Origin of the sequence: Arthrobacter pityocampae, from assembly GCF_002927275.1 — a bacterium.
Classification (GTDB): Bacteria; Actinomycetota; Actinomycetes; order Actinomycetales; family Micrococcaceae; genus Arthrobacter_D; species Arthrobacter_D pityocampae.
Window position 1 is genome coordinate 1 of record NZ_PRKW01000007.1, and the last position, 226,393, is coordinate 226,393.

The window sequence follows — 226,393 nt, forward strand, 5'->3', positions numbered from 1 at the left end:
CCGGAAGCTAAGACCCACAGCGCCGATGGTACTGCACCCGAGAGAGTGTGGGAGAGTAGGACACCGCCGGACAACCACTTCCAGGGAAGGCCCCGACACCACGTCGGGGCCTTCCCCCCTTTAAGCACCCACCACCCACCACCGGTACTGTCGAGTCATGAGTGGATTGTTCTCGCACCCTCCTGCCCGGACCGGCGTCTCGGGAGGACGACCAGAACTACGGTTCTCGGCCTGGGTCCCCGCGCCAGGCGACCATGCCTGGGCAGGGCTGACAGAGCATCTTCATCTGTGGTGGCCGGCCGATGAGCTGAGCCGTTGGGGCGAGGACAGCTTCTTCGATCTCGAGGACAATGCCCTTGTAGAGACGTCTGCCCACGATGACGAGAACGTCTGGGGTGAGGTGACCGACAGCTCTTCTGGAGAGTGGCTCGAGATGTCATGGCGGCAGGTCGGGTCGGCTTCGACGACGGTGGTGCGCATCGAGATGGCCCCGGCCGACGAGCCCGCTTCGACCTCGATGACCTCTACGCCCTCGGCACCGCAACGCGACGGAACCGGAGCAGTGAGGACCGGGGTCACACTGACGCTCGTCCACAGTGGCTGGACCGCAGAGGATCCGCAGGACGCCTACGAGTTCTACCGCGCATTCTGGCCGGACGCCCTCTCACGCTACCGACGCTTCATGGGTGCGTCCTGATGGTTCATACGCCGCTCGACGAACTTCAACAGGCGCTCCCGGAATGTGTGTCCCGTGCACCGGACGATCTCGCGCGATACTCCCGGGACACGGGCCCGCAGCTTCAGACAGTCCTGCCCAGCGCGGTGATCCATGCGCGCACCGTGGAGGACGTGCAGGCGGTGATGCAGTGGGCCACCCGGCATCGTGTGCCGGTCGTGAGTCGTGGCGCAGGGTCCGGGCTGTCCGGAGGCGCGCACGCCACCGAGGGCTGTGTCATCCTGTCGCTCGAGCTCATGAACACCATCCTCGGGATCAACCCTGACGACGAGACCGCCGTCGTCGAACCGGGCGTGATCAACGCCGACCTCAATACCGCTGCAGCACAGCACGGCCTGATGTACGCACCGGATCCCGCCAGCTATCGATGGTCCACGATCGGAGGGAACGTCGCCACGAATGCCGGCGGGCTCCGCTGCGCCAAGTACGGCGTGACGCGCGACTCCGTTCTCGCCTTGAAGGTCGTCCTGGCAGACGGCACCCTCATCTCGACCGGCCACAGCACCTTCAAGGGAGTCGCTGGATACGACCTGACGGCGTTGATGACCGGGTCGGAAGGCACGCTGGGCATCGTCGTGCAGGTCACCGTCCGCCTCCGCTACCTGCCGCAGGACGTCCACACCCTGGCTGCCTTCTTCGACGACTTCCCTCGGGCCGCCGCCGGCGTCCTCGCCATCGGCCGTGCCAGGGTGCAGCCCTCCATCCTGGAACTCCTCGACGGGAGGACTCTCGAGGCACTCGACGGCGTACACGGTTCGGACCTCCGGCAGCGAGGTGGTTCGCTCCTGCTGGTCAGGACCGATGGCTATGGTGCGGCGGCAGAGGCCGAAGCCATCCGGACGGTCCTGGTAGGACTGGGCGCCGACGTCACCCGCGAGGGATCTGACGAAGCCGACCGGCTCGTCGATCTGAGGCGACACAGCAGGGGAGACGACGTGGATGACCTGTTCCGGGTGGGAGAGGACGTCGCCGTACCCAAATCCCGTCTCGTCGACTATGTCGAAGCACTCGAAGCGATGGCGGAACGGCATTCCGTCCACCTGAAGATCGTGGCGCATGCCGGCGACGGGAACCTGCATCCCACTTTCTGGGTTGCCCGCAGTGAGGGCCGGCGAGCACAGGACCGGCTGAACGAGGCGCTCGACGAGTCCGTACGCCTGGCGCTGGACTTCGGCGGGACGATCACGGGAGAGCACGGAGTCGGACAGTACAAGCTGAGGTGGCTCGCCTGGGAGCAATCACCGGCGGTCCTCGAACTGCAGGTCCGTATCAAGGAGGTCTTCGACCCCCTGGGCATCCTGAATCCGGGGAAGGCCATCGTCGCCTGATCGTTGTCGTTCGCGCCGGTTGAGCGATGACGCCCGATGATATCGTTCAGGAAACTGTCGGAAGTCTCCGTCATTTCCACTACGTCCATTTTGGGGGCAGCATGTCTGACAACAATCCGGGAGCGCAGGGCGGCCCGCCCCACGGCGAGCAGGACAAGCCGCGGTACGGGGAGAACGCCCCGCAGTACGGCGAGGGCCAGCCCCAGTACGGGCAGCAGGGGCAGCCCGGCTACGGCGAGGGCCAGCCCCAATACGGGCAGGGCACGTCCCCCTATGGGGAGGCACCCTCTCCCTACGGACAGGCCCAGTCTCCCTACGGCCAGCAGAGCCCCTACGGCCCCGGTGGCGGCAACTACCCCGGACAGCAGGGCTACCAGGTCCAGACGGCGGAGAACCCGGGAAGAACGCTCGGCATCGTCGGATTCATCCTGGCCATCCTGATCGCGCCGGTCGGTCTGATCATCAGCATCGTCGCCTTCGTGAAATCACGGAAGGCCGGCATGGGCAACGGGTTCGCCCTCGCCGGCATCATTATCGGAGCGATCTTCACGATCCTCGGGGCAATTGTCCTGGCCGGTCTGATCGCGCTGATCCCGACCTTCACCGAGCTGGCCCAGCTGTGCCAGGGCGTGCCCAGCGGCACCGAGGTCGAATTCCAGGGCACGACGACCACCTGCCCGTAGTAGGACGCAGAACCTGAGGAAGGGACCGGCAGCCACTGGCTGCCGGTCCCTTGCGTTCAGCGCCTACTTGTCGCTGTGCTCCGAGTCCTCGTCGATGCCGATGGTCTCCGCGTCCGCCGTCAGCATGATCGCCGCTTCGTCACGGCGGTGCCGTAGTTCGTCGTCGAGGTAGGACTGCACGGCTTCGGCCATCGGCACGTTCCTGTCCTCCCGCTCGGACATGTACCACCGGTGCTCGAGCACCTCGTGGACCACCTCGGCGGGCTCGAGCTTCCCGCCCAACTCACGCGGGACGGCGCGCACGATGGGCTCGAAGACCTCATTCACCCACAGGTGCGCCGTGAACTCTTCGTCCAGCGTCGGGTTGTTGTCCGCCCGGTAGGCGTCCATGTCATTGAGCAGTCGGCGGGCCTGATTCTCCTGCGCGTCGAGGCCCGTCAGACGGAGGAGCCTGCGGCTGTGGTGTCCGGCATCGACGACCTTGGGCTGGAGCTGGATCTGCGTCCCGTTGGCCGCCGTCTTGATCGCGTATTCCTCGACGTCGAAGCCCAACTCGTTGAGGCGACGGATCCGCGCCCCCACACGCCAGCGGTCCCCGAGTTCGAACGATTCCTGCTCCGTCAGCTCGGTCCACAGCCGACGGTAGCTGTCCATGATCAACTCGCTGGTCGCGAGCGGATCCACCTTCTCCTCGATGAGGCCACCCTCCGCGAGGTCCATCAGCTCGCCGGCGATGTTGACGCGGGCTATCTCGAGGTCGTACTCGCGCTGGCCGGTCGACAGCTCCGGGTAGAGCTCGCCCGTCTCGGCGTCGACGAGGTACGCGGCGAAGGACCCGGCGTCGCGCCGGAACAGGGTGTTGGAGAGGGAGACGTCGCCCCAGTAGAAGCCGACAAGGTGCAGACGCACCAGGAGCAGCGCCTGCGCATCGATGAGCCGGGTCAGCGTGTCGCGCCGGAGCGTCTGGGAAAACAGCGCGCGGTACGGCAGGGAGAACTTGAGATGGCGGGTGACGAGGACGGGGTCCAGTTCCTCGCCGTCGGGCGTGGCACGGCCGGAGATGACGGCGACCGGCTCCACGCAGGGGACGTCGAGGCGCTGCAGCTTGCGGAGCATGTGGTACTCGTGGCGGGCGATGTGCTCACCGGTCTCCTTCACGGCGATGACCGACCCGCCGAGGTGCGCGAAACGCACGATGTGCCGGGAGATGCCGCGGGGGAGGGCTGCGAGGGCACTGGCCGGCCATTCCTCGAGGGCCACGTGCCAGGGCAGGTCGAGCAGTTCGGGATCGGTCGTCGCCGCCGTGATGTTGAGCGATCCCAGGTTGGGGGCCTCGGAGGATGCGGGACGCACCCGCGGCAGCTTGCCGGTCTGGTCGTAGTCCGTCGGCTCGTCATGCCACTGCGCGTTCGAGGTCTCTGTCATGGGTACTGCCTTCGTGTCTGGGCGGGAAAAGGAGCCTGCATCAAGCGTAGTGGCCGTTAAACGACGACGGCGGTCCCCCCGGGGCATCCAGGAGATGCCCGGCGAAACCACCGCCGTCGTCGTGCGTGATCCGCGAAGAACCTAGACCGTCTCGGCCAGGCGGAGTCCGTTCGTGGTGTCGAACAGGTGCACGTGGCCCTGCTCGGGACGGACGTAGACGCTGTCGCCCTTCATCGGCGGGCGGCGACCGTCGACGCGCACCACCATGTCGTGGTCCTTGCCGTCCAGCGTGGTGTGGCCGTAGATGTAGGCGTCGGCGCCGAGCTCTTCGACGACGTCCACCTCGACCTGCAGTCCCTCACCCGTGGCGGCGAGGACGAGGTCCTCGGGGCGGACACCGAGCGTGACGGTGTTGCCGGCCGCGGCTTCGAGGACGTTGCCGGGGACGGGGTAGACGATGCCACCGAAGAGGACACCGCCGTCGGCGACCGGCAGTTCCAGGAGGTTCATGGCGGGCGAGCCGATGAAGCCGGCGACGAAGACGTTCTTCGGGCGCTCGTACAGGTTGCGCGGGGTGTCCACCTGCTGGAGGATGCCGTCCTTGAGCACGGCGACGCGGTCACCCATGGTCATGGCCTCGACCTGGTCGTGCGTGACGTACACCGTCGTGACGCCGAGACGGCGGGTCAGCGAGGCGATCTGCGTACGCGTCTGCACGCGCAGCTTGGCATCCAGGTTGGACAGTGGCTCGTCCATGAGGAAGACCTGCGGGTTACGCACGATCGCGCGGCCCATGGCGACACGCTGGCGCTGGCCACCGGAGAGGGCCTTCGGCTTGCGGTCCAGGTAGTCCTCGAGGTCGAGGAGCTTCGCCGCTTCGCGGACACGCTCGGCGCGCTCCTCCTTGGAGACACCGGCGATCTTGAGCGCGAAGCCCATGTTGTCGGCCACCGACATGTGCGGGTAGAGGGCGTAGTTCTGGAAGACCATCGCGATGTCGCGATCCTTCGGGGGGACATCCGTGACGTCGCGGTCACCGATGAGAATGCGTCCGGAGTTGACGTCCTCGAGGCCCGCGAGCATGCGAAGGGAGGTGGACTTTCCGCAACCGGAGGGCCCCACGAGGACGAGGAATTCGCCGTCGGCGATGTCGATGTTGAGCTTGTCGACGGCGGGCTTCTCGGTGCCCGGGTACAGGCGCGTGGCCTGGTCAAACGTTACCGTTGCCATGGAATTGGTTCCTTTTCACGGGCAGGTACGTGCCCGACGATCCGTAGTGAATGGAAGATATTCAGTTGTTGCACGTGGTCCGCCAGCAGTACCGGTGACGTTGGTCACGCCTTCTGAGTATGGCACGTTCCCTAGCGGGGTGCACCCGCCGCGCGCAGCGCCGCCAACTCCTCGAGCACCTCGGTGAATGCCTCGGGGGTGGCGACGGAGAAGGATGCGGCGGTCTCGCCGGGTCCGATCCTGACGCCGACGTCGCCGGCGCCTAGGGTCCTTTGGGCATGCTCGTCCGTGACGTCGTCGCCTGCGAAGAAGACCGCCGTCGCTGCCGACACCTGCCGCAGCAGGGCCAGTCCCTGACCCTTGTCGGCCTCGACCACAGAGATCTCGAGGACGCGCTTGCCGTCCGTGATGCGCAGACCGTCCAGCGCGGCGAGCCCTGCCCTGGCTGCCGCCACGGCAGCATCGGCGACGGCGTCCGCCGCGGTCCTCGTGTGGAGGACGACGCCGGCGGGTTTGAACTCGATCCGTGTCCCGGGGTGCCCTGCGACGACGTGTTCGACGACGGCGACGGCGCGTGCCAGCACTTCGGCCTGGTGTGGCGTCAACGCGAGCGGCGCGCCGTCCGGTCCGGTCCAGGTCTCTGCGCCGTGGCTGCCGATCAGCATCGTGTCCGACGGGGAATCCGCGACCGCTCGGAGGCTGTCGAGTGCCCGGCCGGAGATGAGCGCCGTCGTCGTGGAGGGCAGGCCCGCCAGCACGCGGACGGCCGCGGCCGACGCCGGGAGGGCGCGGGCGTCCTCCGCCCGCTCGACGATCGGCGCCAGGGTGCCGTCGAAATCGAGGGCCACGAGGAGGTGCGGGGTCGCCGCCAGGGTGCGGAGGGCGGCCCGCAGCCCGGCCTCAAGCGCCACTGGCCGTGCCCTCGGACTGGAGGGCGGCGAGGAACGCCTGCGACCAGCGCTCGACGTCGTTGTGCACCACCTGGCGGCGCATGAGCCGCATGCGCCGCATGGCCTCCGCCTTCGGCATGGTGACGGCTGCGACGATGGCTGCCTTCAGCCCGTCGATGTCGTGCGGGTTGACGAGGATGGCCTGACGCAGGGTGTCCGCTGCGCCGGCGAACTCGCTGAGCACGAGCATGCCCGTGTTGCCGGTCCGCGCCGCGACGTATTCCTTGGCCACGAGGTTCATGCCGTCCCGCAGTGCGGTGACGAGCATGACGTCGGCCGCCAGATACAGCGCCACCATCTCCTCGACCGGGTAGCTGTGGTGCAGGTAGCGGATCGCCGTGTTCTTCATGGTGTCGTGCGTGCCGTTGATGCGGCCCACCGCACCCTCGATGTCCTCGCGGAGGAGACGGTACTGCTCCACGCGCTCGCGGCTCGGGCTGGCGACCTGGATGAGGGCGGCGTCCTCCACCGTGATGGCGCCGTCCTCCAGCAGCTCCCCGTAGGCCTTGAGTCGGTGGCCGATGCCCTTGGTGTAGTCGAGTCGGTCGACGCCGAGCAGGATGTGCTCCGGGTCGCCGAGTTCCCGCCGGATCTCCTTGGAGCGTTCGATGACGTCCGGTCGCTGCGCCAGCTCCGCGATCGACGCGGTGTCGATGGAGATAGGGAACGCCTCGGCCCGCGACACATAGCCCGGTGCGCCGTCGTCGCCCGCTGGGACCTGCACCTGCTGGGCCTTGATGGTGTAGCCCTTGAAGCGGCGCACGCATCGCAGGAAGTTGCTGGCGTCGCTCGGCCGCTGGAATCCGATGAGGTCCGCGCCGAGCAGCCCCTCGATGACCTGGCGGCGCCACGGAAGCTGCGCGTAGATCTCCAGCGGCGGGAACGGGATGTGGTTGAAAAAGCCGATCTTCAGGTCCGGGCGGGCCTCGCGCAGCATCTTGGGGACAAGCTGGAGCTGGTAGTCCTGGACCCACACCGTGGCGCCCTCGGCGGCGACGGACGCCGTCGCCTCCGCGAAGCGCTCGTTGACCCGGCGGTAGGAGTCCCACCAGGTGCGGTGGAACTCGGGGGAGGCGATGACGTCGTGATAGAGCGGCCAGAGGGTGGCGTTCGAGAACCCCTCGTAGTACAGCTCCACCTCCTCGGCGCTCAGCGGCACGGGTACGAGGCGCATGTTCGACTCGTCGAAGGGCTCGAGCGTCTCGTCGGGTGCGCCGTGCCAGCCGACCCAGGCGCCGTCGGCCTTGGCCATCACCGGGGCCAGCGCGGTCACCAGGCCGCCCGGCGAACGCCGCCACGAACTCTCGCCGTTGTCGTCGACGACGCGATCCACGGCCAGTCGGTTGGAGACGACGATGAAGTCGAAATCGCCGTACTGGCCGTCCGCCGAGAACGACTCCTTGACGCCGGGGATGGTCGAGGGTTGTGCAGCACTCACAGCGGGCTCCATACAGTAGTTGGTCTCTGAAACGACTCTATCCGGTCGGGCCTACTTGGCCGCCTGGCCGATTTCCCGCGGTGCAGGCGCTGGGCTACCCTTATTGAGCGCTCGGCGTCGGGTTGCCTGCGGCAGCACTCACCGCTGGATCATGACGACGGCGCGGCGCTGGCACGGCCAGCACGCCTCCTTAGCTCAGTTGGCCAGAGCACCGCTCTTGTAAAGCGGGGGTCGTCGGTTCGAATCCGACAGGGGGCTCCATCAGCACAACCCGCGGGCGGCATAGCCGTCACCCTTCGCGGAACCGGTTCCTGTAGTCCTTGGCCCGGGCAGCCTCCTGAGCCACCCGGTGGAACGATCTCCCGTAACGCCGCTGCTCCGCGACGTTCTGTCGACGATGCAGGCTCGCGAGTTCGCGATCCATCTTCCGGTAGCTCAGCCACCGGCGTTCCTCCAGGTCCCCGGACGCGATGGCGGACTGCACCGCGCACCCGGGTTCGCTTTCGTGGGCGCAGTCGCGGAACCTGCACCGGGCGAAGAGTTCCTCGACGTCGCCGAACACCTGGGACAGCCCGTCCTCCGCGTCCCAGAGGGCGAAGCCGCGAAGCCCCGGCGTGTCCATGAGGACCCCGCCGTCGCCGAGCGGCACCAGCTCTCGGGCCGTCGTCGTGTGCCGGCCCCGCCCATCGGTCGCACGAACCTCTCCCGTCCCCTGACGGGCGTCGTCGACGAGCGCATTGATCAGGCTCGACTTGCCAGCGCCCGAGGGTCCCAGCAGCGCCAGCGTCTGCCCGGCCCCGATCCGCCCGCGCAGGTGCTCGAGGCCGTCGCCGACCTCCGCCGAGGTCGTCAGCACCTCGACCCCACGGGCACGGTCCACCGTCTCGGCGACCACGCCGTCGAAGCGGGAGCTGAGATCGGCCTTGGTCAGGACGACGAGCGGCACGGCGCCGGAATCCCACGCCGCAACGAGCGTGCGCTCGAGCCGGTTGGTCGAGAGCGGCCGGTCCAGAGGTACGACGACGCCCAGGAGGTCGATGTTCGCGGCCAGGGCCTGCGCCTCGGACAGCGGGTCGTACGCCCGTTTGCGCTGGAGCAGGGACGAGCGGGGCAGGTGGCCGGCGATGCGGCCGTCGCCCACTAGGCCTATCCAGTCGCCGGTGACCAGGGAGTCCGGGCTGTCGAGGTGCAGGATGCCATCCGGTGTGGCGACCAGTACCCGTCCGCGGTCTGCGCGGACGATCCTGGCCGGTTGTACGCCGGACGGGAAGTGGAAGGAGAAGAGGGCACCGATGCGGTCGGTGAAGCCGTACTGCAGCAGAGTGTTCAACGCGGTTCCTCCGGAGGAGGCCTCCCGCGGGCGCGCTTACAGCGCGAAGGCCGGGGAGGCGGGGTTCATGGGGCGGTCGGCGCACAGCGCAACGGCAAGGACCTTCTTCATGACTCCACCTCCTCGATTCGTCGACGGCTCCGCGAGCCGGTCGGCACCCAGCCTAGTAGGGCTCGCGGAGGAAGGGAACAGGTGCCGCGGAACCTAGTGCGACCGTCCTTCGACGAACGGCCCGACGACCTTCACGAGCCCGGCGATGCAGCCGATGATGACGAGCGAGAGTACCGCGAAGAACGGCATGTTCGGTTGCTTCTGCGCATCCGTGCGGTCGACCGCCACGACCTCACTGTCGGCGCTCGCCGTCGCGGATGCCGTGGGTGTGGGCGCGGGGGAAGTGGTGGACGGGGCTGCGGACGGGGAGGGCTTGGCGGAGGTCTTCGTGGGCTTCGGGGACGGAGTCTTCTCCACCGGCACCTCCTCGATGACCGCGGGCGCAGGCAACACCTCGGGCGCCGGCGGCAGGGGAGCCACTGGGACGACCGGTTGCACCGGGACAGGGACGGGGGCAGGTGGTGGTGCGGGTGCCGGCGGAGGCGTGGGATCCGGCGTCGGTGTCGGTGCCTTCGTCGGCTCGGGAGGTTCCGTGGGCTCGACCGGCGGAGGGCTGACCACCGGTGGCGCCGTCGTCGGCTGAGGTGTGGGTTCGGTCGTCGGGTCGACGGGCGGAGGAGGCTCGGGTGTCTCCTTCTTCGGGACAGGTCGCGTCGTCGATGCAGCGGGCGGAGGCTTTGTCGCCGGAGGGGGCGTCGTCTCCCGCTGCAGCGTCGGTGTCCGGTCCGTCTGCTCCGACTCGGGCGCAGGGCTGGTCTGCGTGGTGGCGGGGGAGACCTCTGTGGCCGCCGCGGGCAGGGCCCCGAGGGTGAGGCCGCACAGCATGACCGCGGTGGCTGACACGAGCGGATACAGGTGCTTGCTCACGGGGCTCCAAGACTTTCGACAGACGGCTGACTTCTGCAGGTCACACTACCAACGCCGCGCGTCCTCGGTGGTTCCGCAGGGGTGTCGCCACTCGGGAACCCGGCCGGGACCGTCCGGTGATCAAACCGGAGCGCACCCGGGTCAGCGTGGCGGTAGGCGGCGCAGGTCGACGTCGAGGTGGCCGGCGTCGATGGTCGCCGTCATGAACGTGCAGTGCGGTTGACGGCGACGGTCCGTGGGGGAGCCGGGGTTCAGCAGACGCAGTCCCGTCGTGGCCCGGGTGTCCCAGGGAATATGGCTGTGTCCGAACACCAGGACGTCGACGTCCGGATAGAGCGAGGCCATGCGGGCTTCCCGTCCCTGCTTCTGGCCCGTCTCGTGGACGACGGCGAGGCGGACGCCGTCGAGCTCGGCCCGTGCCACCAGGGGGAGGCGTGACCGGAGCTCACCGCCGTCGTTGTTCCCGTAGCAGGCGATGAGACGGCGGGACCGGTCCTCGAGCTCGTCCAGCAGCGGCAGCTCGGTCCAATCCCCGGCATGGACGACGACGTCGGACGCCTCGACCGCGTCCCACACCTCACCGGGCAGGTGCCGGGCACGCTTCGGCAGGTGGGTGTCGGCGAGGATCGTCAGGAGGAGGGGCATCCAGCCATTCTCCGGTGCGTCCCCGACCCCGTGACAACGCGGCGACGCTGTGGGATGCTTCCGAAGCACGCTTACTAATCGGTATTCGACCCGTAGGAGGCAGCAATGAACATCGACAAGGCACAGATCATCGACCTGCTGAAGAGCCAGGGCAAGAACGACGACGCCGACCGGGCGCAGTCCGAACTCCCCGACCAGGTGGACCCGGAGCAGCACTCCGACCTCCTCGCGAAGTTCGGCATCAACCCGCAGGATCTGCTGGGCAAGATCCCCGGGCTGGGCGGTTTCGGAGGCTAGGGGACGCCCCCGGCCGGCCGTCGCCATCAACGATCGAAGGAGTCAGCAGTGGATACCAGTCAAGTGGTGTGGATCGTCGTCGGGATCTTCGTCCTCCTGGCCGTCATCGCCGTGGTGACGATCCTCACCGGCAAGCGCAGAGCGGCCCAGCATCAGCGTCAGGAGGAAGCGGACCGGCAGCGCGCGGCCGAGATGCGTGAGGAGGCGAAGGCCACCGAGCTGGAGGCCAGAGAGCGTGAAGCCAAGGCCTCGATGGCGGAGGCCGAAGCCCAGCGGGCCGAGGTCGAGGCCGAGAGGCTCCGCCAGCAGGCCCAGGAACGCCAGGCCGACGCACAGGGGTTACGGGAGACGGTGACGCATCACCATCAGGAAGCCGACTCCATCGACCCGGATGTCACGCGGAACGACGATCCGCGCTCGGGCCGCTGATCGGTCGAGCCGGTCAGTGATCGGTCGGCCGGCCAGGAAGGGAGTCCGCCATGGGGGGGCTCCCTTCCTGCTGCTCAGTAGCGGATGGCGTCGATGACCTTGACACGGACGGCGACGAGTGCCGGGATGAGTCCCGCGAGTGCGCCCACCGCTGTGGCCGCTGCGATTCCGATGAGCGCAGCCCCCACGGGGAAGGGCGGCAGGTCCGTCACTCCCTGGGCGATGAACGACTCCACCCGGGGGTGCTTGATGACCGCGACGGACAGCATCACGCCGGCAACACCGGCGACGAACGTCGCGACGACCGATTCCGTCATGACGCCGAAGAAGATCCGGCCCGACGTCGCGCCGAAGCTGCGCCGGATGCCGATCTCCCGTACGCGGTACTTGACGGTCACCATCGAGATGTTGAGCAGGCCCACCGCACCGAGCACGAGGACGAGCCCCGCGATCCCGCCGATCCCAAGGGTCACGACGGCGTACGGGTCACCCTGCGCCGCGTAGTCCTGCCGGTACACCTGCGCCTCCGCACCGAGCTGCGAGGCGAGATCACCCTGCACGCGGGCGGTCAGGGCGTCCGCGATCTCCTCCGGAACCCACAGTTCGAGGGCGGGCGGGATGCCCTGGTCCTGGCCCAGGTCCCATTGCTCGGCCTGCCCGCGCAGGAGGAACGCCTGCGGCTGCGCCTCGGCGTAGTCGTCGGCCAGGACGCCGACGATGGTCGCGCTGACGGGTGTCTCGGCCTCGATCGTGAGACCGGGCGCCGACCTCAGGTCGGGCGAGCCGACGAGGCGGTGGAACGCCTCGTTCACCACGACGGCGGGGGCGAGGCGCTGCTCGTCCACCTCCGTGAACCAGGAACCGTCGACGACGTCGAGGCGTCGCATCACACCGTAGTCCCGCTCGATGATGGTCGTCGGCGCCGCCACGACCCCCGCCGGTCCCCGGATCGAGAGGCTGGTGTCGAGGCGAACGGAGCTGTAGCCGATGCGGTACCGCTCCACGACGTCGTCGTACGCGGCCAGCGTGCTTCCGGTGTCGACGGCACCCGTGGCGGAGTACACGCTCGCGCCGAGGGTCGCCGCGCGCCCACTCGTACGCTCCGAGGACTGGACCAGACCGGCCTGCGCCATGGTCCCGAGGGCCACGACGGAGGTGAGCGCGGCGACGGACAGCATCACGCCGAGCAGCGCGAGCAGGACACGCGTCTTATGGATCCGCAGCTCGGAGAATGCCTCGACCACCGAGGCGACGAACGCGGTCATGCCGGAACCACCTGGCGGCTGAGTACGCCGGCGTCGAGCCGGTAGAGGTCCTGCGACCGCGCCGCGACGCTCACGTCGTGCGTGATCGTCACGAGCGCCGCGCCGGTCTCCCGCGCGACGTCGTCGAGCAGGTCCATGACCGCCGCCCCGGTGTCGAGATCGAGGGCCCCGGTGGGTTCGTCCGCGAGGATGAGCCGGGGCCCGCGCACCAGGGCGCGGGCGATCGCCACGCGCTGCTGCTCGCCGCCGGAGAGCTTCTGCGGCAGTTCACGGAGCCGGGAGCCCAGACCCACCCGCTCGAGCATCGCGGCGGCAAGCTTCTCACGGCGCCAGAACTGCCGCCCGCCCGCGTACAGCAGGGGCGTCATCACGTTGTCCAGGGCGGTCCGGCCGGGCAGCAGGTTGAACTGCTGGAAGACGAAACCCACCGCGGACCCGCGCAGGCGGGCCCGCTCGTCGGCTCCGAGGCGGCGGGCATCGGCCCCCTCGAAGAACAGCCCGCCCTCGGTGGGGACGTCGAGCAGTCCGAGGAGATTGAGCAGCGTCGACTTCCCCGAGCCCGATCGCCCCACGATCGCGACGCGGTCGCCACGGTGGATGTCGAGGTCGATGCCACGCAGGACGTGCAGATCCTCGGCGTCGAGGATCCTGACCGTTCGTGTGACCCCGCGCAGTGACACGAGCGGTGCACCGTCGCTCGCAGCGGGTGGACCGGTGCGGTGCCGCACGCCCTAGCCGCCCATCATCGCGTAGGGGTCCTGGTTCAGGGGGGCGTCGCTGCCGGGGACGAATTCGAGGATCATGTCGCCCTCCGCGAGCCCTTCGGTGATTTCCACGAAGGAACCGTCATTGAGCCCGAGCTTCACCTCCCGCTCGGTGGTCTCACCGGCCGGGTCCTGCACCCACACGACGCCCGTGGCGATGGATCCCTTCACCGCCGTCGTCGGCACGGTGACCACGTTCTCCGCGACCCCCGCGCTCAGCACGATGTCCGCGGAGAGGCCGACGAACACCGGTACCTCGGCCGGGACGGGACAGGACAGTGCACCCGCGGGAGTCGACCCGCCGTCGGCCTCGGGGCCCTGGGGCGGGGCGAGGGGGCCCGCCATGGCCGCCCGTTCCGATCCGGCGTCGGTCCCGCCACCGGATGCATCCTGCGGCTCGTCGATGCGTGGTTCGGTGCAGGTGAACGGTGCGGCTCCACCCGTGATGGAGATGACCGCCGACGACGGCCGGTCCAGCAGCCGGAACTGTTGGGCTGCTGTCAGTGTGCCGGTGACGTGATAGGTGCCGGGGCTCACCGTGCCGGCGGTCTGTCCGATGGCGACGGACTCGCCGATGAGGGGCGTGAACGCCGTCAGCGTCCCGGCCGCCGGGGCGAGGATGTCGTAGTACTCGTAGACCGTCTCGACGGGTGCGGGTGCTGCAGGCGCGGGTGCGTCGTCGTCGCCGTCCACCGCCTCCTCGACCGGGGCGGGCGCCGGCTGGATCTTCGCGGGTTCCCGCACCTGGAACAGGGCGGTGCCCTCCTCCACGGAGTCGCCCTCCTCGACGAAGACGACGACGACCTCGCCCTGGGCCGTCGACCGCACCGGGACGCCGTCGTCGGCGGCGACCGTTCCTGTGAGCTCGATCGTGTTGGCGACCGTTCCGAGACCCACCGGCACGGCCGGTGTCATCACCTCGGCGGTCGGGTACTGGGCGTCGGCGGCGAGCTCGACGCCGTCGAAGAAGGCGATCTTGACCAGGGCGACGGCGATGACGGCGAACACCACCAGCCACGCGATCGGCAAGAGAACACGGCGAAGTACGAACATTTCTTTCCCCCATATGTCGTGGGTCCGCGGGACCCTGCCCGGCGCAGACGACACCCGGCAGTCGTCAGCATAGGGGGACCGGCCCGCTCTCAGGGCGCAGGGCGCGCGAGCAATCCCCGGAAGGTCGTGACGGTTCCGCGAGCGTCGTGCCCGTCACGCCGCAGACCGGACGCATCCTCAGGATCTTCTCCGGGTGAACGGACCGAGCAGACGGACGCGGGTTTCACCTAGAGGCTGGTGAGCTGCTGCCGGCAACTGGAGGAGACGATCCGGACGGTGCTCGGCGGGTTGTTGATCAGTGTCGCTGCCGGCCGGACAGGACGCCGTTGAAGGTCGCCGCCGCAGTTAGGGCAGGACCGATTCCTGAAGCGTTCCACGCAGTCCGGGCACCATGTGCACTCGAAAGTGCAGATGTAGGCCTCGTCGGCGGGGGTGAGGTCTCGGTCGCAGCATTCGCAGTTCGGGCGGATTTCCAGCACGTGGCAATACTTCCATACGGCGCAGGGGTGGGAGGGTGAAGCGTCTCATCCCTCGACGGGACGCGGCGCAGCTGATCGCCGGACGCGGGCGAGGCAGGGATCCGGGGAGTTTTCGGATGTGCGAGGCTGAGGTATGGGAACCAATTCCGACGTGCCGCCGTGGCCCGTCGAAGATCCGAGCTACGACGGCGTAGTGCTGCGCACGTTCCAGGATGACGACACCGGGATGGCTATGGAATTGGCCCGCGACGACTACGTCCCCATGATCGGAACTCTCCCGAGCCATGCATCCAGGGAGGAAGCTCTTGCGTGGGTGGAACGTCAACGGCAGCGCCATACCGACGGCACGGGCTTCTCCTTCTCCATTGCCGATGCCGGGACAGGCTGCTCTCTGGGCCAGATGGGGCTGTGGACCCGTGAATTGAAGCAGGGGCGCGCCCAGGCAGGCTACGGGGTCATGCCCAGTGCGCGCGGACGGGGTGTTGCCGGAAGGGCGTTGCGCGCGCTCCTGGATTTCGCGTGGACCATCCCCGAGCTGCACCGGGTGGAGCTCCATATCGAGCCGTGGAACACCGCCTCGGTCCGCAGCGCCGACCGCGCGGGATTCCACCGGGAAGGGCTCCTGCGCAGCTACCAGGATATCGGCGGTGAACGCCGGGACATGCTTCTCCATGCCGCAGTCAGAGCTCGTCGAGGGAGTCTGTGACAGCGGTGGACGACCGGTCGGTTCTCCCGGTTGCAGCACCGGAGGAGGTTTCCCCGTCTGCCGGTTCGGTCGGGAGCGCATCCGGGCCCGCTGCACACCGCTGATCGGCGAGCGGGCGCCCCTCCCGGACGGTCGCGCGAGTGGATCGTCGACCGGGCCAGGTGCTGCACGGCCTCACCTGCGCCCGCAACCGGCCCCGGCTCGTCCGCCCCCTGGTGCGGGCGCACCTTACGTCATCGGGGGTGTGATCTGCCAGTGTGAGGAACACGATAACGACGCCTCGCCGCGCTGTCCGGGCGCCCCGCCATAGTTGAGCTATGGATCAATGGCAGGGACTCCTCGCGCAGTGCGCCCGGAGTATGGGGTTCGACCGCGGGCATCGACGCGCGGCCTATGCGCTTGCAGGTGTGGGGGTCTTCTGGGCCGTCGGGCTGTTCGGTGGTCTGCGGATCCTCCACAGCGCATCATCGCCGATGACCACCCTCGTGGTGCTGTACGTGATGCTGGCCGCCGTCGCGCTCTCGCTCGTCGTGGCCGCCGCCGCAGTCGCCGAACTGGGGCGGCAGGCAGCCGAGAAGCGCCGCCGCTAGGCACGGAACCCCATCAAAGGCACGCCCGCAACCCGGGCAACAGGCCAGGCATCGATGCACGACGGCGGGTAGCGTGAACAGCATGCTGACCGTTCCCGAGAATTTCCCGCCCGCCTACATCCGATACCTCGAGGCCCAGGACGAAGGCTTTGCCGAGACAGTGCTGATGGTCATGAAACAGTCCGTCGCGGAAGGCAAGCACGGCATCCTGATCAGCGACCAGGCCCTGGATCGCGGGGCCGAGACGTCCAAGGAAGTACCGTTCGGCGAGATCGTCGAAGGGACCCGCTGACCCGCGACACCGGGACGAGCGCGCCCCGACCATGCACCGGACGGAGAACGCCGACCCCGAGGTCGGCGTTCTCCGTCTGCCGCGTGAAGGCGTTGCTCCTCAGGACCCAGCGCCCGTCTGGTCGTCGGAGTCCGCACCCTCGGAAGGTTCCTCGGAGTGCACCCTGATGTCCGCCGGGTCGGCGGCAGTGTCACCCTCGGCGGGGGCCTCGTTGTGGACCCGGTCGTCGTCGCGTGGATTCTCTGACATGCGCTCGTCCTTTCGGTTCGGGGGAGCACGAGCTCCCTGGGCGTCAGTCTACGGAGCGGCCTCCCCGGGCATCGCGGCGGCGTTCCAAGTAGCGCCGAGTCATCAGCAGGCTTACTATCGGGTCATGGAAGCACCGGACACCGTCGCGCCGTCCCTGGGCCGCCCACGGGCGATCGCGCGATCTGCCGCCGTCGGTCTGTTGACGGTGGGGCTCGGGGCGGGCGTCCATGCCCTATCGGGAGGCTCGCTCCCGAGCCTCCCGATACTGTGCGCTCTCGCGGCGCTCGCCGTCCTGACGGCCACCCTCGTCGGGCGGGTGCGGCTACCCGGATGGGGTGTCCTACTGTTGCTCGGCGCCGGACAGCAGGTGCTTCATTGGCTCCTCGGCGGACTCGCGCCAGGTCCCGTGAGAGTCGCTTCCGGCCCGGCGGTCCACCACGACGGCGATGTGCCCGTCGGGTCGGGGGCCGCGCAGGGGCACTCCCCGGAAGTCATGCTGATGCTCCACACGCATCTGGCCGTCGCCCTCCTCCTCGGGTGGGCCGCCCTCCGCCTCCCGGAGCTCCGGGCCCGGCTGGACCGCCATCTGCGGTCCGGGAGTAGGCCACGAACCGCGAAGGGCACCCCCGTCGCGTGACGAGGGTGCCCTCCAGTGCGCTGGTAGGCACCGGCCCGGATCCTAGCCGGCGTTCAGGGAACCGTCGTAGAACGGGTAGTCCGTGTAACCCTCCGCGCCCGTCGAGTAGAACGTAGCCGGGTTCGGCTCGTTCTCCGGCAGGTTCTCCTGCCAACGGCGTGCGAGGTCGGGGTTCGCGATGGCGGGACGGCCGACGACGACGGCGTCGCCCACGCCGTCCTCGAGGATGGCGATGGCTTCGTCGCGATTGGTGATGACACCGAACCCGCTGTTGATGAGGACGGGGCCGCCGAAGCGCGTCCGCAGGTCCTGCACCAGGTCACCCGTGGGATCGGCGTGCAGGACGCTCAGGTAGGCGAGCTTCAGGGGTGCGAGGGCGTCGACCAGCGTGCCGTAGGTCGCGTGGACGTCGGCTGCCTCGGTCTCGAGCGCGTCCTGGATGTTGTGCGCCGGGGAGATGCGCAGGCCGACCTTCTCCGCGCCGACCTCGGCCGCGACAGCCGTGACGAGCTCGATCAGGAACTGCGCGCGCTTCTCCGGCGATCCGCCGTAGGCGTCCTCGCGCTGGTTCGACTCGGGGGAGAGGAATTCGTGCAGCAGGTAGCCGTTGGCGCCGTGCAGTTCGACGCCGTCGAAGCCTGCGACGTCGATGGCCTTCCGGGAGGCGGTGACGAACTCCTCGATGATGCCCGGGAGTTCCTCGGTGGTGAGGGCGTGCGGCACCGGGTAGGGCTGCTTACCCGTGCTGGTGCGCGTGACGCCGTCGATCGCGACGGCGCTCGGCGCCACCACCTCGTACCCGCCGTTCGTGTCGGGGTGGGTCACCCGGCCCGCGTGCATGACCTGCGCGACGATCCGCCCTCCGTCGGCGTGGACGGCGTCCGTGACGCGCTTCCAGCCCGCGAGCTGCTCGTCCTCGACCAGGCCCGGCTGGCCCGGGAAGCCCTGGCCGGCATGGCTGGGGTAGGTGCCCTCGCTGACGATCAGGCCGAGCGAGGCGCGCTGCCGGTAGTGCTCCACCACGAGATCGCCCGGGATGCCTGCGTCACCGGAACGGACCCGGGTGAGCGGCGCCATCACCACGCGGTTGGGGAGTTCGAGCGTGCCGAGCGTGAGGGGGGAGAACAGTTTCACGAGGTCCTACTTTCCGGTCGATGTCTACTGGCGGCAACCGGGGCGCGCGGGGACGTATTCCGAATGTGGGGTGCGTCACGGGTGCGGACGCGACGAAGCCCCGGGGGTGCGACCCCGGGGCTTCGTCCTGCAGCAGGCGTTACTCGCTGTCTGCTTCGTCGATCGCGCTCAGCGGCGAACCGCCACGGTTGGCGGGGTCGTCGCTGGCGTCGACCTCGTCGTCCTCCATCATGCCGAAATCGACGTCGGCCGCGGCCTCACCGAGCATCGGCTCCTCGGTCGGATACTGCTCGTCGCCGTGCTCGTACCGGGCCTCGGCCGTCTCCGCGCGGAGGGTCTGGTCGCTGAGGACGCCTTCCTCGCCGATCACGGGGACGCCGTTCTCGTCGGCGACGCCGGTCAGCCCGGGCTCGTCCTGCAGCAGGGGATCCTCCTGCCAGTGGTCCGGGTCGACCTCCGCGGCTCCCTCGTAGCTGTCCGGACGGCCCTCCAGGACCGGGTCGAAGGCCTCCGGGGCGAGCGCGTCGTTCAGCACCTCGGGCTCTTCGTCCCTGAGGGTCAGTTCCTCATCGGGAAGGTTCTCGGTCATCGTCTCTGCCTTTCGTCGGTGCTGCGCATCGTCGATCATCAGCCTACTGATGAGCGGGCCCGGGCGACAGTTCGCGCTGCCGCCCGTGCCGTTCGGGCCGCCGGGCCGGATCGACCTAGACGTGATCGCGCCAGCTGTGCCGGGGCTCATACCCCAGCGTCCGCCGCGCCCTGTCGATCGAGAGGAGTGTCTCGTGCTCGCCCACCTCGCGCGTCAGTTCCACCCCGGGGAAAACCTCCGCCGCCAGATCCGCGCTGGCCCGGCTCATGACGGTGTCCGCGGCCGCGATGATGAAGCGGTCGAAGCCCGGCGCCGCGTTCTCCAGCGCCTTCGCCACGGCCTGGGCGCCGTCCCGGCCGTCGATGTACCCCCACAGGTTCCACTTCCGAGCGGTCGCATCGGCGTCGAAGGACGGGAACTCGGCGTAGTCCTCCGGATCCATGACGTTCGAGAACCGCAGCGCGGTGATGCTCAGCTGCGGATCCCAGCGCGTCAGTTCGATCGCCAGCTGCTCCTCGAGGTGCTTGACGAGGGAGTAGGTGCTCTCGGGACGCGCCGGGTACTCCTCGTCCACCGGGATGTACGGGGGCGGGGTGTCGAACGGGAGCCCGAGGACTGTCTCGCTGGAGGCGTACACGACCCGCTTGATACCGGCCCGCCGGCAGGCCTGGAAGACGTTGTAGGTGGCGGCCATGTTGTTGTGGAACGTCGCCGCGTCCGCCTGCAGGCCCGGAGCCGGGATGGCCCCGAGGTGCACGACGGCGTCGAGGCCTGCGTGCCGGTCGTCCACGCCGAGGAGCGCATCGAGGACCTGGCCGTAGTCCCGCAGGTCGATGCGCAGGAAGGTCGGAGTGCGCTCGCCATGCTGGTCGAGCTCGAGGACTGTGTGCCCGGCCTCGCGCAGACCACGGACGACACTGCGCCCCAGCTTCCCGTTCGAGCCCGTGACCGCGACCTTGAGGGGGGCCGTCGTCGCCGCCATCAGACCGGCCGCGTCTCGGGGGAGGCGGTCTTCGCGACGTCCGTCTCGGCGAGGTCGCCGATCGCGTCGTCGATGGCCTTGAGGACGTCGTCCTCGAGCTTGACGCCCGCGGCGACGGCGTTCGACTCCACCTGCTCGGGCCGGGAGGCGCCGATGATCGCCGAGGCGACGTTCTTGTTCTGCAGCACCCATGCGATGGCCAGCTGGGCCATCGTGAGGCCCACACCGTCGGCGATCGGCGCGAGCTTCTGGACGCCCGTCAGCACCTCGTCGCTCATCCAGCGCTTGATCATGTCAGCGCCGCCCTTGTCGTCCGAGGCCCGCGTGCCCTGCTCGGGCTGAGCGCCCGGCGTGTACTTGCCGGTCAGCACTCCCTGCGCGACGGGCGACCAGACGATCTGCGACAGCCCGAGCTCCTCGGACGTGGGGACGACGTCGCCCTCGATGACACGCCACAGCATCGAGTACTGGGGCTGGTTGGAGATGAGCTGGAAGCCGAGGTCCTTGGCGAGGGCGTGGCCGTCGCGGATCTGCTGCGCCGTCCACTCGCTGACCCCGATGTACAGGGCCTTGCCCTGTCGGACGATGTCGGCGAACGCCTGCATCGTCTCCTCCAGCGGCGTCTCGTAGTCGTACCGGTGGGCCTGGTAGAGATCGACGTAGTCGGTCTGCAGGCGCTGCAGCGATCCGTCGATCGATTCCATGATGTGTTTGCGGGACAGCCCGACGTCGTTGTGTCCCTTGGGGCCCGTGGGCCCCCAGACCTTCGTGAAGATCTCGAGCGACTGGCGCCGCTCACCCTTGAGTGCTGCGCCGAGGACCGTCTCCGCCGCCGTGTTGGCGTACACGTCCGCGGTGTCGAAGGTGGTGATGCCGACGTCGAGGGCCGCGCGCACGCACTGCGTGGCGACGTCGTTCTCCACCTGCGATCCGTGGGTGAGCCAGTTGCCGTAGGTGATTTCCGAGATCTTGAAGCCGCTGTTGCCGAGGTATCTGAAGTCCATAGCGCCGATGCTAACCACCGGGATGGGGCGAGTACAGGAAACCCGGTTCCCGAGGCAACCAATGCGTCATGCGACGCGAAGGGGTAGTGTCCAGCCGCTAGACTTGTGCGCGTCCTTCGGTAGCCACCATCAGTGAATGAGGAATCTTGGTCGACTTCAGCGCTCGTTTCGCCACCGGGACGGAGCAGCGGGATTGGGATTCCCTCGTGACGGCGAACCCGGGCGGGGGCAACCTGCTCTCCTCCGCCGCGTTCGCGGAGGTGAAGTCCCACCACGGGTGGCGGCCCCGCTTCGTGGTCCTCGAAGGCCCGGGATACACGACCCACAACCTCGTCCTGGAGAAGAAGGTCCCGCTCATCGGGGCGCTGTGGTATCTGATCAAGGGCCCCGCGGTCAGCGAGGCCGCCCATGTTCCGGCCGCGGCACGCGCCGTCGCCGACCTCGCCCGCAGGGAAGGCCACAACGTCTTCGCTATCAAGGTCGAACCGGACCTCGTGGACGGTCCGGAGGTCCAGGAGGTGCTGCGCTCGGCCGGACTCGTCAAGACCTTCAACCTGCAGCCCAACGACAGCACGGCGGTCCTGGACACCACGCCGGACGCGAACCAGCTGCTGCGGAACCTCCACTCGCGCGGCCGCAACGCGGTCCGCCGGGCACTCCGGGAGGGCGTCGAGGTGCGGCGCATGGAGCCGACGCGGGAGACCTTCGAGGCCATGTACTCGCTCATGTCGCACATCGAGGACCGCTCGGCCGCCCGGATGCGCTCGTTCGAGTACTACAGCCGCTTCTGGCAGAACTTCGTGGACGCGGGGCAGGGCCGTTTCTACTTCGTGTACGAGGACGGGCAGCCCTCGGTCGGCGCATTCGTGGTCAACTACGGCACGAAGGGCACCTACAAGGACGGCGGGTCCCGGCCGGGCCGCACCCAGTACGGGGATTCGCACCTCGTGCAGTGGCAGGCGATCACGGACCTCAAGGACGAGTTCGGGATCGTCGAGTACGACTTCTGCGGCACCCCGCCGAGCGCCCGGCTGAAGGACAAGGACCATCCGCACCACGGCCTGGGACTGTTCAAGACGAGTTTCACCAAGACGGTGACGGACTACGCGGGGTGTTACGACCTCGTGGTCAGTGCCTGGAAATATCGTGTCTGGAACACGATCGCGGAACGTGTGGCGCGCCAGATCTACTGGCGACGCACGCACCAGCCGTTCTACTGAGGACGTGCCCGGAGAGGGCGCGGCGATCGACGCATGAAAGGCCGCTGTGAAAGACGGTTCGACCCCGGCTGATGGACTCCTGCCCCCTGATCCGTCGCCCGTGGCGGAGGCGCTCCCGGTGATCCGGCGCCCCTTCGACCCGACCGACGACGAGAAGCGTCAGCTGGCGGCCGGTAAGGGCGGCGCCGGCAGGAAGAGCGGCCGGGCCGGTACCCCACCGAAGCGTCCGACGTCGGAACCGAAGGCACCCCGGCCCTCCCGCCAGCGGCCGCCCGTCACGAGGCCCACGGACGCGCTGCCCACGACGCCGCAGAGAGTGCCGTCGTCGATCCGGTCCAACGCGGCAGCCCGGAACGTGCTGCGCCGCCTCGTGCAGGGCGAGGCGCCGCCCACCCAGGCGATGAGCATCGTGGAGCGGCTGGCCGGGAGCCCCTACGCGAACCCGACGATCCAGGTCGGCGGCCCCGACGCCGGCGCCCGCAAGGCCCTCGACTTCGCCCTGAATCTCGCCGAGACCATGTTCCGGTACGGCGCGGGTGCCCTCGAGGTGGAGACGAGCATCATCGCGGTCACCGCCGCGTTCGGCCTCGACAACATCGAGGTGGACATCACCAACCAGTCCGTGATCATCAACTACTCCGCGAAGGACCAGACACCGACGACGGTGCTGCGGGTGGTCCGTTCCTGGACGAACAACTACGCGGGCCTCACGGCGATCCACCGGCTCGTCTCCGACATCGCCGACGGCGGGGTGTCCCGGACCGAGGCCGCCCAGCGGCTCGACGAGATCACCCACCGGCCGAAGCCCTTCCCGCGCTGGATGGTGACCGCCGCGTTCGGCATCTTCTCGGCGGCCATCGTGGCCTTCGTCGGCGGCACCCTGCTCGGCTCGCTGGTCGGCTTCATCAGCTGCATCCTCGTGGACCTGGTCAGCCGGAAGCTGGGGGAGTGGCGTGTGCCGGAGTTCTTCTCCGTGGCCACCTCGGCCGCACTCGTCACCCTGATCGCGATGCTGTTCTGGTGGCTCCAGGTGCCGATCACCCCGGCGCTGGTGGTGGTGGGCGGCATCCTGCTGCTCCTGCCGACCGGCCGCCTCGTCTCGGCGACACAGGACGCCATCAACGGCTTCCCGGTCACGGCAGCAGGGCGGTACCTCTCGGCGATCCTCGTCTTCGCCGCGCTCGTGGCCGGGATCGCCGTCGCCCTCGTGGCCGGATCGGCGATCGGGATCCCCGAACTCGACGTGTTCGAATCCACCGGCATCCAGTACCCGTGGCCCCTGGTCGCGGTGCTCATCTTCGTCGCCGTGGCCATGATCTGCATCGCCGAGCAGACCGACGTGAAGCTCGTGGTCCCTACGTCCCTGGTCGCTGTCGCCGGGTACCTGCTGCTGATCGGCGCCGTGGCGGCGGGTGTCGGCTACCGGCTGGCGCCGGCCCTCGCGGCCATCCTCATCGGGGGGCTCTCCCGCGTCGTGTCCCTCCGGTTCGGGGCGCCCCAACTGGTGGTCGCGGTTCCGGCCGTGCTGTTCCTCTATCCCGGGCTGTCCATCTTCCGCTCGATGTACACGCTCACCATCGAGTCGGAGTTCGTGTCCGACGGCGCGCTCGGGCTGTTCAACGCCCTGACCGTCGTACTCGCCATCGCGGCGGGCGTGGTCCTCGGTGACAATCTGGCACGGCCGTTCACCCGGAAGCTCAGCTCCGACGAGCGGCAGCGGAACCGGCGGCGGTAGCCCCGCCCGGCGGGTACGGAGCGTCAGTGGGTGCGGCACGCCTGCGCAGCGGAATCCGGGCGCGACGGCGCCGGTCCACGTCCGACTGGTCGTGTGCCTCGGATCAGCTGTGCGCCTTCGACGACGTGCGCGTCCAGTCGACGGGGTCGGCGCCCTGCCGGGCCAGGAGGTCGTTGGTGCGGGAGAAGGGCCGGGACCCGAAGAACCCGCGGGAGGCCGAGAGCGGGCTGGGATGCACCGATTCGACCGTCGGCGTGGCGCCGAGCAGCGGCTTGAGGCGGAGGGCGTCCTTGCCCCACAGGATCGCGACGAGCGGCCCACCCCGTGCCACCAGTGCGCGGATGGCGGCGTCGGACACCTCTTCCCAGCCCAGCCCCCGGTGCGACGCCGCCTCACCCGCCCGCACCGTCAGTACCCGGTTGAGCAGGAGGACACCCTGCTCGGCCCAGCCGGACAGGTCGCCCGACGCGGGCGGCTGCGCGCCGGTGTCCGAGGCGAGCTCCCGGTAGATGTTCGCGAGGCTTCGCGGGATCGGCCGGGTCCGCGGATCGACGGCGAAGCTGAGCCCGACGGCGTGCCCCACCGTGGGGTAGGGATCCTGCCCCACGATGACGACCCGGATGCTGTCCAGCGGGGTGGTGAAGGCCCGGAGGATCCGCGAGGCCTCCGGCAGGACCCGGTGTCCGCCGTCGAGGTCCTCCGCCAGGGACACGGCGAGCCGGTGGAGGACCGGCTCGACCGGCTTGAGCGCGGCCGCCCAGTCGGCGGGCACCAGATCCTCGATACGCGCCGGGGCCGCGAAGGGGAAGGCAGAGGTGTCGGGGCCCGGCCGCCCGTCCGTCCGGGGCTGCGGGACGCCGGTCCCGCTGCCCGTGGGCGAGTCCGGCAGGTCGAACAGGGTGGGATCGGCGGAAGTCATGACCCCATTCTCGCCCGGGCGCCGCCCGCGTGCCGTTCGAATGACACCGGTGTCATTGCCCACTATCATGGACTGACAGTTGTGCCCGCTGAAGGAAGGCGACAGGGGAGATGGCCGAGCCACAGCGGCATTCGGATGACGCGACGTCCGGGTCGGACGATCGGCTGGCCCTGGGCGACCGCGAGCAGCGGATGCTCGCCCTCGAACGCGAATGGTGGAAGTACTCCGGCGCCAAGGAGCAGGCCATCCGCGACCTGTTCAGCATGTCCGCCACCCACTACTACCAGGCGCTCAATGCCCTCATCGACACCGAGGCGGCCCTCGCGCACGACCCGATGCTCGTCAAGAGGCTCAGGCGCCTCAGGTCCACCCGGCAGAAGGCACGCTCGGCCCGCCGGCTCGGCGCGGACATCTAGGACGTCCCGCCATCCCCGACGCGCGAAGGACCACCCACACCCATGACTGAACACCCGCGGGACGAGTTCGACCGCGTCCCCGCAACGTCCGCGCGCCAGGGGGTCCACCGGGAGCGGTTCATCCCGGCGCGGTCCAACGGCCTCGGGCTCAAGATCACCGTGGGGGTCCTGGCGCTCCTCGTCGGCCTGGGCTCCTACTTCGTCCTTCCCCGCCTCGGTTTCACCGGAGGAGACGACGGCGGTGCGGCAGCGTCGTCGGGGGCCTCCGCGACGGCAGAGCCGTCCAGTTCCGCATCTCCCGACGCGACGAGCGCAACGAGCGAGCCCAGCGCGACGGCGACAGCCACCGCCTCCGCTGCGGCGGACGCGGCGGACCGGGCCCAGACCGTCAACGTCCTCAACGGGACGGGCTCGCCGGGACTGGCGACGGTGGCGGCGAGCCGGCTGGCCGCCGCGGGCTGGACGTCCGCCCTCCCCGGGAACTGGGCGGGTGTCCCGGTGGATGCATCCGTCGTCTTCTACAACGGCGAGGAGCAGCGTGGCGCCGCGGAAGCCGTGGCCGAGGACCTCGACATCGAGGACCTCGTCGAGAGTGCGGACATCTCTCCGGCGATCTCCGTGGTCCTCGGGCCCGATTTCAAATAGCAGACGGGAATGCAGGACGTCCCCTCCCGTCCGTCACCAGTGTGCCGTCCGCCCCGGGTCACCGTCCGCCTCCGGCGTGACGGAGCCCTGAGGGTGGGCACAGGAGTCCAGCGGGCCGACGGGACGAGCTGGATGATGCCGATCCCCGCAGCGATGGGGCAGACCCGGCAGATCCGAGAAGGAGCGGCCGGGGCGGCAGGGCATGAGTCCCTGCCGCCCCTCTGGGCGCACCCCGCCCGAGCGCCTTCTGCTAGACCTGCGGTGGGACGCACCATGAGTTGAGCCCCCGTAATCCGGCCCGGGCCAGGGGCCAAGGTCCCCACCTCCGACGGGGACGTGGACGTGGCGGGTGGACCGGCCCGGGGACCACTATCGGGAGGCCCGGGCGGGTTGCACTCGTGGGGTGTGAGTGCTAATTATTGAGTTAGCACTCGCGCGCGCAGACTGCTAAGACTGTGCGTGGCGCGTGAAGCAGGCAAACCTCTGTGGTGGGGGTGGGGCAGGAGCGTGAAAGAGATCGTTCCGGCTCCATCCGGCCGTCGCGGGCACCACACGCAGGCAGCATTCACATGCTGAAATGCAACCGTCCCGAAAGGACCTAAGCCGTATGGCCAAGATCATTTCTTTTGATGAAGAGGCCCGCCGCGGCCTCGAGCGGGGTCTCAACATCCTCGCTGACGCCGTCAAGGTGACCCTCGGCCCCCGTGGCCGCAACGTCGTGCTGGAGAAGAAGTGGGGTGCCCCCACCATCACGAACGACGGCGTCTCCATCGCCAAGGAGATCGAACTCGACGATCCGTTCGAGAAGATCGGTGCGGAGCTCGTCAAGGAGGTCGCCAAGAAGACCGACGACGTCGCCGGCGACGGAACCACCACCGCCACCGTGCTCGCCCAGGCCCTGGTCAAGGAAGGCCTGCGCAACGTCGCGGCCGGCGCCGACCCCCTGAGCCTCAAGCGCGGCATCGAGAAGGCCGTGCAGGCTGTCACCGAGGAACTGCTCGCCTCCGCCAAGGAGATCGAGACCAAGGAGCAGATCGCTGCCACGGCCTCCATCTCGGCCGGCGACGACGAGATCGGCGCCCTGATCGCCGAAGCCCTCGACAAGGTGGGCAAGGAAGGCGTCATCACCGTCGAGGAGTCCAACACCTTCGGGCTCGAACTCGAGCTCACGGAGGGCATGCGCTTCGACAAGGGCTACATCTCGGGCTACTTCGTCACCGACGCAGAGCGCCAGGAGACGGTCCTCGAGGATCCCTACATCCTGATCGTGAACTCGAAGATCAGCAACGTGAAGGACCTCGTTGCCGTCCTCGAGAAGGTCATGCAGTCGGGCAAGCCGCTGCTGATCATCGCTGAGGACATCGAAGGCGAAGCCCTCGCGACCCTCGTGGTCAACAAGATCCGCGGCACCTTCAAGTCCGTTGCCGTCAAGGCTCCGGGCTTCGGTGACCGCCGCAAGGCGCAGCTCGCCGACATCGCCATCCTCACCGGTGGACAGGTCATCGCCGAGGAAGTCGGTCTCAAGCTCGAGACCGCCACCCTCGACCTGCTCGGCACTGCCCGCAAGGTCGTCGTGACCAAGGACGAGACCACCATCGTCGAAGGTGCCGGCGACGCCGACGCCATCGCCGGCCGCGTGGCCCAGATCCGTGCCGAGATCGACAACTCCGATTCCGACTACGACCGCGAGAAGCTGCAGGAGCGCCTGGCCAAGCTGGCCGGCGGCGTCGCAGTCATCAAGGCCGGAGCCGCAACGGAGGTCGAGCTCAAGGAGCGCAAGCACCGCATCGAGGACGCCGTCCGCAACGCGAAGGCCGCCGTCGAGGAAGGCATCGTCGCCGGTGGTGGCGTGGCCCTCATCCAGGCCGGCGCCAAGGCGTTCGCCAACCTCAAGCTCACGGGCGACGAGGCGACGGGCGCGAACATCGTCCGCGTCGCGATCGACGCGCCGCTCAAGCAGATCGCCTTCAACGCCGGCCTCGAGCCCGGCGTCGTCGTCGACAAGGTCCGCGGTCTGCCCGCCGGCCACGGCCTGAACGCGGCCACCGGCGTGTACGAGGATCTCCTCGCCGCCGGGGTCAACGACCCCGTGAAGGTCACCCGCTCGGCCCTGCAGAACGCGGCGTCGATCGCAGGCCTGTTCCTCACCACCGAGGCCGTCGTGGCCGACAAGCCGGAGAAGGCAGCTCCTGCCGGCGGCGGGGACGACATGGGCGGCATGGGCGGTATGGGCGGCTTCTAGCCTCCACCGCCTGTGCGGCCTGCGCCGCACAGCATGCACACAGGGCGGCACTCCCTCACAGGGGTGCCGCCCTTTGCATGCCCGGATCGGCACGCCCGGATGGTCAGGGCGGCCCGGATCAGCTCATGAACATCCGGGCGTTGCTCTGCTCGGCGTCGGCGTACTGCTGGGTGGCGATGTTCAGGGCCTCGTTGATGCCGGTCAGTGACTCCTCGACCTGCTGCTGCGTGGCCCGCCACTGCAGGATGAGCTGCTGGAAATTGGTGGCCGCCTGGCCCGTCCAGAGGCCCTCGAGCTCCCGCAGTCCGGCCTGCATCGAGTTCACCTCCGCCTGCAGCCTCCCGATGGTGCCCTGGACCTGGCCGCTCTTGGCCGCCAGGCTGTCGGTGTCGACATTGAAGAATGCCATGTTGTGCTCCCATGCTCGCGCTTCCTTGACGCCCCTGACGCTAGGACACGGGAGGAGACGATCAGCGTGCGTCGCGGCGTTTGTGGACAACGGGCTTCGTCGGAGGGGCCTGTGGAGGAGTGATGCTCTTCGGAGAGCCGGACGAACCATCGGACCCCGCCTCCGGAAGCGTGCCCGTCGTTGCGGCTTCGGATGCATCGCCGGACGCCTCGTCCGGCACTTCCCCTTCGGCGGGCTCTCCGTCGAGGGGAACGTGCGGAAGACGGATCGCGAGCGTGGCGCCGCCCCCGGGCGTCTCCTCGAGCCGGACCGTGCCGTCGTGCTGGGCCACCAGTGCGGCGACGATCGCGAGGCCGAGCCCAGTACCCCCGGTCTCGCGGTGCCGGGAGCTGTCCGCCCGATAGAAGCGCTCGAAGACCTTGGCGGCGTCGTCCTCGGCGATCCCCGGGCCGTGGTCGCGCACCTCGAGGACGGAATCGCTGTGGCCGTGCAGCACGGGGGCGACACCGACCGCGATCTCGATGGGCGACCCCGCGGGCGTGTACCGCAGCGCATTGGTCATGAGATTCGCGACGACCTGGCGGAGGCGGGCCTCGTCCCCCCGCGTGGGGGCGGAACGTGGGCTGCCGCCGTCGAGCCCGATGACGGAGATGGTCCGGTCCGGGGCGGTGGCCCGTGCGTCGAAGGCGGCGTCGTGGCCGAGCACCGCCAGGTCCACGGGCTTCACGTCGGGGCGGCGCTGCTCGTCGATCCGCGCGAGCGTCAGGAGGTCCTCGACCAGCTGCCCCATGCGGATCGCCTCGCTCTCGATCCGGCCCATCGCGGCGGCGATGTCCTCGTCCTTCTGCAGTGCGCCGTGCCGGTACAGCTCCGAGTAGCCGCGGATGGTGACCAGTGGCGTCCTCAGCTCGTGGGAGGCGTCGGCGACGAACCGCCGCATCTTCGTCTCGGACGCCGTACGGGCGGCGAAGGCCCGCTCGATGTGCGCGAGCATCGCGTTGAGGGACCGGGAGAGCCGCCCGATCTCGGAGGCCGGCCGTTCGACGGCGACGCGACGGGAGAGGTCGCCGGCCGCGATCGCCGCCGCGGTCCGCTCCACGCGGGCGAGCGGGGCGAACTGGCGGGTCACCGTCACGAACGCGATGAGCGAGGCGAGGGCCGTGGTGACGAGGCCGGAGGTGAAGATGATCTCCTTCGCTTCCTGGAGGGATTCGTTCACCGGGTTGAGGCGGGACGCGATCGCCAGGTACCCGTCCGTGTTCGCGAACCGGAAGACCCGCACACGCCACCCCTGGCTGTCGGCGTCGGTGCTGGGAACGTTGAATCCCACGCCGTCGAGGTCGATGATGCGTTCCTGGCTCAGGCCGCCGAGATCGGGTACGTCGGCGACCGTGTCGGACTGGTTGGCCACCACCACGCCACCGTCGCTGTCGAGCAGGGCGGCGTAGTAGCGCAGCACGGCGCCGTCGGCCTGGGGTTCGGTGGAGTAGATGTCGTTCGCGACGGTCCTGGCGTTGTTCCACAGATCCTGGTCGATGCGGTCCACGAGCCCGCTCCGCAGGAGGGAGACGGTGGCGAGGCCTGTGATGCCCACCGTGACGATCATCAGGAGCATGATGATCGCCACGAGCTGCGAGCGGAGCGACGCCGCGTTCCAACGCTTGATCAAGTTGCCGGTGCTACCGCTTGTCGGGGGTGCGGAGGAGATAACCCACGCCCCGCTTGGTCTGGATCAGGGCGACGGCGTCGGGATTCCGGTCGATCTTGCGTCGCAGGTAGGAGATGTAGGACTCCACGATCGAGGCGTCGCCGTTGAAGTCGTACTCCCACACGTGGTCCAGGATCTGGGCCTTGGACAGGACGCGGTTCGGGTTCATCATGAGGTACCGCAGGAGCTTGAACTCGGTGGGGGAGAGGTCGATGGTCTCCCCGTTGCGCCGCACCTCGTGGGCGTCGTCGTCGAGCTCCAGGTCGGCGACGCGGATCACGGCGTCGTCGTCCTCGAGCGGGTGCGTCCGGCGCAGGACGGCACGGATGCGTGCGACGACTTCGTCGAGGCTGAACGGTTTCGTCACGTAGTCGTCGCCGCCGACCGTGAGACCCGTGACCTTGTCCTCGGTGTCGTCCCGGGCCGTCAGGAAGACGACGGGGAAGTGGCGGCCGGCAGCACGGAGGCGCCGCGTCACGGTGAAACCGTCCATGTCGGGGAGCATGACGTCGAGGACGGCGAGATCGGGATTGTGCGTCTCGGCGGCGGCGAGGGCGTCCCGGCCGTTGGCGGCGGCGACGACGTCGAAACCGGCGAAGCGCAGCGACGTCGACAGGAGTTCGCGGATGTTCGGTTCGTCGTCGACGACCAGCAGTTTCGCTTCAGGGCCTGTTTTCTTCACCCCCTCAGTATCCTCGGAGTGCCTGTGAATTGGCTGGACCGTCCCTGAAAGACTGCTCCTCAGTCCCTGGGCTCGCTGTCCGCGATGGCCGTCGCGTCGAGGATGCGGTACGCATAGCCCTGCTCCGCGAGGAACCGCTGGCGCTTCGCCGCGAAGTCCTGGTCGAGGGTGTCCCGCGCCACGACGGTGTAGAAGCGGGCCGCCCGCCCGTCCGCCTTCGGGCGAAGCAGCCGGCCGAGGCGCTGGGCCTCCTCCTGGCGTGACCCGAACGAGCCCGAGACCTGGATGGCGACGGAGGCCTCCGGGAGGTCGATCGAGAAGTTCGCGACCTTGGACACCACGAGCACCGTGATCTCCCCGGACCGGAACGCATCGAAGAGCCGCTGCCGTTCCTTCACGGACGTCTCACCCTTGATGACGGGGGCGTCCAGGCGCGCCGCGAGGTCGTCCAGCTGGTCGATGTACTGGCCGATGACGAGCAGCTGCTCACCCGGGTGCACCGCGACGAGCCGCTCCACGACGTCGGACTTGGTGTCCGACGTCGCGCACAGTCGGTACTTGTCGCCGTCGTCGGCCATCGCGTAGGCGACCCGCTCGTCCCGCGGCAGGTCCACGCGCACCTCCACGCAGTCCGCGGGGGCGATGTAGCCCTGCGCCTCGATGTCCTTCCAGGGGGCGTCGTAGCGTTTCGGCCCGATGAGCGAGAAGACCTCGCCCTCGCGGCCGTCCTCGCGGACGAGGGTCGCCGTGAGGCCGAGCCGGCGGCGGGCCTGGAGGTCCGCCGTCATCTTGAAGATGGGCGCCGGGAGGAGATGCACCTCGTCGTACACGATCAGGCCCCAATCGTTGGCGTCGAGCAGCTCCAGGTGCGGGTACAGGCCACCGCGCCGGGTCGTGAGGACCTGGTACGTCGCGATCGTGACCGGCCGGACCTCCTTCACCGCGCCGGAGTACTCCCCGATCTCCTCCGCCGTCAGGGACGTCCTCTTGAGCAGTTCGTCCTTCCACTGCCGCGCGGACACCGTGTTGGTGACGAGGATCAGCGTGGTGGTCTGGCTCGTGGCCATCGCGGCGGCGCCGACGAGCGTCTTGCCCGCGCCGCACGGCAGGACGACGACGCCGGAGCCGCCGGACCAGAAGTTCTCGACCGCGAGCCGCTGGTACGGGCGCAGCGTCCAGCCGTCCTCGTCGAGCACGATCGGGTGCGGTGTCCCGTCCACGTAACCGGCGAAGTCCTCCGCCGGCCACCCGAGCTTGAGCAGCAGCTGCTTGAGCTGACCGCGCTGGGAGGAGTGCACGACGACCGTCTCCCCGTCGATCCGCGGCCCCAGGAGGGGCTGGATCTTCTTGGCGTGCAGGACCTCCTCGAGGACGGGGTAGTCCGTGGTGCGCAGCACGAGGCCGTGCTGCGGGTCCTTCTCGAGCCGGAGGCGCCCGTAGCGCGACATCGTGTCCTCGATGTCGATCAGGAGGGCGTGCGGCACGGGGAAACGGGAGTACTTCAGCAGGGTGTCGAGGACCCGCTCGGCGTCGAGGCCCGCGGCGCGCGCGTTCCAGAGCCCGAGCGGCGTGAGCCGGTAGCTGTGCACGTGCTCGGGGGCGCGTTCGAGTTCCGCGAACGCGGCGATCGCGTGGCGCGCCTCGGTGGCCTGCTCGTGGTCCACCTCCAGCAGGATGGTCTTGTCGCTCTGGACGATCAGCGGCCCGTCAACCATCGGCGGTGCTCCCTTCGAGGATCTCCACGTCCATGACGCGGTGGACGGACACGACTTTCTCCACCTGGTTCTCGGGGTCGAACACGCGCAGGCGCCCTCCCGACACCGAGAGGGGAACGAGGACCTGGCACACGTGATTCCCCTCGCTGTCCGCCGTCCCGAGGCGGATCCGGCTGCGCGACCGGATGGCCGCGCGCAGCGTCTCCAGCCCCAGGAGCGTCTCGCTGTCGGCGGTCCCCGCCGGATCTGTGGTGCCCGGCCCAGGAGTGCGGAGGGCTACCAGTTGCGCTGTGATCTCCTCCTCGGCGACCGACCACGGGTTGAGCCTCGACCGGAGCCGGTCCGGGGCAGGCCTGCCCGGTGCGGACGGATCGGCCGTCCCGGGGGGTGCGACGGGCGCAGCTACGGCCACGGCATCCGACGCCGGCGCGAAGCCGAGGTCGCGCAGGAGATTCGTCAGCTCCTGGGCGGAGGCGGGGGACACCAGCACGGTGGGCGCGATCTGCACGATCCCGAGCACCGCGGCACGCGGGTCCGCCAGGACCGTGGCGGTGACGGCGTCGTCGTCCGTGCACAGGTAGCTGCCGGCCCGGCCGACACGGAGGCCCCCGTGCCGGGACGCCGTGTCCTCCACGAGGTACGAGAGCGCCTGCGGGATCTCCGTGGCGGAGTGCGTCCGGAGGAAGTCGAGGATGGAGGGGGCGTCCTCCCCGGCGTCGAGCGCGGTACGGATGGAGTCGGCGGAGAAGCGGTAGGTCGTGGCCGGCCCCTGGCCCTCCGGCGTGGACATGCGGAGGAGCCCGCGCGCCACCTCGGGCTGCAGGTAGCCGGGAGCGACGGCGGTGAGGTCGGCCTGCAGCACGACGTGGGAGACGGGTGCCGGCAGGGCGTCCCGCACACCGAGCGCGGCGTCCTCGAGGCGCCCCTGGGCGACGAGCCGGCCGGCCCCGGTCAGCGCGCCGCCGCCCGTCAGCCCGAGTGCGGCGGCCTCGGCCAGCATGCCCGGGACCAGCCGTGAGAAGCGCCGGTGCAGGCGTGGCTGGTGCCAGGTGGCGAGTCCGACGACGGCGTGGTCGGTCAGGACGGGAACCTGCCCGGCCGTCCCGGGGCCGACCTCGAGGTCGACGTCCCCGGGGGCATCCGACAGGTCGAGGGCGACGGACAGGAGCCGCTGCCGCACCATCGGGGCGTCCGGCCTGGACGCCTCCGCGGCGAGGGTGTTGACGGACGTGCCGTCCGGCAGCTTCGAGCCGACGAGCGCCGGGGCGCGGTCGACGGCGAGCCACCCCTCGACGAGCAGCTGCCACTGGGCGTCCCGCTCCAGCGCCTCCCACGCCTCCGGCCGGCTGGTCTTCCACCGGGAGTCGTCCGGATCGAGGATGAGGAGCCCGGCGGCGGCCGCGAGCTCGAGCAGCCACGCAGCCTCGCCGTTGCTGCAGTGCACGGCCTCGCGGACGCGCCGCAGCTCGCGCACGCCCACCCCACCGGAGCGGAGGGTGGAGACGGGGGACCCGGCGACGACGTCGAGCAGGGCCCCCGTCTGCCGCAGCGTCTCCGCGATCGCGCCGAATGCCGCGTTGTCGCGCAGGGTCGCGCGCGTGGTCCGACCGGTGGCGACCGGCGGTTCCAGGTCGAGGGACGTGAAGACGGCGTGGTCGCGGACCGCCCTGCCGACGCTGCGGGGGAGTTCGACGTGGAGGGCGTCCAGCGGCGCGAGCAGGCAGCGGTCCAGGAGCCACTGCACGGCGGGCGAGGCTCCGGCGTCACCCGCGGTCGCCGTCGACCCGACCGGGGTGTCGTGGAGGCGCGCGAGCAGTGCCTCCGCGCCCTCGGGAGCGCCCGCCATGAGTCGTCCCCAGGCGTCAGGGTCCGCGGTCACCGCCTCCAGGACCCGGGCAGCGGCGGCCGACGTGAGCGCTTGGTGGCCGGAGTCGGGGTCGAGGATCGCAGCGGCGCGGACGAGCGCGGGACCGAAGCGCGGGATGGAACGGGCGAGGGTCCTGAAGGAGCGGCCGAGGCCTGCGGGATAGGGCGCCACGGCGTCGGCCATCGCCCCGACGGGCAGGAACCCCTCCGCCACGGACCCGACGACGAGGGCGCGCCGGGCGAGATCGGCGAGGATCGACTCGACCGCGTCCGTGCCGTCCTGCGACAGGGCGGTGGCGAGCCGGGCCGGTGGGACCGCCGCGCCGTCGTCCTCGGTCAGGACCACGAGGGCCTCGAGGACCTGGAGCTGGGGGCGTGGCACGTTGTCCAGGGCCCGCTGCAGGCTCGTGCGGGAGGATGCCCGGGCCGCGAGCGCGGCGAAGTCCGGCACCGGGGGAAGGATGAGATCGGGCCGGACGGTGAGGAGGCGGCGCACGTCGTCATCGCTCCGGAGGGCCAGCTGATCGGCCAGTGCTCGGATTGCGGACATCACCCCAAGATTACCCGGCGCCGCCGACACGGGTCCGTGGACCGGTGCGCATACCGCGACGCGAATGCCGGGGCGGGAGGCGTGGATTCAGGAGCGACGGCGCGCGACGGCGGAGCCGATGAGCAGCGAGACCATCAGCAGGAAGGCGATCGGTAGGCAGAAGTAGCTGGCCAGGACGAAACCGGGCCACACCGTCCCCTGCAGGAAGGCCGTCACGAGGATGGCTGCGAGGGACACCAGTCCCACGGCGGCGAAGGCGACCGCGAGCACCATGACCAGGAACCGGCCGCGGGAGGGCCGCCCGGGGTCGCCGTCCGGCACCGCGGTGTCACCGGAGGGACGCGAGGTGGGGTTCGGGGCCGGGTCATCAGGGATCATAGCCGTCCCAGACTACAAGAACCGCGGGCGGGTCCTCCCGACGCTATACCCTAGGAGACACAGACTTCCCGGCGGCAGCAGCGCGCCCGGGTGCCAGGCGGCCTGCGTGGACCGGGCCAGGGCCGCCGGTGACACTGCCCGGTACGGCCAAGAAGAGGTAGACGACGTGCCCATCGGCAAAGTGAAGTGGTTCGACGCGGACAAGGGATTCGGGTTCCTGGCCACGGACGACGGCAAGGAAGTGTTCCTGCACGCCTCGGCCCTGCCCGCGGGCGTGACCGAGGTCAAGGTGGGCGCGAAGCTGGAGTTCGGCGTCGCCGACGGACGGCGCGGCCCCCAGGCCCTCTCCGCCCGGATCCTCGAGCAGCCTCCCTCCGTGGCCAAGGCCAGCCGGAAGAGCGCCGACGACATGGCTGTCATCACGGAGGACCTCATCAAGCTGCTCGACGGCGTCTCCAACGGACTCCGCAAGGGCCGCTACCCGGAGAAGGTGCATGCGACGAAGGTCGCGGCGGTCCTGCGGGCGGTTGCCGACGACCTCGACGCGTAGGCTTCGATCATGACCCCGAGCAACCTGGACGCGGTCGACGGCGCGCCGTCGACCGACATCGAAGCGACGCCCGAGGGCGCCGACGCGCCCGCCGTCGTCGAGGCCGCCCGGAAGCCCCGGGTGGCCCGACGCATCCCGAAGACCGACTCCGTGCTCGAGGCCGCCGTGGAGCGTGCACGCCAGGGCGTGCTGGAGGTTGCCCCGGAGGCCCAGGTGGGCCGCCATGTGTCGGCCACGATCGACGGGGAGCGACTGGTCACCCACCGGTTCGAGGCGTTCGTGCCCGGGTACGGCGGATGGCAGTGGTACGCGAGCGTGGCCCGCGTGGCACGGAGCAAGGACGTGACGGTCTGCGAGGTGGGGCTGCTGCCTTCCTCCGCCTCCTTGCTGGCGCCCGAGTGGCTGCCGTGGTCGGAGCGGGTGCGTCCCGAGGACTCACCGCAGGACGAGGCGTCGGAGGCCGCCGGGGACGCCGTCGCGACGGACGGGACCGCTGCTGCCGAGGAGGCCCAGGCCCCTGACGCGGCTGCCGCTCCCGCTGCGGCTGCCGAGGCGGCCCAGACCCCTGACGCGGCGGACACTGCCGATGCAGGCGTGACGCCGGCGGCCGACGAGGACGAGCCCTCCGCCGCGGACCGGCCCGACGCCGAGTGATCCGTCCGTGGTGCCGGAGCGGACGGGGAGGCGCATGAGCACTTTCCGGTCCCTCGGTATCCACAACTACAGGCTCTGGTTCGTCGGTGCCCTGATCTCCAACATCGGCACGTGGATGCAGCGGACCGCGCAGGACTGGCTGGTCTACGACATCCTGACCGAGCAGAACGCATCGGCGCTGGGGATCGTCATGGCCCTGCAACTGGGGCCCCAGCTCGTGATCGCTCCCTGGGCAGGCCTGATCGCGGACACCGTGGACCGGCGCAGACTCCTCGCCACCACACAGGTGGCGATGGCGGTGCTCGGCGTCGGCCTCGGCTTGATGGTCCTCCTGGACGTCGCCGTCCTCTGGCACGTCTACGCCTTCGCCCTGGCGCTCGGCGTCGTCTCGGCGTTCGACGCCCCGGCGCGGCAGGCGTTCGTGTCGGACCTCGTCGACGACGAGTACCTCCCCAACGCCGTGGCGCTCAACAGCGCCTCCTTCAACGGGGCCCGCCTCGTGGGCCCCGCGATCGCCGGGCTGCTCACCGCGGGCGTAGGGCCGGGCTGGGTGTTCCTGATCAACGCCCTGACGTTCGGCGCGATGGTCTACGTGCTGCTCGCGATGCGCAGTTCCGAGCTGAATCCGCAACCCCGTTCGGCGCCCGGCAAGGGGCGCATCAGGGCGGGCTTCCGCTACGTGAGGCACCGGCCCGATCTCATGATGGTGATGCTCGCGATCTTCATCGTCGGCACTTTCGGACTGAACTTCGCCGTCTTCATCGCCGCCATGGCCCGCAGCGAGTTCGGCCAGGGGGCGGGGGTCTTCGGCGTGCTGTCCTCGGTGATGGCCGTGGGCTCCGTCGCGGGCGCGCTGCTCTCCGCCCGGCGGGACAGGCCGCGCCTGCGGTTCATCTTCGGTGCGTCGGCGGCGTTCGGGATCGCGTGCGCGCTGGCCGCCCTCGCCCCCACCCTGTGGCTCTTCGGGCTGGCCCTCGTGCCCGTCGGGCTGTTCGCACTGACGCTGATGACGAGTGCCAACGCGTACGTGCAGACGACGACGGAGCCGGCCATGCGCGGGCGCGTCATGGCCCTGTACTTCGCCATCTTCCTCGGCGGGACGCCCCTCGGGGCGCCGGTGGTGGGATGGGTCTCGGACATGTTCGGTCCGCGATGGAGCCTCGGGGTCGCGGCGGCATCCGGGCTGATCGCCGCCGGTGCCGGGATCTTCTGGGCGTGGCGGTATCACGACGTCCGGCTGCGCTACGACCGCTCGGCGCCCCGGCGCCTGCGCATCGACCACGAGGCCGGCACGCCCGACCCCGCGCCGTAGGGCTGACACACCCAAGCGCACCCGTCGGGCCGGCCAGCGGGCTGCGGCCCCGACCGCCAGTGGGCTGCGGCCCGCCGCGGGGTGACGGGCTGCTAGAGGAGGTTCTCGACCACGTGGTCGATGCACCCGATGAGGGCCGAGACGTCATCGGGCTCGATCGCCACGAAGGTGGCGACGCGGAGCTGGTTGCGCCCCAGCTTCCGGTACGGCTCGACGTCGACGACCCCGTTCGCGCGCAGGATCGCGGCGATGCGGCCGGCGTCCACGGCGTCGTCGAAGTCCACGGTCACGATCACGTTCGAGCGGTCCTCGGCGCGTGCCACGTACGGGCTCGCCACCGTCGAGGCCTCCGCCCAGCGGTACAGCCGCCCCGCCGAATCGGCCGTCCGGGCCGCAGCGAAGGGCAGTCCGCCCTGCGCGTTGAGCCACTGCACCTGGGCGTCCAGCGTCACGAGGGTGGACAGCGACGGCGTGTTGTAGGTCTGGTTGAGGCGGGAGTTGTCGACGGCGGTCTGCAGGTTGAGGAAGTCCGGGACCCACCGGTCACCGGCGGCGATGCGTGCAGTGCGCTCCAGGGCGGCGGGGGACAAGAGGCCGAGCCACAGGCCGCCGTCGGAGGCGAAGTTCTTCTGCGGCGCGAAGTAGTAGACGTCGGCCCGGGAGACGTCGACGTCGAGCCCGCCGGCGGCGGAGGTGGCATCGACGACGACGAGCGCGCCGTCATCGGCACCCTCGACGCGACGGACGGGCGCAGCCACCCCGGTGGAGGTCTCGTTCTGCGGCCAGGCATAGACGTCGACGCCGGCCTCCGCCGTCGCCTCCGGGCGGGTGCCCGGCGCGCTGGTGAGGATGCTGGAGGCGTCGAGGAAGGGCGCCTTGTCAGTGGCGGACGCGAACTTGGAGCCGAACTCGCCGAAGGAGAGATGCTGGGCCTTCCGCTCGACGAGCCCGAAGGTGGCGACGTCCCAGAAGGCCGTGGATCCGCCCACCCCGAGGACCACCTCGTACCCGTCCGGGGCGGAGAAGAAGGTGCTGAGCCCGTCGCGGACGCGCCCCACGAGGTCGCGGACCGGGGCCTGGCGGTGCGAGGTCCCGAGGAGGGAGCTTCCGGCTGCGACGAGGGCGTCGATCTGGGCGCTCCGGACCTTCGACGGGCCCGCGCCGAAGCGGCCGTCCGAGGGGAGGAGGTGTGCGGGAATGCGGGGGAATTCGCTCATGGGGGCTCCAGCTCTGGGACGGCGGGGTTCGATCTCATTCTGCCCCAGCGCCCGATGGCCCTCCATTTGTTAACGCCGCGGCTTCGACGGCGCGGACCGGGGTGCCGCAGGATTGCCGGGCCCCCGGAGCCATGCGTTAACCTTGGGAGGCGTGGGGCGGAGCCGGGCAGATGGCCGCACCCTCACCGGCGTGAGGCATTTCGGCCGCGCACCCGCACCGCACCAAGGAGCTGAACCGCATGACGGACCTCATCGACACCACCGAGATGTATCTGCGGACCATCCTTGAGCTCGAGGAAGAGAACATCGTCGCGCTCCGTGCGCGCATCGCCGAGCGGCTGCGACACTCAGGCCCCACCGTGTCCCAGACCATCGGCCGGATGGAACGCGACGGCCTCGTGGTCGTCTCGGACGACCGGCACCTGGAGCTCACCGAGGCCGGCCGACGCCGCGCCACCGGCGTGATGAGGAAGCACCGCCTCGCGGAGCGTCTGCTGAGCGACGTGATCGGGCTCGACTGGGCGTACGTCCACGACGAGGCCTGCCGGTGGGAACACGTCATGAGCGAGCGGGTGGAGCGTCGGCTGTACGAGCTCCTCGGCAAGCCCTCGGACTCGCCGTACGGCAACCCGATCCCGGGGCTGGCGGCGATCGGCGGCGTCGAGTCGGAACAGTTCACCGATGGCGTGGTCACCCTGCTGTCCGCGATGTCCTCCTATACGCCCGGCGCCACGGTCACCCTCGCGCGCCTCGCCGAGCCCATCCAGGTGGACCCCGAGCTCCTCACGCAGCTCGACGAAGGTGGGCTCCGCCCGGGAGCCCAGCTCACGCTCGAATCGGTGGGAGGCTATGTCTCGGTGCGCGTCCCCGGCGTCGAGGGAGCCCTCGAACTGCCGCCCGAGGTCGCCTCGCACGTCTTCGTATCCCTCGGAGACTGACTTCCTCGGAGCGATCGTCACCGGAAAAATACCATTCCGTGATCAGAACGTGACATACCTCGCATCCTGGTGTAGCTTTCAACTCGTGCCGGACCCGCTGTGAATCCAGCACCCTCCTGCAAATCGCCTAGCTCTGCCATTGCCGGAGGTCCGTCCGCACCATCGCATGGCAGAGGCGGGGGAACCAATTCTGGGTTTCTGAGAAGAAATCCTCGGGGTGAAGTCGCTGTGTTCCGCAGCGGCCGGGTGACTCCCATCCGAATCCGACAGCTCACCTCGCAGGCGTTGGGAGAGGCAATCCAACGTGTCCACGAGCTCTTCATCGGGCCGCCACCGCGCGCCCCGAAACATCAAACCGCTGACAGTCCTGTCCGCAGCCGTCGCATCCAATGCCGGATCCGTCGGCCGTCAGGCCGCCGTCGTCGTCGCCGCTTCCGGCCTGGTCCTGACCGCGGGCCTGCCGGCCCACGGGACCGCCGGTGCGGAGCGTGAGGTGCAGTCCTCCACAACCCTGAGCATCGAGCGTGTCGTGACGGCCGAGGTGACGGTTCCGGCCACCGCGACCGTGTCCTTCGACCGTGTCGCCGTCGAGGTGAAGGCCGCTCCCAAGACCGCTCCCAAGGTGGTACCGAAGACGGCCCCGACGCAGGTCGAGGACGCTCCCGCGGTCAAGGCCCCCGTCGTCGAGGCCCCCGTCGTCGAGGTCCCGGTCGCCGAAAGCCCCGTGGTCGAGGCTCCGGTCGCTCCGGTCCGGGCCCCGGTCGTCGAGGATGCGCCGGTGGCACCGCCGGCACCGGTTCAGGCCCCGCCCGTCGCCGCTCCGGCTGCCGTTGCCCCGGCTCCGGTCGAGGCCGCGCCGGCCCCCGCTCCCGTGGCCGTCGCTGCGGCCCCAGCTCCCGTGGCCGTCGCTGCGGCACCCGCGACTCCCGCTGCCGTGAAGTCCGCGCCCGCCCCGTCCTCCGGTATCGCCGCGGGCCTGGTCGGTTCGGCCTATGCGCAGATCGGCGTGGCCCAGGACTGCACCGCCATGGTGGAGAAGGCCCTGCGCTCGGTCGGCAAGTCCGTGGGCGATCTCGCCCCGGGGCAGTTCTACCAGTTCGGTGACGCCGTCGGCTCACCAGCTGCCGGGGACCTCGTGATCACCGGCGGCCACGTCGCGATCTACGTCGGCAACGGCCAGGTCATCAGCGGTGGCCTCAACGGCATGAACACCGGCCTGCACAACCTCTCAGACCTCCCCGGCGCCGGCTTCGTCCGCGTCCGCTAGAAACCACCCGGAGAACACACCCATGTCAGCACCCCTGTCCTTCCGCCCTGCCCCCGCCCGCCACCGCGACGACGCCCGCAGCGCAGCCGGCTTCGCCGTCCTCGCGCGGACCGCATCCATCAACGCCGGTGGCATGGGCCGCCAGGCAGCCGTCTTCGCGGCCGCCTCCGGGCTCGTCCTCACCAGTGGGGTCGCCGCCAACGCCGCGGACGTCCAGCCCCAGCGCGACGTCGCGGTGTCGAGCATCACCCTGACCTCCGCCCGCCCGGCCGTCGTCGCCTCGGACAAGGCCTCCGTGTCCTTCGCCATGACCCCGGTCAAGGTGACGGCCAAGCCGGTCGTCGTCAAGAAGGCCCCGGCCAAGAAGGCTCCCGCCGACGTACCCGTGGCCGAGGCGCCTGCGGCAGCGCCCGTCGAAGCACCTGTCGTCGAAGCATCCGTGGCAGCCCCTGCGGCCGAAGCCCCCGTCGTCGAGGCGCCCGCCGCCATCGCGTTTCCCGCGGTGGCAGCCCCGATCGGAACGCCGGTCGTCCAGGTTCCCGTCACCCAGGCGCCGGTCGCTCAGGCGCCGGTCGCTCAGGCGCCGGTCGCTCAGGCGCCGGTCGTCCAGGCCCCTGTCGCCGCAGCGCCCGTCGCCGCGCCCCGCCCCGTGAAGGTCGTCCCGGCATCGACGCCGGCTCCCGCACCCTCCTCCGGTGTCGCTGCGAGTATCGCCGCGGCAGCCAAGGGCCAGGTCGGCGTCACGCAGGACTGCACGCGCCTCGCGAGCAACTCGCTCGCTGCAGCCGGCATCAACTTCCACGGCTGGCCGGCCGGCTACCTGTCCCTCGGCCGCACGGTGGGTGCCGGCGAGGCGATCCCCGGCGATCTGATTTACTACGCCGACGGCGGCATGGGCATGGCCCACATCGCGGTGTACATCGGCGGCGGCCAGGCCGTCCACGGCGGGTTCAACGGCAACACCACCGTGATCGCCCCGGCCGAACTCGGGTCCGGCGGCGTGTACATCCGCGTGGGCGGCTGACCCGGACGTTCCCGAGGACAAGAGGACCGGCACGGGTGCCGGTCCTCTTCCCGTCCACTCGAGGCAGGAGATGGCAGGAGCGACGTCCTGCGCCTCGTCGGTCCCGGCGTTACGCGGAAGGCCGGGTGCGGCTTACCCTTGCAGTGTCCATCGAAGCACTTCCCCCGATTCCGGGACGGCAACCGGTTGCGGGGGACAGGTCAGCAATGGGGCAGGTCGAATGCGCACTCTTGTTCTGAATGCAGGATATGAACCGCTGGCGGTCGTCACCTTCCGCCGGGCGCTGGTCCTCGTGCTCACCGGGAAGGCGAGCGTCGTGGCCGAGGACGACGACCCCGTGGTCGGTCCTGCCGAGGTCTTCGGGCGGCCCTCGGTGATCCTGCTCAACAGATACGTGAAGGTTCCCTACCGCCAGGACTTCGCGGCGACGCGGCGAGGGGTGCTGCGCCGTGACAACCACCTGTGCGCCTACTGCGGGAAGGCGGCATCCACCATCGACCACGTGATGCCGAGATCGCGCGGCGGGGGCGACACCTGGGAGAACCTCGTGGCCTGCTGCCTGCGCTGCAACAACGCCAAGGGGAACCGGACCCTCGCCAGCCTCGGCTGGTCCCTCCGGGTGGTCCCTCGCCCTCCCCGCGGCCCCCAGTGGCAGATCCGCGAACTCGAGAGGCCCGCGCCCCAGTGGAGCGAATTCCTCGCGGAGACCGCCGCGTGAGGGCGAACCCTCCGCTGTTCGACGCCGTGGTCCTCGCCGGAGGGCGGTCCTCCCGGCTCGGCGGCATCCCGAAAGCCGGTCTGCTGGTCGAAGGGACAACCCTGCTGGAGAGGACGTGCGCGGCGCTCGCCGGCGCCGCACACCTGGTGGTCGTGGGCCCGGAGACGAACGGGGGTCGTGCGATGCCCGGAGCGCCACTCTTCGTGCGGGAGGAACCGGCGTTCGCCGGTCCGGCAGCGGCGCTCGTGGCAGGGCTCCGGGCGGGGACGGGCCGACGGGCCCCCTGGTGCGCCGTCGTCGCCTGCGACATGCCGCGCGTCGCGGAACTCGTCGACGTGCTGCTCGCCGAGGCCGCCGCTTCCGACGACGACGCCTCGCTCGTCACCTTCGACGGGGGCCGTTGCCAGCCGCTCGCGGCCCTCTACCGGAGCGATGACCTGGCGGCCGCCGTGGCCGCGGTCCTCTCCGCCGGGACCGCCGACAACCTGTCGATGCGCAGCCTCCTTGCTAGTGTGAGGACCAGACCTGTCCCGGTTGCGCCGGGCACAACGCACGACGTCGACACCTGGGCTGATGCGAGGGCACTGGGAATCGACGTCCCCTGACACCTGCCGGAGGGCTCATGGACGATCGCCAGAGACTGCTGCACGAATGGACCGGACGGCTGCTCGCCGCCTTCGAGATCGACGGGACGGACGTGGACATCGACGCCGTCCTCGACCTGGCCGGGAAGGCCGCCCATGGGGTCGTGCGCCCGGCCGCGCCCCTGACGACGTACGTGGTGGGCTACGCCGCCGGTCTCGCCGTCGGCAGCGGACAGGCCGACGAGGACGTGGCCATGCGCTCGGCACTGGCGGTCGCCGATGCCCTCTGCGCCGAGGCCGCGACGGAAGGCGGTACCGCATGATCGAGGCCGGCGCAGCAACGAACGTCGACTGGGCCACGGCCCGGGCCCTGGCCTACGGCGCCGGGCGCCCCCTGCCCTTCCAGACCGTGCTCCTCGCCGATGCGCTCGGGCAGACCCTCGCGGAGCCCGTGTACGCCCTCCAGCCGATACCGCACTACGCGTCGTCCGCGATGGACGGCTGGGCGGTCAACGGCGCACCGCCCTGGACGCTCGTGAGCCGTCCCGAGCCCGCGGAACACCCGCGCGGCGGCAGGCCGACCCCGCACAGCGATTCCGGGGAGATCTCGCTCGCGCCCGGCGAGGCGACCTTCATCCTGACGGGTGGCGTGGTGCCCCAGAACGCCGTCGGCATCCTCCGGACCGAGCGCGGCGCCGTCCGTGGAGGCACGCTGGAGCGCAACGCGTCCGCGCGCCCCGACGAGCCGTCGGCCGGCGAGCACGTTCGGCCCGCCGGTGAGGAGGCGGCCGAAGGATCCCTGGCGATCCCCGCCGGCGTCGTCCTCAACCCGGCCCAGATAGCCCTCGCCGCGGTCTGCGGCCACGACACCCTCGCCGTCCTGCGGGCGCCGCGCGTGTCCCTGCTGATGACCGGTGACGAGGTGATAGAACACGGCCTTCCGCATGCGGGCCAGGTCCGGGACACCTTCGGTCCCCAGCTGCCCGGCTTCGTCGCGATGCTGGGCGGCCACGTGGACGTGTCCGGCCGCGCGAAGGACGACCTCGACGACGTCGTGGCGGCCATCAGCGCCGAACCCACCGACGAGTTCTCCCTCGCCCGGGCCTCCGGCGACGTGCTCATCACCACGGGCGGGACCGGCAGCTCCATGGCCGATCACATCCGCCGGGCCCTCATGGAGGTCGGGGCCGAGATGATCATCGACGGCATCGCCATGCGCCCCGGACATCCCACCCTGCTCGCCCGGCTCCCCGACGGCCGCTTCCTCGTGGGGCTCCCCGGCAACCCCCTCGCGGCGATGATGGCGATGATCACGGTCGCCGGGCCCCTGCTCGCGGGCCTGCGCGGCTCCTCGCTGGACGAGCCCTCACCGGTGGTGACGGCCGCCGCGTTCGAACCCCTACCCGACAGGAGCCGCCTGGTGCCCTACCGGACGGAATCCGGGCGGGCCGTGCCGAGCACGCACCAGCGCTCCGGGATGCTCCGCGGGCTCGCCGCAGCCGATGGCGTGATGGTGGTCCCCGCGGAGGGGTGCCGGGCCGGTGACTCCGTGCAGGCCCTGTCGCTGCCGTGGGCACCGCCCAGGGCCTGACGGGCGTAGCGTTTCACCATCCAGGTTTTTCGTGTCGGCACCGACACACCAGGCAGATGCCCGGGGGTCGACAGAGCCCCGGGCCGGAATAAGGAGAGCCGGATGAACCGGGTCACGCAGCGCCGCCGCATCACGAAGTTCCGGATCGGAGCGCAGACCGGACGTCGCGAGGACGTGCTCGCCGGTGAGGAGCCGCTGGAGATCCGCCTCGACGGCAAGGCCTTCACGGTGACGATGCGCACGCCGGGCGACGACTTCGACCTCGTGGCCGGCTTCCTCGTCTCGGAGGGTGTGGTCTGGGAGCCGGGCCAGCTGCCGAGCCTGCGGTACTGCGCGGGCGTGGACGACAACGGTCAGCAGACCTTCAATGTGGTGGAGGCGCAGCTCCGGCCCGGCGTCGAACTGCCGGACACCGCCATGGAGCGCCACGTCTACACCTCGAGCTCGTGCGGGATCTGCGGCACCGCGTCCATCGACGCCGTCCGGAAGTCCTCGCGGTTCGACCTGCACACGGACGCCGCGCCCATCGACCTCGGGATCCTCGCCTCGCTGCCGGACCGCCTGCGCGAGAGCCAGAAGCTGTTCGACCGCACCGGCGGCGTCCACGCCGCGGGGCTCTTCACCGCGGAGGGGGAGCTGCTGTGCCTGCGGGAGGACGTGGGACGGCACAACGCCGTCGACAAGGTGGTGGGGTGGGCCCTGCGGGAGGGCATGCTGCCCCTGCGCGGGACGATCCTCCAGGTCTCCGGGCGGGCCTCCTTCGAACTCGTGCAGAAGGCGCAGCTCGCGGGCATCCCGGTCCTCGCAGCGGTGAGCGCGCCGTCGTCGCTGGCGGCGGACCTCGCGGACGACGCCGGGCTGACGCTCGTGGGCTTCAGCCGCGGCACGACCCTGAACTGCTACTCCCACCCGGACCGTATCGCGGCCTGACCGGCGTCAGGCAATGCCGGGGTGCGGCGTCGCGTCCGCGTTCCCGGCGCCAGGGGCGTGTCGCGGCGGGACACGCCGTCGTCCGACGGTCCCTGCCACGGAAGCGGTGCGGGAACCCGCACTGGACCGGGCGAACCTAGAACGGGTTGAGCAGGCGCTGCACGAAACGCCGCGTGCGCTCCTCGCGGGGATGGCGCAGCACCTGGTCGGGGTGCCCGTGCTCGACGACGACCCCGCCGTCCATGAACACGACCTCGTCCGCGACCTCGCGGGCGAAGGCCAGTTCATGGGTCACGATCACCATGGTCCACTTCTCCTCCGCGAGCTCCTTGATGACGGTGAGCACCTCGCCGACCAGTTCGGGGTCCAGGGCCGACGTCGGCTCGTCGAACAGGAGCAGGTCCGGCTGCAGCGCCAGGGCCCGGACGATCCCGACGCGCTGCTGCTGCCCGCCGGACAGGTTGAACGGGTAGGCGTCGCGCTTCTCGGCGAGGCCCACCCGCGCGAGCAGCCGTTCGGCGTCCGCGACCGCCTCTTTCCGGGGCCGCTTCTGCACCTGCACCGGTCCCTCGATGATGTTCTCCAGCACCGTCCGGTGGGGGAACAGGTTGTACGTCTGGAAGACCATCGCGCTGCGGTCGCGCAGCGCCAGGGCGTCCTTCTTCGGGACCTTCGCGGCGAAGTCCACCGACGGACCGCCGCGGAAGGCGACGGTACCGGCGTCGGGCGTCTCCAGCCCGTTCAGGCACCGCAGCACGGTGGTCTTGCCGGACCCCGAGGGGCCTACGAGGGCCACGACCTGCCCGCTGTCGATGTGCAGATCTATCGAGGACAGCACCCGGGTGGTCCCGAAGGACTTCTGCAGGTCCGTGACCTGGAGCAGTGGGCCCTCCGTGGTGTGCGGACGCAGGGGATCAGTGGGCAACATAACGATCCAATCGCTTCTCGAGCACGGTCTGGCCGCTGGACAGGACGAGGCAGAAGACCCAGTAGATCGCGGCGGCTTCCATGTAGATCAGCATGAACTGCTGGGAGTACGCCGCAATCTGCTGTGCTTCGCGGAACAGCTCCGTCACGAGGATCAGCGACGCCAGCGAGGTGTCCTTCACGAGGCTGATGAACGTGTTGGACAGCGGCGGCACGGAGACGCGCGCCGCCTGCGGCAGGATGACGCGGCGCAGGGTCAGCGTCCGGGACATCCCGATGGTATGGCCCGCCTCCCACTGGCCCTTGGGCACGGACAGGATGGCGGCGCGCAGGATCTCCGCCGCGTAGCCGGCAACGTTGAGGGAGAACGCGATGATCGCGCTCGGCCAAGGGTCGAGGGTCACCCCGATCGAGGGCATCCCGTAGAAGATCACGAACAGCTGCACCAGGAGCGGGGTGCCCCGGATGACGGAGACGTAGAACCGGGCGATCCCGGCCAGGACGGGCTGGCCGCTGATCCGCATGAGCGCGACGACGAGGGCGAGGGCGAGCCCTATCGCGAAGGACGCGAGCGAGAGCGGGATGGTCCCCGTCAGACCGCCCGAGAGCATGGGCCAGAAGGAGGTGCGCAGCAGCTCCCAGTCCATCAGTCAGCTCCGGGGGCCGCTGCGCCCCGTGGGCAGGGGCGCGACGGCGTCCGTCGTGGCGTCGGCATCACTCGCTGACGTCGGTGCCGAAGTACTTCTCGGAGATCTCGGCGAGGGTCCCGTCCGCGCGCAATTCGCCGAGTGCCGTGTCGATGGCGTCCACGAGCTCGGTGCTGCCCTTGCGGACGGCGACGGCGCTCTGGGAGGTCTCGTCGGTGGTGGCCGCGATCTTGATGGCGTCGTTCTTGTCCGTGTTCTGGTAGTCGAGGTAGGTCAGCTCGTCGTTGATCGTCGCGTCGACGCGGCCCTGCTCGAGGAGGGTCACGGACTGCGCCCAGCCCTCGACGGGCTCGACGTTCGCGCCGCTCTCGGTCGCCAGTGCGTTCCAGTTGCTGGTCAGGGACTGCGCCGTCGTCTTGCCCTCGAGGTCCTCGAAGGAGGAGATGTCGTCGTTGTCGGCGCTCGTGACGATCACCCCGGAGCTCACCGTGTAGGGCGCGGAGAAGTCGTAGGCCTCCTTGCGCTCGTCGGTGATGGAGACCTGGTTCGCGATGACGTCGAACCGGCCCGCCTCGAGACCTGCGAAGATCGCGTCCCACTGGGTCTCCTCGAACTCCGCCTCGACGCCCATCTTCTCGGCGACCGCGGTGATGACCTCGACGTCGTACCCGGTGAGCTCCCCGCTGCCGCCCTCGTGGTAGCTGAAGGGCTTGTAGGTGCCCTCGGTGCCCACGGTCAGGACCCCGGAGTCCTGGATCTCCTGGAGGGAGGTGGCCGGCGCCGGTTCCGAGGAGCCGCCGTCACCGGCAGGAGCCGACGACGAGCAGCCGGCGAGCGCCAGCGTGAGGGCTGCGGCGGTACCGAGGATGGACAGGCGGAGATTCATGGGATGCTTCCTTGGGGTGTGGGGGACAGGCGCGGCGGTCGCCGGAAATAGAAGGGCTCCTGAACGGCTTGAACCCTAGGTGTAACTGCTCCGCCCGCTCGCGGCCGGAATCGGAACACTACCGATGTGAACACCGGGACAACCACTTATTGTTCCGCAGCATGACGGCGGGGTCCGGAACACCCACGCATTCGAGCCGAAACCGGCATCCACGGAAGGAACGGCCATGAGCATGGAAGGCGCGGCGTGGAGCTCGCTCTACAGGATCTCGACGGCGAAGGGCAGCAAGCACGGCTTCTCCCGGGAGACGGTCCGCCGGATCCTGACCTTCGCCGTGCCCTACCGCGCGAAGCTCGTGCTCTTCATGCTGCTGTCCGTTGCCGGCGCGTTCCTCGCCGTCGCGACGCCGGTCCTAGCCGGGCAGGTGGTCGACGTCATCGTGGCCGATGGCGAGGTCCGGACGATCGTGTGGCTTGCCTCCATCATCGCGCTGGTCGCCGTCGTGGACGCCGGGGTGTCCCTGCTCACGCGCTGGTACTCGTCGCGCATCGGTGAGGGAGTCATCCTGGACCTCCGCACCGCCGTGTTCAACCACGTGCAGAAGATGCCCATCGCCTTCTTCACCCGGACGCGGACCGGCGCCCTGGTCAGCCGCCTCAACAACGACGTAATCGGCGCGCAGCAGGCATTCAGCGGCACGCTGTCCGGCGTGGTCACGAACCTGGTGGCCCTGATCCTCACCCTCGCCGTCATGCTGAGCACCTCCTGGCTCGTGACCGTGCTCGCCGTCCTCATGCTGCCCGTCTTCCTGGTGCCGGCCCGCCGCATGGGCAGCCGCCTCGCCGCGCTCCGCCGCGAGGCCGCCGACCACAACTCGGCCATGAGCACCCAGATGACGGAGCGCTTCTCGGCGCCCGGCGCCACGCTCGTCAAGCTCTTCGGCCGCCCGGACGAGGAGGCCGAGGAGTTTCGCATCCGCGCCGCCCGCGTCCGGGACATCGGGGTGCGCACGGCGATGCTGCAGTTCGTCTTCTTCACCGCCCTCATGCTCGTCTCCGCGCTGGCGCTCGCCCTCGTGTACGGGCTCGGCGGGACGCTCGCGCTCGCGGGCAGGCTCGAGACGGGGGACGTCGTCACGCTCGCGCTCCTCCTCACCCGCTTGTACGCGCCGCTGACCAGCCTCGCGAACGCGCGCGTCGAGATCATGAGCGCGATCGTCAGCTTCGAACGCGTCTTCGAGGTGCTGGACCTCGAACCGTTGATCCGGGAGAAGCCCGACGCCGCCGTCGTCCCCGACGGCCCCGTCTCCGTGGAGTTCGACGACGTCCGCTTCGCCTACCCGTCCGCCGACAAGGTCTCCCTCGCCTCCCTCGAGGAGGTCTCCACGCTGGACACCCGGGGCGGCGAGGAGGTGCTGCACGGGGTGTCGTTCCGCATCGAGCCCGGCCAGACCGTCGCGCTCGTCGGCACCTCGGGTGCCGGCAAGTCGACCATCGCCCAGCTCCTGTCGCGCCTGTACGACGTCGACAGCGGCGCGGTGCGCCTCGCGGGCGCCGACGTCCGGGACGTCACGTTCGCCTCGATGCGCCACACCCTCGGCATGGTGACGCAGGACGGCCACCTGTTCCACGAGACCATCCTGTCCAACCTGCGCCTCGCACGTCCCGAGGCCACGGAGGACGAGGTGTGGGACGCCGTGCGCCGGGCCCGGCTGGAGCCGCTGATCCGGTCCCTGCCCGATCAGCTCGACACGATGGTGGGCGAGCGCGGGTACCGGCTGTCCGGCGGCGAGCGCCAGCGCATGACCATCGCCCGCCTCCTCCTCGCGCAGCCCCGCGTGGTGATCCTCGACGAGGCGACGGCCGCCCTCGATTCGACGTCGGAGGCGGCCGTGCAGGCGGCCCTGAGCGAGGCACTCGAGGGGCGGACCGCCATGGTCATCGCACACCGGCTCTCGACGATCCGCAGCGCGGACCTGATCCTCGTGGTCGAGGACGGGGCGATCGTCGAGCGCGGGACGCACGCCGAACTGCTGGCCGTGGGCGGCCGGTACGAGGAACTGCACCGGACGCAGTTCGCCGTGCAGAAGGCCGTGGCCGCGGACGAACAGCCCGAAACCCTGAGCGGCGTCCAGGGGTCGGCAGTCTGATGGAGGCGTTCTGACGGAGGCGTCCTGACCGAGACGATCTGACGGAGACGCTGTAGTAGCGGCGCTCAGTCGGTGAACGCGGGGATGATCGCTCCCGCGAACACCTGCCAGGCCAGGGCGCTCTTCGCGATGAAACTGAGGACGATGTACACGCGCTCGCCGTACAGGTAGTCGCGCCACGGACCGACCTGCCGGTACTGGAGCAGTTGGTTGATGGCGAAGACGTTGAAGAACAGGAACAGCGAGATGATGATCCCGTAGACGAAGCCGGGCGGTTCCGCCGCGCTCGTCGATCCCAGGGACAGGAAGTAGATCAGGATCGCGATCCAGGGCACGATCCCGGCCAGCGAGCCGAGGACGAAGGGCAGGAGGTTGCCGCTTCCGGGCCGCTCGTACTTCTCTTGCAGGGCGCCGAAGCCGATCATCGTCGCGTTGAGGGCGAACAGGGAGATCAGGGCCGCGATGTCCGTGATCCCGGTGGTCTGGGCGATGAGCCAGATCATCACGGACGAACTCAGCGAGTACTCGACCCATCGGAAGTAGTTGTGCCCGGCCCTCAGTCCCGCCGTGTAGCGGGCGAAGAACGGGGGTGAGGCGACGGTGAAGTGGAAGAGCGCGGACAGGGCCAGGAACAGGACGACGCCGGCGCCCACGTTGACGGCGAAGAGTTCCACGCGCTCGGGCGGCAGCGGGAAGCCCGGCGGGCCCGTCAGGTAGTCGGCCGTGACGGGGAACGTGACCTGGTCGTCCAGCCTCACCAGGAGAACGGTGAAGAGGACGGCCTGCAGGAGGTGCAGGGCACCGGCCGCCACATTGAAGGGGCGTAGGCGACGCATCCGGTCAGGGGTAGCGCCGGTGCTGTCGGCCGGGCTGCCGACGGGGTCTGAGCGGGTGGGGTCTGAGCGGGCGGGGCGCGCCATGGGGTCTCCTGACGGGAGGACCTAAGCCTTTCGGGGTGACCACCCTAGCATCGCCGGCCCCGCCCGGACAGGGGGTACCTAGACTGGGCCATGATCATCGTTCTCGCCGGGATCGACGGTGCAGGCAAGAGCACGGCGGGCCTGCTGCTCGTCGAGCGGCTGAGGGCAGCGGAGCGGGCTGCGGTCTTCACCATGAACCGGTCGGGTCGCCGCTCCATCACCGCCTGGTGCGGACGCCGGGACCTCCACCCGCCCGTGGCTCTGCTGGACGCCGTGGAGACCCTGATCCGGTGTGCCAACGTGCTGGTCTCCCATGCGCGGGCCGGCCCCCGCGCCACTGTCGTGGTCATGGACCGGTACCTCTACTGCCAGCTCGCGCTCCGGCACCTGCGGGGACTGCCGGCGGGCTGGTTGCTGCCCTTCCTCCTCGGGGTCCTGCCCACCCCCGACCTGGTGGTCTACCTCGACGTCCCCGCGGAGCTCGCGCACGCCCGGGTCATGAGCCGGGCCGTGGACAGCGAGACCGTCGAGCATCTGGGCGGCCTCGATACCGCCTACCGGCAGCTGGGCGTCTTCCCGACCTTCCTCGTCCTCGACGCGAGCCGCACGCCCGGGCAGCTCGTCGAGGACATCCTGCAGGAACTCGGGGCAGCCAGGCCGGACCCCGCGTCTCCGTCCGGCGTCGGGGGCTCCCGTCAGGACGCGCCCCTCAGCGGCCCGCGGTCCCCGAGCAGCCGGGGGATCACGTAGTCGACCAGCAGGGGAGCGAGATCCCGGCGTCCGGCTGCGTCCCCGAGGTCGAGCCACGCGAGCTCCTCGATCTCCGCGGCCGGGAGCGGTTCGGCGGTGAGGGGGCAGCGGAAGACGGTGGCCACCAGGTGGGTGTCCACCTCGTTCGCGGCCGGCCCGTCCCATGTACCGAGCAGGGAGAGGTCCTCGGGCCGGACCCTCAGGCCCAGTTCCTCGAGCAGCTCGCGGGAGCCGGTCTCGGCCGGCGTCTCGCCCGGTTCCGGCTTGCCGCCGGGCTGCATGAATAGGGTGGTCCCGCGCTTCCGGACGAGCAGCAGGCGGCCGGCCTCGTCGAGCAGGCACAGGGCCGTGACGGTGATCGTCGGAGCCTCAACCACGGGTCACGGTCCCTCTCCTGCGCGGAACGCGGGGGGATCCGCGGCCCCGCGTCCGCTGTGGTGCCCCTGGCCGGAATCGAACCGACGACCTTCCCTTTAGGAGAGGGACGCTCTATCCTACTGAGCTACAGAGGCTCGGATCGGCTGGTGGAGCCGATCCGGCGGTCCCAGCTTACCTGCTTCTCGTCCCGGCTCCTGCGTCCCTGCCGACCGCCGCCCGGAGCCGCCGCGGCAGGAACACGGAGGCGGCACCGGCCGCGAGGCTCAGCGCGAGCAGCACCCAGCGCAGCACCGTCAGCGTCGAGGCCAGCGCCACGGCCGCGGCGTCGGGCGTCGCCTCGGCGAGCACGGCGTCGATCGCGACGTTCTCCCACAGGTCGACGACGACGAACAGTATCACCGGCGCCCACAGCACCCAGCGGAGCCGGCGGCGCCCGGCGTTGAGCTGGATCAGCAGGAGCCAGGCGAACGCGAAGATCAGCGGGAACAGCGTGCCGGCTGTCCGGTGGAGGTAGCTCAGCTGGCCGCGGGCGTCGTCGTCCATCGCTCCGCGGAGCCGCTCCACGTACCCGGCGTCGTAGCCGCCGATCATCATGTCCGGCATCGCGAGCCCTCCCGAGAGCTGCGTCATCTGCCCGAGCGTGAGCAGGTGGAAGTACCAGAAGAGGAAGAGGGAGGCGACGGCGGCGGCGATCACGACCAGGCTGCCGTTGGACCGGGTCCGGTCCGGCCGGGGCGGCTCCGGGGCGGCGGAGGCTCCGGTGGAGTGCTTGCGTGCGATCTGCGCCCTGGTACGTCCCATGACAGCAGTATGGGCGACGATCGGCGCCCGCCATTCATCTCCCGGACACCATGGCGTCCACGATGCCAAGACGTGACTTATTTCCGCCTTGCGCGGCTTGTGATTGCGCTCACGCGCCAAGAACGGTTTTCTTGGAGCATGCCCTATACAACTTCGTTACCCATGACAGCTGCGTCCGACGACGTCGGATGGCTCGCTGCCGTCGACGAGGCGATCAACAATGCCTTCGCCCGACCCACCGAGATCTTCTCGAGCATCGTGTTCTTCCCCATCACCATCGGCGACGTCAGCTTCCCGGCCGTCGTCGCCTGGCTCATCCTTGCCGGCATAGTCTGCACGATCTACTTCGGAGTCCCGCAGTTCCGCGGCCTCAAGGTCGGCTACGAAGTGGTCCGTGGACGCTACTCCTCCAAGGACGATCCCGGTGAGGTGCCCCACTTCCAGGCCCTCACCTCGGCCCTCTCCGGGACCGTCGGCCTCGGCAACATCGCCGGCGTCGGCGCGGCGATGGCGCTCGGCGGCCCGGGTGCCACCTTCTGGATGATCTGCGCCGGACTCATCGGCATGGCCACGAAGTTCGCGGAATGCACACTCGGCGTCAAGTACCGCGAAGTACATGAGGACGGGTCGATCAGCGGTGGCCCCTTCAAGTACCTGCCCATCGCGTTCAAGAAGCTCGGCAGCGTTCCCGCGAAGATCCTCACCGGTATCTTCGCCGTCGCCATCCTCATCTTCGGTGTCGCCGGCGGCAACATGTTCCAGGCCAACCAGACCTTCGCCCAGGTCCAGAACGTCACGGGCGGCGAGGACGGGCCCCTCGGCAGTGCCGGGGCCGCGCTGATCTTCGGCATCGTGCTCGCCTTCCTCGTGGCCGTGGTCATCCTCGGTGGCATCAAGTCGATCGGTGCCACCACCTCCCGGCTGGTCCCCGCGATGGGCGGGATCTATGTCCTGGCCTGCCTGACCGTCATCCTCGTCAACGTCGACCAGGTGCCCGCCGCCATCGGAGCCATCATCAGCGGCGCGTTCAACCCGCAGGGCATCGCCGGCGGCGTCCTCGGCGTCCTGATCGTCGGCTTCCAGCGGGCCTCGTTCTCCAACGAGGCCGGCGTCGGCTCGGCGGCCATCGCGCACTCCGCCGTGAGGACCCGCCGCCCGGTCAGCGAGGGCTTCGTGGCCCTCTACGAGCCGCTCGTCGACACCGTGATCATCTGCACCATGACGGCGCTCGCCATCATCATCGCGGGCGCACCCAGCCTGCAGAACGGGATCGACCAGGTGCAGGGCGGGGGAGACACGCCCGACGGCGTCATCCTCACCTCGGACGCCTTCGCGACCGTGCTGCCCTGGTTCCCGATCGTGCTCGCGATCGCCGTCGTCCTGTTCGCCTACTCGACCCTCATCACGTGGTCCTACTACGGCCTCAAGGCGTGGGAGTACCTGTTCGGGCGCGGCAAGGCGGCCGAGGTGGCGTACAAGGTGATCTTCCTGTTCTTCACGGTGGCCGGCTGCGTGCTGACCTTCAGCCAGGTCATCAGCTTTGCCGACGCGGCGCTGTTCGTCTGCGCCTTCGTCAACCTGCTCGGCGTGTACTTCCTCCTGCCCGTCATCAAGCGGGAGATGCGCGACTACCTCGCGGACCGCAAGAGCGGCAAGCTGGCGATCCTCGGCATCGAGAAGGACGAACTGCAGCCGGAGAGCTAGGACCGGTCCGCTGCACCCCGGAACTGCCCCCGTCGGTCCGCCGGCGGGGGCAGCTCCATGCCCGGGAGGAACCCGGTGGGTGTCGGGGGCACGGCCTAGACTGGGAACACCATGGACATGCTCTTCGACCCCTACGTCTCCCCGCCCACGCCCGCCGAGAAGAAGCGTGCCCGGGAGGCGGCGATGGCCTCCGCCGCGGGCGACCCGGCCGCGGAGCACGTCCCCGCCCGCGCCGGCGTGGACGAGCACCGGGCCCGGGAACTCCTGCTGGGGCTGAACCCCCAGCAGGAGGAAGCCGTGAAGCACGGCGGATCGCCGCTGCTGATCGTCGCCGGCGCCGGGTCGGGCAAGACCCGCGTGCTCAGCCACCGGATCGCCCACCTGCTGGCCACCGGCCGCTCGCACCCGGGGCAGATCCTCGCCATCACCTTCACGAACAAGGCCGCCGCCGAGATGCGCGAGCGCATCGAGGGCCTGGTCGGCGATGTCGCGAAGCGGATGTGGATCTCCACGTTCCACTCCTCCTGCGTGCGGATCCTCCGCCGCGAGGCCGCGTCAGTGGGCCTCAATTCGAACTTCTCCATCTACGACTCCGCGGACACGCTGCGCCTCATCACGCTCGTGGCCAAGGGACTGGACCTGGACCCCAAGAAGTTCGCACCGAAAGCCATCCAGCACAAGATCAGCGCGCTCAAGAACGAGCTCGTCGACGAGGAGACCTTCGCCTCGACCGCCGGTCTGTCCGATCCCTTCGAGCAGGCCGTGGCCGAGGTCTACTCGGGCTACGCCCAGCGCATGCGCCAGGCCAACGCCATGGACTTCGACGACCTGATCGCCCAGACCGTCTACATGTTCCGGGCCTTCCCCGGCGTGGCCGACTACTACCGGCGGCGCTTCCGCCACGTCCTCGTCGACGAGTACCAGGACACCAACCACGCGCAGTACGCCCTGGTCCGGGAGATCGTCGGCGTGCCCGGCGAATCCTCGGAGGACCCGGCGGAGCTGACCGTCGTCGGCGACTCCGACCAGTCCATCTACGCGTTCCGCGGCGCCGACGTGCGGAACATCGTCGAGTTCGAGAACGACTACCCGAGCGCCCGCACCATCCTGCTGGAGCAGAACTACCGCTCCACCCAGAACATCCTGACCGCCGCGAACGCGGTCATCTCCCGGAACCCGGACCGCCCGGAGAAGCGCCTGTGGACGGCCGAGGGCAGCGGCGAGAAGATCGTCGGCTACGTGGGCGAGAACGAGCACGAGGAGGCCCGCTTCATCGCCGAGGAGATCGACCGGCTCCAGGACGAGGACGACATCCGGCCCGGCGACGTCGCGATCTTCTACCGCACCAACGCCCAGTCGCGCTCCGTCGAGGAGATCCTGCTCCGCGTCGGTCTGCCCTACAAGGTGGTCGGCGGGACACGTTTCTACGAGCGCAAGGAGATCAAGGACGCCCTGGCGTACCTGCGCGTCCTCGTGAACCAGGACGACGTCGTCAACCTCCGCCGCATCCTCAACGAACCCAAGCGCGGCATCGGCGACCGCGCCGAGTACGCCGTCGCGTCCCTGGGTGAACGCGAGCGGATCAGCTTCATGGAGGCCCTGCGGCGGGCCGACCAGGCGCCGGGCATGGCGACGCGCTCCGTCAACGCGGTGACCGGCTTCGTGAAGCTCATCGACGACCTCGCGGAGGTCGCGAGCGGCTCCGGCGCCTCGGCGGCCCTCGAGGCCGTCCTGGAGCAGACCGGCTACCTGGAACAGCTGCGCACCAGCAACGACCCTCAGGACGAGTCCCGCGTGGAGAACCTGGCCGAGCTCGTCGCCGTCGTCCGCGAGTTCGAACGGGACAACCCCGAGGGGACGCTCGGCGATTTCCTCGAGCAGGTGGCCCTCGTGGCGGACGCCGACCAGATCCCGGACGCCCCCGACGGGTCGGCCGCCGACGTGCAGCGCGCCGTCGAGGAGGCCCGGGCGCAGGGCGTGGTCACCCTCATGACGCTGCACACCGCCAAGGGCCTGGAGTTCCCCGTGGTGTTCCTCACCGGCATGGAGCAGGGCATCTTCCCGCACCAGCGCTCCGCGACCGATCCGAAGGAGCTCGCGGAGGAGCGGCGCCTCGCCTACGTGGGCCTGACCCGTGCCCGGCAGCGGCTCTACATCACGCGCTCCGAGGTGCGCAGCATGTGGGGCCAGAGCCAGTACAACCCGGCGAGCCAGTTCGTCAGCGAAATCCCGGAGGAGCTCATCCACTGGAAGCGCGAAGGCGCGGCGAAGCCCGCCTGGACCTCCGGCGGAGGCAGGGAGAGTGGCCCGCGGTTCAGTGGGTCCTACTGGGGTGCGAGCGGTGGCGGGTTCGCCGGCGGGGCCCCGGCGCCCTCCAGGAGCGTGGGGCGCGTGCAGCCCCAGAAGGAAGTCGTGTCCGTCGCCGTCGGCGACCACGTCAACCACACGAGCTTCGGCAACGGCACGGTCCTGTCCGTCGAGGGTGCGGGTGACAAGACCGTCGCGAAGGTGCGGTTCGACGTCGGCGAGAAGCGGCTGCTGCTGCGCTACGCGCCCCTCACGAAGGTGGCCTGACCCGGGCGGATCATTCCCGGAGCGCGCCTAGCAGTCCACAACACGTCCGCGCAAATTTCTACAAGAGATAGAAGTGTGGGCTTCCTCACGAAACGGATACTCTGGGGAAGGCCCCCGGCCCGAGGGACTAAAGTTCCCTCTTGTAAACCTACTTCGACGTAGAAGGACACTAGCTAAGTGGACCTGTTTGAATATCAGGCGCGCGATCTTTTCGAGGCACACGGGGTTCCCGTGCTCGCCGGCATCGTGGCGCAGACCCCAGAAGAAGCAAAGGCAGCAGCCGAGAAGATCGGCGGTGTCGTGGTCGTCAAGGCCCAGGTCAAGGTGGGCGGTCGCGGCAAAGCCGGCGGCGTCAAGGTCGCCAAGACCCCCGATGAGGCCTTCCAGTACGCTTCGGACATCCTCGGGATGGACATCAAGGGGCACACGGTCCACAAGGTGATGATCGCGCAGGGCGCGGACATCGCCGAGGAATACTACTTCGCGGTCCTCCTCGACCGCTCCAACCGGAACTACCTGGCCATGTGCTCGGTGGAGGGCGGCATGGAGATCGAGCAGCTCGCCGTCGAACGCCCGGAGGCGCTCGCGCGCATCGCCGTCGACCCCGGCACGGGCATCGACCAGGCCAAGGCCGAGGAGATCGTCGACGCCGCGGGCTTCGCCCCGGAGCTCCGCGAGGGCGTCGTCCACGCCATCCTCAAGCTCTGGGACGTCTTCGTGAAGGAGGACGCCACGCTCGTGGAGGTCAACCCGCTCGTGAAGACCGGCAGCGGCGAGATCCTCGCGCTGGACGGCAAGGTCACGATCGACGAGAACGCCGGGTTCCGCCAGGCGGGCCACGCCGCGCTCGAGGACTCGGCCGAGACCGATCCCCTGGAGGCCAAGGCCAAGGAACACGACCTCAACTACGTCAAGCTCGACGGCCAGGTCGGCATCATCGGCAACGGCGCAGGGCTCGTCATGTCCACCCTCGACGTCGTTGCGTACGCCGGTGAGGCGCATGGCGGCGTGCTGCCCGCCAACTTCCTCGACATCGGTGGCGGAGCCTCCGCCGAGGTGATGGCCGCCGGTCTCGACGTCATCCTCAACGACTCACAGGTCAAGAGTGTCTTCGTGAACGTCTTCGGCGGCATCACCGCCTGCGACGCCGTCGCCAACGGCATCGTGAAGGCCCTCGAGATGCTCGGCGACGAGGCCAACAAGCCCCTCGTGGTGCGCCTCGACGGCAACAACGTCGACGAGGGCCGCCGCATCCTCGCCGACGCCAACCACCCGCTGGTCACGCTCGCCGACACCATGGACGAAGGCGCCGACAAGGCCGCCGCGTTGGCCAACGGAAAGTAAGGGAACACCCGCATGTCTATCTACCTCAACAAGGACTCCAAGGTCATCGTCCAGGGCATCACCGGCGGCGAGGGCACCAAGCACACCGCCCTCATGCTGAACGCCGGGACGCAGGTCGTCGGCGGCGTCAACGCCCGCAAGGCCGGCACCACGGTCACCCACGGCGACGTCACCCTCCCCGTGTACGGCACGGTCGAGGAAGCCATGAAGGAGACCGGCGCCGACGTGTCGATCGTCTTCGTCCCGCCGGCCTTCACGAAGGACGCCGTCGTCGAGGCGATCGAGGCCGGCATCGGGCTCGTCGTCGTCATCACCGAGGGTGTCCCCGTACAGGACTCGGCCGCGTTCTGGGCCCTCGCCCAGTCGAAGGTCGACGCCGACGGCCAGCAGGTCACCCGCATCATCGGCCCCAACTGCCCGGGCATCATCACGCCTGGCGAGTCCCTCGTGGGCATCACCCCGGCGAACATCACGGGCAAGGGCGGCGTGGGCCTCGTCTCGAAGTCCGGCACCCTGACCTACCAGATGATGTTCGAGCTCCGCGACCTCGGCTTCTCGACGGCCATCGGCATCGGCGGCGACCCCGTCATCGGGACCACCCACATCGACGCCCTCGCGGCGTTCGAAGCGGATCCCGAGACCAAGGCCATCGTGATGATCGGCGAGATCGGCGGAGACGCCGAGGAGCGTGCGGCCGAGTTCATCAAGGCGAACGTCACCAAGCCCGTCGTCGGCTACGTCGCAGGCTTCACGGCCCCCGAGGGCAAGACCATGGGCCACGCCGGCGCAATCGTCTCCGGGTCCGCCGGGACCGCGCAGGCCAAGAAGGAAGCGCTCGAGGCAGCCGGTGTGAAGGTCGGCAAGACGCCGTCCGAGACCGCCAAGCTCCTCCGCGAGGTCTACGCGACCCTCTGATCCTTAGGGTTCGACAAGCCTCCTCCACCTGCGGGCGGGGGAGGCTTTCGCGTGGAAGGGGCCGGGCGCCCTCGACAGGACCAACGGACGACCAGCAGGAGGTGAGGGCATGAGCGGCCTGACCAGGAACGGCGCGGCCGTCGCGGCTACGCAGACCGACGCACGCCGGCAGCACGGACGCCTCCGGCGTGCCACGTGGGTTGCGACGCTCGGCGGCCTGCTGTTCGGCTTCGACACGGGCATCATCAACGGCGCGCTGCCGTTCATGGCGGACGATCTGCGCCTCACGGCCGTCACCGAAGGGCTGGTGGCGAGCTCGCTGGTCTTCGGCGCCTCATTCGGTGCCCTCGCCGGAGGGCGGCTCGCGGACGCCTACGGCCGCCGCCGGATGATCATGGTGCTCGCGGCCGTGTTCCTCGCCGGGACGCTCGGCTCCGCCCTCGCCCCCGGAGTCCCGGTCATGGTCGCCTCCCGGCTGATCCTCGGGCTGGCGGTCGGCGGGGCCTCGGTCCTCGTTCCCCTCTTCCTCGCCGAGCTGTCCCCGGCCGCCCGGCGGGGGCGGACGGTCACCCGCAACGAACTCATGATCGTCACGGGCCAGCTCCTGGCCTTCAGCAGCAGTGCGTTCCTCGGGAGCGTCTTCGGCGACGGCCACGGCATCTGGCGGTGGATGCTCGTCCTCGGGACCCTGCCGGCCGTCGGCCTCTGGATCGGCATGCACTTCGTCCCGGAGAGCCCCCGCTGGCTCGCGGCGAGGGGCGCCTTCGGGCCCGCCCTGCGCGTGCTCGAGTCCCTGCGGCCGCCGGACGTCGCCCGCAGCGAGTTCGACGCGCTCGAGGCCCTGGCCGTCGAGAGCCGCACGCAGGACCGCGCGGGCGTCCGGGACCTCCGCGAACCCTGGCTCCGCCGCATCGTCGTCGTCGGCCTCGGGCTCGCCGTCATCCAGCAGATCACCGGCGTGAACTCGATCATGTACTACGGGACGAGGATCCTCGAGGTCGCAGGATTCGGCACGCAGGCCGCGCTGACCGCGAACATCGCCAACGGGATCATCTCCGTCGCGGCGACCTTCGTCGGCATCTGGCTGCTCGGCCGGGTGGGACGCCGCCCCATGCTGCTCGTCGGGCAGATCGGGACGACGTCGGCCCTCCTCGCCATCGGCGTCGTCTCCCTCCTGGTGCCGGAGGGCACGGCCCGGGGATTCCTGATCCTGGCCCTCACCGTCACCTTCCTGGCCTTCCAGCAGGGGGCGATCTCGCCGGTGACCTGGCTGATGCTGTCCGAGATCTTCCCGATGCGGCTGCGCGGCCTCGGCATGGGCGCGGCGGTCTTCGTCCTGTGGATGGTCAACTTTGCCGTCAGCCTCGGCTTCCCCATCCTCATGGACGCCGTCGGCATCTCCAACACCTTCTTCGTGTTCGTGGTCCTCGGCATCATCGCTATCGTCTTCGCCCGCCGCACCATCCCCGAGACCCGAGGGAAGACCCTGGAGGAACTGGAGCGCGGGTTCAGGGCCGCGGTGGACGGACGACGGCGGTAGAGCCTCCCGTCGCTCGGCTTGTAAGGTGACGGAAGGGGACAATCGATTGCGTCAAGCAAGCTTCTAGGAGATCACCATGCGCGCCACCATCATCCACGGGCCCGGCGACATCCGGGTCGAGGACCGCGACTACCCGAGCATCATCCGCCCGACGGACGCCGTGGTGAAGGTCACGGCGTCCTGCGTCTGCGGCTCCGACCTCTGGCCCTACCGGGGCGTCCGGCCCACCAAGGAACCCAAGGCGATCGGCCACGAGTTCGTCGGCGTCGTGGAGTCCGTGGGCGACGACGTCCGCGACCTCGCGGTGGGCGACTTCGTGATCGCGCCCTTCGTGGACAGCTGCGGCACCTGCCCGCAGTGCGTCAACGGCGTGACCGTGGCGTGCGACCACCTGGTGGGCTGGGGCAGCACCGACGAGCACGGCGATGTCGTGCAGGGCGGCCAGGGCGAGGCCGTGCGCGTCCCCCAGGCCGATGGCACGCTGCGGAAGGTGGACGGCGTCACAGAGCCCGACGCCGCCCTGACGGCCAGCCTGCTCACCCTCTCCGACGTGATGTCCACCGGCCACCACGCCGCGGTGTCCGCGAACGTCGGCCCCGGCAGCGCCGTCGTCGTCGTGGGCGACGGCGCCGTGGGCCTGTGCGGGGTCCTCGCCGCCAAGCGCCTGGGCGCAGGGCGCATCATCGCCATGTCCCGCCACGCGGACCGCCAGGCGCTCGCCCGCGAGTTCGGCGCCACGGACATCGTCGCCGAGCGCGGCGACGAGGGCGTGGAGAAGGTCCGCGAGCTGCTCGGGGGAGTCCTCGCCGACTCCGTCCTCGAGTGCGTGGGTACGAAGGAGTCGATGGACCAGGCGCTGCGCAGCACGCGTCCCGGCGGACACCTCGGCTTCGTCGGTGTCCCGGCCGGCGGACCGGAACTGCCCATCGGCGTGCTCTTCGCGAAGAACATCACCGTGGGTGGCGGGATGGCACCGGCTCACACCTACATCCCGGAACTGCTGAAGGACGTCCTCGACGGGACGATCAACCCGGGCCGCGTCTTCGACGTCGAGATGCCCCTCGAGGACGCCGCCGAAGCCTACAAGGCCATGGACGAGCGCCGCGCGATCAAGGTGCTGCTCAAGCCCTGACCCCAGGACGCGCCGACGCCGAAGGGCTCTCCCTGCGGGGCCCTTCGGCGTCCCACGTGGGTTGGCCGGCAGTGGACGGCCGACAGCGGACGGCGCAGCAGGCAGAATAGGGGGATGACGACGACGCCGGGCACGGATTCCCCCTACCTCATCTCCCGGGAACGCCTCATCGCGGCTCCCGCCGAGCAGATCTTCGAGGTCCTCGCCACACCGGCGCTGCACAGCGTCATCGACGGGTCCGGGACGGTCCGCGGCGAGCAGCCCAATGGTCCGGCCCGCCTGTCGCTGGGCGCGACGTTCGGGATGGACATGAAGATGGGGCCGTCCTACAAGATCCTGAACCGCGTGGTCGAGTTCGAGGAGGGCCGCCGGATCGCCTGGCGGCACTTCTCCGCCCACGTCTGGCGCTACACGCTCGAACCGCGGGACGGCGGGACGCTCGTGCGCGAGGAGTGGGACGGCCGCGCCGTGCGCTGGCGGTTCGTGTTCCGACTCACCGGGTTCACCCGGCGGCACCCGGCCAGCATCGAGGCGACCCTCGGGAAGCTCGAGGACTACGTCCTGCAGCAGCGCGACCCGGCCTAGGCACACCCCGGGCAGGCGGGGCGGAGGCCGTGACCGCCGGCGCCGGTCACGGGGTGCGCAGTTCCTCGGGGTGCACGACGATGTCCACCAGGGCTCCGTTGCGCCATACCGTCATCTCCATCCGGCGGCCGATCGCCGTCTCGACCATGAGCCGCTGGATGCCCGTCACGCTGCGGACCGCGGCGTGATCGAGGGACACGACGACGTCCCCGGCCCGTGCCCCGGCGCCCGCGGCAGGGCTGCCCGCGACGACGGAGGCCACCTGCATCCCGGTGCGCGACCCGACGCGGGCCGCGAGCTCGGGGGAGAGGGTGATCTGCGCTCCGACCACCCCGAGCCATGCGCGCCGCACCCGGCCGCGGGTGATGAGCGCGTCGATGATCTCCCGGGTGATCGGATTGATCGGTACCGCCAGGCCGAGCCCTATCCCGGCGACGGCCGTGTTGACGCCGACCATACGCCCCGCACTGTCGGCGAGTACGCCGCCGCTGTTGCCCGGGTTGAGGATCGCATCGGTCTGGATGACCTCGTCCACGACGCGCCCCGACAGCGTGGGGAGCGACCTGCCGAGCGCGGACACGATCCCCGCTGTGACGCTGCCGGCCAGGCCCAGCGGATTGCCGAGCGCGACCACGAGCTGCCCCACACGCAGGCCGGTCGCATCCCCCCACGGCACCGGTGGGGGGATGCTGCCCTCCGCTGCGAGGACGGCGAGGTCCGACAGCGGATCGCTGCCGACGATGCGCGCGGGGAGGACCGCCCCGTCGCCGAACGCCACCTCGGTGCTCCGCGCTCCGGCCACCACGTGCGCGCTCGTCAGCAGGTGGCCGTCCGTCGAGATGACCGACGCGCTGCCCGCCCCTGCCCCGCGGGTCGACCGCACGGTGACCGCCGCCACCGACGGCAGGACGGTCTCGGCGATCCGCACGACCGCCGCCGAGTACGCGTCGAGAGCCTCGTGCTCGTCCATACGGACCATTGCAGCACCGCCGCCGGTCAGGGGGGAACGGACGTTCGCGCAGGGCGCACGCCGGCCGCGGGCCCTCCGCGTCGAGTGCGGGCGCCGCGGAGGACGGCCCGCTGCGTCACCCCACGGACGTACCGAACAGCAGGCCGAGCCCGTAGGTCACGGCAGCGGCGCCGAGGCCTATCCCCAGCTGCCGCAGCGCCAGCCGCAGAGGCGAGGCGCCGGAGAGGAGGGCGACGACGGCGCCGGTCGCCATCAGTGCCAGCCCCACGAGGAGGCAGGCGACGACGACGGCCGTGACGCCGCTCAGCCCGACGAGGTAGGGCAGGACCGGGATGATCGCTCCCGACGCGAAGAAGCAGAAGCTCGAGGCGGCGGCCCCGAGGCCGGTGCCGACCGTCTCGTGCTCGTCGACGGCGTCGTCCTCCTCGGGCTGCAGCGAGAAGCTCGGATCGCAGTCGCACCCGAGCAGGCCGAGGCGTTCGGCCGCGCGGTGCTCCGCGGCCTCGAGGGTCATGCCCCGAGCGCGGTACACCAGCACCAGCTCGTTCGCGGCGATGTCGAGTTCCTTGGCCGCCGTCAGCGTGATCTGGGTGGGGCGCGTGGCGGAGAGGAGCTCGCGCTGGGACCGGACGGAGACGTACTCGCCGGCGCCCATCGACAGGGCGCCCGCCAGCAGGCCGGCCAGCCCGCTGAAGAGGATGAACGACGTCGAGACACCGGTGGCGCCGATGCCCATGACGAGCGCGAGGTTGCTGACGAGGCCGTCGTTGGCGCCGAACACGGCGGCCCGGAAATTGCCGGAGAGCCGGTTGCGGCCGCGGGTGGCGAGGCCGCGCACCACCTCCTCGTGGATCTGCTCGTCGGCCACCATCGCGCTCGTGGCCGAGGGATCCGAGGCGTAGGGGGAGCGGCCCTCGGCCCGCTGCGCCAGGGCGAGGACGAACACGGAGCCGAAGCGCCGCGCGAGCACCCCCAGGAGCCGGTTGCGGAAGGACGGCCGCAGCGGCCGGCCGGCGTCGTCGCCGAGGAGCGCGAGCCAGTGTGCCTCGTGGCGGCCCTCCGCCTCCGCGAGGCCGAGCAGGATCTCGCGTTCCTCGCCGGTCCGGCGCCGGGCGAGATCGCGGTAGGTGGCGGCCTCGGCGCGTTCGTCCGCGAGGTACTGGCGCCAGCGCTTCACGTCCTCACGCGACGGGGGCTGCGCAGGGGTGGTCTTGGGATTCGTTCCTGGGGTGTCCACGGGGATGCTCCGGTTGCTCGGGAAGATGCGCGCCCCGATCCGAAGCGGGGGGCTCCGGCCGGGGACACGGATGCGTCATGTCGGCCGAAGGTCTCGCTCGCCGGGTCCACCGGTGGACTGCCGGGCGCCGATGGCGCCAGTATGTCGACAGGCCGCACACCCAACGGGCGCGGAGCTACTCCCCTTCGACCGTCCATGCTACCGGATGGTCCGGTCGCCGTCGTCGTCCACCCGCAGGTCACGCCGTCGCCGGCGGTATGTTCGAGTACCGGAAGGAACCGACCGCGCGATACAGTCGGACGGATAACAGAAAGCAGGCTTATGGATTTGGCAGCCCGCCCCTGGGTCGAGAACTACGCACCCGGTGTGCCCCGTTCCTTCAGCGTGCCCGAGGGCACGCTGTCCGATCTCCTCGACGCCTCGGTCACCAGCCACGGCCCGCGCGAGGCACTGGAGTTCTTCGGCGCCACGACGACCTACGAGGGGCTGGGCGAGCAGGTGGCCCGGGCGGCGGCCGGCCTGCGTTCCCTCGGCGTCGGTGCAGGGGACCGCGTGGCCCTCGTGCTGCCGAACTGCCCCCAGCACATCGTCGCGTTCTACGCCGTCCTCCGCCTCGGCGCGATCGTCGTCGAGCACAACCCCCTCTACACGGACCGCGAGCTGCGGCACCAGTTCGAGGACCACGGGGCGACGGTGGCCATCGTGTGGGACAGGGTGGTGCCGCGTGTGCAGCGGCTGCCGGACGACATCCCGGTCACCACGGTGGTGTCGGTGGACCTCGTCCGGGCGATGCCGGCCTCGCGCCGCCTCGCGCTGAAGCTCCCGGTCCGTCGCGCCCGGGAGGCGCGGGCCGCACTGACCACGCGGGAGAAGCTGACCGGTCCGCGGACGGTGGTCGGGTGGCGGGAGGTGCTCCACCACCGGCCACTGCCGGACCGGCACCCGCGGCCCTCGGCGGAGGACACGGCTGTCCTGCAGTACACCAGCGGCACCACGGGCGTCCCCAAGGGGGCCATCCTCACGCACCGGAACCTGCTGGCGAACGCCGCCCAGGGGCGGGCCTGGGTGCCCGGCCTCGAGGTCGGCCGCGAGACCGTGTACGCCGTCCTGCCCATGTTCCACGCCTACGGGCTGACGCTGTGCGTGACCTTCGCCGTGAGCATCGGCGCGAAGCTCGTCCTGTTCCCGCGGTTCGACGTGGCGCTGGTGCTCGACGCCGCGGTCAAGAGCCCACCCACCTTCCTGCCCGCGGTACCCCCGATCTACGACCGGCTCGCGGCCGGCGCGGCCGAGCGCGGCGTGGACCTGCGCAGCATCCGGTTCGCGATCTCCGGCGCCATGAACCTCCCGCAGTCCACCGTGGAGACCTGGGAGGCGGCCACCGGCGGCTACCTCATCGAGGGCTACGGGCTCACCGAGACGTCCCCCATCTCGGCCGGCAACCCGATCGGGCCCACGCGGCGGCCCGGCACCATCGGGGTGCCGTTCCCGGGCACCGACGTCCGCATCGTCGACCCGGAGGACCCTCGCCGGGACCGCGCCCCGGGCGAGGCCGGGGAGCTGCTCCTGAAGGGGCCCCAGGTGTTCCAGGGCTACTGGCGGCGACCCGACGAGACCGAGGACGCCCTGCTCGACGGCGGTTGGTTCCGCACGGGGGACATCGTCACGATGGACGACGACGGCTTCCTCACCATCGTCGACCGCATCAAGGAACTCATCATCACCGGTGGGTTCAACGTCTCGCCCAGCGAGGTGGAGGGCGTCCTGCGGGCACAGCCCGGCGTCGTCGACTCCGCCGTCGTCGGGCTCCCGCGGGCCGGGGGCGGCGAGGACGTGGCCGCCGCCGTCCTGCTCGCGCCCGGCGCCGCCCTCGACGTCGAGGCGCTGCGCGCGTCATGCCGCGGCGCGCTCGCCGCCTACAAGGTTCCACGCACTATCGTGCAGGTGGAGGATCTGCCCCGATCGCTGATCGGCAAGGTCCTCCGGCGCGAGGTGCGCTCCCAACTGATCAACGATGGCCATCGGGCCGAAGGACAAGGTGACGGTCGATGACGCGATCGAATGACGTGCGGGCCGAGCTGCCCGCCGCGCAGGGGCCCTGGCGTGACAGCCTCGGCAATGCCAGTATCCGGGCGGCGCAGGTGCTCCTGCTGCTGGTCCTGGGCGTGGTGGCCGTGTACGCGCTGATCCAGGTGCGGCTCGTGGTGATCCCGATGCTGCTCGCGATCATCCTCGCCGCCGCGATCGGCCCCTTCGTCAACTGGCTGCGACGGAAGGGCTGGGGGCCGTCCATGGCCACCACCGCCGCCTTCCTCCTGCTCCTGCTCCTCTTCGGCGGGCTCATCACCGGGATCGTGTTCGCCGTCGTCGGGCAGGCCGGTCAGCTCGTCTCCTCCGCGACGGAGGGCTTCGACAAGCTCTACGCGTTCGCGCAGAACGGGCCCATCCCGATCGACGACGCGCAGATCCAGCAGGCGCGGGACGCGGCGATCGACTTCGCGACCAGCAGCACGGCGGGCGCCGGCGCCATCTCGGGCCTCAGCGCGGCGGGGAACTTCTTCGCGGGCGGCCTGCTCATGGTGGTCATCCTGTTCTTCTTCCTCAAGGACGGCGAGAAGATCTGGGCCTTCATGCTGCGTGCCTTCAAGGGCAAGCGCCTGGTCAAGGCCCGGCGGGTCGGCTACAGCAGCATGGCCGTCCTCGGCGGCTACGTCCGCGGGACGGCCATCGTGGCGCTGGTCGACTCCGTGTTCATCGGCCTCGCCCTGCTGGTCCTCGGGGTCCCGCTCGCCCTCCCGCTGGCGGCGATCGTCTTCATCGGCGCCTTCATCCCGCTGGTCGGCGCCACCCTGGCGGGCGTCCTCGCGGCCCTGATCGCGCTCGTGGCCAACGGACCGTTCGTCGCGCTCATCGTCATCATCGTGGTCATCGTCGTCAACCAGCTCGAGGGCAACTTCCTCCAGCCCGTGGTCATGGGCCGCACGCTGCAGGTCCACGCGCTCGTCATCCTCTTCGCCCTGACCGCCGGCACCATCCTCGCGGGCATCATCGGCGCGATCCTCTCGGTCCCGGTCGCCGCGGTCATCTGGGCGGCCATCAAGGCCTGGAACGGGGAGAAGGACGAGAACATCACCCAGGAGGAGATCGAGGAGGCCGAGGTGCAGACGGCCCTCGACGAGACGGGCCACGGCCTGAGCTCAACCCCTCCGGAGGAGCAGGAGGCCAAGAAAGCGGCCGCCCTGGAATCCGCCGACGACGCCGACGAGCGGGGATCCCTCCAGGAGCGCACGGTCGAGGGGCTCGACGACGACACCGACGACGACCTCCCGACCGGACCGGCGGGTGCCGCGGGCACCGATGGCACCGTCGGGCGGCACGGGGGATCGTCGCCCGTCGCCCGCTGAGGGCCGGCGGTCCCCCCCCCAGGATGGAAGAAGGGCTCCCGGCTGCGGCCGGGAGCCCTTCTCGTTCTCGGTCGATCGTCAGTGAGCCTTGGAGGCGGGGACGTCCGGCCCGGCCACCAGGGCGTCCTCCGGCACGTCGCCGGCGACCCGGCGGTCCCACGCGGCCATGACGGCCGGATCCGTGGGCCGGGTGGCCCCCGAGACCACCGCATAGACGAATGCCGACACCCCGAGCCCCCAGTAGATGGGGTCGTTCGCGTAGATGCCGTCGTACGGGTTCTCGGCGGTCGCTTCCAGGTAGGCCATGACGCCGAGGGTGACGAGCGTTCCCGCCGCCATGGAGGCGCCGGCGCCGATCCCGTTGCCGCGGCGCCAGATGAGGCCGCCGAGGATCGCCACGAGGAGCCCTCCGACGAGGATGTCGTACGCGATGGTCAGGGCGGCCACCACGTCCTGGACCACCACGGCCAGGGCGATCGCGACGAGGCCGAGGCCGAGGACCCACCAGCGGCTCGAGGCGACGTCGTGCTCGGAGGAGGAGCGCTCGCCGCCGCCCTTCCCGAACCAGCCGGCCACGAACGGCACGACGTCGGTGCGCGCCACGGTCGCGGCGGCGATCAGCGCGCCGGACGCCGTCGACATCATCGCGGCGACGGCCGCCGCGAGGACGAGCCCGCCGACGCCGATCGGCAGGACGTTCAGGGCGATGTCCGCATAGACGTCGTCCTTCGACTCGATCGCGGGCAGGATGACGCTGGCGCTCATGCCGATCACGGCGCCCGCGACGCCGTAGAGGATGCAGTAGACCCCGGCGGCCGAGCCGCCCCAGCGGGCGATCTCCGGCGTCCGGGACGTGAAGACGCGCTGCCAGATGTCCTGCCCGATCAGCAGGCCCAGCGTGTAGACCACGAAGTAGGTGATGATGCTCTGCGCGCCGATGCCGGTGATGCTGAAGAACTCGTCGCCGGCGCGCTCGGCGATGCCGTCGAAGCCGCCGGCCGCGGCGAGGGAGAAGGGCAGCATGAGGGCGAAGACGCCGATGGTCTTGATCACGAACTGGGCCATGTCCGCCAGGGTGATGGACCACATGCCGCCGACCGTGGAGTAGACGAGGACGATCGCGCCGCCGACGGTGATGGACAGCGCGCGGTCCCAGCCGAAGAGCACCACGAAGATCGTGGCGTACGCGCCGGTCGAGGTGGCGCAGAGCATGAGGGTGTAGGCGAGCATGACGATCCCGGACACCCTCGTGGCGCGGTGGCCGTACCGCAGGGTGAGCATCTGCGAGACGGTGTAGATCTTCAGCTTCTGGATGGTGGGGGCGAAGAGGAGGCTGAGCAGCAGGACGCCGGTGCCGATCGCCACCACGAGCCACATGCCGGAGATGCCGTACTGGTAGCCGAGGCCCACCCCGCCCACCGTCGAGGCGCCACCCAGGACGACGGCGGCCATGGTGCCGGTGTAGAGGAACGGCCCGAGGCGCCGCCCGGCCACGAGATAGTCGCTGGCGTCGCGGGTGCGGGACTTGCCCCACCACCCGAAGCCCAGCATGGCCACGAGGTAGGCCACCACGATGGCGATGTTGAGTGCTTGCATGGATGAATCCTTCGGAGAACGCGGTTAGATGCCCTAGGGGCAACTATTGTTGCCCTGTAAGCTACTCGTGACGCGCCTCACGCGCCAATTGTGGCACGCTCGCTCACCGTCCGCCCGGGCGGGTGATGCACGCGATCACCGGAGAAGAGGACACCATGAAGGCCCTGCCCGTCGAGCCCACCAATGCTCCGGTGGCCATCGGATCCCGCCTCCGCGCCGCCCGGCAGGCCCAGCGTATGACCATCGAGCAGGTCGCCGATTCCACGGGCCTGACGAAGGGGTTCCTGAGCCGGGTGGAGCGGGACCTGACCTCGCCGTCCGTCGCGTCGCTCGTGACGCTGTGCCAGGTGCTGTCGATCTCGGTGGGGGACCTGTTCCTGGTTCCGAAGACCCACCTGACGCGGCTCGCGGACGCCCCCCGCATCAGCCTGGGTGGACAGGGCATCACCGAACGGCTCCTCACGGCGCGCTCGGAGCGTCGGCTCCAGGTGATCCGCGCCGTCGTCGAACCCCACGGCCGGGGCGAGGACGAGCTGTACGCGGTGGACTGCGAGGTGGAGACCGTGCACGTGGTCGAGGGGCGTCTCGTGCTGATCTTCCCGAACGACCGCTACGAGCTCGCCGCCGGGGACACCCTCACCTTCCCGGGCCGCGAGCCCCACACCTGGGTCAACCCTGACGGCGGGGAGGCCGTGGTGCTGTGGACGCTCGTTTCGGCGGCCTCCCGCCCGTGACCCCGCCGGTGCAGGCGGGCCTCAGCCCACGTGCACCCACGGGCGCTTCGTCACGTCCGGCTCGGCGGCGCGCAGCACCTCGCGGGTGACCGGGGCGATCTCGCCCTCGCCGATGAACAGGAACTTGAAGAGGTTGGCCACCGGGTCCCCTTCCGTCCAGCGGAAGTAGACGTGGGGCATGAGCCCGGTGACGTCCCGGATGTGAAGCATCACGGCCGCGATGGTGTTCGGGACGTTGGAGCTGTGGACCTCGAGGACGCGGTACCCGTGACGGACCACGCCGCGCACGCGCAGCTCCGTCTCGAAGTCCGACGAATCGTCCACGGTCACCTCGATGAACAGGGGCCGCGCGGTGGTCGGGACGTGCGAGACCCTGCACGCGTGCTGGAGCTTGTGGCGGTAGGCGGCACTGCTGAGCCGCTTCGGTTCGTGGGCGATCAGCAGGATGTCGCCGTCGTCCTGTGCGCTGACGAAGGAGAGCGCGGCCTCGTCCAGCCGGATGCTCGTCGCCCGCAGTTCGAAGGCCCGCCGCGACCGGGAGACGAACGAGATGACGATGATGCCGAGGATGAAGCACCCGGCGATCTTCAGCCCCTCGGGACGTGCGACGATGTTGACCGCCGTCGTCAGCACGAAGACTCCCGCGGCGATGCCGAACCCGATGGTCCTGCCGCGCTGCTGCTTCCGCCGCGCCGACAGCGTCACGGCGACCGACGCGGACGTGATGAGGGCCAGGACGCCGGTGGCGTAGGCGCCGCCCTGCGCCTCGACGTCCGCCCTGAAGAAGAGGGTGACGAGGATGGCGATGAGGGTGATGACGAGGACCAGCGGACGCACGGCCTTCGCCCACTCCGGCGCCATCCCGTAGCGCGGCAGGTAGCGGGGCACGAGGTTGAGCAGGCCTGTCATGGCGGACGCCCCGGCGAACCAGAGGATGCCGATGGTCGAGATGTCGTACAGCGTGCCGAAGCCGTCGCCGAGGTACTCGTGGGCGAGGTAGGCGAGCGCACGGCCGTTGGCCGGGCCACCCTCCTCGAAGGCCGCAGGGGGGATGAGCAGGGTGGTCACGACGCTCGAGGCGATCAGGAAGACGCTCATGATGAGCGCGGCCGAGGTGAGGAGCTTGTGCGCACCGGCGATCCGGCCCGCCGGGTGCTGCTCGGTGTCGTCGGGCCCGCCCTGGATCTGGGGCATCACGACGACGCCGGTCTCGAAGCCCGACAGCCCCAGCGCCAGGCGGGGGAAGATCAGCACGGCCAGCCCGACCATGACGAGGGGATTGCCGTACTGCGTGGTCAGGGCCGTCCACCAGGAGACCACGAGCCCGCCCTGCGCCACGATCTGGGCCAGGGAGACGACGATCACGCACAGATTGAGCAGGAGGAACACGGCGACGAGGCCCACGGCGATGCCGATGGCCTCGGTGAACCCGCGCAGGAAGACTCCGGACAGGGCGCCGAGGAACAGGACCGTGATGAGGATCTGCTGTCCCTGCAGCCCTTCCGGCGCGAACGGGTTCTCGATGAGGTGGGCGCTCGCGTCGGCGGCCGAGAGCGTCATGGTGATGAGGAAGCTCGTCGCCGCGAAGCCGAGCAGGACCAGCACGAACACCTTGCCGCGCCACTTCGGCAGGAGCTTCTCGAGCATCGCGATGGACCCCTCACCGCGCGGGCTCTCCGACGCCACCCGCTTGTACACCGGCAGGGCGGCGAACAGGGTCACCGCCACCAGGACGAGCGTGGCCAGGGGGGACAGCACGCCGGCGGCGGCCGCGGCGATCGCGGGCTGGTAGCCGAGGGTGGAGAAGTAGTCGACGCCGGTCAGGCACATCACCTTCCACCAGGACTGGGCGCTCTCCTGCTCGGGCTGATGGGAGGCCGGCTGGCTGGACTCGTTGAGCAGCCAGCGCTCGAGGCGCTGCCGGCGGCGGGGCCGGGGCTGCGGCCGGGGCGGGGTGCGTACGGAGGAACTCACCCCATCACCGTAGGACTCCACTACCGGCCGGTAGCCGGTCTTTACGCATCCTTGATGGGGCGCACCTCCTTCGGGCGAGGGTCCCCGATCCTTGACCGGGCCGCACCACCCCAATAGCCTGATAAAAAACCTTTGATGCATATTGGGCAACTTATCGAGGGGCCCGGATCGGATGGACACTGTGGAAGAACTGCGCGTCACGGAAGGCGGCCACATCGGCCCCATCGACTCCTCCCGCATCCCCCGCTATGCGGGAGCGGCCACCTTCGCGCGCCTGCCGCGCCTGGACCAGGTGGACCGCGCCGACATCGCCGTCGTCGGCGTCCCCTTCGACTCGGGCGTGTCCTACCGCCCCGGCGCCCGGTTCGGCGGCAACCACATCCGCGAGGCCTCGCGCCTGCTGCGGCCCTACAACCCCGCGCTCGACGTCTCGCCGTTCGAGCGCGTGCAGGTGGCCGACGCCGGCGACATGGCCGTGAACCCGTTCAACATCAACGAGGCCATCGAGACGGTGCAGCAGAACGCGCTGGACCTCACCGGTGACGGCACGCGCCTCGTCACGCTCGGCGGCGACCACACGATCGCGCTGCCCCTGCTGCGTGCGGCGGCCGAGCGTGCGGGATCGCCGGTGGCGATGCTGCACTTCGACGCCCACCTGGATACGTGGGACACCTACTTCGGCGCCGAGTACACGCACGGCACCCCGTTCCGGCGGGCCGTCGAGGAGGGCATCCTCGACACCGAGGCCATCTCGCACGTCGGGACGCGCGGGCCCCTCTACGGCGTCCGGGACCTCGAGGACGACCGCCGGTTCGGCTTCGGGATCGTGACCTCCTCCGACGTCTACCGGCAGGGCGTGGACGAGGTGGTGGACAAGCTGCGCCAGCGCATCGGCAACCGCCCGCTCTACGTCTCGGTGGACATCGACGTCCTCGACCCCGCCCATGCCCCCGGCACCGGGACCCCCGAGGCCGGCGGTATCACGAGCCGTGAACTGCTCGAGATCCTCCGCGGACTGCGCGGCCTGAACCTGATCGGCGCGGACGTCGTCGAGGTGGCCCCCGCCTACGACCACGCGGAGCTCACGGGCGTCGCGGCGTCCCACGTCGCCTACGACCTCGTGACCCTCATGGCCGACACCCTCACCCCCGCCACGACCCCCAAGGACCAGTAATGGACATCACCGCCGGCGCCGCCTCCGCCCCTCCCGCCCCCGTCACCGGCCAGCGCAACGGCGGTGACCTCGTGGTCGAGACGCTCACCGCCCTCGGCGCGACGACCGTGTTCGGCATCCCCGGCCAGCACGCCCTAGGCCTGTTCGACGCGCTCTCCCGCTCCGATCTCCGCTTCGTCTCCTCCCGTGTGGAGAACAACTCGGCCTTCGCCGCCGACGGCTTCTCGCGGGCGACCGGCGACGTCGGCGTCCTGTTCCTGTCCACCGGTCCCGGGGCGCTGACCTCCCTCGCCGGGCTGCAGGAGGCGTACGCCACCGGTGTGCCCATGGTGGTCGTCGCGAGCCAGATCCCGCTCGAGGGGCTCGGTGCGCGGCGCAAGGGCATGCTGCACCAGCTGGACGATCAGAAGGCCTCCGCGGCGAACGTCACGAAGAGCCAGCGCCTCATCCAGCACGCCTCCGGGATCCCCTCCGCCATCCAGGACGCCTGGACCGAGGCCGTGTCCTCGCCGCAGGGACCGGTCTGGGTCGAGGTGCCGCAGAACGTGCTGCTGGATCCCGTGATGGTCCCGCGGGTGGAGGACGCCCTCGCCGAGCCCTTCGACAACCCGCCGCGCATCGAACTCGTCCGCGAGGCCGTCGCCTGGCTGAAGGACTCCGAGCGGCCCGCGATCGTCGCCGGCGGCGGCGCACGGCGCGGGCGGGCGGAGAAGTGGCTGCTCTCCCTCGCCGAGAAGCTCGGGGCGCCCGTGGTCTGCTCGCCCGGCGGCAACGGGGCCTTCCCCTGGACCCACGAGCTCTCCCTCCAGTCCTGGGTGGAGGACCGCCACGTGACGGAGGTCCTCGAGGACGCCGACGTCCTGCTGGTGGTCGGCTCGTCCCTCGGTGAGGTGACGTCCAACTACTTCACGCTGGAGCCGCGGGGCCGCATCATCCAGATCGATGCTGAGCCCCGCGTCCTCGAGTCCAACCGCCCGGCGCTCGGCATCCGCGCCGACGCCGGACAGGCCCTCGCCGCGCTCGACGATGCGCTCGAGCCGCTGGATCGTGGCCGGCTGCCCGGATACGACGCCGCCGCGCTCGTCGCCGAGACCCTCGGGCGGGTCCGTGCGCGCCTCGACGCCCAGGACCTCGGCAAGGAGCGCACCTTCATGCAGGACCTCCGCGACGCCGTCCCGGCCGGCATGCAGACGTTCTGGGACATGACGATCTCCGCGTACTGGGCCTGGAGCTGCTGGGACGCCCGGGAGGGCCAGTTCCACTCGGCGCAGGGCGCCGGCGGCCTCGGTTTCGGGTTCCCCGGCGCGATCGGCGGGTCCGTCGGCCTGGAGTCGCACGGTGCGCCCGCGCGGGTCCTCGCCGTCTCCGGCGACGGCTCCGCGATGTACTCCATCGCCGAGCTGGCCACAGCGCGGCAGCACGACGTCCCCGTCACCTGGCTGATCGTCGACGACGGCGGCTACGGCATCCTCCGCGAATACATGGAGGGCGCCTTCGGCCAGGCCACGGCGACCGAGCTTGCCCGGCCCGACTTCGTGGCGCTCGCGGAATCGTTCGGGGTCCCCGCGCGGCGGGTGGCGCCCGAGGGCATCGGCGAGGCGCTCCGCGAGAGCCTCGCAGCGGAGGGGCCCAACGTCGTCGTCGTGGAGACGCTGATGCGCCTCTTCGCTCCCACGCACCTCGATCAGTAGGCTTTCCTTTTCTCCGACGGGGTGACAGTGTCGGGAGGACTGCTCGATCCCGTACACCGAGGAAGGAATCCCATGGCATTCAGCAAGGGCGACAAGGTCACCTGGAACACCCCGCAGGGCACCACCGAGGGGAAGGTCGTGGAGAAGCACGAGAAGGAATTCAGCTTCGACGACCAGAAGTTCAACGCCTCCAAGGACGAGCCCTACTACACGGTGGAGAGCGCGAAGTCCGGGAAGCAGGCCGCGCACAAGGAAAGCGCGCTGTCGAAGAAGTAGCAGTGTGCACGGCGAGGGGCGCTCCGTCGGGGGCGCCCCCTCGCCGCGCCCTGTCATGCCAGGGGGTCGTGGCCCCAGTTCATCAGGGAGTACCGCCACTTCGAGGTCTCGATGTCCTCCTTCGAGGGTTTCTGCGCCAGATGGCGGTGGACGTAGCCCACGACCGTGCGCATGTGCTCCACGTCCCCGTCCGTGAGATCGTCCCGCTTGGTGCGCAGGATGTCGATGATCCGCCGGCCGGACCGGTGGCCCACGGATTCACCGCCGTCCTCCTTCTGGCCCACCCATCGTGATTCCTCGGTGTCGAGCCACGTCTCCAGCTGGGACGGACTCATGGTCACGGCTTCCTTCCACTGGGGCCAGATCTCGTCGAGGTCGTGCTGGTTCTCCGCCATGGAGCGCCTTTCGTAGCAGGTTCGGGAACAGGATGCGAATCCCGGGGGGAATCCGGGGCAGGCAATGGACTAATCCTAAGCATGCTGATAGTTGTTGAGGGTAGGTCGAACCAACCTCGAAGGAGCTTTACATCATGGCAGGTAATCTTTTGGCACGATCCGCCCACGATCTCGGCGCGGCAGCCTGGTTCGGCGGAACCCTGATGGGCGCCGTCGGCCTCAACGGAGCCACCGGCAAGGCGAAGGACCCCAAGGAGCGCACGCGCCTGTCCTCGCTCGGTTGGGCGAAGTGGGCCCCGGTCCAGACTGCGGCTTTCGCCGTGCACGCCCTCGGCGGCATCGGCCTGATCCTCGGCAACAAGGGCCGCGTCGCAGCCCAGGATTCGGTTGCGTCCAACACCGTCCTGAAGTCCGTGGTGACCGTGGTCGGTATGGCCGTCGCCCTGTACTCGGGCATGCTCGGCAAGAAGGTCGGCGAACTCGCCGAGCAGGGCAGCGCGGGCGCCACCGAGCCCCGCCCCGGCGCCAGTGACGAACTGGCCAAGGCACAGTCCCAGCTCAAGATCACGCAGTGGCTCCTGCCCGTCATCAGCGGCGTCGTCGTCGTGATGGGTGCGAAGCAGGGCGAGATGCAGCGTCCCGAGAACGTCAAGAAGGGCCTGCTGCGCAAGTAGCCCGGCAGCCCACGACAGGACCCCGCAGCGGCCCCGCCCCACGCCATCCGGCGTCAGGCGGCGGATCCTGCGGGGTTCTGCCGTGTGCGGGGCCGGGACGGGCTACTGCATGGTGAACGCGCGGGCGACGCCGGCGTGCACGGCGTCGTTCCTGATCAAGGCCCCGAGGAGCGCGTTGCGGGGCCGCAGGATCGGTCCGGGCAGCGGGCGCCCGAGCGCCATGTTGATGGAGGCCTTCCGGCGGGCCAGGGCCGCCTGCGCCCGGCGGTCCTTCTCGTACCGCGCGAGCCGGACGGCGACGTCCTGCCCGTCCCGCAGGGACGCCGCGATGATCGGGACCAGCTCGACGGCGTCGAGCCAGCCCAGGTTCATGCCCTGCCCGCCGATCGGGGACACCTCGTGGGCGGCGTCGCCCACCAGGACGACGCGCCCGGCCACCACGCGCCGCGCGAGCCGGGAGCGCACCTCGAACGCGCTCAGCATGGAGTTGGTCGCCGGGTCCACGCCGACACCGGTGCGCTCCCGGATGAGCTGCGTGAGCCCCACCGCTGTCGGGCGTTCCTCGGGGGAGCCGACCCGCACCACCCAGCGCCGGATGCCCCCGGGAAGGGGGAAGGACTCGACGATCCCGCCGGTCTCCAGGTACAGGACGGCGTCGTCGCCGTCGTCCGTGGCGTCGAGGAAGTCGCCCATCACGTAGCAGTCCGGGTAGCGGCGCGAGGAGGCGCGGATCCCGGCGTCGTCGCGGATGGAGCTCCGGGCGCCGTCCGCCGCGATGACCAGTCGCGCCTGCAGGGCCGCGTCCCCGCCCTGCTCCCGGGTCACGGCCAGCACGTGGTCCCCGGCGTCGTGCGTGGTGACCACGGCGACGCCCCGGCGCAGCGTGCCCGGGAACCCGTCCTCGAGGCGGCGTTCGAGGATCTCCTCGGTGACCGCCTGCGGCACCGCGAGCACGTACCTCTCCTCACCCGGCAGGGCGGCGAAGGAGATGGTCCCCACGTCCCGTCCCGCACTCCGGGCGATCCCGTCCCGGATCCGCACGCCGCGGGCGCGCAGGTCGTCGGCGATACCACCCGTGGCGAGCGCGCGCAGCGCCGGCGGGTGGATGCCGATGGCCCGCGAATGGCTGCTGCGCTCGGTCCGGCGCTCCAGGACGACGGCGTCGAGCCCCGCCTGCCGCAGCAGGAGGGCGGTGTAGAGGCCGACGGGCCCACCACCGACCACGATCACGTCATGCATCGCCGTCTCCCGCCGGGACGCCGCGGTCGAGGACGAGCAGGTTGATGAACGGCACGGCCGTCCGGACGGTCCACGGCCCGCGTCCGGTGGTCGCCGCGCGCAGCTCGTCCGGCGTGTAGCTGCGCCGGATGGAGGTCAGGCCGTCCTGCCGGATGTAGGAGCCGGGCAGCGGGAGGGTGCCCACCGAGAACAGCGCGTAGCCGAGCGGGTGCCGGGCGATGTCGCTGTGGACGGCGACCGTCCGCGCGAGGCGCTCGGAGTCGTCGAGCAGGCCGGCGAACGCGTCCGGGTCGAGGTGGTGCAGCACGTGGTTGGAGACCACGGCGTCGAACACGGCCCCCTCGGCCACGAGCTCCGAGCTCAGGGCCCGGCGGAAGGACAGGCCGGCCAGGGGAGGGCGCGAGGTGGCGAAGGAGTGCGCGCGCTCGTCGGGGTCGATCGCCGTGATCTCGAGCCGGAAGCCGTCCCGCCGTGCCCAGCGTGCCAGGGCGCGCGGGACGTCGCCACCGCCGGCGCCGATGTCCAGCAGCGTGTTGGTGCGGTCCCGGGAGAACGCCGGGCGGAGCAGCGAGGTGTACGTGCGGCGCCACCCGGACACCACGGCGTTGACCAGCCCGAACTGGGCGTACGTGCGGTCGAGCCTGCCGGGATCGCAGTCCGGTCGGTCCATCTCCTCGATGGCGTGCGGATCGCGCTCGGCGAGGAATCCCCGAGGCCTCATGCGCCCGCGTCGGTGAGGATGGGTGCGAGATCGGCGGGTACGACATCGTCGGTGCGGCTCGCGGGTGCGGCGTCCGCCGCCGTCGTCCCTGCCGCCGTCGTCGTCGCAGCGGCCGCGGTAGCCGGTGCCGCCCCGATCCGGGTGAGCAGGGCCGTCTCGACGGTGAGGCCGGGGCCGAAGGCCATGGAGCAGATGCGGTTGTTGCCGTCGGAGGCCGGCTGGTCGAGGATGTGCTTCAGGACGAACATCACGGTGGCGCTGCTCATGTTGCCGTAGTCGCGGAGCGTCTCGCGGGCGGGGAGGAGCTGGTCCGGGGTCAGGCGGAGCTTCGCCTCGACCTTGTCTAGGATGCTCCGGCCACCGGGATGGATGGCCCAGTGCTCGATCTCCGCGTAGTCCAGGCCCTCGAGCGATGCGTCGCGGGCGAGCAGCGGTTCGAGGGCGCCGATGATGTGCTCGTCGATGATGTGGGGGACGTACGTGCCGAGGACCATCTCGAAGCCCTCGTCGCCGATGTTCCAGGCCATGGATTCCTCGCCGACGGGCGTCAGTACGGTCTCGAAGTGGTCCAGGGTCAGGGCGGGCCCGGTCAGGGGGAGGTCCCGGGCGGAGACGATCGCCGCCGCGGCGCCGTCGGCGAACAGCGACGAACCGACGATGGTGTCGGGGTTGTTGGAGGACCGGACGTGGAGCGAGCACAGTTCGGCGGCGATCACGAGGACGACGGCGTCGGGATCGGCGTCGCAGAAGGCCTTGGCCGCGCGCAGTGCCGGGAAGGCCGCGTAGCAGCCCATGAAGCCGAGGTGGTAGCGCTGCACGGAGGGTGCGAGGTCCAGGGCGCGCACCACCTTGTAGTCGGGGCCCGGGGCGAAGAAACCGGTGCAGGACGCGGTGACGACGTGCGTGACGTCCGCGGCCCCGATGCCCTGCGCCGCGTCCAGTGCCTTGCGGGCCGCGTCGACGAAGAGCTTCGTCCCTTCCTCGGCGTAGACCTCGTTGCGGGTCTTGGTGCTCGGCGTCAGGATCCGCAGCTCCTGCTGGTCGAAGAACACGGGATCCTCGGACGCGCTGTCGAGCGTGAGCTCCCTGACCGCGGTGTAGCGCGTGTCGATGCCCGAGGAGTCGAAGGCAGCCCCGACGAGGCGCTGGCCGAGCCGCGTGAGGCCCGGCTGTGCGGCGAAGACATCGCGGACCTGGGATTGCACCATGATCGTTTCGGGTACGGCGGTTTCAAGGGACCTCAGGATCACAGTCATATGTCCATTACTAGAGGACTGACGACACAAACACAATGCGCAGTAGGCTTAGTATTCGCCATCCCGCGATCACCAGGAGCATCATGTCCAACGAACCGTCAGGCACCCTCGACCAGGACGACCCGCGGGGCCCCGCCGTCGATCCCTCCACCGAACTGCAGCAGTACCCCGGATTCACCGAGCGCATGGACCCCCGCCCCGACCACGGTGAGGACAGCTACACCGGGCACGGACGCCTCAGTGGCCGGCGCGCGTTCATCACGGGCGGCGACTCCGGCATCGGCCGGGCCGTGGCGCTCGCCTTCGCGCGGGAGGGGGCCGACGTCGCCATCGGGTACCTCCCCGAGGAGGAGGAGGACGGCGCCAGCTGCCTCGAGCTCATCCGCGCCGAGGGGCGGACGGCCCTCGCCGTCCCGGGCGACCTCCGGGACGAGGCCTACGCTCCTGCGGCCATCTCCCGGGTGCTGGACGGCCTCGGCGGCCTGGACATCCTCGTCAACAATGCGGGCTACCACATCGCGCAGCCGAACGGCCTGCCCGACGTCGACGCCGACCAGCTCCGGCGCACCTTCGAGACCAATGTCTACGGGACGATCTGGCTCACGCAGGCCGCCCTGCCCCACCTGACGGCCGGTGCCTCGATCATCAACACCACCTCCGTGCAGGGCTACCACCCGTCCCGGAACCTCATGGACTACGCCGCCACGAAGGCCGCCCTTAACAACCTGACCGTCAGCCTGGCCGAGATGCTCGGGGAGCGCGGGATCCGCGTCAACGCCGTCGCGCCGGGTCCCGTCTGGACGCCCCTGCAGCCCGCGACGACCACGAGCGAGAAGCTGGAGTCCTTCGGCGAGGGGACACCCCTGGGACGGATGGGGCAGCCTGCTGAACTGGCCGGTGCCTACGTCTTCCTCGCCTCGAACGACGCACGGTACGTCTCCGGCGAGGTCCTCGGCGTCACCGGCGGCACGCCGCTGGGCTGAGGTCCCGCCCGGGCGGCCGGCTGATCACCCTTCCGCCCGGACCAAGCCGTCGCACGACGCGGAACGAAGAACAGGCACCAGCGCCGGTCGTCCGGCGGCCGGCCGACACCGATGGGCTCCCCGTGAAACTCCTGACCGCACTGCCGCACCCCCGGGGCGCCGCCCTTCTCGCCGTCACCCTCGCCTCGTCGCTGGCGCTCGCGGGGTGCGGGGCCGCCGAGGAGAACCCGCTCGGCGTGAACTCGGCGGACGACGGTCGAACGTCGGCGGGCGCGGTGGCTCCCGGCGCGGACGGCAGCGCGGCGGAGCCCGCGGGCAGCAACCTCGGCGAGGATCCGCTGAACATCGGGGCGGACGGCGCGGAACTGTGCGGCGTCCAGCCCAAGGACAGCCGCCTGCGGTACACCGTCATGCTGCACAACCCGACCCTCGAGACCTTCACGTTCGGCGAAATGGCGCTGGGGAACCCGGAGGGCCTGGAGATCCTCTCGGCGAAGGTGCAGACCGCGAACCGGGAGGGGCACCATCATGCGGGACCCGCGGCGGACGCGCACGAGGAGCACACGGCGGCACCGACGCCGACGAAGGCGGCCGAGCCCATCGGGCCGCCCGTGCCCGCGGAGGGCTACCGCTTCGCGCCCGACGCCCACATCAACATCATCGTCACGGTGGAGCTCACGGACGGCGTGACCCACGGCAGCGCCGACGACATCCGGGTGGCGTTCTCGTCCCCCGACCGCGACTACTCCGTGGCCCACAACCTGAAGATCGACGTCGACGCCACGTCCTGCAGCTGAGTCCCACCGTGTCGACGCAGAGTCGACGCAGAGGAGCCCCCGTCGTGATGACGGGGGCTCCTCTGCGTTCGAGCGATGCGGGTCGGCCGGCGCTTCAGGCGCTGCCGGGCCCCGGGTACTTTTGGACTAGGCCGGGATGTTCAGGACGTGACCGGTGAAGATCAGGTCCGCGTGGATGACGGTGTCGCTGTTCGCAGCGAACAGTGCCTGCCAGCCGCCCTCGACACCGAGCTTGGTGGCGATGGAGCTGAGGGTGTCACCGGACTGGATGGTGTAGGTCTCGCCACTCAGTGCCACGGGGGCGGCGGCGGCAGCCTGGACGGGAGCCTGGGCGACGGGGGCCTGGACGGCCGGCGCCTCGACAACCGGGGCCTGGGCGACGGGTGCCTGCACGGCCGGCGCCTGGACGACGGGTGCCTGGGCAGCCGGGGCCTGGACGGGAGCCTGGGCAACGGGAGCCTGGACCTGGACGGGAGCGGCAGCTTCCTGGAACTGCACTGCGCCACCGGGGGTCGCGGCGCTGTTCAGGCCGAGCTTCGCGGAGCAGGCGGGCCATGCGCCCCAGCCCTGGCCGGCGAGAACCTTCTCGGCGACGGCGATCTGCTGCTCACGCGAGGCGTCCTGGGGGTTGCCCTGTCCGCCGAAGCCGGCCCAGGTGGAGGGGGTGAACTGCAGTCCACCGGAGAAGCCGTTGCCGGTGTTGATGCCCCAGTTTCCGCCGCTCTCGCACTGTGCCAGTGCATCCCAGTCGCTGGCGGGGGCGGCGTTGGCCGCACCGGCTGCTGCGCCGAGGCCGAGGCCGGTGAGTGCAACTGCTGCGAATCCGCGACGGGCGGTGGTGCTGAATTTGGTAGTGTTCATGGCGTTACGATGCTCCGAGAGGCCACCCGCACTAGGTCCGTCCCCGGACTTCTTCGCGCCGCTGCTCACCTTGACGGTATTGAGGTCATGGTTCGGCAGCCGCCTGTTGAGCAACGAGCGGTGGAGGGGCGGCGCCGGGCATTCATCGCTGCTCGCCGTGCGGCAGCGTTTTCGCTTCCCCAGATGGGGAACTGCCTCTACCGTAGAGTAGTTTCGTTTCGTTGCCAAATCGGTATTGAGTCGTGCTTGACTTTCCCCACATACGAGCGTTTTTACTGGACTGTTTGGATTTACTCTGCGACACTCACCCGCCGCGGGTGATGTCGGGTACGTCACAGGGCGCGTACGGGGGTCGGAACAGGAGCACGCGGAAGGGGCCCGGACCGTGGTCCGAGCCCCTTCCGGTTCCGCTCAGGCGGACGGCACCCCGATCAGGCGGCGACCATTCCGTGCGGGTCCAGGACGTACTTCGTCGCCGCTCCGGCGTCGAACTCCTCGTAGCCGCGCGGAGCGTCCTCAAGGCCGATCGGCTTCGCGTTGACGGCCTTCGCGATCTGCACGCGATCGTGCAGGATCGCCATCATCAGGCCCCGGTTGTACTTCATCACCGGGCACTGCCCGGTGGTGAAGGACAGCGACTTCGCCCAGCCGGTACCCAGGCTGATCGACAGCGATCCCACCTTCGCGGCCTCGTCGATGCCTCCCGGATCCCCGGTGACGTACAGGCCCGGGATGCCCAGGGCGCCGCCGGCCGCCGTCACCTGCATCAGCGAGTTGAGCACCGTGGCCGGAGCCTCCGTGGCCGCACCGCTTCCATGGCCGCGCGCCTCGAAGCCCACGGCGTCGACGCCGCAGTCGACCTCCGGGACGCCCAGCAGCTGCTCGATCTGATCCCGCGGATCACCCTTGGACACATCGACGGTCTCGCAGCCGAAGCTCCGTGCCTGGGCCAGCCGGCCCTCGTTGAGGTCACCCACGATGACGACGGCGGCACCCAGGAGCTGTGCTGACGCGGCAGCGGCGAGACCCACGGGGCCGGCGCCCGCGATGTAGACCGTCGATCCCACGCCTACGCCCGCCGTGACGGCGCCGTGGTAGCCGGTCGGGAAGATGTCCGACAGCATCGTCAGATCGAGGATCTTCGCCATCGCCTGGTCCCGGTCCGGGAACTTCAGCAGGTTCCAGTCCGCGTAGGGCACCAGGACGTACTCCGCCTGGCCGCCCACCCAGCCGCCCATGTCCACGTAGCCGTAGGCGGCTCCGGGACGGGCGGGGTTGACGTTCAGGCAGATGCCGGTCTTGCGTTCCTTGCAGTTCCGGCACCGTCCGCAGGCGATGTTGAAGGGGACGGAGCAGATGTCCCCCTTCTTGATGAACTCGACGTCGCGCCCCACCTCGACGACCTCGCCGGTGATCTCGTGTCCCAGCACGAGGTCCGCAGGCGCCGTGGTGCGCCCGCGGACCATGTGCTGGTCCGAGCCGCAGATGTTGGTGGTGACGGTCTTGAGGATCACGCCGTGGTGGAGTGCCCGGCCCACGTTGGCCGGATTCACCCCCGGCCCGTCCTTCAGCTCGAATGTGGGGTAGTCGGTGTCGATGACCTCGACCTTCCCCGGTCCCTTGTACGCAACAGCTCTGTTACCGCTCATGGAACTTTCCTCTCATGGCACTTCGGTCGCGCCGATCGGTGTCGACGCCGGAATCGGTAGGCACGAGGCGCGCGTGGGCGCCGTGTACCCCCGGTAGCGCCGAACGTACACCTCTGGGGGTCGCATGGACGTTGCATGGTCCGCCGGCGCATCGACGGGCTGCACCTTGTACCGCCGTCCGGCGTGGGAGAGGGTGGGAGGATGACCGAGACCGTCCTGATCACCGGAGCCACTTCCGGGATCGGCGCCGAATTCGCGCGCCGGTTCGCCGCCCGAGGGTGCGACCTGGTGCTCGTCGCCCGCTCACCGGAGCCCCTCCAGAAGGCGGCGGGCATCTACCGTGCGCAGGGCGTCGGAGTCGAGGTCATCGCCGCGGACCTGCTCGACGACGACGGGCTCGCGCGCGTGCTGGACCGACTGCGGGCTGCGGAGGGACATCGCGCGCCCGTCACGGTGCTCGTCAACAACGCCGGATACGGTCTCATGAAGCCCTTCGCGGACAATACGCTCGAGGACGAGATCCGCCACCTGAGGATCCACGTCGAGATCCCCCTGGCCCTCGCGCACGCGGCCCTGCAGTCGATGCGGGCCCGCCGGGCCGGGACCATCATCACCGTGGCGAGCGTCGCCGGGTTCACCCCGCGGGGGACCTACGGGGCCGCGAAGGCCGCCATGATCAGCTTCAGCCGATGGGCGAACCTCGCGTACGGGCGGGAGGGGATCCGCGTGACGGCGGTCTGCCCGGGCTTCGTCCGCACGGAGTTCCACCAGCGCATGGGGATGGAGAGGTCGTCCGTCCCCGCCGCCCTGTGGCTCGATGTGGGCCCCGTGGTGCGGGAGGCATTACGTGACACTGCCGCCGGGAAGGCTGTCTCCGTCCCCAGCCTCCGCTACAAGGCGCTGGTGGCGCTCGCCCGGGTGACGCCGTCGTTCCTGGTGGCCCGGCTCGCGGCCCGGGGGCGCTGAGCCGCGTCAGCGGTCGGCGAGTCCGCCGTCCCAGGTGTCGTGCCCGGATGCGGCGTCCTCGGGGCGGCGCGGACGGTCGGCGCCGTCGGGCCCGCTCGTCGGATCGTCCCCGTCGAACGTGTCGTCCCCGTCGAACGCGGCAGGCACGGCGCCGGCCTCGTGGGTCCCCTGCTCGTCCCTGATGCTCGAGGCCTGATGGCCTGCGGCGCCGGGGCCCGGCTCCAGGATCTCCTCGCGCCGGTCACGGGCCGGTCGGCCGTCGGGATGTCCTGCGTTGGTCGACTCGGTCATGGTGCTCCTTCTCTGGCCCCGATGGGGTGGTTGAGCGTATGTTCCAACCCCGATGTCAGAGGCGGTAAGTATGCTTATGATAGGGGATCACAGAGTGCTGAAGTTGCCCCTTACAAGGAGGTAAGACGATGGCTGGATACTTCAAACTGGTGGACGCTCACGACGACGGTTTCCGGGTGAAACTCACCGCCCCGGACGGAACGCTCGTGGCCGTCTCCACCTACTACGCCTCGAAGGAGGAGGCGGTGGCGGGGATCGAACTCATCCGTGAGATCGCCGGGACGGGCCCGGTCGTTGACCACAGCCGGGTCGAGTCCCGGGAGCACGCGGCACTCATGGACGGGTTGCGCACCAGTCCGCGACAAGAGGGCGCGGTGCGCGACCGGGCCTGACCGGCCCGCCGGACGAGGGGCCTCGGGGCCACGGTGTACGACTGTATACAGTGCCCCCGATCGTGGAATAGGATGGAGCTATTCCACAACCTCTCTGAAGGGAGCCAACGTCATGTCGACCGCGGACTCATTCGGCGCGAAGGGCGTTCTCGACGTCGCAGGCGCCAGCTACGAAATTTTCCGACTCAGCGCGGTCGAAGGCGCCGAGAATCTTCCGTTCAGCCTCAAGGTCCTGCTGGAGAACCTGCTCCGCACCGAGGACGGTGCGAACATCACGGCCGACCACGTCCGCGCACTCGCCCAGTGGGATGCCGCGGCTGAGCCCGACACGGAGATCCAGTTCACCCCGGCGCGCGTGATCATGCAGGACTTCACGGGTGTTCCCTGCGTCGTCGACCTCGCCACGATGCGCGAGGCCGTCGCCGACCTCGGCGGAGACCCCAAGCGCGTCAACCCGCTGGCACCCGCCGAGATGGTCATCGACCACTCCGTCCAGATCGACGTGTTCGGCAACGCCGGCGCCCTCGAGCGCAACATGGAGATCGAGTACCAGCGCAACGGGGAGCGCTACCAGTTCCTCCGCTGGGGCCAGACCGCGTTCGACGACTTCAAGGTCGTCCCGCCGGGCATGGGCATCGTGCACCAGGTGAACCTCGAGTACCTGGCCCGCACCGTCATGACCCGCGAGGTCGACGGCGTGCTCCGCGCCTACCCGGACACCTGTGTCGGCACCGACTCGCACACCACGATGGTCAACGGCCTCGGCGTGCTCGGCTGGGGCGTCGGCGGCATCGAGGCGGAGGCCGCCATGCTCGGCCAGCCCGTCTCCATGCTCATCCCGCGCGTCGTCGGCTTCAAGCTCACCGGTGAGATCCCCGCCGGCGCCACCGCCACCGACGTCGTGCTCACGATCACGCAGATCCTGCGCAAGCACGGCGTGGTCGGCAAGTTCGTCGAGTTCTACGGGGAGGGTGTCGCCTCCGTGCCCCTCGCCAACCGCGCGACCATCGGCAACATGAGCCCCGAGTTCGGGTCCACCGCCGCGATGTTCCCGATCGACGACGTCACCCTCGACTACCTGCGCCTCACGGGCCGCCCGGCCGAGAACGTGGCGCTCGTGGAGTCCTACGCCAGGGAGCAGGGCCTCTGGCACGACCCCTCCCGCGAGATCCGCTTCTCCGAGTACCTGGAACTCGACCTGTCCACGGTGGTCCCCTCCATCGCCGGGCCCAAGCGCCCGCAGGACCGCGTGGAACTCAGCCGGTCCAAGGCCCAGTTCCGCGAGGACCTGCGCAACTACTCGGACGACCCGGACCTCACGTTCGCCCCCGGCGGCACGGTCGACGAGTCCTCCCAGGAGAGCTTCCCCGCCTCGGACGCACCGAGCTTCACGCCCAGTGCGTCGTCGACGGTCACGGACGAGAACGACAAGCCCCGCCAGACGGTCGGCGCGGACGCGAACGGCTCCACGCGTCCGTCGAAGAAGGTCGCCGTGACCATGAAGGACGGCCGCGAGTTCGAGCTCGACCACGGCGCCGTCAGCATCGCGTCGATCACGTCCTGCACCAACACGTCCAACCCGTCGGTCATGCTCGCCGCCGCGGTCCTGGCACGCAACGCCGTCGAGAAGGGCCTCGTGTCCAAGCCGTGGGTGAAGACCTCCGTGGCCCCGGGCTCGAAGGTCGTCACCGACTACTACGAGAAGTCGGGCCTCATCCCGTACCTGGAGAAGCTCGGCTTCTTCACCGTCGGCTACGGCTGCGCGACCTGCATCGGCAACTCCGGCCCGCTGGAGGACGAGATCTCGCAGGCCATCCAGGACAACGACCTCGCCGTCACCGCCGTCCTGTCCGGCAACCGCAACTTCGAGGGCCGCATCAACCCGGACGTGAAGATGAACTACCTGGCGTCCCCGCCCCTGGTGGTCGCCTACGCACTCGCCGGCACCATGGACTTCGACTTCGACACCGAACCCCTCGGCCAGGACGACGCCGGCAACGACGTCTTCCTGAAGGACATCTGGCCGAACCCGGTCGAGGTCCAGCAGGTCATCGACTCCTCGATCGACGAGGACATGTTCACCTCGAGCTACCAGACGATCTTCGAGGGCGACGACCGCTGGAAGTCCCTGCCGACGCCCGACGGCGACACCTTCGCCTGGGATCCCGAGTCCACCTACGTGCGGAAGCCCCCGTACTTCGACGGCATGCAGCGCGAGACGAGCCCGGTCGAGGACATCGCCGACGCCCGCGTCCTGCTGAAGCTCGGCGACTCGGTCACCACCGACCACATCTCGCCCGCGGGCTCCTTCAAGTCGGACACCCCGGCCGGCCGGTACCTCACCGAGAAGGGCGTGGAGCGCAAGGACTTCAACTCCTACGGCTCGCGCCGCGGCAACCACGAGGTCATGATCCGCGGCACGTTCGCGAACATCCGCATCAAGAACCAGCTCCTCGACGGCGTCGAGGGCGGGTTCACGAGGGACTTCTCGCAGCCGGACGCACCGCAGGCCGCCGTGTACGACGCCGCCGAGAACTACCGCGCGGCGGGCACGCCGCTCGTGGTCCTCGCCGGCAAGGAATACGGGTCCGGGTCCTCGCGTGACTGGGCTGCCAAGGGCACCGCGCTGCTCGGCGTCAAGGCCGTCGTCGCCGAGAGCTACGAGCGCATCCACCGCTCCAACCTCATCGGCATGGGCGTCCTGCCCCTGCAGTACCCTTCAGGGCAGAACGCGGAGAGCCTCGGCCTCACCGGCACGGAGACCTTCGCGGTCAGCGGCGTCACCGAGCTCAACGAGGGCCGCACGCCCCGGACGGTGAAGGTCAGCGCCACCCCGGCCGACGGCGGAGCGCCGATCGAGTTCGACGCCGTCCTGCGGATCGACACCCCGGGCGAAGCCGACTACTACCGCAACGGCGGCATCCTGCAGTACGTGCTGCGCCAGCTCGCGAGCTAGCGCACGCACACCCGACGGTTCCGGGCCGGGAGGCCTGCCTCCCGGCCCGGACCCGTCCGCAGGGCTCCCGCCCCGACCATCCGACCCACGAGACCTCCGAGGAGGGCGCCATGGCAGAGTCCGCGGAACTGTCGGCGCGCGTGGACGGCGATGCGATCTTCCGTGTCCTGCGCAGCGAGATCCTTGCCGGGGTACACCCGCCCGGCACGGCGTTGCGCGAAGTGACGATCTCGGAGCGGTTCGGGGTGTCGCGGACCCCCGTGCGCGAGGCGCTCAGCCGGCTGCAGCACGAGCGGCTGCTCGAACGTGCCGCCCGCGGCCTCCAGGTCCCGCAGATCGACCCCCAGGAGGTCATCCAGATCTACGACCTCCGCGTGATGCTCGAGGAGGAGGCCGCCGGGCAGGCCGCCCTCAATCGCGGGACCGCGGACATCATGCGCCTCGAGGCGCTGCTGGAACGCGACCGCGCCGTCGTCGACCCCGATGACACCACCAAGGTCACCAACAACCTCGAATTCCACACCTCGCTGTGGGCCGCGGCGCGCAATCCCGTCCTCATGGACCTCCTGCAGCGGCTCTCCACCCACCTCATCCACACACCGCGCTCCACGCTGTCGGTGGGGGACCGCTGGCAGGAGGTGCTCCTCGAACACGAGGCGCTGATCAGCGCCATCACGGAGCGGCGCAGCGACGACGCCCGGGGGATCGCCCGCCGCCACATGGAGACGGCCCGCACCATCCGCCTGCAGCTGCTGCGCACCACGGCCGCGGACTGACGGTGGCTTCCGGAGGACCCCGGCGTCTGGTGCTCGACGCCGACACGGGCATCGACGACGCCGTCGCCCTGCTGTACCTCCTCGGGACGCCGGACGTGACGCTGGAGGCGGTCACCTGCACCGCGGGCAACGTCGGAGCCCGCCAGGTCGCCGCGAACAACCTCGCCCTCCTCGAGCTGTGTCGCCACGCCGGGGTGGAGGTGGCCATCGGCAGCGAGGTGCCGCTGGAGATCCCGCTCGTCACCACCGAGGAGACGCACGGGGACCAGGGCATCGGCTACGCGGTGCTGCCCGCGCCGCGCGGGAGGATCTCGGAGCGCCACGCCGTCGACGTCTGGGTCGAGGCCGCCCGGAGCCGTCCCGGGCAGGTCACCGGGCTCGTCACGGGCCCGCTCACGAACCTCGCGCTGGCGATCCGCGCCGAACCGCGGCTCCCGATGCTCCTGAAGGGTCTCGTCATCATGGGCGGGGCGTTCCACCATCCGGGGAACACGACGCCGGTCGCCGAGTGGAACACGCACGTGGACCCGCACGCCGCGAAGGAGGTCTACGCCGCCTACGAGGGCCTGCCGTACGAGAAGCTGCCCATCGTGTGCGCCCTCGAGACGACGGAGCGGATCGAGTGCACGCCCGCGCACGTCGACGCCCTGTCCCGCGCGGCCGGCGCCGGGCCGGAGGTCCTCGACCCGGACGAGGCCGAGGGGACCCGCAGCGGGAGCGGCAACGCCGTCGTCGCCTGCGTGTCCGACGCCCTCCGGTTCTACATGGAGTTCCACCGGCTGTACGACCAGGGGTACATCGCACACCTGCACGACCTGTTCGCCGCGATGGTCGCCACGGGCGAGGCCGGTTTCGAGGAACGCCTGGCGACCGTGGACGTCGAGACCGCGTCACCGCTGACCTTCGGGCAGACGGTCGCCGACGTCGCGGGGATGTGGAAGCGGGCGCCCAACGCGCGGATCGTCACGGGCAATGATCCCGCGGCGGTGTTCGAGCTGATGATCCGGAGGCTGTCCGACGTCGCGCGCCGACACGGCTGAGGCCTCGGCCTCGTCCTGCTGAGGGCGCCGTCGTCGTCCTCCGTGGCCCCGGACCGCCGCGGCGGCGGTGCAGATGCGTGGGGGCGTTCCCCCGGGTCTGGGCACCCGCCGCGGCGGTGCAGCCCCCGGTACACTGATAGCTGCCGCGCACTGCTGCGCGGCCGGCGCCGAGGTGACATGAGGTGCGTCCTCCTCCCTTCATCGCGCCCAAGGAATATCGTGAGCTCATCCCTGACCCTGGCCTCCGACCCCGCTGTCCGGCGGCCCCGGCGCCTCCTGATCGTCCTCGGGGCCGCGCTCATCGCCGCCACCTACGTGTTCCTCGTCGTCGTCCAGCCGGCCGAGATCGCCGGCGGGGTGGGCAGCACGGCGTCGCTCGTCTCCCTCTTCGGCTTCCTCGGGGGCGGGGCGCTCCTGGTGGGCGGCATCCTGCCGATGCTCAGCACGAGCTCCCTGGTGATCATGCCGCTGGGCATCGCCCTGAATATCGCGATCGGCCAGATCGCCGGCTCCCTCGGCATGCAGATCTACCTCGACGCCATCGGCACCGTCCTCGTCGCCGTCCTGGCCGGTCCCGCGGCCGGCGCCGCGACGGGCGCGATCAGCAACGCCGTCTGGGGCCTGTTCAATCCGCTCGCGCTGCCCTTCGCGGCGGGCGCCGCCCTCATCGGGCTGCTCGCCGGCCTGGCCGCCCGTTACGGCGCCTTCCGCCGCGTGTACTTCGCACCCGTGGCGGGGCTCGTCGTCGGGGCGGTCGGCGGTCTCGTCGCCGCTCCGGTGGCCGTCTTCATGTTCGGCGCCGCCGGGACCTTCGGGACCAACGCGATCATCGCCGTGTTCCGCTCGATGGGCGACAAGCTGCTCGTCGCGGCCACGAAGCAGGGCCTGCTGTCGGACTCGCTCGACAAGATCGTGGTGTTCGTCATCGTCGCCCTGATCGTCTATGCCCTGCCGCCCCGGGCCGTCCGCCAGTTCCCCTTCGCGCGGACGTACCGGGTGCTCGGCACCCGGACCGGTACCGGCACCGGAAGTGCCGACGGCGGCACCGCCGGCATGAGCGCCACCGGAAGCAGCACCGGGGATGCCGCCGACAGCCGGAGAACCCCCACCCGGGGGAACGACGCCGGCGTCGCCTGAGCCGTGCCCCGCCGCAGGATCTACAACCCGCTGACCGAACTGCTCGCGGCGGTTCTGCTGGTGGTGCTCGTCCTCGTGGTCGACCGCTGGGAATTCTCCCTCGCGGTGCTGCTCCTCGGGGTGCTCCCCGCGGTGCTCCTCTCCGGCAGGCCCCGGCAGATCGGCCTGGTGATCGCCCTGGTCGCGGGACCCCTGCTCCTGTCCTCCCTGCTGCTCCACGGGCTGTTCTTCCCCGAGGGCACCACCGTCCTGGCCGACCTCGGTGTCGCCCGCGTGACCGTCGAGGGCCTGACCTTCGCCGCCCTCATGGGCCTCCGCATGACCGTGTTCACCGCGGTGCTGCTGACGGCGGCGGCGACGCTGGACCTCCCCGACCTCCTGGCCACCATGACGCACCGCGGCTGGAACCGGAAGCTCGTCTTCGTCGTGGGATCCGCCGTCGGCCTCATCCCGCACGTCGCCGAGCGCGCACACCGCATCACGCGGGCCCAGCAGGCCCGCGGCCTCGTCGTCGGGCGCGGCCCGCTCTCCCGGATGAGGGCCCTCCTGACCGTCCTCACGCCGCTCGTCATCGGGCTGCTCGTGGACGCCTCCGAGCGCACCCGCATGCTCGAGGCCCGCGGTTTCTCGTCCCCGGGCCCGCGCTCGAGCTACCTGCCGGACTCGGACACGCCGCGCCAGCGGAGAACACGCCGCGCGATGGTCGCCGCCGTCGGCGTGTTCTCCGCCGCCTGGCTCGTGGGGGCGCCGTGATCGCCCTCGACAGCACGCGTTTCACCTACGACGACGGCGCACCCCTGCTCGCCGGCGTCGCCCTCACCGTGGCGGCGGGGGACCACGTGGTGGTCGCGGGAGCGTCCGGGTCCGGCAAGACGACCCTGGCCCGGCTGCTCGCGGGCATGACCGGGGCCGACGCCGGCTCCTCCTTCACCGGGGCGATCACGCTCGGCGCCGAGACCGTGCGCTTCCGCGGGACGCCCGGCGATCCGCGGATCGATCCCGCCCGGTGGAGCGCGAGGGTCGCGTACGTCGCCCAGGGCGCGTGGGGGCAGCTGTCCATGATGTCCTCCACCGTGGCCGAGGAGATCGCCTTCGGCCCCGCCAACCGCGGCATGCCCGCGCAGGAGCTGCGGCGGGCCGTCGACGACGTCGCGGCCGCCCTGCACCTGACACCCCTCCTGGGGCGTGATCCCCGCAGGCTCTCCGGCGGGCAGCTCCAACGCACCGTCATCGCGGCCGCCGTGATCCAGCAGCCGGAGGTCCTCGTCCTCGACGAACCGTTCCAGGGGCTCGACGACGCCGCGGCCCGGGACGTCGCCGCGGCGCTGGAGGCGCTCCGCCGGAACGGCACCGGGGTGGTGGTCTGCGCGCCGCTGCTCCCGTCCCATGCCCCGCAGGGTGCGCGCGTCCTCGCGCTCGCCGACGGCCGCCGCGTGTTCGAGGGCCCGCTCACCGAGGCGCGGCGGGCCGGATTGCGGCGTTTCGGCATCGGCACGCAGGGGGAGCCGCTCCGGCTGGGCGACGACGTCGTCCCGGCCCCCGTCGGTCCCGCGGGCCCCGAGCTCGTCGCCGTGCACGACCTCCGGTTCCGCTACCCCCGGGAGCGCGGCGCGGCGGGTCCGCCGGCGGGCCTGACCGGCGTCGACCTGTCCGTCGTGGCGGGGGAGGTGGTGGCCCTCCGCGGTCCCAACGGGTCCGGCAAGTCGACGCTGCTGCAGCACCTGAACGGGCTGTCCCGGGCGGACAGCGGCTCGGTCACCTCGGGCGGCGTGCGGATCGGCCGGCAGCCGACGGGTGCGCTCGCGGCCACGGTGGGGTACCTGTTCCAGGACACCGACTCCCAGCTCTTCGAGCGCACCGTACTGCGGGAGGTCTCCTACGGCCCGCGCGCCGCGGGGATGCGGAAGGACGACGCCGCACGACGCGCACTGCTCGCCCTCGATGCCCTGGGACTCGGGGAGTTCGCGGGGGCGCATCCGTACGAACTGGGCTTCGTGCAGCGGCGCATGGTGGCGCTGGCCTCCCTGATGGCCACGGGGCCGGTCGTCTGGGCACTCGACGAGCCCACCGCGGGCCTCGACGAACCGGCACGGACCCTGCTGGCCGGCGTGCTCGCCCGCCACGCCCGGGGCGGCGGCTGCGTCCTCATGGCCACGCACGACGCCGTCTTCGCCGATGCCGTCGCGCACCGGAGCGTATGGCTCGACGGCGGCAGGATCAGCCCGGAGGGTGCAACTCCCCGCTGAGATGCCGCCGCCGGAACGCCCAGCCCCTAGGGTGAACCCATGGACCCATTGCGCGAGAGACACCGGACGATCGAGGCGGAGGGCGCCGACCTCGCCGTGTTCGAGTACGGTCTCGATCCGGACCCGACGAGGCCGACGATGGTCCTCCTGCACGGCTATCCCGACGACCACCGGGTCTTCCACCCGGTCCTCCGGGAGCTCGCCCCCACGCACCACCTGGTCGCGTTCGACACCCGGAACGCCGGCCGGTCCCGGACCCGCGAGGGCGCCGGGTTCACCCTGGCGGAGCTCGTCGACGACGTCTTCGCCGTCCTCGACGCCGTGGACACGCCGGGCGGTGTCCGCCTGGTGGGCCACGACTGGGGGTCCATCCAGGGCTGGGCCGTGCTCCAGGACGAGCGTGCGCACGGGGTGATCCTCGACTACACCAGCATCTCCGGACCCGATCTGCGGCACTTCTCCCGGTGGCTGCACGGGCGTCTCAGGACCCCCCGGCTGGTGCCGCAGGGCGTGGGGCAGGTGCTGCGCAGCTGGTACGTCGGCTTCTTCCAGCTCCCCGTCCTGCCCGAGGCACTCTGGAAGTACGGGCTGACCCGGCAGTACGAGCTGACCGCGCGGCGCAACGTGGGGTCCGATCCGGTACGGGGACTCGCCCTCTACCGGACCAACATGTCCTCCACGGTGAAGCCGCCCCCGCGGCGTCCCATCACCGTCCCCGTCCACGTGATCGTGCCGCTGAAGGACCCCTTCCTGTCGCCGCACCTCGTCGACGGGCTCGGGGACTGGGTCGCGGATCTGACCGTCACGAGCGTCCCCGGCGGGCACTGGTGGATCGCGGCCCGGCCCCGTGCATTCGCCGAACTGCTCGACCCCGCGCTGCGGAACAGGGTCGACGCCGACTGACCCGGCAGGCCCGGCGTGAACCCGGGTTCGTCGTGCACGTGTGCTGGGTGTCGTCGTGCAGCCACCGGAGGTGCGCGCTCAGGCGAGGCACGTGACCGCGGGCGCCCCGTGTCCAGTGCTTACGCGTCCAGCAGGCCCCGGATGTCGTCCGCGGTCAGCGACGAGGAGAAGATGGCGTCGTCGTCCATGACGGACGTGAAGAGCTTCGCCTTCTTCTCCTTGAGCTTCATGACCTTCTCCTCGATGGTCCCCTTCGACACCATGCGGTAGACCATCACGTTCTTGGTCTGCCCGATGCGGTGGGTGCGGTCCACGGCCTGGGCCTCGGAGGCCGGGTTCCACCACGGGTCCAGCAGGAAGCAGTAGTCCGCCTCCGTCAGGTTCAGACCGAACCCGCCGGCCTTGAGGCTGATGAGGAACACGGGGGCCTTGCCGTCCTTGAACGAGTCGATGACTTCGCCGCGGCTGCGCGTGGAGCCGTCCAGGTAGGCGTACTCGATGCCGCGGGCGTCCAGCTGTTCGGCGGCTTTCTTGAGGTAGGACGTGAACTGGCTGAACACGAGGGCCCGGTGCCCCTCCGCGAGGACGTCCTCGAGGTTCTCGAACAGGACCTCGAGCTTCGCGGACGGGACGCCCTCGTGCGCGGGGTCCACGAGCGAGGCGTCGAGGCTGAGCATGCGCAGCAGGGTCAGGGACCGGAACACGATCATGCGGTTGCGGTTCATGTCCTCGATGAGCCCGAGGAGCTTCTGCCGCTCGCGCTGCAGGTACGTCTCGTAGATGTGCCGGTGCTCGGGGTGGAGTTCCACCTCGAGGATCTGCTCCTGCTTCGGCGGGAGGTCGGAGGCGACGGCCTCCTTGGTGCGGCGCATCATCAGGGGCCGGATGCGCTTGCGGAGCCGCACGAGGGGGCGGTTGTCGCCGATCTTCTCGATCGGCGTGCGGTAGTCCTCGGTGAACTTCCGCGCCGAGGGGAAGAGGCCCGGGGCCACGATGTTGAACAGCGACCACAGCTCCATGAGGTTGTTCTCCATGGGCGTGCCGGTGATCGCGAGCTTGAAGGGCGCGTCGAAGTCCTTCGCCGCCTGGTGCACCTTCGACGCCCGGTTCTTCACGAACTGCGCCTCGTCGAGGACGAGCCCGGACCAGGCGAGGTCCTGGTAGGCCGGGAAGTCGAGCCGGAAGAGCGTGTAGGAGGTGATGACGACGTCGGCGTCGCCCACCTGCTCGTCGATCGGGACGCCCGAGGCGCCCTGCGTGTCGGTGATCGCGACGACCTTCAGTCCCGGCGCGAAGCGGCGCGCCTCGTTGGACCAGTTGGGCACCACGGAGGTGGGGGCGACGACGATGAACGGTGCGTCGAGCCCCGCCGTCTCCTTCGCGTGCGTCATGAGGGCCAGGGCCTGCAGGGTCTTGCCGAGCCCCATGTCGTCGGCGAGCACGCCGCCGAGGCGGTGCCGCCACAGGAACGCGAGCCAGCTGAAGCCCTCCGCCTGGTAGGGGCGCATGTCGGCGGTCAGGCCCGACGGCGGGGGAGTCGCCTCGACGTCCTCGAGCTCGAGCAGTCCGGTCACGGCATCGCGCCAGGACTGCGCCTGCTCGGTCTCCTCGGCGAGGTCCTCGAGTTCCGCCCACAGCCCCGCCTGGTAGCGGCTGATCTGCAGTCCGGACTCCGGGTCCCACTCGCTCAGCGCCCGGGCCTCCTCGATGAGTTCGCGGAGCTGCTCGAAGACGGGCTGGTCGAGGGAGAGATAGCTGTTGTCGACGAGCTTCAGCTTCTTCTGGCCCTGCGCGAGCGCGCGGAAGATGGAGTCGAAGGGGATGGTCCGGCCGCTGACGGTGACCATCACGCCGAGGTCGAACCAGTCGCGGTCGTCGGTGTCCACGGTGCTGATCCGCAGCGTGGGGGTCTCCGTCAGTTCCCGGTACTCGGGCTTCTCGCCGACCACCTCGACGCTGACGCCGTCGAGCTCCTTGAGCCGCGGCAGGACGTCCTCCGCGAACTCGACGGCCTGCATGTCCTCGAGCCGGAGGGACCTCATCGGGAGCGCTCCGAGCACCTGGCGGGCCGCGGCGGCGAGGGCGTCCTCGACGTCGGCCTCGCGGTAGCCGTCGTCGCTGCCGGGACCTCCCCGGCGGAAGGGCCGGCGCTGCACGGCGTCGCCGAGGGTGTAGTCGAAGTGCCAGTCGAGGGCCACCGAGCCGTCCGCGCCGTAGGCGGTGGTGAGGACGAGCGCCGGGGGCTGGATCTCGGGCAGCTCCACGCTGCCGTCGCTGCTGTCCACCTGGAGGGTCTGCCGCAGCTTCGGGTAGTAGTCCTGCAGGAAGAGGGACTTCTCCTCCTCGGGGACGACGACGGCGTGCCCGCGCTGGAGCAGCTCGATGTCCTTCTGCGTCAGCCGGCGCGACGTCGGGGCGAGGGTGATCGTGTCATCGGGGGCGACGGTGTAGATGCCGTGGGTGCTGATGACGTGGGCCGTCTCGGACGGGTGGGGCCGGCCGTCGACGTCGAGGGCGGGATTCAGGCGCAGCGCGCCGTCCTCCGTCTCGGTCGCATCCAGCTTCAGTGTGGCGCGGCCCGCGAGTTCGATCGTGACGGACTTCTTCGACCCCACGAACGCGACGCCGAGGCGCTGGGCCTCGTCCAGCAGCTGCCAGAGCAGCGGGTTGCTGAAGTCGTCGAGATACAGCCAGGAGTCGTTGTTGCCGAAGTAGTTGACGCCGGTGCCGCGGTGCAGCGCCGGGAACTGGGAGAACCACCGGTGCTGGTCGGGGTCCAGGGTCAGCCCGTAGGTCTGGTAGCTGATGCTGCCCCAGGACAGGTTGTTCTTGATCCACTTGCCCTTGCCGTTCTGGCTGACGGGCCGCACCCCGAGGCGGGTGTTGAGGGTGCGCTGGCCCTGGCGCTCGGCCGCGGAGCCCCACCGCTGGACGGCCACCTCGGGGGTGCGCAGCTCGAACTGCAGGCCGAGGGGCGTGCGCGGGGCGGTCGGGGCGTCGACGGCGGTGTCGCCGCCCAGGAGATCCGTGAGGGACGCCTGCCAGCCCTCGGGGACGGACGCGCGCGGGGCGGTCCTGGCACCGAGATCGCGTTCGTGCTGGGCGAGCACGTTCTCCGTGTTGCTCTGCAGGGCCGTGGCCGCCACGTGCTTGCAGTCCGCCCCGATGGGGCAGCTGCAGAAGTTCTCGAGGGGGCGGAACCGGCCGTCGCCCTTGAGTCCCAGACGCAGTTTCGTCCGGTAGTCGTTCGGCGCGGTGCCGCGGACCTTCCCCGTCAGCAGCTTGGAGTCGGCGTCCCAGGCGAGGGAGCTGACGGCGCCGTCCTTGGCGTAGGTCTGCCCGCGCTGGAACGCAGCGCCGCCCACGATCCGGATGATGTCCGTGACATCGACCATGGGGTGGGTGGAAATGGGCATAATTCCATGCTCTCATGCGACGGTGACGCTCTCCCCGCCCCGGGCGCCGTTTCGCCCGGGAAGAGGTCGCGGACCGGTGGGTATCCGGCCGCGAAACGACCCGACAGTCTACCCGCTGCGGGCGGGGGCCGGGACCGGGCGTCCGTGCTCCGGCGGCGCTGACGCCTGCCCTACTCTTGGTCCGGGGCTGATCGTCAGGCTGCAGGGAAATGGAAGAGGTCGTACGTGTTCGAGGCTCCAAGCGTCATCTATGCGGCGGCGGGTCTGGCCGTGTTCGCGGCCGCCCTCCTGCCACGCCTGCTCATGCGCGCCCCGGTCTCGATGCCGATGGTCTTCCTCGCGACCGGCATCCTCGTCTTCACGCTCGTCAAGGACCTGCCGGACCCCGATCCCATCAAGTACAGCGACGTGACCCTGCACCTCAGCGAGGTCTGCGTCATCGTCTCGCTCATGGGCGCCGGACTGGCTCTGGACCGCAAGCTCGGATGGCGCCGGTGGTCCACCACCTGGCGGCTCCTCGGGATCGCGATGCCGCTGTGCATCCTCGGCCTGACCCTCATGGGCATGTGGGTCCTCGGCCTCGGCGTCGCCTCCGCCCTGCTGATCGCAGCAGCGCTCGCGCCGACCGACCCCGTCCTCGCCTCGGAGGTGCAGGTGGGCGAGCCGTCGGAGTCCGAGGAGGACCTGGACGCCGAGGACGAGGTGCGGTTCGGGCTGACCTCCGAGGCGGGCCTGAACGACGGCCTCGCCTTCCCGTTCGTCTACCTCGCGATCCTGCTGAGCACGGTGGGGCTCGCGCCGTCGGCCTGGTTCCCGGAGTGGATGCTCCTCGACGTGCTCTGGCGCATGATCATCGGCTGCGCGCTCGGCATCGGCATGGGCAAACTCCTGGGGCGGGTCTTCTTCCGCACGCCCCTGAAGACCGTCCGCCTCGCCAACCACTCCGAGGGCTTCGTCGCGCTCGCCGCCACCTTCCTGACGTACGGCGTGACCGAGGCGGTGGAGGGCTACGGCTTCATCGCCGTGTTCGTGTGTGCGCTCACCATCCGGGCCGGCGAGCAGACCCACGGCTACCACGGGGTCCTGCACAGCTACATCGAGCAGCTCGAGCGCCTGCTGACCGTCGTCGTGCTCGTGCTGCTCGGGGGTGCCGTGGCGCGTGGACTCTTCGAGGGCCTCCGCCCGCTCGAGGTGCTCGTCGCCGCAGCGTTCATCCTGCTCGTCCGCCCGGTCACTGCCTGGCTCAGCCTGGCCCGCGGGAAGACCGGCCCGTGGGAGCGCCGCACCCTCGCCTTCTTCGGTGTGCGCGGCATCGGGTCCGTCTACTACCTCAGCTACGCGCTGTCCAAGGGTGAGTTCACGGCCGACGAGTCGACCCTGTGGCGGATCGGGGCACTGGTGATCGTGATGTCCATCGTGGTGCACGGCATCACCGCGGCACCGGTGATCAACGCCCTGGACCGGGCCCGGCAGCGCAAGGCGCGGGCGCAGGGCGACGAGGCGCAGGCCCCGATCACGCCCGTCTAGCAGGTCCCGCCCGTCTAGCAGTTCCGGCCCGGGAGTGGTTCACGCCGGGGGAGCCGTTCCCACCCGGGGAGCCCGCCGCCGCTCGATCGCGGCCCGCACCAGGAGCCCGCCGACGAGCGCCCAGAACGCTCCGCCGATCCCGAGGACCGACAGGCCGGACGCCGCGAGGAGGAACGTCACGGCACCGCTCATGCGCCCCGTCGCATCCTGGAAGGCCGCCGTCACCGCCGTCGCCATGGTGCCGATCAGGGCGAGCCCGGCCACGGCCTCCACGAGCCCGGGAGGTGCGGCGCCCACCACGACGACGAGCGCGCCCGAGCCGGCGGCGAGCACCAGGTAGGACACCCCGGCGGTGAGGGCGGCGATCCACCGGCGGTCCCGGTCCTCGCCCGCGCCCTCGCCCGCGGACAGTGCGGCCGACAGCGCGGCCAGGTTGACGGCGTGGCCGCCGAAGGGCGCGACGACGGCGGTCCCGAGCCCCGTGACGGCAAGGGCCGGGCGCCACGGGGTCTCGTAACCGAAGGACGAGAGCACGGCGACGCCGGGGAGGTTCTGCGACGCCATCGTGACCACATAGAGCGGCAGGGCGATGCCGATGACGGCCGCAGGGTCGAGCACCGGGACGGTGAACGCCAGGGAGGGCGTCAGGGACGACGGATCGATCGTGGTGCCCGCGAGGCCGAGCTGGACGCCGATCACGGTGAGGGCCGCCACGAGCGCGAGGGGGACCGACCACTTCGGGGCCACGGCCGAGGCTGCGAGCCAGACGAGGATCACCGGGAGCACCAGGAGCGGGATGGTGCCGAGCGACTGGAACGGCGCCAGGCACAGGGGGAGCAGCACGCCCGCGAGCATCGCCTGCGCGAGATGCTGGGGGATGCGGGCCACCAGCCGGCCCAGCCAGGGCACGGCTGCGGTCAGTGCGATGAGGACGCCGGTGACCAGGAAGGCCCCGACGGCGGCAGGCCAGCCACCGGACGGGATGCCGGCACCGGCGAGCAGCGCGGCCCCCGGGGTGGACCACGCGAGCGTGACGGGGATCCGGTACCGCAGCGCCAGCAGGACGATCCCGAGACCCATGGCGAGAGTCAGCGCCAGCAGCCCCGAGGCCGCCTGCTCCGGTGACGCCCCGGTGGCCCGCAGGCCGGCGAGCACGACGGCGAACGACGACGTGAAGCCGACGAGCGCCGTGACGATGCCGGCGAGGACGGGCTCGTGCAGGCCGGGCCGGGCAGGCGATAGGGAGGATCTGGTGTGCACCGGGGGACTCCTGTCGGGGACGCGCTCACGCCCGCCGGGATCGTTCTGTCGACGAATCAGCCGCCGCCACGAGCCTGATGAGCCGGTGGCGCGCCGATCCGGGCGGCTCAGGGGTGGCGCCGCTGCTCGAGCTGGCGCTGGATGGCCTCGAGTTCATCGCTGAGGACCTGCAGGCGCACGGAGTTTTGCTCGACGGCGAGTTCGCGGACGAGGAGGTCCTGGCGCTCACGGAGCGCGGCTTCGGACGGAAGGGGATCGCTGGGCATGTGCCCAGTCAAGCAGATCCGGCGCCGTCCCGGGGCGGCGCCCGTCACAGGGGCGTGACGTAGGCGCCGGCGATACCGCCGTCGACCATGAACTGGCTCGCCGTGATGAAGGAGGAGTCGTCCGAGGCCAGGAACGCGACGGCGGCCGCCATCTCGTCGGGTTCGGCGAAGCGCCCCAGCGGGACGTGGACGAGCCGACGTCGGGCCTGCTCGGCGTCGCTGGCGAAGAGTTCCTGCAGCAGGGGCGTGTTGACGGGCCCCGGACAGAGCGCGTTGACCCGGATGCCCTGCCGGGCGAACTGCACCCCCAGTTCACGGCTCATGGACAGCACGCCGCCCTTGGACGCGGAGTAGGAGATCTGGGACGTGGCGGCGCCGAGGACCGCCACGAAGGATGCCGTGTTGATGATCGATCCGCGTCCCTGCGCCTGCATGTAGGGCAGGACGTGCTTGCAGCAGTAGTACACGCTCGTCAGGTTCACCTCCTGGACGCGGCGCCAGGCCTCGATGCCCGTGTCGAGGATGGAGGAGTCGTCGTCGGGCGAGATGCCGGCGTTGTTGAAGGCGATGTCGATGGAGCCGTAGGTCGTCCGGGCGAACGCGTACATCGCCCGGACGTCGTCCTCGCTGGTGACGTCGGCACGGATGAAGCTTCCGCCGAACTGCTCCGCCAGCCCCTGCCCGACGGCGTCCGGGCAGATGTCCCCGATGACCACGTGCGCCCCTTCGTGGGCGAGGCGCCGGGCGGTGGCGAGGCCGATCCCCGAGGCGCCCCCGGTGACCACCGCGGTCCGCCCCTGCAGGCGGTTGGTCACGAGTCCGTTGTAGGGCTGGGCTGTCATGGCACTCCTTCTGGTCGATGCACGCGGGTCAGGCGTCGGTGGCAAGGAAGACGTTCTTGGTCTCGCTGAACGCGTCGAGGGCCTGGGGACCCAGTTCGCGGCCGAGGCCGGACTGCTTGAAGCCCCCGAAGGGGGTGGAATAGCGGACGGAGGAGTGCGAGTTCACGGAGAGGTTCCCGGCGTCGACGGCCCGTGAGACGCGGAGCGCGCGGCCCACGTCACGGGTCCAGATGGACCCGGACAGGCCGTAGGCGGAGTCGTTGGCGATCCGCACGGCGTCCGCCTCGTCCTCGAACGGCACGACGCAGACCACCGGGCCGAAGATCTCGTCGGTGAAGGCGGCGGACCGCGGGTCCGACGGCGTGAGGACGGTGGGCGGGAACCAGAAGCCGGGTCCGCCGGGGGCGGCGCCCTGGAAGGCGACGTCGGCCACCGTCCTCCCGTCCGCGTCGTACACGAACTGCGCCACGGCGTCGCGCTGCGTGGCCGAGATCAGCGGACCCATGTGCGTGTCCTCCCGGCTCGGATCGCCCACCCGGACCGCTTCCACCGCGGCCCCGAGCATGCCGAGGACGTCGTCGTAGACGGACCGCTGGACGAGCACCCGCGAGCGGGCGCAGCAGTCCTGCCCGGCATTGTCGAAGGCCCCGTCGGGGACCGCCGCGGCGGCTTTCTCCAGGTCCGCGTCGGCGAAGATGATGTTGGCGCTCTTCCCCCCGAGTTCGAGGGTCACGCGCTTGACCTGCTCCGCGCAGCCGGCCATGATCTGCTTGCCCACGCCGGTGGACCCCGTGAAGACGACCTTGCGCACCGCCGGGTGGGTGACGAACCGCGCTCCGACGACGGACCCCTTGCCCGGCAGGACGGTGAGGACACCCTCGGGGATGCCTGCCTGCAGCGCGAGCTCACCGAGCCGGATCGCCGTCAGCGGCGTGAGCTCGGCCGGTTTCAGGACCACCGTGTTGCCGGCGGCAAGTGCCGGTGCGAAGCCCCAGGCGGCGATGGGCATGGGGAAGTTCCACGGCACGATGATGCCGACGACGCCGAGGGGTTCGTGGAACGTCACGTTCACTCCATTCGCGACGGGGATCTGCTGCCCGAGATGGCGTTCGGGTGCGGCCGAGTAGTACGTCAGGACGTCCCGCACGTTGCCGGCCTCCCATCGTGCGTTCCCGATCGTGTGGCCGGCGTTGGCCACCTCGAGTGCGGCGAGCGCCTCGATCTCCGCGTCGACGGCGGACGCGAACCGCCGGAGCAGCAGCGCGCGGTCCGCCGGGGCCACCCGTCGCCAGGCAGGGAAGGCGCCGGCCGCCCGCAGGATCGCGGCATCGGTCTCCTCGAGGCCCGCCAGGGCGACCGTGCCGATGGCCTTCTCGGTGGCGGGGTCGAGGATCTGGTGGGTGGAACTCATGGGGCGGTCCTTTCCGGGGCCGTGCGGGAGGTTGCGTACGTGCGGGCGGCGTCCACGAAGCCGCCGAAGAGGCGCCGATCCTGCCCGTTCTCCTCGGGGTGGAACTGGACGCCGAGGGTCCAGCCGGCGGGGCCTCCGACTGCCGCTTCGACGACCTCCACCGTCCCGTCCGAGGCCAGGGCCGTCACGCACAGTCCGTCGGCGATCCGGTCCAGGCCCTGGTGGTGGTAGCACGGGCTCGACGCCTGCTTCCCCAGCAGCTGCCGGGCGATGGACCCGGGTTCGGTGGTGAAGTCGACGCTGCCGAAGACGCCAGGCGCCGGCTGGTACTGCGCCGCGTCCTCCCGGACCTCGGGCAGGTGCTGGTGCAGGGTGCCGCCGAGGGCGACGTTGAGGACCTGCGCCCCCCGGCAGATGGCGAAGAGGGGCGTGCCCGTCTCCAGCGCCGCCCGCGTGAGGGCGAGGTCGTGGTCGTCGCGTCCCGGCTGGGACACGGTGGCCGGGTGTGGCGCCGCGCCGTAGCGCGCGGGTTCGACGTCGACCCCGCCGATGACGATCAGGCCGTCGAGCAGGCCGATGACACTCGGGTCGGTGCCCACGGGCGGCAGCAGGAGGGGGCTCCCGCCGGCGTCCACGACGGCGCGCACGTAGGCGCCGGGGACGATGGCCGCGGTACCGTCCCAGACACCCCAGGCCGCGGACTGCCAGTACGTGGTGAGACCGATCCTGGGTCGGTAGGTGCCCTGTGCGGGCCCGGCCGTCACCGGGACGTCCTAGTGTCGTTCAAATCCGCGCCGCACTTCCCAGTCCGTGACGGCCGCGTTGAACTGCGCCAGCTCGACGTCGGCGTAGTTGGTGTAGTGCTCCACCACCTCGTCGCCGAAGACCTCCCGCGCGATCGTGGAGCCGGCGAAGAGGTCGCGGGCCTCCTTCATCGTGGCGGGTACGTGCTCGGCGTCGGAGTGGTAGGCGTTGCCCTCCATCTGCGGCGGCAGCGCCAGTTCGTTCTCGACGCCGTGCAGCCCGCCGGCGAGCATGGCGGCCAGCGCGAGGTAGGGGTTCGCATCCGCACCTGGGAGCCGGTTCTCCAGGCGGGCGGAGGTGCCGTGGCCCACGAGGCGGACCGAGCAGCTCCGGTTGTCCAGCCCCCAGGCCACCGCCGTCGGTGCGAAGGAGCCCTCGGAGAAGCGCTTGTAGGAGTTGATGTTGGGTGCGTAGAAGAGCGTGAACTCGCGCATGGTGGCGAGGACCCCGGCGATGAAGTGGTCGTAGAGCGGGGTGCGCCGGTTCCCGGCCTCGTCCCAGAACACGAGCCCGCCGTCCTCGCCCCGGAGGGACATGTGGATGTGGCAGGAGGAGCCCTCCCGCTGGTTCGGCTTGGCCATGAAGGTCACCGACTGCCCGCGCTGCGATGCCATCTCCTTCGCCGACAGCTTGTAGACACTGTGGTTGTCGGCGGTGACCACGACGTCGTCGTACTTGAACGCGATCTCGTGCTGGCCGAAGTTGCACTCGCCCTTGGCCGATTCGACGACCATGCCCGCCTGGTACATCGCGTTGCGGATGTCCCGCAGCAGCGGTTCGACGCGCAGGGATCCCAGGATCGAGTAGTCGACGTTGTACTGGTTGGCCGGTACGAGATCGCGGTAGTTCTTGAGGCCGGCCTCCTCGAACGAGTCGTTGTAGATGAGGAACTCGAGCTCCGTGCCCGAGAACGCCCGCAGGCCCCGGGCGGCGGCCCGGGCGGCCTGGGCCTTGAGGATGCTGCGCGGTGCGACCCCGACCGGCCCCCCGGTGGTGAAGGACAGGTCCGTCTGGATCATGACGGTGCCGTCCCGGTAGGGCAGGCGCCGGATGGTGTCGAGGTCCAGGTCGAACACCATGTCCCCGTACCCGGTGTCCCAGCTGGACATCGCGTAGCCCTCCACGGTGTTCATGTCGGTGTCCACGGCCAGGAGGTAGTTGCACCCCTCGGTGCCGTGCCCGAGGACGGTGTCGAGGAAGAACCGGCCGTGGATGACCTTTCCCTGCAGCCGGCCCTGCATGTCGGTGAACGCCAGGATGACGGAGTCGATGTCACCCGACTGGATACCTGAGGTGAGCTGGTCGACGGTGAGCATTCGTTCGCTGCGGGGATGCGGGTTCATGGATTCCTTCTGTCGTTCGGGATGGCGTCGTCACGATCGGTCGGGTCGATGGTCAGGCGAGGTCCTTCTCCTCCTTCTCCAGCAGGGCGAATTCCTCCTCCGGGGCGCTCGCCACCAGGTGGTGGCGGCTGTAGAACCAGAAGTAGGCGAGGGCTCCGAGGAAGATGGCGGCGGTGATGGAGGCCGCGAGGATGTCGACGAAGAAGGTGGCGATCAGGGCGACGACGGCGAGGACGAGGGCGATACCCGTGGTCACCACACCGCCCGGCGTGCGGTAGCCCCGCTCGAGCCCGGGTTCCCTGATCCTCAGGAAGATGTGCGACAGGTTCAGCAGGACGTAGGACACGGTGGCACCGAAGACGGCGATGTTGATGAGCAGTCCGCCGTTGCCGGTCAGGGCCGCGAGCAGGAAGCCGATGGTCCCCGGGACGAGGAGCGCCACCCAGGGTGTGTGACGCTTCGAGGTGAGCGAGAGGACGCGGGGGAGGTAACCCGCCCGCGAGAGGGCGAACAGCTGCCGGGAGTAGGCGAAGACGATCGAGAAGAAGCTCGCGACCAGGCCCGCCAGGCCCGCGTAGTTGACGAAGTCGGCGAGGACGGAATCCCCACCCGCAGCCGTCCGCAACGCTTCCGGGAGCGGGGAGTCCGACTGCCCCATCGCTTCGGCGCCTGCCGCCCCCGGCACCAGGAACAGCATGAGCGAGCCGAAGACCAGGAGCAGCAGCATCGCGACGATGATGCCCCGCGGCATGTCCCGCTTGGGGTCGTTCGATTCCTCGGCGGCGAGGGGGACGCCCTCGATCGCCAGGAAGAACCAGATCCCGAACACCAGGGCGGCGAGGACACCGGAGAACCCGTAGGGCAGGAAGGCCGACGATCCGAGGGACCCGTCGGGGACGATGTCGAAGAGGTTGGCGGTGTCGAAGTGCGGCAGGAGCCCGATGGCGGTCACGATCAGGGCGACGACGGCGATCACCGTGATGCCGAAGATGAGCTTGAGCGCCTCGCCGACGCCGTAGAGGTGGATCCCGATGAACACCACGTAGGTGACCAGGTAGACCGGCCAGGAGTTGGTGATGCCGAAGAGTCCGAGCGCCTCGATGTAGCCGCCGATGAACGTGGCGATGGCGGCGGGGGCGACCGCGTATTCGATGAGCACCGCCATACCCGTGGCGAAGCCTCCGAGCGGGCCGAGGGCGCGGCGGGCGAACCCGTAGCCGGCTCCCGACGTCGGGAGCGTCGACGACATCTCGGCGAGGCCGAAGACCATGCAGGTGTACATGATGCCCATCAGGATGAAGGCGATGAGCAGGCCGCCCCAGCCGCCCTCGGCGAGTCCGAGGTTCCAGCCGGAGAAGTCCCCGGAGATGACGTAGGCGACTCCGAGCCCCGCCAGCAGGACCCAGCCGGCGGCCCCGCTCCTGAGCCTGCGGTGCTTGTGGTACTGGTCGTCGACGGCGGTGTAATCGATGTTCCTGCGTGCCACGTGTGCTCCTTGGTTGGACGGCCGGATGGAGGACGAGTAAGCCGGGTCTTCATGCTGGGAGGTGATTCGCGCCTGCGTCATTGGACTGAAATCAGTCCAATGGATGCCCAATGGTGATCGCCTCCGATCCGGTTCGTCAAGAGGATGTCCGACCGACGGCGACGGGCGGTGCCGGCCGATGCGTAAGCTGGAACCATGGGCGATCCCGTGGACGACGCGTTCTGGCTCATCCAGCCGGCACGCAGGGGGAACGCGTTCGAGGAGACGGTCGAACGCCTCCTGCACGCCATCAAGCTGGGAGTGTTCCCCGCCGGGTCACGCCTCCCGCCGGAGCGGTACCTCGCCGAGCACCTCGGTGTCTCCCGGTCCACCCTCCGCGACGGGCTCGCCGACCTGCAGACCGCGGGTTACCTCACCGTCCAGCGTGGCCGCTACGGGGGCGCCATCGTCAGTGCGGCGCTGCCGAGCAGCGGCGACGGCCCCGCCTCCCTGCGGCGCTCCGAGGTGGAGGACGTCCTCGCCTTCCGTGCCGTCGTCGAGCCTGGTGCGGCCCGCCTCGCCGCCCAGGCGGCCTGCGCGGACGAGGTGCGCGACGGACTCCTCGGTGCCCTGCAGGCCGTGACCGCAGCGGACGCGACCCGGTACCGCCCCCTCGATGCCCGCCTGCATCTTGCCATCGCCGAAGCGGCGGGGTCTCCGTCCCTGGCGCTCGCGGTGGCCCAGGCGCGGTCCCGTACCAACGACATGCTCGACCGCATCCCCTTCCTGGCCGCGAACATCGCCCACTCCGACCGGCAGCACGCCGCGATCGTGAAGGCGGTGCTCGCCGGTGACGCGGAGCGGGCGCAGGCCGAGATGACCGCCCACCTCGAGGGCACCGCCGCCCTCCTGCGCGGATTCCTCCTCGACGAGCCGGAGAACGAGCCGGAGAACGAGCCGGAGCGTAGCGCGTGAGGAGAACCACGCCGGGAAACACCCGGACCGGGACGATCGGGAAATAGATGTACGCGGGCAACCGTTCTTCCAGAAGGTCCGCGACACACCCCGCCGTGGTTCCCGCAACGGAAGGTGTACCCATGACTGTTCCCCTGTCCATCCTGGATCTGGCGCAGGTCGCCGAAGGCTCCTCGCCGGCGGAGACCTTCGCCTCGAGCGTCTCCCTCGCCCAGCACGCCGAGCGGTGGGGGTACCGCCGGGTCTGGTACGCGGAGCACCACAACATGGGCAGCATCGCGTCCTCGGCCACGAGCGTGCTCATCGCCCACGTCGCCGCGCACACCTCCACCATCCGCCTCGGCTCCGGCGGGGTGATGCTGCCCAACCACTCGCCGCTCACCATCGCCGAACAGTTCGGCACCCTCGAGAGCCTGCATCCGGGCCGCATCGACCTCGGCCTGGGCCGCGCCCCCGGCAGCGACCAGGTGACGGCGCGCGCCCTGCGCCGTGACCCCGCGGCCGCCGACAGCTTCCCCCAGGACGTCCTGGAACTGCAGGGCTACCTGACCGGCGAGAGCCGCGTGCCCGGCGTCCAGGCGACCCCGGGCAAGGGCACGAACGTGCCGCTCTACATCCTGGGGTCGTCGCTCTTCGGTGCGCGGCTCGCCGCCGCCCTCGGCCTGCCCTTCGCCTTCGCGTCGCACTTCGCCCCCCAGGCTCTGCAGGATGCCGCGGCGCTCTACCGCCGGGAGTTCACGCCGTCCGCGCAGTCCCCGGAGCCGCACTTCATCGCGGGCGTGAACGTCATCGCCGCGGACAGCGCGAACGACGCCCACCACGAGTTCCACGAGGGGATGCTGCGCCGCGTGAGCCTGCTCCTGGGGCGTGGGCAGCGCTTCTCGCGGGAGGAGGCCGAGGCCATCCTCGCGTCACCGAGCGGTCAGCAGATGGCCGGCATGGCGCGGTACAGCGCCGTCGGGACGCCCGACGTCGTCCGCGACTACCTGGAGCAGTTCGCCGAGCGGTTCGGGGCCGACGAGCTCATCGTCGCCACCCAGGCGGAGAGCACCGAGGCGTGGCTCCGCTCCTTCGAACTGCTGGCCGACGCGATGCAGCCGATCGGCGCGCAAGCATAGCCGATCGAAGAACTTTGGCTTCCTGCTTGCCATTACCCTCCATGGTTTGGTTAAGTGGGTGTCAGTTGTAGTGTTGCGCATTTGTATTTCACGCGGTCCGACCTTCACGGGACGGATCGTGTCTCTGAAAAAGCGGACAAGCACGCCGCGACTGGGGCGCTCCGAAAGTCGGAGTGCGTCTGAATTTCAGAAGGATAAACAAAAATGGCAACAGGTACCGTGAAGTGGTTCAACGCTGAAAAGGGCTTTGGATTCATCGCTCCCGACGACGGAAGCGCAGACGTGTTCGCACACTTCTCCGCCATCAACGCGAGCGGCTACCGCTCGCTGGACGAGAACCAGAAGGTCAGCTTCGACACCGAGCAGGGCCCCAAGGGTCCTCAGGCGTCGAACATCCAGCCCCTCTAAGGCTCGGATCTTCCGCTAGATTTTTTCGCGAGGAAGCAGGTCGGACCCCGGTCCGGCCTGCTTCTCCGTTTAATCCGGCGATCCCGCCGTGCCCTCAGCCTTCCCCGTCGCAGAGCCTTCCCCGTCGCGCAGAGCCTTCCCCGTCGCAGAGTCCGATGAACGCGCCGAGCTCCTCCAGGGCAGCCGGCGTGGACGGCAGGTGCTCGGTCAGCCGGGGGGACCTCACGAAGACGGCGCGCCACTGGCCCCGCGAGACCGCGACGTTCACCCGGTTGCGGTTGAGCAGGAAAGCGACGCCCCTCGGCGCCTCCGCGGCGGATGACGCCGTCATGGTCACGATCACGACGACGGCCTGCTGACCCTGGAAACGGTCCACCGTGCCCACCCGGACCTCGCCGAACCCGGCCGTCCGCAGGGCCTGCCGGGTGAGCTGCACCTGGGCGTTGTACGGGGCGACCACGAGGATGTCCTCCTGCCCGAGCGGGCGCGGGGCGGCGCCCGCCTCCGGCGTCCACGCCAGGCCGAGGTGGCGGCGTACCTGCGCGACGACCTCCGCCGCCTCCTCGCCCGAGGCCGTCGCGTTGCCCGTGTGATCGACGACGACGCACTCGATGCCGGGCCGTTCACCCTCCAGGTGCCGCCCGCGCGCCGCAGCAGCCGTGGTGAGCCGGCCGTCGTACGCGAAGACCGACACGGCGCGGCACAGGTCCGGGTGCATGCGCCACGTGTCCGCGAGGAAGTAGCCGAACTGCCCGGGCAGGGTCGCGTGCCCGGCGGACAGCCAGCCCAGCGCGGACTGGTCGACGGGCTCCGGGTGGGTGCCCTGGGTGACCTGGGGGAGCTGCTGCGGGTCGCCCAAAAGGAGGAGCCTGCGTGCGGCGCGGGCCACGGCCATCGTGTTCGCGAGTGAGAACTGTCCTGCCTCGTCGATGACCAGCAGGTCGAGGGAGTGGGCCGGGACCCTGCTCCCGGTCGTCGTCCAGGCCGTGCCGCCGACCAGGCAGCCGCCGGCCGCCCCGAGCAGGCGCGCGACGGCGTCGTCGGACCGCTGGGTCCAGGGCGCGTCGGGCGTGTCCGTGCGCTTCGCGACCTGATCGATGGGGACCCCTGCCTCGATGGCACGGCGCAGCAGATTCTCGACGACGGCGTGGGACTGCGCGACGACGCCCACCTTCCATCCGAGGCCCACCAGGCGTGCGATGACGTCCGCGCCGACATGGGTCTTGCCCGTGCCGGGTGGGCCCTGCACGGCGAGATACGAGTCCTCGAGGAGGTGCAGGGCGGAGGTGATGGCCTCGGCGTACCCGGCCCCGTGCCGCGGTGCCGTCGGCAGTTCCGCGCCGTCCAGCAGGCGTGGGGGGAGGCGCCGGAGGAGGTCGAGCGCCGGATCCCCGGGGATACTTGGCAGGGCCCCGCCCACCCGGTCCGCGAGGGCGGTCAGGGCGTCCTGCATCGACTTCGTCATGAGCGGCTGGTCGGGGGCCAGGGCCAGGGGCAGTTCGGGACGCTCCGGCGCCCCGCGGCGCAGCTTCTCCCTGATCACCACGGTCGCGAGGCCGTCCGCGTCCTCGGACAGCTCCATCACCTCGACGCCGAACCAGCCGCCGCGCCCCGCGCCGCCGCTGTCGATGCTGTCCGCGTCGGGAGGGACGGGCGCATCGTAGATCGCGAAGCAGGTCGAGCCCTCCCGGAGATCGGTGCCCGCCGTCAGGGTGCCGGTCGCCTTGAGCAGCCGTACGGGGTTCGAGCGCGGGGTCGGCTTCGCCCAGTCCTGCACCACCTCGAGCGTGCGGAGGACCAGCACGTCGCGCGCGGTCTCCCAGGCGGCGGGGGCTGCGAGCCGGTCGAAATGGGACCACCAGAACTGTTTCCGTTCCCTGCGGTGATACCCGACGGCGGCCGCGACGAGCGCGATCGCCTGCCGGTCCGCATCGCTCACCGCGCCGGTCGGCAGGTCGGCCAGGTGGGCGAGCAGCCGGGCCTCCTCGGGGGCGGGCCCGGTGGTGGCGGGCCCGCCGTCGTCGGGCGTAGCGGCAGGAGGGGGCACAGCGGACGGCAGGGGCACGCCACCCGGGCCGTGCGCCCCGGGCCCGGGGCCGGCTCCGGGGTCGGTGGTGACGGGCGCGTCGTGTGCACGGGGCCGGCCGGTCCCGTGCTGCATCCCGAGGGAGAGCAGCCAGTCCCGGAGGCCGAGCGTCGAGAGGCAGTCGTAGCGGTTGTAGTCCCTGATGCCGGCGAGGATCTGCGCGGCGGCGTCGCCGTCCCCGGCGTCGCGCGCAGAGCAGTAGGCGGCATAGGCGACGACGGACGCCCCGGCGTCGGTCACGTCCCCGGAGCGCAGGGTCCCATCCATGTAGAGGGGCTCGAGCTTCTTGAGGCTGTAGGAGCGCTCGGAGATGCGGAGGCTGTGGCGCACGGTGTCGTAGAGGTCCACGAGCACGCCCTCGCGGAGCAGGGTGTCCACGGCGTCCTCCCCGATCACGTGGACGAGGGACAGTCGCCGCAGGGCGCTCTTCTCGTAGGCCGCGTAGTGGTAGACGTGCAGGTCCGGGTACTGCAGGCGGCGCTCCCGGATGTAGTCGAGGAATCGGACGAACGCCGCGCGCTCCTCGGAGCGATCATGGGCCCAGAACGGGCGGAAGGGCGGCTCGGAGTGGCGGTCCGCGGGCTGCTCGACGACGCCGAACAGGTACTCGATGCCCCAGCTGCCGTCCGCGGGATCCTGCCAGAGCGGATCGCCCTCGAAGTCGAAGAAGATGTCGCCGGGGCTCGGCGCGGGCAGGGTCCCCAGCGTGTGCTGCGGGAGGACGCGGTAGGACAGGGTCCGTTCCTTCCCCTCGGCATCGCGATAGGTGACGCCGCCGTCCACCGCGGCCACCCCCACCTGCAGCCGTGCCTGCTCCTGCAGTCGCAGCAGGGCGGCGTCCTCCGGACGGTCGGGCAGGGCGGCGAGGTCGTCGATCGTGCTGATGTTCTGGTCGAGGAGCCGGGCCCTGCGGTCACCGGTCATCCCGGCCACCAGCAGGAGGTCCCGGGACGCCGTCACCTGCTCGGCGCAGTACGCGCACCGTCCGCACGCGGCGACTCCGGGTGCACCCCAGGCCACGGCGTCCGGCTGCCCGCGATGGCTGTGCACGAGTTCGAGGAAGCGGGCGCGGCGCTCGCGGAACACGGGCAGGAGGTCGGGCAGCCGGTGGGTGCTGCGGCGGCGGTCGCCGAGGACGAGCGTCACCTCGTCCGCCGTCGGGATGCCCGCACCCTGCAGCTGGTCGCCGTACGCGGCCAGCTGCAGCAGGGCGCCGACTTTTGCGTGGCGGGCGAGCTTCGTGTCCCAGACGGCGTAGGCGCCGTCCTCCTGGCGGACGAGGAAATCCGAGCGCCCGTGGAACACGCCGTCGAAGAACGCCGCCTGGAACACCACGGCCGCGCCGGAGTGCAGGGCCCGGAGGGACTCCTCGTGCTTGGCCGCGAGGGTGGCGCGGTCCATGGACGCCGCCGGTTCGACGTCGTACACGCCCGACCGGTTGGCCGGCGACCACGGGCCGTGCTCGGCGACGAGCTCGTCCAGGACCCGGTGCTCGTGCACGTCCCCGAGGGTGGCCGCGCGCTGCAGCATCTCGTCCACGGGGAACTGCGCCCGCGGTGTCCGGCCCAGCTTCTCGTCGAGGATCCGCAGGAGCCGGTAGCCGCACTCCGACGCCGTGACGAGATCCGTGGCCGAGAACACGAGGTCGGGGGCCTCCGGCGGGGTGCCTTCGGCGTCGAGCAGGAACATGGGCCGCTGATCCTTTCGTCGTGCCGTCGGGAAGGATCAGTCCATCACGGATCGCCGACAATCCTGTGACCGGAGTCATACGCGTCCGGTCCGAGGTCGCGGGCGCGCCGTCCGGAGGTCTGGGAGAATCGGGTACACCGATTCCCCATCGACCAGGAGCCCCATGAACCCCCGCACGCTCTTCCGCACCGTCGCCGTCGCGGAGGCGGTGACCTGGGCCTTCCTGCTGCTGGGCATGTTCCTCAAGTACGTCACGCAGACCACCGAGGCGGTCGTCCCGCCGGCGGGAGCCGTGCACGGCTTCGTGTTCCTCTGCTTCGTGGCGACCACGGTCTTCGTCTGGGTCAACCAGCGCTGGTCGGCGGTGACGGGGCTGCTGGGCCTCGCCTCGGCGATCGTCCCGTTCGCGACCATCCCCTACGAGCGGTGGATCGAGCGCCGCGGACAGCTCGCCGGGTCGTGGCGGCTCGCCCCTGGAGCCGAGGCCCCGCGCAACCCCGTGGAGCAGCTCCAGGCCTGGGTCCTGCGCAGCCCGCTCGTCGCGCTGCTCGTCGCCGTCGTCGGGATCTCCGTGGTCTTCAGCGTGCTGCTGATCGTCGGCCCTCCCGGATCCTCGAGCTGAGGCGCGCATGACCGACCTGCGGAACACTCCGGACGACGACCGGTTCTTCCTCCACAGCGGCCGCCGCTGGCGGAAGACCGACCCCTCGCTGCCCGAGGACGTGAAGGCGCGCCTGATGTCCCACCTCGGCCGCGGACGCTCGGGCGTGCGCAACAGTGCCAAGGGCGACGACGGCGCGGCCCTGCCCCGCGCGCGGCGCACCGTGCAGCTCGCCAAGGAAGGGCTCGGGGAGCGGGGGACGCCCTGGTGGGAGCAGTCGGCGGCCGAACGCACTGCGCGGTGGACCGCTGCGCTGCAGGAGCTGGACCGCCTGCACCCGAAGAAACCCGGTGGTTCCGCCGACCGCCCGGCAGCGGATCCGTCCGGCGATGCCTGACGGGGTCACCGAGACCGAACTGCGGGCCCAGATCCTGCGGATCGCCGCCCAGCGGGGGAGCGAGAAGACGCTGTGCCCCTCCGAGGCCGCCCGCAGGATCGGCGGCCAGGAGTGGCGCGAGCTGATGCCCGCCGCACGGCGCATCGCCTTCGCCCTCGCCGGGGAGGGTCTCGTCCACGTCACCCAGCACGGGGAGCCGGTGGACCCGGACGCCCGCGGCCCCATCCGGATCCGCTGGATCGACGGGCAGGCAGCAGGCCGGTCGGCAACGACGGACGACGGCGCCTCCGGGGAAGCGCCGTCGTCCGGGTGATGCTCGTGCCCCGTGGCGGGGGCGATGCTCAGCTGTCCGTCAGGACCAGCTCGGAACCCCTCCACTCCACCGGTTCCGCGTGCATGGACCGGTAGGTCACCGCAGCGTCCCAGCTGTGGAACAGGAGGTACGCCTGACCGTCGGGTGCGACGGCGAGATCCTGACCGCCCGGCCCGATGTAGCGGTCGCCGCCGAAGGAGTCCGAGGACAGGAACGGCTCCGGTGCCTTCTCCCACGGTCCTTCGAGCGCGGGGGCCGACGCCTGGCCCACCTTGTAGGGCAGTCCGCCGTAGTCGTTGCTGGAGTAGAGCAGCACGTACCCGCCGTCACGCGGCACGACGGTCGGGGCCTCGACGAGGTTGCCCTCCCACGGAAGGTCCTGCTTGACGAGCTTCAGCGGCTCCCCGGTCAGGGACAGCCCGTCCGCCGAGAGCGGCGCGGTCTGGATCCAGGTGTCCTTGTCGCAGCAGTTGCCGTCGTTCTTCCAGACGAGGTGCAGGCCCTCGTCCGTCACGAAGGTGCTGGCGTCGATGGCCCCGCCCTCGTCCTCCGGGCAGACCAGCATCTCGTCCCCGACGACCGTGAAGGGCCCCGCGGGGTCCGTGGCCGTGGCGACGCCGATGCACTGCACCGTCGGCGAGAAGTTGGTCCCGGTGAAGTAGAGGACGAACTGCCCGTCCGCCACCTCGGTCACCTCGGGCGCCCAGGTCTTGCCCGGGATGATCCAGGAGGGGAGCTCCGGCAGGGCGTCCTCGTCGAGCTGCTCCCACTCGAGGAGGTCCGTGGACGTCGCCACCTGCACGTTCTTGCGGTTGCCCTCGGTCGCATAGGCGTAATAGGTGTCACCGACCTGCAGGATGTCCGGGTCGGCGAACTCCTCGTCCAGTACCCGCGTGGGGTTCTGCTTCTGCGTGGGCGCGGGCTCCGAAGCCTCCGACGTCTCCGACGGGGCACAGCCGGCAGTCGCCGCGGCGAGCGCGGTGACCGCCAGCATGCCGAGCAGTCTGCCCAGGAGACCTGGCCTCACCCCTTCACCCCGGAGCGCGAGACGCCCTCGATGATGAAGCGCTGGAGGAAGACGAACAGCGCGAGGACCGGCACGCTGGCCACCACGGCACCGGCCATCAGGAGGTCGTAGCGGACCGCGTTGGCGGACTGCAGCGTGGACAGTCCCGGCGGCAGGGTCTGGACCTCGGGTGTGAACAGCACGTAGACCGGCCACAGGAAGTCGTTCCAGTTGCCCAGGAATGCCAGCAGCGCCAGGGTCGCCATGGCAGGCTTCGCGAGCGGCAGGATGATGCGCGTGAACATCTGGAAGCGGTTCGCGCCGTCGATCCGCGCGGCCTCCTCCAGGTCGTCCGGCAGGGAGATGAAGAACTGCCGCATGAAGAACACGCCGAAGGCGGAGGCCGCCGTCGGCACGATGATCGCGACGAGTGAATTGAGCCAGCCGAGCTCGCTGACGAGCAGGTAGTTCGGGATCACGAGGATCACCGGGGGGACCAGCAGGGTCGCGACGATGACCGCGAAGACGATCTTCTTGCCGCGGAAGTTCATCCGGGCCAGCGGGTACGCGGCCATGGAGGCCGTGACGACCACCAGCGCCGAGTGGAGGATCGCGGCCAGCATGCTGTTCGCGAACCAGCGCAGGATGGGCGTGTTGGTCCCCGGCGCGAGGAGTTCCTTGTACGCGTCCAGGGAGAAGGGGTTGGGGATCCACGACGGCGGGATGGACGTGGCGTCGGCCCGCGACTTGAACGAGGTGACGATCATGAAGATCACCGGGCTGATGAAGATCAGGGCCACCAGCGCGAGAAGGACGATCTTGAGGAGGGTTCCGGGCTGGAGCTTCCGCGCCTGCTTCGCCGACGGCTCGGCCGTGCGGGCAGTGCGGGTCTCGACGGTCGAGCTCATCGGGGATCCTTCCGTTCGCGGAACAGCCAGAAGACCAGGAGGCTCAGGGCCATGAGGAAGACGGTCAGCACGTAGCTCATGGCGGCTGCACTGCCCATCTGGAAGTTGCGGAGGCCCGTGTCGGCGATCTGGTAGATCGCCGTGCGGGTCTCCCTGCCTGGTCCGCCCTGCGTCAGGAGATAGGACTGCCCGAACATGTTCACCGACGCGATCAGCGTCGTGAGGGTCACGAAGGACAGCACCGGCCGGAGTCCGGGGATGGTGACATTGACGAACTGCTGCCATGGACCGGCCCCGTCCATCCGCGCGGCCTCGTAGAGTTCCGCGGGGATGTCCTGGAGACCGGCCAGGTAGATGACGGCGTTGAAGCCGAGGGTCCACCACACGGTCACACCGACGAGGGCCACCCATGCGGCCGGGGTCGAGGTGGTCCAGTTGATGTCGTTCGGCAGGCCGAGAAGGCCGAGGTAGTAGTTGACCAGGCCGATGTTGTTGTCGAGCAGGTAGCGCCACATGACGCCGATGACGGCGACGCCGAGCACGTAGGGCGCGAAGTAGATCGCCCGGAAGAGGTTCCGGCCCGGGAACTTCTTCGCCATGAGCAGTGCGACGGCGAGCGGGACGACGAGCAGGAGCGGCACGCTGAACAGGGTGAAGATGCCCGTGGCCTGCATCGACCCCCAGAAGTTGCTGAACTGCCTGGAGTCCGGGGTGAACAGTTCGGTGTAGTTCTCCAGGCCCACGAACGGCTTGAGCGGTCGCGTGTAGTCCCAGGTGTGCAGGCTGATCCAGGCGCCGAAGACGATCGGCACCAGGACGAACGCGACGAACAGGACGAGATACGGCGCCAGGAACAGCCACGGTGTGGCTGCCGCCTGCCTGCGGATCTCGCCGGACGACGACCTCCCCGACGGGCGGGGTGCCCCCTTCCGTGCGGGGGCACCCCCTTCTTTTTCCTTCAGCGTGGTCATGGTGCTTACTCCCCGAACGACGCTTTGTTCTCTTCCATGAGCGTCGAAGCATTCTCCGCTGCCTCGGTCATGGCGTCCTCGGGGGATTCCTCGCCCAGGACCGCCTTGCTGACGCCGACCTCGAGGGTCTCCGTCTGGACGGCGCCGATGCCGGGGACCGGCGGGAGGAAGCGCATCGAGTCGATGTCCTCGGCGATGGCCTCCTGCGGCATGCCGTCGAGGGCGCCCTCGGCGCGGACCGATTCGCGGGCGGGGATCATGCCGGAACCGGCCCACTCGGACGAGTTCTCGCTCATCCAGGCGATGAACACCTTGGCGGCGTCCGCCTTGTCGGGATCGGGCTGTGCCTGGCGGGGCAGGAAGAAGTTGTGCGAGCTGGCCCAGACGGCCTGCTCGTCACCGATCGTGGGGATCGGTGCCGCCGCGTACGGCAGGCCCGAGGCCTCGAGGTCGTTGAACTGCCAGATGCCGTCCCAGGTGATGGACGTCTCGCCGTTCTTGAACGCGACGTACTGCGAGTCGATCGCGACGTTGGAGGGGCTGTACCCGTCCTCGACGATGCCCCGCTGCCACTCGATGGCCTCGAGGCCCTCGGGGGTCGCGAAGTTGGCCTTGGAGGCCTCGCCGTCGTACGGCTCGTTCCCGTTCTGCCACTGGAGGGAGAGGTTCATCAGGTGGCTGGGCCACAGGGTCGGCATCCAGAACGGGGCCTTGTACCCGGCGGCCTGGAGCTTCTTCAGCGCGTCCTCGAAGGAGGCCGCGTCGGTGGGGGCCTCGGTGATGCCGGCCTTCTCGAAGTGCTCGGTGTTGTAGTACATGGCGAGGGAGTGGACGTCCAGGGGGACGCCGAACCGCTCGTCCTGGTAGACGCCCGCGTCCCAGACCTCCTGGGTGAAGTCGTCGCCCGTCAGTTCCAGTGCGTCCGTGAGGTCGTCGACGGGCACGATCACGTTGCGTGCGGCCATCGAGGACAGCTGGTCCAGGTGCATGACGCCGACGTCAGGGCCCTCGCCGGCCGTGACGGCCGCTGGGAGGCGCTGGTAGAAGTCCGCCCACTGCATCGTGTTCGAGGTGACCTTGATGTTCTCGTGTTCGGCGTTGAACTCCTCGACCATCTTCTCCATGAAGGGGCCGTCACCGCCGGTGAAGCCGTTCCAGTAGGAGAGCTCGACCGCGGGGCCGTCGTACTCGCCGGTGAATTCGCTGGCTGCCTGCTCGCTGCCGGAACCGCCGCAGGCGGTCAGTCCGAGCAGTGCGACGGCGCCCAGGGCCGTTGCGGCCCGCAGGCGTCCGCGCAGGGATCGCGTGGGATGGGTCATGGTGTCCTCCTCGTTGAAAACGTTGCGCACTTCCAGGTGAGTGGGTCAGCGTGTGACCGAGCTTACAGCGCTGTAAAATGGCTGTCCACCGATTTGTGGTTCGGGATTCCGGACCCGGGACGGCGCCCGTGCGGTGCCGATCTAGACTGGGATCTACCCGAGGAGACGCAGATGAAGAAAGTCCGACTGGCCGACGTGGCCGATCTGGCCGGCGTGTCGATGAAGACGGTGTCGAACGTCGTCCACAACTATCCGCACGTCACGCCCGAGATGCGCCGGAAGGTGCAGCAGGCGATCGACGACCTGGGCTACAGGCCCAATCTCACCGCGCGGCGCCTGGCGACCGGCAAGACCGGGATGATCGCGCTCGCGATCCCGGAGATCGACCACCCCTACTTCTCCGAACTCTCGCGGTACATCGCGGAGGAGGCGAGCCGGCTCGGGTATCGGGTCATCGTGGAGCAGACGCTGAGCAATCCGGAGGCGGAACGGGCAGTGCTCAACGACCGCGAGGCGGGGCTCGTGGACGGCGTCATCTTCCATCCCGTCCGGATGCAGTCCATGGAGGTGGCCCGGTTGCAGCGCGACGTCCCGGTGGTGCTCCTCGGGGAGTCGACCATGCCCGTCACCGCCGACCACGTCATGATCGACAACGTCGTGGCGGCGCAGGAGGGCGTGCGGCACCTCGTCGGCGAGGGGCGGCGGCGCATCGCCTTCCTCGGCATGGTCTCGGGGGACACGACGGGATCCACGGACCAGCGGCTCCTCGGCTACCAGCAGGGCCTCGTCGACGCCGGGATGACCCCGGACCCGGACCTGGTGCTGTCGGTGTCCGACTTCACGCCTGAGGAGAGCTCCCGCGCGGTGGCGCACGCGCTCGCTTCCGGTGTGGCGTTCGACGGCCTCGTCTGCCGTGACGACCGGTTCGCGACGGGCGCGCTCTTCGCGCTGCGGCAGGCGGGCGTGCAGGTGCCCCGCGACGTCGCCGTCGTCGGATGGGACGACACCGAGCTCGGCCGGTGGGCGAGCCCGCCGCTGACCTCGATCGCGCCGGACAAGCGGGAACTCGCGGCCACGGCCCTCGCGCTGTTGCGCGAGCGGATCGACGGGTACCACGGCATCGGTCGGCACCGCATCGTGTCCCATGCCCTCACGATCCGCGAGAGCGCGCCCCTCGGAGCTCCGGCCTTCCAGTCCCGATAATATCTTTACAGCGCTGCAAATATGGGACAAGATTGCGGCATGCGGACTCCAGAAGCGTTTCAAGCCAGTACCCAGGACGGCACCTACCCGCGGCCCCAGCTCCTCCGCCGCCGGTGGTCGGATCTCAGTGGCCAGTGGGAATTCAGCCACGACGACGACGACGCCGGCGAGGCGGCGTCCTGGTTCTCCGCCACCGAGCCGTTCCCCCTCACCATCACCGTCCCGTACCCCCCGGAGTCCGCGCTGTCGGGCGTCCACGAGACCGGCTTCCACCCGGTGGTCTGGTACCGCCGGACGATCACGCGGGCGGACATCGACGGGAGCGGCCGCACGCGGGAGGACGACCGGCTCCTCCTCCACTTCGGGGCGGTCGACTACCGGGCCACGGTCTGGATCGACGGGCAGCTCGTCGGCTCCCACGAGGGCGGCCAGAGCCCCTTCACCTTCGACGTGACGGGCCACGCCGCCACGGGCGAGGACCTCGTGCTCGTCGTCCGGGCCGAGGACGACCCGCACGACGTCGCACAGCCCCGCGGCAAGCAGGACTGGCTCGAGGACCCGCACGTCATCTGGTACCACCGCACCACCGGCATCTGGCAGCCCGTCTGGCTGGAGTCCGTCCCGGCGTCGTTCATCGAGGCCGTGGCCTGGGAGCCGGACGTCCCGAAGGGCGCCGCCCGCCTCGAGCTCGAGATCTCGCCGCAGCGCGTCGACGTCATGACGGTGCGGGTGGACCTGAGCTACGAGGGCAGGCCGCTGGGCACCTACTCGACCTCGGCCGTCGAGTCCCGCATCGTGATGGACTGCGTGATCCCGCACCAGGCCAACGGCCAGGCCTACGAATCGCTGCTGTGGTCCCCGGAGCATCCCCGCCTGATCGACGCGACGCTCACCCTGCTCGACGCCCACGGCACCCCGGTGGACGAGGTGGGGTCCTACTTCGGCCTCCGCAGCGTCGGGACGGCCGGAGGCCACTTCCTCCTCAACGACCGCCCCTTCTACGTGCGTTCGGTGCTCGAGCAGGGCTACTGGCCGGACTCGCTCCTGGCCGCACCGGACGCCGCCGCGCTGCGCGAGGAGGTCCAGCTCATCAAGGACCTCGGCTTCAACGCCGCCCGCCTGCACGAGAAGGTCGAGGATCCCCGCTTCCTCTACTGGGCGGACCGCCTCGGCCTCCTGGTGTGGGGGGAGATGGGCAGCACCTTCGAGTTCTCGCCGACGGCCATGGAGCGCGTGGCCCGGGAATGGGCGAGCGTGGTGCGGCGGGACCGGTCCCACCCGTGCATCGTCACCTGGGTGCCCCTCAACGAGAGCTGGGGTGTGCAGCAGATCTCCCACGATCCGCAGCAGAAGCACTTCGCGCAGGCCATGTACCACCTGACGAAGGCCCTCGACGGGTCCCGGCCGGTCATCTCCAACGACGGCTGGGAGCACGTGGAGTCCGACATCTTCACCGTCCACGACTACGCGACGACGTACGACGACCTCCATGCCGCCTACCGGGACAGGCCGGCGTTCCAGTCGCTCGTCGACGGCGTCGGGCCTGCCGGACGCCGCCTGAGCGTCCTGCCGGGCCTGCCGCGGACCGAGCCCGTCATGGTGTCCGAGTTCGGCGGCATCCTGTACGCGCCGAACAGCCCGATCGAGACGTGGGGCTATTCCGCCGCCGAGTCCGGGGAGGACTTCGCGCGGCGCCTGGAGGCGCTGTTCTCGGCCCTCCAGGACAGCCCGTTCCTGTCAGGGTTCTGCTACACGCAGCTGACCGACACCCTGCAGGAGGCGAACGGCCTCACGGACGAGCACCGCAAGCCGAAACTCCCCGTGGCGGAGATCCGCAAGATCGTGATGGGCGCATCCTGGAGGCTGGACCATGCATGATTCCACCAACACCCACGAGCCGGTCGCGTCCCGGATCCCGGAGGGCGCCTCGCCCGAGGCGGCGGCCGCCGTCGAGGGGCTGTACACGCGCGGGGTGATCGCCCGGCAGGGTGCGTTCTCCCGTGAGTGGGCGGCGCAGATGCGCGAGGACATCGACGCGGCCTTCGCGGAGGCCCTCGCACGCCCGAACGGCGCCGTCGGGCGTGGACCGAAGCGGTACTACGTCGAGATCCACCCCGAGCAGCTGCGGGGCTGGGTCGACCTCGTGGACCACCCGTGGGTGCGCATGGTGTGCGAGTCCGTCCTCGGCCCGGACTACGAGATCGTCGAACTCGGCTTCGACGTCCCGGGCCCCGGTGCCGTCAACCAGCCGTGGCACCGCGACTTCCCGATGCCGGCGGAGACGCGGGAGACCGGACGGCTGACGTCGCTCGCGTTCAACCTGACCGCCGTCGACACCGAGGAGGACATGGGCCCCTTCGAGGTCGCTCCCGGTACGCAGTGGGATCTCCCCGAGGGCTTCGACCACGAGATGTTCCCGCCGAAGTCGGCCTATCCGCGCTACGAGGGCCTCGCCGAGCGCAAGTACCCGACGATGGGCGACATCTCCGCCCGGTCCGCGCTGACCATCCACCGCGGCACGAAGAACGAATCGCAGAAGTCCCGGCCGGTCCTCGTGCTCGGGGTGGACGCCCCCGGGGCGGGCAACGCCGAGCACCACGCCATGGCCGTCACGCAGCCCTTCTACGACGCACTGCCCGAGCGGGTCCGCCGCCACGTGGTCTGCCCCGTCGTGGACACCCTGGTGCCGATCACGCAGAAGCACTCCATCGAGGGCCTCATGATGGGCGAGGCCTGAGCGCACGGCAGGATCCTGGCAGGACGACGACGGCGGCACCCGGGTGGGTGCCGCCGTCGTCGTAGGTGCGGGGTGTTCCCGGTGGGCTACTTCCGTGCGAGCTCGGGGTGGTGGAGTTCGGTGACATCCGGGTGTGCGCGGACCCGGCCCTTGAGCACGTTGGAGCCGTAGGAGGACAGCATCGGGTTCTCGGGGTCGTCCGTAATACCGCGCGCGGCGGCCCGCAGGTCCTCGGTCAGGGGGACCGGCTCGATCACGGCGTCGAGCCGCGGCGACCAGAAGAACGGGACGGCGTAGCGGTCCACGCCCGGCGGGGGTGCGGTGACGCGGTGGATGGTCGCCGCGAGGTAGCCCTCGGTGGCCACCTCGAGCATCTCCCCGAGGTTCACCACGAGCGCGCCCGGGATCGGTGTGACCGGGACCCAGTCGTCCGCCCCGTGGGGGAGAACCTCGAGGCCGCCCACCTGATCCTGCAGCAGGAGGGTCACGAACCCGTAGTCCGCATGGGCTCCCACGCCCTGCGAACCGGCTCCCTCGACGACGCCGCCCACGTAGTGCACGAGCTTGGCCATCCAGGCCGGGGTGCCCTCGAAGGGCTCGGCGAAGTAGTCCTCGGGGAGGTGGAGGGCGACGGCGATCCCGGCGAGGAGTTCGGCACCGACGCGCGACATCAGGGCCGCCCACTCCATGGCCTGCTCCTCGAGTTCGGGCAGGGCCTTGCGGGGCCAGAGGTTGGGGCCCTGCAGGAGCCAGAACGGCTCGTCCGCGGGATAGTCCGTGACGGGCTCCCGCTCGGGGGAGAAGTCGATCTGCTCGCGGGCGTCGGGGCGGCCCCGGGTGATCTCGGTGCCGAGGCCGGCATAGCCGCGGAAGTGCGACGAGGTCCGGTTGTGGAGCCGGAGGCGCTCCTCCAGCGGAAGGTCGAAGAAGCGGCGGGTGACGTCGAACAGATCATCCGCCTGGGTGGGGGTGGCGCCGTAGTTGATGATGTGGAAGAAGCCGACGGTGTGGGCGGCGTCCCGCAGTTCCTCGATGAACCCGGGGGTGAAGGATCCGTCGGCGGAGCGGGCGGTGCTGAGGTCAAGGGTTGGGATCGATCCCAGGGACTGCTGCATGCGCAGCAGACTACGCCCGTTGAAAAATCGACCCACCCTTTGCATTACGCCGTGTTGCGGCCGGCCGCGTCGGTCCCGTCAGTGCCGTCCGTCCCGTCGGCCTCGTCGGCGCCATCGGCTCGGTGCATCCCTGTCGTCCCTGCCGTCCCGGTTGTCCCTGGCGTCCCGGTCGGCCCGGTCGGCGCTGTCAACTCCGCCGATGCCGTCAGCCCTGTCGGTGCCGTCCGTCGCTTCCAGTCCGTCGGCACCGGCTTCCCGCACACCCGCCAGCGCGCGGACGGCCCGCAGGCCGGGGTCGGACCCCCGCCAATGGTGTGCCAGGGCTTCCGGTCCGGCCGCCCGTACCGCGGCCCGCAGGACGACGGCGAGCACGACGACGTCGTCCGCGTAACCGATCACGGGCAGGAAGTCAGGGACGAGGTCGATCGGCACCACGAGGTAGACCGCGAGGAGTCCGAGCAGGACGCGCGCCCGCAGCGGGACCGAGCGGTCCGTGGCGAGACGCCGGACCAGCCCGAGGAGGTCCGGGCCCAGCCGCAGTGCATCCCGCAGTGAGATGACGTCGGGGTGCCGCCGTGCATACACGGCGAGGCACACGAGGAGGACCGCATAGGCCGCCGAGATCGCGAGGACGGTCTCCAGTGCCGGCTCCCAGTCCATGGTTCTCCTCCCGGGCGTCCTGCCCGGGCGTCCTGCCCGGGCGTCCTGCCCGGCCGTCAGGGGGCGAGGGCCGCCTGCAGCACCGCCGCGATGCTCTCGGTGACCTGTTCCTCGGTGATGGCCTCGGGGTCGGCTGCGCACTCGACGGCCATCCCGTTCACCGTGGCCAGCAGGATCGTGGCGAACACGATGTAATGCGCGGGGTCCGACGGCGCGCCGAAGGCCCCGGCCCGCTCGGCGAGGGTGGTGGCGAGGAGGGCGCGCCGGGCACGGCGGTGTTCCCGGAAGACCTCACCGACGTCGGGGTCGCGGCCGGCCTGCAGGGCGAACTCGACGACGAGCGCATGCCAGCGCTGTTCGCGCACCACACCACGGGCGAGATAACGGGCGGCATGCTGCACCGTCTCGTCCAGTAAGGTCAGGTGGTCCACCTGGTTGAGGACGTCGGCCGCAGTGTCAGCGAGTCTCTCGCTCAGGAGGGTGGCGAAGAGTTCCTGCTTCGAGCCGAAGTTCGAGTACACCGCGCCCTTCGTATATCCGGCGCGCTGGGCGATCGTGTCCAGCCGGGCCGCCACGTAGCCGATCTCCTCGAAGACCTCGAGGGCCGCGGCGAGCAGTCCTGCGCGGACGTCCTCGCGGCGTGGGCGGCGGCGGGGCCTGCCGGCCGTGGTGCTCTCCGTGTCCGTCAGTGTCATGTGTCCTCCTGCAGTTACGATACCATCGGTATTGAATACTTCGGGTATTGAAATAGAAGGACACATGACCACTTCCCCGCAGCACGATTCCGCGGTCCCCGCGCCGGCCACTCCGAAATCAAACCCTTCGGCGTCGGCCGTCTCCGAACCGGCTTTTCCCGCGGTCCCCGCGCCGGCCACTCCGAAATCAAACCCTTCGGCGTCGGCCGTCTCCGAACCGGCTCTTCCCGCAGTCCCCGCGCCCGCCACTCCGGAATCAATCCCTTCGGCGTCTGCCCCCTCCGAGCCGGCTCTTCCCGCGCTCCCCGCCCCCGCCACTCGGGAGTCCGACCTTCCGGTGCCGGCCCTCTCCGTCGAGGGCCTCACCCTGCGGGCCGGGAAGCGGACGGTCTTCGAGGACGTCACCTTCGAGGTCCCCGCCGGATCGCTGGCCGTCCTCGCCGGACCCTCGGGAACAGGCAAGACCGCCCTCGCCCTGGCGCTCGCCGGGCGGCTCGTCCCGACCGCCGGGCGCGCCGTCGTCCTCGGCCTCGCGCTGCCACGCCGTGCCGGTGCGGTGCGCCGTCGGGTCGGCTTCACCGGGAACAACACCGTGGTGCCGCTCGACGAGACCCTCACCGTCCGGCACCACGTGGCCGACGCCCTCAAGCTGGCAGCGCCGTGGTGGAAGCCCGGCGCGTCCCGCGAGCAGGTGGACCGCGTCATCACCACCGCGAACAACCTGCTCGGAGCCCTCGAGGAGGCCTTCGGGGACGATCCCGCGGCGGCCGCTCTCGCGCAGGCCCGGCTCCACCGCAGCGAGCTCGTCCGCGATGTCTCGCCGGTGGCACGCTTAACACTCGGCATCGCCCTCGCGCTCATCCCCTGCCCGGACGTCCTCGTCGTCGACGACGTCGACCGGCTCCGCACAGCCGACGAACGCCGCGCCGCGTGGGCCGCGCTCCTCGCCGTCGAACGGACGCGCCGGGACGACGCCGCCCCCCTGACCCTCGTCGCCACCTGCCAGGACTCCCGGGAGCTCGCGGGCCTCCGCGACGACGCCGGGGCCCGCATCAGCGCGTTGCCGCTGCGCGACGTCGTGCATGTGCTCGGCGCCGACCCGATTCCCGCAGCATCTCCCGAACCATCCGCACCGACCGCCTCCGAAATCAGGTAACTCGTGTTCTCCCTGCTCCGCACGGAACTCTCCCGCTTCCGCATCAACCTCAAAGCCAGGGCCGCCCTGCTGGTCATCGCGATCATCCCGGCGCTGTACGGGGGGCTCTACCTCGCCGCCAACTGGGACCCGACGGGCAACCTCAACCACCTCACGGCCGCCGTCGTCAATGAGGACGAACCTGCCACCGCTGCGGCCCCCGACGGCACCGAGAGCACCGTCTCCGCCGGCGCGGACCTCACCGACACCCTCACCTCCTCCGACGACGCCGGATTCACCTGGGTCGAGGTCAGCCGGGAGGACGCCGACAAGGGGCTCGACGACGGCACGTACGCGGCGTCGCTGGACATCCCTGCGGAATTCTCCTCGGCCCTTGCCTCCGTGGGCGGCGACGATCCCGCACAGGCCATGCTCGACATCACCACCAACGACGCTGACAGCTACATCGTGGGACAGGTCGGCAACACAGTGGCCGCGACCCTGCAGCGCCAGGTGCGGTCCGGCGCTACCGAGGACTACCTCGACAGCATCTATCTCGGGTTCTCATCCCTCCACGGGAAGCTCGCCGAGGCGGGCGAGGGGGCCGGGACGATCGCCGACGGCGCCCGCAGCGCGGACGAGGGGAGCGCCTCGCTCGTCGTCGGACTCGGCAGCCTCGTCGACGGCAGCACGCAGCTGTCCTCCGGCTCCGCCCAGGTGGCCGCCGGCGCCACCGACGTCGCGGCCGGGGCGGGCGATCTCGCCGCCGGGCTGGGGCAGCTCGACACCGCCACGGCGGACCTCGTCCCGCAGTCGCAGCAGCTCGCCGACGGCGCGGCCGCGGCCGCCATGGGCGGTGCGGCACTGCAGGACGGCGCCGCGCAGCTCGCCACCGGGACGCAGTCCATCGCCGACGGAGCAGATCGGCTCTCGGCCTCCGCCGCGACCCTGGCCGACGGCACCCGGCAGGTCGCCGACGGGCTCGGGCAGGTCGGGGACGGAGCGGATGCGCTCTCGGCGGGCGCCACCGACCTCTCGGCGGGTGCCGGGCAGGCCGCGGGCGGATCACGTGCCGTCGCCGACGGACTCGCGCAGCTCACGGCGGACTACGCAGCCCTGTCCGACGCCGAGCGGATCGCTGCACTGCAGCAGCTCAGCACGGGAGCGGACGCGGCGGCCACCGGCAGCGAGCAGATCTCCGGCGGGGCGGGGACCCTCGCCGCGTCCGCCGACGACCTCGCCGCCGGGGCCCGAGCAGCCTCGACGGGTGCCGGCGCTGCGGCCGACGGCGCCGGCCTGCTCGCAGCGGGTGCCTCCGAACTCGCCACGGGTGCCGGGGGAGCGGCCACCGGTGCCGCCTCGGTGTCGCAGGGGGCCTCCGACCTGAACGGTGGTCTTTCCCAGCTCTCCGACGGCACTGCAGCCCTTGCCGCGAACACCCCGGCCCTCCGCGACGGCATCGTCTCCGCCTCCGGTGGTGCCGGTCAGCTCGCCGCCGGTGCCACCACGCTCAGCACGGGTGCAGCCGAGGTCTCCGGAGGAGCGGCGTCGCTCTCGGACGGTTCCAGCGAGGCGTACGACGGCGCCGCCTCGCTCGAGGGTGGACTGAATCAGCTCGCCAGCGGGTCGCAGGACCTCGCCCACCAGCTGGACCAGGGAGCAGAGGAGGTGCCGGACTACACCGACGGGCAACGCGCAGACCTGAGCGATGTCGCATCCTCACCGGTGGCGATCGAGCGGACGCGGGACAATGCGGTGGATGCGTACGGCGAGGGCATGGCGCCCTACTTCATCCCACTCGCCCTGTGGGTGGGCGGCATGGTGACGTACATCGTCCTGCGGGCCGTGTCGCCGAGGGCGCTGGCCTCCACGGCGTCGTCCTGGCGGGTGTCGGCTGTCGGCTATCTGCAGGGGGCCCTCCTGGCGGTCCTTCAGGCGTTGGTCCTGCTGGGGATCCTGGTGGCCGGCGTCGGTCTGACCACGCCCCATCCGCTGGGTCTTCTGGCGTTCACGATCCTCGTCTCGCTGGTCTTCACGGCCATCCACCAGGCGCTCGTCGCGCTGCTCGGCGGGGTCGGCAGGCTCGTGGCGCTGGTGCTGCTGATGCTGCAGCTCACGACCGCGGGCGGGACCTACCCCGTGGCCACCGAGCCCGGGTTCTTCCGGTTCCTCAGCCCGCTCCTGCCGATGACGCATGCCGTGGACGGGCTGCGCCACCTGATCGCCGGCGGGGATCTCGGCGTCGTCTGGTTCGCAACCGCTCAGCTGCTGGTCTTCTTCGTCCTCGCGGCGGCGCTGTCCGTTTATGCCTCCCACCGCGGCCGTTCGTGGTCGATGGAGAAGCTGCACCCGAGCCTCGCCATCTGAGGGCCTTCCGCGTGCACCTGACCTCTCCTGCACATCGGTTCTCCCGCTGGCGAGTCCTACTGCACAGTGGGCAGTGCGGCATGCGGCCTGCGGATGATCTGGATAGGTTGGAGAGGTACCGAGCATCCATCAGGAAGGCACCATCCCATGATCTTCATCGTCGTCAAGTTCACAGTGAAGCCCGAGTGGAGCGAGCGTTGGATCGACCTGACGCGGGACTTCACGGAGGCGACCCGCGAGGAGCCGGGCAACCTCTGGTTCGACTGGTCCCGCAGCGTCGAGGACCCCAACCAGTTCGTACTCGTCGAGGCGTTCCAGGACGACGCCGCGGAGGCCCACGTGAGCAGCGACCACTTCACGCAGGCGATGCAGGACATGCCGCAGGCGCTCGTGAAGACGCCGGAGATCATCAGCGAGCGCATCGGTGCCGAGGGCTGGGGCCAGATGGGCGAGCTCACGGTCGCCTAGCTGCACAGGTCGCCGAACGGATCCGGGGAGCATCGCCTGACCGGCGTCGGGCTCTCATCGGGTCTGCGCCCGACACTCGTCCGGCGGCCTGCCGCCTGTGGCCTGTGGCCGGTCGCTGGTCGCTGGTCGCGGGTCGCCTATGACTGGTCGCCTGTGGCCGGTCGCTGGTCGCTGGTAGCCAACGGCCTGTCGCTGGTCGCCTGACCGCTGGTCGCCTGTCGCCTGACCGCTGGTCGCCTCTCTCCTGCCAGACGATGTCAGACGCCGTCAGGCGCTTCCGGGTCCACCGGGGAGCGCCTGTTCCAGGATGAAGTCGTCCTCGAAGCGGTCGCCCAGCCGGAAGCGTTTCGTCCCGACGCGCCGGAAACCGTGCTTCGTGTAGAAGCGCAGGGCGCGTGCGTTCTCCTGGTTCACGCCGAGCCACACCCCCGGTAGTCCCGATTCGGCGGCGAGATCGAGGCTCCGCCGCATCAGGGCGGCCGCTGCACCGCGACCATGATGGTCGGGGTGGACGTAGAACTTGCTGAGCTCGACGGTGGGCGAGATCGAGAGGGCGGCGAGGACGTCCGCATCGGTCGGTTGATCCCGCACCACCATGCTCCAGCCGCCGATGCGATCGCCCGCGCGCAGGCACAGGAGGGTGTGCCGGGGCGCTTCGATGTACGCGGCGAAGCGTTCGGCCGAGAGCTGGGTCGCGATGTGCCGCGCAATGTCCTCGGGGAGGGAATCCGCCGGGCAGGCCAGGGGGAAGGTGACGGCTGCGACGGCCGCGAGCTGCGCGGCGTCGTCGACAGTCGCCGTCGTGATGCTGATGGCACTGCCGCGGCTTGCCGGGTCGGTCGCGGTGCCGGCGTCGAAGCCGCTCACGTGACCGCTCATGTATCCGCCCAGGCCGACGTCGCCCGTCGGGTCGCCCGCCCCTGCCTCGCCCGTCCGGCCGCCCGGGCCGGAGGCCGGTGGCCTGTCCGTGGTCCTGTCGATGCTCATGAAGCAAATGTATTCCGAACGGCAGCAGGACGCGGACCCCGAGGGTCCGCGTCCTGCTGCACGTGAAGCCACAGCGCTCGAGGCGCTGAGGCCGGAGTGCTAGTTGAAGACCGGCTCGCCGTTGCGGGTGAGCTTCCAGTTCTCCTCGAAGAAGGCGGCAGGGTCGATGGTGCCTTCGGCGATCAGGTAGTCGATGAGCAACTGCCGGATCTCCGTGGTCTGGTTCACGAGCACCGGAGCCGTGGCGATGTGCGGGAAGTTTCCGCCGCCGGACTGCCGGTAGTTGTTGGTGGCCACGGCGAAGCGCTGCGCCGGATCGATCGGTGCCCCGTTGTAGCTGAGGCCCACGATCCGTTGGCCTGCCGGCTTGCTGATGTCGATGTCGTAGGAGACGCCGGACATCATGTCGTAGTTGTAGTCCGGGGTGCCCGCCGCGTTCGTCAGGGTCGCCGGGTCCACGGCGGCACCGGGAGCGGTCTGGTTGAAATACTTCGCCGAGTACTCGAGGTAGTCCTTGACCTGTGCGCCGGTCAGCTCGACCCCGAACAGGGTGTTCGGGAAGACGTAGAGGCCGGCCATGTCACGGATGGTGACCGGACCCTCGGGGATCACGGCCGCACGGTTGAACGGTGCCACGATCGAGAGGACCGGCAGATCGGCGTTCGGGGTGCCGTCCAGGGCCTTGTCCACCGCCTCGGACTGGACCGTGTTGACGAAGTCCATGACGGCCGTGTCGCGGAAGCGCGCGTCCGCCGCGGACATGGTCTCCGTCGCGGTGCCGATGGGCGTGTTCACGTAGTCGATGACGCGCTGGTGCTGGTCCGCCACGATGGCGGAGACCGCGGGATCAGCCGGGACCGTGCTCGCGTTCAGCAGCTCCGAGTTCGCGGACGTGACGTCCCACTGACCCCGGGTCTTCGTCAGCTCGAAGTCCATCACGGAGAGCCGCATGCCCCAGTTCTTCGGTTCGGTCAGCAGCACCTGCTCCCCGGTCTGCTTGTTCGTGACGAATCGCTCGGGAATCTCCTGATGCTCATGACCGGCGAGGATCGCATCGATCCCGGGGACCTGCTCCGCGATCAGTGTGGAGGCGTTCTCGACAGGCAGGGCATCGCCGTAGGAGGAGTTGCCGGAGGGTCCGGAGTGCGAGCTGACGACGACGACATCGGCCCCGGCGGCCTTCATCTCCGGGACGTACTGGCGGGCCTGCTCCACCATGCCCTCGAAGCGCAGCTGGCCCTCGACATTGTTCTTGTCCCAGATGGCGCTGCCCGGTGTGGTGAGCCCGAGGATGCCGACCCGGATGGGCTTCTGCCCCTTGGGCTTGACCGTCTTGATGACGTACGGCGTGAAGGCGTCCTCACCGGTAGTCCAGTCCTTGACGTTCGCCCCGAGGAGGGGGAAGTCCAGCTGGTCCTCGAAGGTGCGCAGGAGCGGCAGGCCGTAGTTGAACTCGTGGTTGCCGAGCGTGGTGGAGTCGTAGCCCATGGCGTTCATGACGGCGGCCATGGGGTGGGTCTCGCCGGTCTCGGACACGGGCTCCACATTGGCGAAGTAGTCCGTCAGGGCCGTGCCCTGGAGGGTGTCGCCGTTGTCGATGAGGAGGGTCGACTCCTCACCGCGGTCCGCCCGGACCTGATTGACCAGTGTGGAGACCTTGGCGAGTCCGACGTCGTTGTGCGCGGCGTCGTCGTACTCCGCATCAGTGAAAGTAGTCCCAGTTCTCGATGTAGCCGTGGAGGTCGCTGGTGCCCATGACCGTGATGGTGGCCGTGGATTCCTTGGGGCCCTTCGTTCCGCCGGGTGCGGCGGACGCTGCGGGCGCGAGTCCTACTGCTGCGACGCAGCCGAGGGCGACGGCCGCGGCGATGCGGCGACGGCCCCTGGTGAAAGTTCGTGACACGTGAAATCAGCTCCTGTGAGTGGTGCGGTGGCGCCAGCCTATCGGTGACGGATGACACACTGGTGACGGCGGGGTGACCCGGGGTGAAGAATGGCCGACGGGCCGTCGGCGCAGCCGGCGGCCGTTTGACGGCAACGGATCGACGAGGATCACGATGACAACTGATACAGAACAGCAGGATGCCTACCGCGAGGACATCCTGGGCCCGGACTACGAGGCCCGGACCCTGCCCCTGCGACCCGATGACGAGGGGGACGTCGTCGCGACGCTCGTGCGCCGCACCGTACCCGGCGGTTCGCGCCGAGCCGTCCTCTACGTGCACGGCTTCGTGGACTACTTCTTCCAGACCCACCTCGCCGATGCCTGGCGGGCAGCCGGGTTCGACTTCTATGCCCTGGACCTGCGGAAGTACGGGCGGTCCGTCCGGGAGCATCAGACCCCGAACTACGTCACGTCGCTGGAGGAGTACGACGAGGAGCTCGACGAGGCGGCCCGCATCATCCGCGAGGACGAGGGACACGACGTCCTCGTGGTCATGGGCCACTCGACGGGCGGACTGGTCACGTCCCTGTGGGCGCACCGCCGTCGCGGGCAGGGCATCGTGGACGCCCTCGTCCTCAACAGTCCCTGGTTCGACCTCAACGCGAGCTTGTTCCAGCGCACCCTGGGCACCGCGGCGGTCCACCGCCTCGGGACGCTCCGGCCGCGGGCCGTCGTCGGGAAACTCGGCTCCGCCTACGGCCGGTACCTGCACCGCGAGTCGGGCGGGGAGTGGGACTACGACCTCGTATGGAAGCCCCACTCCGGCTTCCCCGTCGTCGCCGGCTGGCTACGTGCCATCCGCCGCGGGCACACGGAACTTAACCGTGGCCTCGCGATCGACTGCCCGGTGTTCGTCGCCTGCTCGGATGCCACATCGAATCCCGCGAAGGAGCCCGAGCGCATCTCGTCCACCGATGTGGTGCTCGACGTCGCGCACATCGCCGGGAGGGCGCCGAAGCTCGGCAGGCTCGTCACCATCGTGCGCATCGCGGGCGGCATCCACGACCTCGCGCTCTCGCCGGAGCCGGCCCGGTCGCGGTTCTTCGACGAGCTGGGGCGGTGGCAGGAGGCCTACGTGCCGGGTGCGGATCGAGGCTGACGGGTCGCCCGAGCCCTGTCCCGGGATGCCGCGCCGCCGGGACGGCGCGCTCTGCTTGACACGTGTCGCTGACGTTGAACGATTCAGCCGTTCCCTGCCCCGACGTCGTAGGTCAGGACGGCGAACTGCCCCTGCTGCTCGACGGACCGCAGCGTCAGCCGGTCCGATTCGACCCGGAGGGGTAGCAGCGGTGCTCCCGTCGCGAGCGCGACGGGAGCGACGGCGATCCGGATCTCGTCGAGCAGACCCGCGGTGAGGAACTGGCCCGCGAGGTCGCCGCCGCCGACCACCCAGATGTCGCGCGGTCCCGCCGCCTCCCGCAGTTGCTCGAACACCGGCCGGACATCCCCTGACACGAGCCGCACGTCCGCTCCGTCCGGCACCGGCAGGTCCCTGCTCGTGAACACGAAGGTGGGGCGGTCGCCGTAGAGCGCGCTCCACCGGGTCGGCTCCTCCAGCAGCCGCTCGAAGGCCAGCACCCATTCGTACGTCGTCGAGCCTTCCACCAGCACGCCCACGGTGTCCAGGAAGCGCTCGTACTCCTCCGGGGGAGGGGGCTCGACGGCGAAGAGCCACTCCAGCGAGTTCTGCTCGTCGGCGAGAAAGCCGTTGAGGGTGGTGGCGGTGTAGAAGACGACGCGGGGCATGAGCCATTCCACCATGCGGTGCAGGGTCCGGTAAGGGGCCTCCGACGTCCTGCTACTCCTGCGCCTCCACCTCGCTCACGAATCGCCGGACGAGGGCGTCGAACTCGTCCTCCCGCTCGATCTGGGGCATGTGCCCGCACTGCTCGAACAGGTGCACCTCGGCGTGCGGGAACACGGCCCGGGCGTGCTCGAGGTGCGCCGCCGGCAGGATGCGGTCCTCGTCGCCCCACACCAGGAGAGTGGGCTTGTGCTGTGCGGCGACCGTGCGGAGGAGTTCGGTCCGCCAGCGACGGCGGACTCCGCGGACGGTGCCGAGGTGCCGGGCGACGGCGAGCAGGACGTCGTCGTACACGGGATTCCGGCCCACCTCCTGCGCGTGGTCGAGCCGCTCCTCGGTGACGAACCGCTTGTCGTAGAACAGGGCGCGCTCCGTCCGGTAGGCGGCCTTGCGGGACTTGTCCTTCAGGAGGCGTCGGCCGAGTGGACGGATGGCGAGCAGGCGCAGCGCGATCGTCACCTCCTTGCCGAACCCGGCGCTGTTCACGAGCACCAGGCTCCGCACACGCTGCGGCTCGAGCGCACTGATCTTCATGGCGACCGCACCGCCGAGCGAGTTGCCGACCACGTGCAGCGGCCGGTGCTCCCCGAGGACGTCGAGCGCGGCGATCACGAAGCGCGCCATGGAGTCCATCGAGTACCGGCCCGCCGTGCGTTCGGACAGGCCGAACCCGGGCAGGTCCACGCTGATCACCCGATGGTCCGGGGCCAGGCGTCCGTAGAGCCCCTCCCAGTCCTCGAGGCTCCGACCGATCCCGTGCAGCAACAGGACGGGCGGTTTTTCCCGGGCACCGGCGTCGCGGTAGCGGACGCGGACGCCGTCGACCCGCAGGTGACCGTCGTCGTGCCCTGGTGTCGAGGTGCCCGGGCCCGACGCGCCTGATGCCGAGGTGCCGTGCTGGACGCCACTCACCGGCGTACCTTGCCGGCGAGGCGGCCGACGCTCTTGGCTCCGCGCTCGAGGGTGCCGAAGGACATGGGTACCACCCGGGCGACGACGTCGGGCAGCTTCGCGCTGAGGCCGATCAGCAGGCGTGCCCTGCGGGCCTTGACCGCCTCGAGCATCAGTTCGGCCGCGCGGTCCGCGGGGAAGGTGAGGAGTTTGTCGAAGCTCTCCTGCGCATGCTTCACCTCGCCGTTGCTGAGATTTCCACCGATCCGCGCGTTGAGGGCGATGTTCGTCCGGATGCCGCCCGGGTGCACGGTAGTGGTACCGATCCCGCGGGGCAGCAGCTCACTGCGGAGGGCTTCCGTGAACCCGCGCAACGCGAACTTGCTGGAGGAATAGGCGGTCTGGCCCTTCGGTCCCACCAGGCCGAAGACACTCGAGACGTTCAGAATGTGCCCGCCGGGCGGGATCCGCGGCAGCAGCCGGTGCGTGAGCAGCACGGGTGCGGTGAAGTTGATGGCCATGACCCAGTCGAAGTCGTCCATGCTGATCTGGTCGAAGCGGCCGGCGAGTGCTACACCGGCATTGTTCACGAGCAGGTCCACGCGGTCGGTCGCGGCGAGGAGGTCGGTCGCGAGGCGGTCGACGGCGTCGCGGTCGGCGAGGTCCGTGGTGAACGTCGTGACGCTGCTGCCCGGGTAGGTGGAGCGGAGGGAGGCGGCGACGGCGTCGAGCCGCGCGGTGTCGCGGTCCACGAGCAGCAGGGTGCTGCCACGCTCGGCGAGGCCGCGGGCGAGGTGCTCGCCCATGCCGTTGGCGGCACCGGTGACGACGGCGGTCGCCCCGGCGAACTGGAAGGGTCGGATGCTCATGCGTGGATCTCCTGGAGGTCGGGGGCCGGTGCGGCCGGTGGGGTGGGGGCGTCGAAGACCATGTTCTTCGCCAGGTTGCCGTGCAGCGCGGTGGGGGCATCGAGCAGGTAGTTCTGCCGCATCGTCCACGGCTGCCGGTCGCCCTGCTTGGGGAACGCCGAGACGGCGCGCTGCACGTAGCCGGAGGTGAGATCGAGGATGGGGCGGGCCTTCATGGGGCCGTCGACGGCGGGCGCGGCCGAGCGGTGGCCGTGACGGTCCATGTACCGGATGAGGCGGCACACGTACCGGGAGCTGAGATCCGCCCGCAGCGTCCACGACGCGTTCGTGTAGCCGACGCAGAGGGCGAGGTTCGGGACGCCGCTGACCATCAGGCCCCGGTACACCCACGAGTCGCCGAGGTTCACGGGGGCGCCGTCGACGGTGAACGTCGCGCCGCCCAGCGGCAGCATCGACAGCCCGGTGGCGGTGACGACGACGTCGGCCTCGAGTTCCTGCCCGGACGCCAGGCGGATCCCGTGCGGCGTGAACGTGTCGATGGTGTCCGTGACCACGGACGCCGCGCCCTGCTTCATCGCCTTGAACAGGTCCGCGCTGGGCGCCACGCACAGGCGCTGGTCCCACGGGTTGTAGGCGGGCGTGAAGTGTTCGGCGACCGCCGTCTCGTCACCGAGGATCCGCGCGGTCTGGGTGCGGATGAGTTTCTTGGCGATCTCCGGGCGGCGGCGGCACAGCTGGTAGAACGCCTGCGTGAACAGCACGTTCTTCGCCCGGGCCACGTGGTGGGCGATCCCGGCGGGCAGGTGGCGGCGGGCGGCGTCGGAGAACTTGTCGCGGCTCGGCACGGCCGTGATGTAGGTGGGGGAGCGCTGCAGCATCGTCACGTGCGCGGCCTCCTTCGCCATGGAGGGCACCAGGGTGACGGCGGTGGCGCCGCTGCCGATCACGACGACGCGTTTGCCCGTGTAGTCGAGGTCCTCCGGCCAGAACTGGGGCCGCACGATCTCGCCCCCGAAGGATTCGAGGCCGGGGAAGGTGGGCTCGTACCCGCGGTCGTAGTTGTAGTAGCCGCTGCACAGGTAGAGGAACCCGCACGTGAGCCGCCGGCGCGCCGTCGCGCCGTCGTCGTCCGTGATGTCCAGTTCCAGGGTCCACCGGGCGTCCTCCGAGGACCAGGCGGCGCTGATGAGCTTCGTGGAGAAGCGGATGCTGTCCCGGATGCGGGGCTCCTCCGCGGTGTCGCGGATGTACTGCAGGATGGACGAGCCGTCCGCGATCGCCTTGGCCTCGGTCCAGGGGCGGAACGGGTAACCGAGCGTGAACATGTCGCTGTCGGACCGTACTCCCGGGTAGCGGAAGAGGTCCCATGTGCCGCCGACGGCACCACGGGCCTCGAGGACGGCGAAGCTCTTGTCCTTCAACTCCGTGGCGACCCGGTAGGCGGCGCCGATGCCGGAGAGGCCGGCGCCCACGATGACGACGTCGAGATGTTCGGTGGTGTCCATGCTTCCCATTCTTCACGCCGACCGCTCAGCTGACTTGACTTGGTGCGACAGCTATTTACCCTTGAACGACATGGGCTCTGTCATCCGATCCGCGGGCATGCGCGGCTTCCGCGACGTCGTCGAGCAGTTCGGGGGCGACCCGGCGGCGCTGGCAGCGCAGTACCGCATGCCGCTGGAGGCGATCGACAGCGACGACGTCCTCGTCTCGGACATCGCCATGGCGAAGCTGCTCGAAGGAGCCGCCCGCGACCTCCCGTGCCCGGATCTCGGCCTGCGCATCTCGGAGTACCAGGACATCGGCATCCTCGGGCCCCTCGCGGTGGCCATCCAGAACTCCCCGACCGTCGGCGCCGCCCTGGAGTGTGCCTCCCAGTTCCTGTTCCTCCACAGCCCGGTGCTGAGGTTCACCATCGTCGCGGACCCGGAGGGGCGACCCGGCGACGTCGGGCTCTGCTACGGATCCGCCGAGGGCGTGCTGCCGCGGCAGGCCGTCGACGCCATCCTCGCGTTCTCGCACCGCATGATCCGGTTCCTGGTGGACGGGCCCTACAGCCTCCACTCGGTCCATCTCTCGCACCTGCCGAAGGCGCCCGCCGCCCGGTACACGGAGTTCTTCGGGGCCGAGGTGCGGTTCGGCCAGGCCGCGTCCTTGCTGCGCGTGCCGAGGAGCCTGCTCGACCGTCCGCTCGCCGACGTGGACGGTACGCTGCGCGAGATCGCCCTGGAGTACCTGCACAGCCACTTCCCCGAGCCGGGGCGGGTGGTCGCGCCGCAGGTCCGCACCACGATCGACCGCATGCTGGGCACTTCGCCGCCGCGCATCGACTCCGCCGCGCGGCTCCTCGGCATGCATGCGCGGACACTCCAGCGCAGGCTCGCAGCGGAGGGCACGTCCTTCGGATCCCTGCTCGACGACGCCCGCCGTGACGCGGCGCTGCGGCTGCTCACCCGCACCGATCTGCCGCTGCAGCAGGTCGCCGGGTTGGTGGGGCTGTCCGAACAGTCCGCGCTCACGCGCTGTGTCCGCCGGTGGTGCGGGACGACGCCGCGGGCGGTGCGCGCGGGCAGCGGGCGCCCGGCGGTGGGTCCCGGGTCCCCCGACGCGAGGCGGGGAGGGTTCGCCGGCACCGTCGGGGAAGACGCCCCCGGCACCGGGCCGGGCCCCGCCTACACTGGCAGGCAGGAGTCGGGGACGGGAAGGGGGAGCGGTGGCCGGGATCACCAGCGCTGATGTGGCCCGTGAGAGCGGCGTCTCCCGGACGACCGTCAGTTACGTCCTGACCGGACGCGAGGGCGTCACCATCTCCGAGGAGACCCGGCGCCGGGTGCGGGAGACCGCAGTGCGGCTCGGCTACGCGCCGTCGGCCGCTGCCCGTGCCCTGCGCACCGGCCGCAGCGACCTGGTGCTGTGCATCCTGCCCGACTGGCCCGTGGGACCCGTGATGGAGACGCTGCTGGACGAACTCGCCGACGAACTGTCCGGCCGTGGACTGTCCGTCCTCGTGCATCACGGGCGGCGGACCCGCCCGCTCGCCGACCTCTGGCGTGCCGTGACGCCGCGTGCGGTGATCGGCTTCGCCCCCTTCGCCGACGAGGACCTCCTCATGATGCGGCAGGCCGGTATCCAGGTGCTCGGGACCCTCGGTGAGGACCATCGACCGGACGAGGACGGACCGTCGGAGACCCAGCTCGCGATCGGTGACCTGCAGGCCCGGCACCTCGCCGCAGGCGGTGCCCGACGCCTCGGGTACGCGTGGCCCACGGACCGCCGGCTCGAGGACTTCGCGCGGGACCGCCTCCTCGGGGTGCAGCGTGCCTGCGTGGATCTCGGCTTGTCGGAGCCCGTCGTGCATCCGGTCGCGCTGGATGTCCCGGCCGCGACCGCCGTCCGCGGCTGGCGGGACCAGGGCGTCACCGGCGTCACCGCCTACAACGACGACGTCGCGCTCGCCGTCCTCGCCGGTCTGCGGGCCGAAGAACTGTCCTGCCCCGGCGATATCAGGGTGGTGGGGGTCGACGACGTCCCCGCGGCGGCGCTGGCGGCGCCTGCGCTCACGACGGTCGCGCAGTCCATCGAGGTGCAGGCCCGGTATCTTGCGGCCCTCGTCCTGGCGGATCTCGACGGGTCGGAGGAGAAGCCGTCGCCTCCCGGTCCCGGGCTGCGGCTGGTGGAGCGGGAGTCGGGATAGCTGCATTCCCTGGCAGGCCGATCGATGCTCAACCGAGTGCGGCTGCACCCAGGTCGGCAACGCGACGCAGGTGCACTGCCGGACAGGCGTCGGGCGCGGCCGTGTCGGCGAACCCGATGCGGGTGCCCCGGCGAGGCGGGCGTCGGGCGCAAGCGATCGCCGATCCCGGTGTCCGGACGCGCGAAGGGCCGGAGCTCTCGCCCCGACCCTTCCCGTCCCTGCTGGTCTACTGCGCGTTCCCTGCCGGTCCGCTACGGAGCGGCGGGGTACCGCTCCACGTAGCTCGGCGTCCCGGTGTTGTCGTTGCTCACGGGAGCGCCGGTGTTGTTCACGACGTGGTCGATCGTGCCCGCGCCGAGGTTCACGGTCAGGAGGTGGTTGAGCACCACGCCGGGGGTCTCCGGCACCTCGAAGCCGCGGGTGGCGTGGATGCTCGGATCCACGTTCGTGAAGACGTACGAGCCGCCGCCCCACAGGGTGTGCGTCTTGACGTCGTCGGCCACCTTGTAACCGGCCCAGCCGAGGACGCCGTCGTGCTGCCAGGCGGCCTGGTTGGGCGGGTCGTAGGGCAGCTCGTTCTGGAAGAAGACCGTGCGGCCCCTCTCCCCGTTCCAGATGACGTTGTACTCCTGGTAGTGCTCCACGAAGAGGCCCGTCGCGGTGACGTCGTCGCCGTTGACGATCACACCGTTCCGCCCGGTGCTGACGTCCCAGCCGAATGTTCCCTCGTTGCCGTGGTCCGCGCGCCACACCCAGGTGTGGTCGATCAGCACGTTGTCGCTGTTGATCTCGAGGCTGACGTCAGCCTTGCCCACGTGCGGGCCGCCGATCCGGAAGTAGACGTCGCTGAGCGTCGTCGGGTTCGCGGGATCGCTGTGCCTGGCCCCGTTGTTGCCGTTCTTCGTGCCCACCTGCAGCAGGACGGGGGAGTTCACGGTGCCGCCGTCGATTGTGACGCCGGCGATGACGACGCCGGGCACGTCCGCGACGCGCATCGGCGTCGCCCCGTTCACGGCCGTGAGGGTCGCGTGACCGAGGCCGAGGACCACCGTGTCGGCGCGCTTCACCGCGATGGTCTGGCCGATGTCGTAGACCCCCGGGGTGAGGAGGAGGTGCTTGCCGCGGGCGAGTGCGTTGTTGATGGCCTGGACGGAGTCGCCCGGTCGTGCCACGAAGAACTCGGACAGGGGGATGGTGCGGCCGGCGGTCAGGCCGTCCCCCCAGGAGATGCCGCGGGACTCGGTCTGCGCGGCGGGCACGTGGACGCTGTAGGCGCCGGAGGCGTCAGCGAAGAGGTAGGGCTTCTCGCGGCTGACCAGGGTCCGGTCGAGGGTGGTGTACGGGGGCGTGGGGAAGGACTCGTCCGTCGGTGCGCCCTCGGTGCCGGAGAAGACGGCGTTCCAGACGCCGTTGGACCAGCTGCCGATCTCCGCGTTGCGGGTGAACCACTGCTGCTGCGATCCGTTGACGATGTCGCCGGCCTTGGAATCGGCGAGGTAGCCGCCGCTCGCGTACTGGGGGCCCGCGGTGCAGTAGTCCATCAGCGAGAGCGTGCCGCCGGTGACGTCGACGCGCCGGAGCGAGACGGCCTGCGAGACGGCCCAGAAGTTCGCGGTCGCGCGGCAGCCGTCCTGGCCTGCACCGTTGACCTCAAGGGTGAGGTTCGAGAGCGTGCGCCAGAAGTTGTTGAGGGCGATGCAGTTGCTGGTGCCGTTGTCCTCGAGGCAGCGGTTGTAGACCTCGATCTTGCCGTTGATGGTCACGTCCGAGGGGGACGCGCCGAGGCCGGCGACCTCCGTGTAGTAGCCGACCTTGAACTGCAGGGGTTCGGCGTCCGTGCCGTACGTGCCGGGCAGGAAGAGGAGGGCTTCACGTTCGGTGCCCATCTCGTTGTCGATCTGCCGTGCGTTGACGGCGTCGACCGCAGCCTGGATCTCGCTGACGGGCATGCTCGGGTCGAAGATGGTCACGTTGGGCCCGAAGTCGGGGGCCGACACGGCGGGAGCCTTCTTCGTGTTCACCGGCGTCGTCTCTGCCGGTGCGGCGATCGCGGCGACGCCGGTGCTGGTGGCCAGGAGCACGGTGGCTCCGAGGGCCGCGGCCAGGCGCGTGCGGCCCGGCCTCGTGGGGTGGGGGATGGTCATGCGGGCGGTTCCTCTCCGTCGAGGTGGTCCTGAACGAGACGAGTGGTGAATCGTGTCACCACCTACCCGAGAAGTACATCCTTGGAGCCGGACGAAGTCAAGGAATGCGCGTGATCACGGTGTCGGCGTTGAACGAGGGGCGCCCCGGTGGTAGAGCTTGGTAGGCGCTGCCGATCCCGTCGGTGGCAATGACGCCCCGACGCGAGGAGACACGATGGCAACGCCCGACGACGCAGAGCGCACCCTGAACGACTGGAGCCGCACTCTCGGCCAGGCCCTCCAGGTCCTCGACCTCGAACTGGATCACGCCAGGATCGTGGAGCTCGCCGCCCGGACCTCCCACCTGCTGAGCGCGGACGCCGGCGTGATCAGTGCCTTCATGGTCGGCTACGCCGCAGGGACCGTCACCACCAGGGGGCGCGCCGAGACCGACGCCGCCATCGAGAAGGCCGTGAAGACCGTCCTGACCATTATCGAGAAGGACGAGCAGACCGAGGAGCAGAAGGGCTGGACGGGCACCGCCCAGTAGAGCGTCACGCCGGCGCGGGCTCGCTGCGCCGCAGGGAAGCGAGGCGGGTGAGCGTCCAGGCCACGACGACGGCGACCACCGCCGCGGCGGCCAGCCCGAGGCCCGCGTAGCCCAGCATCACCAGGGCGGGGCCCGCAAGGGCTCCACCCACTGCCCCCGCACCGTTCATCACGAGGTCGGACGTGCCCTGGACGGGTGCCCGCTCCGCTGCTCCCACCGAGCCGGCGAGGAGTGCCGACGCCGAGACGACGCAGGCCGACCAGCCGAGGCCGAGCAGCACGAGGCTCGTGGTCACCCACGCCTCGGACTCCGCACCGCGCCACGCGGTGACGAGGGCCAGGAGCAGGAGGACCTGCCCGCAGAGGATGCCCTGCGTCTTCCCGAAGCGGTCCGCGATCCAGCCGAACACGGGGGACAGCGCGTACATGCCGGCCACGTGCAGGCTGATCGTCAGCCCGACGACGGACAGCCCAGCCCCGTGGTCGTGGAGGTGCACCGGGGTCATGGACATGAGCGAGACCATGGCGGCGTGGCTCACCGCGATGATCACGACGGCGAAGCGGGCCGTGGGGTTCTCGGCCAGGACCCGCAGGCCGCGCCGGCGCTCCGGCGGCGCACTGCCGGCAGGCCGGGCGGCCTCTTGCTCGGCGAGGGCCGTCAGGAGCGGATCAGGCCTGAGGCCCAGTGCGTACACGGCCGCGGCGCCGGCCTGCGCTGCAGCGGAGAAGACGAAGCCGCCGCTGAGCGGCGGGATGCCGAGTACCAGCGCGACGGCCGCGCCCGGTTCGAAGAGATTCGGCCCGAGCACTGCGCCGATGGTGGTCGACCACACCACGAGCGCGAGACTCCGCCCACGCGTCGACTCGGTAGCGAGGTCGGTGGCCGCGAAGCGGGCCTGCAGCCCGGTCGCGGATCCCACGCCGAGGAGCATCAGCGCGAGGAGCAGCAGCGGGAACGCGGAGAGCGATGCCGCGGCGATCGCCAGCAGTGCGCCGACACCGGAGACGACGGCGCCCGTGGCCAGGGACACCCGCCGTCCGCGGCGCTGGGCGAGCGCCGCGAGGGGCACGGCCGCAGCGGCAGCGCCCAGGGTGGCCATGGTGGCGGCCATCCCGGACCAGGCGCTCGATCCCGAGGTCTCCGCCGCGAGCAGTGCACCGAGAGAGAGCGTGGCGCCGGCCCCGAGTCCGCCGAGGACCTGTGCCATGACGAGGACGCGGAGGACGCGGCGCTGCCGGAGGCGCTGTTCGATCGGTGGCACGCACTGCTGCCCGGCCTGCTCTGTGTCCGGCTGCTTCTCCACGGCGTCTGCTCCTCCCTGTTCTCGTCACGACCGGAGCAGTCTATCCACGCAGCGGTCGGCCGCGACCTCGAGGACCCGGTGCTTTGTGCAGCTCACCCCGGCAGTGGCTGCCGATCCGAGCGGGGTGGCGGCCGGGGGAGTCGCGGGCCTTCGGAGCGGTTCGGCGTCCACAGTACGGGCCCGTGATGATCGCCGCGGCGTATCCTTTCGCCATGACTGAGTCAGAACCGGTTGAAAAGGACAGTTCGAGGGTTGATGCGGGATTCGTGTCCGAGGAGTCCATCTACGCCCTGATCCTCGTCGCCGGCATCATCGTCACAGCCGGCAGGCACGGCGACAGCAGTTGGGCAGTCTTTTGGATCGTGACGGGAACGGTGGTGGTGTTCTTCGTTGCTCACATCTATGCCGGGACGCTCGCACACCTGAACGTGGGTCCACATCACCGCATGGAGCTGGGCATGGCGTTCCGCGCGTCGGTACAGCGATCCTCCGGTCTCGTCATCGGGGCGGCGATCCCGGCGAGCATCCTCCTGCTGGGGGCCACCCGCGTCATCGACGACGAGAATGCCATGTGGTTCGCGCTGTGGGCGGAGGTCGCCGCCCTCGCGTTGCTCGGCTATCTCGCTTTTGCCAGGCGGCGGGCCCCGGTGCCGATTCGCATCCTCGGCGCCCTGACGACGGCGCTCTTCGGCCTGGCGATGATCGGACTCAAGGTGATCATCCACTGAGTTCCGCGGACAGAGCGTAGGCGGACGCCGACGGAGGCGCGTGCGAGCCTGCCGAGCGAAACCGGACGGCGAGCATGCCGCGACCGTCAGCCCTGCTGGGTCAGCGTGCCCGCCGGGCCATCACGCGAGGAGCTTGGCCTTCTGCGTGGCGAACTCCTCCTCGGTGAGGATGCCGTCCTCCTTCAGCGACGCGAGTTCCCTGAGCTGGGTGACGAGGTCCGGCTGCGGCTCCTGCGCGGCGGGAGGCTCGGCCGCGTAGGCCGGCTCCTGCTCGGCCCGGTCCTGCTCGTAGGCCCGGCTGCGGTCGGCTGCGGTCTGCGCATCGCGGTCGGCGAACTTGGCGGCCTGCCGACGCTGGACCCGCCCGCTCACGGCGGTGGCGGTGCCGGCGACGACGGCGGTGCGGGCTACCCCGCGTAGTAGACCTGGCATGTCGTGTTCTCCTCAGTCGGTCTTGTCGAGCGCATCGAGCGCATCGATGATGTCGGTGGCGGGTATCCGTGCGCTGGCGATCAGCTCGCCACCACTGGCGCGGACCGCGGCCACGAAGCGTGCGGCCCACGTGTTCTCGTAGACGATGAGGGCCGCCACCGTGCCGGGGGTCATGGCGTCGGTCGCCTGGCGGATGTCGTCCTGGTCGAGGATCCCGGAGGACGCCCCGGCGAAGGTCGAGAACCCGCCCTGCTCGGAGAGGGGGTCGGCGAATTCGACGACGTCGACCGTCCCGTCCTCCGCCTTGCTGAGGATGAGGAGATCGAAGAGGCGGATCACTCCCCGTTCCACGAGGTCCATGAGCGCGGGGGCGGCGTCGCCGGTGAGTCGCTCGGCCGAGAATTCGAGAAGGACGAAGTCGATCGGGGCGACGATCGCCTCGTCGCTGTCCACTGCCGGCATGTCTGTGGTGGTCACTGCTGGTCCTCCTGAGCATCGGGGTGTGAGAGGCGCGCCGGTCGCCCGGCGTGTGGTGCGGTGTGCCTGGTCGTCGTGGGGCTAGTGGAGGGCCTTCTCCTTCAGCGACTCGTATTCCTCTGCCGTGATCGTTCCGCTCTGGTAGAGGGACGCCGCCTTGCTGATCTCGTCGGCGGAGCTCGAGCTGGAGCCGGCGATCGAGCGGATGCGCTGCGTCTCGTACTCCTGCTGGCGTTCGATCGACTTCAGCTGCCGCTCGCTCATGCCCTTCCCACGCACGATCACGTAGACGAGTGCCGTGATGAAGGGGAGGAACAGGAGGAAGATCAGCCAGACCGCCTTCGCGAAGCCGCCCAGCTCGTGATCGCGGAACAGGTCGCCGATGATCGAGAACAGGACCATCAGGTATGCCACGAACGCGAAGGTCCAGAAAAAGAACCAGACGAAATCTCAGATGCCTTCCAGAACATTCATGACCGATCTCCTTGCATCACCCGATGGGTACCTCGGAGCGGGAGTGCCCGAGGGCGGCTCCATCGCACGTAGGCATCAGGCTAGGAGGGCGGGAGCGGTCCGAACAGGGTCGATGGTCCCGGCACGGCGGGACGCCCAAGGGCAGGGCCGCCCGGACGGCGGCGAGCCCCCGAAGAGCAGGGCCGCCCGGACGGGCAGTGGTCACCCGGTCGCACGAAGGGCACGGCGGGTATCCGCCGTGCCCTTCGTGGTCGTTCCGATCGGCTGCCGTCAGGCGTTCGCCGCTTCTGCCTTCTTCGCCGGCGTCGTCCCGTTGGTCGGGAAGCCGTCCGGCTCGGCGTCAGAGGCCTGGACGGTGGCGACGGAGTCGTACGCCTCCGGTGCGGTGTGGGTGCTCTTCTCGAAGCGGACGATGATCTGCTTCGACGTCGGGGTGTTGCTGCCCTCCGCGACCTCGTCGAGGGGCACCAGTACGTTGGCCTCCGGGTAGTACGCGGCGGCGCAGCCGCGCGCGGTCGGGTACGAGACCACGCGGAAGGCGCGGAGCACGCGCTGCACGCCGTCGTCGTACACGCCATGGATGTCCACGTTCTGCCCGTCCTCCAGCCCCAGGTCCGTGATGTCCTCTGGGTTGATGAACACCACGTGGCGGCCCTTCTTGATGCCCCGGTAGCGGTCGTTGTGGCCGTAGATGGTCGTGTTCCACTGGTCGTGGGACCGCAGCGACTGCAGGATCAACGTGCCCTCGGGGCGCGTGAGGTACTCGAGGTCGTTGACGGTGAGGACGGCCTTCCCTGTGGGTGTGTTGAACGTCCGTGAGTCGCGCGGGCCGTTCGCCATGATGAAGCCGCCCTTCCGGCGGATCTTCTGGTTGTAGTCCTCGCAGCCCTCGACCACCTTGGCGATGTGCTCGCGGATGAGGTCGTAGTCCTTCTCGAACCCCTCCCAGTCTGCGTCGATCCTGCCGTCGATCGTGGCGCGGGCGAGCCGGCTGATGATCGCCGGTTCGGACAGCAGGTTGTCGGAGACGGGTTCGACGCTGCCCCAGGAGGGGTGGACGGCGCATACGGTGTCCTCGACGGAGACGAACTGCTCACCCGTGGCCTGGCGGTCGATCTCGGTGCGGCCCTTGCAGGGGAGGATGAGCGCCTCCTCGCCGGTGATGAGGTGGGAGCGGTTCAGCTTGATGGAGATCTGCACCGTCATGTCGGTGTTCTGGAAGGCCTTCTCCGCCACCTGCGTGTCGGAGATCGCCGAGACGAGGTTCCCGCCGAGCGCCACGAGGACCTTCACCTGGCCGTCACGCATGCGCCGGATGGACTCGACGGCGTCGACGCCGTGTTCCTGGGGCGGCTCGAAGTTGAACTCCTTGCCGAGGGCGTCCATGAAGCTCTGGGGCATCTGCTCCCAGATGCCCATGGTGCGGTCGCCCTGGACGTTGCTGTGGCCGCGGATGGGGGAGGCGCCCGCACCGGGCTTGCCGATGTTGCCGCGGAGCAGCAGGAGGTTGATGATCTCCTTGATCGTGGCGACGCCCTTCTTCTGCTGCGTGATGCCCATCGCCCAGGTGATGATCACCTTGTCGGCGGCGAGGTAGCGCGCGGCCAGTTCGTCGATCTGCTCGATCTTGAGGCCTGTCGCCTCGACGACGGTGGCGTCGTCGACCGTCATCAGGTAGTCACGGAGTTCGTCGAGACCCTCGCAGTGTTCCTCGAGGAAGGCGTGATCGAGCACCGTGCCGGGATTCTTCGCCTCGGCCTCGAACACGCGCTTGGACACGGCCTGCAGGAGGGCCATGTCGCCGCCGAGCCGGATCTGGAGGAACTGGTCGGCGATCTCGGTGCCCTTGCCCGCGACGCCCTTGACCTTCTGGGGGTTCTTGTAGCGCTTCAGGCCGGCCTCGGGTAGCGGGTTCACGGCGACGATCTGGCCGCCGGTCTCCTTGCAGGCTTCCAGTTCGGTGAGCATGCGGGGGTGGTTGGTGCCCGGGTTCTGGCCCATCACGATGATGAGGTCGGCGTCGGCGTAGTCGTCGAAGGTGACCGTCGCCTTGCCGATGCCGATGGTCTGCCCCATGGCCCAGCCGGAGGACTCATGGCACATGTTGGAGCAGTCGGGCAGGTTGTTGGTCCCGAAGCCGCGGGCGAAGAGCTGGTACAGGAACGCGGCCTCGTTGGAGGTGCGACCGCTCGTGTAGAACGCGGCGTCGTCGGGGGAGTCGAGGCTCTTGAGCTTGTTGCCGACGATCTCGAAGGCTTCGTCCCAGCTGACGGGACGGTAATGGTCCTCGCCGGCCGGCTTGTACACGGGCTCCACGAGGCGTCCCTGCATGCCCAGCCAGTACTCGGAGCGCTCGCGGAGTTCGGTGGTCGAATGTTCGGCCCAGAAGTCCGAGGAGATCGTGACGGGTGCCGCTTCCCAGGTGACGGCCTTCGCGCCGTTCTCGCAGAACTCGAAGGTCTTGCGCTTGGCGGGATCGGGCCAGGCGCAGCTCGGGCAGTCGAAGCCGTCCTTGTGGTTCATCTTGAGGACGGTCTGGAGGGTGCGCTTCACACCCATGTGCTCGATGGCGGGCTTCATGGAGTTGTAGACACCGGGGATGCCCGCTGCCCACTCCTTGGGCTTGTTCGAGACCTCGATGTCCTTCTCGTCGACTTCTTTCACACGGGGTTCATTGCGCGTCATCGCGGACGTCCTCCTTCGTGGCCCAGCTGCGGGCACTTCTCGACAGGTGGTCTACCCGCCCTGATACCTCAGGCCTAGCAGGACAGGGGGTGCAGCCGCAAGCCTCCGGTGCTCGTCCCTGTGCGGTTTGACGCGGAGGGGCGTGTTTATGCGATGGACGACGGTGGAACCCGGGTTGGTTAGTTGACCTAACAAAACGATGGGCGTAAGGTTACTTAGAGCAACGAAGTATATGAGCCGGGAGTTCTCCATGTCCGTAGGGCAGTCCACCGCTGCAGAACTGGTGCACAACATCTTCGACCTGCAGCGTGCGCTGCGGGCGGTCACTGCGGCGAGCATGAAGTATTCGGAGCTGGGCCCGGCACACACGGGCGTCCTCTTCTTCATCGGGGAGGGTGGGCCGCTGCGGGCCTCCACGCTCGCGGCGCGGCTCGGCATCGGTCCGTCCGCCCTGAGCCGGCAGCTCGCCGACCTCGAGCAGGACGGTTTCGTGCTCCGCACCCCGGATCCGCTGGACGGGCGGGCGTGCCTGCTCTCGCTGTCACCGCAGGGCCGGGAGTGCCTCGCCGAGACGTACGAACGCAGGGCCGAGACCCTGCGGGAGATCCTGTCCGACTGGACGGAGCACCAGGCCGCGGCGGCGTCCCTCTCCGTGCAGCACCTCACGACCGCGCTGTGGTCTGCGGGGCTCCACACGGACCACGTAGCGCTCTCCGGAACAGCACGCACAGCATCGGACACCACGGGCAACGACGGCCGTCACCACCTGGACCCCGCGTCCACGACCCTGAAGGAAGAACACTGATGGCCACCCCTCCCACGACGACGGCAGTCGGAACCTCCGAGCGGCAACCCGCCCCGCCGCCGCACCACCACAAGACCAGCGAACCCATGAGCCACAAGCAGATCCTGCAGGCCCTGACGGGTCTGCTCGCCGGCCTCTTCACGGCGATCCTCAGCAGTACGATCGTCGCGAACGCGCTGCCCACCATCATGAGCGACCTCAACGGGTCGCAGACCGACTTCGCGTGGGTCATCACGGCCGCGCTGCTGGCCAATGCGGCGACCACCCCCATCTGGGGCAAGTTCGCCGACCTGTTCGACAAGAAGGTCCTGGTGCAGCTCAGCATCGTGATCTTCGTGGCCGGCTCGGTCCTGGCAGGGTTCGCCCATACCATCCCGCTGCTGCTCACGGCCCGCGTCATCCAGGGCGTCGCGATGGGTGGCCTGACCGCCCTGGCGCAGGCGATCATCGGCACCATCATCGCTCCCCGCGAGCGCGGCCGGTACTCCGGCTACATGGGCGGCGTCATGGCCGTGGCGACGGCGGGCGGACCGCTCCTCGGTGGCTTCATCGTGGACTCGCCCCTCGGCTGGCGCTGGACGTTCTTCGTCTGTGTGCCGCTCGCGATCATCGCGCTGGTACTGCTGCAGCTCACCCTGAAACTCCCCGATACGCGCCGAAAGGCGAAGATCGACTGGCTCGGGTCCATCCTGCTGACGGCCGGCGTCAGCCTGCTCCTAATCTGGGTCTCCTTCGCCGGCAAGGAGGACTACTACGAGTGGTTCTCCCATGAGAGTGCCCTCATGGTCGGCGGCAGTGTCATCCTGCTCGCGCTCCTCCTCGTCGTGGAGTCGAAGGTGTCCGAGCCGGTCATCCCGCTGAAGATCATCTCCGAGCGCACCACCGCCCTGGCCATCATCGCCTCGATCACCGTCGGCATCGCCATGTTCGCCAGCTCGAGCTACCTCGGGCAGTACTACCAGGTGGCACGCGGGGCCACGCCCACCGAGGCCGGGCTGCTCACCATGCCGATGATCGCCGGCAACCTCATCGGCTCGATCGGTGCCGGGCTCCTCGTGACCCGGTTCGGCAAGTGGAAGCGCTTCCTGATTGCCGGTTCCCTCTTCCTCATCGCGGGGCTCGGCCTTGCCGGGACCATCGACCACCTGACCGAACTGTGGCTCGTGGGCATCTACACCTTCGTCTTCGGCCTGGGCCTCGGCCTCCTGCTGCAGAACCTCGTCCTCGCGGTCCAGAACACCGTGGCGGTCAAGGACATCGGGACCGCCAGTGCGTCCGTCGCCTTCTTTCGTTCCATGGGCGGAGCGGCCGGTGTCGCCGTCCTGGGTGCCATCCTCGGGACGCAGGTGGAGAACAAGACCACCGAGGGCCTCGCCGCGGCGGGCATTCCGGTCAGTGGTGGTGCGGCGGGCGGTTCGCTCGACCTCGTCGATCTGCCGGCGCCCATCGCCGACATCGTGAGGGCGGCCTACGGCGACAGTACGGCCCTGATCTTCCTGATCACGGCGGTCATCGCGGTCATCGGGCTCGTCTGTGTCCTGTTCATCAGGGAGACCCCGCTGCGCCGGACGGTCGACTTCGCCCAGGCAGCGCCGGCCGGTCCGGCGGCATCCATGTCGCCGGCCGCCACCGGGACGACGCCGTCGGTCGCTGGTGCGGTGCAACCGGTTGCCGGTGCGTCCGGCTCGCAGATCGGTACGCAGCCCGGATCGTCGGCTGGGCCGACCAGTGCTGACGCGCAGCCGACCACTGCCGGTACGTCGGCCACGACTGCCGATGCGCAGAGCGGCGTCGCTCCGGACCGAACCGACGCCGGTGAGCCTCTCACGGGGGGCGGGTCCGACGTCGTCGCTGTCCAGCCCTCGCGTGGCCGGCACAGTGCCGGCTCGGTGGAGATCCGCAGGGCCGACGTGGACCGTGCGACGAGGGAGCTCTCCGAGCTGTCGGCCCGGGAGCTAACCGGGTTGTCCGAACTGGACGCGCTGACGGAACTCTCCGAGCTGGACACGGATCTCAAGGACCATGCGGGCGCTGATCGCCAGATCGGTCGGGCGAGGCGCTGACCGGGTCCGTCCGGCCGGGTTGCTGACCGGAGTCCGTCCGGTCGGAACGACCGCTGACCGGAGTCAGCGAGTCACTCACCGGGTCGATCAGGCCGGGACGACCGCCGACCCGGTTGAGCTGAGTCACTCACCGGGTCGCTGTGCGGAGGCGCTGCTGGTTCCGCGAGTCACGCACCGGGTCGATCCGGCCGGGACGACCGCTGGCTCGGCCCAGCGAGGCGCTGCTGGTTCAGTGAGCGGCACACCAGGTCGGCGTGGCGCGCCGACCTGGTTCGGCACGGCGAGGCATTTTCCGGATCGCCACAGCGGGGCGTCTACGCGATGCCGGTGGTGCCCAGCAGGGATCCCACCAGAAAGGTGACGGCCATGGCGAGCGCCCCGCCGACCACGAGGCGGATCGTCGCTCGCCGTCGTGAGCTCCCGCCCACCTGGGCGCTGATAGCCCCCGTGATCGCCAGGGCGACGAGGACCGCGATGAAGGTGATGGGGATCCGGAGTTCGGCCGGCGGGAGGAGGATCGCGAGCAGGGGGAGGACAGCACCGGCCGCGAAGGACGCCGCTGATGCGAACGCCGCATGCCACGGATTGGCGACCTCCAGCTCGTCGATGTTCAGTTCCGCGGACAGATGGGCGGCGAGAACGTCGTGCTCGGTCAGTTCGGCAGCGACCTTGCGGGCCGTCTCGGGAGAGAGCCCCTTCTGTTCGTAGAGGCCGGCAAGCTCGGCGAGTTCGCCGTCGGGATCCTCCGCGAGCTCCCGGCGTTCCTTCTCGATCAGGGCTTCCTGGCTGTCCTTCTGGCTGCTCACGGAGACGTACTCACCCAGTGCCATCGACACCGATCCGCCGACCACGGCGGCAGTTCCCGCCACCAGGATGGGCGCGACGGCGTTCGTCACGCCGGCGACGCCGATGACGGTCGCGGCGGTGGACACGATGCCGTCGTTCGCTCCGAGGACCGCTGCGCGTAGCCAGTTGAGGCGTCCCGCCACGCTGCTGTCGTGGGGTTCGCTGCGCTGGACCGGCATATCCGTCATGGAAGCAGTAAAGCACCGGCTCCGTCGCCCGGCTACGGAGGATCGGCTTGCCTTGCCACCCCAGTAGCATCGAGGAGTGAAACCGTTCCTGCTCCTGGCCACGCGCGTCGACGACTACGCAGCCGATGCCGAATTTCAGAGTTTCCTGGCCTTCGGGGGTCTCGCGGAGGGCCAGCTGCGGCGGGTCCGCCTCGAGGCCGAATCCCTGCCCGAGCTCGATCTCGCGGACTACTCGGGGATTTTCCTCGGCGGCAGCCCCTTCAATTCCTCCGACCCGGAGGAAGCGAAGAGCGCTGTGCAGGTGCGGGTCGAGAGCGAGCTCGGCGGGCTGCTCGACACGGTGGTCGCCGAGGACTTCCCGTTCTTCGGTGCATGCTACGGCGTCGGCACCCTCGGCCGGCATCAGGGCGCCGTCATCGACGGCACGTACGCCGAGCCGATCGGTGCTATCGACATCACCCTGACCGACGACGGACTGGCCGACCCGCTCCTTGCCGGGCTGCCGTCGTCGTTCTCCGCCTATGTGGGGCACAAGGAGGCGTGTGCCACGCTGCCGTCGTCGGCGGTGCTGCTGGCGTCGTCGGCCACCTGCCCGGTGCAGATGTTCCGCGTCCGCGAGAACGTGTACGCCACCCAGTTCCACCCCGAGCTCGACGTCGACGCGTTGGTCGGCCGCATCAGGACCTATCGTCACGCGGGGTACTTCCCGCCGGAGGAGGCCGACGACTACATCGCCCGGGCACGGGCCTCTGCCGTTGAGTATCCCGCGGCCATCCTCGGGGCGTTCGTCCGGCGCTACGCACGGGACTGAACCTTAAGCGTCGCGCAGCGGGACTGAAGCCGCGGCGTCGCGCGGGTGGGGCTGAAGCTGCGGCGTCGCGCAACGGGACCGACGCTTCGGCGTCGCCCGCGGGCGGGGCTGAACCTGCGGCGTCGCGCGAGGGATCGAGCTGCGGCGGCTCGCACGGGACTGAAGCTGCGGCGTCGCGCACGGTCGTTGTCGTGCACGGCTCCAGGCTGCGCTGTCGTGCGCCGAGGGGAACGAGTCCTTACGGAGGTCGGTGCCGGGAGGTACTGTCGGGAGACAGGCCGCGCAGGGCGACACAGAAGAGGTAGCTGTCATCCGTTTCAGCAGGAGAACGAGCACGAGCACCGCACCGTCCGGCCGTACTATCCCCGTCCGTCCGGCCGCCGGCGAGAAGCGCCATCACGAGGTGCTGATCATCGGTGGTGGCAACGCCGGTGTCTCCCTGGCCGGACGGCTGCGTCGGTACCGGTTCAAGGATGTCGCCCTGGTCGAGCCGCGGAGCCGGCACCTCTACCAGCCGCTGTTCTCGCATATCGCCGGCGGGACGGCCGACGCCTTCGAGGCCGTGCGCCTGCAGGCGGAGGTCATGCCGAAGGGGGTCACGTGGATCCAGGACAAGGCCACGGATGTCAGTACCGGTACCAACACGGTGTTGCTCGAATCCGGCAGTGCCGTCACCTACGACCACCTGGTGGTCTGCCCCGGGATCCAGAACGACTGGGCCGCCGTTCCCGGCCTCAAGGAGGCGATGGAAGGGCCGCACGGTGCATCGAACTACGAGTACGAGCTCGCGCCCAAGGCCTGGAAGCTGTTCCGCGATCTCACCCGGGGCACCGTCGTCTTCACGCAGCCGCCCGGCCCGGCATCGTGTGACGGCGCAGCGCAGAAGCCCATGTACCTCGCCTGCGACCACTGGCAGCGCCAGGGCGTGCTCAAGGACATCCGGGTGGTTCTCGTCGTGTCCACGCCCACCATCTTTGGGATGGACATCATCGACGAGGAACTTGATCGGAAGATCGAGGAGTACGGCATCGAGGTCCGGTACAGCACGGAACTCGCGTCCGTCGATCCCGAGAACCGGACGGTCGAGCTGGCCAACAGCGTCAGCGGGGCCTCAGAGACCCTGAGCTACGACGTCCTCCACGCCGTGCCGCCCCAGTCAGCCCCCGAATGGCTGAAGTCCACGGACCTGCCGGCACCCGGCAATCGCGCGGGCTTCGTCGAGGTCGATCCCGTGATCCTCCGGCATCCGCGCTTCCTGAGCATCTGGTCGCTGGGTGATGCTGCGTCGACGCTCAACTCGAAGTCCGGTGCGGCACTGCGCATGCAGACGGCGGTCCTCGCGAAGAACCTGCGGGCCGTGCGCAAGGGGAAGAAGCCCACCGCGAAGTACAACCACTACTCGGCCTGCCCGTTCGTGGTCAGCCACAACACCGTGGTCTTCTCGGAGTTCGACGACAAGTACGCTCCGATGCCCACCGTTCCGGGCTGGGACAATCTGGCTCGCGAACGGCGGCTGACGTATGTAGTGGAGCGGTTCGTGTTGCCGAAGGTCTACTGGAACCTCATCCTGAAGGGCCGTGCCTGACTGGCGAGAGCCCGGTGGTGCTGCCGTTGCCCGTGTCGAGGCCGGGCGTGACATCCCGTCATGGACGCCGGTATCTATCACTCGCGCCGTGATTGGCTCGTCCGTGCTCCCGTTGGTACACGGCGTCCGGACGGTACGGCGGCGGGACGCCGGTCCTGTCGGCGCCCCGCCGTCGTTCCCGGGTTATCTCGCGGTCTACTTCGAGAGGAACCGGAGCAGGATCTCGTTGATCTCGGCACCGTGCGTCCAGAGCATGCCGTGCGGTGCGTCCTCGATCTCGACGTACTCGGCCGACGGGAGTCGCTTGGTGAACTCGCGTCCGGTGGAGTCGATCGGGAGGATGCGGTCGTCGGTGCCGTGCACGATCAGGGCGGGGACGGTGACCTTGTCGACGTCGTGCCGGAAATCGGTCAGCCAGGAATCGACGACGGCGAACGATGCGTACCAGGAGGCTCTCGAGGCGACATTCCAGGCGTTGCGGAGTGCTTCCTCGCTGAGGCGGTTGCCGAGGAAGTTGTCCGTGTTGAAGAAGTCGTTGTAGAAGTTCGTGAACCAGGCGTACCGGTCCTCGATGGCGGCGCTCCGGATGCCGTCGAACACCGAGGCGGGGACGCCGGCGGGGTTGTCGTCGGTCTGGAGCAGGAACGGCTCGAGGGAGGCGAGGAACACGGCCTTCGCCACGCGCGCCTCCCCGTAGGTGCCGATGTAGCGGCCCACTTCGCCGGTTCCCATGGAGAAGCCGACGAGCACGGCGTCGTTGAGATCGAGGGTCTCGAGGACCGTGTTCAGATCCGCGGCGAAGGTGTCGTAGTCGTAGCCCGTCGTCGGTTTGCTGGACTTGCCGAAGCCGCGGCGGTCATAGGTGATGACGCGGTAGCCAGCGGTGAGGAGAGCGGCGGTCTGCTTCTCCCACGAACCGCCGTCGAGGGGATAACCGTGGATGAGGACGACGGGCTGACCCGCGCCGTGGTCCTCGTAGTAGAGCTCGATGTCCGTGCTGTTCTCGGTGCCGACCTTGATGAAGCTCATATTCGTGGTCCTTGTCTCGAGCGGAGAGAACGTTCGTTCTCTCTCGGGGGCAAATATAGAGAACGTTCGTTCTCAAGACAAGTAGAATGGCGAGATGATCAGCTCAGAGGTCCGCGACCGCATCGTGGAGACTGCCGACGAGCTCTACAACGCACGGGGTTTCCAGGCCGTCGGGATGGACGAACTGCGTGCAGCCGCGCGTGTCTCGCTCAAGAGGTGCTATCAGGAGTTCCCGTCCAAGAGCGCGATCGTCCTGGCTGTCCTCGAACACCGGCACCGAGCCTGGACCGAGGGACTCGATGCCTTGGTCCGAACAGCAGACACGCCACGGGGCCGCCTTCTTGCGATCTTCGACTACCTCGCGCGGTGGTTCTGCGAGGACTCCTTCCGCGGCTGCGGCTTCATCAACAGCTTCGCCGAGCTCGGCGCCGTGAGCCCGGAGGTGGCCGACTACGCACGGAAGCACAAGGAGTCCTTCCAGCACTATGTCGGGGACCTGGCCGAGGCGGCGGGAGCGCCGTCGTACCTGGCACCGCAGCTGTCGATCCTTGCCGAGGGCGCGCAGGCGACGGCGGCGATCGCCGGTTCCCCGGAGGCGGCAGGTCAGGCGCGCCGTGCCGCGGAGGTACTCATCGACACCGCGCTGCGCGAGGGGGTCAGCGGAGCGGCCTAGGCGGTCAGGGCTTTGTACTCGGGGTGGTCCTCGATTAAGGCGGCCACGAACTCGCACTGCGGAACGACGGCGAGGTGCTGCTCGCGGGCGTCGTCGAGCGCATAGCGAATGAGGGTGCTTCCGACGCCATGTCCCTCGACGCCCGGATCGACGACGGTGTGCGTGAAGGTGATCGATCCGTCGGACCGCTCGTAGGCAGCGGTGCCGACAGGGTGACCGTCGAGGGTGGCCACGTAGCGGCTCTCGGCCGCGTGGTTGCTGATCTGGACTCCGGTGGTGTCGGTGCTCATGCCGCCACCCTCGCATCCGTTGCCGGCCCGGGTCAAAGCCCCGGTCCGGGTTGTCCGGTGGTCGCTTTTCTTGTCGGGATCGGGCTTCCCCGCCGTGGTGCTGCCCAGCAGGTACGGTCTGATCCATGACCTCCAACATTTTGGTGACCGGTGCGAGCAGGGGCATCGGTGCAGCCATCGCCCGGGACCTCGCCGGCCGAGGGCACCGGATCGCCGTCCATGCCGGCCGTGACCTGGCCGCCGCCGCTGCTGTGCGGGATGCGCTCCCGGGCGACGGGCATGTGGCCGTCGTCGGGGATGTGGGTGACCCCGAGGCGTGCAGGCGCATCGTCGGCGAGGCCGTGGTCGGGCTGGACGGGGTCGATGTCCTGGTGAACAACGCAGGGATCTTCGAGGCGCATCCCATCGACGCCGTGTCTTTCGACGACTGGCAGGATGTTTGGCGCCGCACCCTCGACGTGAATCTGCTGGGGCCGGCGAACCTGGTGTGGCTCGTCGCCCGGCACTTGCTGGACCGACCGGCGGGGCCGGCGGGTGGGCGGCTCGTCAGTGTCGGATCGCGCGGTGCGTATCGCGGTGAGCCGGTCACGCCGGCCTACGGGGCGAGCAAGGCGGCGCTGCACGCCATGACGCAGTCCCTCGCCGTCGCCCTCGCGCCGCACGGGATCCTCGCTGCCGCCGTCGCGCCGGGCTTCGTCGAGACCGACATGGGCAGAACCGTGCTCGACGGTCCGGGCGGCGACGCTGTGCGTGCCCAGAGCCCGTTCGACCGCGTCGCGACGCCGGAGGAGGTGGCGCAGACCGTCTCCTGGCTCGCAACGGATGCTCCGCTGTGGGTGAGCGGCACCGTCGTGGACGTCAATGGCGCGTCCTACCTGCGGTAGCTGCTGCGCGCGCTCGGAGCCGACCGACGCCGTCGGGCGTTCGGGGTCTTTTGCACTCCGCGAACGCCGGGGAGCTGCTGAACGCGTGACGTCCTGTGACGGCCACGGATGGACGACGGCGTGCCGGTGCGCCTACTCTCGGAACCAGAATCAAGAGCTCCAACGTCAAACCCTGGTTCGTTGGACGGCAACCCTCTCGCTGTAGTGGGGTGCCCCAGGTGAGGATTCGGCCCGGCACGGACCGTGCGGGCAAGTATGGCGCTTCCGCCGTGGCAGTGCCCCGACATGAGGATTCTTCATGCCCACATCACCGCGCCGTATCCGCTTCAACGCGTTCGACATGAACTGTGTCGGTCACCAGTCGCCCGGGCTGTGGCGCCACCCCGAGGACCAGTCCTGGCGCTACAAGGACCTGCGTTACTGGGCCGATCTGGCGAAGACCTTGGAGAAGGGGCTGTTCGACGGCGTGTTCATCGCCGATGTCCTCGGCACGTACGACGTGTACGGCGGTTCCAACGAGGCCACACTGCGGCAGGGGACCCAGACCCCGGTCAATGATCCGTTCCTGCTCGTCTCCGCCATGGCGCTGGTCACCGAACACCTCGGCTTCGGGGTCACCGCGGGCACCGCCTACGAGCACCCCTATCCCTTCGCGCGCAGGCTCTCGACGCTGGACCACCTCACCCAGGGTCGGGTGGGCTGGAACGTGGTGACCGGCTACCTGCCTTCCGCCGCACGCAACATGGGCCACGAGGACCAGCTCGAGCACGATGCGCGTTACGACCACGCCGACGAGTACCTCGAGGTCCTCTACAAGCTGCTCGAGGGGTCGTGGGAGGACGACGCCGTGATCCGCGACCGCGAGACCGGTGTCTTCACGGATCCGGCCAAGGTCCACGACATCAACCACGACGGCACGTACTTCACGGTCCCGGGGATCCACCTCAGTGAGCCATCGCCCCAGCGGACACCGGTCATCTACCAGGCCGGGGCGTCCTCCCGTGGCATCGCCTTCGCAGCAGGTAACGCCGAGGCGGTGTTCGTCGCAGCCCCCACGAAGGAGAGGCTGAAGGACGTGGTGAGCAGGATCCGGGATGCCGTCGAAGCCGAGGGTCGCGACCGCTACTCGGTCCGGATCTATACGTTGCTCACCATCATCACGGACGAGACGGAGGAGAAGGCGCAGGCCAAACACGCCGACTACCAGCAGTACGTCAGTTACGAGGGAGCCCTCGTGCTCGTCTCGGGGTGGCTCGGTGTGGACCTGTCCGCCTACGACCCGGACGAACCGCTCGGCAACGTGAAGTCCAACGCCATCCAGTCCGCCGTCGCGAACTTCCAGAAAGTGAACGACGACGGCTCGCCGTGGACGGTGCGGGACATCGCCGAGTCGGCGGGCATCGGCGGGCTCGGGCCGCGCCTCGTCGGCTCGGGTGCGCAGGTCGCCGACGAACTGCAGGCGTGGGTCGAGGAGACCGACGTCGACGGCTTCAATCTCGCCTATGCGATCACGCCCGGGACCTTCGAGGACATCATCGAGTTCGTCGTACCGGAACTGCAGAAGCGCGGTGCGTATCCGACGGAGTACGCGGAGGGCACACTGCGCCAAAAGCTGTTCGGCAAGGGTGACCGTCTGCCCGAGGAGCATCGAGGTGCGCAGTACCGGCTCCAGCCGGCCCGTCCCTGATGCGTGGGCGGACCGGTTGCCGACTCCTCGCCGGTTCAGTCCGGACACGTTGGCGGGCCCGCTCCGACGCATCGGCTGCTGACGCCTCGGGCCGGCGCGCGACGCTGTGTCGACCGGGACGTGTCGCCGGGTCCCGAGGTGCTCCGAGTATTGGTCACAGTACCTGGGAATAGGCCTCTGCTCGCGGCTGAACAGCTGCGGGGAAGTGGCCAGTCCGGGCGTGGAGGTCTAGCGTCGAAGACAAGACATCCGACGAGCAGTCACACAAGGAGTTCCCATGTCACGCGTAGCCATCATCGGTGGGCACGGAAAAGTAGCCCTGCACCTCACGAAGATCCTCACCAACCAGGGGCATCAGGTCAGTTCGATCTTCCGTAACCAGGACCACGCTGGCGATGTCGAGCAGGCAGGCGCGACGCCCGTGGTCGCCGACGTGTCCGAACTGTCGGTGGCACAGATGGCCGATGTGTTCCGTGGCCACGACGCCGTCGTCTGGTCGGCCGGTGCGGGTGGTTCAAGCCCCGAGGCGACCTACGCCGTGGACCGGGATGCCGCGATCCGTTCGATGGATGCCGCCCAGGAAGCGTCGGTGGGTCGCTATGTGATGGTGTCCTACCTCGGGGCGCGTAAGGATCACGGTGTTCCCGAGGACAACGGGTTCTTCCACTATGCCGAGGCGAAGGCTGCGGCCGACGAGCACCTGCGCAACTCGGAGCTCGCCTGGACCATCCTCCAGCCCGGAGCGCTCACAACGGATCCGGGAACCGGAATGATCGAGGTGTCGGCCGAGCCGCAGCAGGACTCGGTGGCCCGTGAGGATGTTGCACTCGTTGCAGCCGTAGTGCTCGGCAACCTCGGTACGGTGGACAAAACCATCCAGTTCAACAGCGGTGAGACGCCGGTAGCAGAGGCTATCGAAGCCGCCCTCTAGTCTGACCAAGTGAGGTGAAGGCGGCGCCCCCGTTGGGGCGTCGCCTTCTGTGTGTGACGCGAGTGTTGCTTCTGGAGTGATGAGCGGTTCCGCTAGGGGGCAGGCTCTGGGCGCTCAGTTCCGTACATACCGCACGGCAACAATCTTCCGGTGGATCAAACAGGCCGGGCGAATCGGACAGGCAACAACCTTCGGGTGGATCGGGCAGGCCGGGCGAATCGGACGGGCAACAACCTTCCGGTGGATCGGACAGGCCCAACGCACCGTACGGCCCCGACATCTCAGACGGACTGGACGGACGTACAGACCGGACAACATGGACCGATCATCCTGTGCTGTGTTCCAGAACGTCAGCATCGTGCTCGGAGGGGTTAAAGGCATCCGGGACGTTCGGGGCGTCGAAAGCGTCTGGGCTCGACCCGAATACTTCCTCGATCAGCGTTTCATCGACGATGCGCCCTGCCTGCCAGTACCTATTCCGTCGTGCGTTCCCCGGAGGGCCAAGTGCCCGCGGTGCGGTGAACCACGGAACGCCATACCGTGACTGAACTGTCCATGCCCCCTGATGAATGACGTGATGATGGCGTGAACAGAGCAGGACGCCGTTGTCGATACTCGTCGCACCGCCCCTCGACCATGGTTTCAGGTGGTGGGCTTCGCACCAACTGGCAGGAATGGAGCAGTCAGGAAATGCGCAGCCCTTGTCCCTGGCAACGAGCGCTCGCCGGAGGTGGGGTGGGAAGAGCCTCTGCGCCCGTCCGACGTCGAGAACCTGCCCGCTGCTCCCCAGGACCAACGGGATGATGTCGGCATCACACGCCAGCTTCCTGATACTGCCTGCACTCATCTGCCCGGAGAAAACGGCATACCCCGCCCGCTGGGTGGCACCCATGAGGTCCTTGTAGTCGATGGTCACCATGACCTGCGGACGATGCCCGCCCGCCGTGGGGAGCGCTGCCGTACTCAGAGCGATCCTGCAGGCAGCGACGAGCCCGTCGAGGAGGGTTTGTGCGCGCGTTGACGGAGGAGGATCTGCGAAAGCGACGTTCCCGCCAGCGGTGCCGTGGTCGGCAGTCCCTGTGCCGGTACCATCAGCAGACGCTGTGCTCTCGGCGCCCCGAACACCCGAGATTCCGGACGCGTCCACTGTCCCCGGGCCGGTCATAGCCGCTTCTGCCCGGCCCGCAGTGCTGCGCGGATTCGCCGTCGAGTTCATGACGGTCGCGAGCACCTCGAACTGCTCGTCCGTCGCGCCGATCTCGAGGAGATGCAGTCCATGACGCCGACCCCGGAGGAAGACTCCTTGCCGTGCGCGCAGCACCTTTTCGGTCGGTTCCTGCCCGTCCTGATCCAGGACTCCCTCCCAGCGGCGTGCCAGCACCCGGAGGATGTCTTCGTCGGCTTCCATCGCCTGGCGGGTCAGGTGATGCTCCATCGACGTGAGTTGCTGTGGCGTCGCGAACGAGTCCACCCGCTGGAGCGCCTGAGCGACTACCGTGGCGGCCCTTCCGCTCACGCGGCCTGAGGTCACGGCGGCACCCAGGGTTGCGAGCCGCGGAGGGACCGGTGCGCCGGTCGGCGAGAGGTAAGGGAGGACCAGGTCGGCGAGGCTCAGCCGTCGTCTCGCCTCGGCCCGGCCGATGCCCAAGGTGGCACGGAGGAAGTCGGCGCAGTCCCTGAACCCGTTGCCGGCCGGACCGGACGACGTCCCGGCGACGGCAGACGCGGTGGATGCGGCAGATGCGGCACTCCCGACGGGGGCAGTCGCCGCAACCGACTGCTCCGCTCGCGCCAAAAGCGAACCACTCGTGGGCTGCTCGTCGCCGGCAAGGTGATGGTCCTCTGCCAGCCGAGCCGCCAGGATCTGCAGGTGGTCGACCATTCTGGCTGCATGTTCGATCCCCAGAAGGAGGTTCACAGCATCCCGCCGCGACCGACTCCGCTGGCCCAGTCCCATTTCGTGCGCGCACTCCTGAAGCGCTGCACGTGCTGTGTCCAAAGGACTCGCAGGTGCGGTCGTGCGCTCAACGGGTGCGGAAGTCATGCCCAAATTTTATCGAATACAGGTACTAATATCGCGGCTGGGTGGCGAATGTGGAGGAGAAGTCGCCCCCGGTAATCCACATAGTCAGCCGGTGTGGACTCACGCCGGAAGCGCGAAGCCTCATCTGATCGGCGCGCCGCCGTCGTCTCGCGGGCACGCGCCGGAGGACGCAGGCCCGCCGTCGTACGCCCGCCGTCGCCTCGGCGCGTGCCGGAGGACGCAGACCTGAGTGCCGTCATTGGCTGACCTGCCGTTTCAAGTCCGCCGGCGTCTCGCGGGCACGCGCCGGGGAGACCTGCTGTCGTACACCCGCCGTCGTACGCCCGCCGTCGTCTCGGCACGTGCCGGGGGACGCAGCCAAGCAGAAGCCCAACGAGGGGCGTCATGGCTCACGACTCAACGAGAGGGGAAGGCCCTGACGCACGGCGGCGTCACGCAGGTTACAGGCCGGCAGCGGCGTGGAAGGTGCGGAGCGCCTCGACGACGAGTTTGTGGTCCTCGAGCTGCGGGAGGCCGGAGACCGTCACGGTGGCGACTGGACCGACATCCTGGATGTACAGCGGGAACGAGCCGCCGTGCGCCGCATGGGTGGTCGTGTCGAACAGGGGATCGTCCTCCACCGGTGTGCCGTCCCGTCGTCCCCGGAGGCCGACGAGCAGGGAGGGGAGGAAGTAGCGTTCGGCAGTGCGGCTCTTCGCATCGAGCCAGTAATCGTTGTCGGGTGTCGTGCCGTCGAGGGCGGCCCGGAACAGGATGTGGTCCGGTCTCCTGATGCAGACCGCGATCGGCAGGTTGCGTCCCACGCCCAGCTGGATGATCAGCTGTCCCAGCGCGACGGCGTCGTCATTCGTGAAGCGCGTGAACTGGAGTTCGTCGACCTCCCTCTCGATCGTTTTGATCAGCGCCTCGAGCGCCTCCGCCGACTGGTCGTCACTGCCGTCGGGGTCGAACGCCGGACCGGCTGAAGAGAGGGCGTCATTGCTCATCTCCCTAATTTACGTCGTCGGCGGGAGGTCGAGGGTTTTTCCTCGGGTGTTTAGCAATTTTCCTTACGGGTGGTCGTCGAGGCGGCCATGTGCCTCCGACCGTCCGGGACCCGCACCCGGCGAACGGTTCACGCCGAGGGCGGCACGGCTACAGTCCGGGCACACACGGTCCTGCGCCGAGGAGTGCGAGGCCGGCGAGGTCACCCTCGCCGAAGGAGACCCGCCCCAGGTTCTCCGCGTACATCAGCTCCCCGGGGTCGTCGACGTGGTCGAGTCCGACGACGTGCGCGAGCTCGTGCATGATCGTCGCCCGCAGATACGCGCGCCCGTCCGGGTAGCGGAGCGACTCGGCGGCGTCGGGCGCATCGAGTTGCACCTGCCCGCCCACGTAGACCAGCGGCTGCCCCGGCGCCTGGGCATAGTCGCTGCCACCGAGCCCTGCGATGTCGCCGGCGAGTCCGGGGATCTCCGCCTCGCTGGTCCACGTGATCAGTACCGGCACCCAGCTCTTCCCGTACAGCTCCGGCTGGTACAGGTCGCGCTCCTCGGTGGGCGCCTCCGTGGTCAGGCCGTCGTCGACGAACTGCAACCCAGTGGCCGCTGACACCGCTGCGACGGCCTCCTGCACCAGTCCCTCCGAGCCGTTCGGCGCATTGTCCGGCCGGACGACGTAGTGCACGGGGCGGCAGGGGTCGTAGGCCACCCATGGCTGGTCCTCGACGGGTCACTCCATCAGCGCGAATGCAGTCGATGCCGGAGCCGGCGGCGGCGTCCCGAGCGGAACCTCGCCGGCCTCGACCCCGCGCGGCGGCACATCGGCGCCGGGTAGATAGGGGAGGGCGACCGGCAGGACGAAGCGGTCGAACAACGACGGCGTCGCGTACAGGCCGGCGATCAGGGCCAGGCCTGCCGCGGTGGCGAGCCTTCGCTTCCAACGGCCGACGGCGGGCGCGGCGCGTCTCTTGGTCGGCGGCCGTCCAGTCGGGGGCTGCCCGAATGTCGGGGCTCGTCCGGAAGCCGGAGCCTTCCCGGAAGCCGGAGCCTTTCCGGAAGCCGGAATAAACCCGTAGGTCGGGACCTGCCCGGCAGCCGGCGTCGGACCGGAAGCCGTCGGACCGTAGGTCGGTGCGGCTCGCCAGGGTGGTGGATCGGACGGCGCGCCGATGGCGTCGTCGAGCGCCCACTGCGGGACACGGCCCGACGGCGAACGCTGGGCGGCCTTCATCCGTGCGTCGCGGCCCTCGTGGAACCACTCGCGATCCATTGTCCCCATGCGCTCCACACCTCCCGGTCGACCGATACCCGCCCAATCCTGCTGGACGATCCATGCAGGCCTGAGGCGAGTCGCGAGTCCTGTGGGAAACCTGAGGGAAGGCTGCCGCAGACGGCAGTTCGGCTGAACCGGCACGTCGTCTCGCGGTGCGAATGCCGTGCCCGGGTGTGGCCTCGTGCACGCGATTCACGAGACCGGGAGCCGTACCCCGGCGTGTCCCGGGCCGACACGCACTTCGAGGCCGAAATCCGTGCACGATGCCGCAGCACGGAAGGCGCAGCCGCTCCCGGCCTAGTCAGCCCGGCCAGGCTGGGCCGTCGCAGGCGTAAGGAGGCCCGGGGACGCCGCCGGCCCTGCCCTCGGGTACGGCGGGCCGCTTCCGTGCGATGCAGTCAGGAGATGATGGCGCCACTTCGGGTGTCATTTGCTGCAGCCATGCCTTCGCGCAGCACCCCGTCCGCGAGCGGAGACGCACCGGGCAGGCTCCGGGCCAGCCGATCAGCGAGAGAGCAGGCCGCGCCCCGCCCGTAGTGGTCGACCATTGCCCGCCACAGGTCACGGACGGTGTCACAGGCACTCGTCCGTCCGGTACTCCCGGCAACGAGCCACCGGTCTCCGGCCACCCGGACGACAGGCGCACCCGGCAGGCCGGCGGTGACCGCGTTGACCACGTGGGCGACGAGGAGCAGGTCCCGCGTCGCTCGGGTCGATCCGAGCACCGGATCGGCAATGACGGTGCGGCCGCAGGCCCCGCACATCAGGCTGCGTCGCTCTCGGCAGAGCCCACCGTCATGGCATCACGTCACCCGAGTTGGGGCCGAGGGTCTGACCCACGAAGAGATTTCCTCCGGGATCGCTCGCCAGGAGCAGGGCCGTCGGCGCGACCTCGGTGGGCATGCCGAATCTCCTCAGGGGCAGTTCCTTCCGCTTCGCTGCCTTCCAGTCCTCGGAGATGCCGTCGACGAGCGGCGTCTCGATCGGCCCGGGGGCGATGCAGTTGGCAAGCACGTTGTCCGCCGAGACCTCGAGTGCCAGTGCCTTGGTCATGCCGATCACTCCGGCCTTGGCTGCGCTGTAGTGACCCAGGCCTACGCCACCCTTGATGCCGAGCTGCGAGGAGATGTTGATGATCCGTCCCCAGCGCTGGCGCCGCATGGGCGCGACGACCTCCCGGCAGCAGAGGAACACCCCGGTGAGGTCCACTGCGATGGTCTCCGTCCACATCGCGAGGGTCATGCCCTCGAGCGGGGACTCGGTCAGCAGTCCGGCACTGTTCACCAAGACGTCGATGGTACCCACCTGCTCCCGGGCTCCGGCGAAGGCGCTCCGCACACTGTCCTCCTGGGCGACGTCCACCTAGATGACCCCGGGACCGGGGACGCGGTCCAGCACCACCACCCTGTCGCCCTGAGCGGCGAACGCCTGGGCGATCGCGGCCCCGATGCCGCTGCCACCGCCGGTCACGACGACGGCTCGGGGTTCGGCGCCGGGAGAACCGACGGCTTGGGGTCCCGTGCGGCGACCGTCCGGACCCGCCTTCATGCGGGCATCTTGATGGTGAGCCCGCCGTCGACGACGAGTGACTGCCCGGTGACGTAGCGGGACGCGTCCGAGGTCAGGAACCCGATCACGTCCGCGACTTCCTCCGGCCGCCCGACGCGACCCCACGGGATGTCCTTCCCCGCCCGCTCGAGCCCGTCCGGGCCGAGGGAGTTGACGGGGTCCAGGGACTGGGGGGTCTCGATCAGGCCCGGGATCACCGCATTGGCGCGGATCTCCCGGGGCCCGAGCTCCGAGGCGACGCTCCGGATGAGTCCGAGGACGCCCGACTTCGCCGCGGCATAGTGGGCGTGTTCCTCCCACCCATAGATGCCACCGGCGATCGAGGACACGGCGACGAGCGCGCCGGGTCCCGTCATCCGCTGGGACGCCGACCGCAGCGTGCGGAGCACGCCGGTCAGGTCGACGTCGAGCATCGCGTTCCAGAGGTCGTCCGTCAGGTCGTTCAGCGGTGCGTTGCGCAGGATGCCCGCGTTCGCGACGGCGTAGTCGAGGCGGCCGTACTCGTCCAGCGCGCGCTGGGCGAAGGCGTCCACGGATGTCGAGGAGCGCACGTCGACCTCGTGGATGACGGCGTTGCCGCCCGCGGCCCGTACACCGGACAGAGTTTCCTCCGGATCATGTGGGTCACCAGGGAAGGTGCCGATGACGGTGCGGACGTTCCTCGCCGCGTAGCGGACGGCGAGTGCCCGGCCGATACCGCTGGCGGCCCCTGTGACGATGGCTACCTCAGACTGCGGCATGGGGTTCCTCGAGGGCGACGGCGGCGACGGGGCGCGCAGCGATCATCAGGACTCCGGAGAGCAGGGTTCCGAGGGCTCCCACCCAGAGGGCGGCTGCACCGGTACCCGCCGCGGCGGCGACGATGGTGAACAGGGCGCCACCGATGATGGTGCCGGGCTGGCTCATGGCGCCGATGAAGGCGACGCCCGTGGCACGGCAGCTCACCGGGTAGCACTCGGCCATGAAGTACTGGATCGCTGCGTACGGCCCCACCAGGAAGAACAGGCCGGTGCCGTACGTGAGGATGATCAGGAACGGGCTGGATACGAGCGGGCTCAGCATCACGGCGAAGGACAGGCCCGAGATGACCCAGCCGACGATGATGGTGCGCTTCCGGCCCACCTTGTCGCCGATCCAGCCGTGGAAGACGTAGCCGAAGTACGCGAGGAGGTTGATGACGATCAGCATCCAGAAGGCGTCCGACAGTTCCACGCCCTTGGCGTTGGCGAGCACCGAGGTGCCGAGGACGCTGAAGATCGCGATGCCGAAGAAGTTGAGGATCCAGGCCAGCGAGAAGACGATCGTGTTGCGGCGGAATTCCGGCTCCCAGATGCGCTTCAGGGGCGACGTGGAGGAGTGCTCGACGCCGTAGGCCCGCGCCAGAGCGTGTGCCTCGTCGGACTTGCCGCCCTTCTCGAGTTCGGTCAGCTTGTGGTGCAGTTCGAACTGCGGTGTCTCCTTCAGTTTCCTGCTGATGAGCAGCACGATGATGATCGCGGGGATGGTGGCCATCAGGTACAGGGCGCGCCAGCCGAGGAGCGGGAGGAACACCAGGGCGAGGGCGCTGGCCAGGAGGAAGCCCAGCGGCCAGCCACCCTGGATGAAGGAGTAGTGGAACCCGGGACGCTTGCGCTTCCGCTCGTCCTCGGTGACCTGGTAGACCTCGTTCATGTAGGTCGCATTGACGGCCTGCTCCGAGAAGCCGAGGCCCCCGAAGGAGCGGACGACGACGAGGAGCGAGTTGCTGATGACGCCGAGGCCGGCAGGGATGAAGGCGGTGACGCCCGAGACGACGGCGGTGCCGCCGACGGTCAGCATCATGCCCTTCCGGCGGCCCAGGCGGTCGATCACGGGGCCTATGCCGAAGCAGACGATCGCCGTTCCGACGGCGATCCACGTGTTGATGGCGTAGGCCTCGGGGGCGGTCCAGCCGAACTCCGCTTGCATGGCCGGCAGGAGCGTGCCGAACAGGCCGTAGTCGAAGACGGCCACGGTCCAGGCGCACAAGGCGAGGACGGTCGCCGTGCTGGTCTTCTTCTTGGAGAACACCGGGAAGTTGCGTTGCTCGTTCCCATGCGGCGTCGAGAGATCGACGCCCGCCTCTTTGATGGACATCAGTTGACTTCCTTTCGGGGATTGCGTGCCAGGAACGAATCGGCGATCTGATCGAAGGTGTGCCAGGTGACACCCTCATGGGAGTTGAAGTGCTGGATGAGGCGCTCAAGCATGAGGAGCACCTGGGGCCGGCCCGAGACGTCGGGGTGGATCGTCATGGTGAACACGGCGGAGTCCATCTCGGCGTAGACCCAGTCGAACTGGTCGCGCCACATCTGCTCGATGTCCCGTGGATTGACGAAGCCGTGCGAGTTGGGCGATGCCTTGATGAACATCATCGGGGGGAGGTCGTCGAGGTACCAGTTCGCCGGGATCTCCACGAGCTCGGTCTCCTGCCCCCGGACGAGCGGCTTCATCCAGGCCTCGGCGGGCTTGCTGTAGTCGATCTTCGTCCAGCTGTCCCCGACCCTCACGTAGTAGGGCTCGAAGTCGTTGTGCATGAGTGAGTGGTCGTACTTGATGCCGCGTTCCAGCAGGATCTCGTTGGTGATGGGTGAGAACTCCCACCACGGTGCGACATAGCCCGTGGGGCGGCGTCCCGAAACCTTCTCGATGAGCTCGATGGACCGGTCGAGGATCGCCGTCTCCTGCTCGCGGGTCATGGCGATCGGATTCTCGTGGGAATAGCCGTGGACCCCGATCTCGTGTCCGGCGTCGACGATCATGCGCGTGAGATCAGGGAAGGTCTCCAGCGAGTGGCCCGGGACGAACCAGGTGGAGGGGAGGGAGTACTTCTCGAAGAGCCGGAGGATCCGCGGGCCCCCGACATCTCCGCTGAAGAGTCCTCGCGAGATGTCGCAGGGCGAGTCCTCGCCGCCGTAGGAGCCGAGCATGCCGGCTACTGCGTCGACGTCAACGCCGAAGGCGATCTGGATGTCTTTCGTCATGGGTCGGCCTTTCCTGGTGCGGATGGGGAATCGGGTGATCGGTCGGTGGGAGGAGCCGGGCCGAGGAGGTCGGGGTCGCCCCGCTGGCGGACGCGGCGGACCACCTCCTCGGGGGGCAGCCGGAGTGAGAGCAGCGCCTGCAGGAGGGTGCGGGCCTGGGGTGGGCGGAGCAGCCCGGAGGGGACCGCCCCTGCGTCCTCGAGCGTCCTGCCGCCGCCGGCTCCGTACACGCCACGCACCGGTCCCGCGTGCACGCGGGTGCTGGTGACGACGACGACGCCGTCGCGGACCGCGTCCCGTACGGCGTCGCACAGTGCCGCGTTCGCATTGCCCAGGCCGGTGGCCTCGAGCACGATGCCGCGGGCACCGGCGGCCAGCGCAGCGACGAACAGGGCCGCATCGGCTCCCGGGTAGCACGCGATGACGTCCACACGGACGCCGGCCCCCGTCGGGGGAGTGTCGAGCGGTGCCGGCCGCAGAGGCGCAGGGCCGAGCAGGATCTCACCCTCGGGCGTGATCGACCCAGCCGGGCCCAGCTCCGGATTGCCGAACGCGCGGAGGTTCGTCGTCTCGGTCTTCCGTGTCGCAGGAAGGGCGAGGATCTCGCCGTCGAACACGATCAACGCGCCCCTGCCCCGGGCCTCCGGCGATGCCGCCAGGGTGAGTGCGGCGCGTAGGTTCCCGGGACCGTCCGGCTCCGGGCTGTCGGCAGCGCGCTGCGCGCCCGTGAAGACGACCGGTCGTGGATCGTCGTGGAGGAGGTCGGCAAGGTAGGCGGTCTCCTCCATGGTGTCCGTCCCGTGCGTGACGACGACGCCGAGCGTCGCGGGAGAATGCAGCGCGGCCCGGATGGCCACGCAGACCGCCAGCATGTCGTCGAACGTGAGCAGGTAGGAGCCCTTCTGCATGAGGTCCACGACCTCGACCGCGACGGTCCTGGTGCCCGCTGCGGCGAGGATCGTACTGCCCCCGTCGGCGGCCACGGTGGCACCCTCCGCACCATCGACACGCGAGGCGATCGTTCCGCCGGTCGCCAGGAGTGCGACGTGCCCGGTGAGTGATTCCATCGATGCTCCTTACCCAATCGTTTGGGTCGGTCGTGCCGAGTGTGCGATCCGGCGGTGATTCGGAGGTGTCCTGCGGCGAGGGACGGCGGGGACTGGACGAAACCCAATCGTTTGGGTTGAATGATGAAAACCATAGGATGTGACCGGGGTCTCGTCAATGGATCGCCGGAGATTTCACGAACCGGAAACAAACCTCGGCAACTGGGGAAGGAGGACGCGTGAATGCATCGGCCAGGGGTCGGCGCGCGGCCGTGACGTTGAAGGATCTCGCTGCGGAACTCGGGATCCACGTCTCCACCGTTTCGCGCGTGCTGCACTCCGATACGGCGGTGGCGCGCGGGGCGGCCTCGAAGGCGACCGCGGAAAGGGTACGCGACCTCGCGAAGCTGAGGGGCTACTCACCCGACCCTCAGGCGACCAGCCTGCGGACCCGGCGCACGCGGGCCATCGGCGTCATCGTGCCACGCCTCTCGGACATCGTCCTCGCGACCATGTACGAGGGCGTGGAGGAGGCCGCTGCCGGGAGCAACCACTCGACGTTCGTGATGAACTCCCACGACGATCTCGAGGAGCAGCGCCGCAAGGCGGAGATCATGCTGGCCCGACGGGTGGACGGTCTGATCCTCGGCGATGTCCATGCGGGCAGCAGCCTGGTGGACGACCTCACGAAACGGCACGTGCCCTTCGTCCTCATGAACCGCCGCTACCCCGGATTCCCCTCGTCCACTTGCGACGACACGGGCGGCGGACGCCTCGTGGCGGACCATCTGTGGGAGACCGGGCACCGCTCCGTCGCGATCATCGCGGGTGAGCCGTACGCGAGCACGGGCGTCGACCGGACGGCCGGCTTCGTCGACCGGTGGCACGAACTGGGGGGAGAGGTGCCGTCGCATCGGGTCCTGCCGTCGCGTTTCGATACCGAGGGTGGCCGCCGGGCGGGTGAGGAGCTGCTGCAGCAGGTCGGTCCGGCTCCCACCGCGGTGTTCGCCGTCAACGACTTCGCCGCCATCGGGGCCATGGGCGCCTTCCGTGCTGCGGGGCTCGTCGTCGGCCAGGACATCGCCGTCGTCGGATTCAACGACACGTCCCTCGCCGCGCAGCTGCCCATCCCGCTGACCTCGGTGCGCTCGCCAATGCTCGAGATCGGCAGGGCCGCCGTCGGGATGCTCCGCCGCGTCATGGCCGGCGAGGAGGTCGACTCCGTCCGCCACACGCCGGAACTCTTCGTGCGTGAGAGCAGCGCGTCCGTCGCCTTCGCGCGGACAGAGGCCGATGTGGCGCAGGTGCAGGGGTAGTGGCTTCCAGCTCTCCTGCTTAGTCGGCGAGTGCTCAGTCGGCGAGCAGCTCCTCGATCCCCTGATCGATGAACGCCTGATCGACCGGGTTGAAGGGAGCCAGGTGGCCCCAGATGGTCGGGATAGGTCTGGTGGTGGCTCCCGGTATGCGGGAGGCTTCGTGTTCACTGTCGATCGGCGGGAAATACCGATCCGTCTCGGCGTTCATGATGATGGTCCTGGCCCGGATGGCGCCGAGCGCTGCATCGAAGTCCCCGGCGAACGTCGGATGGTCGCCGAGGTCGTTGTGCATCCAGGTCTGGATCTGAGCCAGGAGGTCGTTGGCGTCGCATTTCAGGAAGAACGGTTCCCAGAAGATGCCGATGAATTCCTCTGGCGTACTGGCGCCGAATCCGCGGTACACCTCTTCACGGTAGAACGCCTCCGAGAAGCCCCATCCGGCATAGATTGACGCGAAGGTGCGCAGGCCACGTACCGGGGGTTTGTCGCCGTAGAAACCGTCGTTCCAATCGGCATCAGTGGTGATTGCACGAATGAGTGCGTGAAGGAACACCTTGTTGTAATGGGCGGTGCGGGCGGATCCGGAAATGGGCGCGATGGCCCGGACCATCTCCGGGTGAAGCGCCGCCCAGGCGTAGCTCTGGCAGGCACCCATGGACCAGCTGGAAACCAGCCGGATCCTCTCGATCCCGAACTCCTCGGTCACCAGCCGGTACTGCGCATTGACGTTGTCGTATGCGGTGACCCGCGGAAACGTGCCCCTGCCGAACGGGGGAGGTGTGTTGCTGGGCGAGGAGGAGACCGCTGCGCCGAAGTGATTCGGCACGATGATGAAGTACTTGCTCGGCTTCAGCGCGCGGTCCTCGCCGGTCATCCACGTCGCGGTATCGGTCGGCGTGGCGGTGAACCAGGTCGGACAGATGACGACGTTGTCCTTCGCCTCGTTCAGCTCACCCAGCGTCGTGTAGCCCAGCCTGGCGGACGGAAGAACCGAACCCTTCTGGAGACTGAAATCTCCCAGGTCGAACAGTTTGTGCTCCATTGCATTGCTCCCTTCGCCGCCACCTTCTCGCGGAATGTCGGCTGATCGTTCGGATGGAAGTTCACCTCCGGTGCAGCATGACGGTCGAACGGGTTCGTCCGCGGCGAGGTGGCTGCCACGGGCGGCTGACCGCTACCCCCAGACGGCGCGCCGGACCTTCGCCGCGTCGGCTCGGGCCGCGAGGGCCTGCTCCATCGTCACCGGTTCGAAGTAGGTCAAGGTCCCGGGTGCGCTCCGGGCGACGACGTCCATGTCCGCGCTGATGACCGTCGCTACCATCGCGTAGCCGCCCCCGGAGACGGCGTCCCTGTGCAGCACGATCGGCTCCTTTCCCCCAGGCACCTGGATCGACCCGATGGCGTAGCCCGCGTCGACGATGTTCGAGGGGTCGGATCCCGCGCCGAAGGGCTGGGTGCGGGGCTTCCACTCGAGGTCCGGACCGGCGTACCGGAGGCCCGTGCGGTCGGCCACGGGAGTCAGCTTCCACGCTGCGCTCAGGAGCGTCTCCATGCCCTCCGCCGTCAGCCGGTGGTCGTAGAGGCCGGGCATGATCCGGATCGTCACCTCCTTCGCGTAGACGGGGCGGAGGACCTCTGGAATCTCGTCCATTGTCGGCAGTGAACCTGAGGGGGCGCCGACCGGCACCGTGTCGCCAGCCTTGAGGGTGCGGCCCTGCAGCCCGCCGAGGGCGCCCAGCGCGTAGGTGCTGCGGCTCCCGAGGATTTCGGGGACGTCGACTCCGCCCTGCACAGCGATGTAGTAGCGCGTCCCACCCGACAGCATCCCGAAGGACACCTCGTCGCCGGCAGCCAGGGTGAGGCGGCTCCACTCGGTCATCGGTGTCCCGTTCACCCGCACCTCGACGGGTGCACCCGTGACGGCGATGACGGCGTCGGCGTCGGTGGTGAACCGCGGCCCCAGGTACGCGCATTCGAGGACGGCGTCTCCGGGGGTGTTGCCGACCAGCGCATTCGCCATCGATGCGGACAACTGATCCATCGCCCCGCCCTGCGGGATTCCCACGTTGTAGTGGCCGAACCTGCCCTGGTCCTGGACCGAGGTCGCGAGGCCGGGCTCGAGGATGTCAAATGCCATTGAGCTTCTCCAGAATGTCCCGGTTGTGCGCGGAGGGATCGGTGAGGGCCTTCTGCAGGTCGAAGGTCACGGGCGCCTGGCGGTAGGTGAAAGTCCCTGCGTCGACCTCCGCCTGGATGGCCCGATATTCGGCCTCGTCGACCGGCTTGAACTTCACGATGTCACCAGGCCGGAAGAAAATCATGAAGTCCGAGAAATCGGCGAGCTTCTGGGCGGGGTCGAAGATGGGTGCGGCGGCGATACCGAACATCTGGTACCCGCCGGCGCCCCGCACCGAGTAGATGCAGGCGAAACACCCTCCGTGCCCCACGGTCAGCGGCGGCGTATCGGTGCGCGGACTGAGGTATTTCGGGACCTCGAGCTGGTCCTCCTGCGGGACGATCTGGAACATGAACGGCAAACCGGCGACGAACCCCACCATGGACACCAGCCACGGCGACTCGTGGTGCTTCCGGATGAACTCCTCCGGCGAGGACAGGCCGTTCTCCTCCGCCGCGAAATCCAGGTCGGTGCCGTCGGGCCGCTGGTGCCCCTTGCGGAAGCGTGCGCCGGTCTCCCGGGTATAGGGGTCGTCGTACCAGACGGGGATCTCGATGATGCGTGTCTCGAGGGTCTGCTCGCTCAGATGGGCCACCTCCTCCTCGACCTCCCTCACGAGGGCTTCCAGTTCGTCCGGTAGGACCACGTCGGGGTCGAAGCGCAGCAGCAGGGACGCGTTGGCGGGGCAGATGTCCACCATGCCGTCGATGGCACGCGCGACGAGCCTGGTCGCCATCGCGTTCGCCTTGAAGTTGGCCGCGAGGCTCATGCTCTCGGAGATCTCGACGAAGAGGAATTCGTCGCCGCCCCAGGTGTAGCGGGCGGGGTCGAGGTGCTGGGGCGCGTGGCTCATGCGTCATCTCCGAGGAGGCCGGGGGTCGATTCGATGAACTTCGAATGGTGGGTGACGTCCCGTACCTCGGGCCGGTGAAGGACCGTCGACAGCAGCGGGAGAGTCGTCTTGACGCCGTCGATCTGCACCTCGGCCAGCGCCCGCGCCGACCGTCGGATGGCCTCGGTCCGGGTCTCGTCCCACACGACGAGCTTGGCGAGGAGGGAGTCGTAGAACGGCGCGACGGCGGATCCCAGGACCACGCCGGAGTCGATTCTCACGCCGGGGCCGCCGGGCCAGTCGACGCGCGACAGGGTGCCGGGGCTCGGCATGAAACCCTGTGACGGGTCCTCGGCGTTGATGCGGAACTCGAAGGCGTGGCCCCGGAAGGCGATGTCCTCCTGGTGGAGGCGCAACCGTCCCGTGGACGCGACGAGCAGTTGCTCCCGGATGAGGTCGACGCCGGTCACCATCTCCGTCACCGGGTGCTCCACCTGGAGTCGGGTGTTCATCTCGATGAACGCCGCCTGCTCCCGCGCCGGGTCGTACAGGAACTCGACGGTGCCGAGGCCGGCGTAGCCGCACTGGCGACCGAGCTCGATGGACGAGGCCCGGATGGTGTCCCGGACGGCGTCCGGCAGCGACGGGGCGGGGGCCTCCTCGATGATCTTCTGCTGGCGGCGCTGCAGTGAGCAGTCACGGTCACCGAGGTGGATGACGCGCTCGCCGTCACCGAGGATCTGCACCTCGACGTGGCGGGCGTGCGAGACGAACTGCTCCAGGTACACGGCCGGATCACCGAAGGCGGCCTGCGCCTCGGCCCGGGCGACATCGAGCGTCTGGACGAGGTCCCCCTCCTCCGTCACGAGCCGTATGCCCCGCCCTCCGCCGCCCGCTGACGCCTTCACCACCAGGGGATAGCCGATCTCGCGTGCGAGGGGCAGCGGGTCGACGTCGGGGTCCAGGGCGCCGTCACTGCCGGGAAGTGTCGGCACGCCCGCGTCCTGTGCGGCCTGCCGTGCACGTGACTTGTTGCCCATCAGCTCGATGGCCTCGGGGGAGGGCCCGACCCACGTGATGCCCGCGTCGAGGACGAAACGGGCGAAGCGGGCGTTCTCGGACAGGAAGCCGTACCCGGGATGGATCGCGTCGCAGCCGGAGGCCTCGGCGGCCGCAAGCATCGCGGCGCCGTCCAGGTAGCTCTTCGCGGCAGGCGCCGGGCCCACCACGTGGACGGTGTCGGCTAGCGACGCCGCATAGGAATCGGCGTCCGGTTCGCTCGCGGCGAGGACGGTCTGCAATCCCAGTTCCCGTGCTGCGCGGATGACGCGGACGGCGATCTCGCCGCGGTTCGCGATGAGGAGGCGTTCCATTGCTAGCCCTCGGACACGGTGGCGATGACGTCGCCGGGGTTCACGGTCCCGGAGTCCTCGACGGCGAAGCTCTGCAGGGTACCGGCGACCTCACTGCGGATCTCAGAGAACTGCTTCATGATCTCGACCACCCCGATGGTTTGGCCTGCCTCGATGGCGTCACCCTCGTTCGCGTACGGGTCCTTGTCGGGGCCGGGCTTGCGGTAGAAGATGCCTGGCAGTGGGGAGACGATGTCGGCCACGGTGGTCCTTTCGGTCAGGGTCGGTGCAGTTTCAGATCGAGTCGAGGGCGGAACGGACTGCTGCCGCCACCTCGGGGGAGTTGGGGGCGTCCGAGTGGACGCAGACGCTGTCGAAGGGGATGGTGAGCAGTGCGCCGTCGGAGGCCTCGACGACCCCGTCCGTCAGGGCGCGCGTCACGCGGTGGGCGGCAGCGTCCGGGTCGGTCGGCTCCGGCCGGCGCTGGATCAGGAGTTCGCCGGCAGGACCGTAGTTGAGGTCTACGTAGAGCTCGGCCACGAAGGGCACCCCGAGTTCCTCGCACACCGTCTGGTGAGCTGTTCCGGCGATGCCGTAGACGGGGACGTCGAACAGCTGGGCCACCCGTGCGGCACCCCTCATGAGGTCCGGATCCCGCGCCAGCATCCCGTAGAGGGACCCATGGGGTTTGATATGGCTGAGGCTTGCACCCTCCCGCCGCAGGAAGGCGCTGAGCGCACCGACCTGATAGAGCACGAGGTACTCCACCTCCTCCGGAGACAACTTCATCTCGCGGCGCCCGAAGCCGACGAGGTCCGGCAGCCCGGGATGGGCGCCGATCAGCACACCCTTCTCCTTCGCCGCGGCGACGGTCTCGGCCATCGTGTCCGGATCTCCGGAGTGGAAACCGCAGGCCACATTGATGGCGTCCACGGTGTCGAGGAGGGCGGGGTCGTTTCCGAAGGAGTGGAGGCCGAGGGATTCGCCCATGTCCGAATTGATCGTCGGCGTCCCGCGCCGCTCTGCAACGTCCGTCATGCGACAACCATAGAGACTGATCGGGTGCCGAGATAGTGGGCGCCGGCCCTCGGTTCTGCCCGGCGGAGCACAAAGGTACACCGGGGATCCCATGATCGTTGCTGATCTGCCGGCGGCGGATGCATTCCAGTTGCGTCGTCCGTCTAGTGGCTGGGCTGAGGGATCAGCGGGTGCGGCCCGGCCGGGTCCGAAGGGCGGCGATCACCTTCCCGCCAGGCCCGCCATCGTGGACGTTGCGGGTGTGGCCATCGCCCGATCACCGCTGGTCGCGGCGGTCACCGGAAGGCCCGGGAACGACGACGGCCCCGCCCACCACCCGGAGGCAGCAGACGGGGCCGGAGTGGAGCCAGGCCTAGGAGGTCCGGATGTCCTTGGTGCCGTAGTCGAACCGGAAGGTCACCGTGGTGTCGGTGATCAGGTGCAGCTCGTGGTTGGCGCCGTCCCGCGTACCGAAACGGCCGTAGTTCTCCTCCCACGATCCGTTGACGAGGATCTTGAACTGGTAGGTCCCGGCCGGCAGCTGCAGGGTCTGCAGCCAGAGGTTCTCCGTCGGCTCCCAGTCGAACTGCAGTTCGCGGAGATCGGTGCTCCAGTGGCCCGCGTCGCCGAACAGCGGCGAGAAGTCGCCGGACAGGGCCACGGACTGCGGCTGATCCTGCCAGGAGATGTCAGCAGAGGAATCGACAGGCGAATCAGTGGGCGACGCCGCGAGGGCTTCCGCTGCGGAATCGACGAGATCGGCCGGAGCGTCCAGGGCCGGAGCGTCGGAGGAGGGCGCCTGATCCGAGGAAGCATGCGTCTCCTCGCTCAGCTGCTCGGGCGCCTGCGGAGCGTGGACCTCGGCCTGCTCGGGCACGGGCGCACCGCTGACCATGGCGTCGACGAACTGCTCCGGGTCGGGGAAGGCCGCGACCGCTCGGATGCCCTCGTCGGTGGCAGTCCAGCCGCTGCGGCCCTTGACGAGCCAGCCGGCCTTCACGAGCTTCGACGTCGCCGTCGTCAGTGCCTTGAACCCGCGGGGCACGCCGCCGGAGAGGAGTTCCGCTTCCTTGTCATCGAAGGGGACGTCCGCGACGGCCTTGGCCATCAGCTCGCTGGGCGCGACGACGGAACCGGACGCCTGGTGCTCGGCCAGCAGGGCGAGGGTGGTGCGCAGACGGGCATTGGTGCGGTTGCTCGGGGCGATGACGATCTCCTTCGTGGTGTTCCTGCGGTTGACTGACGATCATCGTGACCGGTCGGCCGCACTCATGGCGGATGCGTCCCGGGGCGGGATTCCTACAGGAGGCAGGGTACGTGATTCGGGGTCGGATGACGACCCGCCCATTTTATCGTCAGGACGGCACCTCTTCCTGCAGGCAGGCGCCGTCGTGCCCATGGACGGCCGACCGGGGGCGGAAGTGCGGGTGCTATCGTGCGCAGCATGGCGTCCCCCACAGCACCGCAGCGCACCTCCACTGCGAGGACGACGGCGCGGATCGTGCTCGGGGTGTTCCTCCTGTTCGCGGGCACGGCCCACCTGACGGTGGCCCGGGCCGAGTTCGCCGCGCAGGTCCCGGCGTGGTTGCCCCTCGACACGGATTTCGTGGTCGTCGCGTCGGGCGTCGTCGAACTGGTGCTCGGCGCGGCGCTGGTAATGCTCGGCCGGTACCGGGCGGTCGTCGGCTGGGTGGTCGCTGCCTTCTTCGTCGTGATCTTCCCGGGCAACATCGCCCAGTACATGGACGGCGTGAGCGCCTTCGGGCTCGATACCGACGGCGCCCGCCTCACCCGCCTGTTCTTCCAGCCCGTGCTCGTCGTGTGGGCGCTGTGGTCCACCGGCGCGTGGCGGGACCGGCGCACTCTACTGGGTAGAGGCCGACGTCGGTGACTCACGCGGAATCGACCGGCGCCCGTCGGTGATCCTCAGTATGCTTCGTAAATCAGGCGATAGCTCCGCTGCTGCCCACCTGCAACTTGAGGAGACACCATGAAGACCCTCCGCCCCCTGCAATCCGTCGAGAAGCTCGAGAACGCCACCGCGCTCGACCCGATCGTCACCAAGATGCGTGACGTCGTGCAGGCCGTGATCAAGCCCGGCGCCCTCCGCGACATCCTCCACGGCGTGCCGATCGGCCACCCGCTGCACCCGCTCATGATCCTCGTACCGACGGGCACCTGGTTCTCCGCGGCCATCCTCGACGCCATCCCGGGCTCGAACAAGGCGTCGGCGGTCCTCATCGGCACCGGAGTCGTCACTGCCGGCCCCACAGCCGTGGCCGGCTGGACCGACTGGTCGGAGGGACACGAACAGCAGCAGCGCGTCGGTATCGTGCACGCCGCCGCGAACGCCGTCGCCGTCGGGCTGTACACGCTCTCCCTCGTCCAGCGCCTGCGCGGGAAGTCCGGCAAGCTGCTCTCCTACACCGGCCTCGTCGTCGTCTCCGCCGGAGGATTCCTCGGCGGGCATATGTCCTACCGGCAATCGCTCGGGGCCAACCACGCCGAGGACGTCCCGCACCGCGTCGAGCCCGGCTGGCACGCGATCGGTGCGCTCACCGATCTCCCCGAGGGCAAGCTGCAGCGGAAGATGCTCGGTGAGGTCCCGCTCGTCGTCCTCCGCCAGGGCAACGACGTCTCCGTCCTGTCGGACACCTGCAGCCACCTCTCCGGGCCGCTGAACGAGGGCGAACTAACCTACGACGACGGCAACGCCTGCGTGGTCTGCCCCTGGCACAACAGCACGTTCTCGCTGAAGACCGGCGAGGTCACGCGCGGCCCCGCCACATCGCCGCAGCCGTCCTTCACGACCCGCGTGGTGGCCGGCCGGGTCGAGGTGTCGCTGCCGCACGCCGGCTGAGGCCCCCGACCGTTTCCGCACCGAATCCGGGGGGCTTCGGGGCCGGCAGGTGGGTGTGGTGGCACGCCACGCCGTGCAACAGGTGGTTCGGGCCCTCGACGTCCCGCGCGCAGTCCGCGTCCACACGCTGCATCAGGCGCCCCTGACACGACGATGCCCGGCACGGTCCGTGCCGGGCATCGTCGTCGGTTCTTCGATCAGTTGCCGGCGAGACCAGCACGACGGCGGACGACGAAGGCCCCGCCCAGTGCTGCCAGGACCAGTCCGCCACCGAGCGCGAGGGCACCGGCGTCGTCGCCCTCCGGGGTCTGGGCGACACCGGTCTCGGCTCCACCGACCGGCATCTGCGCAACCTGCCCGGGGACCGGCTGCGCGACGGGTGGCACAGGCTGGGCCACGGGCGGTGCGACTGGCGTGTTCTGCGCGACCAGCCCCGCGACGATGCCGGCATCGTAGGCAGGCGTGCCCGCGGCGTCACAGCCGAAGCCGTCCTTGTCGGCGTCGAGGCCCGGCTGGTAGCCGGGGGTCCCCACGGGGATGTTGTAGACGCCGACGCTCGCGGCTTCGGTGCAGTTGTTGAACGGGAGGCCGACGGCGAGGGCCGGTGAGGCGGAGAGCAGGGAGACGCCGGCAACGGCCGACGTGGCGAGTGCGATGGACAGTTTCTTCACGGAGATGCTCCTGAGACGTGGTCGGGCTGATGAGCAGACTGTAAATTCCCTCGGATCTCGCTGAACAGCTTTACCCGCTCGGCGCCCGCCTTGTTGCGCTTCGCAACAAATCGAGATAATGCGTCGGTCTCGTCGCGAGCGAGTCAGGGGGCGCGCGGCCGGTTCCGTTGCAGCCGTGCCTGTCGCTTCTGTCAGTCGCCCGACACCCACCGCGCCTGCGCCACCGGGTACAGGTCCGTCGCCTCGAGCAGCACGGAGTCGATCCGCGCCGTCAGGACGCCGTCCGCCTCCGACGCCGCCTTCGCCTCGCTCCAGCGCGGATCGGCGCCGAACGCGGTCCAGTTGGCCTTCGGGTCGCCGTCGTGCTCGAGGAGATAGACGAGGACGTCGTCGCTGCCGACCGGCGTCCAGTAGCCGAGGCTCCTCATGTTGTGTTCGGTGAAGAGGCCGATGGTCGAGGAACGGAAGCGCTCCACGAGGGCGTCCATCTTGCCGGGGTTCGCGGTGTATGTGCGCAGTTCGTAGGTCAAGGCTCTCCCGTGCTTGGTGGGCTGGTGTAAGCCCCAGACTAATCGGGCGTCGCCCCGACAGCTGCTGAATGTCAGTGGTGGGGGAAATCATGGAGCAACACCCACCGTCAGAAAGGGGGCATGAGTGCTCGGAACTCCCGCTGCGGGGAACGTACTCATCACCGAGATCGGCTTCGCTCCGCTCGTTGCTGCACCCGCCGACCACCCGCTGCTGGAGGTGCTCCTGCACCCGGCGGCAGAGGAGGCGTTCCAGTGGATGGTCAGTATCGGTGATCAGTGCAACCCCTGGCGGGATCTCGGGTCACGGGCCGAGGTGGTCCGTCTGCTCAGGCTGATCGCCGCGGATGGTGACTGGCTCGTCATCCAGTCCAAAGACCTCGACCGCGGCCCCTCAGGGCGTTACGCCCAGGTCATGAACACGGGGCACGGTTACTTCGTCGAGATCGCCTATCGAGATGACGGAGCAGTCCACAACTGGCGGATCGGACGGGGCGCGGACGCGGACGACGCCGGGAACAAGCCCCATGGTGCAGTCACAAGGATCCACCAGCTCAAGTTCGCGGAGATCACCGAGGTGCTGGACTCCTGCCTACGCGGGCATGGCCTGCCCCTCGGGTACGGCGGGGCGCTGCACGTGTATCGGTGACCTCCGGACAGCGCGAGCGGGGTCCCGCGTGCGGGGACAACACACCCGGGGGCGGCTCAGGCGAAGAGCTCGGGGCGCCGGCAGAGAAGATAGGTGTTGATCTCCCGGGCACGGCGCACCTCCGCCGGGTCCACACCCGCGAAGAGCAGCTCTTCGCCGTCCCCGGCGAGCCCGAGGAACGTCCCGTAGGGGCTCACGATGCAGCTCAGACCCGTGAAGCCGGGCGCGGTGTGGTTCGCGTACGCGATGTACACGCCGTTCTCGAGCGCTCGTGCGGGCACCAGCAGCGTCGAGATGCGCTCGGCGTTGTAGGTGTGCGCCGGGGGCCGGTTCCCGACGTCGCCCGTGGCCGGCACGGCCGTGGGGATCAGCAGCAGATCGGTGCCACGTCCGGCGGCACTCCGTACGAATTCCGGGAACTCGACGTCGTAGCAGATGCCGAGTGCCACGCTCATGCCCAGCAGCCGAAGCACCTCGGGGCGCTCGTTCCCGGGGGCGAAGACCGCCTGCTCCTCGGCCCCGAACAGGTGCGACTTCCGGTAGCGGGTCAGCTCCGCGCCCTGATGATCGAACAGGGAGGCGGTGATGTGCCGCGCGTCGGGGGTGGCCTCGACGCTCGAGCCGACCAGCGCGATGCCGTACCGCCGGGCGATGCAGGCGAGGGCGTCCCGGATGGCTGCGCCGTCCGACTCCGCGGCGACCGCGGGCGCGTAGCCGGTGGCGAAGAGTTCGGGGGTCACGAGGATCTCCGCGCCCTGGGCGGCCGCGCGCGCGGCGAACCCGTCGAGGCGGCGGAGGTTCTCCTCCACGGCACCGACCGTCCCTGCGGCCTGGAGAACAGCGAGAGCGGGCATCGCCACTCCTTCCGGGAGGCCGGTCGGGCGGCAGGTGTTCTGCGCAGATTTCGACGGCCGATCCATTGACAGCCCTCATGATAGGCACAACGATGTACCCAAACCGAATGACATTCGATTACTGGAGAGACGCACCATGGTTCCCACCGACGCAACGGCGAGCGATCTGCACCGACGCCTCACGGAGATCTCCGCCTCCGAGCACGACGACGCCTCGCGCGCCGCACTCTCGGGACGGCACCTCGGCCTGTACACCCTCGTGACCCTCGGGATCACGCTCCTCGGGTTCCTGGTGCTGGCCCTGTGAGCAGGGACAGGCAGGAGACGGTCCGTAAGCTCCCGGGCCGCGCCGATCGAGCGCAGGGCGCCGCCGGCGCGCAGGGCGCACACGCCACGCACGACGGCGGTACCGGCGGCTCGCTCGGCTCGCTGCCCCTCCTGCGCAGCGAGCGCATCTGGAACAGCGCCGACTTCACCGGCGTCAACATCAGCCTCGCCATCGCCACGTGGGCGTTCCTCGTCGGCGGTTCGACGGCGCTGCTCGTCGGCTTCCAGCAGGGCATCGCCGCGATGATCATCGGCAACGCGATCGGCCTCGGCTTCATGATCCTGGCCAGCGTCGTCGCCAGCCAGCGCTACGGCGTGGAGCAGTACACGATCCTCCGGCCGGTCTTCGGACTCGTGGGCGTCGGGTTCCTCGTCTTCACCGTCATCCTCATCACCGAGATGGGCTGGTCCTCGCTGCTGGCCATCATGGTGGGCCGAGCCGTCACCCAGGTCTCCAACTCCACGTTCGGCACCGACTTCGGGCCCGAGAGCCTCATGGTCACGCTCTTCGCCCTCGGGGCGATCGCCGTCTCCTGGTGGATCCTCTCCCGCGGACCCGTGACCATCGGCCGGTTCAACAAGTTCATCGCGCCGGGCCTGATCGTGGTGACCGTCTTCCTCATGGTCTTCCTCGTCCTCAACACCTCCTGGGACACCCTGCTCACCGCCGCGCCGCTGGCCCCGTTCGAGGACGAGCGCCTCAACTTCGCCCTCGCCGTCGAGTTCAACGTGGGCGTCGGCGTCTCCTGGTACCCGGTCATGGGTTCCCTCGCCCGGCTGACCAAGACGCCGAAGGCCGCCCTCTGGCCGTCCTACGGCGGACTGCTCGGCGCCACCCTGATCGCGCAGGTCGTCGGCATGGCCGCAGCCCTCACCCTCGGCGACTCCGATCCCACCGTCTGGATGCTGCCCTTCGGCGGGCCGGTGCTCGGCGCGTTCATCCTCCTGTTCATCGCCTTCGCGAACATCACCAGTACCTCCTCGATCGTCTACTCCACGGTGCTCGCCATCCGGCAGGCCAGCGGCTCCCTGCTCTCCGGGGTCCGGTGGGCGTGGCTGTGCGCGGCGTTCTTCGTGCTGCCGGCCGTCCTCGCGTTCTTCCCCGGCTTCATGTATCAGCGCTTCATGGCCTTCGTGACGCTCAGCGGCGCGTTCCTGGCACCCATGTGCGGGGCGATCATCGCCGACTACTTCCTGCTGCGCCGCCAGCGCGTCGACCTGGAGCATCTCTACCGCCACCGGCAGGAGAGCGCCTACCACTTCCACGGTGGAGTCAACTGGGCCGGCATGGCCGCCGTCGCCGTCGGAGCCGCCTTCTACCTGGTGATCTACAACCCGGTCACGCTCACCACGCTGCCCGTCTTCGGCTACATCACGGCGTCCTTCCCCGCCGCGATCGTCGGCGGCATCGTCTACTTCGTCCTCGCGAAGGTCCTCTACGTCCGCCGCGGCCTCGGCGGCTACGCGGCGGACGTGAACGCGGACGCCGGTCTCGCGACCGCCCCCGAGCAGACGATCGAGGGCCGCGCATGAGCCGCTCCTCCCGCGCCGCCGTCCACCGCCATGGCTCGCAGGACCTCGACGTGACCGTCGTCGACGTCGCCGACCCCGCCCCGGGCACCGTCCTCGTCCGCATGGGAGCGTCGGGGGTGTGCGGATCGGACCGCCACGTACTCGACGGCGACTGGACCCTGCCCTCGCCCACGGTCATGGGCCACGAGGGTGCCGGGACCGTGGAGGCGATCGGCGACGGCGTCACCGACGTCGCCGTGGGCGACCACGTGATCCTCTCCTGGTTCTACCCCTGCCGGCGCTGCACCGCGTGCCTGTCGGGGAAGTCCTACGTGTGCACGGGCAGCCGGTCCGAGGAATGCCTCCTGCCCGACGGCAGCAGCCCGCTCACCCTCGACGGCGAGCGCGTGTTCCCGTACCTGACCGTCGGGTCCATGAGCGAGTACGCCGTCGTCCCCGAGGCCGGCGCCATCCGCATCCCCGACGAGGTCCCGTTCGACGTCGCCAGCCTCATCGGCTGCTCCGTCGCTACCGGCTTCGGGGCCGTGGTCAACGACGCCGGCGTCGAGGCCGGGACGTCCGCCGTCGTCGTCGGGACCGGCGGCGTGGGGCTCTCCATCATTCTGGCGCTGCGGCTCGTCGGCGCGAACCCGATCATCGCCGTCGACCTCAGCGAGGACAAGCTCGCGGCCGCGCGGGAGTTCGGCGCCACCCACACGCTCGTGCCCTCGGACGGGCTCGCGGAGGAGATCGCCGCGATCACGCAGGGAGGCGCCGCCTACGCGTTCGAGGCGATCGGGCGGGTCCAGACCATCGAGTCCCTCCCCTCGCTGCTCGCGCCCGGGGGCAAGGCCGTCATCGTGGGCCTGCCGCCGGAGGACAGCCCGGTGTCCATCGACGCGCTCGCGCTCGCGGAGAGCGGGAAGTCCCTCATCGGCTCCAACTACGGCTCCACCGTGCCAGGGCGGGACTTCCCGCGCCTGGCCGCGCTGTACCTCGCGGGGCGGCTGCCCGTGGACCGGCTCATCTCGCACCGCATCGGGCTGGACGACGTCAACGAGGCCTTCGACGCCATGCGCCGGGGCGAGCGGGCCCGTAGCGTGATCGTGTTCTGACGAGGGCGGCCGCAACGGCTGGTGCGGCGACGACGACGGCGCGCGGCTCGTCAGGACACGACGAGGGCTCGCGAGGGCGACGACGGAGACGCGCGACCGATGACGGAGGGGGGCGCTCGGCGGCGCTCGTCAATCGCCCGGACGGGGAACGGTACTGTGCGGCTTAGGTGTGCGGCTCGACCGCACTGTCAGGGGGACCATGGGACGGCCACGTACGGCGATTCTGTCGCCGGAGAAGATCTATCGGGCAGCACTGGAGCTCGTCGACGAGGTCGGCGACTTCACCCTGCCCGGACTGGCGAGGAAGCTGTCGGTCAGCCCGTCCTCCATCTACCACCACGTGCAGGGGCGGCCGGAGATCATCAACGGCATCCGGTCCGTCATCGGCTCCGACGCCCTGGCCTCGGGCGACTTCTTCACCGCGGGCCCCGACTGGCGGGACCGGGCCGCGGCATGGGCACGCAGCTACCGCCGTGCCCTCGGCCAGCATGCGAAGGCCATCCCGCTGCTCGTGGGGGAGGCCGTGACGGACAAGGCCACGCTCGACATCTACGAACACCTCGCCGCGGTGTTCGTGGAGCAGGGCTTCGCGGCGAATGACGTCGTGGTGGCAGTGACCGTCCTCGACAGCTTCATGCTGGGATCCGCGCTCGATATGGCGTCCCCGGAACTGTCCTGGCTCGCCGACCCGGAGGCCCAGCCCGCGCTGCATGGGGCGTTCGCGGGGGCTTCGTTGGAGGGGAAACGCTCGGAACTCGGTTTCGAGGCGGGCGTGGATGCCATCATCGCGTACCTCGAGACACTGCTGCCGGTGCGCTCCTGACCCGCGCAGCGGTACCGCGGTGGCCTCCCGGTCACGTCCGGATGCCGCAGAGAGCTGGAAGGAACTCCCGAGGTGCAGCGCAGGCATGATCCCGGGCGTTCGTTTCCCGATTATTCTTGACTGGTTTGCTCATCGCGTGGAGGGACAGCCTCCGCACGATGTCGTCCTGGCACGCAACCATGCGCAGAACGCCGAACCCCCGAAGTGTCCGGAGCAGTGTCCCGTCGTGGCGTGACGGACCCGCGTGCGCTGACAGGTGGAGGAAGAATGCTGGGAGTGCTGGGCGGGTTCGCCGTCGTCGGCGCCGTGATCATGGTCGGCTATGTCGCCGGGCGCCTCGTGATCGGCGGACCGCAGGCCGGCTTCGCGCTGAACCAGGTCGCTTTCTTCGTGACCAACCCGGCCCTGCTGTTCATCGTGCTGGCCGACGCTGATCTGCGGTCCGTGTTCTCGGAGTACGTGCCGATCGCGATCATCTCGTCCCTCGTCATCGCCGCCCTCTACGTGGTGCTGAGCCGGCTCCTGTTCCGCCGGCCCGCTGCCGAGACGGCGGTCGGCGCCATGGCGAGCTCCTACGTGAACGCCAACAACATCGGTATCCCCATCACCGTTTACGCGCTGGGCGATGCTGCGCTGATCGCCCCCGTCCTGCTCGTCCAGCTTCTTCTCCTGGCCCCGCTTTACCTGACGGTCCTCGACCTCACCTCCAGCCGAAAACCCTCCGTGCGTGCCCTCCTGACGCAGCCGTTCCGCAATCCCATGATCATCGCGTCGCTGCTGGGCGTCGTCGTGGCCGCGACCGGTTTCCGTCCGCCGCCGCCGGTCTGGGACTCGCTCGAGCTGATCGGAGGCGCCGCCGTCCCCATGGTGCTCCTCTCCTTCGGCATGTCCCTCCCGGGCAGCCGCCCCCTGAAAGCCGGGCCGGACCGCCTGCAAGTCCTCATTGCGACGGCGCTCAAGACTGCCCTCATGCCGATCGCCGCCTACCTGACGGCACATCATCTCTTCGGGCTCGACGGCGAGGAGTTGCTCGGTGCCGTCGTCGTGTCTGCCCTGCCCACCGCGCAGAACGTCTTCATGTTCGCCAGCCGCTACGGACGGGGGATCCCCCTGGCGCGCGACACCGTCCTGCTGTCCTCGGTCCTGGCGATCCCCGCCCTGATCGTCGTCGCCGCCCTCCTCGCCTGAGCATGCCGGCTCGCGCCTTCGAGCCGGAGCGAGACACTCATCCGGGCCGTGTAGGACCTTCTCGCCTCCGGGGCGGCTGATCAGGACGGCGGCGTACCGACGAGCACTGTATCCCGCAGATAGGCGACAAACTCGTCGGGCTGCTCGAACAACGGGCGGTGGCCCGAGGTCGAAAGCTCGGTGGTCTCCTTGACCGGGGCCTCGAGCAGCTCGAACCATTCCGCGAACGGTTCGGCGCGGCCGCGGGCCTCATGGGCGCCCTGCACGAAGTAGACCGGGACGTCGAGGGTGGTGACGTCGGTGCGGAAATCGGTGTCCTGGAGCTGGGGGTAGATGACGGAGAAGGTGTCCATGAACGATCCGAGCAGGTGGATCTGGTCCGTGAGGGTGTACTCGGGGACGAGGAAGTTCTCCGAGAACCCGCCCTCGCCCTCGGAGTTGCCGGTGTGATCGTAGGGGTACACCTGATGCTCGTAGGCCAGCGCGGTCTCGTAGTCGAGCATGTCCTCGTAGGGCGGCGGGCCGATCCGTTCCAGCTCCTCAACTAGGGCTGCATCGCCGGACTGCTCGGCCCAGAGGAGCGTGTCCTCGTAGAAGATGGTGTCCGTCTCCAGCGGACTGACCATCTGGCCGGTTCCGATGTAGGCGTGGTAGAGCTCCGGCTCCTGCTGGACCGCGAGGACGCCGTAGACGGTCCCGCCCGACTGCCCCATCAGGTAGATCTTCTCCTCGTCGAAGCGCTCCCGCAGGGTGTTCGTGACGCTGATCGCGTCCTCGACGGAACTCTCGAGGGTGAGGGTGGACGCCGGGTCCAGCTCCGGGTAGGACGTCCCGGTGCCCCGCTGGTCCAGGGTCGCGACAACGAAGTACTCCTCCAGCTTCTGCAGATGGTTGCGCATGGCGCCCAGTTCGGAGCCGCCCGGTCCGCCGGCGAGGAACAGCAGGACGGGGTTCTCGACGTCGGCGCCGCGCAGCATGAGGCCGAGGTCCTTGCCTCCGCTCTCCACTGTGGTGAGTTCGGCGATGCTGTTGGGTGCAGGCTCTCCGTCGGCGGCCTCGATGGGCGCGGTGCCGGCCGGTCGGGCGAGAACTACCGCGAGTGCGATGAGCGCCACCGCCGTGAGGGCCGCAACGGCGCGGCGGACGACGACGCCGGCACTCGCGCGATGGGCCTCACCAGGGATGCGCGTGAGTCGTCGCGCTGCTCCGGCGCCGAGTGCCGCACCCAGGATCATCGCGGGCAGGGCGACAAGGGCATGGAAACCACGCCCGACGATGAACGCGAAGATGCCGTAGGGGCTGGTGGCGATTTCGTCGACGGTGGGTCCGTCGGTGCCGATACGCGTGAGTTCGAAGACGATGATGACCACCACGGGCGCGGCCAGCATGGCCCACCGCGACCGGAGGAGAAATCCGACGGCGGCGCCGACCAGCAGGCAGAGGAGCATCGTGCCGAGCGACTCGGCGGTGGTGAGGGGGCCGCGGGGAGTCCACCAGCCCAGCAGGAGGCCACAGCCGACGGCGACGGCCAGCGCCACGGCAGCGCCCACCCGGCGGTCGGCCCAGAGGGGCTCCATCAGCGTGCGTGCGCGCGAAGAGGCGGTGGGCTTTGCGTCGACCTGGGTAGCCATGGTGTGTCAGTTGCCCTTCCGGACGTCGCGTGCCGGGATTCCCTCCAGCATTCCGGGGCGGGTGGGGCCCTGATAGGGCCGAAGGTCCACGGGGTGGCGCACGTCGGCAGGCTTCCATCCGGGGACCAATGGCACTGTGCCTCGCGGGTCCGGACACAACAATGGGGAGGGCACGAGTCCGCCGCCCGCGGTGCGGCCCATCCGGAAGCCGAGGCAAGCATGCTGAAGATGACGAAGCGCCAGCCACTATCCGCTCCAGATCATCCCGCCGAGGGAAAGCGAGTGGGTCTTGCCCGGAAGATCGTGGGCGGGTTCTTCGTGTTCACGGGCGGGGTGCACCTCGGGATCGTCATGGCCGATCCGCAGTTGTATGCGAACTTCGCCCAGGAGTCGTTCATCCCGCTCGTCGAGAGGGCCTGGAATCAGATCTTTATGGCTGCTCCGGCACGGTGGGGTCTCGTGGTCTCGCTGGGCGAGGCCACCTTGGGAGTCCTGCTGCTGCGGGGCGGCGAGTGGGCGAAGGCCGGCTGGATCGGCGTGATCGCCTTCCATCTGGGGCTCATGCTGTTCGGCTGGGGGTTCTGGCTGTGGAGCGTCCCGGCGCTCGTCTTCCTGGTCTGGGCTGCGCGGGCGGACTGGCCGTCATTGGGGGAGTGAGGCCCTGCCGATGGCGTAAGTCTGGCGCCCGCATCGACGGCCCATGTGCGACGCCGGGTCATGGGCTCAGGCCGGCCTACCAACCCCTACCACCGGCAGGCAGCCCGACGCGGTTCAGTCGCTTGTTGCTTCTATCCGCCGGGTCGCGATGCTTGTCGGGTCACGATGTCCCGAAGGGCATCGATGATCCTCGTCGCTCGCTGGTCTTCTCCGGCTTCCATCCAGTTGGTGATGAAAGCCATGCTCAGGCCCAGGTTGGGTTCGGCGAAGGCGACCTGACCCCCGGCACCGTCATGCCCAAATCCTCGCTCCGTCACGTAGCGGCGCGCTTCGGAGTCGAGTTGGAAGCCTGCTCCCCACCTGGGCCAGGGTCCTGGGACGGCAAAGACTGGTGCCCCTTCGCTTCGTGCCTGAGTCGCCCGTCGGAGGACGGCAGGGTCGAGGCGCTGCGTCTCAACGCTGTCGACCACCGCCGAGGACCAGGCAGCCGAAAGCCCTCGTGCTGTCGCAAGCGCGCCTGCACCAGCGAACTGACCGGCTCTCACGTCAGAGCGGTTGAAGCCTTCATCGGGGCTCACTAGTTCCTGCGGGAACGCATCACCGAGCGTCATCGCTTGTGCCGCCCAGTCCGGCTCATCCCCGCGGGTCGCTTCGCGCTGCGCCTGCACGAGCGAGATGAGACTTGGCCCGGCCTCGAGATGAGCGACATCTGCCTGGAGGTGCTCGGGCAGCCCCAGGTGGATGTCGGCTCCGAGTGGGTCTGCCAGTGAATGAGCGAGGTACTCTCCGGGCATGAAACCTGTGACCCGGCGGATGATCTCTCCGGTGATCCAGCCGTGGGTCAATGCGTGGTAGACATAGCCGCTACCCGGTTCCCACAGCGGATCCTGCGTCGCGAGCAGAGTCGTCATGGTCGGCCAGTCCAGGGCCTCTTCAAGATTCACGGACCGCCGGGGTGCGGATACGCCCGCACGGTGGGCCAATGCGTCTCCGACTGTGATGTTCCCTTTGCCCCGGGCGGCGAATTCGGACCAGATGTCCTTCAGCGGGGTGTCGTAGTCGAGCCGGCCCGCTTCGACGAGGCGTGCCACGAGGATCGACATGATGCCCTTGGTGCAGGAGAAAATCACGGAGGAGGTATCACGGCTCCACGGTGCTGCGGTCCGGGTGTCGGCGACCCCGCCCCAGAGGTCCACGACGAGTTCCCCCTGATAGTGCACTGCAAGAGCCGCGCCCATCCGGGGTCGTCCGTGGAAGGCATCACTGAACGCCTCTCGTAGGGCGCTGAAGCGTGTGTCGGTCGAGCCTTCCAGGGCAACGGGGGCGGTGGTCATCGGCTGGCTCCAACGGTGGTGGGGGTATGGGAGAGTGCGAGAGTTCCATCCGGTGACCAGTGCAGGGACAGCGGGTCCGAGATGCCGCTGACAAAGGTGCCGTCGTGGTGTGCATTCTCGAATGCGAGCAGTACCCACTGCCCGGTCCGATTCTGAATTGCCCGCCCGGCATAGAGGTTCTCGTCGGTCAGTTTGGTCGCTGAGGTCAGATCGATCGGCCGGTCGAGGGTGTCGGAATCAAGAGCGACCGCCCAGATGCCGCCTCCCATGCCGGACTGTTCTCTGTGGCCTGCCAGGTGCTTCGTGTCGCAGGAGAACAAGAGGGCTGGTCTGTGGTCGATCGTCACGAGCTGGAGGACTTCGAGGTGCGCGAACCCTGCCTGTGGCGCGCTGAGCGGTGGCTGCACGGACCATCGCTCGAGATCAGGTGATGTCGCGTGGCCGATGACGCCTCGATCGCGGCTGGTGCCGGCAGCTGCCCGGGCGGTGATGAGCATGTGCCAGAGCCCCTGACTGTCCCTGTGGATCCAGGGGTCCCGCCATGCTTCCTCATGCCAGGTGCCGTCGCTGAGGGTCTCGTACCAGCGGGGGTTCGCGGATACTTCGAGCGGGAACTTCGTCCACGTCGTCAGGTCGTAGGAGACGGCACGCCCCACGGTCTCGACATTCGTCACCTCGTAGGGTGAAAGGAAGCGGGAGCCGGTGTAGAACATGCTCCACAGGCCGGTGTCGGCGCGCACAACACTTCCGGTCCAGGTCGCAGTGCCGTCGAAGTCGTCGGGCGCGCCGGGGCGGAGCACTTCCCCGTGGTCCTCCCAGTGGTGAAGGTCGGTGGAAGTGGCGTGGCCGATGCGTGCGTTCCGGTGTCGGAGCTCCGGGTCTCCCAGCGACTTCGGGGCGTGGAGGTAGAACAAGTGGTGGGTGTCGCCGTCGTCGGCGTGCCAGAAATCCCAGACCCAGTGGTCTGTCAGGGCGAAGCTCATGGTGGTTGTTCCCTCGGGTCGTGACAGGAGGATGGGCTGGGTCAGCCCTTGACGGCGCCCTGCAGGAGGGCGCGGACGAACTGGCGTTGGAAGATGAGGAAGACCACGATGGCGGGCGTGATGATGAGCAGCGCTCCTGCGTTCAGGAGCGGGATGCTCAGGGAGTACTGGCCCTGGAAGAACGTGAGTGCGCCGGCCACGGTCCTGTCGAGGGGGTCCGCGATCAGGACGACGGGAAGAAGGAACTGGTTCCACGTCCACAGGAACAGCAGGATCGCCAGGGCCGACAGCGCAGGGACAGCCAGGGGTAACTGGATCCTCCGGAACTCCTGGGCGATGGAAGCACCGTCGACCCGGGCTGCTTCGGAGAGCTCTCGCGGCACGTTGATGAAGTGGGCTCGCATCCAGAAGACGCTGAACGGCATGAACAGTCCGAGCAGGGGAAAGATCACTGCCCATGGGGTGTTGAGGGTGCCCATCGCCTGCGCCTGGTAGTAGAGCGGGATGATGAGGGCTTCGAACGGGATGGTGAGCCCCGCGACGAAGAAGATCAGGATCGCCCGTCCACCTTTAGGCGCCAGGGCTCCTAGCGCATACCCGGCAAGGGTGGCGATGAGCAGGGACGCCGGTACAACCCCGAGCACGATGAACGCGCTGGATTGCATCAGCCGCCAGACGTTCCCGACTTCGAAGGCGGTGATGAAGTTGCCCCACTGTGGGTCTGTCGGCCAGACGATGCCGGTCGGGTTGCGGTCGGCCGGTTGCAGTGCCGCCGACAGCATGCTGATCAGCGGAAGGAGCGTGAGGATCAGCGCCACGGCGAGCAGGACTCGACCCAGGAGGAGCTCGGTGCGGCTGGTGCGCATCAGTCGTTCACTTTCGAGAGTCTTTGGATGGGTAGGACCACTAGGAGGACGAGAACCATCAGCACCATGCCGAAGGCCGACGCCAGGCCGACGTCGCTCTGGGTGAACCCGATGCGGAAGATCGAGATACCAGGGACGAGCGTTGCTCGGCCGGGGCCGCCCTGGGTGGAGGTGTAGATGATGTCGAAGCTGCTGAGGGCGGCGATGATGGTGAGGGTCGCGAGGACGGCGATCTCCTGCCGCAGCCCCGGCAGCGTGACCGTGAAGAACTCGCGCCACCACCCGGCTCCGTCCAGGCGGACGGCTTCATAGAGGGACCCGTCGATCTTGCCGATGCCGGTCAGCAGGAGCACGGTGCACAGACCGGTCAGCACCCAGGATCCGATGAGCCCGACCGCCGGCAGGGCCGTCCCGTAGTCCGCCAACCATGAGCGGGTGATCCCTTCCAGTCCGACGGCCCGAAGGAACTGGTTGACGGTTCCGGTGTCGGCGTACATCCACGCCCACGCGATGCCTGCTGCGGCCAATGGCACGATCTGCGGAAGGAAGAGGATGGTCTGCGCGATGGAGGACACGGGTCCTTGACGCATGGACCGGATCAGGCTTGCAAGGATCAGGCCGACGGTGATCGGGATGATCGTGAAGAAGATGATCAGGGTGAACGCGTTGAGGATCGATGCGAGGAGGACCGGGTCGGTGAGGACGCGCGTGTAGTTCTCGAGCCCCACGAAGGTGGATGCCCCGACGCCGTTCCAGTCGTAGAACGAGTACTGCAGGCCCATGAGCATCGGCGCGATGACGAAGCCGATGTAGACGGCGAGGGCTGGAAGGAGCATGACCCACGCGGTTCGGGAGCCGGCTCGGCGAACGGGTCTCCGTCGGAGGGGCTGGGCAACGGCCACGACCGGTCCTGTCGGCGTCGAACCGGTGGCGACTGGCTGCTGCGGCTCGGCGCTGTGCAGGGGGCCGGTCGTGGCCTTGTTCATCAGCTACCCACTTCGTTCTCGTAGAACTCCTGCACGCGACTGACGAAGTCGTCGCCGGTGATCTTGCTGGTGACCAGGAGCTGCGACTCGGGGATGATCGCTCCCGCGTAGATACCGGCGGTGGTGTTGGACATGAAGTCGACCTGTCCGTTCTCCTCCCCGATCTGGGCTGCCATGTCCAGGGCATCCGCGATGAGGGACCCCTCCTCGACGGTGGGCTGCTCCAGCGACGGGTCACCACCCGGGGAGGCACCGGTGACATCGGTGATGATCTGGCGTGCTGCCGGATCGGAGTGGATCCAGTCCAGGAAGTAGGTGGTCGTGTCCAGTTCATCCGATCCGGCAGCCACCGAGAAGGAGTTCGCGGCGCCCATTGCCACGTGGTCGCCACCTTCCTCGGCCGGGGGTACGAGGAAGAATTCGACGTCGTCGCCCAGCGCCTTCTGGTAGTTGGCGGCCTCCCAGTTGCCGTTGAATGCGAACAGCCCCTCGCCCTCGGAGAAACGGGTGACGAACGTGAAGTAGTCGACCGCGTTGATGTCGGACGGGAAGTATCCCGCGTCAGCCCAGGAACGGATCAGTTCTGCACCCTTGATGTTGCCTTCGGTGGCATAGGTGCTGCCCTCCTCGTTGAACATCCATGACAGGAACTCCTCCTTGTCTGCGTACTGATTCATCGCTGCCTGGACGACGAAGTTCACGACTCCGTCCTTGTCCCCGGCGACGATCGGCAGCACTCCGCCCGCCTTGGCGGTGGCGAGATCGTCCTCGAGCTCGGCCATTGTCTGCGGCGGGCCGTCGATGCCGAGCTTCTCGGCGATGGCCGTATTCATGTAGATGCCCGTGATGCTGTAGCCCAGGCCGACCTGGTACAGCGGACCCGATCCGCGGGTACCTTCCTCGTTCATCCTGAGTGGAGCCAGCTGCGACTCGGGCCAAGCGTCCCATCCGTAGGCCTCGGCGTAGGGGTCGAGGTTCGCGAGCAGCCCGTCGCGCGCGGTATCGCCGATGGTGGGCAGGCGGATGAGATCGGGCGGGTTCTCGCCCGCCAGCAGCTTGGGCGCGTTGGCCGTGAGGTTCTGGAACGTATCCCGGGTGATCTCGAACGTCACATTCGGGTGTTGCTTGGTGAACTCCTTCGCCAACTCGTCCGTCACAGGAAAACCTGTCTCATCGGCGATCGTCAGGGTGACCTCTTCCGAGGTGAGTTCGGTGTTCACGTCCACTGATGCTTGGTCGGCAGATTCCTGCGCACCGGGCCCGCTGCTGCCCGGAGCGCAGCCCGCCAGGGCGAAGCCTGCGGCTGTGATGACAGCCAGGGCGATGCTGGACCGGCGGCGCGAACCGGGCCGTGGTGTTGAGCTCATTGTGACTCCCTTGTCGATCGTGCTTGCGAAGATCTGATGCAACTTGCCTCTGCTAAATCCTTTCAGCACTACACTGATGCCATCGGCGATCCTGCGCAAGTAGGTGCCGCAATTATTTTCAGCGCATAGCATCGGCACGGAGGTTCAATGACAACGAAGCGTGTGACCCTCGCCGACGTCGCGCGCCGGGCGGGTCTGTCGTCCTCGGCGGCGTCGATGATCCTCAACGGACGTCCCGACACCAGGCTCTCGAAGGATGCCCACGATCGGGTCAACCGGGCCGCGGCCGAGTTGGGCTATCGGCCGAACGTGGCAGCCCGTAGCCTGCGCGTGGACAAGACGCAGACCATCGGATTCATCTCCGACACGGTCGCCACCACGCGTTTCGCCAGTGGCCTGATTCGTGGTGCTCTCTCCGCAGCAGCAGCGGCCAACCACGTGATCCTCCTGGCGGAAACAGGCGGAGATCCAGCGCGGGAGACCGATGCCATAGAGGCGCTCCTCGACCGTCAGGTGGACGGCATAGTTTTCGCCACCATGCGTGCCCGGGAACTGTTCGTCCCCGATCTCCTCGAGGACACACGCGTCGTGCTGCTCAACGCGAACAACGAGCACTACTCAACCTCCGTCCTTCCCGATGAGGAACAGGGCGGGCGCGACGCCGTGGCGCTTCTGGCGGATGCCGGCCACCGTGAGGGCATTGTTCTCCTCGGCCATAATGCTCGCGAGGAGCGCGATGTCTTCCGATCGACAACAGTGGAGCGACGCCTCGGGGGCATCCAGGCCGAGATGAGTGACAGAGGTATGACGTTCGATCTGGAGGAGTCCATCTGGGACTGGGAACCCCACCACGGGTACGCCGCCGTCTCGGCACTGCTCGAACGAGGCATGACACCTCGCGCCCTGATCTGCCTCAATGACCGTCTCGCTTTCGGGGCCTACCAGGCGCTTTCGGAGCGCGGTGTACGGATACCCGACGACATATCACTCGTCTCCTTCGACAACGACGAACTCGCGTCCTACCTCCGCCCTGGTCTGACGACGATCGGACTGCCACACGAAGCGATGGGAGCACAGGCAGTGCAGCTCCTGCTGAGCGAGGGGACCCGGGGCGAGCACCTCGTGCACATGCCGGTCATCGAGCGCTCCTCTGTTCGCTCGGTCGACAGCACTGGATAGAAAACGCTTCGAACGCGGTCATCAGGGTCCCTCATCGGTTCATCCGAGGTGGGCCGTGTCGTCCCGGAGGTCGCCCGGGATCTGCTCGACGCTGACCCCAGCGTCCGCCCCGCGGTCGCTGACCACCTCGGGGAAGTGAAGCCGCATGACGGTCGATTATGGCAAGCGGGACGATTCCCTTGTGCGCGACCAGAATCCTGCTGCACTCCTGCGCCTTTCCTTCGGAGGCCGGCCCCGAAGTTCTCCTAGGCTGATGCGGCAGACGTCTGGGGGAGAGCACGTGGAGGCAGGACAGGGTGCCGCAGAACAGGCGCAGCGAATAGGTGACCGGGTTTCCCGACTGGAGGCTGAGCTCGAGCGGCTGGAGGCCGACCTCGCGCAGGCGCGGAAGGCTCAGCGGGCATGGCTCGCCGGAGCCGAGGGTTGCTGGGGAGCTGAACGTCGCGTGCCGCACTGACCGTACCAGCGCGATCGTGGCGCTAGTGGCGAACCTCGATCTCCGGGTGGTGCTTGCTGACCCACTCGGCCATTCGATTCTCCCGGCGCGCGATGAACGTCAGCGTGGCATCCCGGTACGCGACATACTCATCGGTTGTGGCTGGTGTCCCGGAGCGCTCGAAATTGTCGAACGGCAGGTAGAACTGAATTGCGTCGTAGTCCAGCGTCACGAGATCCTTGAAATGGAAGAAATCGACGAACTCCTTGAACCCGTCGAAAAGCGCGAAGAAATCTTCGTAGGCGCGGGTGACGTCGGAGAGCGGGTTCCCCGATTCTCCTGTGTAGTGGCGGCGGATGCATTCGAGGGTGAGGTCCATCCGGTCAGCGATCACCGGTCGCAATCCTCGTGCCGTGTTCATCGTGGGTCGGTCCTTCTTCCGGACCGGCCAAATCATCGAACTGCCGATGGTGTACTGCGGGTCGAGGTAACGAGACCGCTGCTCTTCATTCAGTCCGGCGATGGCGTCGACCAGGGGTTTTGGACGTAGCCATCGGGTGTAGGAAGCTGTGATGGCGTCGCTGCCGTACCAATGGTGCGCCCCGGCAGCGTCTTCGAAAATGAGGTACCCCTTCCGTCGGACCGATGGCGCAGTCGGGGCGAAGAGCACGCCGGAGTTCAGTTTCTTGGTCCACAGCAATTCGTGGTCCATTCGAAGCCTTCTACTGTCCCTATCCGCGTCAGGCCGCGACTTTGCCGGTTTGTCGGATTTGTAGTCGAAAGAAGTATCGAAGTCGCGCATTGTGGAAGTGTATGCGCACCGTGGGCATTCCGAAGAGATGCCACTGCCCGCACCTTCTGCGGCGCGGCACACCCGAGGTGCGACCTTGTTCTGCCAATATCATCCATTCCGGAGCCGTCCCAACCCGTCACTGAACCTCCTGCATCTCGTGTGAGCATTCAGAGCATCAATCGACGTCGCAGCCCGCTCAACCTGCGGATCGACGACGAGACTGCATGGGTCGACCGTCGGGGGCAGTCATGCAACCGGGGTTCTTTACTCGCAGCCCGCATACCGCATGATTCCGTCCACGGGACTCAGCGCCTGATCAGGTTGTATCCGCGGCACGAGCGCTTGAGGACGTTCTGTCCACTGGCGAACCGTCGGATCCCGGCCGCGGACAGATACGCCGCCGGACTAGTGGCCCTCGTCAGTCACCTCATCCGCGAAGCGAATCAGTTCGGCACCGAGGCTTCGGGCGCGGTCAGCGATGGTCTCAGGGCCATCGGTACGGATTGGCGGCGGCGGCGGCGCGGGAAGGGTCGACGGCTCCCGCTGGATGTCGATGTCGAACACCACGTGGTCCGGGTGGTGCCAGGTCGAGAACACCTCCACCGGCCGCCCGTCCTGGTCGAAGCTCGTGCCCTCCAGCAGCAGCACCGGCGACGATGCCTCGAGCTTTAGCAGCCGCAGTAGCTCCTGATCACCCGGGACCGCCCGGATCTGCCGCTTGCCCGAGGTGATCTGCACCCCGAACTGTTCGCCCAGCACCGCATGCAGGGACGCATCGTGCAGTGACTCGGCGGTCATGTCGGCGAACGTCGGCGCGGGCAGCCACGTATGGATGACGGCGATCGGCACGCCGTCGGCCGTGCGGAGCCGCTCGAGCGCGAGCACCTGCGGAGTGCCGAGGACCGCCGTCGACGCATCGGCGTCCTGCACCGTCAGTGAGAGCACCTCCGTGCCGACGGTGGCCCCTGTACTGCCGAGCTGGGCCGACAACCCGGAGGTGCGGTGTACCAACCGGTGGTGCTCCCGCCGCGGGGCCACGGTGCTGCCACGCCCACGGCCCCGCTCGATCAGCCCTTCGTCAGTCAGGGCACCGAGGGCCTGACGCACCACGGACCGGGAGACGCCGTACCGTACCTGCAGCTGCGCCTCACTGGGCAGGGACGTGCCCGGCGGCAGCGAGTGGTTCAGGATCTGCGCACGCAGATGCCCGCGGAGCTGCAGGTGCAGCGGCTCGCTGCTCCCTGGGTCCAGCAGGTGTTCGGGAGCTTCAGGCGTTTCCATGTCAGTCATGAGTCCGACCCAGCCTCAGGATGCGGAGTCGGACTCATCCGACGACGACGCGCCGTCGTCCTCCTCGATGATCTTCCCGTCGTGGACCCGGTGGAGCTCGATGCCCTCGAGGTAGCTGGGCACGGGTGGGTCGAGGTCTTCGTCGCTAGTCATGATTCCGATCCTAGGCGCCGACGGCGTCCGGACCGGCTACTTCTTCTGAGCGGTCCGCCACACGTGGTCCCAGCCCGGCGCCAGGGCAGCGGCACGGCGCATCGACAGCACCAGGCTCGCCTCGCGCGCGATGCCCTGGCCGGCGATGTCGAACGCGGTCCCGTGGTCCACCGAGACGCGCACCACGGGCAGGCCGACGGTGATGTTCACGCCGTCGTCGCCGTAGACCGCCTTGAAGGGTGCGTGGCCCTGGTCGTGATAGCAGGCGATGACCATGTTCCACTTGCCCTTGACCGCGGCGGGGATGAGCGCGTCCGCGGGGATGGGCCCGTGCACGTTGATGCCCTTTTCCCGCGCGGCGGCGACGGCGGGGGCGAGGATGTCGGCGTCCTCGTCGCCGAACAGGCGGTTCTCGCCGGCGTGCGGGTTCAGGCCGGCGAGGCCGATCGGCTCGTCCGGGTTGCCGAGCGCCTTGGTGAACGCGCTGACGAGTTCGATGACGTTGGTGGTGCGCTGCGGGGTGACGTCCGCGATGGCCTGACGCAGGGAGACGTGGGTGGTGAGGTGGAAGAAGTAGAGGTCGCCCGCGGAGAGGACGAGGCTGAAGTTCTCCACCCCGAACTCGTGCGCGAGCAGCTCGGTGTGGCCGGGCCACTTGTGCCCGCCGGCATGCATCGCGGCCTTGTTCAGCGGCGCGGTGACGATGCCCTGCACCCGGCCCTCGCGGGCGAGCCGGCACGCCTCGACGACGAAGCGGTAGGAGCCGTCGCCCGCTGCGGGGCTCAGCTCGCCGAGCTTCACGTCCGCCAGCGACGGGCCGGTCTGCAGGAGCTCGATGATGCCGGGCTTGTTCGTGGCGTCCTCGATCGAGTCCAGGACGCGCACCGCGTCGGGGTCGCCGCCCACGTTCTTGACGCCCTGGCGCATGGCGGCTTCGTCGCCGATGACGACGGGCACGCACTCCTGCCGGACGTCGTCGTGCCCGAGGAGGGACTTGGCGGTGATCTCCGGTCCGATGCCGGCGACGTCGCCGAGGGTGACGGCGAGGGTGGGGATGCTCATGAGGTTGCCTCCAGTGAGTGGGCGGGGGTAGGTGTCAGGGTTCGGGCGAGTTCGGTGATGGTGTGGGACAGGGCATGGACCGGGCCGAAGCCGCCGGCCTTCGTGACGACGATCTTCCCGGCGGCGGTGCCGCCTTCGACGACGCCGACCGGGATGCCCTCCTGGATGGCGCCGGTGATGCGCAGCGCCTGGGCGCGGGAGGCGTCGAGGACGGCACGGGCGCCGTCTCCGCCGACCAGCACGAGGGCGCCGACGTCGGTGGAGTCCAGCGTCTGCTCGACCACGGAGGCGAGGCTGCGGGAGATCTCCGCGCCACTCAGCGCCAGGCCGCCGGTTCCGGCAGGCTCGGGGGAGAGGACGACGACGACGCGCGGCAGCGGGTGGGGTGCCGCCAGTTCTGCGGCGGTCCACTGCGCGAGGCGGTCCGGCCGGTCGAGCAGGGACGCGGCGGGCTGGAGCACGCGGAGGTCCGCGGGATCCAGCCGGCTGCGCAGGTGATCGGTCTGGGCGCGGGCGACGTCGTGCAGTGAACTGACGACGACGACGATCCGGTGCCCCTGAGGCGCTGGTGCAGGTTCCGACGAAGCCCGCACGGACTCGGCGTCGGCCCACGCTGCCGCCATCGCCGCGGCGAGGCCGGCTGACCCGGCGGGGATCGCCGTCGGACCGGCAGCGACGAGCGCGGCCGCGAGCGTGCGGAGGTCGTCGTCGGACGCGGCGTTGACGACTACGACCCGGCCGTTCGCCGCCTCCCGCAGTGTTTGCGCGTCCTGCTCGGGCGATCCGCTGAGGCTGACGGTCGTGGTGCTGGGCAGGAGGTGCGCGAACGCGCTGGTCGGCACCGGGGTGATCGGGTCACGGCCCGCGGGGGAGTCCTCGACCGGCCCGCCGTGCACGCGGAGCAGGCCGTCCTCCACGGTCCGCCCCATGGCCGGGTAGGCCGGGCACACGACAGCGAAGCAGCCGGGGTGCTGCTCCTGCCACGCGTCGAGCGCCCCGGCGATCTGCGCCGGGACGCTGCCGCGCATGGTCGAGTCGATCTTCAGGTACAGACGGTCCGCTCCGGCGGTGACGAGGTCGGCGACCGCCCCCGCCGTCGCCGTGCGGGCGCTCGCCGTTTCCAGGGCCCGGGCATCGGAGTTCATGGCCAGGGCGCTGCCGGGTGCTGCCGACGTCGGGAGCAGGTCACCCAGCAGCAGGCGGGAGGACCAGCCGGCGCGGGAGAACTGGACTACGGAATCGGTGGCTCCGGTGACGTCGTCGGCGGCGATGCCTACGACCGGCGCGTGCCGTGCTGAGGTCACGCGTCGCCGTCCTGACCGGTTCGACGGGCCCGGGTGGCGGGTGCGGACGGGTCCCCGGCGGGCGGGAGGTCGGAGGCGGACGTGGTAACCACCTGCGCGGCGTCATCCGTGTCGAGCCCACCCTGGCGCTTCAGTACCCAGGTGGCGAGGAGCGGAGCGAAGATCGCCGTGACGAGGACGGCCGAGGCGACCTGCGCCGTCGCGACCTCCACGAAGGGGGAGAAGCTCGGATCCGCGGCGGCGACGATGGCCGGCGTGGCGATGGAGTTGCCGGCCGTCGTTGCGGAGGCGATACCGATGCCGGACTTAATCCCGCGCCGGAGGATGAACCGGTAGCCGAAGTAGACGAGGGTTCCGGTGATCAGGGTGGCGGCGATGCCGACGAAGATGCCGCTGAGGCCGCCGGTGATGACGTTGCGGAGGTCGATGCCGGTGCCGAGCGCGAAGGCGAAGAACGGGATGACGATGTTCGGCACGGGCCGCATGACCTCGGTCCACTTCGCGTCGAGGTTGCCGACGATGAAGCCGAGGATCAGGGGGATGACGGCGGCGAGGAGGGTGAGGAACGGGATGTTGCCGAGGCCCGAGATGCCGAGGAAGAGCAGGGTGAAGAACGGGCCGTCGTTGATGGCAGAGGCCATGTACGCGCCGCGGTCGCGGTAGTCGCCGTAGCGGCCTGTGAAGGCGAGCCAGAGGCCGCCGTTGCTGTTGTCGAAGGATGCCAGCAGGGCGAGGATCGAGATCCCGAGGATGCCGTCGACGCCGACGAGCAGGCCGAGGCCCGCGACGAGGGCGGCGGGGATGATCGTCTTGAAGAGCAGGACGACGCCGGTGGTCGCCAGCACGGGGCCGGAGGCCTTGGCGGTGATCTGCATGCCGGTGGCGAAGATGAGGACGGCGATCAGCGGCAGGGCCGACTCGGCGAACAGGGCGGTGGTGAAGCTGCCGAGTTCGAGGAAGCCGGGGGCGAAGGTCCCGACGATCGAGCCGAGGATCAGGGGGATGAGCATGAGTCCGCCGGGAATGCGGTTCATGCCGTCGAAGAGGGGGATGCGGGACTTCGGAAGCGATTCGGCTGCCATTGGCGAATCTTCTCTCTGTGCGGGAGGGGCCTGCGGACGAAGGAGTGCGTACAACTAGTACGTACAAGAAGTACCTACTGTAAGCCGCGTGGGGCACGTCACACAAGAAAGAGCCATCTTTTCGTCGGGCCTGGCAGAACTACTTCGTAGTCTTCACTGCCGTGGCACACGTCCACCTGACCTGACGGGACCCGATGTTGATCATCACCTTGAACGGCGACCGCGGGTGCCGCGCCGCCCGCGCCGAGCAGTGACCGCCTCGACGACCGCCGCGTCGGCACTGGTGGTCATCCCCGCGTTCGGTTCGCCGGAGCTGACCGATGCGGTGGTGCATGACCTGGTCCGCGACGGGAGCGACCTCGACCCGGCCCTGCGCATCGTGGTGGTCGACAACGCCGGAGATTACGTGCTGCCCGAGGGGAACATCGAGGTCCACCGCCCGGGGCGCAACCTGCGGTGGATCGGTGCCGCCAACTGGGCACTGAAGACGGCGTCGCGCGATGGACAGGCGGTCTGCGTGGTGCTGAACAACGACATCCGGCTGTCACCCGGCTTCCTCGACGGACTGCTCGCGCCCTTCTCCACAGCGGACGACATCGCGCTCGCCGCAGCCTGCTACGACGATTTCTGGCTCCACCAGCGGGCCTCCGCGATCCCGGGTACCGCCGCGGAGTACGTCCCGCGCGATGTGCTGCGCAACGTCGACTTCTGCGACGGCACCGCCATCGCGTTCGCCGTGCCCCCCGTCGTCGAACTGGGGAGTCTGGACGAGGTCACCTTCTTCCGGCACGGCTACGGCGCGGACATCGACCTGGCGATCCGCGTGCGGACAGCCGGCCTGCGGTGCGTGGTCACGGAGGGCGCCTACGTCTCGCACCTGCGGCGGCAGACGATGAACCGGACCGGTCAGAGTTCCGAGGGCAACCGGGCGGAGATCCTCGATGGTCTGGACGCCAAGTGGGGCGAGGGGTGGCGGGCGGACGTCGGCCTCGGCCCGGACTCGTTCCCCGCCCACAACACCGGGAGCGGGGCGTCGTGGTACCTGACCCCTCCGGCATGGTGAGCACTCCGGGACGGCCCCCGGGACGGATCATCTACGCGGGGTTCGCCACCCGCCACCACAGCGGCGGCGTGCACGTGATGACTCAGCACGTCCGGCTGCTGCGCGAGCGCGGCCACGAGGCCTGGTTGTGGCTACCCGACGAGAACGATCGCACCGACTGGATCGCCGACGACGTGCCGATGCTGTTCGGCGCCACCACTGCGGTCGGCGCCGACGACCTCCTGGTGCTGCCGGAGACACCGACCGTCCAGGGCCGCGATCCGGCACCCGGAGCGCGCAAGGTCATCTTCAACCAGAACCACTTCTACACCTTCGCCGCCGGCACCCCCGGCGAGGATTTCCCCGGGTGGTCGCCGGCGCCCGCGCTCTGGGTGGTGTCCGAGGAGAGCCGCGACGTGCTGACCGCCGTGCTGCCCGGCCTGCCGGTGAGCGTGGTGCCCAACCCGGTCGACGGCGAACTGTTCGCCCCCGGCGCCGCCGGGCAGCTCCGGGTGAGCTGGTTCCCCAAGAAGCGGCCGCGGGAGGCCTCGCTGCTGAAGCGGCTGCTGGCCGCCGAGCCACGACTCGCCGGGGTGGAGCTGGTGGAACTGGTCCAGGCCCCGCGGGCGGAGGTGGCCGCCACCCTGGCGGGCTCGGCGGTCTTCGTCGCCCTCGGGCACACCGAGAGCTACGGTCTGCCGGTCGCCGAGGCGCTGGCGTCGGGCTGTCTCGTGGTCGGGTACGACGGCGGCGGCGGTCACGAGCTGTTCGAGGCACCCGGCGCGTGGCGGGTCCCGGACCAGCGACCGCTGCTGATCCGCGACCGGGTGGCGGACCTGATCCAGGACCTCGACGCCCTGGCGCCGGTCCGCGCAGCGAACCGCCGCTGGGTGCTCGACCGCTATCCGTTCGCCCGGACAGCAGCGGCGCTACAGGAGGCGGTCGCGGCCGCGTGGGCCCGGCCCGGCGCCGACGCCGTGGCCGTGCATCCGGCCGCCTGGCTCGACACCCTCGGCCCGAACTTCACAGCGTATGCGTGAGGATTCAGTGGCCGCCCTTCACCACGTTGACGAGGTCCTCGCCGGCCACGTAGCGGCGCACCTGCGCGTTGACCAGCGCGAAGGCTCTGGGGCCGGACTGCGCGATCGAGCCGGCGGCGTGCGGGGTGATGATCAGGTTCGGCGCGTTCCACAGCGGGTGGTCGGCGGGCAGGGGCTCGGGCTCCATCACGTCCAGGGCGGCGCGCAGCCGGCCGGAGGTCAGTTCCGCGAGCAGTGCCGAGGTGTCCACGACCTTGCCGCGCGCCACGTTGACCAGCAGGGCGCCGTCGGGCATCTGGGACAGGAACTCCGCATCGACGAGACCTGTCGTCTCCGCCGTGAGCGGCACGGTCAGCACCACCACATCGGCCTCGGGCAGCAGGTCCGGCAGCTCCGAGGTGGCGTGGATGCCATCCCGTGCCGTGTGCGCCACGAGCACGGGAACGGCGTCGAAGCTCCGCAGCCGGCGCGCGGTCTGCTCGCCGAGGTCGCCGGCGCCGATGATCAGCACGCGCTTGTCGCGCAGGTCGTCGGCCTCCATCGGGTCCCACCGGCCCTGTCGCTGTGCTTCGCCGAAGTGGGGCAGCCGGCGCAGCGTGGCCAGGACGACGGCCAAAACCAGTTCGGCGACGGCGGAGCCGTGCACGCCCCGCGCGCTGCAGAGGGTCACACCGTCCGGGACGTGCTTGAGGATGTCCTCCACGCCGGCGCTCGTCAGCTGGGTGACCTCGAGCTTCGGCATGGCGGCGAACTTCCCGGCGAGGTTGGTGGAGTCCTCGACCTGCGGCACCCAGAAAACGGTCTCGGCCAGGCGCTCGGGCTTCTCGCCCTCGCCGTCCCAGACGATCACCTCGACCTCGTCGGGAAGAGTTCCGAGCAACTCACGGGCATTCGGATCGGGTACGCAGACGACAGTCATCTCGTCAGTGTAAACAGTCCCCTGACGAGGCAGGGCTATGGTGACACCAGGACTTCTACACAACTGAGAAATTCATTTCCGGCGGCGGGAAACACCCGTGCCCGATGGATCAGCCGTGCGCGTCAGCGCGGCTTCGAAGGCAGCACCGAACTTCTACAGGAGACGCGTCATGGCCATCACACAGCTCACCTACCCTCACCAGGAGCCGGAGCTCACCGGCGAGGACATCCGGCTCCGCAACTGGGCCAGGAACTCCCGGCTGGGCCTGCCCGGCTCGGTCGTCGCGCCGGCTACCGAGGCGGAGCTGTGCGACTTCCTGTCCACCAGTGACGGCCGGGTCCGGATGATCGGGAGCCGGATGTCGCCCGGCAGGATGATCGAGGTCGCGGACGGAGCCGGAACGCTCCTGGACCTGAGCAGGCTGAGCGGCCTGATCTCCAGCACCGAAGACACCGCGACCTTCGCCGGTTCGACGTCGTTGGCCGAGGTGTACGCGTTCCTCACCGCGCGAGGGCAGATGCTGGACGCCTCACCCGGGGTGATCGCCGAGCAGACGCTGGCCGGCGCCCTGTCCACCGGAACCCACGGTCAGGGCCTGCAGCAGAGCTCGATCGCCGGCGCCGCGCTGGCTATCCGCATGGTGCTGGCCGACGGCACGGTCGCGGAGTTCGACCACGACCACCCGGACTTCCCCGCCGTCCAGCTCGGCCTCGGCTCACTGGGCGTGATCACCGCCGTGACGCTGCGTGCGCGGGAGTCGATGATCTACACCTGCGTGAAGAAGGCCGTCGACGCGGGCACGCTCGAGACGGACCTGGAGACCTGGAACCGGGAGAACATCCTGGTCAAGGCGTGGTGGTTCCCCCAGGAGAACCAGGTACAGGTGTGGACCGCCAACGAGGCGTCCGACGACGAGGTGTCGCGGTACCGGGCCGGCGGCAGCCAGCTCGTGGAGTACGCGACGACCGATACGTCCATGAACAGTACGATCGAGGCAACGCTGCAGCACCTCCGCGACGACAGCAAGGGCGTTGCCGACAACGGCAAGTCGCTCCGCACGGTGTCGCGCTTCCGGGACTTCACCGACGTCACGGGTGACATCTACCAGGTGTTCTGCAAGGGGATCGCGACCCCTCAGATCAACGTGGAGATCGGCATCCCGCTCGCGCGGGCCGGAGCGGTGATCAGGACGATCAAGGACTGGCACGCGGAGACGCGTCCCCGGATGCACTACCCGGTGATCCTGCGCTGCACCGGCGCGTCCGAGGGATGGCTGAGCCCGTCCAACGGCCAGGACACCTGCTACTTCGGCTTCGTGGTCTACTACGCGGCGGACGGTTCGCTGTCCGAGGAGGGAAGCAGCTTCCTCCGGGCGGTGGAGCGGGCCCTGGCCGAGGAGGGCGGCCGGCCGCACTGGGGCAAGTACTTCGACGAGTCCCTCTACGACTGGCCGGCGCTCTACCCCCAGTGGGAAGCCTTCCGCCGGGTGCGCGAGACGCTGGACCCGGAGCACCGGTTCGCGAATGCATTCACCGATGCGCTCCTCGACTGACCCGACCCGCCCACTAGGACAGGAACACCACCGATGAACGCCTGGGTGACCTTGCTGACTCAACCCGACTACCTGATCGGGGTCCGGACGCTGCGGGCTTCGCTGGCGCGCTCCGGCAGCACCGCCCCCCTCGTCGTTATGGTGACCCAGGGGATCGACGAGCAGGCCCGGCGCCTCCTGCAGGACGACGGGTGCCTCCTGCGCGACGTGGCACCGTTACGCCCAGCCGGGGGATCGGCGGACAGCTATGCCAACGCCCGATTCGCGGAGGTGTGGACCAAGCTGGCCGTCTGGGGTCTCACGGAGTTCGAGCGCGTCGTCTTCCTGGACGCCGACATGCTGGTGACCCGGAACATGGATGAGCTGTTCTCGCTGGACCTGGTCGACGGCGTCATCGCCGCCTGCCACGCCTGCCGGTGCAATCCCAACCGGATCGCGAGCTATCCGCCGAGCTGGACACCAGAGACCTGCTTCTACACCCACTGCCGGGGCGGGGACCACGTCACCGAACCGGGCGCGACGGACAACTACCTGAACGGCGGCTTCCTCGTGTTGTCGCCCGACGAGGCCGTCCTCGCCGACATGGTGCAGCGGCTGGCGGGCGTAGACGATCTGTCGCACTACCCGTTCGCCGAACAGGACTTCCTCAACGAGTTCTACCGCGACCGCTGGCGCCCGCTGCCTTACGTGTACAACGCGCTGAAGACCCTGCAGCACCAGCACCCGTCGGTCTGGGACCCGGCATCGGTGAAGAACATTCACTACATCATCGACAAGCCGTGGGCGAGGCCATTCGATCCCAACGACCGGTACGTCGAGGTGAACCGGCTCTGGTGGGAGATGGCCGACACCCTGAGTGCACCCGTGGGCTCCTGACCGCGCAGTCGAAGGTGCTCGGTCCCGACCCCGCAACCTCGTGCAGGGGGTTAGTTCCACGGCACTCCCCGCCCGACGGTCGGCCTAGACAAGGTCCATCAGCGTCCGGACGTGTGAGCAGGGGTGGGATCCGCGTCGAGATGGTTGGCCACCGAGTGACATTGCCTCCCGGTGGGGGGGGGGGGGGGGGCAAAAGAGGAACCTACGTCTATGTGTGCGACCCGGTTCTCCGCGCGCACCGGCGCGTCTTTATCCCCGTCAGCGGCGAGAAAGTACCAGGTGCCCGTTATTAGCGCAGTTGTGCTAGGTCTGGGCGGCGCAGCGGAGCGAAGGAGTAATTGCCCCTCGCTCCGGACGACGGCAGCAGACATAACTGGGATAGCGCCCCATGGTGGAAATCTGGTCGGCGAGGCGGAGCAAATCAGCTCCTAATTGACCAGTACGGTGGGCAACAATGTCAATCTTAAGCACCACGTGGACCGGATGAGCTCTTCTTTAGACGCCGACCACAGCCAGCTCTAAATCAGTCACTGTCGCTCACCCATTCCGAAGCCAGCGTCGGCCAGGGGCGGACTGTTGGTCCTCCGGCTCCATTCAAGTACTTTCGGGACTTTCGGAGTCGGTCATTTTCGATGTCGATCCAGAAGTTCAGGAGCTTGATGCATCCGTTTGCGACCCGGAGCGCTTCAGCGTTCACGGGGTCTGTGCATCCCTTTGACGTTTTCCAAACATCGGGATCAGGGCATGCGGGCCAATCGATATCCAGCAGTGGTGCTTGCCGTTGATAGTCCGGCGGCACTTGGCCGGCTGAACGCGCTGCCTTGCGTTCGGCAACCTTGGTCCGGTTGTAGGCGGCCCGGCGGTCATTTTCCTGCCAGAACATGTCCTGCAGGATGTCCACCCAGGAGGTGCAGTGGGCGACGAATGTGTCCGGGTCAAACATTGGAGCGTCGAAGACCTGCGGCTCGTCGCAGGCTTGCTCTGCGCGCGCGGTCAGTAGAATTTGCCGCTTGTAGGTCAGGCTTCGGAAGGCCCGCTCGTCAAAGCCATCTGAGACAACGGCGTTCGTCGCAGTGGCGCGCAGCGGACCGGTAAAAGCTACCGCTGATACTTGCCAGATTCCCCAGCGCCCGTCATGAATATCGAGCACGGCGATTCCGTGCGAGGTGGCATCGATAGTAGACATGACTTCTCCCTTAACCAGTAACTTGTCGTGATTCTAGAGGCGTGGCGATCACAGAGCTTTATCCCCCGCCGATGAATCGAGTAATCACAGTACCTCTTGATGCGCAGACCCTCACGAACCTGACTATCTTCGGCTTAAGCGGCCTCTGAAGGCTGCCTTGGGGATTTAGGGGCCCGGGCATGGTTTTCGTCGTGACCGGTGTCGCCTTCTTGTCCCTCGGAAGCCGCTGTGGTTGGCGCGGGCGTTGCTGGGGTGGACTTGGTGGGGGGCCCTGGGACGTGGGTGATCTCCACTTGCGGGAGCGGACGCCCTTCAGCCTCCAAAGAGGTTCTCGGTTTAGTCCCGTCTGCCCAGGCCAGAAATTCTTTGGCTGTGAAGACCGGCTTGCCCCACTGGGCGGCCTGCTTGGCCTTGCCTGATTGGGACCCAGTTTCAGCTGAGATGAGGACCTCGCATTTGTTTTTGGTGACGGAGCTAACCGGCATGAGCCCGCGACCCATCGCTATTTCCTTCAGGTCCTCCCTTGAGAGATTACGTCCTCGGTCGTCCTGGGCGGAGCCGGTGAAGCAAATGCGGGCTCCCTCCACCAGGACTTGGTCGATGTCTTGTCGGACGTCCTCGGCGTAGGTGTCGTCGAGAACTGGTGTCCCAGTGATCGCCGATACCGCTCGGGCGACGTCTTGGGCCTGTGAGTCCAGCCGTGTGAGGCGGGAAGCTGCCTGTAGCTTCTGGGCCATAACCTCGCCTGGATTCGACGACGGTGGCATATTGCTGCCGACGAGAAAGGTTGTGCGGCCGTTGGGACGGGGCATCAAGTAACCGACGTGACCGGTGGGGTCGGGGAAGACATCAGCAAAGACGTCAGTGGGTTTGAGTTTCGCGGCAATGTCTCGGACGGCCCGGGCACGTTCCAAAGCTGTGGATGCGTGAAGCCGTTTCTTGTCACGGGCGTCAAGCTGGTCTTCGTCGATGTTTGTGCCGACGGGCATTTGCACGACGTAGTCGTTGCGTTTGAGTTCGTAGTCGAGGTATCCGAGATCTCGGTCGATGTTGACGCCCACCGGGGTCCGTCCGCTCAGATGGGGTGCCAGAGCAGCCCATGCTTCGGTGAGTAACGGTGCCAGCTGCACGTCGCCGGCGGCAATGCCGTATTGCGACAGGGCTTCGCCCATATCGCAGGTGGGGTTGACGAGTGTGGTCAGTTCTATCCCGTCGTCTGTGACCAGAGCAATCTCGGTCGGGCGCGGCCGCCACTGAACACCCTCATTTCCGACGGTGCACACGCCCAAATAGGCGGTGCCTAGGGGGGCGGTTTGGGTGCCTTTGGACCGCAAGAATCTGCGGATTCGCTGGTCGACCTTGAGGTCCTTCGGCGCCACGTCTCGGCGCAGTACAAGCCCTTTCAGGGAGGTGCACCGGCTGAGGGCCACATAGAGCTGGCCGTCCGCGAAGGTGCCCCCGGACAGGTCAACCACTACGCGCTCTAGGGTCTGTCCCTGGCTCTTGTGGATGGTGATCGCCCAGGCCAGCCGGAAGGGCAGCTGAGTGTAGGTCCCGACCACCTCGTGCCGTAGCGCTCCGGCCTCGACGACGGGACGGGTAACCTCCCAGGTGTGCTGGCCAATCTCGACAGTTTCATCGCGGGGGAGCTTGATCATGACGTGCTGCTCCCCGTCTTTGATCCGGTGGCCCACGACCCGTGCGAGGGTTCCGTTGACCCATCGGTTCTGGGTGTCATTAGTCAGCATCATGATCTGGGCCCCAGATTTGAACACGAGATCTTCGTCTGCTGGTAGATCAAAACCCTCGAGGTCTCCCATTATCTGGCCGAGATTACATACGGCGGGCTCTTCGATCTGCTTGAGCATCTCGTGATTTCGGGCGTTGGCGATCCGATTGGTGGTAGTCAGCGTCAACCAAAATTGCTCAAGTGGGGGGCGAAAGGAATTATCGGTGCGGGTGTTAAGCTCTCCTCGATCGTCTTCCAAGAGCGCGCCTTCACGTACGGCGTTAAGAATCTCGACCAATCGGGTATCACCGACCTGCCGGAAAACGGTGGTGAGCTCAACCACGGGGAAGGCCTGGGTCTTGTAGTGATCGGCTGAGAAAAAGTACGGCGAGTCGTACTGGGTGCTGAAATACTCCCGCTCCCGTTCGGTGACCACGGGTGGGAGTTGGTAGAGGTCGCCGACCAGCACCAGCTGAACTCCACCGAACGGTTCCCCTGGGCGTGGGCCGAATCGCTCCAGGGCAATAGCCAGCCAATCAAAAACGTCAGCCCTGATCATCGAAGCCTCATCGATGATCAGGGTGTCAAGTTCCTTGAGGGTCTTCGCGAACCGACCTGGGTAGTAGTCACTGCTGCGGACGTGCTCCGCAGTGGTGTTTGGCGCGAAGGAAAAAAGGCGGTGGATGGTGTAACCCTCGACATTGAGAGCGGCAATTCCAGTAGGTGCGACTACGACCACGTTGCGGTTCGTATTAGCTAAGAAATGCCGCACCAGCGTGGACTTACCAGTGCCGGCCTTACCGGTCAGGAAGAGGTGAGCGCCCTGCTCTAAGCGGGACAGTGCGTCTTGGAACTCCTGCGTAAGGTCGAGCCCTGATTTCTTGCCACTCAACACTGGCCACTTCCTTCCCAGATACATGAACCTTGATGCTATGCCGCCGATTCAAGAACGCGCCTCGTGGCGCGCGGGAGAGGGAGATTCTCACACGATCACGTGCCATTGATCTCGCTCGGGTAAAGCACTTGGGAGTGGTGTAGCGTTCCGTCAACCCTCATGGGTTAGGCGTTGAGCCCGAAGCGGGTCTCTTGGTCGTGGGGGCGTGTTGGCGGTTGTTCCCGTGTCGGCGACGGGGTTCGGGGGGACTTAGCGCGTATATCGAGGGCCCCTCGTCGCGGGGGTGGAATCAGCCCACCGCAATGCCCAACTTTGCACACTCGTGGACGTACTCTAAAGCAGTGCGTGAAAACAACGGGGGTCTGGTGCGGGATGTACTGCCCGAAGGTCTTTACGAGTCGCTTGTCACCCGTTTGCTTTCGGAGCAGTTGACCACTGCAGTTGAACTGGACGCTAAGGTCGAACCTCTTGGAGAGATCGAGGCGCTTGCTGCCGTTTCGAGGCACCTTACCGCCGCAATCGGTGATGCTCTGCTCAAAGCGCCGCCCGAGCGCCGGCTCGAGCTCGCAAATAAGCTGCTTGCAGAGCTTCCAACTGATGACGCGATCGATGAAGGTCTTCTGCAGCTCCTTTCCGTACACCGACCCGAGTCGGTTACGGGGCGCGACCTGCGCCGCCCCTCGACAGCCTTGTCAGATTCGGCGCTTCTAACAAACGGCCGAGACGAACCTAACCTGGCCGCAGAGTTGCGCGCGGAGATGGAATCAGCGAACACCGTCGACCTTCTTTGCGCTTTCGTTCGCTGGACTGGGCTGAGGCTTCTCCACCCCTCCCTCGAGAGGCTGGCGGAACGGGGCGTGAGGCTGCGGGTCATCACGACTACTTATATGGGCGCGACTGAGCGTCGTGCTATCGACGAACTGGTCAAGCGCTACGGCGCCGAAGTGAAGATCAGCTACGAGTCCCAGGCGACGCGACTGCATGCGAAGGCATGGCTCTTTCGCCGCAACACCGGATTCGACACGGCCTATGTGGGCAGCTCCAACCTTAGTCAAGCAGCCTTGGTCGATGGGCTGGAATGGAACGTGCGGCTCAGCTCCGTCGCTACGCCGGAGCTCCTCAAGAAGTTCGAAGTCACCTTCGACAGCTACTGGGCGCAACGCGCCTTCCAGTCTTACGACCCACAACGGGATGGCGACAAACTCGACGCGGCCCTTGAACGTAACGGCGGACGACGAACAGGAACGCCAGCACCGACAACTGGACTTGAAGTCGAGCCCTACCTACACCAAGTCGAGATGCTCGAAGACCTCGAGTCAGAACGCCTCAAGGGCCACACACAGAATCTGATGGTCGCCGCTACCGGCACGGGGAAGACCGTCATCGCAGCGCTCGACTATCAGCGGCTCTGTGCTGCGGCAGGACGGCAACTCAAGTTGCTCTTCGTCGCTCACCGCCAGGAGATTTTGAAGCAAGCGCTCAGTACCTATCGAACCGTTCTACAAGACGGCGCGTTCGGAGAGCTCTGTGTAGGAGACAACAAACCAACGCGCTGGAACCACGTCTTTGCGTCCGTGCAGTCGTTGGCCTCGTCTAAGGTGGAGACGTTGCAGCCGGGTGCCTTCGACGTCGTCGTCATTGACGAGTTTCACCATGCCATGGCGCCAAGCTATCAACGGCTCATCGACCACCTGCGTCCCCAGCAGTTGCTTGGGCTGACGGCCACTCCCGAACGTGGGGACGGAGTAAACGTAGCGCAACAGTTCTTCGACGGACGCACCGCGAGCGAGCTACGACTCTGGGACGCTTTGGACGCAGACCTGCTCGTGCCGTTCCACTACTTCGGCGTTTCGGACGACGTCGACCTTAGCCGGCTGGAGTGGAAACGCGGGAATTATGACCTTGCCCAGCTCGACCGTCTCTACACCGGAAACGATGCGCGTGCAGCGAAGGTAATTCGAGAGATACGGGACAAAGTCACCAATACCGACGACATGCGGGCGCTCGGCTTCTGCGTCTCAGTTCAGCACGCGCACTACATGGCCGAGGTATTCAATCGCGCTGGCATCCCTTCGCTTGCCATCGATGGTGGAACGAACGACGCCGAGCGCGCGCTCGCCCTGGCCCAGCTTCGGGACGCGACGATCAACTGCCTCTTCACGGTCGACCTCTTCAACGAAGGCCTCGACCTACCGCAGGTGGACACCGTTCTTCTGCTCCGTCCCACTCAGAGCTCGACAGTCTTCTTGCAGCAACTTGGTCGCGGACTCAGGCGAGCCGAGGGGAAGTCTGTGCTGACGGTGCTGGACTTCATAGGCCAGCAACGACGTGAGTTCCGCTTCGACCTCCGATACTGGGCGCTGACGGGCTACGGGCGCAAGCAGCTGGAGAAAGCGGTTGAGGACGAGTTTCCGTATCTTCCGTCGGGTTCTCAGATCATCCTCGACCGCGTCGCCCAAAAGGTCGTACTCGACAACATCAAGTCCCAGCTGCGCTTCAATCGAGCACAGCTCGTGCGCGACATCGCGTCCTATGGTGAGACCGGGTTGAGTACCTACCTGCAGAAATCCGGGAGCGACCTCAAGCAGCTCTACCGAAGCACGAAGGACTCTTGGACGGGCTACCTTCGCCTAGCAGGACTGATCGGATCCCCGGCGGAGGTTGGGACGAGCGAACAGATTCTGGACTTGGCCGTCCCCGATGAGCAGAAGCTTCTCGGCCGTATGGTGCGCTTCCTGCACGTTGATGACCCTGAACGTGGAGAAGCGTATGCGCGACTCGTTGACCCGTCATGTCCTTCGTACGTCCAGCTTGGCGCGCGGGACCAGACTTTCGCGCGAATGCTGTTCTTCACGTTGTGGAACGACGGCGGTGGGTTCGCAACGTACGACGCGGGGTTGCAGCATCTGCGGTGCTTCCCATTTGTCTGCAGTGAGATCCAGCAACTGGTGTCCCTGGGGGTTGCCAGTTCACGTCACGCGGGCAAGAGTCTCGGGTTGGGGTTGCAGCACGTTCCTCTTCTATCCCACGCGACCTACCGTCGAGAGGAGATTCTTGCTGCCCTAGGCTACGGCTCGCTCGAATCAGGGAAGAGCGTGCAGCACCGTGAGGGTGTCGCCTGGTGTGCAGAAACCTCGACCGACGCGTTCTTTGTCACGCTCAACAAGGACGACAAGAATCACTCAGCATCGACGATGTACAAGGACTACGCAATCAGTCCGGAGCTGTTCCACTGGGAATCACAAAACGCGACGTCGACCTCGAGCCCGGTAGGACGGCGATATCTCGACCACAAGGGACATGGCTCGCACGTCCTGATCTTCACCCGGCCAGTTGCTGAGGATGAGACAGGACTTGCGGTGCCGTACACGTGCCTCGGTACGGTGGACTACGTGCAACACTCGGGGGAGAAGCCCATTGCCATCACCTGGAAGCTACACCGGCCTATGCCGGCGGACGTCTTCGCAGAGGCAGCCGCGGTGGCGCAGTAAGCAAGCGAGACCATCGTCGTATTGGGTGGAGCGATCCTGTCGTCGACACCCGGAGCCCATCTTCGAATGCGCGTCACCGCCTGGGTTTTCAGTCGATCAGCCTTTGGAAGCACCGCAGCCAGACTGCGGCCAGTCCTGTGACCTGAGGAGCAAACATGTCGAATCCCCTCAACCGCGATAGTGCCCAATAGTCATTTGCAGACAACCCACTAGCTGTCTCGGACTCGGTCTTCCTTGGCTCTCCGGCGGGGCTGGCCAGGGTGATGTTGTTCAGAGCATTGTTGATCCCGCCGCACCCGGACGAGCTTTTGATACTGTGTTCCCAGCAATAGACGAGGATGACCGGTACAAAGCCGAAGCGGCTCAGGCAATGATGCAGACCGCGCAGGTCTTTGACGGGCAAATCGGCCGGGCCCGTCTTCAACTAGGGCGCGATCACTCCTCTTCCGCCTCCATCACTGACCTCCCGAGAGGGTAGCAATGTCACGGCTTACTGTAGGAAACGTTGTTAAGGTTACGATCGTCGTCCTATTTTTCCCTTTTATTGCTCTCCTGGTGCTCATGATCGGGGTGCGCAGGAAGAACAAGAAGATCATCGTTGAGGGTGCAATATATCTCGCCCTCTTCCTTGGTGCGGTCTCAGTCCCGTCCGACAGCACGCTCTTTTCCCTGGCGGCATTTGTAGGTTTTGGCGTCTTCGGCGTATCAGCCATACGGTCCTACATGCTGCGCGACCTGTGGCTACATCGAAAGATTCGTGGACAGCTGCCCACATCCGTGGTTCCGCAGCAAGCGCCGACGCAGCGCGCATACCAGTCAGCCCCCTCCGTAGCGCAGACTGCCTCATCAGCAGCTGATCTGTCGCCGGCCCTGACATGGGTGGCTTCGCACGCCAAGCAAAACAAGCATCGACTTCCAGCCGGCGCATATGTCACCATCCTTGAAACATGCCAGACGCTGGATGCGGTCATAGACGCGGAGACACAGCACCCCACGACGGACGCCCAGTTCGAATACGAGCTTGCAGCAATAGTGCGTGAGTTTCTGCCAACCGTTCTTCAAGGCTATTTGGCTATCCCGCCGAACATGGTAAGTAGTCCGCAATCGGACGGAAGAACTGCGGACCAGGAGCTGATTGAACAACTTCAGCTCCTCTCCAAACAAGCCGACACGCTGCACTCAAGTCGCCATAGCCGTACCTCAGCGGAGTTAACCAGCACCGGTAACTTTCTGAGAGAGCGCTTTGGGCACCACAAGCAACGTGCCTTCGACCTCGACATCTAGTAGCGCAAGGTCCATTCGTACGCTCAGCAGTCAGGATCTGAGAGACGGCGCGGCGATCGCCGCGAAGGGACGCAGGGGGTTGAAACGGTCGATTCTCAGCCGGCTGGCTTCGTGAACCTCCGTTACCGTTTCCGCGGGACTGTTTTGATTCCGTTCGACTTCCGCGCCGATACCGCGGTGGAAATGACCAGCCCTGGTTCTCACCGTGATGTGTGCTTAGGTCGAGGCTGCCAACGGCTCCTCCATCACCAGCCACTTCTCGTGTTTATTCGTGCTGATTTCAGGGTGTAAAGCCACGAAGACAGCGGCCCGCTATCCTGAAGGCCCGTGCGCAGCGTCGCGCCCGGTTGCAGGAGACAGGTGCCGTACATGCCGCAGCTTCCCACGCCCAGCAACACCCAGAACCAGCACAGCCACACCCCGCCGTCACAGCTTGACCGCATCACCGACCTGGCCGGCGACCTCGCCGGCCAGTTCGAGCTGGTGCCTCTCCTCGAACGCGTCCTCGGGCACGCCGCCGCCCTGCTTGGGTGTGAGAGCGGCTCCATCTCGATTGTCCACGAAGCCGAGGGCTACTACCGCAAGGAAGTGGACCAGGGCGTCGGCTGCCGGGAGGGCCAGACCTTCCCGCTGACCGAAGGCCTCACCGGACAGATCGTCAAAACACGTGGCACTGTGGTCCTCGACCGCTATGCGTCAGTAAAGGTGGGCCACATTGACCCGGTGGATCCGCGGTGGGCGAGCGCCGTGATCGGCGTCCCCATCAACTGGGCCGGCACCATCATCGGCACGTTCGCCATCTTCAGTGACGGCCCCGGCCGCGTCTTCAGCCCGTCCGATGCGTCTCTCGTTGAACTGTTCGCCAACCATGCCGCCATCGCCATCATGAACTCCCGACTTCACCAGTCCGCCGCCGCGAAGGAACGCGAGGCCGCCGTCGCCGGTGAACGCGAACGCGCCGTGCAGGAGGTCCACGAGACCATCGGCCGGTCCCTCGGCTCGCTTTTGCTCCACCTCGATCGCGCGGACAAAGCGACCCCCGGCGGCTCGCCCTCCATCCAGCACATCGACGCCGCCCGCGTGCTCGCCCATGAGACGCTCTTCGAAACGCGCCGCACCGTACGGGGCTTCGGTCCCTCCAGCCTGGCCGGCCGCACGCTCGAGGAAGCGCTCCGCCAGGAAGTCGACCGGATCAACGCGAGCTACCCGATCGACGTGACGTTGCTCGTCACCGGCGACCCCCACGACTTGGCGCCGGCGGTGGCTCACCAGCTCTTCATGATCGTCCAGGAGGCGATCGCCAACGTGGTGGTGCATGCAGACGCGAGGACGTGCCGGGTAGGCATCTTCTACGACGCCACCGGGATCGCGGCCGTCATCGAGGACAACGGCCGCGGGTTCGAGGACCAGGAGACGATGAGCCTGACGGGCAGCCGGGTCGGGCTGCACGGCATGGCCGCCCGCGCCCACTTCCTGCGCGGCGAGCTCCACGTGGACTCCACGCCGGGCTGGGGTACGAGCGTCCGCGCCGAGGTGCCCTACTCCTCGAGCGGGGACGCCTCGCGAGAGCGGTGGAAGGTCCTCGTGGCCTGTGCCCAGCCCCTGCTGCGGGCCGGGCTTGTCAGGCTGCTCGAAACCTCGGAGCCATCGGTGCAGGTGCTGGGTGAGGTGGGAACCCTGGAGGACCTCACAGAATCGGTGTCCCTCCTGCAGCCGGACATGCTCGTACTCGACCAGCACCTGCTCGCCGAGTACGCCCACGCTCGGACGCAGGAGATTTACACCGTCGAGCGCCCGGTGGTCGCCGTCGTCGACCGCCCCACCGACGAGCAGCTGGCGGCTGCGGCGTTATCGGGCGTGCGGGGGTTCCTCTCTATCTCCTCCACGCCGACGGAGGTGGCGCGCGTCGTGGTCGCCGCAGCCCGCGGCGACGCCCTGCTGGACGGCGCGATGTTCACTCGACTCACGGAGACCCGTGCGTCGGACGCAGGCGAGGCGATCCAGCTGACCGCCCGCGAACTCGAGGTGCGTGACCTGCTCGCCGAGGGCCTGGCGGACAAGCAGATCGCCACGCGGCTCGCCATCTCGGTCAAGACCGTCGAGAAGCACGTGAGTGCGATGCTGCGGAAGACCGGGGCACGTAACCGCACCATGCTGGTGGGCCTGCAGCACCAGGGTAAAGCAATCGCGAACTCCAGGTAGGAAGCAGTGCCGCCAGCACGCTTGCCAGGCGTGCGGCTCAGAGGACAGTTACGAGGACCCAGCGGCGGTGGCATCGAGGATGAACCGGGCTGTCTCCTGCGGCTGGTCCCAATGCGGGAAGTGCCCGCAGTCCTCGAAGACGTGCAGTGTGGCGTCCGGATAGAGGGACATGGCGACGGCGGCCTCACTGAGCGGGGTGACCCTGTCCGACCGGCCCCAGCCGAACGCCAGCGTGCCCTTGATCGACCCCTGAGGCGCGCCTGCCTGGCGCGGCCCGTGCGCGAGCGACTTACGCGCTTCGTCGAGACTGGGCGAGGTAGCGAATCCGCGGAGTTCCGTCAGGACGAGGTCCGGGTCGAGCTTCCAGGGAGCCGCGGAGAACTGGGCGAGCAGCGCCGTCCGGCCCGCAGCCTGCTGGACGAGCGATGGCAGGACGCCTTGGATGCGCCGTACCAGACCGATTGACGCGGTGATGCTGCCGTTGAAGATGCGCACCTGCGTGTCGTTCCAGAATCCTCCGGGATCGAGAGCGACAACTTTGCCGGCATGACCCCGCCGCGCCAGCTCGACCACGATTCGCGCACCCATCGAGCTTCCGACGATATCCGCGCCGCGCAGGTTCTCCTGCTCGAGGAACTGCTCGACGGCGTCCGTGAGGGTCGCGATGGTCACTTCGCCCGCGAGCGGCTCGCTCTTGCCGAACCCGGGGAGGTCGATGGCGATCACCTCGCGGTGTTCCCGCAGCAGGGGGAGGATGGGGTCCCAGGTGCGGATGCTCGAGCCGAGTCCGTGGACGAGGACGAGTGGCTTTCCGGTGCCGGTTCGTTCGGTGTTCAACATGTGGAGACCTTTCGTAGCCGGCGCGAGAGCCCAGTCTATGCAGAGCGCTGCTGCCGGTCCCCGCAGTGGCGAAGACCGCTCAGGACAACCGCTCTGTGAGAATGGGCCCATGACCCAGACAGAGATCCGCCACCACCAGGAGTCCGTCACCATCCAGGCGTCGGCCGAGACCGTCTATGACCTCGTCTCCGACATCACCCGGACCGGCGAGTGGAGCCCGGTCTGCACGCGGTGCTGGTGGGACGACGACGCCGCTGCAGGCCAGGTCGGCGCCTGGTTCACAGGGCGCAACGAGCTTCCGAACCGCACCTGGGAGACCCGGTCGCAGGTCGTGGCGGCAGAGCGCGGCCGTGAGTTCGCCTGGGTGGTCGGCGGCGACAGGGTGCGCTGGGGCTACACGCTGACCCCGGCCGGCACTGGGACCACCCTGAGCGAATCGTGGGATTTCCTGCCGGGCGGCATCGCCATGTTCGAGGAGAAGTTCGGGGATGACGCGCCCGCGCAGATCATCGACCGGACCCGGCAGGCGCTGGACGGCATCCCGCAGACGCTCGCCGCCATCAAGCGCATCGCCGAGTCCAGCCGCGAGGACGACCGGCCTTAAGGCACAGCACCGCGGTCAGGCGATCGCGAACTCCAGGTAGGCTGCGGCGCCGGCGGAGGCGACCTCCTGGTCCTCCTCGATAGTGCCCGTGGAGACGCCGATGGCGCCCATGATGTTCCCGTCGCGCACCAGCGGGATACCGCCGGGAAACACCACGAGGCGTCCACCGTGGGCATCGCTCAGCCCGTGGATGGGGCCGTGCGGCCGGGTGACTTCCTGCAGGTCGCCGGTCTCGCACTGGAACGCGATGGCCGTGTACGCCTTGTTGGTCGCGATGCTGATGCTGCCGATGTTCGCGCCGTCCATGCGCATGTGCGCCTTCAGGTTCCCGCCGGCGTCCACCACGGCGATGTCCATGGGCTGACCGATCTCCGTGGCCTTCGCCGCTGCGGCGTCGATGACGATCCGCGCTTCCGCGGACGTGATGGTCTCAAGTACTGATCCGGGTGTCATAGGTGTCCTTCGTCGTCGAAGTGGGTGGCCGGGCGGCCGCGGCCCACTCAACCACCCGGGCCCGCTGCTGGCGAGGTGGTGATTACCCCCAGGGCAGGGGCGGGAGAACCCCCATACCAAACGCGCGAACACCCACCTAGCGTGGGCGACAGCCTGACCAGGAGGAATCACTGTGGCCGTTGTACCCCTGAAGGACATCGTCGACCCGGCATTCACGGCGCGCTATGGCGTGCCTGCCATCAACATCTTCAACGACCTCACCATGGAGGGCGTGCTCGCCGGCGCGGTGGAGGCCAACTCCCCGGTGATCCTGCAGACCTCGGTCAAGACCGTGCGCAGCATCGGCTCCCGCGTGCTCTTCGACATGTGGCAGTCCATGACGCGCGGCATCGAGGTGCCCGTCACCCTGCACCTGGACCACTGCCCGGACCGCAACGTCGTCACCGAATGCCTCAAGGCCGGCTGGAACTCCGTGCTCTTCGACGCCTCCAACCTGCCCGTCGAGGAGAACCAGCGCCAGACCATCGAGGTGGTCAAGGAGGCCCGCAGCTACGGCGCCCAGGTGGAGGGCGAGATCGAGGCCATCACCGGCGTCGAGGACGACCACGGGTCCGACGACGTCTCCCGGCAGCAGAGCCTCGAGGTGGCGCTCGCCTTCATCGACGCTACCGGGATCGACGTCTTCGCCCCCTCCATCGGCAACGCGCACGGCAGCTACAAGGCCGCCCCGGTGCTCGACGTCGAACGCGTCACCCAGCTCGTCGAGGCGCGCAGCGTCCCCATCGCCCTGCACGGCGGCAGCGGCCTGAGCGCCGAGCAGTTCGCCGACCTCATCGCCCGCGGCTGCGCGAAGGTCAACATCTCCACGGCGCTCAAGGAGACGTACATGCAGTCCAGCCTGGCGTTCCTCAAGCAGGCCGAGCAGAACAACAAGTGGGATCCGCCGTCGCTGTTCAAGCACACGCGGGCCGACGTCGTCGCCCTCACCACGAATTTCTGCACGCAGTTCGGCAGCGCCGGCAAGGGCGGCCGCTGAGCATGCCCGCCCTCATCTTCGACTGCGACGGCGTCCTCGCCGACACCGAACAGTACGGCCACCTGCCGGCGTTCAACCAGACGTTCACCGAGTTCGGCGTGCCCGTGCAGTGGAGTGTCGACGAGTACGCCGAGAAGGTGAAGATCGGCGGCGGCAAGGAGCGCATGCGCAGCATCCTGACCCCGGCGCTGGCCGCCGAACTCGGCCTGCACGACGACGCCGCCACCGACGCCGCGATCCTCGCCTGGCACAAACGGAAGACCGCCATCTACAAGGGGCTCGTCGAGAGCGGCGTCATGCCCGCCCGGCCGGGCATCGCCCGCATCGTGCGGGAAGCGCACGACGCCGGGTGGACGCTCGCCGTCGCCTCCACCTCCGCGGAACCCGCCGTCCGCGCCGTCCTGACGCACGCCGTCGGGGAGGACCTCGCCGCGCACTTCGCCGTGTTCGCCGGCGACGTCGTCCCCGCCAAGAAGCCCGCCCCGGACATCTACCTCCTGGCGCTGCGCGAGTTGGGGGTGCAGGCCGATGACGCGATCGTCGTCGAGGACAGCGGCAACGGGCTCCGCGCCGCCGTCGCCGCCGGACTCCGGACCGTGGTGACCGTCAGCGGCTTCACCCGCGAGGAGGACTTCTCGGGCGCCGCGCTCGTCGTCGGCTCCCTGGGGGACCCCGACGGCGACCCGGTGGAGGTCCTCGCCGACCCGCACGGTGCCGGCGTCCGCGGCGTCGTCGACCTCGCCACCCTGCAGGCGCTGCTTGCCACCCCTGCTTCCCATACACCGTCCACCGGAACGGAGATCCCATGAGCACCACCACCCTCGCCGACGTCGAGTACGTCGTCCACTCCCTGGCGCAGACCGCCGTCGAGAAGGAGAAGGAATTCGGCGACCTCGACGCCGTGGTGGGCGACGGCGACCTCGGCTACTCCCTGGCCCGCGGCTTCGAGAAGGTCCTCGCCGACTGGGACTCGCTCAAGCGTGACGACGCCGCCACGTTCCTGCAGCAGATCGCCCTCGCCATCTCAAGCCGGATCGGCGGGACCTCCGGGCCGCTGTGGGGGACGGCCTTCCTCCGGGCGTCCGCCGCCGCGAAGGGCGCCGACACGATCGACGGGGCCGCCGTCGTCGCCATGCTCCGCGGTGCCACCGACGGCATCAAGGCGCGCGGCAACTCGGACCTCGGCGACAAGACCCTGCTCGACGCCCTCATCCCCGGCACCGACGAACTCGAACGGCAGCTGGCCGCCGGCGCCTCGCCGGAGGAGTGCCGGGCGGCGTTCGCCGCGAAGGTCCGCGAGTGCGCGGACGCGACGTCGACCATGCAGGCCAAGCGTGGCCGCGCCAGCTACAGCGGGGAGCGCAGCATCGGCTCGCCCGACGCCGGTGCCGTGGCCGTGGCCGTCATCGTCGAGCGGATCGTGGCCGACTGGCCCTGACTCTTCCTTCTACCCGTCCCAACTCACAACGATGTGGAGCCCCCATGAAGAAGTTCGTCAATGATCCGCAGCAGTTCGTCCCGGAGATGCTCGAGGGCCTGGCGCTCGCGAACCCGGACACCCTGAAGTACGTGCCGGAGTACAACCTGATCATGCGCGCCGACGGCCCGGACGAGAGCAAGGTGTCGATCGTGCAGGGCTCCGGCTCCGGGCACGAGCCCGCGCACGTGATGATCGTGGGCAAGGGCATGCTCGACGCCGCGTGCCCGGGCGACGTGTTCGCGGCCCCGCCGTTCGACTACGTGTACGAAACCACAAAGCTCATGGCGTCGCCCAAGGGCGTGCTGCTGCTGGTGAACAACTACACGGGCGACAAGATGGTCTTCGAGATGGCGCAGGAGATGTCCTCGGCGGACGGCATCGAGGTGAAGACGCTCTTCATCAACGACGACGTCTCCGTGGAGGACTCCACCTACACGATCGGGCGCCGCGGGGTGGCGGGCAACTTCTTCGTCATCAAGGCCGTGGCCGCCGCAGCCGAGCGCGGCGCGGACCTGGGCGAGGTGATCCGGATCGGCGAGAAGGTGAACTCGGTGACCCGCACCATGGGCGTTGCGCTCACCGCGTGCACGCCGCCGGCCAAGGGCAGCCCCCTGTTCGAGCTCGGCGACGACGAGATCGAGATGGGCGTCGGCATCCACGGTGAGCCGGGCCGCCGTCGGGCGAAGATGATGCCGGCCAACGAGATCGTCGAGGAGATGCTCGGCCCGATCGTGAAGGATCTGCCGTTCAAGGACGGCGATCGCGTGGCGCTCATGGTCAACGGCCTGGGTGGCACGCCGATCAGCGAGCTGTACCTGCTGTACGGGCAGGCGCACAAGCGCCTCGCGGAGCAGGGCATCAGCGTGGGCCGGAGCTATGTGGGGGAGTACTGCACGTCCCTGGATATGGCTGGTGCCTCCATCACGCTGGTGAAGCTCGACGACGAGATCGAGGGGCTACTCATGGACCCGGCGGAGATCCCTATCCGCGTGTTTTAGGGTCGCCGCGTTCGACGGCGGGCCGCCCACCTTCCGGTGGGCGGCCCGCCGCTACCTGTTGCCCGCGAAATGCGCTCGAAGCCCCAGGAAAGGCCCGGAGCCCTGCTTGAGGTGAGCTAGGAGATGCGGGTCAAGGTCCCGCACTTGCTCACGGTGAACCCCCTCGCGGACGACGGAATCTCGACGTAGCTTCGTGCCGAGCCGAAGTAATTGTCGATGAGCTCGTCGAACCCGCCGCTGAATCCGCTGGTTGTCTCCCAGTAGCAGGAGGTGCCGGTGCCGGAGATTTGATACAGACCGGGTCGGATGTCGATGCCCACCCGGAACGTTCCATCAGTAGTGATCTTGGAGGCGTTTGCTCCTGTTGTTGGAACCGTGGTCCAGGTGCCACACCCACTGGTCTTGAATCCTCGGTCGCTCGGAAGGATCTGGACATAGGTCCTGGCCGAACCGAAGTAGTTGCTGTTCAGCTCGTCGAAGCTGCCGGAGAATCCGCTCGTGGTCTCCCAGTAGCAGGAGTTGCCCGTGCCCGTGGCCCTGTACAGCCCCGGTTTGATCTCGGACCCCACGCGGAACGTGCCGTCCCTGCTGATGACAGTGCGTGGTGGCAGATAGATGGACACTGCTCCGCTGGTTGCCGTGAGGTTGTGGTATCCGGCCTTGACGGCGGTGACCCTGACCGTGATCTTCGTGCCGCCGTCGGCCGCCGCCAGCAAATAGCTGTTGCGATTCGCTCCTGGGATTGCACCTCCGTTCCGGAACCACTGGTAGGTGTAGGCGGAGGGAGTGGGGGAGAAGGACCAGCTGGCGGCGGTCAGCTTGTTCCCCGCCTTGGTGGTGCCGCTGATCTTCGGGTTGACCTTGATCACCATGGAGGCTTTGCCGACAGTGACCGCCTGGGTAGTGACTTGGCGGGTGGTGTAGCCGGGCTTGCTGACCGTGACGCGGACCGAGACCTTCGCGCCCACGTACGAGGTAGTCAAGTAGAGGGAGCTCTTGGTGCCGCCGCTGATGGGCTTGCCGTTGCTGTACCACTGGTAGGCGACCGCGGAACCGCTTGTCCACTCCTGTGACACCTTCAGCGTTTGGCCGAAACGGGCTGTGCCCGAGACGGCGGGCCACCGAATTGCGGTAATTGTCCCTGCTGCAATCCTGCGGGGCGATGACCAGCGGTCGAG

General features: G+C 69.1%; 211 protein-coding genes, 2 tRNA genes, 2 pseudogenes and 2 riboswitches (1 of these 217 cut by a window edge). Of the genes and pseudogenes, 102 read left to right on the forward strand and 113 right to left on the reverse strand.

Annotated features, from left to right (window positions below; genetic code table 11):
- Window positions 1-157: 157 nt before the first annotated feature.
- From C4K88_RS17190 to C4K88_RS15430, 3 genes are all read left to right on the forward strand, one after another.
- Window positions 158-697 carry an SRPBCC family protein gene (locus C4K88_RS17190; RefSeq protein WP_146065712.1) on the forward strand — a complete coding sequence of 180 codons (540 nt, stop codon included), beginning with the start codon at window positions 158-160 and terminating at the stop codon, window positions 695-697.
- Window positions 697-2,064, forward strand: a complete 1,368-nt coding sequence (locus C4K88_RS15425; protein ID WP_104122563.1) for an FAD-binding oxidoreductase — start codon at window positions 697-699, stop codon at window positions 2,062-2,064. Before C4K88_RS17190 ends, C4K88_RS15425 begins: the two co-directional genes overlap by 1 nt.
- Window positions 2,065-2,165: 101 nt before the next feature.
- The gene (locus C4K88_RS15430) at window positions 2,166-2,747 is read left to right on the forward strand and encodes a DUF4190 domain-containing protein (RefSeq protein WP_104122564.1); all 582 of its coding nucleotides are present in this window, start codon (window positions 2,166-2,168) and stop codon (window positions 2,745-2,747) included.
- 63 nt (window positions 2,748-2,810) lie between these two features.
- Here C4K88_RS15430 and C4K88_RS15435 read toward each other — a convergent pair whose 3' ends face one another.
- From C4K88_RS15435 to C4K88_RS15450, 4 genes are all read right to left on the reverse strand, one after another.
- A complete protein-coding gene (locus C4K88_RS15435) occupies window positions 2,811-4,172 on the reverse strand; it encodes a DUF4032 domain-containing protein (RefSeq protein WP_104122565.1) in 1,362 nt (453 codons plus the stop codon).
- Window positions 4,173-4,313: 141 nt separating this feature from the next.
- Window positions 4,314-5,402, reverse strand: a complete 1,089-nt coding sequence (locus tag C4K88_RS15440; RefSeq protein ID WP_104122566.1) for an ABC transporter ATP-binding protein — start codon at window positions 5,400-5,402, stop codon at window positions 4,314-4,316.
- A gap of 131 nt (window positions 5,403-5,533) precedes the next feature.
- Window positions 5,534-6,313, reverse strand: a complete 780-nt coding sequence (gene otsB, locus C4K88_RS15445; RefSeq protein WP_104122567.1) for a trehalose-phosphatase — start codon at window positions 6,311-6,313, stop codon at window positions 5,534-5,536.
- Entirely contained in the window at window positions 6,303-7,802 is a 1,500-nt protein-coding gene (locus C4K88_RS15450; protein ID WP_104122568.1) for an alpha,alpha-trehalose-phosphate synthase (UDP-forming), read from the reverse strand. The genes otsB and C4K88_RS15450 overlap by 11 nt, the downstream gene beginning before the upstream one ends.
- Window positions 7,803-7,974: 172 nt before the next feature.
- Between C4K88_RS15450 and C4K88_RS15455 the strand changes: the two genes are divergently transcribed.
- Window positions 7,975-8,051 (forward strand) — tRNA-Thr (locus C4K88_RS15455).
- 28 nt (window positions 8,052-8,079) lie between these two features.
- On the opposite strand, the gene rsgA is transcribed toward C4K88_RS15455, so the two are convergent.
- The 3 genes from rsgA to C4K88_RS15470 form a co-directional block, all read right to left on the reverse strand.
- Window positions 8,080-9,120, reverse strand: coding sequence for a ribosome small subunit-dependent GTPase A (gene rsgA, locus C4K88_RS15460; RefSeq protein ID WP_104122569.1), 1,041 nt, complete (start codon window positions 9,118-9,120; stop codon window positions 8,080-8,082).
- Window positions 9,121-9,324: 204 nt separating this feature from the next.
- Window positions 9,325-10,098, reverse strand: coding sequence for a hypothetical protein (locus tag C4K88_RS17195; protein WP_146065713.1), 774 nt, complete (start codon window positions 10,096-10,098; stop codon window positions 9,325-9,327).
- A 141-nt stretch (window positions 10,099-10,239) separates the two neighbouring features.
- Window positions 10,240-10,743: a metallophosphoesterase family protein gene (locus C4K88_RS15470; RefSeq protein WP_104122571.1), complete on the reverse strand. Its 504-nt coding sequence runs from the start codon at window positions 10,741-10,743 to the stop codon at window positions 10,240-10,242.
- Window positions 10,744-10,848: 105 nt separating this feature from the next.
- Here C4K88_RS15470 and C4K88_RS15475 point away from each other — a divergent pair, with 105 nt between their 5' ends.
- Both C4K88_RS15475 and C4K88_RS15480 read left to right on the forward strand, forming a co-directional pair.
- Window positions 10,849-11,040 (forward strand): hypothetical protein, encoded by a 192-nt coding sequence (locus tag C4K88_RS15475; RefSeq protein ID WP_104122572.1) that lies wholly within the window; start codon window positions 10,849-10,851, stop codon window positions 11,038-11,040.
- Window positions 11,041-11,088: 48 nt separating this feature from the next.
- Window positions 11,089-11,469, forward strand: coding sequence for a hypothetical protein (locus tag C4K88_RS15480; protein ID WP_146065714.1), 381 nt, complete (start codon window positions 11,089-11,091; stop codon window positions 11,467-11,469).
- 74 nt (window positions 11,470-11,543) lie between these two features.
- Here the strand turns inward: C4K88_RS15480 and C4K88_RS15485 are convergent, their stop codons facing one another.
- From C4K88_RS15485 to C4K88_RS15500, 4 genes are all read right to left on the reverse strand, one after another.
- Window positions 11,544-12,734, reverse strand: coding sequence for an ABC transporter permease (locus tag C4K88_RS15485; RefSeq protein ID WP_104122574.1), 1,191 nt, complete (start codon window positions 12,732-12,734; stop codon window positions 11,544-11,546).
- A complete protein-coding gene (locus C4K88_RS15490) occupies window positions 12,731-13,414 on the reverse strand; it encodes an ABC transporter ATP-binding protein (protein WP_306418626.1) in 684 nt (227 codons plus the stop codon). Before C4K88_RS15490 ends, C4K88_RS15485 begins: the two co-directional genes overlap by 4 nt.
- A 51-nt stretch (window positions 13,415-13,465) precedes the next feature.
- Window positions 13,466-14,551 (reverse strand): permuted SH3 domain-containing protein, encoded by a 1,086-nt coding sequence (locus tag C4K88_RS15495; RefSeq protein ID WP_146065715.1) that lies wholly within the window; start codon window positions 14,549-14,551, stop codon window positions 13,466-13,468.
- A 227-nt stretch (window positions 14,552-14,778) separates the two neighbouring features.
- A complete protein-coding gene (locus C4K88_RS15500) occupies window positions 14,779-15,030 on the reverse strand; it encodes a DUF1272 domain-containing protein (protein ID WP_104122577.1) in 252 nt (83 codons plus the stop codon).
- A 133-nt stretch (window positions 15,031-15,163) separates the two neighbouring features.
- Between C4K88_RS15500 and C4K88_RS15505 the strand changes: the two genes are divergently transcribed.
- The 3 genes from C4K88_RS15505 (at window position 15,164) to C4K88_RS15515 (ending at window position 16,618) form a co-directional block, all read left to right on the forward strand.
- Window positions 15,164-15,736 carry a GNAT family N-acetyltransferase gene (locus C4K88_RS15505; RefSeq protein WP_104122578.1) on the forward strand — a complete coding sequence of 191 codons (573 nt, stop codon included), beginning with the start codon at window positions 15,164-15,166 and terminating at the stop codon, window positions 15,734-15,736.
- A gap of 317 nt (window positions 15,737-16,053) precedes the next feature.
- Window positions 16,054-16,326 (forward strand): hypothetical protein, encoded by a 273-nt coding sequence (locus tag C4K88_RS15510; protein WP_146065716.1) that lies wholly within the window; start codon window positions 16,054-16,056, stop codon window positions 16,324-16,326.
- 82 nt (window positions 16,327-16,408) lie between these two features.
- Entirely contained in the window at window positions 16,409-16,618 is a 210-nt protein-coding gene (locus C4K88_RS15515; RefSeq protein WP_146065717.1) for a hypothetical protein, read from the forward strand.
- Between the two features lie 99 nt (window positions 16,619-16,717).
- On the opposite strand, the gene C4K88_RS17475 is transcribed toward C4K88_RS15515, so the two are convergent.
- On the reverse strand, window positions 16,718-16,867 hold the full coding sequence (locus C4K88_RS17475; protein ID WP_167399068.1) for a hypothetical protein: 150 nt from the start codon (window positions 16,865-16,867) through the stop codon (window positions 16,718-16,720).
- A 124-nt stretch (window positions 16,868-16,991) separates the two neighbouring features.
- Between C4K88_RS17475 and C4K88_RS17200 the strand changes: the two genes are divergently transcribed.
- Window positions 16,992-17,504, forward strand: coding sequence for a hypothetical protein (locus C4K88_RS17200; RefSeq protein WP_146065718.1), 513 nt, complete (start codon window positions 16,992-16,994; stop codon window positions 17,502-17,504).
- A 42-nt stretch (window positions 17,505-17,546) separates the two neighbouring features.
- On the opposite strand, the gene C4K88_RS15525 is transcribed toward C4K88_RS17200, so the two are convergent.
- From C4K88_RS15525 to C4K88_RS15540, 4 genes are all read right to left on the reverse strand, one after another.
- Window positions 17,547-18,638, reverse strand: a complete 1,092-nt coding sequence (locus tag C4K88_RS15525) for an alkene reductase (protein ID WP_104122582.1) — start codon at window positions 18,636-18,638, stop codon at window positions 17,547-17,549.
- Between the two features lie 139 nt (window positions 18,639-18,777).
- Window positions 18,778-19,227, reverse strand: coding sequence for a hypothetical protein (locus C4K88_RS15530; RefSeq protein WP_104122583.1), 450 nt, complete (start codon window positions 19,225-19,227; stop codon window positions 18,778-18,780).
- Between the two features lie 115 nt (window positions 19,228-19,342).
- A complete protein-coding gene (locus tag C4K88_RS15535) occupies window positions 19,343-20,209 on the reverse strand; it encodes an NAD-dependent epimerase/dehydratase family protein (RefSeq protein ID WP_104122584.1) in 867 nt (288 codons plus the stop codon).
- Entirely contained in the window at window positions 20,209-21,213 is a 1,005-nt protein-coding gene (locus tag C4K88_RS15540) for an aldo/keto reductase family protein (RefSeq protein WP_104122585.1), read from the reverse strand. The genes C4K88_RS15535 and C4K88_RS15540 overlap by 1 nt, the downstream gene beginning before the upstream one ends.
- Before the next feature lie 146 nt (window positions 21,214-21,359).
- Here C4K88_RS15540 and C4K88_RS15545 point away from each other — a divergent pair, with 146 nt between their 5' ends.
- Entirely contained in the window at window positions 21,360-22,433 is a 1,074-nt protein-coding gene (locus C4K88_RS15545) for a lipid II:glycine glycyltransferase FemX (RefSeq protein WP_104122586.1), read from the forward strand.
- A gap of 46 nt (window positions 22,434-22,479) precedes the next feature.
- Window positions 22,480-24,168: a threonine/serine exporter family protein gene (locus tag C4K88_RS15550; RefSeq protein WP_438502358.1), complete on the forward strand. Its 1,689-nt coding sequence runs from the start codon at window positions 22,480-22,482 to the stop codon at window positions 24,166-24,168.
- A gap of 103 nt (window positions 24,169-24,271) precedes the next feature.
- On the opposite strand, the gene C4K88_RS15555 is transcribed toward C4K88_RS15550, so the two are convergent.
- Complete coding sequence (locus C4K88_RS15555) at window positions 24,272-25,087, reverse strand: uracil-DNA glycosylase (protein ID WP_104122587.1); 816 nt, start codon at window positions 25,085-25,087, stop codon at window positions 24,272-24,274.
- 110 nt (window positions 25,088-25,197) lie between these two features.
- Here C4K88_RS15555 and C4K88_RS15560 point away from each other — a divergent pair, with 110 nt between their 5' ends.
- The 3 genes from C4K88_RS15560 (at window position 25,198) to groL (ending at window position 28,390) form a co-directional block, all read left to right on the forward strand.
- Window positions 25,198-25,503, forward strand: coding sequence for a DUF3263 domain-containing protein (locus tag C4K88_RS15560; protein ID WP_104122588.1), 306 nt, complete (start codon window positions 25,198-25,200; stop codon window positions 25,501-25,503).
- Window positions 25,504-25,545: 42 nt separating this feature from the next.
- On the forward strand, window positions 25,546-26,148 hold the full coding sequence (locus C4K88_RS15565; protein ID WP_104122589.1) for a LytR C-terminal domain-containing protein: 603 nt from the start codon (window positions 25,546-25,548) through the stop codon (window positions 26,146-26,148).
- A gap of 607 nt (window positions 26,149-26,755) precedes the next feature.
- Window positions 26,756-28,390, forward strand: coding sequence for a chaperonin GroEL (groL, locus tag C4K88_RS15570; protein WP_104122590.1), 1,635 nt, complete (start codon window positions 26,756-26,758; stop codon window positions 28,388-28,390).
- A gap of 118 nt (window positions 28,391-28,508) precedes the next feature.
- On the opposite strand, the gene C4K88_RS15575 is transcribed toward groL, so the two are convergent.
- From C4K88_RS15575 to C4K88_RS15600, 6 genes are all read right to left on the reverse strand, one after another.
- Window positions 28,509-28,799, reverse strand: coding sequence for a WXG100 family type VII secretion target (locus C4K88_RS15575; protein ID WP_104122591.1), 291 nt, complete (start codon window positions 28,797-28,799; stop codon window positions 28,509-28,511).
- A 61-nt stretch (window positions 28,800-28,860) separates the two neighbouring features.
- A complete protein-coding gene (locus tag C4K88_RS15580) occupies window positions 28,861-30,468 on the reverse strand; it encodes a sensor histidine kinase (protein WP_306418627.1) in 1,608 nt (535 codons plus the stop codon).
- A 10-nt stretch (window positions 30,469-30,478) separates the two neighbouring features.
- Window positions 30,479-31,189 (reverse strand): response regulator transcription factor, encoded by a 711-nt coding sequence (locus C4K88_RS15585; RefSeq protein ID WP_104122592.1) that lies wholly within the window; start codon window positions 31,187-31,189, stop codon window positions 30,479-30,481.
- Window positions 31,190-31,248: 59 nt separating this feature from the next.
- Window positions 31,249-32,904 (reverse strand): DNA repair helicase XPB, encoded by a 1,656-nt coding sequence (locus C4K88_RS15590; protein ID WP_104122593.1) that lies wholly within the window; start codon window positions 32,902-32,904, stop codon window positions 31,249-31,251.
- The gene (locus C4K88_RS15595) at window positions 32,897-35,320 is read right to left on the reverse strand and encodes a helicase-associated domain-containing protein (RefSeq protein WP_104122594.1); all 2,424 of its coding nucleotides are present in this window, start codon (window positions 35,318-35,320) and stop codon (window positions 32,897-32,899) included. The genes C4K88_RS15590 and C4K88_RS15595 overlap by 8 nt, the downstream gene beginning before the upstream one ends.
- Window positions 35,321-35,407: 87 nt before the next feature.
- Window positions 35,408-35,698, reverse strand: coding sequence for a hypothetical protein (locus C4K88_RS15600; RefSeq protein WP_104122595.1), 291 nt, complete (start codon window positions 35,696-35,698; stop codon window positions 35,408-35,410).
- Window positions 35,699-35,864: 166 nt separating this feature from the next.
- Here C4K88_RS15600 and C4K88_RS15605 point away from each other — a divergent pair, with 166 nt between their 5' ends.
- From C4K88_RS15605 to C4K88_RS15615, 3 genes are read left to right on the forward strand one after another with little or no spacing between them, the layout of a single operon-like run.
- Window positions 35,865-36,248 (forward strand): cold-shock protein, encoded by a 384-nt coding sequence (locus C4K88_RS15605; RefSeq protein WP_104122596.1) that lies wholly within the window; start codon window positions 35,865-35,867, stop codon window positions 36,246-36,248.
- A 9-nt stretch (window positions 36,249-36,257) separates the two neighbouring features.
- Window positions 36,258-36,902: a DUF3027 domain-containing protein gene (locus tag C4K88_RS15610; protein ID WP_104122597.1), complete on the forward strand. Its 645-nt coding sequence runs from the start codon at window positions 36,258-36,260 to the stop codon at window positions 36,900-36,902.
- Between the two features lie 34 nt (window positions 36,903-36,936).
- Window positions 36,937-38,214 (forward strand): MFS transporter, encoded by a 1,278-nt coding sequence (locus tag C4K88_RS15615; RefSeq protein ID WP_104122598.1) that lies wholly within the window; start codon window positions 36,937-36,939, stop codon window positions 38,212-38,214.
- Between the two features lie 92 nt (window positions 38,215-38,306).
- Here the strand turns inward: C4K88_RS15615 and serC are convergent, their stop codons facing one another.
- The gene (gene serC, locus C4K88_RS15620; protein WP_104122599.1) at window positions 38,307-39,431 is read right to left on the reverse strand and encodes a phosphoserine transaminase; all 1,125 of its coding nucleotides are present in this window, start codon (window positions 39,429-39,431) and stop codon (window positions 38,307-38,309) included.
- 239 nt (window positions 39,432-39,670) lie between these two features.
- Between serC and C4K88_RS15625 the strand changes: the two genes are divergently transcribed.
- The 8 genes from C4K88_RS15625 (at window position 39,671) to fdhD (ending at window position 46,483) form a co-directional block, all read left to right on the forward strand.
- Entirely contained in the window at window positions 39,671-40,369 is a 699-nt protein-coding gene (locus C4K88_RS15625; protein WP_104122600.1) for an iron-dependent transcriptional repressor DtxR, read from the forward strand.
- A gap of 130 nt (window positions 40,370-40,499) precedes the next feature.
- Window positions 40,500-40,668, forward strand: a riboswitch (cyclic di-AMP (ydaO/yuaA leader).
- Between the two features lie 5 nt (window positions 40,669-40,673).
- The gene (locus tag C4K88_RS15630; RefSeq protein WP_104122601.1) at window positions 40,674-41,636 is read left to right on the forward strand and encodes an NlpC/P60 family protein; all 963 of its coding nucleotides are present in this window, start codon (window positions 40,674-40,676) and stop codon (window positions 41,634-41,636) included.
- A gap of 22 nt (window positions 41,637-41,658) precedes the next feature.
- Window positions 41,659-42,660, forward strand: a complete 1,002-nt coding sequence (locus tag C4K88_RS15635; protein WP_104122602.1) for an NlpC/P60 family protein — start codon at window positions 41,659-41,661, stop codon at window positions 42,658-42,660.
- A gap of 220 nt (window positions 42,661-42,880) precedes the next feature.
- Complete coding sequence (locus tag C4K88_RS15640; RefSeq protein ID WP_104122603.1) at window positions 42,881-43,378, forward strand: HNH endonuclease; 498 nt, start codon at window positions 42,881-42,883, stop codon at window positions 43,376-43,378.
- Complete coding sequence (locus tag C4K88_RS15645) at window positions 43,375-43,983, forward strand: molybdenum cofactor guanylyltransferase (protein ID WP_104122604.1); 609 nt, start codon at window positions 43,375-43,377, stop codon at window positions 43,981-43,983. The genes C4K88_RS15640 and C4K88_RS15645 overlap by 4 nt, the downstream gene beginning before the upstream one ends.
- Window positions 43,984-44,000: 17 nt before the next feature.
- Complete coding sequence (locus tag C4K88_RS15650) at window positions 44,001-44,285, forward strand: DUF6457 domain-containing protein (protein ID WP_104122605.1); 285 nt, start codon at window positions 44,001-44,003, stop codon at window positions 44,283-44,285.
- The gene (locus C4K88_RS15655) at window positions 44,282-45,553 is read left to right on the forward strand and encodes a molybdopterin molybdotransferase MoeA (RefSeq protein ID WP_104122606.1); all 1,272 of its coding nucleotides are present in this window, start codon (window positions 44,282-44,284) and stop codon (window positions 45,551-45,553) included. Before C4K88_RS15650 ends, C4K88_RS15655 begins: the two co-directional genes overlap by 4 nt.
- Before the next feature lie 102 nt (window positions 45,554-45,655).
- Complete coding sequence (gene fdhD, locus C4K88_RS15660) at window positions 45,656-46,483, forward strand: formate dehydrogenase accessory sulfurtransferase FdhD (RefSeq protein ID WP_104122607.1); 828 nt, start codon at window positions 45,656-45,658, stop codon at window positions 46,481-46,483.
- A gap of 136 nt (window positions 46,484-46,619) precedes the next feature.
- Here the strand turns inward: fdhD and C4K88_RS15665 are convergent, their stop codons facing one another.
- The 3 genes from C4K88_RS15665 to C4K88_RS15675 form a co-directional block, all read right to left on the reverse strand.
- Complete coding sequence (locus C4K88_RS15665) at window positions 46,620-47,411, reverse strand: amino acid ABC transporter ATP-binding protein (protein ID WP_104122608.1); 792 nt, start codon at window positions 47,409-47,411, stop codon at window positions 46,620-46,622.
- The gene (locus C4K88_RS15670; protein WP_104122609.1) at window positions 47,398-48,057 is read right to left on the reverse strand and encodes an amino acid ABC transporter permease; all 660 of its coding nucleotides are present in this window, start codon (window positions 48,055-48,057) and stop codon (window positions 47,398-47,400) included. Before C4K88_RS15670 ends, C4K88_RS15665 begins: the two co-directional genes overlap by 14 nt.
- Window positions 48,058-48,124: 67 nt before the next feature.
- Window positions 48,125-48,943 carry an amino acid ABC transporter substrate-binding protein gene (locus tag C4K88_RS15675; protein ID WP_104122610.1) on the reverse strand — a complete coding sequence of 273 codons (819 nt, stop codon included), beginning with the start codon at window positions 48,941-48,943 and terminating at the stop codon, window positions 48,125-48,127.
- A gap of 226 nt (window positions 48,944-49,169) precedes the next feature.
- Between C4K88_RS15675 and C4K88_RS15680 the strand changes: the two genes are divergently transcribed.
- On the forward strand, window positions 49,170-51,092 hold the full coding sequence (locus C4K88_RS15680) for an ABC transporter ATP-binding protein (RefSeq protein ID WP_104122611.1): 1,923 nt from the start codon (window positions 49,170-49,172) through the stop codon (window positions 51,090-51,092).
- A 65-nt stretch (window positions 51,093-51,157) separates the two neighbouring features.
- Here C4K88_RS15680 and heR read toward each other — a convergent pair whose 3' ends face one another.
- A complete protein-coding gene (heR, locus tag C4K88_RS15685; RefSeq protein WP_104122765.1) occupies window positions 51,158-51,928 on the reverse strand; it encodes a heliorhodopsin HeR in 771 nt (256 codons plus the stop codon).
- A gap of 174 nt (window positions 51,929-52,102) precedes the next feature.
- On the opposite strand from heR, the gene C4K88_RS15690 reads away from it, so the two are divergent.
- Entirely contained in the window at window positions 52,103-52,762 is a 660-nt protein-coding gene (locus C4K88_RS15690; protein WP_104122612.1) for a dTMP kinase, read from the forward strand.
- Here C4K88_RS15690 and C4K88_RS15695 read toward each other — a convergent pair.
- From C4K88_RS15695 to C4K88_RS15705, 3 genes are all read right to left on the reverse strand, one after another.
- Window positions 52,708-53,139 carry an NUDIX hydrolase gene (locus C4K88_RS15695; protein ID WP_104122613.1) on the reverse strand — a complete coding sequence of 144 codons (432 nt, stop codon included), beginning with the start codon at window positions 53,137-53,139 and terminating at the stop codon, window positions 52,708-52,710. The two genes, C4K88_RS15690 and C4K88_RS15695, sit on opposite strands and share 55 nt — an antisense overlap.
- Window positions 53,140-53,197: 58 nt before the next feature.
- A tRNA-Arg gene (locus tag C4K88_RS15700) sits at window positions 53,198-53,274 on the reverse strand.
- A gap of 37 nt (window positions 53,275-53,311) precedes the next feature.
- Window positions 53,312-53,941: a hypothetical protein gene (locus C4K88_RS15705; protein WP_104122614.1), complete on the reverse strand. Its 630-nt coding sequence runs from the start codon at window positions 53,939-53,941 to the stop codon at window positions 53,312-53,314.
- 162 nt (window positions 53,942-54,103) lie between these two features.
- On the opposite strand from C4K88_RS15705, the gene C4K88_RS15710 reads away from it, so the two are divergent.
- The 7 genes from C4K88_RS15710 (at window position 54,104) to C4K88_RS15740 (ending at window position 63,735) form a co-directional block, all read left to right on the forward strand.
- Complete coding sequence (locus C4K88_RS15710) at window positions 54,104-55,645, forward strand: alanine/glycine:cation symporter family protein (RefSeq protein ID WP_241522010.1); 1,542 nt, start codon at window positions 54,104-54,106, stop codon at window positions 55,643-55,645.
- Window positions 55,646-55,756: 111 nt separating this feature from the next.
- On the forward strand, window positions 55,757-58,219 hold the full coding sequence (gene pcrA, locus C4K88_RS15715; RefSeq protein ID WP_104122616.1) for a DNA helicase PcrA: 2,463 nt from the start codon (window positions 55,757-55,759) through the stop codon (window positions 58,217-58,219).
- A gap of 177 nt (window positions 58,220-58,396) precedes the next feature.
- Window positions 58,397-59,563 (forward strand): ADP-forming succinate--CoA ligase subunit beta, encoded by a 1,167-nt coding sequence (gene sucC, locus C4K88_RS15720; protein ID WP_104122617.1) that lies wholly within the window; start codon window positions 58,397-58,399, stop codon window positions 59,561-59,563.
- Between the two features lie 12 nt (window positions 59,564-59,575).
- The gene (gene sucD / locus C4K88_RS15725) at window positions 59,576-60,478 is read left to right on the forward strand and encodes a succinate--CoA ligase subunit alpha (RefSeq protein ID WP_104122618.1); all 903 of its coding nucleotides are present in this window, start codon (window positions 59,576-59,578) and stop codon (window positions 60,476-60,478) included.
- A 109-nt stretch (window positions 60,479-60,587) separates the two neighbouring features.
- Complete coding sequence (locus C4K88_RS15730; protein WP_104122619.1) at window positions 60,588-62,018, forward strand: sugar porter family MFS transporter; 1,431 nt, start codon at window positions 60,588-60,590, stop codon at window positions 62,016-62,018.
- 76 nt (window positions 62,019-62,094) lie between these two features.
- Window positions 62,095-63,150, forward strand: a complete 1,056-nt coding sequence (locus C4K88_RS15735; RefSeq protein ID WP_104122620.1) for a zinc-dependent alcohol dehydrogenase family protein — start codon at window positions 62,095-62,097, stop codon at window positions 63,148-63,150.
- A 114-nt stretch (window positions 63,151-63,264) separates the two neighbouring features.
- Window positions 63,265-63,735: an SRPBCC family protein gene (locus C4K88_RS15740; RefSeq protein WP_104122621.1), complete on the forward strand. Its 471-nt coding sequence runs from the start codon at window positions 63,265-63,267 to the stop codon at window positions 63,733-63,735.
- A gap of 46 nt (window positions 63,736-63,781) precedes the next feature.
- Here C4K88_RS15740 and C4K88_RS15745 read toward each other — a convergent pair whose 3' ends face one another.
- Complete coding sequence (locus C4K88_RS15745; RefSeq protein WP_174705262.1) at window positions 63,782-64,705, reverse strand: S1C family serine protease; 924 nt, start codon at window positions 64,703-64,705, stop codon at window positions 63,782-63,784.
- Window positions 64,706-64,820: 115 nt separating this feature from the next.
- A complete protein-coding gene (locus C4K88_RS15750; RefSeq protein WP_241522011.1) occupies window positions 64,821-65,942 on the reverse strand; it encodes a VIT1/CCC1 transporter family protein in 1,122 nt (373 codons plus the stop codon).
- A gap of 321 nt (window positions 65,943-66,263) precedes the next feature.
- On the opposite strand from C4K88_RS15750, the gene C4K88_RS15755 reads away from it, so the two are divergent.
- Both C4K88_RS15755 and C4K88_RS15760 read left to right on the forward strand, forming a co-directional pair.
- Window positions 66,264-67,994: a long-chain-fatty-acid--CoA ligase gene (locus C4K88_RS15755; RefSeq protein WP_104122624.1), complete on the forward strand. Its 1,731-nt coding sequence runs from the start codon at window positions 66,264-66,266 to the stop codon at window positions 67,992-67,994.
- Window positions 67,991-69,058: pseudogene (locus C4K88_RS15760) on the forward strand (AI-2E family transporter); the annotation flags it as partial. The gene C4K88_RS15755 and the pseudogene C4K88_RS15760, both read left to right, overlap by 4 nt.
- A 366-nt stretch (window positions 69,059-69,424) precedes the next feature.
- On the opposite strand, the gene C4K88_RS15765 reads toward C4K88_RS15760, so the two are convergent.
- Window positions 69,425-70,942, reverse strand: a complete 1,518-nt coding sequence (locus C4K88_RS15765; RefSeq protein WP_104122626.1) for a sodium:solute symporter family protein — start codon at window positions 70,940-70,942, stop codon at window positions 69,425-69,427.
- 155 nt (window positions 70,943-71,097) lie between these two features.
- On the opposite strand from C4K88_RS15765, the gene C4K88_RS15770 reads away from it, so the two are divergent.
- Window positions 71,098-71,676 carry a helix-turn-helix domain-containing protein gene (locus C4K88_RS15770; RefSeq protein ID WP_104122766.1) on the forward strand — a complete coding sequence of 193 codons (579 nt, stop codon included), beginning with the start codon at window positions 71,098-71,100 and terminating at the stop codon, window positions 71,674-71,676.
- Between the two features lie 21 nt (window positions 71,677-71,697).
- On the opposite strand, the gene C4K88_RS15775 is transcribed toward C4K88_RS15770, so the two are convergent.
- Entirely contained in the window at window positions 71,698-73,650 is a 1,953-nt protein-coding gene (locus tag C4K88_RS15775; protein ID WP_438502359.1) for an APC family permease, read from the reverse strand.
- A 181-nt stretch (window positions 73,651-73,831) separates the two neighbouring features.
- On the opposite strand from C4K88_RS15775, the gene speB reads away from it, so the two are divergent.
- The 3 genes from speB to C4K88_RS15790 all read left to right on the forward strand — a co-directional run bounded on the left by speB (window position 73,832) and on the right by C4K88_RS15790 (window position 76,791).
- A complete protein-coding gene (speB, locus tag C4K88_RS15780) occupies window positions 73,832-74,824 on the forward strand; it encodes an agmatinase (protein WP_104122768.1) in 993 nt (330 codons plus the stop codon).
- Complete coding sequence (locus tag C4K88_RS15785; protein WP_104122627.1) at window positions 74,824-76,515, forward strand: thiamine pyrophosphate-binding protein; 1,692 nt, start codon at window positions 74,824-74,826, stop codon at window positions 76,513-76,515. The genes speB and C4K88_RS15785 overlap by 1 nt, the downstream gene beginning before the upstream one ends.
- Window positions 76,516-76,587: 72 nt before the next feature.
- Entirely contained in the window at window positions 76,588-76,791 is a 204-nt protein-coding gene (locus C4K88_RS15790; protein WP_104122628.1) for a hypervirulence associated TUDOR domain-containing protein, read from the forward strand.
- Between the two features lie 53 nt (window positions 76,792-76,844).
- Here the strand turns inward: C4K88_RS15790 and C4K88_RS15795 are convergent, their stop codons facing one another.
- Window positions 76,845-77,186: a DUF3140 domain-containing protein gene (locus tag C4K88_RS15795; RefSeq protein WP_104122629.1), complete on the reverse strand. Its 342-nt coding sequence runs from the start codon at window positions 77,184-77,186 to the stop codon at window positions 76,845-76,847.
- Between the two features lie 134 nt (window positions 77,187-77,320).
- Between C4K88_RS15795 and C4K88_RS15800 the strand changes: the two genes are divergently transcribed.
- Window positions 77,321-77,860 (forward strand): hypothetical protein, encoded by a 540-nt coding sequence (locus tag C4K88_RS15800; protein WP_104122630.1) that lies wholly within the window; start codon window positions 77,321-77,323, stop codon window positions 77,858-77,860.
- A gap of 102 nt (window positions 77,861-77,962) precedes the next feature.
- On the opposite strand, the gene C4K88_RS15805 is transcribed toward C4K88_RS15800, so the two are convergent.
- Genes C4K88_RS15805 through C4K88_RS15815 form a run of 3 tightly spaced genes read right to left on the reverse strand, consistent with a single transcriptional unit; the run spans window position 77,963 to window position 81,076 of the window.
- Window positions 77,963-79,099 (reverse strand): FAD-dependent oxidoreductase, encoded by a 1,137-nt coding sequence (locus tag C4K88_RS15805; RefSeq protein WP_104122631.1) that lies wholly within the window; start codon window positions 79,097-79,099, stop codon window positions 77,963-77,965.
- Complete coding sequence (locus tag C4K88_RS15810; protein ID WP_104122632.1) at window positions 79,092-79,820, reverse strand: class I SAM-dependent methyltransferase; 729 nt, start codon at window positions 79,818-79,820, stop codon at window positions 79,092-79,094. Before C4K88_RS15810 ends, C4K88_RS15805 begins: the two co-directional genes overlap by 8 nt.
- Window positions 79,817-81,076: a type III polyketide synthase gene (locus C4K88_RS15815; protein ID WP_104122633.1), complete on the reverse strand. Its 1,260-nt coding sequence runs from the start codon at window positions 81,074-81,076 to the stop codon at window positions 79,817-79,819. Before C4K88_RS15815 ends, C4K88_RS15810 begins: the two co-directional genes overlap by 4 nt.
- A gap of 83 nt (window positions 81,077-81,159) precedes the next feature.
- Between C4K88_RS15815 and C4K88_RS15820 the strand changes: the two genes are divergently transcribed.
- Both C4K88_RS15820 and C4K88_RS15825 read left to right on the forward strand, forming a co-directional pair.
- A complete protein-coding gene (locus C4K88_RS15820; RefSeq protein WP_104122634.1) occupies window positions 81,160-82,059 on the forward strand; it encodes an SDR family oxidoreductase in 900 nt (299 codons plus the stop codon).
- Window positions 82,060-82,181: 122 nt separating this feature from the next.
- Complete coding sequence (locus tag C4K88_RS15825) at window positions 82,182-82,856, forward strand: hypothetical protein (RefSeq protein WP_104122635.1); 675 nt, start codon at window positions 82,182-82,184, stop codon at window positions 82,854-82,856.
- 126 nt (window positions 82,857-82,982) lie between these two features.
- Here the strand turns inward: C4K88_RS15825 and C4K88_RS15830 are convergent, their stop codons facing one another.
- Both C4K88_RS15830 and fdhA read right to left on the reverse strand, forming a co-directional pair.
- Window positions 82,983-83,717: a LysM peptidoglycan-binding domain-containing protein gene (locus C4K88_RS15830; RefSeq protein ID WP_104122636.1), complete on the reverse strand. Its 735-nt coding sequence runs from the start codon at window positions 83,715-83,717 to the stop codon at window positions 82,983-82,985.
- A 431-nt stretch (window positions 83,718-84,148) separates the two neighbouring features.
- On the reverse strand, window positions 84,149-85,366 hold the full coding sequence (gene fdhA, locus C4K88_RS15835) for a formaldehyde dehydrogenase, glutathione-independent (RefSeq protein ID WP_104122637.1): 1,218 nt from the start codon (window positions 85,364-85,366) through the stop codon (window positions 84,149-84,151).
- Window positions 85,367-85,567: 201 nt separating this feature from the next.
- Between fdhA and C4K88_RS15840 the strand changes: the two genes are divergently transcribed.
- A complete protein-coding gene (locus tag C4K88_RS15840; RefSeq protein WP_104122769.1) occupies window positions 85,568-86,332 on the forward strand; it encodes an SDR family NAD(P)-dependent oxidoreductase in 765 nt (254 codons plus the stop codon).
- Window positions 86,333-86,338: 6 nt separating this feature from the next.
- Here the strand turns inward: C4K88_RS15840 and C4K88_RS15845 are convergent, their stop codons facing one another.
- Window positions 86,339-86,623, reverse strand: coding sequence for a hypothetical protein (locus C4K88_RS15845; protein ID WP_104122638.1), 285 nt, complete (start codon window positions 86,621-86,623; stop codon window positions 86,339-86,341).
- A 128-nt stretch (window positions 86,624-86,751) separates the two neighbouring features.
- Between C4K88_RS15845 and C4K88_RS15850 the strand changes: the two genes are divergently transcribed.
- From C4K88_RS15850 to C4K88_RS15885, 8 genes are all read left to right on the forward strand, one after another.
- A complete protein-coding gene (locus C4K88_RS15850) occupies window positions 86,752-87,015 on the forward strand; it encodes a YegP family protein (protein WP_104122639.1) in 264 nt (87 codons plus the stop codon).
- A gap of 112 nt (window positions 87,016-87,127) precedes the next feature.
- Window positions 87,128-89,971 (forward strand): aconitate hydratase, encoded by a 2,844-nt coding sequence (locus C4K88_RS15855; protein WP_104122640.1) that lies wholly within the window; start codon window positions 87,128-87,130, stop codon window positions 89,969-89,971.
- A 110-nt stretch (window positions 89,972-90,081) separates the two neighbouring features.
- A complete protein-coding gene (locus C4K88_RS15860) occupies window positions 90,082-90,747 on the forward strand; it encodes a GntR family transcriptional regulator (RefSeq protein ID WP_104122641.1) in 666 nt (221 codons plus the stop codon).
- 2 nt (window positions 90,748-90,749) lie between these two features.
- Entirely contained in the window at window positions 90,750-91,787 is a 1,038-nt protein-coding gene (locus C4K88_RS15865; RefSeq protein WP_241522012.1) for a nucleoside hydrolase, read from the forward strand.
- A 219-nt stretch (window positions 91,788-92,006) separates the two neighbouring features.
- Complete coding sequence (locus C4K88_RS15870) at window positions 92,007-92,924, forward strand: ECF transporter S component (protein ID WP_306418628.1); 918 nt, start codon at window positions 92,007-92,009, stop codon at window positions 92,922-92,924.
- A 3-nt stretch (window positions 92,925-92,927) separates the two neighbouring features.
- Window positions 92,928-93,677: an energy-coupling factor transporter transmembrane component T gene (locus tag C4K88_RS15875; protein ID WP_104122642.1), complete on the forward strand. Its 750-nt coding sequence runs from the start codon at window positions 92,928-92,930 to the stop codon at window positions 93,675-93,677.
- Complete coding sequence (locus C4K88_RS15880; RefSeq protein ID WP_167399070.1) at window positions 93,674-95,170, forward strand: ABC transporter ATP-binding protein; 1,497 nt, start codon at window positions 93,674-93,676, stop codon at window positions 95,168-95,170. The genes C4K88_RS15875 and C4K88_RS15880 overlap by 4 nt, the downstream gene beginning before the upstream one ends.
- Before the next feature lie 39 nt (window positions 95,171-95,209).
- Window positions 95,210-96,073 (forward strand): alpha/beta fold hydrolase, encoded by an 864-nt coding sequence (locus C4K88_RS15885; RefSeq protein WP_104122643.1) that lies wholly within the window; start codon window positions 95,210-95,212, stop codon window positions 96,071-96,073.
- 119 nt (window positions 96,074-96,192) lie between these two features.
- Here C4K88_RS15885 and C4K88_RS15890 read toward each other — a convergent pair whose 3' ends face one another.
- Window positions 96,193-99,489 (reverse strand): DEAD/DEAH box helicase, encoded by a 3,297-nt coding sequence (locus C4K88_RS15890; RefSeq protein WP_104122644.1) that lies wholly within the window; start codon window positions 99,487-99,489, stop codon window positions 96,193-96,195.
- A gap of 225 nt (window positions 99,490-99,714) precedes the next feature.
- On the opposite strand from C4K88_RS15890, the gene C4K88_RS15895 reads away from it, so the two are divergent.
- Complete coding sequence (locus C4K88_RS15895; protein WP_104122645.1) at window positions 99,715-101,016, forward strand: cation:proton antiporter; 1,302 nt, start codon at window positions 99,715-99,717, stop codon at window positions 101,014-101,016.
- A 39-nt stretch (window positions 101,017-101,055) separates the two neighbouring features.
- On the opposite strand, the gene C4K88_RS15900 is transcribed toward C4K88_RS15895, so the two are convergent.
- The 7 genes from C4K88_RS15900 to eat form a co-directional block, all read right to left on the reverse strand.
- Window positions 101,056-102,276, reverse strand: coding sequence for a benzoate/H(+) symporter BenE family transporter (locus C4K88_RS15900; protein ID WP_206604381.1), 1,221 nt, complete (start codon window positions 102,274-102,276; stop codon window positions 101,056-101,058).
- A 107-nt stretch (window positions 102,277-102,383) separates the two neighbouring features.
- Complete coding sequence (locus C4K88_RS17480; RefSeq protein WP_167399071.1) at window positions 102,384-102,542, reverse strand: hypothetical protein; 159 nt, start codon at window positions 102,540-102,542, stop codon at window positions 102,384-102,386.
- Window positions 102,543-102,586: 44 nt separating this feature from the next.
- Window positions 102,587-103,384 carry a 3-oxoacyl-ACP reductase gene (locus tag C4K88_RS15905; protein ID WP_104122646.1) on the reverse strand — a complete coding sequence of 266 codons (798 nt, stop codon included), beginning with the start codon at window positions 103,382-103,384 and terminating at the stop codon, window positions 102,587-102,589.
- Window positions 103,385-103,412: 28 nt separating this feature from the next.
- Window positions 103,413-104,795, reverse strand: coding sequence for an aldehyde dehydrogenase family protein (locus C4K88_RS15910; RefSeq protein ID WP_104122647.1), 1,383 nt, complete (start codon window positions 104,793-104,795; stop codon window positions 103,413-103,415).
- On the reverse strand, window positions 104,792-105,559 hold the full coding sequence (locus C4K88_RS15915; protein WP_104122648.1) for a gamma-glutamyl-gamma-aminobutyrate hydrolase family protein: 768 nt from the start codon (window positions 105,557-105,559) through the stop codon (window positions 104,792-104,794). The genes C4K88_RS15910 and C4K88_RS15915 overlap by 4 nt, the downstream gene beginning before the upstream one ends.
- Window positions 105,560-105,568: 9 nt before the next feature.
- Window positions 105,569-106,942 (reverse strand): glutamine synthetase family protein, encoded by a 1,374-nt coding sequence (locus tag C4K88_RS15920; RefSeq protein ID WP_104122649.1) that lies wholly within the window; start codon window positions 106,940-106,942, stop codon window positions 105,569-105,571.
- Between the two features lie 52 nt (window positions 106,943-106,994).
- On the reverse strand, window positions 106,995-108,428 hold the full coding sequence (gene eat, locus C4K88_RS15925; protein ID WP_241522013.1) for an ethanolamine permease: 1,434 nt from the start codon (window positions 108,426-108,428) through the stop codon (window positions 106,995-106,997).
- A 195-nt stretch (window positions 108,429-108,623) separates the two neighbouring features.
- On the opposite strand from eat, the gene C4K88_RS15930 reads away from it, so the two are divergent.
- The 3 genes from C4K88_RS15930 (at window position 108,624) to C4K88_RS15940 (ending at window position 110,908) form a co-directional block, all read left to right on the forward strand.
- On the forward strand, window positions 108,624-109,382 hold the full coding sequence (locus C4K88_RS15930) for a FadR/GntR family transcriptional regulator (RefSeq protein WP_104122651.1): 759 nt from the start codon (window positions 108,624-108,626) through the stop codon (window positions 109,380-109,382).
- Between the two features lie 122 nt (window positions 109,383-109,504).
- Window positions 109,505-110,500, forward strand: coding sequence for an LLM class flavin-dependent oxidoreductase (locus tag C4K88_RS15935; RefSeq protein WP_104122652.1), 996 nt, complete (start codon window positions 109,505-109,507; stop codon window positions 110,498-110,500).
- 204 nt (window positions 110,501-110,704) lie between these two features.
- Complete coding sequence (locus tag C4K88_RS15940) at window positions 110,705-110,908, forward strand: cold-shock protein (protein ID WP_026533290.1); 204 nt, start codon at window positions 110,705-110,707, stop codon at window positions 110,906-110,908.
- Window positions 110,909-111,002: 94 nt separating this feature from the next.
- Here C4K88_RS15940 and C4K88_RS15945 read toward each other — a convergent pair whose 3' ends face one another.
- On the reverse strand, window positions 111,003-114,683 hold the full coding sequence (locus C4K88_RS15945) for a TM0106 family RecB-like putative nuclease (RefSeq protein ID WP_104122653.1): 3,681 nt from the start codon (window positions 114,681-114,683) through the stop codon (window positions 111,003-111,005).
- 163 nt (window positions 114,684-114,846) lie between these two features.
- Between C4K88_RS15945 and C4K88_RS15950 the strand changes: the two genes are divergently transcribed.
- From C4K88_RS15950 to C4K88_RS15960, 3 genes are read left to right on the forward strand one after another with little or no spacing between them, the layout of a single operon-like run.
- Window positions 114,847-115,305 carry a DUF3817 domain-containing protein gene (locus tag C4K88_RS15950; protein ID WP_104122654.1) on the forward strand — a complete coding sequence of 153 codons (459 nt, stop codon included), beginning with the start codon at window positions 114,847-114,849 and terminating at the stop codon, window positions 115,303-115,305.
- A 7-nt stretch (window positions 115,306-115,312) separates the two neighbouring features.
- Window positions 115,313-115,681, forward strand: a complete 369-nt coding sequence (locus C4K88_RS15955; RefSeq protein WP_104122655.1) for a 2-polyprenylphenol hydroxylase — start codon at window positions 115,313-115,315, stop codon at window positions 115,679-115,681.
- Window positions 115,674-115,994, forward strand: a complete 321-nt coding sequence (locus tag C4K88_RS15960) for a DUF3253 domain-containing protein (RefSeq protein WP_104122656.1) — start codon at window positions 115,674-115,676, stop codon at window positions 115,992-115,994. The genes C4K88_RS15955 and C4K88_RS15960 overlap by 8 nt, the downstream gene beginning before the upstream one ends.
- A gap of 28 nt (window positions 115,995-116,022) precedes the next feature.
- On the opposite strand, the gene C4K88_RS15965 is transcribed toward C4K88_RS15960, so the two are convergent.
- The 4 genes from C4K88_RS15965 to C4K88_RS15980 are packed head-to-tail and all read right to left on the reverse strand — an operon-like array spanning window position 116,023 to window position 120,198.
- The gene (locus tag C4K88_RS15965; RefSeq protein ID WP_104122657.1) at window positions 116,023-116,988 is read right to left on the reverse strand and encodes a glycoside hydrolase family 43 protein; all 966 of its coding nucleotides are present in this window, start codon (window positions 116,986-116,988) and stop codon (window positions 116,023-116,025) included.
- A 29-nt stretch (window positions 116,989-117,017) separates the two neighbouring features.
- Window positions 117,018-117,908 (reverse strand): carbohydrate ABC transporter permease, encoded by an 891-nt coding sequence (locus C4K88_RS15970; RefSeq protein ID WP_104122658.1) that lies wholly within the window; start codon window positions 117,906-117,908, stop codon window positions 117,018-117,020.
- Entirely contained in the window at window positions 117,905-118,879 is a 975-nt protein-coding gene (locus C4K88_RS15975; RefSeq protein WP_104122659.1) for a carbohydrate ABC transporter permease, read from the reverse strand. The genes C4K88_RS15970 and C4K88_RS15975 overlap by 4 nt, the downstream gene beginning before the upstream one ends.
- 5 nt (window positions 118,880-118,884) lie before the next feature.
- Window positions 118,885-120,198 (reverse strand): ABC transporter substrate-binding protein, encoded by a 1,314-nt coding sequence (locus C4K88_RS15980; RefSeq protein WP_146065719.1) that lies wholly within the window; start codon window positions 120,196-120,198, stop codon window positions 118,885-118,887.
- Between the two features lie 171 nt (window positions 120,199-120,369).
- Between C4K88_RS15980 and C4K88_RS15985 the strand changes: the two genes are divergently transcribed.
- From C4K88_RS15985 to C4K88_RS15995, 3 genes are read left to right on the forward strand one after another with little or no spacing between them, the layout of a single operon-like run.
- Window positions 120,370-121,401 (forward strand): LacI family DNA-binding transcriptional regulator, encoded by a 1,032-nt coding sequence (locus tag C4K88_RS15985; protein WP_104122661.1) that lies wholly within the window; start codon window positions 120,370-120,372, stop codon window positions 121,399-121,401.
- Between the two features lie 39 nt (window positions 121,402-121,440).
- Window positions 121,441-123,279 carry a glycoside hydrolase family 2 protein gene (locus tag C4K88_RS15990; RefSeq protein WP_104122662.1) on the forward strand — a complete coding sequence of 613 codons (1,839 nt, stop codon included), beginning with the start codon at window positions 121,441-121,443 and terminating at the stop codon, window positions 123,277-123,279.
- Window positions 123,272-124,138: a phytanoyl-CoA dioxygenase family protein gene (locus C4K88_RS15995; RefSeq protein WP_104122663.1), complete on the forward strand. Its 867-nt coding sequence runs from the start codon at window positions 123,272-123,274 to the stop codon at window positions 124,136-124,138. Before C4K88_RS15990 ends, C4K88_RS15995 begins: the two co-directional genes overlap by 8 nt.
- Before the next feature lie 86 nt (window positions 124,139-124,224).
- On the opposite strand, the gene C4K88_RS16000 is transcribed toward C4K88_RS15995, so the two are convergent.
- The 3 genes from C4K88_RS16000 to C4K88_RS16010 form a co-directional block, all read right to left on the reverse strand.
- Window positions 124,225-125,253, reverse strand: a complete 1,029-nt coding sequence (locus tag C4K88_RS16000) for an isopenicillin N synthase family dioxygenase (RefSeq protein WP_104122664.1) — start codon at window positions 125,251-125,253, stop codon at window positions 124,225-124,227.
- 78 nt (window positions 125,254-125,331) lie between these two features.
- A complete protein-coding gene (locus C4K88_RS16005) occupies window positions 125,332-125,913 on the reverse strand; it encodes a YkvA family protein (protein WP_104122665.1) in 582 nt (193 codons plus the stop codon).
- 56 nt (window positions 125,914-125,969) lie between these two features.
- Window positions 125,970-126,608 (reverse strand): TetR/AcrR family transcriptional regulator, encoded by a 639-nt coding sequence (locus C4K88_RS16010; RefSeq protein ID WP_167399072.1) that lies wholly within the window; start codon window positions 126,606-126,608, stop codon window positions 125,970-125,972.
- A gap of 337 nt (window positions 126,609-126,945) precedes the next feature.
- Here C4K88_RS16010 and C4K88_RS16015 point away from each other — a divergent pair, with 337 nt between their 5' ends.
- The 3 genes from C4K88_RS16015 to C4K88_RS16025 all read left to right on the forward strand — a co-directional run bounded on the left by C4K88_RS16015 (window position 126,946) and on the right by C4K88_RS16025 (window position 130,578).
- Window positions 126,946-127,764 (forward strand): ATP-binding cassette domain-containing protein, encoded by an 819-nt coding sequence (locus C4K88_RS16015; RefSeq protein ID WP_167399073.1) that lies wholly within the window; start codon window positions 126,946-126,948, stop codon window positions 127,762-127,764.
- A gap of 3 nt (window positions 127,765-127,767) precedes the next feature.
- Window positions 127,768-130,110 carry a YhgE/Pip family protein gene (locus tag C4K88_RS16020; protein ID WP_104122668.1) on the forward strand — a complete coding sequence of 781 codons (2,343 nt, stop codon included), beginning with the start codon at window positions 127,768-127,770 and terminating at the stop codon, window positions 130,108-130,110.
- 147 nt (window positions 130,111-130,257) lie between these two features.
- Window positions 130,258-130,578, forward strand: a complete 321-nt coding sequence (locus C4K88_RS16025; RefSeq protein WP_104122669.1) for a putative quinol monooxygenase — start codon at window positions 130,258-130,260, stop codon at window positions 130,576-130,578.
- Window positions 130,579-130,845: 267 nt separating this feature from the next.
- Here the strand turns inward: C4K88_RS16025 and C4K88_RS16030 are convergent, their stop codons facing one another.
- From C4K88_RS16030 to C4K88_RS17810, 3 genes are all read right to left on the reverse strand, one after another.
- Window positions 130,846-131,565 carry a GNAT family N-acetyltransferase gene (locus C4K88_RS16030; protein ID WP_306418629.1) on the reverse strand — a complete coding sequence of 240 codons (720 nt, stop codon included), beginning with the start codon at window positions 131,563-131,565 and terminating at the stop codon, window positions 130,846-130,848.
- A 99-nt stretch (window positions 131,566-131,664) separates the two neighbouring features.
- Entirely contained in the window at window positions 131,665-133,212 is a 1,548-nt protein-coding gene (locus tag C4K88_RS16035) for a bifunctional metallophosphatase/5'-nucleotidase (RefSeq protein ID WP_241522030.1), read from the reverse strand.
- Between the two features lie 55 nt (window positions 133,213-133,267).
- Window positions 133,268-133,468 carry a hypothetical protein gene (locus C4K88_RS17810; protein ID WP_241522014.1) on the reverse strand — a complete coding sequence of 67 codons (201 nt, stop codon included), beginning with the start codon at window positions 133,466-133,468 and terminating at the stop codon, window positions 133,268-133,270.
- Window positions 133,469-133,622: 154 nt separating this feature from the next.
- On the opposite strand from C4K88_RS17810, the gene C4K88_RS16040 reads away from it, so the two are divergent.
- Window positions 133,623-134,609, forward strand: a complete 987-nt coding sequence (locus C4K88_RS16040; RefSeq protein WP_104122670.1) for an alpha/beta hydrolase — start codon at window positions 133,623-133,625, stop codon at window positions 134,607-134,609.
- An 83-nt stretch (window positions 134,610-134,692) separates the two neighbouring features.
- On the opposite strand, the gene C4K88_RS16045 is transcribed toward C4K88_RS16040, so the two are convergent.
- From C4K88_RS16045 to C4K88_RS16060, 4 genes are read right to left on the reverse strand one after another with little or no spacing between them, the layout of a single operon-like run.
- Window positions 134,693-135,271: a dihydrofolate reductase family protein gene (locus C4K88_RS16045; protein WP_241522015.1), complete on the reverse strand. Its 579-nt coding sequence runs from the start codon at window positions 135,269-135,271 to the stop codon at window positions 134,693-134,695.
- A 37-nt stretch (window positions 135,272-135,308) separates the two neighbouring features.
- Window positions 135,309-136,226, reverse strand: a complete 918-nt coding sequence (locus C4K88_RS16050; RefSeq protein WP_206604382.1) for an alpha/beta fold hydrolase — start codon at window positions 136,224-136,226, stop codon at window positions 135,309-135,311.
- The gene (locus C4K88_RS16055) at window positions 136,223-137,074 is read right to left on the reverse strand and encodes an SDR family NAD(P)-dependent oxidoreductase (RefSeq protein WP_104122671.1); all 852 of its coding nucleotides are present in this window, start codon (window positions 137,072-137,074) and stop codon (window positions 136,223-136,225) included. The genes C4K88_RS16050 and C4K88_RS16055 overlap by 4 nt, the downstream gene beginning before the upstream one ends.
- On the reverse strand, window positions 137,071-138,579 hold the full coding sequence (locus C4K88_RS16060; protein WP_104122672.1) for a flavin-containing monooxygenase: 1,509 nt from the start codon (window positions 138,577-138,579) through the stop codon (window positions 137,071-137,073). Before C4K88_RS16060 ends, C4K88_RS16055 begins: the two co-directional genes overlap by 4 nt.
- Before the next feature lie 70 nt (window positions 138,580-138,649).
- Here C4K88_RS16060 and C4K88_RS16065 point away from each other — a divergent pair, with 70 nt between their 5' ends.
- Together C4K88_RS16065 and C4K88_RS16070 are read left to right on the forward strand one after the other, a co-directional pair.
- On the forward strand, window positions 138,650-139,810 hold the full coding sequence (locus tag C4K88_RS16065) for an AraC family transcriptional regulator (RefSeq protein ID WP_104122673.1): 1,161 nt from the start codon (window positions 138,650-138,652) through the stop codon (window positions 139,808-139,810).
- Window positions 139,788-140,768 carry a LacI family DNA-binding transcriptional regulator gene (locus C4K88_RS16070; protein WP_104122674.1) on the forward strand — a complete coding sequence of 327 codons (981 nt, stop codon included), beginning with the start codon at window positions 139,788-139,790 and terminating at the stop codon, window positions 140,766-140,768. Before C4K88_RS16065 ends, C4K88_RS16070 begins: the two co-directional genes overlap by 23 nt.
- 251 nt (window positions 140,769-141,019) lie before the next feature.
- Here the strand turns inward: C4K88_RS16070 and C4K88_RS16075 are convergent, their stop codons facing one another.
- Window positions 141,020-142,912 (reverse strand): pectate lyase-like domain-containing protein, encoded by a 1,893-nt coding sequence (locus C4K88_RS16075; protein ID WP_104122675.1) that lies wholly within the window; start codon window positions 142,910-142,912, stop codon window positions 141,020-141,022.
- A gap of 214 nt (window positions 142,913-143,126) precedes the next feature.
- Between C4K88_RS16075 and C4K88_RS16080 the strand changes: the two genes are divergently transcribed.
- Window positions 143,127-143,441: a DUF6457 domain-containing protein gene (locus C4K88_RS16080; RefSeq protein ID WP_104122676.1), complete on the forward strand. Its 315-nt coding sequence runs from the start codon at window positions 143,127-143,129 to the stop codon at window positions 143,439-143,441.
- 4 nt (window positions 143,442-143,445) lie between these two features.
- On the opposite strand, the gene C4K88_RS16085 is transcribed toward C4K88_RS16080, so the two are convergent.
- Window positions 143,446-144,744 (reverse strand): MFS transporter, encoded by a 1,299-nt coding sequence (locus tag C4K88_RS16085; protein ID WP_241522016.1) that lies wholly within the window; start codon window positions 144,742-144,744, stop codon window positions 143,446-143,448.
- Between the two features lie 182 nt (window positions 144,745-144,926).
- Between C4K88_RS16085 and C4K88_RS16090 the strand changes: the two genes are divergently transcribed.
- Complete coding sequence (locus C4K88_RS16090) at window positions 144,927-145,472, forward strand: hypothetical protein (protein WP_146065720.1); 546 nt, start codon at window positions 144,927-144,929, stop codon at window positions 145,470-145,472.
- Window positions 145,473-145,592: 120 nt separating this feature from the next.
- On the opposite strand, the gene C4K88_RS16095 is transcribed toward C4K88_RS16090, so the two are convergent.
- From C4K88_RS16095 to C4K88_RS16110, 4 genes are all read right to left on the reverse strand, one after another.
- Window positions 145,593-145,904, reverse strand: coding sequence for an SHOCT domain-containing protein (locus C4K88_RS16095; protein WP_104122678.1), 312 nt, complete (start codon window positions 145,902-145,904; stop codon window positions 145,593-145,595).
- Between the two features lie 12 nt (window positions 145,905-145,916).
- Window positions 145,917-146,381, reverse strand: coding sequence for a DUF6325 family protein (locus C4K88_RS16100; RefSeq protein ID WP_241522017.1), 465 nt, complete (start codon window positions 146,379-146,381; stop codon window positions 145,917-145,919).
- Window positions 146,382-146,462: 81 nt separating this feature from the next.
- Window positions 146,463-146,795: a PLD nuclease N-terminal domain-containing protein gene (locus C4K88_RS16105; protein WP_306418630.1), complete on the reverse strand. Its 333-nt coding sequence runs from the start codon at window positions 146,793-146,795 to the stop codon at window positions 146,463-146,465.
- 330 nt (window positions 146,796-147,125) lie between these two features.
- Window positions 147,126-149,540: an FdhF/YdeP family oxidoreductase gene (locus C4K88_RS16110; RefSeq protein WP_104122679.1), complete on the reverse strand. Its 2,415-nt coding sequence runs from the start codon at window positions 149,538-149,540 to the stop codon at window positions 147,126-147,128.
- A gap of 250 nt (window positions 149,541-149,790) precedes the next feature.
- On the opposite strand from C4K88_RS16110, the gene C4K88_RS16115 reads away from it, so the two are divergent.
- On the forward strand, window positions 149,791-150,345 hold the full coding sequence (locus tag C4K88_RS16115; protein ID WP_167399074.1) for a MarR family winged helix-turn-helix transcriptional regulator: 555 nt from the start codon (window positions 149,791-149,793) through the stop codon (window positions 150,343-150,345).
- Window positions 150,345-152,408 (forward strand): MFS transporter, encoded by a 2,064-nt coding sequence (locus tag C4K88_RS16120; protein WP_438502360.1) that lies wholly within the window; start codon window positions 150,345-150,347, stop codon window positions 152,406-152,408. Before C4K88_RS16115 ends, C4K88_RS16120 begins: the two co-directional genes overlap by 1 nt.
- Window positions 152,409-152,722: 314 nt before the next feature.
- Here C4K88_RS16120 and C4K88_RS16125 read toward each other — a convergent pair whose 3' ends face one another.
- Window positions 152,723-153,442 carry a VIT1/CCC1 transporter family protein gene (locus C4K88_RS16125; RefSeq protein ID WP_104122681.1) on the reverse strand — a complete coding sequence of 240 codons (720 nt, stop codon included), beginning with the start codon at window positions 153,440-153,442 and terminating at the stop codon, window positions 152,723-152,725.
- 76 nt (window positions 153,443-153,518) lie between these two features.
- Here C4K88_RS16125 and C4K88_RS16130 point away from each other — a divergent pair, with 76 nt between their 5' ends.
- Window positions 153,519-154,253 (forward strand): glutamine amidotransferase, encoded by a 735-nt coding sequence (locus C4K88_RS16130; protein WP_104122682.1) that lies wholly within the window; start codon window positions 153,519-153,521, stop codon window positions 154,251-154,253.
- A gap of 403 nt (window positions 154,254-154,656) precedes the next feature.
- On the forward strand, window positions 154,657-155,838 hold the full coding sequence (locus tag C4K88_RS16135) for an NAD(P)/FAD-dependent oxidoreductase (protein WP_241522018.1): 1,182 nt from the start codon (window positions 154,657-154,659) through the stop codon (window positions 155,836-155,838).
- 195 nt (window positions 155,839-156,033) lie between these two features.
- Here C4K88_RS16135 and C4K88_RS16140 read toward each other — a convergent pair whose 3' ends face one another.
- Entirely contained in the window at window positions 156,034-156,867 is an 834-nt protein-coding gene (locus C4K88_RS16140; protein ID WP_104122683.1) for an alpha/beta fold hydrolase, read from the reverse strand.
- Window positions 156,868-156,961: 94 nt separating this feature from the next.
- Here C4K88_RS16140 and C4K88_RS16145 point away from each other — a divergent pair, with 94 nt between their 5' ends.
- On the forward strand, window positions 156,962-157,540 hold the full coding sequence (locus C4K88_RS16145; RefSeq protein WP_104122684.1) for a TetR/AcrR family transcriptional regulator: 579 nt from the start codon (window positions 156,962-156,964) through the stop codon (window positions 157,538-157,540).
- Here C4K88_RS16145 and C4K88_RS16150 read toward each other — a convergent pair.
- Window positions 157,537-157,830, reverse strand: coding sequence for a GNAT family N-acetyltransferase (locus C4K88_RS16150; protein WP_104122685.1), 294 nt, complete (start codon window positions 157,828-157,830; stop codon window positions 157,537-157,539). The genes C4K88_RS16145 and C4K88_RS16150 overlap by 4 nt on opposite strands.
- A 125-nt stretch (window positions 157,831-157,955) precedes the next feature.
- On the opposite strand from C4K88_RS16150, the gene C4K88_RS16155 reads away from it, so the two are divergent.
- The 3 genes from C4K88_RS16155 (at window position 157,956) to C4K88_RS16165 (ending at window position 161,332) form a co-directional block, all read left to right on the forward strand.
- Window positions 157,956-158,714 (forward strand): SDR family NAD(P)-dependent oxidoreductase, encoded by a 759-nt coding sequence (locus C4K88_RS16155; RefSeq protein WP_104122686.1) that lies wholly within the window; start codon window positions 157,956-157,958, stop codon window positions 158,712-158,714.
- A gap of 148 nt (window positions 158,715-158,862) precedes the next feature.
- A riboswitch (SAM riboswitch) is annotated at window positions 158,863-158,976 on the forward strand.
- 36 nt (window positions 158,977-159,012) lie between these two features.
- Window positions 159,013-160,401, forward strand: a complete 1,389-nt coding sequence (locus tag C4K88_RS16160; RefSeq protein ID WP_104122687.1) for an LLM class flavin-dependent oxidoreductase — start codon at window positions 159,013-159,015, stop codon at window positions 160,399-160,401.
- 277 nt (window positions 160,402-160,678) lie between these two features.
- Window positions 160,679-161,332 (forward strand): SDR family oxidoreductase, encoded by a 654-nt coding sequence (locus tag C4K88_RS16165; protein WP_104122688.1) that lies wholly within the window; start codon window positions 160,679-160,681, stop codon window positions 161,330-161,332.
- A 325-nt stretch (window positions 161,333-161,657) separates the two neighbouring features.
- Here C4K88_RS16165 and C4K88_RS16170 read toward each other — a convergent pair whose 3' ends face one another.
- The 10 genes and pseudogenes from C4K88_RS16170 to C4K88_RS16210 all read right to left on the reverse strand — a co-directional run bounded on the left by C4K88_RS16170 (window position 161,658) and on the right by C4K88_RS16210 (window position 171,267).
- A complete protein-coding gene (locus tag C4K88_RS16170; protein WP_167399075.1) occupies window positions 161,658-163,250 on the reverse strand; it encodes an HNH endonuclease signature motif containing protein in 1,593 nt (530 codons plus the stop codon).
- Window positions 163,251-163,816: 566 nt separating this feature from the next.
- Window positions 163,817-164,362, reverse strand: a complete 546-nt coding sequence (locus C4K88_RS16175; RefSeq protein WP_104122690.1) for a heme-degrading domain-containing protein — start codon at window positions 164,360-164,362, stop codon at window positions 163,817-163,819.
- Window positions 164,363-164,510: 148 nt separating this feature from the next.
- Window positions 164,511-165,065: a matrixin family metalloprotease gene (locus tag C4K88_RS17815; protein WP_241522019.1), complete on the reverse strand. Its 555-nt coding sequence runs from the start codon at window positions 165,063-165,065 to the stop codon at window positions 164,511-164,513.
- A gap of 21 nt (window positions 165,066-165,086) precedes the next feature.
- On the reverse strand, window positions 165,087-165,635 hold the full coding sequence (locus tag C4K88_RS17820; protein ID WP_241522020.1) for a hypothetical protein: 549 nt from the start codon (window positions 165,633-165,635) through the stop codon (window positions 165,087-165,089).
- A 392-nt stretch (window positions 165,636-166,027) separates the two neighbouring features.
- Window positions 166,028-166,354, reverse strand: coding sequence for a hypothetical protein (locus C4K88_RS16185; protein ID WP_146065721.1), 327 nt, complete (start codon window positions 166,352-166,354; stop codon window positions 166,028-166,030).
- Window positions 166,355-166,424: 70 nt separating this feature from the next.
- A pseudogene (locus C4K88_RS16190) lies at window positions 166,425-167,177 on the reverse strand (SDR family oxidoreductase).
- Window positions 167,174-167,938: an SDR family NAD(P)-dependent oxidoreductase gene (locus tag C4K88_RS16195; RefSeq protein ID WP_104122692.1), complete on the reverse strand. Its 765-nt coding sequence runs from the start codon at window positions 167,936-167,938 to the stop codon at window positions 167,174-167,176. The pseudogene C4K88_RS16190 and the gene C4K88_RS16195 overlap by 4 nt, the downstream one beginning before the upstream one ends.
- A complete protein-coding gene (locus C4K88_RS16200) occupies window positions 167,925-169,313 on the reverse strand; it encodes an MFS transporter (RefSeq protein ID WP_104122693.1) in 1,389 nt (462 codons plus the stop codon). The genes C4K88_RS16195 and C4K88_RS16200 overlap by 14 nt, the downstream gene beginning before the upstream one ends.
- On the reverse strand, window positions 169,313-170,200 hold the full coding sequence (locus C4K88_RS16205) for a polysaccharide deacetylase family protein (protein WP_104122694.1): 888 nt from the start codon (window positions 170,198-170,200) through the stop codon (window positions 169,313-169,315). Before C4K88_RS16205 ends, C4K88_RS16200 begins: the two co-directional genes overlap by 1 nt.
- A complete protein-coding gene (locus C4K88_RS16210; protein ID WP_104122695.1) occupies window positions 170,197-171,267 on the reverse strand; it encodes an asparaginase in 1,071 nt (356 codons plus the stop codon). The genes C4K88_RS16205 and C4K88_RS16210 overlap by 4 nt, the downstream gene beginning before the upstream one ends.
- 218 nt (window positions 171,268-171,485) lie before the next feature.
- On the opposite strand from C4K88_RS16210, the gene C4K88_RS16215 reads away from it, so the two are divergent.
- Entirely contained in the window at window positions 171,486-172,562 is a 1,077-nt protein-coding gene (locus tag C4K88_RS16215) for a LacI family DNA-binding transcriptional regulator (RefSeq protein WP_104122696.1), read from the forward strand.
- 34 nt (window positions 172,563-172,596) lie between these two features.
- Here C4K88_RS16215 and C4K88_RS16220 read toward each other — a convergent pair whose 3' ends face one another.
- From C4K88_RS16220 to C4K88_RS16250, 7 genes are all read right to left on the reverse strand, one after another.
- Window positions 172,597-173,604 carry an alpha/beta fold hydrolase gene (locus C4K88_RS16220; protein ID WP_104122697.1) on the reverse strand — a complete coding sequence of 336 codons (1,008 nt, stop codon included), beginning with the start codon at window positions 173,602-173,604 and terminating at the stop codon, window positions 172,597-172,599.
- A 132-nt stretch (window positions 173,605-173,736) separates the two neighbouring features.
- Window positions 173,737-174,699: a 5-oxoprolinase subunit C family protein gene (locus tag C4K88_RS16225; protein WP_104122698.1), complete on the reverse strand. Its 963-nt coding sequence runs from the start codon at window positions 174,697-174,699 to the stop codon at window positions 173,737-173,739.
- The gene (locus C4K88_RS16230) at window positions 174,689-175,591 is read right to left on the reverse strand and encodes a 5-oxoprolinase subunit B family protein (RefSeq protein ID WP_104122699.1); all 903 of its coding nucleotides are present in this window, start codon (window positions 175,589-175,591) and stop codon (window positions 174,689-174,691) included. The genes C4K88_RS16225 and C4K88_RS16230 overlap by 11 nt, the downstream gene beginning before the upstream one ends.
- On the reverse strand, window positions 175,588-176,943 hold the full coding sequence (locus C4K88_RS16235) for an acetyl-CoA carboxylase biotin carboxylase subunit (protein WP_104122700.1): 1,356 nt from the start codon (window positions 176,941-176,943) through the stop codon (window positions 175,588-175,590). The genes C4K88_RS16230 and C4K88_RS16235 overlap by 4 nt, the downstream gene beginning before the upstream one ends.
- A 2-nt stretch (window positions 176,944-176,945) precedes the next feature.
- The gene (locus C4K88_RS16240) at window positions 176,946-177,185 is read right to left on the reverse strand and encodes an acetyl-CoA carboxylase (RefSeq protein WP_104122701.1); all 240 of its coding nucleotides are present in this window, start codon (window positions 177,183-177,185) and stop codon (window positions 176,946-176,948) included.
- A 31-nt stretch (window positions 177,186-177,216) separates the two neighbouring features.
- A complete protein-coding gene (gene pxpA, locus C4K88_RS16245) occupies window positions 177,217-177,960 on the reverse strand; it encodes a 5-oxoprolinase subunit PxpA (RefSeq protein WP_241522021.1) in 744 nt (247 codons plus the stop codon).
- A gap of 352 nt (window positions 177,961-178,312) precedes the next feature.
- The gene (locus C4K88_RS16250; RefSeq protein WP_241522022.1) at window positions 178,313-179,047 is read right to left on the reverse strand and encodes a pullulanase X25 domain-containing protein; all 735 of its coding nucleotides are present in this window, start codon (window positions 179,045-179,047) and stop codon (window positions 178,313-178,315) included.
- A 336-nt stretch (window positions 179,048-179,383) separates the two neighbouring features.
- Between C4K88_RS16250 and C4K88_RS16255 the strand changes: the two genes are divergently transcribed.
- Complete coding sequence (locus tag C4K88_RS16255; RefSeq protein ID WP_104122703.1) at window positions 179,384-179,830, forward strand: DoxX family protein; 447 nt, start codon at window positions 179,384-179,386, stop codon at window positions 179,828-179,830.
- A 99-nt stretch (window positions 179,831-179,929) separates the two neighbouring features.
- Window positions 179,930-180,799: a Rieske (2Fe-2S) protein gene (locus C4K88_RS16260; RefSeq protein WP_104122704.1), complete on the forward strand. Its 870-nt coding sequence runs from the start codon at window positions 179,930-179,932 to the stop codon at window positions 180,797-180,799.
- A gap of 197 nt (window positions 180,800-180,996) precedes the next feature.
- Here the strand turns inward: C4K88_RS16260 and C4K88_RS17485 are convergent, their stop codons facing one another.
- Both C4K88_RS17485 and C4K88_RS16270 read right to left on the reverse strand, forming a co-directional pair.
- Complete coding sequence (locus C4K88_RS17485) at window positions 180,997-181,470, reverse strand: excalibur calcium-binding domain-containing protein (RefSeq protein WP_167399076.1); 474 nt, start codon at window positions 181,468-181,470, stop codon at window positions 180,997-180,999.
- Between the two features lie 191 nt (window positions 181,471-181,661).
- Complete coding sequence (locus C4K88_RS16270; protein ID WP_104122705.1) at window positions 181,662-182,000, reverse strand: NIPSNAP family protein; 339 nt, start codon at window positions 181,998-182,000, stop codon at window positions 181,662-181,664.
- Between the two features lie 124 nt (window positions 182,001-182,124).
- Between C4K88_RS16270 and C4K88_RS16275 the strand changes: the two genes are divergently transcribed.
- On the forward strand, window positions 182,125-182,646 hold the full coding sequence (locus tag C4K88_RS16275) for a hypothetical protein (protein WP_104122706.1): 522 nt from the start codon (window positions 182,125-182,127) through the stop codon (window positions 182,644-182,646).
- Between the two features lie 56 nt (window positions 182,647-182,702).
- On the opposite strand, the gene C4K88_RS16280 is transcribed toward C4K88_RS16275, so the two are convergent.
- Window positions 182,703-183,500 (reverse strand): nitrilase-related carbon-nitrogen hydrolase, encoded by a 798-nt coding sequence (locus C4K88_RS16280; protein ID WP_104122707.1) that lies wholly within the window; start codon window positions 183,498-183,500, stop codon window positions 182,703-182,705.
- A 136-nt stretch (window positions 183,501-183,636) separates the two neighbouring features.
- Here C4K88_RS16280 and C4K88_RS17490 point away from each other — a divergent pair, with 136 nt between their 5' ends.
- From C4K88_RS17490 to C4K88_RS16300, 5 genes are all read left to right on the forward strand, one after another.
- Window positions 183,637-183,807 (forward strand): hypothetical protein, encoded by a 171-nt coding sequence (locus C4K88_RS17490; protein WP_167399077.1) that lies wholly within the window; start codon window positions 183,637-183,639, stop codon window positions 183,805-183,807.
- Complete coding sequence (locus tag C4K88_RS16285) at window positions 183,804-185,360, forward strand: purine-cytosine permease family protein (protein WP_104122708.1); 1,557 nt, start codon at window positions 183,804-183,806, stop codon at window positions 185,358-185,360. The genes C4K88_RS17490 and C4K88_RS16285 overlap by 4 nt, the downstream gene beginning before the upstream one ends.
- Window positions 185,357-186,454: an alcohol dehydrogenase catalytic domain-containing protein gene (locus C4K88_RS16290; protein WP_104122709.1), complete on the forward strand. Its 1,098-nt coding sequence runs from the start codon at window positions 185,357-185,359 to the stop codon at window positions 186,452-186,454. Before C4K88_RS16285 ends, C4K88_RS16290 begins: the two co-directional genes overlap by 4 nt.
- 199 nt (window positions 186,455-186,653) lie before the next feature.
- Entirely contained in the window at window positions 186,654-187,277 is a 624-nt protein-coding gene (locus C4K88_RS16295; protein ID WP_104122710.1) for a TetR/AcrR family transcriptional regulator C-terminal domain-containing protein, read from the forward strand.
- A 267-nt stretch (window positions 187,278-187,544) separates the two neighbouring features.
- Window positions 187,545-188,465, forward strand: coding sequence for an AEC family transporter (locus C4K88_RS16300; RefSeq protein ID WP_104122711.1), 921 nt, complete (start codon window positions 187,545-187,547; stop codon window positions 188,463-188,465).
- A gap of 80 nt (window positions 188,466-188,545) precedes the next feature.
- Here the strand turns inward: C4K88_RS16300 and C4K88_RS16305 are convergent, their stop codons facing one another.
- A complete protein-coding gene (locus C4K88_RS16305) occupies window positions 188,546-190,096 on the reverse strand; it encodes an alpha/beta fold hydrolase (RefSeq protein ID WP_104122712.1) in 1,551 nt (516 codons plus the stop codon).
- 282 nt (window positions 190,097-190,378) lie between these two features.
- On the opposite strand from C4K88_RS16305, the gene C4K88_RS16310 reads away from it, so the two are divergent.
- Entirely contained in the window at window positions 190,379-190,753 is a 375-nt protein-coding gene (locus tag C4K88_RS16310; protein ID WP_206604383.1) for a hypothetical protein, read from the forward strand.
- A 131-nt stretch (window positions 190,754-190,884) separates the two neighbouring features.
- Here the strand turns inward: C4K88_RS16310 and C4K88_RS16315 are convergent, their stop codons facing one another.
- From C4K88_RS16315 to C4K88_RS16335, 5 genes are all read right to left on the reverse strand, one after another.
- A complete protein-coding gene (locus tag C4K88_RS16315) occupies window positions 190,885-192,087 on the reverse strand; it encodes a serine hydrolase domain-containing protein (RefSeq protein WP_104122713.1) in 1,203 nt (400 codons plus the stop codon).
- Window positions 192,084-193,070: a glycoside hydrolase family protein gene (locus tag C4K88_RS16320; RefSeq protein WP_104122714.1), complete on the reverse strand. Its 987-nt coding sequence runs from the start codon at window positions 193,068-193,070 to the stop codon at window positions 192,084-192,086. The genes C4K88_RS16315 and C4K88_RS16320 overlap by 4 nt, the downstream gene beginning before the upstream one ends.
- Window positions 193,071-193,111: 41 nt before the next feature.
- Window positions 193,112-193,936 (reverse strand): carbohydrate ABC transporter permease, encoded by an 825-nt coding sequence (locus C4K88_RS16325; RefSeq protein WP_104122715.1) that lies wholly within the window; start codon window positions 193,934-193,936, stop codon window positions 193,112-193,114.
- Window positions 193,936-194,772 carry a carbohydrate ABC transporter permease gene (locus C4K88_RS16330; protein ID WP_104122783.1) on the reverse strand — a complete coding sequence of 279 codons (837 nt, stop codon included), beginning with the start codon at window positions 194,770-194,772 and terminating at the stop codon, window positions 193,936-193,938. Before C4K88_RS16330 ends, C4K88_RS16325 begins: the two co-directional genes overlap by 1 nt.
- A 149-nt stretch (window positions 194,773-194,921) precedes the next feature.
- Window positions 194,922-196,289, reverse strand: coding sequence for an ABC transporter substrate-binding protein (locus C4K88_RS16335; RefSeq protein WP_104122784.1), 1,368 nt, complete (start codon window positions 196,287-196,289; stop codon window positions 194,922-194,924).
- 147 nt (window positions 196,290-196,436) lie between these two features.
- On the opposite strand from C4K88_RS16335, the gene C4K88_RS16340 reads away from it, so the two are divergent.
- Window positions 196,437-197,468, forward strand: coding sequence for a LacI family DNA-binding transcriptional regulator (locus C4K88_RS16340; RefSeq protein ID WP_104122716.1), 1,032 nt, complete (start codon window positions 196,437-196,439; stop codon window positions 197,466-197,468).
- A gap of 479 nt (window positions 197,469-197,947) precedes the next feature.
- On the opposite strand, the gene C4K88_RS16345 is transcribed toward C4K88_RS16340, so the two are convergent.
- The 6 genes from C4K88_RS16345 to C4K88_RS16365 form a co-directional block, all read right to left on the reverse strand.
- Window positions 197,948-198,706 (reverse strand): DUF6994 family protein, encoded by a 759-nt coding sequence (locus C4K88_RS16345; protein WP_104122717.1) that lies wholly within the window; start codon window positions 198,704-198,706, stop codon window positions 197,948-197,950.
- Window positions 198,707-199,102: 396 nt separating this feature from the next.
- Window positions 199,103-199,987 (reverse strand): GntR family transcriptional regulator, encoded by an 885-nt coding sequence (locus C4K88_RS16350; protein ID WP_104122718.1) that lies wholly within the window; start codon window positions 199,985-199,987, stop codon window positions 199,103-199,105.
- A 15-nt stretch (window positions 199,988-200,002) separates the two neighbouring features.
- On the reverse strand, window positions 200,003-200,140 hold the full coding sequence (locus tag C4K88_RS17495) for a hypothetical protein (RefSeq protein WP_167399078.1): 138 nt from the start codon (window positions 200,138-200,140) through the stop codon (window positions 200,003-200,005).
- 36 nt (window positions 200,141-200,176) lie between these two features.
- Window positions 200,177-201,202: a 4-hydroxythreonine-4-phosphate dehydrogenase PdxA gene (gene pdxA, locus C4K88_RS16355; protein ID WP_104122719.1), complete on the reverse strand. Its 1,026-nt coding sequence runs from the start codon at window positions 201,200-201,202 to the stop codon at window positions 200,177-200,179.
- A complete protein-coding gene (locus tag C4K88_RS16360; RefSeq protein WP_104122720.1) occupies window positions 201,199-202,506 on the reverse strand; it encodes a four-carbon acid sugar kinase family protein in 1,308 nt (435 codons plus the stop codon). Before C4K88_RS16360 ends, pdxA begins: the two co-directional genes overlap by 4 nt.
- The gene (locus C4K88_RS16365; protein WP_104122721.1) at window positions 202,503-203,588 is read right to left on the reverse strand and encodes a 2-keto-3-deoxygluconate permease; all 1,086 of its coding nucleotides are present in this window, start codon (window positions 203,586-203,588) and stop codon (window positions 202,503-202,505) included. Before C4K88_RS16365 ends, C4K88_RS16360 begins: the two co-directional genes overlap by 4 nt.
- A 250-nt stretch (window positions 203,589-203,838) precedes the next feature.
- Here C4K88_RS16365 and C4K88_RS16370 point away from each other — a divergent pair, with 250 nt between their 5' ends.
- Both C4K88_RS16370 and C4K88_RS16375 read left to right on the forward strand, forming a co-directional pair.
- Window positions 203,839-204,651 carry a glycosyltransferase gene (locus C4K88_RS16370; RefSeq protein WP_167399079.1) on the forward strand — a complete coding sequence of 271 codons (813 nt, stop codon included), beginning with the start codon at window positions 203,839-203,841 and terminating at the stop codon, window positions 204,649-204,651.
- Complete coding sequence (locus C4K88_RS16375) at window positions 204,645-205,670, forward strand: glycosyltransferase (protein ID WP_104122723.1); 1,026 nt, start codon at window positions 204,645-204,647, stop codon at window positions 205,668-205,670. The genes C4K88_RS16370 and C4K88_RS16375 overlap by 7 nt, the downstream gene beginning before the upstream one ends.
- A 4-nt stretch (window positions 205,671-205,674) precedes the next feature.
- Here C4K88_RS16375 and C4K88_RS16380 read toward each other — a convergent pair whose 3' ends face one another.
- Window positions 205,675-206,589: a 2-hydroxyacid dehydrogenase gene (locus tag C4K88_RS16380; RefSeq protein ID WP_104122724.1), complete on the reverse strand. Its 915-nt coding sequence runs from the start codon at window positions 206,587-206,589 to the stop codon at window positions 205,675-205,677.
- Between the two features lie 169 nt (window positions 206,590-206,758).
- On the opposite strand from C4K88_RS16380, the gene C4K88_RS16385 reads away from it, so the two are divergent.
- Together C4K88_RS16385 and C4K88_RS16390 are read left to right on the forward strand one after the other, a co-directional pair.
- Complete coding sequence (locus tag C4K88_RS16385; protein WP_104122725.1) at window positions 206,759-208,141, forward strand: D-arabinono-1,4-lactone oxidase; 1,383 nt, start codon at window positions 206,759-206,761, stop codon at window positions 208,139-208,141.
- Between the two features lie 33 nt (window positions 208,142-208,174).
- Window positions 208,175-209,017, forward strand: a complete 843-nt coding sequence (locus tag C4K88_RS16390) for a glycosyltransferase family 8 protein (protein WP_104122726.1) — start codon at window positions 208,175-208,177, stop codon at window positions 209,015-209,017.
- A 523-nt stretch (window positions 209,018-209,540) separates the two neighbouring features.
- Here the strand turns inward: C4K88_RS16390 and C4K88_RS17205 are convergent.
- Together C4K88_RS17205 and C4K88_RS16395 are read right to left on the reverse strand one after the other, a co-directional pair.
- Window positions 209,541-210,203, reverse strand: a complete 663-nt coding sequence (locus C4K88_RS17205; protein WP_146065722.1) for a hypothetical protein — start codon at window positions 210,201-210,203, stop codon at window positions 209,541-209,543.
- Window positions 210,204-210,337: 134 nt separating this feature from the next.
- Entirely contained in the window at window positions 210,338-212,827 is a 2,490-nt protein-coding gene (locus tag C4K88_RS16395; protein ID WP_241522023.1) for an AAA family ATPase, read from the reverse strand.
- A gap of 377 nt (window positions 212,828-213,204) precedes the next feature.
- Here C4K88_RS16395 and C4K88_RS16400 point away from each other — a divergent pair, with 377 nt between their 5' ends.
- The gene (locus C4K88_RS16400) at window positions 213,205-216,318 is read left to right on the forward strand and encodes a DEAD/DEAH box helicase (RefSeq protein WP_277621655.1); all 3,114 of its coding nucleotides are present in this window, start codon (window positions 213,205-213,207) and stop codon (window positions 216,316-216,318) included.
- Window positions 216,319-216,406: 88 nt separating this feature from the next.
- Here C4K88_RS16400 and C4K88_RS17210 read toward each other — a convergent pair whose 3' ends face one another.
- Complete coding sequence (locus tag C4K88_RS17210; protein WP_146065723.1) at window positions 216,407-216,742, reverse strand: hypothetical protein; 336 nt, start codon at window positions 216,740-216,742, stop codon at window positions 216,407-216,409.
- A gap of 137 nt (window positions 216,743-216,879) precedes the next feature.
- On the opposite strand from C4K88_RS17210, the gene C4K88_RS17215 reads away from it, so the two are divergent.
- Window positions 216,880-217,602 carry a hypothetical protein gene (locus tag C4K88_RS17215; protein WP_193900730.1) on the forward strand — a complete coding sequence of 241 codons (723 nt, stop codon included), beginning with the start codon at window positions 216,880-216,882 and terminating at the stop codon, window positions 217,600-217,602.
- Between the two features lie 369 nt (window positions 217,603-217,971).
- Window positions 217,972-219,804 (forward strand): hybrid sensor histidine kinase/response regulator transcription factor, encoded by a 1,833-nt coding sequence (locus C4K88_RS16405; RefSeq protein ID WP_146065725.1) that lies wholly within the window; start codon window positions 217,972-217,974, stop codon window positions 219,802-219,804.
- Between the two features lie 48 nt (window positions 219,805-219,852).
- Here C4K88_RS16405 and C4K88_RS16410 read toward each other — a convergent pair whose 3' ends face one another.
- Window positions 219,853-220,644, reverse strand: a complete 792-nt coding sequence (locus C4K88_RS16410; protein ID WP_104122730.1) for an alpha/beta fold hydrolase — start codon at window positions 220,642-220,644, stop codon at window positions 219,853-219,855.
- A gap of 109 nt (window positions 220,645-220,753) precedes the next feature.
- On the opposite strand from C4K88_RS16410, the gene C4K88_RS16415 reads away from it, so the two are divergent.
- Window positions 220,754-221,248, forward strand: a complete 495-nt coding sequence (locus C4K88_RS16415) for an SRPBCC family protein (protein ID WP_104122731.1) — start codon at window positions 220,754-220,756, stop codon at window positions 221,246-221,248.
- Between the two features lie 15 nt (window positions 221,249-221,263).
- On the opposite strand, the gene C4K88_RS16420 is transcribed toward C4K88_RS16415, so the two are convergent.
- The gene (locus C4K88_RS16420) at window positions 221,264-221,701 is read right to left on the reverse strand and encodes a GlcG/HbpS family heme-binding protein (protein WP_104122732.1); all 438 of its coding nucleotides are present in this window, start codon (window positions 221,699-221,701) and stop codon (window positions 221,264-221,266) included.
- A 172-nt stretch (window positions 221,702-221,873) separates the two neighbouring features.
- On the opposite strand from C4K88_RS16420, the gene C4K88_RS16425 reads away from it, so the two are divergent.
- Genes C4K88_RS16425 through dhaK form a run of 4 tightly spaced genes read left to right on the forward strand, consistent with a single transcriptional unit; the run spans window position 221,874 to window position 225,215 of the window.
- Window positions 221,874-222,737, forward strand: a complete 864-nt coding sequence (locus C4K88_RS16425) for a class II fructose-bisphosphate aldolase (protein WP_104122733.1) — start codon at window positions 221,874-221,876, stop codon at window positions 222,735-222,737.
- Window positions 222,738-222,739: 2 nt separating this feature from the next.
- On the forward strand, window positions 222,740-223,546 hold the full coding sequence (locus C4K88_RS16430) for an HAD-IA family hydrolase (protein ID WP_104122734.1): 807 nt from the start codon (window positions 222,740-222,742) through the stop codon (window positions 223,544-223,546).
- Entirely contained in the window at window positions 223,543-224,175 is a 633-nt protein-coding gene (gene dhaL, locus C4K88_RS16435) for a dihydroxyacetone kinase subunit DhaL (RefSeq protein WP_104122735.1), read from the forward strand. The genes C4K88_RS16430 and dhaL overlap by 4 nt, the downstream gene beginning before the upstream one ends.
- Before the next feature lie 44 nt (window positions 224,176-224,219).
- The gene (gene dhaK, locus C4K88_RS16440; RefSeq protein WP_104122736.1) at window positions 224,220-225,215 is read left to right on the forward strand and encodes a dihydroxyacetone kinase subunit DhaK; all 996 of its coding nucleotides are present in this window, start codon (window positions 224,220-224,222) and stop codon (window positions 225,213-225,215) included.
- Between the two features lie 116 nt (window positions 225,216-225,331).
- On the opposite strand, the gene C4K88_RS16445 is transcribed toward dhaK, so the two are convergent.
- On the reverse strand, window positions 225,332-226,393 hold the end of the coding sequence (locus C4K88_RS16445) for an Rv1352/Rv1906c domain-containing protein (protein WP_241522024.1). It continues 1,140 nt past the right edge of the window; 1,062 of the gene's 2,202 nt are visible here — the last part of the coding sequence; its start codon lies off the right edge, out of view; it ends in the stop codon at window positions 225,332-225,334.

Coding starts and splice junctions, on each gene's coding strand:
- C4K88_RS17190 (WP_146065712.1), top strand. CDS start 158: ATGAGTGGATTGTTCTCGCACCCTCCTGCCCGGACCGGCGTCTCGGGA.
- C4K88_RS15425 (WP_104122563.1), top strand. CDS start 697: ATGGTTCATACGCCGCTCGACGAACTTCAACAGGCGCTCCCGGAATGT.
- C4K88_RS15430 (WP_104122564.1), top strand. CDS start 2,166: ATGTCTGACAACAATCCGGGAGCGCAGGGCGGCCCGCCCCACGGCGAG.
- C4K88_RS15435 (WP_104122565.1), bottom strand. CDS start 4,172: ATGACAGAGACCTCGAACGCGCAGTGGCATGACGAGCCGACGGACTAC.
- C4K88_RS15440 (WP_104122566.1), bottom strand. CDS start 5,402: ATGGCAACGGTAACGTTTGACCAGGCCACGCGCCTGTACCCGGGCACC.
- C4K88_RS15450 (WP_104122568.1), bottom strand. CDS start 7,802: ATGGAGCCCGCTGTGAGTGCTGCACAACCCTCGACCATCCCCGGCGTC.
- C4K88_RS15470 (WP_104122571.1), bottom strand. CDS start 10,743: ATGCCCCTCCTCCTGACGATCCTCGCCGACACCCACCTGCCGAAGCGT.
- C4K88_RS15475 (WP_104122572.1), top strand. CDS start 10,849: ATGAACATCGACAAGGCACAGATCATCGACCTGCTGAAGAGCCAGGGC.
- C4K88_RS15485 (WP_104122574.1), bottom strand. CDS start 12,734: ATGACCGCGTTCGTCGCCTCGGTGGTCGAGGCATTCTCCGAGCTGCGG.
- C4K88_RS15495 (WP_146065715.1), bottom strand. CDS start 14,551: ATGTTCGTACTTCGCCGTGTTCTCTTGCCGATCGCGTGGCTGGTGGTG.
- C4K88_RS15505 (WP_104122578.1), top strand. CDS start 15,164: ATGGGAACCAATTCCGACGTGCCGCCGTGGCCCGTCGAAGATCCGAGC.
- C4K88_RS15510 (WP_146065716.1), top strand. CDS start 16,054: ATGGATCAATGGCAGGGACTCCTCGCGCAGTGCGCCCGGAGTATGGGG.
- C4K88_RS15515 (WP_146065717.1), top strand. CDS start 16,409: ATGCTGACCGTTCCCGAGAATTTCCCGCCCGCCTACATCCGATACCTC.
- C4K88_RS17475 (WP_167399068.1), bottom strand. CDS start 16,867: ATGTCAGAGAATCCACGCGACGACGACCGGGTCCACAACGAGGCCCCC.
- C4K88_RS17200 (WP_146065718.1), top strand. CDS start 16,992: ATGGAAGCACCGGACACCGTCGCGCCGTCCCTGGGCCGCCCACGGGCG.
- C4K88_RS15530 (WP_104122583.1), bottom strand. CDS start 19,227: ATGACCGAGAACCTTCCCGATGAGGAACTGACCCTCAGGGACGAAGAG.
- C4K88_RS15535 (WP_104122584.1), bottom strand. CDS start 20,209: ATGGCGGCGACGACGGCCCCCCTCAAGGTCGCGGTCACGGGCTCGAAC.
- C4K88_RS15540 (WP_104122585.1), bottom strand. CDS start 21,213: ATGGACTTCAGATACCTCGGCAACAGCGGCTTCAAGATCTCGGAAATC.
- C4K88_RS15555 (WP_104122587.1), bottom strand. CDS start 25,087: ATGACTTCCGCCGATCCCACCCTGTTCGACCTGCCGGACTCGCCCACG.
- C4K88_RS15560 (WP_104122588.1), top strand. CDS start 25,198: ATGGCCGAGCCACAGCGGCATTCGGATGACGCGACGTCCGGGTCGGAC.
- C4K88_RS15565 (WP_104122589.1), top strand. CDS start 25,546: ATGACTGAACACCCGCGGGACGAGTTCGACCGCGTCCCCGCAACGTCC.
- groL (WP_104122590.1), top strand. CDS start 26,756: ATGGCCAAGATCATTTCTTTTGATGAAGAGGCCCGCCGCGGCCTCGAG.
- C4K88_RS15575 (WP_104122591.1), bottom strand. CDS start 28,799: ATGGCATTCTTCAATGTCGACACCGACAGCCTGGCGGCCAAGAGCGGC.
- C4K88_RS15590 (WP_104122593.1), bottom strand. CDS start 32,904: ATGGTTGACGGGCCGCTGATCGTCCAGAGCGACAAGACCATCCTGCTG.
- C4K88_RS15595 (WP_104122594.1), bottom strand. CDS start 35,320: ATGTCCGCAATCCGAGCACTGGCCGATCAGCTGGCCCTCCGGAGCGAT.
- C4K88_RS15600 (WP_104122595.1), bottom strand. CDS start 35,698: ATGATCCCTGATGACCCGGCCCCGAACCCCACCTCGCGTCCCTCCGGT.
- C4K88_RS15610 (WP_104122597.1), top strand. CDS start 36,258: ATGACCCCGAGCAACCTGGACGCGGTCGACGGCGCGCCGTCGACCGAC.
- C4K88_RS15615 (WP_104122598.1), top strand. CDS start 36,937: ATGAGCACTTTCCGGTCCCTCGGTATCCACAACTACAGGCTCTGGTTC.
- serC (WP_104122599.1), bottom strand. CDS start 39,431: ATGAGCGAATTCCCCCGCATTCCCGCACACCTCCTCCCCTCGGACGGC.
- C4K88_RS15625 (WP_104122600.1), top strand. CDS start 39,671: ATGACGGACCTCATCGACACCACCGAGATGTATCTGCGGACCATCCTT.
- C4K88_RS15635 (WP_104122602.1), top strand. CDS start 41,659: ATGTCAGCACCCCTGTCCTTCCGCCCTGCCCCCGCCCGCCACCGCGAC.
- C4K88_RS15640 (WP_104122603.1), top strand. CDS start 42,881: ATGCGCACTCTTGTTCTGAATGCAGGATATGAACCGCTGGCGGTCGTC.
- C4K88_RS15650 (WP_104122605.1), top strand. CDS start 44,001: ATGGACGATCGCCAGAGACTGCTGCACGAATGGACCGGACGGCTGCTC.
- C4K88_RS15655 (WP_104122606.1), top strand. CDS start 44,282: ATGATCGAGGCCGGCGCAGCAACGAACGTCGACTGGGCCACGGCCCGG.
- fdhD (WP_104122607.1), top strand. CDS start 45,656: ATGAACCGGGTCACGCAGCGCCGCCGCATCACGAAGTTCCGGATCGGA.
- C4K88_RS15665 (WP_104122608.1), bottom strand. CDS start 47,411: ATGTTGCCCACTGATCCCCTGCGTCCGCACACCACGGAGGGCCCACTG.
- C4K88_RS15670 (WP_104122609.1), bottom strand. CDS start 48,057: ATGGACTGGGAGCTGCTGCGCACCTCCTTCTGGCCCATGCTCTCGGGC.
- C4K88_RS15675 (WP_104122610.1), bottom strand. CDS start 48,943: ATGAATCTCCGCCTGTCCATCCTCGGTACCGCCGCAGCCCTCACGCTG.
- C4K88_RS15680 (WP_104122611.1), top strand. CDS start 49,170: ATGAGCATGGAAGGCGCGGCGTGGAGCTCGCTCTACAGGATCTCGACG.
- heR (WP_104122765.1), bottom strand. CDS start 51,928: ATGCGTCGCCTACGCCCCTTCAATGTGGCGGCCGGTGCCCTGCACCTC.
- C4K88_RS15690 (WP_104122612.1), top strand. CDS start 52,103: ATGATCATCGTTCTCGCCGGGATCGACGGTGCAGGCAAGAGCACGGCG.
- C4K88_RS15705 (WP_104122614.1), bottom strand. CDS start 53,941: ATGGGACGTACCAGGGCGCAGATCGCACGCAAGCACTCCACCGGAGCC.
- C4K88_RS15710 (WP_241522010.1), top strand. CDS start 54,104: ATGACAGCTGCGTCCGACGACGTCGGATGGCTCGCTGCCGTCGACGAG.
- pcrA (WP_104122616.1), top strand. CDS start 55,757: ATGGACATGCTCTTCGACCCCTACGTCTCCCCGCCCACGCCCGCCGAG.
- sucD (WP_104122618.1), top strand. CDS start 59,576: ATGTCTATCTACCTCAACAAGGACTCCAAGGTCATCGTCCAGGGCATC.
- C4K88_RS15730 (WP_104122619.1), top strand. CDS start 60,588: ATGAGCGGCCTGACCAGGAACGGCGCGGCCGTCGCGGCTACGCAGACC.
- C4K88_RS15735 (WP_104122620.1), top strand. CDS start 62,095: ATGCGCGCCACCATCATCCACGGGCCCGGCGACATCCGGGTCGAGGAC.
- C4K88_RS15740 (WP_104122621.1), top strand. CDS start 63,265: ATGACGACGACGCCGGGCACGGATTCCCCCTACCTCATCTCCCGGGAA.
- C4K88_RS15745 (WP_174705262.1), bottom strand. CDS start 64,705: ATGGACGAGCACGAGGCTCTCGACGCGTACTCGGCGGCGGTCGTGCGG.
- C4K88_RS15755 (WP_104122624.1), top strand. CDS start 66,264: ATGGATTTGGCAGCCCGCCCCTGGGTCGAGAACTACGCACCCGGTGTG.
- C4K88_RS15765 (WP_104122626.1), bottom strand. CDS start 70,942: ATGCAAGCACTCAACATCGCCATCGTGGTGGCCTACCTCGTGGCCATG.
- C4K88_RS15770 (WP_104122766.1), top strand. CDS start 71,098: ATGAAGGCCCTGCCCGTCGAGCCCACCAATGCTCCGGTGGCCATCGGA.
- C4K88_RS15785 (WP_104122627.1), top strand. CDS start 74,824: ATGGACATCACCGCCGGCGCCGCCTCCGCCCCTCCCGCCCCCGTCACC.
- C4K88_RS15790 (WP_104122628.1), top strand. CDS start 76,588: ATGGCATTCAGCAAGGGCGACAAGGTCACCTGGAACACCCCGCAGGGC.
- C4K88_RS15795 (WP_104122629.1), bottom strand. CDS start 77,186: ATGGCGGAGAACCAGCACGACCTCGACGAGATCTGGCCCCAGTGGAAG.
- C4K88_RS15800 (WP_104122630.1), top strand. CDS start 77,321: ATGGCAGGTAATCTTTTGGCACGATCCGCCCACGATCTCGGCGCGGCA.
- C4K88_RS15805 (WP_104122631.1), bottom strand. CDS start 79,099: ATGCATGACGTGATCGTGGTCGGTGGTGGGCCCGTCGGCCTCTACACC.
- C4K88_RS15810 (WP_104122632.1), bottom strand. CDS start 79,820: ATGAGGCCTCGGGGATTCCTCGCCGAGCGCGATCCGCACGCCATCGAG.
- C4K88_RS15815 (WP_104122633.1), bottom strand. CDS start 81,076: ATGACTGTGATCCTGAGGTCCCTTGAAACCGCCGTACCCGAAACGATC.
- C4K88_RS15820 (WP_104122634.1), top strand. CDS start 81,160: ATGTCCAACGAACCGTCAGGCACCCTCGACCAGGACGACCCGCGGGGC.
- C4K88_RS15830 (WP_104122636.1), bottom strand. CDS start 83,717: ATGAACACTACCAAATTCAGCACCACCGCCCGTCGCGGATTCGCAGCA.
- fdhA (WP_104122637.1), bottom strand. CDS start 85,366: ATGAGCGGTAACAGAGCTGTTGCGTACAAGGGACCGGGGAAGGTCGAG.
- C4K88_RS15840 (WP_104122769.1), top strand. CDS start 85,568: ATGACCGAGACCGTCCTGATCACCGGAGCCACTTCCGGGATCGGCGCC.
- C4K88_RS15845 (WP_104122638.1), bottom strand. CDS start 86,623: ATGACCGAGTCGACCAACGCAGGACATCCCGACGGCCGACCGGCCCGT.
- C4K88_RS15850 (WP_104122639.1), top strand. CDS start 86,752: ATGGCTGGATACTTCAAACTGGTGGACGCTCACGACGACGGTTTCCGG.
- C4K88_RS15855 (WP_104122640.1), top strand. CDS start 87,128: ATGTCGACCGCGGACTCATTCGGCGCGAAGGGCGTTCTCGACGTCGCA.
- C4K88_RS15860 (WP_104122641.1), top strand. CDS start 90,082: ATGGCAGAGTCCGCGGAACTGTCGGCGCGCGTGGACGGCGATGCGATC.
- C4K88_RS15885 (WP_104122643.1), top strand. CDS start 95,210: ATGGACCCATTGCGCGAGAGACACCGGACGATCGAGGCGGAGGGCGCC.
- C4K88_RS15890 (WP_104122644.1), bottom strand. CDS start 99,489: ATGCCCATTTCCACCCACCCCATGGTCGATGTCACGGACATCATCCGG.
- C4K88_RS17480 (WP_167399071.1), bottom strand. CDS start 102,542: ATGCCCAGCGATCCCCTTCCGTCCGAAGCCGCGCTCCGTGAGCGCCAG.
- C4K88_RS15905 (WP_104122646.1), bottom strand. CDS start 103,384: ATGACAGCCCAGCCCTACAACGGACTCGTGACCAACCGCCTGCAGGGG.
- C4K88_RS15910 (WP_104122647.1), bottom strand. CDS start 104,795: ATGAGTTCCACCCACCAGATCCTCGACCCCGCCACCGAGAAGGCCATC.
- C4K88_RS15920 (WP_104122649.1), bottom strand. CDS start 106,942: ATGAACCCGCATCCCCGCAGCGAACGAATGCTCACCGTCGACCAGCTC.
- C4K88_RS15930 (WP_104122651.1), top strand. CDS start 108,624: ATGGGCGATCCCGTGGACGACGCGTTCTGGCTCATCCAGCCGGCACGC.
- C4K88_RS15935 (WP_104122652.1), top strand. CDS start 109,505: ATGACTGTTCCCCTGTCCATCCTGGATCTGGCGCAGGTCGCCGAAGGC.
- C4K88_RS15940 (WP_026533290.1), top strand. CDS start 110,705: ATGGCAACAGGTACCGTGAAGTGGTTCAACGCTGAAAAGGGCTTTGGA.
- C4K88_RS15945 (WP_104122653.1), bottom strand. CDS start 114,683: ATGTTCCTGCTCGACGCCGAAGGCACCCCGCCGGAGGCCCCCGACCTC.
- C4K88_RS15950 (WP_104122654.1), top strand. CDS start 114,847: ATGAACCCCCGCACGCTCTTCCGCACCGTCGCCGTCGCGGAGGCGGTG.
- C4K88_RS15955 (WP_104122655.1), top strand. CDS start 115,313: ATGACCGACCTGCGGAACACTCCGGACGACGACCGGTTCTTCCTCCAC.
- C4K88_RS15960 (WP_104122656.1), top strand. CDS start 115,674: ATGCCTGACGGGGTCACCGAGACCGAACTGCGGGCCCAGATCCTGCGG.
- C4K88_RS15965 (WP_104122657.1), bottom strand. CDS start 116,988: ATGCTGGCGGTCACCGCGCTCGCCGCGGCGACTGCCGGCTGTGCCCCG.
- C4K88_RS15970 (WP_104122658.1), bottom strand. CDS start 117,908: ATGAGCTCGACCGTCGAGACCCGCACTGCCCGCACGGCCGAGCCGTCG.
- C4K88_RS15975 (WP_104122659.1), bottom strand. CDS start 118,879: ATGACCACGCTGAAGGAAAAAGAAGGGGGTGCCCCCGCACGGAAGGGG.
- C4K88_RS15980 (WP_146065719.1), bottom strand. CDS start 120,198: ATGACCCATCCCACGCGATCCCTGCGCGGACGCCTGCGGGCCGCAACG.
- C4K88_RS15985 (WP_104122661.1), top strand. CDS start 120,370: ATGAAGAAAGTCCGACTGGCCGACGTGGCCGATCTGGCCGGCGTGTCG.
- C4K88_RS15990 (WP_104122662.1), top strand. CDS start 121,441: ATGCGGACTCCAGAAGCGTTTCAAGCCAGTACCCAGGACGGCACCTAC.
- C4K88_RS15995 (WP_104122663.1), top strand. CDS start 123,272: ATGCATGATTCCACCAACACCCACGAGCCGGTCGCGTCCCGGATCCCG.
- C4K88_RS16000 (WP_104122664.1), bottom strand. CDS start 125,253: ATGCAGCAGTCCCTGGGATCGATCCCAACCCTTGACCTCAGCACCGCC.
- C4K88_RS16005 (WP_104122665.1), bottom strand. CDS start 125,913: ATGGACTGGGAGCCGGCACTGGAGACCGTCCTCGCGATCTCGGCGGCC.
- C4K88_RS16010 (WP_167399072.1), bottom strand. CDS start 126,608: ATGACACTGACGGACACGGAGAGCACCACGGCCGGCAGGCCCCGCCGC.
- C4K88_RS16025 (WP_104122669.1), top strand. CDS start 130,258: ATGATCTTCATCGTCGTCAAGTTCACAGTGAAGCCCGAGTGGAGCGAG.
- C4K88_RS16030 (WP_306418629.1), bottom strand. CDS start 131,565: ATGAGCATCGACAGGACCACGGACAGGCCACCGGCCTCCGGCCCGGGC.
- C4K88_RS16040 (WP_104122670.1), top strand. CDS start 133,623: ATGACAACTGATACAGAACAGCAGGATGCCTACCGCGAGGACATCCTG.
- C4K88_RS16045 (WP_241522015.1), bottom strand. CDS start 135,271: ATGGTGGAATGGCTCATGCCCCGCGTCGTCTTCTACACCGCCACCACC.
- C4K88_RS16055 (WP_104122671.1), bottom strand. CDS start 137,074: ATGAGCATCCGACCCTTCCAGTTCGCCGGGGCGACCGCCGTCGTCACC.
- C4K88_RS16060 (WP_104122672.1), bottom strand. CDS start 138,579: ATGGACACCACCGAACATCTCGACGTCGTCATCGTGGGCGCCGGCCTC.
- C4K88_RS16065 (WP_104122673.1), top strand. CDS start 138,650: ATGGGCTCTGTCATCCGATCCGCGGGCATGCGCGGCTTCCGCGACGTC.
- C4K88_RS16075 (WP_104122675.1), bottom strand. CDS start 142,912: ATGACCATCCCCCACCCCACGAGGCCGGGCCGCACGCGCCTGGCCGCG.
- C4K88_RS16080 (WP_104122676.1), top strand. CDS start 143,127: ATGGCAACGCCCGACGACGCAGAGCGCACCCTGAACGACTGGAGCCGC.
- C4K88_RS16095 (WP_104122678.1), bottom strand. CDS start 145,904: ATGCCAGGTCTACTACGCGGGGTAGCCCGCACCGCCGTCGTCGCCGGC.
- C4K88_RS16110 (WP_104122679.1), bottom strand. CDS start 149,540: ATGACGCGCAATGAACCCCGTGTGAAAGAAGTCGACGAGAAGGACATC.
- C4K88_RS16115 (WP_167399074.1), top strand. CDS start 149,791: ATGTCCGTAGGGCAGTCCACCGCTGCAGAACTGGTGCACAACATCTTC.
- C4K88_RS16120 (WP_438502360.1), top strand. CDS start 150,345: ATGGCCACCCCTCCCACGACGACGGCAGTCGGAACCTCCGAGCGGCAA.
- C4K88_RS16125 (WP_104122681.1), bottom strand. CDS start 153,442: ATGACGGATATGCCGGTCCAGCGCAGCGAACCCCACGACAGCAGCGTG.
- C4K88_RS16140 (WP_104122683.1), bottom strand. CDS start 156,867: ATGAGCTTCATCAAGGTCGGCACCGAGAACAGCACGGACATCGAGCTC.
- C4K88_RS16145 (WP_104122684.1), top strand. CDS start 156,962: ATGATCAGCTCAGAGGTCCGCGACCGCATCGTGGAGACTGCCGACGAG.
- C4K88_RS16150 (WP_104122685.1), bottom strand. CDS start 157,830: ATGAGCACCGACACCACCGGAGTCCAGATCAGCAACCACGCGGCCGAG.
- C4K88_RS16155 (WP_104122686.1), top strand. CDS start 157,956: ATGACCTCCAACATTTTGGTGACCGGTGCGAGCAGGGGCATCGGTGCA.
- C4K88_RS16160 (WP_104122687.1), top strand. CDS start 159,013: ATGCCCACATCACCGCGCCGTATCCGCTTCAACGCGTTCGACATGAAC.
- C4K88_RS16165 (WP_104122688.1), top strand. CDS start 160,679: ATGTCACGCGTAGCCATCATCGGTGGGCACGGAAAAGTAGCCCTGCAC.
- C4K88_RS16175 (WP_104122690.1), bottom strand. CDS start 164,362: ATGAGCAATGACGCCCTCTCTTCAGCCGGTCCGGCGTTCGACCCCGAC.
- C4K88_RS17820 (WP_241522020.1), bottom strand. CDS start 165,635: ATGGGGACAATGGATCGCGAGTGGTTCCACGAGGGCCGCGACGCACGG.
- C4K88_RS16195 (WP_104122692.1), bottom strand. CDS start 167,938: ATGCCGCAGTCTGAGGTAGCCATCGTCACAGGGGCCGCCAGCGGTATC.
- C4K88_RS16200 (WP_104122693.1), bottom strand. CDS start 169,313: ATGTCCATCAAAGAGGCGGGCGTCGATCTCTCGACGCCGCATGGGAAC.
- C4K88_RS16205 (WP_104122694.1), bottom strand. CDS start 170,200: ATGACGAAAGACATCCAGATCGCCTTCGGCGTTGACGTCGACGCAGTA.
- C4K88_RS16210 (WP_104122695.1), bottom strand. CDS start 171,267: ATGGAATCACTCACCGGGCACGTCGCACTCCTGGCGACCGGCGGAACG.
- C4K88_RS16220 (WP_104122697.1), bottom strand. CDS start 173,604: ATGGAGCACAAACTGTTCGACCTGGGAGATTTCAGTCTCCAGAAGGGT.
- C4K88_RS16225 (WP_104122698.1), bottom strand. CDS start 174,699: ATGGCATTTGACATCCTCGAGCCCGGCCTCGCGACCTCGGTCCAGGAC.
- C4K88_RS16230 (WP_104122699.1), bottom strand. CDS start 175,591: ATGAGCCACGCGCCCCAGCACCTCGACCCCGCCCGCTACACCTGGGGC.
- C4K88_RS16235 (WP_104122700.1), bottom strand. CDS start 176,943: ATGGAACGCCTCCTCATCGCGAACCGCGGCGAGATCGCCGTCCGCGTC.
- pxpA (WP_241522021.1), bottom strand. CDS start 177,960: ATGACGGACGTTGCAGAGCGGCGCGGGACGCCGACGATCAATTCGGAC.
- C4K88_RS16250 (WP_241522022.1), bottom strand. CDS start 179,047: ATGGCCAAGGCCGTCGCGGACGTCCCCTTCGATGACAAGGAAGCGGAA.
- C4K88_RS16255 (WP_104122703.1), top strand. CDS start 179,384: ATGGCGTCCCCCACAGCACCGCAGCGCACCTCCACTGCGAGGACGACG.
- C4K88_RS16260 (WP_104122704.1), top strand. CDS start 179,930: ATGAAGACCCTCCGCCCCCTGCAATCCGTCGAGAAGCTCGAGAACGCC.
- C4K88_RS16280 (WP_104122707.1), bottom strand. CDS start 183,500: ATGCCCGCTCTCGCTGTTCTCCAGGCCGCAGGGACGGTCGGTGCCGTG.
- C4K88_RS17490 (WP_167399077.1), top strand. CDS start 183,637: ATGGTTCCCACCGACGCAACGGCGAGCGATCTGCACCGACGCCTCACG.
- C4K88_RS16290 (WP_104122709.1), top strand. CDS start 185,357: ATGAGCCGCTCCTCCCGCGCCGCCGTCCACCGCCATGGCTCGCAGGAC.
- C4K88_RS16295 (WP_104122710.1), top strand. CDS start 186,654: ATGGGACGGCCACGTACGGCGATTCTGTCGCCGGAGAAGATCTATCGG.
- C4K88_RS16300 (WP_104122711.1), top strand. CDS start 187,545: ATGCTGGGAGTGCTGGGCGGGTTCGCCGTCGTCGGCGCCGTGATCATG.
- C4K88_RS16305 (WP_104122712.1), bottom strand. CDS start 190,096: ATGGCTACCCAGGTCGACGCAAAGCCCACCGCCTCTTCGCGCGCACGC.
- C4K88_RS16315 (WP_104122713.1), bottom strand. CDS start 192,087: ATGACCACCGCCCCCGTTGCCCTGGAAGGCTCGACCGACACACGCTTC.
- C4K88_RS16320 (WP_104122714.1), bottom strand. CDS start 193,070: ATGAGCTTCGCCCTGACAGACCACTGGGTCTGGGATTTCTGGCACGCC.
- C4K88_RS16325 (WP_104122715.1), bottom strand. CDS start 193,936: ATGCGCACCAGCCGCACCGAGCTCCTCCTGGGTCGAGTCCTGCTCGCC.
- C4K88_RS16330 (WP_104122783.1), bottom strand. CDS start 194,772: ATGCTCCTTCCAGCCCTCGCCGTCTACATCGGCTTCGTCATCGCGCCG.
- C4K88_RS16335 (WP_104122784.1), bottom strand. CDS start 196,289: ATGAGCTCAACACCACGGCCCGGTTCGCGCCGCCGGTCCAGCATCGCC.
- C4K88_RS16340 (WP_104122716.1), top strand. CDS start 196,437: ATGACAACGAAGCGTGTGACCCTCGCCGACGTCGCGCGCCGGGCGGGT.
- C4K88_RS16345 (WP_104122717.1), bottom strand. CDS start 198,706: ATGCGCGACTTCGATACTTCTTTCGACTACAAATCCGACAAACCGGCA.
- C4K88_RS16350 (WP_104122718.1), bottom strand. CDS start 199,987: ATGACTGACATGGAAACGCCTGAAGCTCCCGAACACCTGCTGGACCCA.
- C4K88_RS17495 (WP_167399078.1), bottom strand. CDS start 200,140: ATGACTAGCGACGAAGACCTCGACCCACCCGTGCCCAGCTACCTCGAG.
- pdxA (WP_104122719.1), bottom strand. CDS start 201,202: ATGAGCATCCCCACCCTCGCCGTCACCCTCGGCGACGTCGCCGGCATC.
- C4K88_RS16365 (WP_104122721.1), bottom strand. CDS start 203,588: ATGGCAGCCGAATCGCTTCCGAAGTCCCGCATCCCCCTCTTCGACGGC.
- C4K88_RS16375 (WP_104122723.1), top strand. CDS start 204,645: ATGGTGAGCACTCCGGGACGGCCCCCGGGACGGATCATCTACGCGGGG.
- C4K88_RS16380 (WP_104122724.1), bottom strand. CDS start 206,589: ATGACTGTCGTCTGCGTACCCGATCCGAATGCCCGTGAGTTGCTCGGA.
- C4K88_RS16385 (WP_104122725.1), top strand. CDS start 206,759: ATGGCCATCACACAGCTCACCTACCCTCACCAGGAGCCGGAGCTCACC.
- C4K88_RS16390 (WP_104122726.1), top strand. CDS start 208,175: ATGAACGCCTGGGTGACCTTGCTGACTCAACCCGACTACCTGATCGGG.
- C4K88_RS17205 (WP_146065722.1), bottom strand. CDS start 210,203: ATGTCTACTATCGATGCCACCTCGCACGGAATCGCCGTGCTCGATATT.
- C4K88_RS17215 (WP_193900730.1), top strand. CDS start 216,880: ATGATCGGGGTGCGCAGGAAGAACAAGAAGATCATCGTTGAGGGTGCA.
- C4K88_RS16405 (WP_146065725.1), top strand. CDS start 217,972: ATGCCGCAGCTTCCCACGCCCAGCAACACCCAGAACCAGCACAGCCAC.
- C4K88_RS16410 (WP_104122730.1), bottom strand. CDS start 220,644: ATGTTGAACACCGAACGAACCGGCACCGGAAAGCCACTCGTCCTCGTC.
- C4K88_RS16415 (WP_104122731.1), top strand. CDS start 220,754: ATGACCCAGACAGAGATCCGCCACCACCAGGAGTCCGTCACCATCCAG.
- C4K88_RS16420 (WP_104122732.1), bottom strand. CDS start 221,701: ATGACACCCGGATCAGTACTTGAGACCATCACGTCCGCGGAAGCGCGG.
- C4K88_RS16430 (WP_104122734.1), top strand. CDS start 222,740: ATGCCCGCCCTCATCTTCGACTGCGACGGCGTCCTCGCCGACACCGAA.
- dhaL (WP_104122735.1), top strand. CDS start 223,543: ATGAGCACCACCACCCTCGCCGACGTCGAGTACGTCGTCCACTCCCTG.
- dhaK (WP_104122736.1), top strand. CDS start 224,220: ATGAAGAAGTTCGTCAATGATCCGCAGCAGTTCGTCCCGGAGATGCTC.